Annotated in this window: 182 protein-coding genes (1 of these 182 running past the window's edge); 83 read left to right on the forward strand and 99 right to left on the reverse strand. The window is 37.9% G+C overall.

Features of this window, described 5'->3' with window-relative positions; all coding sequences use genetic code 11:
• The 5 genes from SOM16_RS02910 to SOM16_RS02930 all read left to right on the forward strand — a co-directional run.
• Positions 1 to 766, forward strand: partial view of a hypothetical protein gene (locus tag SOM16_RS02910; RefSeq protein WP_320462485.1) — the 3' portion only. Its footprint begins 110 nt before the window's first position; only the last 766 of its 876 coding nucleotides appear in the window; the start codon falls outside the window, past its left edge; the stop codon is at positions 764 to 766.
• A 1-nt stretch (position 767) separates the two neighbouring features.
• The gene (locus tag SOM16_RS02915) at positions 768 to 1,502 is read left to right on the forward strand and encodes a DUF4129 domain-containing protein (protein ID WP_320462486.1); all 735 of its coding nucleotides are present in this window, start codon (positions 768 to 770) and stop codon (positions 1,500 to 1,502) included.
• Complete coding sequence (locus tag SOM16_RS02920) at positions 1,499 to 2,689, forward strand: DUF4350 domain-containing protein (protein WP_320462487.1); 1,191 nt, start codon at positions 1,499 to 1,501, stop codon at positions 2,687 to 2,689. The genes SOM16_RS02915 and SOM16_RS02920 overlap by 4 nt, the downstream gene beginning before the upstream one ends.
• Complete coding sequence (locus SOM16_RS02925; protein ID WP_320462488.1) at positions 2,670 to 3,647, forward strand: MoxR family ATPase; 978 nt, start codon at positions 2,670 to 2,672, stop codon at positions 3,645 to 3,647. Before SOM16_RS02920 ends, SOM16_RS02925 begins: the two co-directional genes overlap by 20 nt.
• A gap of 90 nt (positions 3,648 to 3,737) precedes the next feature.
• Positions 3,738 to 5,084 (forward strand): DUF58 domain-containing protein, encoded by a 1,347-nt coding sequence (locus SOM16_RS02930; RefSeq protein WP_320462489.1) that lies wholly within the window; start codon positions 3,738 to 3,740, stop codon positions 5,082 to 5,084.
• Positions 5,085 to 5,278: 194 nt separating this feature from the next.
• Here the strand turns inward: SOM16_RS02930 and SOM16_RS02935 are convergent, their stop codons facing one another.
• From SOM16_RS02935 to SOM16_RS02950, 4 genes are all read right to left on the reverse strand, one after another.
• Positions 5,279 to 6,337 carry a nucleoid-associated protein gene (locus SOM16_RS02935; protein WP_320462490.1) on the reverse strand — a complete coding sequence of 353 codons (1,059 nt, stop codon included), beginning with the start codon at positions 6,335 to 6,337 and terminating at the stop codon, positions 5,279 to 5,281.
• A gap of 69 nt (positions 6,338 to 6,406) precedes the next feature.
• Positions 6,407 to 6,889 (reverse strand): MarR family winged helix-turn-helix transcriptional regulator, encoded by a 483-nt coding sequence (locus SOM16_RS02940; protein ID WP_320462491.1) that lies wholly within the window; start codon positions 6,887 to 6,889, stop codon positions 6,407 to 6,409.
• On the reverse strand, positions 6,874 to 7,392 hold the full coding sequence (locus tag SOM16_RS02945; protein ID WP_320462492.1) for a GNAT family N-acetyltransferase: 519 nt from the start codon (positions 7,390 to 7,392) through the stop codon (positions 6,874 to 6,876). The genes SOM16_RS02940 and SOM16_RS02945 overlap by 16 nt, the downstream gene beginning before the upstream one ends.
• Positions 7,393 to 7,470: 78 nt before the next feature.
• Positions 7,471 to 8,043: a TlpA disulfide reductase family protein gene (locus SOM16_RS02950; RefSeq protein ID WP_320462493.1), complete on the reverse strand. Its 573-nt coding sequence runs from the start codon at positions 8,041 to 8,043 to the stop codon at positions 7,471 to 7,473.
• Between the two features lie 150 nt (positions 8,044 to 8,193).
• Here SOM16_RS02950 and SOM16_RS02955 point away from each other — a divergent pair, with 150 nt between their 5' ends.
• Both SOM16_RS02955 and SOM16_RS02960 read left to right on the forward strand, forming a co-directional pair.
• Entirely contained in the window at positions 8,194 to 8,481 is a 288-nt protein-coding gene (locus SOM16_RS02955; RefSeq protein WP_320462494.1) for a hypothetical protein, read from the forward strand.
• 167 nt (positions 8,482 to 8,648) lie between these two features.
• Positions 8,649 to 10,967, forward strand: a complete 2,319-nt coding sequence (locus tag SOM16_RS02960; protein ID WP_320462495.1) for a TonB-dependent receptor — start codon at positions 8,649 to 8,651, stop codon at positions 10,965 to 10,967.
• Between the two features lie 161 nt (positions 10,968 to 11,128).
• Here the strand turns inward: SOM16_RS02960 and namA are convergent, their stop codons facing one another.
• From namA to SOM16_RS02975, 3 genes are all read right to left on the reverse strand, one after another.
• A complete protein-coding gene (namA, locus tag SOM16_RS02965) occupies positions 11,129 to 12,205 on the reverse strand; it encodes an NADPH dehydrogenase NamA (protein ID WP_320462496.1) in 1,077 nt (358 codons plus the stop codon).
• A 95-nt stretch (positions 12,206 to 12,300) separates the two neighbouring features.
• Complete coding sequence (locus tag SOM16_RS02970; RefSeq protein ID WP_320462497.1) at positions 12,301 to 13,290, reverse strand: aldo/keto reductase; 990 nt, start codon at positions 13,288 to 13,290, stop codon at positions 12,301 to 12,303.
• A gap of 2 nt (positions 13,291 to 13,292) precedes the next feature.
• Positions 13,293 to 13,712: a DoxX family protein gene (locus SOM16_RS02975; RefSeq protein ID WP_320462498.1), complete on the reverse strand. Its 420-nt coding sequence runs from the start codon at positions 13,710 to 13,712 to the stop codon at positions 13,293 to 13,295.
• Between the two features lie 215 nt (positions 13,713 to 13,927).
• Between SOM16_RS02975 and SOM16_RS02980 the strand changes: the two genes are divergently transcribed.
• From SOM16_RS02980 to SOM16_RS03000, 5 genes are all read left to right on the forward strand, one after another.
• Positions 13,928 to 14,695, forward strand: a complete 768-nt coding sequence (locus tag SOM16_RS02980) for an ABC transporter ATP-binding protein (protein WP_320462499.1) — start codon at positions 13,928 to 13,930, stop codon at positions 14,693 to 14,695.
• A 5-nt stretch (positions 14,696 to 14,700) separates the two neighbouring features.
• Positions 14,701 to 15,510: a hypothetical protein gene (locus SOM16_RS02985; RefSeq protein ID WP_320462500.1), complete on the forward strand. Its 810-nt coding sequence runs from the start codon at positions 14,701 to 14,703 to the stop codon at positions 15,508 to 15,510.
• 17 nt (positions 15,511 to 15,527) lie between these two features.
• Entirely contained in the window at positions 15,528 to 15,902 is a 375-nt protein-coding gene (locus tag SOM16_RS02990; RefSeq protein ID WP_320462501.1) for a GntR family transcriptional regulator, read from the forward strand.
• Between the two features lie 4 nt (positions 15,903 to 15,906).
• Positions 15,907 to 16,752 carry a hypothetical protein gene (locus SOM16_RS02995; RefSeq protein WP_320462502.1) on the forward strand — a complete coding sequence of 282 codons (846 nt, stop codon included), beginning with the start codon at positions 15,907 to 15,909 and terminating at the stop codon, positions 16,750 to 16,752.
• 242 nt (positions 16,753 to 16,994) lie between these two features.
• Positions 16,995 to 17,981, forward strand: a complete 987-nt coding sequence (locus SOM16_RS03000) for an alpha/beta hydrolase (RefSeq protein ID WP_320462503.1) — start codon at positions 16,995 to 16,997, stop codon at positions 17,979 to 17,981.
• 218 nt (positions 17,982 to 18,199) lie between these two features.
• Here the strand turns inward: SOM16_RS03000 and SOM16_RS03005 are convergent, their stop codons facing one another.
• From SOM16_RS03005 to SOM16_RS03015, 3 genes are all read right to left on the reverse strand, one after another.
• Complete coding sequence (locus SOM16_RS03005) at positions 18,200 to 19,114, reverse strand: DUF6263 family protein (RefSeq protein WP_320462504.1); 915 nt, start codon at positions 19,112 to 19,114, stop codon at positions 18,200 to 18,202.
• 13 nt (positions 19,115 to 19,127) lie between these two features.
• The gene (locus SOM16_RS03010; protein WP_320462505.1) at positions 19,128 to 19,898 is read right to left on the reverse strand and encodes a M90 family metallopeptidase; all 771 of its coding nucleotides are present in this window, start codon (positions 19,896 to 19,898) and stop codon (positions 19,128 to 19,130) included.
• Between the two features lie 61 nt (positions 19,899 to 19,959).
• Positions 19,960 to 20,985, reverse strand: coding sequence for a Gfo/Idh/MocA family oxidoreductase (locus SOM16_RS03015; protein WP_320462506.1), 1,026 nt, complete (start codon positions 20,983 to 20,985; stop codon positions 19,960 to 19,962).
• 104 nt (positions 20,986 to 21,089) lie between these two features.
• Here SOM16_RS03015 and SOM16_RS03020 point away from each other — a divergent pair, with 104 nt between their 5' ends.
• The gene (locus SOM16_RS03020) at positions 21,090 to 21,434 is read left to right on the forward strand and encodes a hypothetical protein (RefSeq protein ID WP_320462507.1); all 345 of its coding nucleotides are present in this window, start codon (positions 21,090 to 21,092) and stop codon (positions 21,432 to 21,434) included.
• A gap of 658 nt (positions 21,435 to 22,092) precedes the next feature.
• On the opposite strand, the gene SOM16_RS03025 is transcribed toward SOM16_RS03020, so the two are convergent.
• Together SOM16_RS03025 and SOM16_RS03030 are read right to left on the reverse strand one after the other, a co-directional pair.
• Positions 22,093 to 23,277 carry a class I SAM-dependent rRNA methyltransferase gene (locus tag SOM16_RS03025; protein ID WP_320462508.1) on the reverse strand — a complete coding sequence of 395 codons (1,185 nt, stop codon included), beginning with the start codon at positions 23,275 to 23,277 and terminating at the stop codon, positions 22,093 to 22,095.
• Between the two features lie 55 nt (positions 23,278 to 23,332).
• Positions 23,333 to 24,367, reverse strand: a complete 1,035-nt coding sequence (locus tag SOM16_RS03030; RefSeq protein ID WP_320462509.1) for a LacI family DNA-binding transcriptional regulator — start codon at positions 24,365 to 24,367, stop codon at positions 23,333 to 23,335.
• Between the two features lie 262 nt (positions 24,368 to 24,629).
• On the opposite strand from SOM16_RS03030, the gene SOM16_RS03035 reads away from it, so the two are divergent.
• The 13 genes from SOM16_RS03035 to SOM16_RS03095 all read left to right on the forward strand — a co-directional run bounded on the left by SOM16_RS03035 (position 24,630) and on the right by SOM16_RS03095 (position 42,060).
• Positions 24,630 to 27,860, forward strand: coding sequence for a TonB-dependent receptor (locus SOM16_RS03035; RefSeq protein ID WP_320462510.1), 3,231 nt, complete (start codon positions 24,630 to 24,632; stop codon positions 27,858 to 27,860).
• Positions 27,861 to 27,878: 18 nt separating this feature from the next.
• Complete coding sequence (locus tag SOM16_RS03040) at positions 27,879 to 29,714, forward strand: RagB/SusD family nutrient uptake outer membrane protein (RefSeq protein ID WP_320462511.1); 1,836 nt, start codon at positions 27,879 to 27,881, stop codon at positions 29,712 to 29,714.
• A gap of 18 nt (positions 29,715 to 29,732) precedes the next feature.
• Positions 29,733 to 31,379: a DUF4957 domain-containing protein gene (locus tag SOM16_RS03045; protein ID WP_320462512.1), complete on the forward strand. Its 1,647-nt coding sequence runs from the start codon at positions 29,733 to 29,735 to the stop codon at positions 31,377 to 31,379.
• Between the two features lie 93 nt (positions 31,380 to 31,472).
• Complete coding sequence (locus tag SOM16_RS03050; RefSeq protein ID WP_320462513.1) at positions 31,473 to 32,474, forward strand: pectinesterase family protein; 1,002 nt, start codon at positions 31,473 to 31,475, stop codon at positions 32,472 to 32,474.
• A gap of 6 nt (positions 32,475 to 32,480) precedes the next feature.
• Positions 32,481 to 33,221 (forward strand): rhamnogalacturonan acetylesterase, encoded by a 741-nt coding sequence (locus tag SOM16_RS03055; protein WP_320462514.1) that lies wholly within the window; start codon positions 32,481 to 32,483, stop codon positions 33,219 to 33,221.
• A gap of 148 nt (positions 33,222 to 33,369) precedes the next feature.
• Positions 33,370 to 33,705: a hypothetical protein gene (locus SOM16_RS03060; RefSeq protein ID WP_320462515.1), complete on the forward strand. Its 336-nt coding sequence runs from the start codon at positions 33,370 to 33,372 to the stop codon at positions 33,703 to 33,705.
• Between the two features lie 232 nt (positions 33,706 to 33,937).
• Positions 33,938 to 34,345, forward strand: a complete 408-nt coding sequence (locus SOM16_RS03065; protein WP_320462516.1) for a helix-turn-helix transcriptional regulator — start codon at positions 33,938 to 33,940, stop codon at positions 34,343 to 34,345.
• Positions 34,346 to 34,630: 285 nt separating this feature from the next.
• A complete protein-coding gene (locus SOM16_RS03070) occupies positions 34,631 to 35,425 on the forward strand; it encodes a thymidylate synthase (RefSeq protein ID WP_320462517.1) in 795 nt (264 codons plus the stop codon).
• Positions 35,422 to 36,804 carry a DNA methyltransferase gene (locus tag SOM16_RS03075; protein WP_320462518.1) on the forward strand — a complete coding sequence of 461 codons (1,383 nt, stop codon included), beginning with the start codon at positions 35,422 to 35,424 and terminating at the stop codon, positions 36,802 to 36,804. Before SOM16_RS03070 ends, SOM16_RS03075 begins: the two co-directional genes overlap by 4 nt.
• Before the next feature lie 8 nt (positions 36,805 to 36,812).
• Positions 36,813 to 37,802 (forward strand): phosphoribosyltransferase-like protein, encoded by a 990-nt coding sequence (locus SOM16_RS03080; RefSeq protein WP_320462519.1) that lies wholly within the window; start codon positions 36,813 to 36,815, stop codon positions 37,800 to 37,802.
• 3 nt (positions 37,803 to 37,805) lie between these two features.
• On the forward strand, positions 37,806 to 39,863 hold the full coding sequence (locus SOM16_RS03085) for a hypothetical protein (RefSeq protein WP_320462520.1): 2,058 nt from the start codon (positions 37,806 to 37,808) through the stop codon (positions 39,861 to 39,863).
• A gap of 6 nt (positions 39,864 to 39,869) precedes the next feature.
• Positions 39,870 to 40,787: a hypothetical protein gene (locus tag SOM16_RS03090; RefSeq protein WP_320462521.1), complete on the forward strand. Its 918-nt coding sequence runs from the start codon at positions 39,870 to 39,872 to the stop codon at positions 40,785 to 40,787.
• A 526-nt stretch (positions 40,788 to 41,313) separates the two neighbouring features.
• Positions 41,314 to 42,060, forward strand: a complete 747-nt coding sequence (locus SOM16_RS03095; RefSeq protein WP_320462522.1) for a hypothetical protein — start codon at positions 41,314 to 41,316, stop codon at positions 42,058 to 42,060.
• Positions 42,061 to 42,213: 153 nt separating this feature from the next.
• Here the strand turns inward: SOM16_RS03095 and SOM16_RS03100 are convergent, their stop codons facing one another.
• From SOM16_RS03100 to SOM16_RS03160, 13 genes are all read right to left on the reverse strand, one after another.
• Positions 42,214 to 42,513, reverse strand: coding sequence for a hypothetical protein (locus SOM16_RS03100; RefSeq protein WP_320462523.1), 300 nt, complete (start codon positions 42,511 to 42,513; stop codon positions 42,214 to 42,216).
• Between the two features lie 252 nt (positions 42,514 to 42,765).
• Complete coding sequence (locus SOM16_RS03105) at positions 42,766 to 42,933, reverse strand: hypothetical protein (protein WP_320462524.1); 168 nt, start codon at positions 42,931 to 42,933, stop codon at positions 42,766 to 42,768.
• Between the two features lie 359 nt (positions 42,934 to 43,292).
• Entirely contained in the window at positions 43,293 to 44,918 is a 1,626-nt protein-coding gene (locus tag SOM16_RS03110) for an NADP-dependent glyceraldehyde-3-phosphate dehydrogenase (protein ID WP_320462525.1), read from the reverse strand.
• A 100-nt stretch (positions 44,919 to 45,018) separates the two neighbouring features.
• On the reverse strand, positions 45,019 to 46,458 hold the full coding sequence (locus SOM16_RS03115) for an MFS transporter (RefSeq protein WP_320462526.1): 1,440 nt from the start codon (positions 46,456 to 46,458) through the stop codon (positions 45,019 to 45,021).
• A gap of 19 nt (positions 46,459 to 46,477) precedes the next feature.
• Complete coding sequence (locus SOM16_RS03120; protein WP_320462527.1) at positions 46,478 to 47,140, reverse strand: bifunctional 4-hydroxy-2-oxoglutarate aldolase/2-dehydro-3-deoxy-phosphogluconate aldolase; 663 nt, start codon at positions 47,138 to 47,140, stop codon at positions 46,478 to 46,480.
• Positions 47,133 to 48,188, reverse strand: a complete 1,056-nt coding sequence (locus SOM16_RS03125) for a sugar kinase (protein WP_320462528.1) — start codon at positions 48,186 to 48,188, stop codon at positions 47,133 to 47,135. Before SOM16_RS03125 ends, SOM16_RS03120 begins: the two co-directional genes overlap by 8 nt.
• 137 nt (positions 48,189 to 48,325) lie before the next feature.
• Positions 48,326 to 49,726, reverse strand: a complete 1,401-nt coding sequence (gene uxaC, locus SOM16_RS03130; protein WP_320462529.1) for a glucuronate isomerase — start codon at positions 49,724 to 49,726, stop codon at positions 48,326 to 48,328.
• 175 nt (positions 49,727 to 49,901) lie between these two features.
• Positions 49,902 to 51,548, reverse strand: coding sequence for an altronate dehydratase family protein (locus tag SOM16_RS03135; protein ID WP_320462530.1), 1,647 nt, complete (start codon positions 51,546 to 51,548; stop codon positions 49,902 to 49,904).
• A 2-nt stretch (positions 51,549 to 51,550) separates the two neighbouring features.
• Complete coding sequence (locus SOM16_RS03140) at positions 51,551 to 53,062, reverse strand: tagaturonate reductase (protein ID WP_320462531.1); 1,512 nt, start codon at positions 53,060 to 53,062, stop codon at positions 51,551 to 51,553.
• Between the two features lie 82 nt (positions 53,063 to 53,144).
• Positions 53,145 to 54,158, reverse strand: a complete 1,014-nt coding sequence (pelA, locus tag SOM16_RS03145; RefSeq protein WP_320462532.1) for a pectate lyase — start codon at positions 54,156 to 54,158, stop codon at positions 53,145 to 53,147.
• 687 nt (positions 54,159 to 54,845) lie between these two features.
• On the reverse strand, positions 54,846 to 56,777 hold the full coding sequence (locus SOM16_RS03150) for a glycoside hydrolase family 88 protein (protein WP_320462533.1): 1,932 nt from the start codon (positions 56,775 to 56,777) through the stop codon (positions 54,846 to 54,848).
• 1 nt (position 56,778) lies between these two features.
• Positions 56,779 to 58,452, reverse strand: a complete 1,674-nt coding sequence (locus SOM16_RS03155) for a glycoside hydrolase family 28 protein (RefSeq protein ID WP_320462534.1) — start codon at positions 58,450 to 58,452, stop codon at positions 56,779 to 56,781.
• A 159-nt stretch (positions 58,453 to 58,611) separates the two neighbouring features.
• A complete protein-coding gene (locus tag SOM16_RS03160) occupies positions 58,612 to 59,568 on the reverse strand; it encodes a pectinesterase family protein (protein WP_320462535.1) in 957 nt (318 codons plus the stop codon).
• A 278-nt stretch (positions 59,569 to 59,846) separates the two neighbouring features.
• Between SOM16_RS03160 and SOM16_RS03165 the strand changes: the two genes are divergently transcribed.
• Positions 59,847 to 61,487 (forward strand): glycoside hydrolase 43 family protein, encoded by a 1,641-nt coding sequence (locus SOM16_RS03165; protein ID WP_320462536.1) that lies wholly within the window; start codon positions 59,847 to 59,849, stop codon positions 61,485 to 61,487.
• A 10-nt stretch (positions 61,488 to 61,497) separates the two neighbouring features.
• Complete coding sequence (locus SOM16_RS03170) at positions 61,498 to 62,286, forward strand: rhamnogalacturonan acetylesterase (RefSeq protein ID WP_320462537.1); 789 nt, start codon at positions 61,498 to 61,500, stop codon at positions 62,284 to 62,286.
• Between the two features lie 582 nt (positions 62,287 to 62,868).
• Here the strand turns inward: SOM16_RS03170 and SOM16_RS03175 are convergent.
• Together SOM16_RS03175 and SOM16_RS03180 are read right to left on the reverse strand one after the other, a co-directional pair.
• Entirely contained in the window at positions 62,869 to 63,642 is a 774-nt protein-coding gene (locus tag SOM16_RS03175; RefSeq protein WP_320462538.1) for a GLPGLI family protein, read from the reverse strand.
• A 62-nt stretch (positions 63,643 to 63,704) separates the two neighbouring features.
• Positions 63,705 to 66,515 (reverse strand): TonB-dependent receptor, encoded by a 2,811-nt coding sequence (locus SOM16_RS03180; protein WP_320462539.1) that lies wholly within the window; start codon positions 66,513 to 66,515, stop codon positions 63,705 to 63,707.
• 134 nt (positions 66,516 to 66,649) lie between these two features.
• Here SOM16_RS03180 and SOM16_RS03185 point away from each other — a divergent pair, with 134 nt between their 5' ends.
• The gene (locus SOM16_RS03185) at positions 66,650 to 68,458 is read left to right on the forward strand and encodes a DUF4153 domain-containing protein (RefSeq protein ID WP_320462540.1); all 1,809 of its coding nucleotides are present in this window, start codon (positions 66,650 to 66,652) and stop codon (positions 68,456 to 68,458) included.
• Between the two features lie 177 nt (positions 68,459 to 68,635).
• Here SOM16_RS03185 and SOM16_RS03190 read toward each other — a convergent pair whose 3' ends face one another.
• Entirely contained in the window at positions 68,636 to 70,177 is a 1,542-nt protein-coding gene (locus tag SOM16_RS03190) for an aldehyde dehydrogenase family protein (protein ID WP_320462541.1), read from the reverse strand.
• 123 nt (positions 70,178 to 70,300) lie between these two features.
• On the opposite strand from SOM16_RS03190, the gene SOM16_RS03195 reads away from it, so the two are divergent.
• Positions 70,301 to 72,811: a M1 family metallopeptidase gene (locus tag SOM16_RS03195; protein ID WP_320462542.1), complete on the forward strand. Its 2,511-nt coding sequence runs from the start codon at positions 70,301 to 70,303 to the stop codon at positions 72,809 to 72,811.
• Between the two features lie 79 nt (positions 72,812 to 72,890).
• On the opposite strand, the gene SOM16_RS03200 is transcribed toward SOM16_RS03195, so the two are convergent.
• Genes SOM16_RS03200 through SOM16_RS03210 form a run of 3 tightly spaced genes read right to left on the reverse strand, consistent with a single transcriptional unit; the run spans position 72,891 to position 78,431 of the window.
• Positions 72,891 to 73,787, reverse strand: a complete 897-nt coding sequence (locus SOM16_RS03200) for a DUF1735 domain-containing protein (protein ID WP_320462543.1) — start codon at positions 73,785 to 73,787, stop codon at positions 72,891 to 72,893.
• A gap of 13 nt (positions 73,788 to 73,800) precedes the next feature.
• On the reverse strand, positions 73,801 to 75,303 hold the full coding sequence (locus SOM16_RS03205; RefSeq protein ID WP_320462544.1) for a SusD/RagB family nutrient-binding outer membrane lipoprotein: 1,503 nt from the start codon (positions 75,301 to 75,303) through the stop codon (positions 73,801 to 73,803).
• A gap of 17 nt (positions 75,304 to 75,320) precedes the next feature.
• Complete coding sequence (locus SOM16_RS03210) at positions 75,321 to 78,431, reverse strand: SusC/RagA family TonB-linked outer membrane protein (protein WP_320462545.1); 3,111 nt, start codon at positions 78,429 to 78,431, stop codon at positions 75,321 to 75,323.
• 275 nt (positions 78,432 to 78,706) lie between these two features.
• Here SOM16_RS03210 and SOM16_RS03215 point away from each other — a divergent pair, with 275 nt between their 5' ends.
• From SOM16_RS03215 to SOM16_RS03250, 8 genes are all read left to right on the forward strand, one after another.
• On the forward strand, positions 78,707 to 79,354 hold the full coding sequence (locus SOM16_RS03215; protein ID WP_320462546.1) for a hypothetical protein: 648 nt from the start codon (positions 78,707 to 78,709) through the stop codon (positions 79,352 to 79,354).
• A gap of 335 nt (positions 79,355 to 79,689) precedes the next feature.
• Entirely contained in the window at positions 79,690 to 81,093 is a 1,404-nt protein-coding gene (locus tag SOM16_RS03220) for a tetratricopeptide repeat protein (protein WP_320462547.1), read from the forward strand.
• A 60-nt stretch (positions 81,094 to 81,153) separates the two neighbouring features.
• A complete protein-coding gene (locus SOM16_RS03225; RefSeq protein ID WP_320462548.1) occupies positions 81,154 to 81,921 on the forward strand; it encodes a phosphosulfolactate synthase in 768 nt (255 codons plus the stop codon).
• A gap of 89 nt (positions 81,922 to 82,010) precedes the next feature.
• Positions 82,011 to 82,754, forward strand: coding sequence for a shikimate dehydrogenase (gene aroE, locus SOM16_RS03230; RefSeq protein WP_320462549.1), 744 nt, complete (start codon positions 82,011 to 82,013; stop codon positions 82,752 to 82,754).
• Positions 82,755 to 82,805: 51 nt separating this feature from the next.
• On the forward strand, positions 82,806 to 83,396 hold the full coding sequence (locus tag SOM16_RS03235; RefSeq protein ID WP_320462550.1) for a gliding motility lipoprotein GldD: 591 nt from the start codon (positions 82,806 to 82,808) through the stop codon (positions 83,394 to 83,396).
• Between the two features lie 4 nt (positions 83,397 to 83,400).
• Positions 83,401 to 84,039: an MBL fold metallo-hydrolase gene (locus SOM16_RS03240; RefSeq protein WP_320462551.1), complete on the forward strand. Its 639-nt coding sequence runs from the start codon at positions 83,401 to 83,403 to the stop codon at positions 84,037 to 84,039.
• A gap of 99 nt (positions 84,040 to 84,138) precedes the next feature.
• Entirely contained in the window at positions 84,139 to 85,368 is a 1,230-nt protein-coding gene (locus tag SOM16_RS03245; protein ID WP_320462552.1) for an ABC transporter permease, read from the forward strand.
• A gap of 3 nt (positions 85,369 to 85,371) precedes the next feature.
• Positions 85,372 to 85,755: a hypothetical protein gene (locus SOM16_RS03250; protein ID WP_320462553.1), complete on the forward strand. Its 384-nt coding sequence runs from the start codon at positions 85,372 to 85,374 to the stop codon at positions 85,753 to 85,755.
• A 1,329-nt stretch (positions 85,756 to 87,084) separates the two neighbouring features.
• Here the strand turns inward: SOM16_RS03250 and SOM16_RS03255 are convergent.
• From SOM16_RS03255 to SOM16_RS03265, 3 genes are all read right to left on the reverse strand, one after another.
• Positions 87,085 to 88,764, reverse strand: coding sequence for a sodium/sugar symporter (locus tag SOM16_RS03255; protein ID WP_320462554.1), 1,680 nt, complete (start codon positions 88,762 to 88,764; stop codon positions 87,085 to 87,087).
• 129 nt (positions 88,765 to 88,893) lie between these two features.
• A complete protein-coding gene (gene xylA, locus SOM16_RS03260) occupies positions 88,894 to 90,225 on the reverse strand; it encodes a xylose isomerase (protein ID WP_320462555.1) in 1,332 nt (443 codons plus the stop codon).
• Positions 90,226 to 90,249: 24 nt separating this feature from the next.
• Positions 90,250 to 91,725, reverse strand: a complete 1,476-nt coding sequence (locus SOM16_RS03265) for a xylulokinase (RefSeq protein WP_320462556.1) — start codon at positions 91,723 to 91,725, stop codon at positions 90,250 to 90,252.
• Positions 91,726 to 91,949: 224 nt separating this feature from the next.
• On the opposite strand from SOM16_RS03265, the gene SOM16_RS03270 reads away from it, so the two are divergent.
• The 4 genes from SOM16_RS03270 (at position 91,950) to SOM16_RS03285 (ending at position 94,574) form a co-directional block, all read left to right on the forward strand.
• On the forward strand, positions 91,950 to 92,285 hold the full coding sequence (locus SOM16_RS03270; protein WP_320462557.1) for a tRNA-binding protein: 336 nt from the start codon (positions 91,950 to 91,952) through the stop codon (positions 92,283 to 92,285).
• A gap of 207 nt (positions 92,286 to 92,492) precedes the next feature.
• A complete protein-coding gene (locus SOM16_RS03275) occupies positions 92,493 to 92,960 on the forward strand; it encodes a nucleoside deaminase (protein WP_320462558.1) in 468 nt (155 codons plus the stop codon).
• Positions 92,961 to 93,406: 446 nt separating this feature from the next.
• Positions 93,407 to 94,015, forward strand: coding sequence for a superoxide dismutase (locus SOM16_RS03280; protein ID WP_320462559.1), 609 nt, complete (start codon positions 93,407 to 93,409; stop codon positions 94,013 to 94,015).
• Positions 94,016 to 94,112: 97 nt separating this feature from the next.
• The gene (locus SOM16_RS03285; protein WP_320462560.1) at positions 94,113 to 94,574 is read left to right on the forward strand and encodes a hypothetical protein; all 462 of its coding nucleotides are present in this window, start codon (positions 94,113 to 94,115) and stop codon (positions 94,572 to 94,574) included.
• A 72-nt stretch (positions 94,575 to 94,646) separates the two neighbouring features.
• On the opposite strand, the gene SOM16_RS03290 is transcribed toward SOM16_RS03285, so the two are convergent.
• Both SOM16_RS03290 and fcl read right to left on the reverse strand, forming a co-directional pair.
• Complete coding sequence (locus SOM16_RS03290; protein ID WP_320462561.1) at positions 94,647 to 95,579, reverse strand: hydrogen peroxide-inducible genes activator; 933 nt, start codon at positions 95,577 to 95,579, stop codon at positions 94,647 to 94,649.
• A 172-nt stretch (positions 95,580 to 95,751) separates the two neighbouring features.
• Positions 95,752 to 96,678, reverse strand: coding sequence for a GDP-L-fucose synthase (gene fcl / locus SOM16_RS03295; protein ID WP_320462562.1), 927 nt, complete (start codon positions 96,676 to 96,678; stop codon positions 95,752 to 95,754).
• Between the two features lie 113 nt (positions 96,679 to 96,791).
• Here fcl and trmB point away from each other — a divergent pair, with 113 nt between their 5' ends.
• Complete coding sequence (gene trmB / locus SOM16_RS03300; protein ID WP_320462563.1) at positions 96,792 to 97,442, forward strand: tRNA (guanosine(46)-N7)-methyltransferase TrmB; 651 nt, start codon at positions 96,792 to 96,794, stop codon at positions 97,440 to 97,442.
• Entirely contained in the window at positions 97,442 to 97,774 is a 333-nt protein-coding gene (locus SOM16_RS03305) for an MGMT family protein (RefSeq protein WP_320462564.1), read from the forward strand. The genes trmB and SOM16_RS03305 overlap by 1 nt, the downstream gene beginning before the upstream one ends.
• Here SOM16_RS03305 and SOM16_RS03310 read toward each other — a convergent pair.
• Positions 97,764 to 98,123, reverse strand: a complete 360-nt coding sequence (locus SOM16_RS03310) for a hypothetical protein (protein ID WP_320462565.1) — start codon at positions 98,121 to 98,123, stop codon at positions 97,764 to 97,766. The two genes, SOM16_RS03305 and SOM16_RS03310, sit on opposite strands and share 11 nt — an antisense overlap.
• Before the next feature lie 57 nt (positions 98,124 to 98,180).
• Here SOM16_RS03310 and SOM16_RS03315 point away from each other — a divergent pair, with 57 nt between their 5' ends.
• From SOM16_RS03315 to SOM16_RS03325, 3 genes are all read left to right on the forward strand, one after another.
• Entirely contained in the window at positions 98,181 to 98,522 is a 342-nt protein-coding gene (locus SOM16_RS03315; protein ID WP_320462566.1) for a carboxymuconolactone decarboxylase family protein, read from the forward strand.
• A gap of 86 nt (positions 98,523 to 98,608) precedes the next feature.
• A complete protein-coding gene (locus SOM16_RS03320; RefSeq protein WP_320462567.1) occupies positions 98,609 to 98,971 on the forward strand; it encodes a four helix bundle protein in 363 nt (120 codons plus the stop codon).
• Between the two features lies 1 nt (position 98,972).
• On the forward strand, positions 98,973 to 99,560 hold the full coding sequence (locus tag SOM16_RS03325) for a DNA-3-methyladenine glycosylase I (RefSeq protein WP_320462568.1): 588 nt from the start codon (positions 98,973 to 98,975) through the stop codon (positions 99,558 to 99,560).
• A 51-nt stretch (positions 99,561 to 99,611) separates the two neighbouring features.
• Here the strand turns inward: SOM16_RS03325 and SOM16_RS03330 are convergent, their stop codons facing one another.
• Complete coding sequence (locus SOM16_RS03330) at positions 99,612 to 100,388, reverse strand: hypothetical protein (protein ID WP_320462569.1); 777 nt, start codon at positions 100,386 to 100,388, stop codon at positions 99,612 to 99,614.
• Positions 100,321 to 100,680, reverse strand: coding sequence for a BRO family protein (locus tag SOM16_RS03335; protein WP_320462570.1), 360 nt, complete (start codon positions 100,678 to 100,680; stop codon positions 100,321 to 100,323). Before SOM16_RS03335 ends, SOM16_RS03330 begins: the two co-directional genes overlap by 68 nt.
• Positions 100,681 to 100,813: 133 nt before the next feature.
• Between SOM16_RS03335 and polA the strand changes: the two genes are divergently transcribed.
• Positions 100,814 to 103,624, forward strand: a complete 2,811-nt coding sequence (gene polA / locus SOM16_RS03340) for a DNA polymerase I (protein ID WP_320462571.1) — start codon at positions 100,814 to 100,816, stop codon at positions 103,622 to 103,624.
• A 142-nt stretch (positions 103,625 to 103,766) separates the two neighbouring features.
• Complete coding sequence (locus tag SOM16_RS03345) at positions 103,767 to 104,108, forward strand: hypothetical protein (protein WP_320462572.1); 342 nt, start codon at positions 103,767 to 103,769, stop codon at positions 104,106 to 104,108.
• Positions 104,109 to 104,161: 53 nt separating this feature from the next.
• Here the strand turns inward: SOM16_RS03345 and SOM16_RS03350 are convergent, their stop codons facing one another.
• From SOM16_RS03350 to SOM16_RS03370, 5 genes are all read right to left on the reverse strand, one after another.
• Positions 104,162 to 104,839 (reverse strand): metal-dependent hydrolase, encoded by a 678-nt coding sequence (locus SOM16_RS03350; RefSeq protein ID WP_320462573.1) that lies wholly within the window; start codon positions 104,837 to 104,839, stop codon positions 104,162 to 104,164.
• Between the two features lie 50 nt (positions 104,840 to 104,889).
• A complete protein-coding gene (locus tag SOM16_RS03355; protein ID WP_320462574.1) occupies positions 104,890 to 105,195 on the reverse strand; it encodes a YbaB/EbfC family nucleoid-associated protein in 306 nt (101 codons plus the stop codon).
• 105 nt (positions 105,196 to 105,300) lie between these two features.
• On the reverse strand, positions 105,301 to 106,284 hold the full coding sequence (locus tag SOM16_RS03360) for a hypothetical protein (protein ID WP_320462575.1): 984 nt from the start codon (positions 106,282 to 106,284) through the stop codon (positions 105,301 to 105,303).
• A gap of 2 nt (positions 106,285 to 106,286) precedes the next feature.
• A complete protein-coding gene (locus SOM16_RS03365) occupies positions 106,287 to 107,516 on the reverse strand; it encodes a serine hydrolase domain-containing protein (protein WP_320462576.1) in 1,230 nt (409 codons plus the stop codon).
• A gap of 67 nt (positions 107,517 to 107,583) precedes the next feature.
• A complete protein-coding gene (locus SOM16_RS03370; protein ID WP_320462577.1) occupies positions 107,584 to 108,135 on the reverse strand; it encodes a cupin domain-containing protein in 552 nt (183 codons plus the stop codon).
• A gap of 851 nt (positions 108,136 to 108,986) precedes the next feature.
• Between SOM16_RS03370 and SOM16_RS03375 the strand changes: the two genes are divergently transcribed.
• Complete coding sequence (locus SOM16_RS03375) at positions 108,987 to 109,364, forward strand: GxxExxY protein (protein ID WP_320462578.1); 378 nt, start codon at positions 108,987 to 108,989, stop codon at positions 109,362 to 109,364.
• A gap of 136 nt (positions 109,365 to 109,500) precedes the next feature.
• On the opposite strand, the gene SOM16_RS03380 is transcribed toward SOM16_RS03375, so the two are convergent.
• From SOM16_RS03380 to pdhA, 3 genes are all read right to left on the reverse strand, one after another.
• Positions 109,501 to 111,282 (reverse strand): DUF885 domain-containing protein, encoded by a 1,782-nt coding sequence (locus tag SOM16_RS03380; protein WP_320462579.1) that lies wholly within the window; start codon positions 111,280 to 111,282, stop codon positions 109,501 to 109,503.
• A gap of 154 nt (positions 111,283 to 111,436) precedes the next feature.
• On the reverse strand, positions 111,437 to 113,113 hold the full coding sequence (locus SOM16_RS03385; protein ID WP_320462580.1) for a pyruvate dehydrogenase complex dihydrolipoamide acetyltransferase: 1,677 nt from the start codon (positions 113,111 to 113,113) through the stop codon (positions 111,437 to 111,439).
• A gap of 32 nt (positions 113,114 to 113,145) precedes the next feature.
• On the reverse strand, positions 113,146 to 114,141 hold the full coding sequence (gene pdhA / locus SOM16_RS03390; RefSeq protein WP_320462581.1) for a pyruvate dehydrogenase (acetyl-transferring) E1 component subunit alpha: 996 nt from the start codon (positions 114,139 to 114,141) through the stop codon (positions 113,146 to 113,148).
• Positions 114,142 to 114,980: 839 nt separating this feature from the next.
• On the opposite strand from pdhA, the gene SOM16_RS03395 reads away from it, so the two are divergent.
• From SOM16_RS03395 to SOM16_RS03405, 3 genes are all read left to right on the forward strand, one after another.
• Entirely contained in the window at positions 114,981 to 115,538 is a 558-nt protein-coding gene (locus tag SOM16_RS03395) for a C40 family peptidase (protein WP_320462582.1), read from the forward strand.
• Between the two features lie 102 nt (positions 115,539 to 115,640).
• Positions 115,641 to 116,738 carry a CapA family protein gene (locus SOM16_RS03400; RefSeq protein ID WP_414692244.1) on the forward strand — a complete coding sequence of 366 codons (1,098 nt, stop codon included), beginning with the start codon at positions 115,641 to 115,643 and terminating at the stop codon, positions 116,736 to 116,738.
• A gap of 56 nt (positions 116,739 to 116,794) precedes the next feature.
• On the forward strand, positions 116,795 to 116,977 hold the full coding sequence (locus SOM16_RS03405; RefSeq protein WP_320462584.1) for a hypothetical protein: 183 nt from the start codon (positions 116,795 to 116,797) through the stop codon (positions 116,975 to 116,977).
• A 100-nt stretch (positions 116,978 to 117,077) separates the two neighbouring features.
• Here SOM16_RS03405 and SOM16_RS03410 read toward each other — a convergent pair whose 3' ends face one another.
• The gene (locus tag SOM16_RS03410; RefSeq protein ID WP_320462585.1) at positions 117,078 to 117,263 is read right to left on the reverse strand and encodes a hypothetical protein; all 186 of its coding nucleotides are present in this window, start codon (positions 117,261 to 117,263) and stop codon (positions 117,078 to 117,080) included.
• A gap of 105 nt (positions 117,264 to 117,368) precedes the next feature.
• A complete protein-coding gene (locus SOM16_RS03415; protein WP_320462586.1) occupies positions 117,369 to 119,411 on the reverse strand; it encodes a M13 family metallopeptidase in 2,043 nt (680 codons plus the stop codon).
• A gap of 89 nt (positions 119,412 to 119,500) precedes the next feature.
• Here SOM16_RS03415 and SOM16_RS03420 point away from each other — a divergent pair, with 89 nt between their 5' ends.
• Entirely contained in the window at positions 119,501 to 120,433 is a 933-nt protein-coding gene (locus SOM16_RS03420; RefSeq protein ID WP_320462587.1) for an SPFH domain-containing protein, read from the forward strand.
• 117 nt (positions 120,434 to 120,550) lie between these two features.
• Here the strand turns inward: SOM16_RS03420 and SOM16_RS03425 are convergent, their stop codons facing one another.
• The 4 genes from SOM16_RS03425 to SOM16_RS03440 form a co-directional block, all read right to left on the reverse strand.
• Entirely contained in the window at positions 120,551 to 122,716 is a 2,166-nt protein-coding gene (locus SOM16_RS03425; protein WP_320462588.1) for a carboxy terminal-processing peptidase, read from the reverse strand.
• A 285-nt stretch (positions 122,717 to 123,001) separates the two neighbouring features.
• The gene (locus tag SOM16_RS03430; protein WP_320462589.1) at positions 123,002 to 123,691 is read right to left on the reverse strand and encodes a hypothetical protein; all 690 of its coding nucleotides are present in this window, start codon (positions 123,689 to 123,691) and stop codon (positions 123,002 to 123,004) included.
• Between the two features lie 29 nt (positions 123,692 to 123,720).
• Positions 123,721 to 124,563, reverse strand: coding sequence for an isoaspartyl peptidase/L-asparaginase (locus SOM16_RS03435; RefSeq protein ID WP_320462590.1), 843 nt, complete (start codon positions 124,561 to 124,563; stop codon positions 123,721 to 123,723).
• Between the two features lie 174 nt (positions 124,564 to 124,737).
• Positions 124,738 to 125,613, reverse strand: a complete 876-nt coding sequence (locus SOM16_RS03440; protein WP_320462591.1) for a cyanophycinase — start codon at positions 125,611 to 125,613, stop codon at positions 124,738 to 124,740.
• A 296-nt stretch (positions 125,614 to 125,909) separates the two neighbouring features.
• Here SOM16_RS03440 and cphA point away from each other — a divergent pair, with 296 nt between their 5' ends.
• Positions 125,910 to 128,525 carry a cyanophycin synthetase gene (cphA, locus tag SOM16_RS03445; RefSeq protein ID WP_320462592.1) on the forward strand — a complete coding sequence of 872 codons (2,616 nt, stop codon included), beginning with the start codon at positions 125,910 to 125,912 and terminating at the stop codon, positions 128,523 to 128,525.
• Positions 128,526 to 128,577: 52 nt separating this feature from the next.
• On the opposite strand, the gene SOM16_RS03450 is transcribed toward cphA, so the two are convergent.
• The gene (locus SOM16_RS03450) at positions 128,578 to 129,033 is read right to left on the reverse strand and encodes a PA2169 family four-helix-bundle protein (RefSeq protein WP_320462593.1); all 456 of its coding nucleotides are present in this window, start codon (positions 129,031 to 129,033) and stop codon (positions 128,578 to 128,580) included.
• 196 nt (positions 129,034 to 129,229) lie between these two features.
• Between SOM16_RS03450 and SOM16_RS03455 the strand changes: the two genes are divergently transcribed.
• A complete protein-coding gene (locus SOM16_RS03455; RefSeq protein WP_320462594.1) occupies positions 129,230 to 129,907 on the forward strand; it encodes a hypothetical protein in 678 nt (225 codons plus the stop codon).
• A gap of 41 nt (positions 129,908 to 129,948) precedes the next feature.
• Here the strand turns inward: SOM16_RS03455 and SOM16_RS03460 are convergent, their stop codons facing one another.
• The 7 genes from SOM16_RS03460 to fumC form a co-directional block, all read right to left on the reverse strand.
• Positions 129,949 to 130,710, reverse strand: a complete 762-nt coding sequence (locus SOM16_RS03460; protein WP_320462595.1) for a ThuA domain-containing protein — start codon at positions 130,708 to 130,710, stop codon at positions 129,949 to 129,951.
• Positions 130,711 to 130,754: 44 nt separating this feature from the next.
• The gene (locus SOM16_RS03465) at positions 130,755 to 131,189 is read right to left on the reverse strand and encodes a low molecular weight protein-tyrosine-phosphatase (RefSeq protein ID WP_320462596.1); all 435 of its coding nucleotides are present in this window, start codon (positions 131,187 to 131,189) and stop codon (positions 130,755 to 130,757) included.
• Positions 131,190 to 131,191: 2 nt separating this feature from the next.
• The gene (locus SOM16_RS03470; protein WP_320462597.1) at positions 131,192 to 131,611 is read right to left on the reverse strand and encodes a hypothetical protein; all 420 of its coding nucleotides are present in this window, start codon (positions 131,609 to 131,611) and stop codon (positions 131,192 to 131,194) included.
• 103 nt (positions 131,612 to 131,714) lie between these two features.
• A complete protein-coding gene (locus SOM16_RS03475; RefSeq protein WP_320462598.1) occupies positions 131,715 to 132,521 on the reverse strand; it encodes a S1/P1 nuclease in 807 nt (268 codons plus the stop codon).
• Between the two features lies 1 nt (position 132,522).
• On the reverse strand, positions 132,523 to 133,038 hold the full coding sequence (locus SOM16_RS03480; RefSeq protein ID WP_320462599.1) for a fumarate hydratase: 516 nt from the start codon (positions 133,036 to 133,038) through the stop codon (positions 132,523 to 132,525).
• A 48-nt stretch (positions 133,039 to 133,086) separates the two neighbouring features.
• A complete protein-coding gene (locus SOM16_RS03485; protein ID WP_320462600.1) occupies positions 133,087 to 133,422 on the reverse strand; it encodes a hypothetical protein in 336 nt (111 codons plus the stop codon).
• Between the two features lie 163 nt (positions 133,423 to 133,585).
• Positions 133,586 to 134,983: a class II fumarate hydratase gene (gene fumC / locus SOM16_RS03490; protein WP_320462601.1), complete on the reverse strand. Its 1,398-nt coding sequence runs from the start codon at positions 134,981 to 134,983 to the stop codon at positions 133,586 to 133,588.
• A gap of 621 nt (positions 134,984 to 135,604) precedes the next feature.
• On the opposite strand from fumC, the gene hisS reads away from it, so the two are divergent.
• Positions 135,605 to 136,996 (forward strand): histidine--tRNA ligase, encoded by a 1,392-nt coding sequence (hisS, locus tag SOM16_RS03495; protein WP_320462602.1) that lies wholly within the window; start codon positions 135,605 to 135,607, stop codon positions 136,994 to 136,996.
• A gap of 116 nt (positions 136,997 to 137,112) precedes the next feature.
• Here hisS and SOM16_RS03500 read toward each other — a convergent pair whose 3' ends face one another.
• Positions 137,113 to 137,844 (reverse strand): class I SAM-dependent methyltransferase, encoded by a 732-nt coding sequence (locus SOM16_RS03500; protein ID WP_320462603.1) that lies wholly within the window; start codon positions 137,842 to 137,844, stop codon positions 137,113 to 137,115.
• Between the two features lie 163 nt (positions 137,845 to 138,007).
• Between SOM16_RS03500 and SOM16_RS03505 the strand changes: the two genes are divergently transcribed.
• Positions 138,008 to 139,315 (forward strand): MFS transporter, encoded by a 1,308-nt coding sequence (locus tag SOM16_RS03505; protein WP_320462604.1) that lies wholly within the window; start codon positions 138,008 to 138,010, stop codon positions 139,313 to 139,315.
• A 65-nt stretch (positions 139,316 to 139,380) separates the two neighbouring features.
• Here the strand turns inward: SOM16_RS03505 and SOM16_RS03510 are convergent, their stop codons facing one another.
• A complete protein-coding gene (locus tag SOM16_RS03510) occupies positions 139,381 to 139,761 on the reverse strand; it encodes a VOC family protein (RefSeq protein WP_320462605.1) in 381 nt (126 codons plus the stop codon).
• Between the two features lie 136 nt (positions 139,762 to 139,897).
• Here SOM16_RS03510 and SOM16_RS03515 point away from each other — a divergent pair, with 136 nt between their 5' ends.
• The 4 genes from SOM16_RS03515 to SOM16_RS03530 all read left to right on the forward strand — a co-directional run bounded on the left by SOM16_RS03515 (position 139,898) and on the right by SOM16_RS03530 (position 144,259).
• Positions 139,898 to 141,178 (forward strand): replication-associated recombination protein A, encoded by a 1,281-nt coding sequence (locus SOM16_RS03515; RefSeq protein ID WP_320462606.1) that lies wholly within the window; start codon positions 139,898 to 139,900, stop codon positions 141,176 to 141,178.
• Positions 141,179 to 141,238: 60 nt separating this feature from the next.
• Positions 141,239 to 142,711 carry a DUF5687 family protein gene (locus SOM16_RS03520; RefSeq protein WP_320462607.1) on the forward strand — a complete coding sequence of 491 codons (1,473 nt, stop codon included), beginning with the start codon at positions 141,239 to 141,241 and terminating at the stop codon, positions 142,709 to 142,711.
• Positions 142,712 to 142,713: 2 nt separating this feature from the next.
• Positions 142,714 to 143,406 carry an ABC transporter ATP-binding protein gene (locus tag SOM16_RS03525; RefSeq protein ID WP_320462608.1) on the forward strand — a complete coding sequence of 231 codons (693 nt, stop codon included), beginning with the start codon at positions 142,714 to 142,716 and terminating at the stop codon, positions 143,404 to 143,406.
• A gap of 175 nt (positions 143,407 to 143,581) precedes the next feature.
• On the forward strand, positions 143,582 to 144,259 hold the full coding sequence (locus SOM16_RS03530) for an OmpA family protein (RefSeq protein ID WP_320462609.1): 678 nt from the start codon (positions 143,582 to 143,584) through the stop codon (positions 144,257 to 144,259).
• Positions 144,260 to 144,359: 100 nt separating this feature from the next.
• Here the strand turns inward: SOM16_RS03530 and SOM16_RS03535 are convergent, their stop codons facing one another.
• Positions 144,360 to 144,608, reverse strand: a complete 249-nt coding sequence (locus SOM16_RS03535) for a DUF6814 family protein (protein WP_320462610.1) — start codon at positions 144,606 to 144,608, stop codon at positions 144,360 to 144,362.
• Between the two features lie 3 nt (positions 144,609 to 144,611).
• Entirely contained in the window at positions 144,612 to 146,132 is a 1,521-nt protein-coding gene (locus SOM16_RS03540) for an MFS transporter (RefSeq protein ID WP_320462611.1), read from the reverse strand.
• A gap of 126 nt (positions 146,133 to 146,258) precedes the next feature.
• Here SOM16_RS03540 and SOM16_RS03545 point away from each other — a divergent pair, with 126 nt between their 5' ends.
• Complete coding sequence (locus SOM16_RS03545) at positions 146,259 to 147,149, forward strand: bestrophin family protein (RefSeq protein ID WP_320462612.1); 891 nt, start codon at positions 146,259 to 146,261, stop codon at positions 147,147 to 147,149.
• Positions 147,150 to 147,287: 138 nt separating this feature from the next.
• Here the strand turns inward: SOM16_RS03545 and SOM16_RS03550 are convergent, their stop codons facing one another.
• From SOM16_RS03550 to SOM16_RS03570, 5 genes are all read right to left on the reverse strand, one after another.
• Complete coding sequence (locus SOM16_RS03550) at positions 147,288 to 148,064, reverse strand: TerC family protein (RefSeq protein WP_320462613.1); 777 nt, start codon at positions 148,062 to 148,064, stop codon at positions 147,288 to 147,290.
• 68 nt (positions 148,065 to 148,132) lie between these two features.
• Positions 148,133 to 148,693 carry a TlpA disulfide reductase family protein gene (locus SOM16_RS03555; RefSeq protein WP_320462614.1) on the reverse strand — a complete coding sequence of 187 codons (561 nt, stop codon included), beginning with the start codon at positions 148,691 to 148,693 and terminating at the stop codon, positions 148,133 to 148,135.
• A gap of 64 nt (positions 148,694 to 148,757) precedes the next feature.
• Complete coding sequence (locus SOM16_RS03560) at positions 148,758 to 150,041, reverse strand: hypothetical protein (RefSeq protein WP_320462615.1); 1,284 nt, start codon at positions 150,039 to 150,041, stop codon at positions 148,758 to 148,760.
• 211 nt (positions 150,042 to 150,252) lie between these two features.
• Positions 150,253 to 150,780 (reverse strand): hypothetical protein, encoded by a 528-nt coding sequence (locus SOM16_RS03565; RefSeq protein WP_320462616.1) that lies wholly within the window; start codon positions 150,778 to 150,780, stop codon positions 150,253 to 150,255.
• Positions 150,773 to 151,330 (reverse strand): sigma-70 family RNA polymerase sigma factor, encoded by a 558-nt coding sequence (locus SOM16_RS03570; protein WP_320462617.1) that lies wholly within the window; start codon positions 151,328 to 151,330, stop codon positions 150,773 to 150,775. The genes SOM16_RS03565 and SOM16_RS03570 overlap by 8 nt, the downstream gene beginning before the upstream one ends.
• A 203-nt stretch (positions 151,331 to 151,533) precedes the next feature.
• Between SOM16_RS03570 and SOM16_RS03575 the strand changes: the two genes are divergently transcribed.
• From SOM16_RS03575 to aspS, 4 genes are all read left to right on the forward strand, one after another.
• The gene (locus tag SOM16_RS03575) at positions 151,534 to 151,935 is read left to right on the forward strand and encodes a nuclear transport factor 2 family protein (RefSeq protein WP_320462618.1); all 402 of its coding nucleotides are present in this window, start codon (positions 151,534 to 151,536) and stop codon (positions 151,933 to 151,935) included.
• An 81-nt stretch (positions 151,936 to 152,016) separates the two neighbouring features.
• Complete coding sequence (locus SOM16_RS03580; RefSeq protein WP_320462619.1) at positions 152,017 to 152,241, forward strand: DUF2798 domain-containing protein; 225 nt, start codon at positions 152,017 to 152,019, stop codon at positions 152,239 to 152,241.
• Positions 152,242 to 152,260: 19 nt separating this feature from the next.
• Positions 152,261 to 152,830, forward strand: a complete 570-nt coding sequence (locus SOM16_RS03585) for a Crp/Fnr family transcriptional regulator (RefSeq protein WP_320462620.1) — start codon at positions 152,261 to 152,263, stop codon at positions 152,828 to 152,830.
• 178 nt (positions 152,831 to 153,008) lie between these two features.
• Entirely contained in the window at positions 153,009 to 154,754 is a 1,746-nt protein-coding gene (gene aspS / locus SOM16_RS03590) for an aspartate--tRNA ligase (protein ID WP_320462621.1), read from the forward strand.
• Positions 154,755 to 155,022: 268 nt separating this feature from the next.
• On the opposite strand, the gene SOM16_RS03595 is transcribed toward aspS, so the two are convergent.
• The 23 genes from SOM16_RS03595 to SOM16_RS03705 form a co-directional block, all read right to left on the reverse strand.
• On the reverse strand, positions 155,023 to 155,460 hold the full coding sequence (locus SOM16_RS03595; RefSeq protein ID WP_320462622.1) for a hypothetical protein: 438 nt from the start codon (positions 155,458 to 155,460) through the stop codon (positions 155,023 to 155,025).
• Positions 155,447 to 155,827 carry a phage holin family protein gene (locus SOM16_RS03600; RefSeq protein ID WP_320462623.1) on the reverse strand — a complete coding sequence of 127 codons (381 nt, stop codon included), beginning with the start codon at positions 155,825 to 155,827 and terminating at the stop codon, positions 155,447 to 155,449. The genes SOM16_RS03595 and SOM16_RS03600 overlap by 14 nt, the downstream gene beginning before the upstream one ends.
• A gap of 55 nt (positions 155,828 to 155,882) precedes the next feature.
• Positions 155,883 to 156,149, reverse strand: a complete 267-nt coding sequence (locus tag SOM16_RS03605) for a YtxH domain-containing protein (RefSeq protein WP_088299745.1) — start codon at positions 156,147 to 156,149, stop codon at positions 155,883 to 155,885.
• 70 nt (positions 156,150 to 156,219) lie between these two features.
• Positions 156,220 to 157,269, reverse strand: coding sequence for an AI-2E family transporter (locus SOM16_RS03610; protein ID WP_320462624.1), 1,050 nt, complete (start codon positions 157,267 to 157,269; stop codon positions 156,220 to 156,222).
• Positions 157,270 to 157,332: 63 nt separating this feature from the next.
• Positions 157,333 to 158,745 carry a sigma-54 dependent transcriptional regulator gene (locus tag SOM16_RS03615; RefSeq protein ID WP_320462625.1) on the reverse strand — a complete coding sequence of 471 codons (1,413 nt, stop codon included), beginning with the start codon at positions 158,743 to 158,745 and terminating at the stop codon, positions 157,333 to 157,335.
• Between the two features lie 167 nt (positions 158,746 to 158,912).
• A complete protein-coding gene (locus tag SOM16_RS03620) occupies positions 158,913 to 159,692 on the reverse strand; it encodes an enoyl-CoA hydratase/isomerase family protein (protein WP_320462626.1) in 780 nt (259 codons plus the stop codon).
• Between the two features lie 3 nt (positions 159,693 to 159,695).
• Positions 159,696 to 160,115, reverse strand: a complete 420-nt coding sequence (locus tag SOM16_RS03625; RefSeq protein ID WP_320462627.1) for a cobalamin B12-binding domain-containing protein — start codon at positions 160,113 to 160,115, stop codon at positions 159,696 to 159,698.
• Positions 160,116 to 160,311: 196 nt separating this feature from the next.
• A complete protein-coding gene (locus SOM16_RS03630; protein ID WP_320462628.1) occupies positions 160,312 to 161,595 on the reverse strand; it encodes a nucleotide sugar dehydrogenase in 1,284 nt (427 codons plus the stop codon).
• A 379-nt stretch (positions 161,596 to 161,974) separates the two neighbouring features.
• The gene (gene rfbA, locus SOM16_RS03635; RefSeq protein ID WP_320462629.1) at positions 161,975 to 162,835 is read right to left on the reverse strand and encodes a glucose-1-phosphate thymidylyltransferase RfbA; all 861 of its coding nucleotides are present in this window, start codon (positions 162,833 to 162,835) and stop codon (positions 161,975 to 161,977) included.
• Between the two features lie 32 nt (positions 162,836 to 162,867).
• Positions 162,868 to 163,734: a dTDP-4-dehydrorhamnose reductase gene (gene rfbD / locus SOM16_RS03640; protein WP_320462630.1), complete on the reverse strand. Its 867-nt coding sequence runs from the start codon at positions 163,732 to 163,734 to the stop codon at positions 162,868 to 162,870.
• A complete protein-coding gene (rfbC, locus tag SOM16_RS03645) occupies positions 163,727 to 164,275 on the reverse strand; it encodes a dTDP-4-dehydrorhamnose 3,5-epimerase (RefSeq protein WP_320462631.1) in 549 nt (182 codons plus the stop codon). Before rfbC ends, rfbD begins: the two co-directional genes overlap by 8 nt.
• Positions 164,276 to 165,328 carry a dTDP-glucose 4,6-dehydratase gene (gene rfbB, locus SOM16_RS03650; protein WP_320462632.1) on the reverse strand — a complete coding sequence of 351 codons (1,053 nt, stop codon included), beginning with the start codon at positions 165,326 to 165,328 and terminating at the stop codon, positions 164,276 to 164,278.
• 318 nt (positions 165,329 to 165,646) lie between these two features.
• Positions 165,647 to 166,210 (reverse strand): DUF3109 family protein, encoded by a 564-nt coding sequence (locus SOM16_RS03655; protein ID WP_320462672.1) that lies wholly within the window; start codon positions 166,208 to 166,210, stop codon positions 165,647 to 165,649.
• A 2-nt stretch (positions 166,211 to 166,212) separates the two neighbouring features.
• A complete protein-coding gene (locus tag SOM16_RS03660; RefSeq protein WP_320462633.1) occupies positions 166,213 to 166,986 on the reverse strand; it encodes a DUF3108 domain-containing protein in 774 nt (257 codons plus the stop codon).
• Between the two features lie 87 nt (positions 166,987 to 167,073).
• On the reverse strand, positions 167,074 to 167,589 hold the full coding sequence (locus SOM16_RS03665) for a DUF2480 family protein (RefSeq protein ID WP_320462634.1): 516 nt from the start codon (positions 167,587 to 167,589) through the stop codon (positions 167,074 to 167,076).
• 66 nt (positions 167,590 to 167,655) lie between these two features.
• Positions 167,656 to 169,740 carry a peptidylprolyl isomerase gene (locus tag SOM16_RS03670; RefSeq protein WP_320462635.1) on the reverse strand — a complete coding sequence of 695 codons (2,085 nt, stop codon included), beginning with the start codon at positions 169,738 to 169,740 and terminating at the stop codon, positions 167,656 to 167,658.
• Between the two features lie 295 nt (positions 169,741 to 170,035).
• On the reverse strand, positions 170,036 to 170,608 hold the full coding sequence (locus tag SOM16_RS03675) for a hypothetical protein (RefSeq protein WP_320462636.1): 573 nt from the start codon (positions 170,606 to 170,608) through the stop codon (positions 170,036 to 170,038).
• Complete coding sequence (locus tag SOM16_RS03680) at positions 170,608 to 171,900, reverse strand: hypothetical protein (protein WP_320462637.1); 1,293 nt, start codon at positions 171,898 to 171,900, stop codon at positions 170,608 to 170,610. Before SOM16_RS03680 ends, SOM16_RS03675 begins: the two co-directional genes overlap by 1 nt.
• A 1-nt stretch (position 171,901) precedes the next feature.
• Entirely contained in the window at positions 171,902 to 172,636 is a 735-nt protein-coding gene (locus SOM16_RS03685; RefSeq protein WP_320462638.1) for a type III pantothenate kinase, read from the reverse strand.
• A gap of 148 nt (positions 172,637 to 172,784) precedes the next feature.
• Entirely contained in the window at positions 172,785 to 173,765 is a 981-nt protein-coding gene (locus SOM16_RS03690; RefSeq protein WP_320462639.1) for a DUF6427 family protein, read from the reverse strand.
• Positions 173,766 to 173,891: 126 nt separating this feature from the next.
• Positions 173,892 to 174,881 (reverse strand): glycosyltransferase family protein, encoded by a 990-nt coding sequence (locus SOM16_RS03695; protein ID WP_320462640.1) that lies wholly within the window; start codon positions 174,879 to 174,881, stop codon positions 173,892 to 173,894.
• Positions 174,882 to 174,902: 21 nt separating this feature from the next.
• Positions 174,903 to 175,757, reverse strand: a complete 855-nt coding sequence (locus SOM16_RS03700; protein WP_320462641.1) for a UDP-2,3-diacylglucosamine diphosphatase — start codon at positions 175,755 to 175,757, stop codon at positions 174,903 to 174,905.
• A gap of 540 nt (positions 175,758 to 176,297) precedes the next feature.
• A complete protein-coding gene (locus SOM16_RS03705; protein ID WP_320462642.1) occupies positions 176,298 to 178,790 on the reverse strand; it encodes a YfhO family protein in 2,493 nt (830 codons plus the stop codon).
• Positions 178,791 to 178,920: 130 nt separating this feature from the next.
• Between SOM16_RS03705 and SOM16_RS03710 the strand changes: the two genes are divergently transcribed.
• The 5 genes from SOM16_RS03710 to SOM16_RS03730 all read left to right on the forward strand — a co-directional run bounded on the left by SOM16_RS03710 (position 178,921) and on the right by SOM16_RS03730 (position 182,952).
• Positions 178,921 to 180,015, forward strand: a complete 1,095-nt coding sequence (locus SOM16_RS03710) for an alginate lyase family protein (protein WP_320462643.1) — start codon at positions 178,921 to 178,923, stop codon at positions 180,013 to 180,015.
• An 82-nt stretch (positions 180,016 to 180,097) separates the two neighbouring features.
• Complete coding sequence (locus SOM16_RS03715) at positions 180,098 to 180,604, forward strand: GbsR/MarR family transcriptional regulator (protein ID WP_320462644.1); 507 nt, start codon at positions 180,098 to 180,100, stop codon at positions 180,602 to 180,604.
• Between the two features lie 129 nt (positions 180,605 to 180,733).
• Positions 180,734 to 181,549, forward strand: a complete 816-nt coding sequence (locus tag SOM16_RS03720) for a DUF393 domain-containing protein (protein WP_320462645.1) — start codon at positions 180,734 to 180,736, stop codon at positions 181,547 to 181,549.
• Between the two features lie 5 nt (positions 181,550 to 181,554).
• Positions 181,555 to 182,481, forward strand: a complete 927-nt coding sequence (locus tag SOM16_RS03725) for a TIGR01777 family oxidoreductase (protein WP_320462646.1) — start codon at positions 181,555 to 181,557, stop codon at positions 182,479 to 182,481.
• 3 nt (positions 182,482 to 182,484) lie between these two features.
• Positions 182,485 to 182,952, forward strand: a complete 468-nt coding sequence (locus SOM16_RS03730; protein ID WP_320462647.1) for an SRPBCC family protein — start codon at positions 182,485 to 182,487, stop codon at positions 182,950 to 182,952.
• 21 nt (positions 182,953 to 182,973) lie between these two features.
• Here SOM16_RS03730 and SOM16_RS03735 read toward each other — a convergent pair whose 3' ends face one another.
• From SOM16_RS03735 to uvrB, 3 genes are all read right to left on the reverse strand, one after another.
• Positions 182,974 to 183,228 carry a DUF4834 family protein gene (locus SOM16_RS03735; RefSeq protein ID WP_320462648.1) on the reverse strand — a complete coding sequence of 85 codons (255 nt, stop codon included), beginning with the start codon at positions 183,226 to 183,228 and terminating at the stop codon, positions 182,974 to 182,976.
• Between the two features lie 113 nt (positions 183,229 to 183,341).
• Positions 183,342 to 183,539, reverse strand: a complete 198-nt coding sequence (locus SOM16_RS03740; protein WP_320462649.1) for a YwbE family protein — start codon at positions 183,537 to 183,539, stop codon at positions 183,342 to 183,344.
• Positions 183,540 to 183,607: 68 nt separating this feature from the next.
• On the reverse strand, positions 183,608 to 185,650 hold the full coding sequence (uvrB, locus tag SOM16_RS03745) for an excinuclease ABC subunit UvrB (protein ID WP_320462650.1): 2,043 nt from the start codon (positions 185,648 to 185,650) through the stop codon (positions 183,608 to 183,610).
• A gap of 409 nt (positions 185,651 to 186,059) precedes the next feature.
• On the opposite strand from uvrB, the gene SOM16_RS03750 reads away from it, so the two are divergent.
• Positions 186,060 to 187,223, forward strand: a complete 1,164-nt coding sequence (locus SOM16_RS03750; RefSeq protein ID WP_320462651.1) for an ATP-binding protein — start codon at positions 186,060 to 186,062, stop codon at positions 187,221 to 187,223.
• 76 nt (positions 187,224 to 187,299) lie between these two features.
• Here the strand turns inward: SOM16_RS03750 and SOM16_RS03755 are convergent, their stop codons facing one another.
• Positions 187,300 to 189,675, reverse strand: a complete 2,376-nt coding sequence (locus SOM16_RS03755) for a M1 family metallopeptidase (protein WP_320462652.1) — start codon at positions 189,673 to 189,675, stop codon at positions 187,300 to 187,302.
• A gap of 5 nt (positions 189,676 to 189,680) precedes the next feature.
• Positions 189,681 to 190,268 carry a HupE/UreJ family protein gene (locus tag SOM16_RS03760; RefSeq protein WP_320462653.1) on the reverse strand — a complete coding sequence of 196 codons (588 nt, stop codon included), beginning with the start codon at positions 190,266 to 190,268 and terminating at the stop codon, positions 189,681 to 189,683.
• Positions 190,269 to 190,486: 218 nt separating this feature from the next.
• Here SOM16_RS03760 and SOM16_RS03765 point away from each other — a divergent pair, with 218 nt between their 5' ends.
• The 10 genes from SOM16_RS03765 to SOM16_RS03810 all read left to right on the forward strand — a co-directional run bounded on the left by SOM16_RS03765 (position 190,487) and on the right by SOM16_RS03810 (position 198,294).
• On the forward strand, positions 190,487 to 190,993 hold the full coding sequence (locus SOM16_RS03765) for a DUF6702 family protein (RefSeq protein WP_320462654.1): 507 nt from the start codon (positions 190,487 to 190,489) through the stop codon (positions 190,991 to 190,993).
• Between the two features lie 133 nt (positions 190,994 to 191,126).
• On the forward strand, positions 191,127 to 192,395 hold the full coding sequence (locus SOM16_RS03770; RefSeq protein ID WP_320462655.1) for a DUF7033 domain-containing protein: 1,269 nt from the start codon (positions 191,127 to 191,129) through the stop codon (positions 192,393 to 192,395).
• Positions 192,396 to 192,469: 74 nt separating this feature from the next.
• Complete coding sequence (upp, locus tag SOM16_RS03775) at positions 192,470 to 193,114, forward strand: uracil phosphoribosyltransferase (RefSeq protein ID WP_320462656.1); 645 nt, start codon at positions 192,470 to 192,472, stop codon at positions 193,112 to 193,114.
• Positions 193,115 to 193,127: 13 nt separating this feature from the next.
• The gene (locus tag SOM16_RS03780; RefSeq protein WP_320462657.1) at positions 193,128 to 193,445 is read left to right on the forward strand and encodes a protein tyrosine phosphatase; all 318 of its coding nucleotides are present in this window, start codon (positions 193,128 to 193,130) and stop codon (positions 193,443 to 193,445) included.
• Between the two features lie 33 nt (positions 193,446 to 193,478).
• Entirely contained in the window at positions 193,479 to 194,177 is a 699-nt protein-coding gene (locus SOM16_RS03785; RefSeq protein WP_320462658.1) for a YjjG family noncanonical pyrimidine nucleotidase, read from the forward strand.
• Between the two features lie 22 nt (positions 194,178 to 194,199).
• Positions 194,200 to 194,718 (forward strand): DinB family protein, encoded by a 519-nt coding sequence (locus SOM16_RS03790; protein ID WP_320462659.1) that lies wholly within the window; start codon positions 194,200 to 194,202, stop codon positions 194,716 to 194,718.
• Between the two features lie 41 nt (positions 194,719 to 194,759).
• Positions 194,760 to 195,455, forward strand: a complete 696-nt coding sequence (locus tag SOM16_RS03795; protein ID WP_320462660.1) for a hypothetical protein — start codon at positions 194,760 to 194,762, stop codon at positions 195,453 to 195,455.
• 30 nt (positions 195,456 to 195,485) lie between these two features.
• A complete protein-coding gene (locus SOM16_RS03800) occupies positions 195,486 to 196,805 on the forward strand; it encodes a flippase (RefSeq protein ID WP_320462661.1) in 1,320 nt (439 codons plus the stop codon).
• Positions 196,802 to 197,449: an FkbM family methyltransferase gene (locus SOM16_RS03805; RefSeq protein ID WP_320462662.1), complete on the forward strand. Its 648-nt coding sequence runs from the start codon at positions 196,802 to 196,804 to the stop codon at positions 197,447 to 197,449. Before SOM16_RS03800 ends, SOM16_RS03805 begins: the two co-directional genes overlap by 4 nt.
• Positions 197,450 to 197,529: 80 nt before the next feature.
• Positions 197,530 to 198,294 (forward strand): class I SAM-dependent methyltransferase, encoded by a 765-nt coding sequence (locus tag SOM16_RS03810; RefSeq protein WP_320462663.1) that lies wholly within the window; start codon positions 197,530 to 197,532, stop codon positions 198,292 to 198,294.
• 139 nt (positions 198,295 to 198,433) lie between these two features.
• Here the strand turns inward: SOM16_RS03810 and SOM16_RS03815 are convergent, their stop codons facing one another.
• Complete coding sequence (locus SOM16_RS03815) at positions 198,434 to 198,871, reverse strand: BLUF domain-containing protein (protein ID WP_320462664.1); 438 nt, start codon at positions 198,869 to 198,871, stop codon at positions 198,434 to 198,436.
• Between the last annotated feature and the right edge of the window lie 641 nt (positions 198,872 to 199,512).

A 199,512-nucleotide genomic window follows, 5' to 3' on the forward strand; every position in this document is an offset into this window, starting at 1 on the left:
TTTTTGCGGACTATTTGTGTTGGCTAGCATGGCTACACTTTTGTTGCAGCAATTTAAAATGGTGAATGTGATTAATACCGTAGGTGGAATGCGACATACGAGTGGTATAGGTCTTTATGGGGTTGAGTATTTCCTATCCCTTATCTTTTCGTTTGCCAGCTATTCCAGCATGACGGTTGCGGTACTCTCTTACATTGCAATTTATGTTCAAAAAGGAAATCAAACCCCAACACTGGATGAAGTTTGGGGATTCTTTAAATATTACTTTTTTAGGGTTTTCGGAAGTTCTTTTTTATTGATGCTATTGTTAATTATCGGCTTTATGTTTTGCCTGGTGCCAGGATTTTACCTCTTTCCGTTTATTGCGATGATGTTCCCCATAATGGTGATCGAAAATTCGAGTTTATCCTATTCCTTCAGCAGGAGTTTCAGCCTTATTAAAGAAAATTTTTGGGTTACCTTCGGTACATTAATCATAGTGTGGATTATTGTTTATGCCTGTACTACTTTAATTGTACTGCCTACCTCACTATTTAATATGCTCTCGATGTTCTCGAGCAAGAACCCGCAAATGTCTTTGACATTAAGCCTGATTACTACGGTGCTGCAGTCGCTTTGCCAGGTATTTACCATTGTACCAATTATCACGATATCTTTAATGTACTTTAACCTGGTAGAAGAAAAGGAAAGTGTAGGTTTAATGGAACGCATCTCCAATTTTGGAAACACAGAGAAACCAATCGATACCCGCCCCGAAGAATATTAAAATGTCGAAATTTCTGTTTAAATACTTTTTATTTTTTTCACTCTGTCTTGCACCAATAATCGGTAATGCACAAGAGCAGGCTGTAAAACCTGTGCCTGAAAAAAGAACAATAAAAACAGATAGCAGTAAGATTAGCCCGGCAAAATTCGACAAACGTGCCATTAGTGATTACAAAGAACAAAAGGAGTTTCAATATGATGAGCTGGAAGTCAGACAATTATCCTTATGGGAGAGATTCTGGATGTGGTTTTGGAAAATGATCAATAGATTATTTGTCGGTGCAGCATCAAATACGATTTCCAAATATTTTTTTATTGGTTTAGGGATCGCATTACTCGTATTCCTTATTGTAAAAATGATTGGTGCAAAAAATATCTTTAGCAAAAAACCACTTGAGACCATTTTGCCTTACGATGTTTTAAACGAAAATATCCATGAAATAGATTACGATAAAGAATTGCAACGTTTGGTAGGTGAAGGCAAATTTCGCCTTGCAGTAAGGTTACTTTATTTACGCGCATTGAAGAAACTGAGCGATGCACAGATTATCCAATGGCAACCTGATAAAACCAATTACAACTACCTGACGGAAATTAGTAAACCAGAATTAAAAAATGGTTTTAGCGACCTCACACTCCAGTTTGATTATATCTGGTATGGAGATTTCCCGATAGATGCAGATAAGTTTGAGCCCATCAAACAATCATTTAACCAGTTTAACAATCAGATTAAATGAGAGGCTTCAAAATTTATTTCGCACTGGGTCTAATCATCATCCTGGCTTACCTGGTGGCACAATACAACAAGCCTACGCCAACAAATTGGGCACCTACCTATCTTTCTACAGATAAAATTCCTTACGGAACCTTCATTTTCTCTAATAGGATTAAAGATATTGCCCCAAAAGCAATGGTTATCCAGACAAAAAGACCTATTTACAATACGCTCAAAAACAAATCGTATAACCAATCTGCTTATTTAATCGTGGCACAGAAAGTAGACCTGGCCAAACATGATTTTGAACAACTTAAAAGATATATTCAGGCCGGCAACAATGTATTTATAGCCAGCTACGATTTTGGCAAACTGGAGAAAATGCTGAAATTTAATACAGCCAGCTCAATGTCGGGCAATGGAAGTGCTTTGAATTTTACTAATCCAAACCTAAAAACAGATGCCAGCTATGGCTTTAAACGCGGCATCGGGAGTCAGTATTTCACTGCGCTTGACCTGAAAAGAGTTACGGTTTTAGGAATTAATTCTTCCAATCAACCTAATTTTATTAGGTATAATTTAGGCAAAGGATCACTTTATCTCCTGGCCGAACCCGGCTTTTACACCAACTTTGTTTTGCTCGATAAATATGGTGCAGAATATGCAGGCAAAACTTTAAGTTACCTTCAAAATAGCAAAACCATTATTCTCGATGAATACTTTTCGGCTCAAAAAAATGAGACAACAGATGTTTTGAGGGTTTTCTTTGCACATCCAGAATTGAAATGGGCTTATTACCTCACCATTTTCAGCTTGATTATTTTTGTGCTTTACGAAATCAAACGAAAACAACGCATTATCCCTACTGTTGATCCAATGACAAATTCTTCCGTCGAGTTTGTAAATGTAGTTGGCAGTGTGTATTACCATGAACGGAATAATCAGGATATTGCCATGAAGAAAATCAATTACTTTCTGGAGCATTTGCGATCGAGGTATTACGTGAAAACGAATGAAATAGACCCTAATTTTTCGCAATTATTAATGGAGAAAACGGGCATTAATGAGCCATCTGCAAAAACCCTAACCAGGTATATTATGCAGATACCTACCATGGCAAGCGTAAGCGACCATGAACTCATTATTTTAAACGATAGTATAGAACAGTTTTATAAAATTACGCAACGCCATGGAGCAGGAACAATTTAACCAACGCACCGATTTAAGCGCCCTGAATGCGGCGGTAGAACAGATAAGAAGTGTGCTTGGCAAGATCATTATCGGACAAAAACAGGTTATCGATTTTTTGATTGTAGGCTTATTGGCCGATGGACATATCCTGATTGAAGGTGTGCCGGGGGTAGCCAAAACCCTAAGTGCCAAACTACTGGCCAAATCTATTGCTGCACAGTTTTCCCGTGTGCAGTTCACGCCAGATTTAATGCCTTCTGATGTATTAGGAACCCCTATTTTTAATACTAAAAGTGGGGATTTTGAATTCAGAAAAGGTCCAATTTTTGGAAATATTATCCTGGTTGATGAAATAAACCGTGCACCAGCAAAAACGCAATCGGCATTATTTGAGGTGATGGAAGAACGCCAGGTAACAATTGATGGCGAAACCTACCAGATGGACGAACCTTTCATGGTGTTGGCCACGCAAAACCCAATTGAGCAAGAAGGAACTTATCGTTTGCCGGAAGCACAATTAGACCGATTCTTATTCAAAATTGAGGTAAAATATCCATCACTTGAAGAAGAAACAGCCATACTGATGGCACAGCATACGCTGGTAAACAAAAGTCTGGCGGCAGATGTAAAGCCAGTGTTATCTGTTCAGCAAATTCAGGAAGCCAGAGCCATTATCCGTAATTTATTTGTAGAACCTAAGCTTTTGGAGTTTATTGCCAAAATTGTAAATGAAACCCGCAATAATCCATCACTGTATTTAGGAGCATCACCGAGAGCATCTTTAGCCATTGTACACAGTGCAAAAGCACTAGCAGCCATTCAAAACCGCGATTTTGTAACTCCTGATGATATCATTGCGGTTGCTGTTCCTGTATTGGCCCACCGGATTTTGCTATCGCCAGAAAAGGAAATGGAAGGTTTAACCACAAGTGATATCGTGCATCAAATTATTAAGAAAATTGAGGTACCGAGATAGTTCAGTTTGCAGTTTTCAGTTAACAGTTTGCAGTTGACAATAATCAGTTGGCAGTTCTAAGTTTATAATAAAAAAACACTTAACCACATTTTGAAAAAAATCTTTCAGCAATATTATACCAATCTCTTTTTAACTGACCGCTTATTTGCGGCCCTGGGATTTTGTATTTTACTTTTTCTGCTAAAGTTTTTTTTTAGGTGGCTGGGTGAAATACCGGAGATTGTCTTCGGGATGGTATTCATTTTATGGATTATTGATTTATTTATTCTATACCGTAATCTTCAAGGCATTGAGGCGAAAAGACTAACCTCGAAACGCTTAAGCAATGGCGATGAAAATCCGATTGAAATTGAGGTAAAGAACAAATATGGCTTTACGGTTAAGGTACGCGTAATTGATGAAATCCCTTTTCAATTTCAGTTGCGTGATAAAGATTTCAGATTAAGTTTACAGCCCGGTGCCATCAAATCCATCCATTATAATTTACGGCCAACCAAACGTGGCGAATATGATTTTGGTTTTATCAGGGTTTTTATCAGCTCACCCTTAGGCTTTGTAACCCGCCGTTATAATTTTGATGGCGCAAAAGTGCTTCCTGTTTATCCATCATTTATTAATCTTGGTAAATATGAATTGATGGCAGTATCCCGTTACCTTACAGAATTTGGCATAAAAAAAATTAGAAAAATTGGTCAAAGTACAGAATTCGATCAAATTAAAAATTATGTAGGTGGTGATGATATCCGCACCATTAACTGGAAGGCCACGGCCAGAAAAAGTGCTTTAATGGTGAACACCTATACTGACGAGCGCTCGCAAAATATTTATTGCATTATTGATAAATCCCGGGTGATGCGTATGCCATTCGAAGGCTTAAGTTTATTAGACTACGCCATCAACGCCACTGTTGCCCTTTCCAAAGTGGCAATGCTTAAAGAGGATAAGGCGGGTTTAATCACCCTTTCTGAAATTATTGGCGCTGTTGTTCCGGCAGATCGCAAAGCCGGGCAGTTAGGCACCATTATGAACGTGTTATATAAAGAGAAAACCAGGTACCTGGAAAGTAATCTCGAACTTTTATATAGCTCGGTGAGGGCCGTAATTAAGCAACGGGGCCTGCTGGTATTTTTTACCAATTTCGAAAGCTTATCTGCTCTCCAGAGGCAGCTTCCCTACTTAAAAAGAATTTCTAAGTACCATTTACTGCTGGTGGTATTTTTCGAAAACACCGAACTTAAAGCACTCAGCACCGAACCAGCTAAGGATATTGAAGGCATTTACCACAAAACCATTGCTGAAAAGTTTATTTACGAGAAAAAGCTGATGGTTAAAGAGCTGAGTAAACATGGCATTCTTTCAGTACTTACGCCCCCACAAAAACTAACGGTTAATGTGATTAATCAGTATCTGGCTTTGAAAGCACAGCAAAGGATTTAGTCCTAAGTCCAAAGTCTTTAGTCGGTAGTCTATTCTTGAATAAAGCATGGAGGGTTAGGAGGTTAGAGGGTTACGGGGTTAGCTTAGAGAATAGAAAATGGTGTCCCTGAAGAAGTCCTCAGTCCAAAGTCTTTAGTCGGTAGTCTATGCTAGAACTGGACTAAAGACTCCTGACTAAGGACTAATGACTCCTATCACTCTTCTTCTCTAAAGTACACTTTGTAAAAGTTCATTGATTTATCATCGTCGTAACCTTTTTCGATCATGTCTTTATTTCCGTGGATATAGATGTGAAAGTTTTTATCAAGCTTTAAAACACTTTTATAGGCCCTGGCTTGTTTTTTCACTGCAGATTCGGCAATCTCAAAGTTGTCGGCAATGGGCGATTCAAATTCGTCTTCGTAATTCTTTTTATAGTTTTTGAATGATTCTATTCCTTCGGCATTTCCAATTACTTCATTCCCGAACTCTTCAATATCGAAAGTTTCTTTCTCTTTGAAATACTTCATGGAACGGTTTAACAAATCAATTTTATCGGCTTTGCTGATTTCATAATCATCATCAAGCTTTTGCGTAACGAAGTTCTTGTAAACGCCCAGAACATTATTGGTTTGGTTATAACTATCGTTGCGAATTTTCAACTTTAAAAATTCATCCTTCCAATAAACGGCAGATTCGTTGCTACTTTTCGACTGATCCAAAACCACCACTTTATAGCCCAGTTCTTTCTCCGTATTAAAAATTAAACAGCCTTTGTCCAGTTTGTTAATGCTGATGGCATCTTGTTCGTAGCTCATATTAAAGCCATCATCTTTCGGAAAAACCTTTAAATAGGTATCTTTAGTTTCTGATTTAAAAATGCCCAATACATCCAGTTGTTCCCCTTCAATCTGTACCTTTTCGAAATAGGCTACATACAACTCCCCAGATTTAATTTTCGGATGATTGGCTACATCGTATAAATATTTGGCCAGCTGCTGCGAGTCTTCATGAAAAAGCTCGGTATTTTCGAAAATTTCATGTGCAAAATGGTAAACCTCGTTTAAGTTTAAGTTATCATTCGGATGGAAAAAATGATATACCTCATTCACTTTTTCGAAAGGTTTAAGAAAATATTGCATCAGTAAATTACCTAAAACCTCGTCGTCTAGCTTAAGCGGCGCATCAGATAATTTATAATATTCTTCAACCAGTTTATTTCCGGTATGGTGGATGGAAAGCTGTTTTAAGTTAGCCTCGAAAAATGAAATCATGGCGGCAAAAATAACAAAATGATTGGTTAACCTTCCCGAAAGTCAACCATTCTCCCATTCAAAAAACAATTATTTTCCAATATAACCTTCTGCCCTATGCAAGAAGCTTTTTTCTTTTAAAGTCGCCTCTACCTCATTAATGGCTTTCATTAAATTATTTTCAGTATTTGTAATCTCTGCCGTGGCTTTAACAATTACTTCCCAAACGGGCTCCATAGTAGAAAGAAGTTCTTTTCCTTTATCGGTAAGTTCAACCAAACGTTTGCGGGTATCTGTTTTATCTTTTGTTGATCGGATTAACTTTTCCTTCTCTAATTCTTTTAATAGACTAATGGTGGAAGGATGTGCGTAGCCAATCTCTTCGGAAAGTGAAACTACACTCATTATCGATTTCTTATGTAAAGTATACAGCACTGGAAACCATTTCGGTTGGAAGTCGATACCAAATGCTTTATAAATCATCAAACCATCCTTTCGAATCTGATCGCTGAGCCTTTGCAAACGGGTAGAAATTGCCAATAATCCAGAAGCGTCAATTACATTTTGTTCCATGATGAATACGCTAAATTTATGTGATAAAACACGTTATCTACCGCCATCCGGGGGAAATAAGCAGGTAAGTCTGCCATAGCAATTTGCTGAAATCCATTGCGCTCGTAGAAGCGACATGCAGCCTGCAAGATATCTTTAGTACCAAGATACACCTTGTTTAAAGTGTTTTTCTGGCTATAAGCTAAAAGGGTTTCAAATAAGATCTGCGCCAGCCCCAGTTCCTTACCTCGAAATTCTTTCTTCACAAACATCTTTCTAATGGTGGCCGACTGGTTTTCCGGCGAAGCGATTAAGGCAATGGTGCCTACCAATTCGCCGTTTAACATCGCACCCCAAAAGGCTCCTCCAGAACCATCATAATATTTTTCAATATCCAATAAATCAGGTTGCGCAGCTAAATCAATCTCAACATTAAATTCTATCTGCTGAATGGGTAAGATAAGATCAATGATTTTTGGGCAGGATTGATTACCTAACCTTTCAATTTTAAAGTCGTTCTGCATAGTCAAAATATAACGCAGGCAATATACGTTGTCAACTACATAAATTAAAATATATTTTTATCTGCAAATTGTAGTGAACTATCTGGCCGTTTTTAATTTCAGAAGAAAATCCACAATCTTTTGATCAGCGTAGTTTGCTACTCCTTCGTGCTTAAAAGATAACCGACCTTGCTGATCAAAGATGATGGTGGTAGGTAATGCACCAGCAAATATTTGTTCAGGAATATCGCTTTCAACCTTATAAACGGGCATCTGATAGTTGTGATTGGCCATAAATTTGCTCGATTTTGAAAGTTCTCCATCGGCATCTGCGAAGATAAACACCACTTTATCATCGTCTTTAAATTGCAGATATAGTTTATTTAGAGATGGCATTTCTGCTCTGCATGGCGGACACCAGGTTGCCCAGAAATTTAAGAAAATTACTTTTCCCTTTAAATCGCCCAAATCTACCGTATTGCCTTTTACATCTTTAAACTTAAGGCCATCCAGATTTGGAGCAGCTGATATTGCTTCTTCAACATCTGGCTTAAAAAACCCTATCGTCATCAAGCCTTTGATTAAAGTTGCTTTTGCATCCGGAACGAGGATGATTACCAATAGCAAGGTTACAATACCAATGTTAATACTATTTTTTTTAAGCCATTTCATATTTCAAACCAATAATTCTTTATTTTTTTGTGCCTAAAGACTGATATAAGCAATGTTACTTTCCAAAGATGAAGTTTATAACTAATAATTACTACTTTTGAACCATTGAAAAAGCATCGGCAAAATATAAAGAAATATTTTTCAGCATTTATGCTGTTCGCTTTTGCTATTGCTTTAACACCCTGGAGTGTTTTACATCATCACCAGAAAATTCCAATCCCTAAAAAAGAAGTCAATTGCCATCATGTTACACATGTGGAAGCCCATGGCGATACTTGTTTAATTTGTAATGCCAGTTTTGAGAAAAACTACGTACAAACCCATAACGTGTATCGGATTTTTCTTTCCGTAACTATTTCCAGTCAGAAAGAATCTACCTTAAAAAGTTCATACGCTAAACTGCTCAGCACCAGTCTTCGCGGCCCTCCTTTAGCTTAAACACCTATCATTTAGAGGTATATCACCTCCTATTATTTAATATAACTGCAAATTGCTTTTTATAAGCTTTGCCTGGTTATTTATTATCCTTTACAATTTACTATCGTGATGAAGTTTTATGATTAAATAAATCATATATGCTCAATCATGTTTCAACATTAAAACAAATGAAAAAATTACAGCTAATCGGCTTAGTGATTATCTATACATTATTAAGCAGCACTGCTTTTGCAACTGCTTTTAAAGACATTACAGGTAAAGTTATTGATGCCAGTAATAATCAGGCACTGCCAGGTGCAACCATTTATATTCCAGATTTAAAGGTTACAGCAGTAACAAATAATGATGGTGAATTTACCATCAACAATCTTCCATCAAAAGGAAGTTATCTAATGGAGGTGCACTATATCGGCTATAAAACAGCCACTCAAATTATAAATTTTGCTACGCCACCAAACATCACTTTTGCTTTGCAGCCTACTGCCATCGAAACAAGAGAAGTGGTGATTACGGGTAGCATGATCAGTAGTACCAGTAAACGAAACAGTACTTCATCTGCAGTGGTTTCAAAAGATCAGTTACTTGCACCGTCTACCAATTTGATTGATGCATTGACCAGAATTCCGGGTGTATCTCAAATTACCACCGGACCATCGATTTCGAAACCCGTAATCAGGGGTTTGGGCTATAATCGTATTGTAACTTTAGATGATGGTATCAAACAGCAGGGGCAGCAATGGGGTGATGAACATGGAATTGAAATTGATCAGTTCAAATCAGACCGCGTTGAAGTATTAAGAGGCGCGGCTTCCTTAATTTATGGATCGGATGCACTAGGTGGTGTAATCAATTTATTGGAACCAAGCACGGCACCAAACGGCCAGGTTAAAGGTGAATTAATTAGCAATTATTCTACCAACAATGGTTTAACGGCAAACTCATTAATGCTTACCGGAAATGAAAATGGCTTTGTATGGAGAGCGCGTGGAACTTATAAAAATGCTTATTCTTTTAAAACACCTACCGGATATTTTCCAAATTCGGGATTTAACGAAACGGATTTAAGTGGTATGGTTGGCTTAAACAAAAGCTGGGGCTATTCTCATTTAAACGTTTCCAGTTTCCGCAATAACATTGGTTTTTACGATCCAAGTTTAGATGCCAACGGAAACTTTGTGAAAGAAGATGGTGACCCGTTTTTACATTCAGATTTTAAAAGCAGAAGTTTAGAATATCCTCGTCAAGACATTAGGCATTTTAAAATTGCTTTAAACAATAACTTTATTTTAGCTAACGGAAATCTGAAAGCTGATTTCGGTTACCAGCAAAATCAACGTCGTGAATTGGAAGATGGACCAAGCCCTTCTTTATTCTTTGACCTCAAGACTTATAATGCTGATTTAAAGTATTACATCAATGAAACGGATGGGTGGCAGCCTGTTTTCGGTATCAGCGCTGATGCCGGGCGTAGTCAGAATAAAGCAGACGATGAATTTTTGATTCCAAATTACAACACTTATGGTATCGGTGCCTTTGCTTATGCCAAAAAGAATTGGGAAAGCAATACCTTTAGCATTGGTGCCCGTTACGATTACCGCAAAAACAACGGCAAACAATTGTTTGTAGATGATGAAGAACGCTTTGCTCCTTTCCAAAACAAGTTTTCTAACGTAAGTGGGGCCTTAGGTTTTACCCACCAGTTTAATGATGAATTAAACTTTAAGGCAAATGCAGGTTCAGCTTTCCGTGCGCCAAACCCGGCAGAACTGGCTTCCAATGGCGTACATGAAGGTACTTTCCGTTACGAAATTGGAAATTCGAACTTGAGTCCGGAGCGCAGTTATCAGGTAGACGCTGCTTTAGAGTATGAGGGTAAAATCATTAGTGCAAGTGCAAGTGTTTACAATAATTATATCCACAATTTTATTTACGCATCAACCAATGGTGAAACCACCATTGCAGAAGGCACGCAGTATCCTGTTTATCGTTATGGCCAGGTAAATGCTAATTTATACGGTGCAGAAGCAAGCTTAACCATTCATCCGGTTTCTTTCATTCATTTTGAAAATACCTTCGGTTATGTTCATGCACACAATAGCACTTTAGATAGACCTTTGGCTTTTATCCCTGCAGGTACATTGAGAAACGAACTTCGCTTCGAGCCGAAATTTAAAGGCACTAACGATGCTTATCTTTCCGTTGGTATCAACTCGGCATTTAAACAAAATCGTGTGGATGAAACCTTTGAAACGCCAACCAGCGGATATACTTTATTAAATGCAGGCATTGGCGCAACCTTTAATTTAGGTAAACAACCTGTTAAACTTTCTGTATCAGGGAATAACCTGCTAAACCAGAAATATTATGATGCATTGAGCAGGTATAAACCCGGCCGTCTAAGTTCTGAAGATCCAAGCTTAGGTATTTACAATACCGGAAGGAATATCACTTTTGGATTATACGTACCGTTTATGGTGGCGAAATAGGGAGAACGTTGATCGTTTTTCGTTGACCTAGCTTAAAGATTTCTCGGCTACGCACGAAATGACGATCAATTAAAAATAAATTCTATCTAAGAGTTATCAACTTTAATAGTCACTTTGCTATTAAAGTTGATAACTCTATTATTAAAATAACAATTAAGAACCTACTTTTTAGCTTCCCTTTTCGCTCTTACATATTGATTAGGCCATTCAATGTCGTCGCCTAAAATTTGAGCGGCATGAGTTGGGAAATAAGCATCGCGAAGGGACTCTCTGGCGATAAAAATTAAATCCGCCTTACCTTCCTGCAAAATTTCTTCTGCCTGGTTTGCATCAACAATTACGCCTACAGCACCCGTGTAAATGCCGATTTCATTTCTGATTTTATCTGCAAAGGGCACCTGGTAATTTGGTCCGGCAGGAATAAAAGCATCAGGCACATTTCCTCCTGATGAAGTATCAATCAAATCTACACCACGATCTTTTAATACCGCAGACAACTGAATGGAATCGTTTTCGTTCCAGCCGTTTTCTGTCCAGTCTGTTGCAGAGATACGTACAAATAGCGGCAAATTTTCTGGCCATACCGATTGTACAGCTTCCACCACATCGATTACCAAACGGATGCGGTTTTCGAAACTTCCACCATATACATCTGTACGTTTATTACTCAACGGACTAAAAAATTCGTGTAATAGGTAACCATGTGCAGCATGAATTTCCACCACTTTATAACCTGCATCCAAAGCCCTTTTAGCGGCAGCACGAAAGGCAAAAACAATTTCCTGAATTTCAGGAATGCTTAGTTCATGTGGTTCAACTTGTCCCTGCTTAAAAGGAATGGGTGAAGGGGCAACTGGTTTCCAGCTATTTTCGCCTGAAGCTATTTGTTCACCACCGTCCCATGGCAATTCGCAACTGGCTTTTCTGCCGGCATGCGCTAACTGAATGCCGGCAATTGAACCATTTTCATGAATAAAGGAAACGATCTGCTTTAATTTTTCTACATGTTCATCTTTCCAGATTCCTAAATCTCCGTAGGTAATCCGACCTTCAGGCGTTACGGCCGAGGCTTCCTGGATAATTAAACCTGCACCACCAACAGCCCTGCTGCCCAGGTGAACCAAATGCCAGTCATTTGCAAAACCATCTACAGCCGAATACTGACACATCGGTGAGATGACAATTCTATTTTTTAGGGTAACATCCTTTAACGTTAAAGGAGAGAATAATTTTGACATAATTTATTTAAGATTTACCGCAAAGAACCCAAAGTTTTATCATAAAATAGTGAAGAAACCTTGCATTTTTCTTTTGGTTAATTGTTGTTATGATATTAAAAGCCCGCACTTTCCAATTCAGTATTAATGAATTGAATTTCATCATTGCTTAATTTGATGTTGATTGCTTCTGCATTTTGTACAGATTGTTTTGCATTTCTTGCTCCAACCAATGCAATAGTAATTCCGGGACGTTCTACTGTCCAACGTAAAACCAATTGAGAAAGTGAAGCATTTTTCTCATCGGCAAGAGGTTTAATCTTCGCCAGAAAAGCGTTTGTTTTTTCAATGCTTTCCGGGGTAAAGAACTTTACGCCCTTACGGTGATCGCCTTCTTCGAATTTGTAATCTGGTGTAATTTTTCCAGTGAGCAAACCACGCTCCATCGGACTATATGCCAAAACCGATTTATTATTTTCGATACAATAAGGCACGGTTTCCTCTTCCACACCACGATTTACCATACTAAATGGAATCTGGTTAGAAACAATTTCTAAAGTTTGATCTGCCTCCTTTAATTGCGCTGCGCTATAATTGCACACTCCGGCATAACGAACTTTTCCTTGTTCAATTAGTCTACTTACCGCTTCGAACGTTTCACTAATTGGCGTAGTTACATCCGGCCAATGGATTTGATACAAGTCGATATAATCTGTACCTAAGCGTTTCAAAGATTGTTCGCATTCGTAAATTACGCTTTCTTTGCCTGCGTATTTATAGATATCAATATCTTTCCCTTCGTTGTTTTTACTTTTGAAGCCGAAATCACCTTTATCTAAATCCCAACGCATTCCGAACTTGGTTACGATTTGAAGTTTATCTCTCGAAATTCCCTTAATGGCATCGCCAACAATTTCTTCGCTATCGCCCTGTCCGTAAATTGGTGCGGTATCAATAGACGTAACCCCTAAATCATACGAGGCTCTAATTGCACCGATGGCATCATTCCTATCTGTACTTCCCCACATCCAGCCACCTGCAGCCCATGCGCCAAAAGTAATTACTGAAAGTTCTAAATCTGAATTTCCTATTTTCCTGTATTCCATTTCTATTTTTTTATAAAGTGATCAACCGCATAACTGTTATGCGGAAGGTAAGCCAACAACACCGATAAAAATGCGACATGAATGAGTTGTGATGGCAATGCTTCCCAGTTTTCGATCATGGTGGTGCCAAAGATCAGGGCCAATGATACTGCTCCAGCCAACAGTAAACCTTGCCTGGTAAATAAACCAATCAAGATCAGGAGACCAGACACAAATTCTAATACTGGAAGCGCATAGCTAAAGGGTATCACCAAAATTTCTGGCAACATGGATTTTGAAAATTGTTCCACCATCCAATTGCTAAACCCCTGAAGCTTGGGCAACCTTACTAAACCATGTCCAAAAAAGCTTAATCCGATTGCCAATCTGCTTAATAAAAAAGCCCATTTACTATCCATTGTTATCGTATTGTTTATAAACATACAATCTCCAAGTTGATGATGTTTTAACTTCTCTTTAATTACCGCTACATTTTACAAAGATGTTATAAAAGGAATCTACCGAAGAAAAATAAAATAATTTGGAAGTTTCAAAAATCAATCATACATTAGTGTATTACTTAACTAATACAGTAGACATGATAAAAGTTAACAATCTTAATTTTGGCTATAGCAAGCACCAGACTTTATTTAAAAATATGAGCTTTCAACTAAGTGCTGGCCATATTTACGGTTTGCTTGGAAAAAATGGCGCAGGCAAATCCAGTTTACTGAAAAATCTGGCTGGTTTGGTTTATGCAAAAAGTGGCACGCTTGAGGTGTTCGGTTTCGACCCTGCCAAGAGGCAGCCAGCTATGCTGGAACAAATTTGTTTTATTCCAGAAGAATTTTATTTACCTGCTGTAAAAATTGATGCTTACCTCAAAGCCAACGCTCCATTTTACAAAAACTTCAATCATGATTATTTTACAGATCTGATTAAGGAATTTGACATTCCGGTAAACCAAAAACTCATTAACATGAGCTACGGACAAAAGAAAAAAGTAATTATTGCATTTGGTTTGGCTACGCAAGCTAAACTCATCATTATGGATGAGCCTACTAATGGCCTAGATATTCCATCGAAAACACAGTTTAGAAAGATTATGGCTTCTGCCCTAACTGATGACCGTTGCATTATTATTTCTACTCACCAGGTTAGGGATTTAGATAATTTGATTGACACCGTAATCATCCTGGATGAAAATAATATCGCCCTGCAAGCTTCTATAGAAGAAATCACAGAAAAGCTATCTTTTAATAAAGTTAAAGAAATGGATGCCAGTATCATTTATGCCGAGCCATCGCTCTCGGGCTTCCATGCCGTAATGCCAAACTATCATCAGGAAGATAGTAAGCTTGACATGGAACTACTGTTTAATGCGGTTTTAAAAGAGAAAACAAAATTCAAACCTTATTTTAATTAAACACTATGGGTAATATATTTAACTTAAACCGATTTGGATTTTTGGTAAAAAGGCAATGGCTCGACTTTGGAAAAGTTTACCTGCTCACTTTGATTATTCTGGTAGCAGTTATCTTTTCATTTTACTGCTATTTCATTCCATCGCCAATCGAAAATGATAATTTCGATCATGATGGTAATCTTGATATGCGTTTCAGGTATGGCCTATTTCTATTACTGGGCTTTCTTTTCATCAGCATTACCTCAAGTAGTTATTTCAACATATTAGGTCAAAAACCAAGAGCCATACAAGAATTAATGTTGCCTGCCTCAACCTTTGAGAAATTTGCTGGTGCGCTTTTCTATACCGCAATATTAAGTGTAATCAGTTATCTGCTCATTTTTTACTGCATCGACCTGGGCTTTGTTAAATATTTGAATGGACATTTAAACGAGTTCAAAATGGAATCTGTTAAACAACCGCGTATAAAAGAAGTAGAGAGCATTTTTAAACAGGTAGCCACCGATAGAAATTATCTGATGTATGTAAGCAGTTTCTTTCCTTTTCCTTTTTTGGTTATGGGTATATTTCTTTTGGGTTCAGTCTATTTCAATCGTTTCCATTATATCAAAACGGCCATTTCCGTTGTTATTTTCGGTTATGTTACATTCTACATCATATTCAAAGCAAGTACCTTATTCATTGGAGATAAAGTATTGAATAATGTTATCATTCAAAAGGAAGTAATCCTGTTGTGGATATTCCTGGTTTCTGCTGCCATCACACTTACCTTATGGTTGATTACCTACATTCGCCTTAAAGAAAAAGAAGTTTAACATTAACAGGTATAGATATGGAATTTAGAGAGAATAAGGCAATATACCTCCAAATAGCAGATTATGTGTGCGAACATATTTTGCTTGAAAAATGGAAAGCCGATGAGAAAGTACCCTCTGTTAGGGAAATGGCAGTTGAACTGGAGGTTAATCCCAATACAATTATGCGTACCTACGAGCTACTGCAGAATCAAAACATCATTAATAACAAAAGAGGAATAGGTTTTTTTGTAACCGAACGTGCGATTGAGCAGGTAAAAATTTTTAGAAAAGCACATTTTATGGATCATGAATTACCTGTTCTATTTAGAAATATTTATTTTTTGAACATCAGTTTTGATGAGTTAAAAAGCAAATATGAAACTTTTGTAAACGAAAACTTTAACGCTTAGAAATATGAAAACAAGTAATAAATTGTTAATAGCGCTTGCAGCATTGCTAATTATTGTGCCAATTATAGTGTTCGCTATCAATGTAAATTTGAATTATATTGATAAAAAAGTTTTTTGGAAGCAATTAAAAGATAATCAAAGTTTAAGCTCGATTTTAGATGGCTATGAAAATAAAAATCTACCAAAGTTTACGACCATAAACTTTAGTGACGGAAACAATGCTTACATCAATTTAGAATTTATAAAAAGTGAAAAAACGGGCATTAAAATACCTGTAGGATTATTAGAACAATATGATTTAAGCGTGGATAATAATCAAACACTACAAATTAAGTTGACGCATCCAGAAAAAAAACTCAAGTATTCGGTAACCATTTATATCTATACCAGCGATGTAAAGATGCTGAATATTGGAAAGGCTTCTGGATTAAGCTTAAATATTTCAACCAATACTATTAACATCAATGCAAAAAATGTCAATCATCTAAACTTTACCAAGGAAACCAAGATTAACAACTTGAATTTAAATATGCAAAAGGTGCAAGACTTACTTTTTTCGGATAACAACACCATTCAAAACATTAATATGAAGTTAAATGAATCTAACTTTAGCACATCAAAATCTTTCTTCAAGTCTTTGAATATTGTTACCATTGGTAATTCAAATATCGATATTGCAGGCGACAATCAAGATAAAGATAAATACCAAATTGATTTTCTATCAATTAAAACAACTGGAAAAACATCTCTTAATTTAGAAGATATAAAAGTTGCTAAGTCCACTGGGGATTTATCCGATTCAACAAAGGTTAGCATGCCAGCTTTCATGTTAAAAACAATGTTTAAATAAAACTATAATCTGGATAGTTAAAGCCTCTTTGTAAAAGATAAGACTTAACCTTAATTTTTTATAAGTCTCCTAAATCAAAACTGTTAAAAAACGGTTCATATAATTTAAGAATACCCATTTATTGTTATGTTCATTTTCATCCATAAAAAATGAGCACGCTTTTAGGCTTTTGATTAATCAAAAGCCTAAACAATTGTTATATTAGCCATCATCCAGCTTAGTATTAGTCCAAAATTTAAAATATGAAGAGATTTTTTCTTTTAATTGCCATTTCATTCCTGATTATAAATCAATCAAAAGCACAAAAAACAGATACCCTATCCATTACGCTCGAAGGTGTAAAATATCCATCCGCCGTTAAGTTTTTCCCTATTCATACCGAAGGTCAGGATATTAAAATGGCCTATATGGATGTGGCGCCAACCAGTGCCTCGAATGGTAAAACAGCCATCCTTTTCCATGGCAAGAACTTTGGCGGCTATTATTGGGGAAACGTAATTAAAGCGTTAACCGCCATCGGCTATAGGGTAATTGTTCCGGATCAGATCGGATTTGGAAAATCATCAAAACCTTTTATTCATTACAGTTTCCACCAAATGGCTACCTGGAATAAAAGATTATTAGATACCCTAGGCGTACAAAAAACGGTTGTTTTAGGCCATAGCATGGGCGGCATGTTAGCTACACGTTTTGCTTTGATGTTCCCGGAGAAAACGGAAAAATTGTTGCTTGAAAACCCAATTGGCTTGGAAGATTATAAAACTTTTGTGCCTTACGTAAATACAGCTCAACAGTATCAAACAGAACTTAAAACTACCGCAGAAAGTGTAAAAAAGTATTATCAGGGTTCTTATTTCACTTACTGGAAACCTGAATATGAGTATTTGGTAAACATTGCGGGCGGGGTTACTTTCAGCGCAGATTACCCGCGTTGGGCACAAGTGGCTGCAATGACTTTTACCATGATTTATGAACAACCAGTTGTTTATGAGTTTCAAAACCTCAAAGTTCCCACCATTTTATTTATTGGTAAAGAAGATAAAACCATAGTGGGTAAAGGTTTATTAACACCAGATCAACAGGCAATTCATGGCCAATACAGGCTTTTGGGGAAACAAACAGCAGCTAAGATACCAGGTGCGAAGATTATTGAGTTTGAAGCGTGCGGGCATATTCCGCATCTCGAAATACCGACAGAATTTTTAGTGGCGTTGACGGGAAGTTTGTAATGTTCTTTCCCAAACCCCGGTTCTTGTAGATAAGATCCTGAATCAAGTTCAGGAGGACGATCATTGGTGGGTTCAGGAAGACGATTCCATCTAGCAGATCATCTTTGCGAGGAGGTATAACGAAGCAATCTCTTTTAAAGACTATTCGAATGAGATTGCTTTAGCAGATGAATAATCTGCTTCTTCGCAAAGACGTTTTATTGTGAGACTTTCAAAAATTACTTTAATCCTGAAGCAATCGATTCTTTACCTACAATTTTGTTAATCCCCTGCAATTCAAAATCAATATTCTGCCCGCCAGTTTGCATTTTACCAGAGAATTCCATTCGCAGGTGACTTTTCAGAATGAGTCCGGTTTTAAGATCCAGCTCTGCATCGCCGATATTGGTTCCCGTTAAATCAGTATCAATTTTATTGCCCATGCTTTGAAAACTTCCTTTAGAAACCAAAGTACCGTTAATGTTTAAATAGGCAATGTTATCTTTCACCTCTTTAAGCGTATATTTTGTAATGGTTTCTACGGGCATATTAAGCTGCATCTTGGTGTCAACCGTCCAGCTTTCGCCAATTTTTACTGCTTGTGCCGGATAGATTTTTAGCGAAGATTCTAAAGTTTGCTTCAGGCCTTCTGCATTAAACTGCTGATTTAAGCTCGCTTTTATATTTGCAGCCTTTGTAGAATCAGCTTTCATTTTACTCACCATATTTGTCACCATTTGTTCAATCCCTGTTAAGGACTTAATACTGCCATTTGGCAACATCACCATATGAAACGTGGCACCTTTTAATCCGCGAAAAGAATTCTCTTTGGTAGTATCTGCATCTTCTGAATCCATATCCAGTTGGTTACCCATCCCTTTGGATTTCATAAAAATCCGCTTATAAGTAACCTCAATATCTTTTTCCAAACCTTCGCCATTGCGAATATCGAAACTATATTCCGTACCAATATTCTGGCTGAGGCTAAGTTTTTGTCCAGCCATTTGCTGATTAATTACCTGATCAGAAATTAACGTAAAATCGTACTTTTTTCCAATTGGAAAGTTTTGCTTTAACACATAGCTTTTTTGTGCATCTACCTTAAGGCTTAAAAGCGCAAGCGTTATAAACGGAAGTATTTTAAATATATTCATTTAATAAATATGGTTATGCAAGTTGTTGAGCAAAGATTCTGCTCAATGCATGGTATAAATCTGGGTGTTTATCTTTCAAAAGTTCTGGCTTTTCGAAAAAATACTCTGAAACCACGGCAAAAAATTCGGCTTCATTGGTGATGGCATATGGATTAATGTCTGATTTATTATCTTCTATTTTCGCCATTTCTGCATGCATCATTTTTATCCAGGGCAAAGTATACTCATGGCCCATTAAATTTTCCGGCACACCATCCGTTGCACCGTCAGACTTATCCAGAAGATGTACAAACTCATGAATGGCTGTATTTTCCTTACCAGCACTTTTCGAAAAACCATGTCGAAGGGCAGACCTAGACAAAATCATCTGACCGTTCATGTAACCACTACCAACCATCCCGGCAATGTTGCGCTCACCGCCTTCAAACTGAAAATCTTTATTAAACGTATCCGGATAGAGTAACACGCTGCTCAAATTTTTATATTGCCAGTCGGTAAAACCGAAAATGGGAATTACAGCGCTCGAGGCAATTAGCAATTCGTCCAGTGTGGTCATCTCTAAACCTACACCTTCAATTTTTACGGCGCTAAAAAACGCTGCGATTTTTTCCTCAAACCTAAGCTTATCAGTCGAATCGAGGTTATGATAATAACCTACATAATCATCCAGAATTTTCCGATCTGTATCCGTTAACGGTTCGATGGCTGGTTTTTTCTTGCGTAGAATAAAGTATAATACGATCACAAAAATGGGAATCAAATAGGCAAAAGGTAATGAATTCATATGCGTGTTTTGGCAGTAAAGCCTTTGGTTAGATTATAAAATACTTTCGCCTGTTGCTGTACTAGCTTTCCAGAATTTCCAATTGTGATAGCACCTGTTCCCGTGTAACAGGATACGGTTCTTCATGAGCAATTGCCTGAAAAACAGCTTCAAAAAGCGGCAGGTAACTTCCAACTTCCGACGGGATAATTTCTTCCGTTTTGTTACCTTGTTCATCGATTATAGTTAATAAGCCTTGTTTTCCATCCGGCTCAATTCCATAATCAGCATCCGTTAGTTTTTGTCCGGCCAGGAGTTGCTCTTCCTGTACATCAGCCCGTTCTTTAATAAAACTACCATTTACACCATGCAGCACAAAGGCAGCCTGCGGGTTTACCACCAACATACTGGAAGTAACAAATACATTCACACTATCCGGATAGTGAAGTTGGATGGTAAAAAAATCATCAACTACGGTTCCTTTTCGGTTCTTACCCAGCACCTTATGAAAGGTTTCCGGTTTACCAAAAACGCTGATTACCTGATCAAGCAAATGCGGACCCAGATCGTACAACAATCCGCTGGCCTCAATGGCTTGCTCTTTAAAAGCTTTAGGTCCGATTACATTTCTATAGCGATCGTAACGCAAATGCATTTCGTTTAATTTGCCCAGTTTACCGCTTGCCAACACTTTCTTAACCGACGTGAAATCACTATCCCAACGGCGGTTCTGATAAAACAAAATTTGCTTGCCTACTTCATCTGCCAGCCTAAAAAGTTCTTTTGCTTGTGCGGATGTTGCAGTGAATGGCTTTTCTACTAAAATATGCTTGCCTTTTTGAAGGGCTAACTTCGAATGCTCATAATGAAGGTTGTTCGGCGTATTTACCACCACCAATTCTATTTCTTCATCGTTTAGCAACTCATCTATACTATTGTAACTTAAAACATCAGGATAATCGTTAACCGCATTTTTTTTACTTCGCTCTGCGATCGCCTTTAAGGCAAAGCCAGCGTGCGCATTTAAAAAAGGTGCATGAAATACCTTTCCAGACATGCCATAAGCCAATAAACCTGCTGTTATTATTTTATTTGAATTTGTACTCATAGATTGTGATTGTACGTAAAAGTACGATTCTGATTTAAAGTTTTGCGCTAAACTGACAACCTTTTCAGCTAGCGTATAAACCTTTTTACACTATCTTTGCAAACATGAAACCGTCGGAGATTAATGCCAAATGGAAAGTATTGCAGGAGAAAATTGCGAAGGAGTTTGATTCTGATTTCCCGGATTTAAAAGTGATCCTCTTCCTTATTGGGGTACAGGAATTGGGTAAAGGGCCTAAGAAATATAGCAAGAGGCAAAAGGAAGAATTGATGCATATTGCCACCTGCCGCTTATTGAGCGAAATGGGTTTTTACGAATTGGAGGGGTTGGATCAGGATGGCTGGCCACACTGGAAATTGGTCAAAGCGATTCCACCTTATACCATGCTGGAGCAGGAAATGTTAATGAAATCGCTTGTAGTAAGTTATTTTGAGGATATCTATTCTTGATAATTGTCTCCTGCTGATTGATTTTAATATTTAAACAGTTGCCAAGAATGGTTTCCCACAGATTAAAGGGGTTCCGCAGATTTGGATGGTAAAAAATTAACTTAGGAAAGTTCAAAAGCATATGCGCCGAAGATTTAGCAAGTTTTGATGATAATACGCTAAAACTTGCGACGTATTTCCTCCAACGAAGGTTACCAAAACTTCGCAAGTTGGCCATCATTCCTTAAATAGAATAGTTTCCAAAAATGGTTTCCCGCAGATTACAGGGATTCCGCAGATCTGGATGGTAAAAAATTAACTTACGAAAGTTCAAAAGCCTGTGCGCCGAAGATTTAGCAAGTTTTGATGATAATACGCTAAAACTTGCGCCGTATTTTCCCCAACGAAGGCTACCAAAACTTCGCAAGTTGGCCATCATTCCTTAAATAGATAGTTGCCAAGAATGGTTTCCCGCAGATTACAGGGATTCCGCAGATTTGGATGGTAAAAATAAAACTACCAAATCAAAAGCGTGAATACTAAGGAAATCTAAAAGTTTGAAGATTTCATCCAAATAATCTTTATTCCGGAAGCATCTATAGTTTTAATTGTTCCCGCAGATTACCAAGATTTTGCAGATCTGGATGAGGTCGAAATTTAGCCTCTCGAAACAGTAAGATTAAAGCACCCTCAACAACAAGCCTTTCAAATATTCTCCTTCCGGAAAAGAAATTCTAACCGGGTGATCTTCAGGCTGACAGAATTGCTTTATCACTTGCACTTCTTTGCCAGCATCAAGTGCGGCCCAGGCAATAATCTGCTTAAAGGTTTCAATATCAACCGCTCCCGAACAAGAGAAGGTAGCCATTAAACCGCCTTTTTCTAAAAGTAACATACCTAAACGGTTTAAATCTTTATAGGCTCTTGCTGCACGATCTAAAGCCGAACGTGATGGTGCATATTTTGGCGGATCGAGCACAATAACATCAAACTTTTCACCAGCATCTTTAAACGCGCGCAATTGTTTATTTACGTCAGATTGGATGGCGGTTACTTTGGCCGCATCAAAATGATTCAAATCTACATTCTGCTTCAGGGTTTCAACGGCTAGCGCAGAACTATCTACACTGGTAATGCTTGCTGCGCCATGGGCTAAACTATTTAAACTGAAACCACCACTGTAGCTAAAACAATCGAGCACTTTTTTACCTTTGGTATAACTGGCCAGAATACTCCGGTTATCACGCTGATCACAATAGAAACCAGACTTCTGACCTTCCGCAATATTGATATTATAGGCGATTCCGTTTTCTTTAACTTCTAAAAATTCTGGTGGATTTTCTCCCCAAAGCAAGCCATTTTCAATGGGCAAACCTTCATGCGTTCTGGCCGTAGCATCACTTTTATCAAATATTCCTTTTGGTTGCAATTCAGCTTTGAGGATCTCAACAATAGTCGCTTTTACTTTTTCTATCCCTGAACTTAAAATTTGCAGGGAAAGAAAATCAGCATACTGATCTACAATTAAACCGGGTAGAAAATCGGCTTCACTAAAAACCAAACGGCAGGTATTGGTTTCCTCATTCAGGATAAATTTGCGCGAAGCAATGGCTTGCTTCAAGCGGTTTTCATACCAGTTTTGATCGATGGTTTGGCTTTCCTCCCATTCCAATAACCTAACGGCTACACGCGAATTGCTATTGTAATAACCATAAGCCAGAAATTCGTGATCAAAGGCGAAAACCTTAACTACGTCGCCATCTTCGGGTTTGCCTTTCACTTTTTCTAAAGCTCCGGAAAATACCCATGGATGTCTTTGTAATGCCGCTTTTTCTTTTCCCTTTTTTAATACGATTTCTACCATGGCGCAAAGGTAAGAATTAGTTTGGAGTTAAATGTTTGGAGTTTCGTAATGCAACCTAAAGAAACCTGTTGCCGAGTGGCTTTTGCATCCTCACCAATTCGGTATCTAAAACTTTGGTTTCAAATTCTGTAACTGGCCGCTTGGCTTCGATCATCGAAATTAATAGTTCGGTGGCCACCTGCCCCATTTCGAAAGCCGGCTGTTTTACCGAGGTAAGTGAGGGAGAAAAAAGTTCGACCAGGTTCGAATTGGTAAAGCCTGCGATGGCAATTTTATGTGCTACTCCGGGATTCGTTTTTTTCATCGCCATGATGCAACCTGTGGTAAGGCGATCGCTTGAAATAAAAATCCCGTCAGGATTTAAAGGCAGCAGTTCTTTCACCGCCTCTTCTAATTCAATACTGTGCATGCCTCCATGTTGGCAATACTTCACCAGCTCTGGCTTAAATTCTATATTATATTTAGCTAATGCTGCCTGATAGCCTTTTAAACGCTCCCGGGTAATGGAAAGATTTTCAGAATTTGTTAAATGCGCAATTATTCTTTTTCCAGAAAGGATCAGGTGTTCAGTGGCATCAAAAGCACCTTTAAAGTTGTTAGCAATAACCTTATGTGTTTCAAAATCTTCTGGTACGCGATCAAAAAAGACAATAGGCAAACCCTTCCCATATAAATTCCGAAGGTATTCAATATCCTGTGTTTCAGACGAAAGTGCAATTAACAAGCCATCAATAGAGCGTGAGGCTAAATGCTCCACATTTAATTTTTCTTGCTTGTAAGATTCATGACTTTGAGAGATAATGACATGGTACCCCCGGTCGTACGCAATGGATTCGATCCCGTTAATTACCTGAGAGAAAAAATTATTGGCAATTTCACTTACTATAATTCCGATGGAATAACTCCTGCGTTCCTTTAAACTGCGTGCGATTGGATTGGCCCGGTAATTAACCTTTTCTGCATAGGCTAAAACTAGTTTTTTAGTTTCTTCGCTAATTTCGTAGCGATCTCTCAAGGCTCTGGAAACAGTAGAAGTGGATAATCCTAAGGCCTTGGCAATATCTTTTATGGTAGAAGTTTCAAATCTCATTTTTCGTGATGCGTACAAGTTACAAAAAATATCTCTTTCCAGGGTTTCTGAACAGGGATTAAATAAACGTTAAACACACGTTATCGGGAACGTTTGCACACTTTTTTAGTTAAATCTGGTTTCAATCCATTTTTAGTTTGTAAAATTGCTATACCAACGTAACCAAATATTAACAAACAATAAGATTTCGAAATAGAATTTCCCGCTATCAGCGAATAACCAACTTAAAGCCCAAACCAAGTATTTAATTTAAATCATCATTATGAGCAGAGTTTTACTCTTTTTATCATTTCTCTTTTTTTTCGGTTTTACCTCCACTTATGCACAAAATAGACAGCTTACCGGAACGGTGAAAGACAAAACCGACGGACAGGCTTTAGTTGGCGTGAGTGTTACGGTAAAAGACTCCAAATCTGGCGTGAGTACAGATGCCAATGGAGGCTATAAAATAGCTGTTCCGGGCAAAGGTGCCATTATTACTTTTGCCTATGTAGGTTACAAAACCCGGGTAGTTACGCTTGCAGACCAAACTAAATTAGACATTTCATTAGAAGAAGATGCCAATAATTTACAAGAAGTTACGGTAAATATTGGATATGGATCCGTAAGGAAAGAAGCCTTAACGGGGTCTATTTCTTCCATTTCCGGAAAAGATATCGATCAATTTCCGGTAAGTACAGCCGCGCAGGCGTTGGCAGGTAAACTGGCTGGCGTTTCGGTAACTACTACAGAAGGTAGCCCGGGTGCAGAGGTAGTAATTAAGGTTCGTGGCGGAAGTTCATTAACCGGAGATAACTCTCCGCTATATATTGTGGATGGAATCCAGGTAGAAAACGCCTTATCTATTTTATCTCCAAATGAAATTCAATCGATCGATGTGTTAAAAGATGTGGCCTCAACCTCCATTTATGGAAGCCGTGGCGCAAACGGTGTTGTAATCATCACTACCAAAAGCGGTAAGCCAGGCAAACTTGTTATTTCGTTTGATGCCTTTGCTGGTGCCAGACAGATTGTTAATAAGCTTGATGTAATGAACCCTTACGAGTTTGTGAAATATCAATATGAGCTTTACAATAACAATACCGCGCAAGATGTTAAAGATACTTTCACTAAAAAATATGGAACTTTCGAAGATTTAGATATCTATCAGAACATCCAGAATATCGATTGGCAGGATAAAGTTTTCGGTCGCCAGGCATTTAGCAACACGCAGATTTTGAACCTTTCCGGAGGAACTACCAAAACAACTTATAATGTTTCGGTAAACAATACGAGCGAAGACGGAATTATGCTTAACTCTGGTTTCAAAAGAACCTTCGCCTCTGTGCGATTAGACCATAAATTAACTTCCAAAATCAGACTTGGATTAAATGCACGTTACAGCCGTCAAAGAGTAGATGGTGTGGGTACCACCTCTACGGGTTCTCAGGGAACAAATCGTTTAAGAAACTCGGTGCGCTACCAACCTTATTCTGGCGGAAGTGATAGTGGCGATTTGTTTGATGCAGATTACCTGACCACAGGCTTATCAAATCCAATTACCCTAGCCGGCCAGGAATTGAAATATGATTATAGAAATGATTTAATCAGCAGTGCTTATGCACAATATTCTATCTTAAAAAACCTAACTTTTAAGAGTACTGTGGGTTATAACAGACTAAGCAGACACATTAACACCTTTAATGGCCCTGTAAGTAACGTAGCCAGAAATAATGCAGGTTTACCAGCTATCCAATTGGATACGGTTTCACAAAAATCTTTCATCAATACCAATACCCTTTCTTATAAACCAGATCTTGGTAAAAACCACAGTTTAGATGTTTTAATTGGTCAGGAGATTAACATGGTTGATATTGATTCGAGAACGACAGTGACCAAGTTTTTCCCGGTTGGCATTTCTGCTGAAGATGCTTTCGTTAGTCCGATTCCACCAAATACCATTCAAGACAGGCCAACTTCCTTAGTTTCCGGAACAAGACAGTTCTCTTTATTTAGCAGGCTTTCTTATGGTTTCAAAAACAAATATTTAGCTACCGTAAACTTTAGAACGGATGCATCCTCTTTATTCGCCGAAGGCAAGCAATGGGGTTATTTCCCATCTGCCCAGGTAGCGTGGAGAGTTACAGAAGAGAAATTTGTTAAAGACCTGGAGCTAGATTGGTTAGATAACTTTAAAGTGAGAATGAGTTACGGTGCGGCAGGGAATAACCGAATTGGTCAGGATTTATTCAGAACATTATTTTACATCAGTTCTACCAATGGTGGTTACGCAACAGCAGATAATATCGTGCAGCCAGGATTAATTTCGGGGACAGCAACAGGTAATATTTTATCTAATCCAAACATTACCTGGGAGACTAACCTTTCTACCAATGCGGGGATTGACATTGACCTTTTCAAAAATAAATTATCATTGAGTTTAGACTACTATGATAACAAAACAAAAAACCTACTATTAAATGCGAATGTACCGCAAACTACTGGTTATGCTACTCAACAGCAAAATGTGGGTAAAACACAGAATAAAGGTTTTGAGGTACAGTTAAATTATCAGGCCATAAAAACGCAAGACTTTAACTATACCACCAGTTTCAATATTTCCTTCAACAAGAATAAGATCATCGAGCTCCAAAATGGGGTAAATTCTTACATCACGCAATCTGGCTGGGTAAATAGCTTAGGAGATTTTAAGGTAGAAGTTGGCCAGCCGGTTGGCCAGTTTTATGGCTTTATTTCTGATGGCCGATATGCTATAGATGATTTTACCGCTGTACAAAATGCAACTACAGGCGCTTACACTTACACCTTAAAGCCAAATGTTGCCAATAGCAGAGTGCTTCTGGGCAATCGCGAGCCGCAGCCAGGCGACATGAAGGTTAAAAAACTTTCTTCAGCCACCAGCATGACGATTGGCGATGATGACAGAACAGTTTTAGGAACTTCTCAGCCGAAATTTACCGGCGGTTTCAACAACCAGTTCGCTTATAAAAATTTCGACATGACTGTTTTTGTGAACTTTAGCTACGGAAGTAAAGTGTATAACGCAAATAAAATTGAGTTCACTTCTCAATACAATGTTAAAGACAATAACTTACTTTCCGTAATGAACGATCGCTGGCAGAATTTTGATAATAACGGCGTAAAGGTTACTGATCCAAATGTATTAACAGCTATGAATGCCAATACCACCATGTGGACACCAACCGGCGGAAACTATGCGCTTACATCATACGCCATAGAAAGTGGCTCATTCCTTAGAATAAGCAATGTGACTTTGGGTTACACCTTGCCTCAAAAATTTATTAAAAGAACTGGTTTCATCTCTAAACTTCGTGTTTATGGAACGGTGAATAATTTATACACCATTACAGGTTATACCGGTTACGATCCGGAGGCGAACACACGCCGTTCGAATCCACTTACGCCAGGAATTGATTATGCCGCCTATCCACGCAGCAGATACATCCTCGCCGGAATTAACATGTTGTTTTAACCTATAACATTAAAGAAAATGAACAATAAATTTATAAAATCTGCTTTAATGGTGATGACTATTGCAGCGGTTTGCATTAATACTTCCTGCAAAAAATATTTAGATGTCCAGTCTCCATCAACCTCATCTCCTGATGTTGTTTTTGAAAACCTGGACAATACAAATGCAGCCATTATCGGCGTTTACAACAGGCTTTGTGGAGATAATGGTTATGGCAGCAGAATTTCGACATTGTTTGGCCTTACCGCTGATGATTTCAAAACTTCGGGCAGTTATAGTTCTTCTGACAGGCGCGGGATTAGCATGTATGGTGCGAGTGCTGATAACACAGACTTAACCAATCCGTTTTTACAACTCTACCAGGGGGTAGAACGGGCTAACATTTGCATAAAATACATTCCGGCATCTAAGCTTTACAACGAGGGATCAGAAGCTGATAAAACCAAAATGAAGCGTTATCTGGGTGAAGCTTTGACGCTCAGGGCACAGTTTTTACATGAACTGATCCGCAACTGGGGAGATGTGCCGGCATCCTTTGTGCCTGCTGCTGATGCAGAAACACTTTATGGACCGAACGTAGACCGCAATCAAACTTATGATAAAATCATTGCCGATTTAAAAACAGCTGAAGACCTCATACCCTGGAGAAGTGGCATCACCGAATATGGTAGTTTCCGTTTTACCAAAGGGGCAATCAAAGCATTGAGGGCACGTTTAGCTTTAGCGCGTGGCGGATATTATTTAAAAGGAAATCAAAATGTTCGCAGCAGCGATTATTTAACTTACTATAAAATTGCTTTTGATGAATGTTTAGACATTATGAATAATCGTGCGGAGCACAGTTTAAACCCTAGTTTTGAAAACGTTTTTAAAACCCTGCACGGCGCACGTTTAGATGATGCCCATGAACTGATGTTTGAAGTTGCAGCCTTTGGCAGTAATGCAGCAACAGATAGTAAATTGGGCTATTATAATGGAGTACGTTTCAACTCCGCTTCTACTTATGGAAGCGGTGGTGGTGGAATGAATGCTATTCCAACTTATTTCTACGACTTTGATGTTACTAAAGATTCTCGCCGTGATGTTACCATTGGTGTATTTGAGATCACAGCATCATCTAAAAAAATCATCAATACGCTGTTTAACATGACTGATGGAAAATTCCGTAAATCATGGACTACCGTTAACGGATCTTCTGCTGCGCAAACTTTTGGTATAAACTGGCCAATGATCCGTTTCGCTGATGTTTTACTGATGTATGCAGAAGCTGATAATGAAATTAACGGTGCCCCATCTGCAACAGCAGTGAGTGCCTTACAGGAAGTACAAAAAAGGGCTTACGTTGGTTTTGAAACGCAAATCCCAGCCACTCCTGCAACTAAAACAGATTTCTTCAATGCCATTGTAAAAGAACGTTTATTAGAATTTGGTGGTGAAGCAATTAGAAAATATGACCTGATCAGGTGGAATTTATTAGGTGCCAAAATTGAAGAAACCCGTGCTAAAATACGTGCACTGATTGCCGGAACTGGTGCTTACGCAGGCGTTCCTGATTATGTTTATGCAAAAGAAGGGAATTACCTTGTTGGTAGCAGCGTTAATGAAGTGGCTACATTGGATTTATTCGGCGGTACGCCAAACAATGTGTTCGTTTCACCAGGCTTAGGTGTTGCTTCTGCACCAGCTGGTTATACCACAAAAAACTGGAGAAAGGCTGTTACCGAAGAAAATTCCATTACCAGTACTTCAACAGGTATCGCTTTCTACTTTGAAGCGAATAAAAAGGAGCTTTTTCCTTACCCGAAAACAGCCTTGATTGAAAACACCAAAATGGTACAAAACTTTGGTTATTAACGCTTAGACACAACAGAGATGAAAAAATTTATATTCCAGATTAGCTGGAAACTTACGGTTCTTGTTTTAATTGCGGCAACGCTAAACGCCTGCAAAAAATCGGAAGATCAACCTGATGAACCTGCCAGGTTATTTAAACCCAGTGAAGTTAAAATTACTTCCGGCGAAACGAGGGCAAAATTAACGTGGACAGTGCCCATTATGGCAACTGGTAAGGCGTTAAAGTATAACATCGATTTCTCAACCGATTCTACTTTTGCAACAATTAAATATACCACTACATCAGATACCGCAGGCGTAACGGTTACAGAAGATAATATCCCGGTACGCACAAAGTACTATGCCAGGGTTAAAGCTGCGGCAACTGCAGATCAACCGGAATCTAAATATGTACGAAGCAGTGTATTTCAATTAACAGGAACGCAACTATTTTCAGCAGTAAGAGATAACGATATAAAAGAGACCAATGTAACCTTACGTTTCACACCAACCGTAGGTTTAAGTACGATCGTTTTAACTCCAATAAATGGAAATGCAGTAACTGCCACCCTGAATGCTGCAGACGCTTTAGCCGGGGTGAAATTAATTTCAGGATTAACAGCGGGCACGCCATATTCGGCAGAATTATTTGCCGATACCAAAAGTAAAGGCTTAGTGATATTCACTACACTGGTGCCTACAAACTATACGGTAAGGTTAAATCCTGGCGATGACCTGGCAACGGCAATTACCAACGCTGCTGATGGTGCCACCATCGGATTAAACCCTGGAACCTATACTCTGGCAACTACCTCATTTATTACCCGCAAAACCATTACCATAAAATCTACCTCTGGCAACCCAAGCGATACGAAGGTTAATTACAAAGAAATAGATCTCGAAGGTACGGGCGCCGGAATAACCTTATCGGGAATAGAATTCGACGGAACAGCAGGAACATCACTTTATTTCCTGAATTTTATCGGTTCGCAAGCAGCAAATGGTTCAGCAGCAACCTTTACCAATGTTGTAGTTGATAACTGTATTGCCCATGGTTCTACCACTGCCTTTTTACGTGGAGATCGTGGAACTGCAGCAAGGGATTTCAAAATCACGAACATTACGGTCAACAACTCTATTGTATATGATATGGGCTTAAATGGTTCATCTGCTTATTACACCTTGCATGTAAATAAAATGCAGTTTAATACCATAGTGGTATCAAAATCTACTTTTTATAATGCTGGTCCGGGTTTAGTTTCGGCAAGCACAACTTACACTGGTGATGTTGTGCCAAATGTTGCAGTTACCAATTCTACATTTAACGGCTTCGGCGGAAACGCGAAATATGCATTGCTAGATGCCACTGCAAACCCGATCAGATTTACCATTCAAAATAGCATTATGGCCAATACGCCAAAATCCGGAACGGTGAATGCTGCCGCAATCAGGGCAACTGGTGCAGGCAGTACGCTAGCCATTTCTAACAGCAATTACTTTAATTTATCCAGCGCATTAACAGGTGGTACCCCACTAACCTTTGGTACAGCAACACTTACAAGCAACCAGACCTTAAATTTGGGCTGGACACCTACTACTACCGATTTTACACTCCCAGCCGCATCTCCACTGCGCACAGCTGGCAGTACTGGTGGTGCAATAGGTGATCCAAGATGGACATATTAAAACCTCTCCAATTTTTAAAAGGGCAGATCAATTTCTGCCCTTTTTTATTGAAATTTAAATCATACCGTTTACTTTTATAAAATGAGCCGACTAATGTTTTTCAGGTATTCAACCTTTTTACTGCTGACGTTTTTCTTTCTTAAAGCAAATGCCCAAGACCCTAAGTATCCTGCAGAAATAACCGTTGATCAAAACGGAAGCGGAAATTACAAAACCATTCAGGAAGCGGTAAATTCCGTTCGCGATTTAGGGGAAAAAGAAGTTAAAATCCTGGTGAAGAATGGTACGTACAAAGAAAAGCTAATCATTCCTTCGTGGAAAACTAATCTCACCATTATCGGCGAAAGTAAAGATCGAACCATTATTACCTTTGATGATTATTCGGGCAAGACAAATGGAAGTAAGGATGCATTTGGCAACGAAAAAATAAGCACTTACACTTCCTATACCGTGCTGATACAAGGGAACGATTGCCATCTGGAAAACCTGACGATTATAAATGCATCCGGTAGGGTTGGGCAAGCGGTAGCGCTTCATGTAGAAGGAGATCGCTTTATTGCCAAAAACTGCAAAATTTCGGGCAATCAAGATACGCTTTATGCAGCCACTGAAAATAGCAGGCAATACTATTTTAAATGTTTTATAGAAGGCACCACCGATTTTATCTTCGGAAAGGCAACTGCTGTATTTCAGGAATGCGAAATCAAAAGTTTGAGTGATTCTTATGTAACCGCTGCTGCAACTTCCAAAAACCAACAGTTTGGGTTTGTGTTTTTCAACTGTAAATTGGTTGCAGATGCTGTAGTTGGCAAAGTTTATCTCGGAAGGCCCTGGCGACCATTTGCAAAAACAGTTTTCCTTAATTGCGATTTAGGCAAACACATTATCGATGTTGGGTGGAATCCCTGGAAAGGGGACAAAATGTTTCCAGACAAAGAAAAAACAACATTTTATGCGGAATATAAAAGTACAGCTGAGGGCGCATCGCCAAAAACGAGGATCAACTGGAGCAAACAACTCTCTGATCGAGAAGCAAAGCAATATACTATCCAAAATATTTTTAATGGCAACGACCACTGGAATCCAGGTAAATAATTTATCATGAAAACAAAAATTTCCATCATTTTCACTGCGGCAGCATTAGTTGTTTTATTAGGATTTCAGCTGAGCCAGAAACAAACAACACTATACATCATTGGCGATTCTACAGCTGCTAATAAACAGGAAAAGGCTTATCCCGAAACTGGCTGGGGAATGGCATTGCAATCGTTTTTTAATGAAGATGTTAAGGTAGATAATCGTGCTTTAAACGGAAGAAGTACAAAATCTTTCCGTGCAGAGAAACGCTGGGAACCAATTATGGAAAACCTGAAAGCGGGCGACTATGTTTTGATCGAATTTGGCCATAATGATGAAAAAGTTGATAAACCTACGGTTGGTGTTTCACTGGCTGATTTCAAAACGAACCTGGTGAATTATGTAAATGAAACCCGAAGCAAAAAAGCAATCCCGGTTTTACTCACCCCAATTTCGAGAAGAAGTTTCAAAAATGGGGTTTTAACCGATACGCATGGCGGATATCCTGACGTAACCAGAAAAGTTGCTGATTCGCTCAAAGTACCGCTGATCGACATGCTCGCCAAAACGGAAAAATTATTAAGTAATTTAGGTGATGAAGGCTCAATCAAATTATTTCTTCATGTAGATTCCGGAAATGTAAATTACCCCAAAGGGAAAAAAGATGATACCCATCTAAGTCCTGTTGGCGCAAAAGAAATTGCTGGTTTAGTGGCAGAAGGAATTAAGGAAAATAAGTTAAGTATTGCGCGGAAATTGAAATAGAATTACTGACGGCATCTTTTATTTACAAAACAGGTTCTGAAATAAATCCGATAGCTATCAGATCAGGAAGACCGACCGTTTTAACCCATCGCCTCTACAATAATATATTTACACCTCGCTATTGCCACCCTGCTATCCGGCCTGGGAGATGATGGAAGGAGAAGCAGTTGAAAACCTCCCCACAAACTTTCACTCCTCACCCAACCAAAGCAGCGCACATATGCCGATCCTTCATCAGCTTGTCCCGAACATTCTTCGGGAGGGCTTGTGCTGCCGAAATCAGGTTTTCGAATCGCTTATCCAATATCAGATCCAAGCCTTTCAGTTATGCCTTTTCGTTGTTTTTTTTAAGGTAGGCATGCTTTCGCTGCGCTCAGGTTGGTTACCTTTTTATCAAGAAAAAGGTAAAAGCCCTTCGGCGGCTGACCTGTACCGATTTTTCATCGGTAGCCGAGGCAAGCCAGCGCAGCGGCCAAATGATTAATAAGCCTCCACTAGATAGGTTCTGAAAAAAACCCAATAGATATCGGATCCAGAATGACGATTTACTAACGGCACCCCGCTATTGCTAAAGTTTTAATTTTTTCTGTCATCGCTATAGGTTGTAAATTAAACCTTAAATTAGCGGCATAGAAACCCATACCGAACCGCTTAATATGGTATAAAACAATGTGATTGATGTTTCTTACCCCACAAAAATTTAGATATATTTGACCATGGAATCTGCTAAAAAAACCAACCAAATACACTTAGGTAGAAAAATTAGTCGCATCCGCGAGTTGCGTGGTATGAAACAAGAAAGTCTCGCTACCGAACTCGGCATTAGCCAGCAGGCCATTAGCAAATTAGAGCAGAGCGAAGAAATTGAAGACAGCACTTTAGAGAAAGTAGCAAAGGTTTTGGGGGTTTCAGCCGAAGCGATTAAGAGTTATACCGATGATATGGTTATCAACTATATCAACAACTTCAATGATAGCAGTATCAATCATGGCCCCTTGAATAATTACAACTGTACGTTCAACCCATTGGATGAATTGATTAAAGCACTGAATGCAAATAAAGAACTTTATGAAAGATTGTTAGCGAGTGAGAAAGAGAAAGTTGAGTTGTTGAAGAATAGATAGAAAAATAGCTATAAAAGTAAAAGCCCGATCATTTCTGATCGGGCTTTTGTGCTTTTAGCGAGCTAAGAGAATGAGTTTCTTTCCCACGTAAAGTCTGTCTAATTACACAAAAAAATGGTTCCAATATGATCATCAAATTATTGATGTAAAAGAAAACTATTGCAGCAACACCGTAAATAATAGACTTAGATATGGAAGTTATGAATGTTTTTATTTCTTCGATTTTCCAGAGGGATAGTTATAAATGCGGAAGAAAATCGCTAAATTTGATATTCAGACTAAGCCATGAATCAATACGAAACACTATTAGAACACGTCAAAAAAAATGGGATCAAAAAAACCGACAGAACTGGTACGGGAACACTTAGTGTTTTTGGTTATCAAATGAGATTTGACTTAAATGAAGGTTTTCCATTGATAACAACGAAAAAACTTCATCTGAAATCGATAATACACGAATTACTATGGTTTCTTCAGGGCTCTTCGAACATTTCTTATTTAAAAGAAAATGGAGTATCAATATGGGATGAATGGGCTGATGAAAATGGAAATCTTGGACCAGTTTATGGGTATCAGTGGAGAAATTGGCCGACTCCAGATGGAGGACAAATAGACCAAATTAAAAATGCCATAAATACACTTAAAAAAAATCCTGATTCGAGACGAATAATCGTTTCCGCTTGGAATCCAGCAGACGTTGATAAAATGGCATTACCTCCATGTCACTTAATGTTCCAATTTTATGTTGCAGATAACAAACTCTCATGTCAAATGTATCAAAGAAGTGCAGATATGTTTTTAGGGGTTCCGTTTAATATAGCCTCATACGCCCTCCTAACAATGATGTTTGCCCAAGTTTGCGATCTTGAACTTGGAGAATTTATACATACTCTAGGGGATACACATATATACCTAAATCATCTTGAACAAGTTGATTTACAACTATCAAGAGACCCAAGACCATATCCTAAAATGACACTTAACCCTAGTGTTAAAGATATCTTTGGTTTTACTTATCAGGATTTTAGTTTATATGATTATAATCCATACCCTTCAATTAAGGCTCCAATTGCTGTATGATAGTTGAAGTACAATCGCAAACAACTAATAATATTGAGATTGAGAAGATAATTGAGGGATTTCTGAATGAATTCGATTTAACCCAATCACCAATCGAAGTAAGTTTCAGGGCATTGTTACCAATGTTAAGAAAAACAGATCGTCATTCCCATTTGATACATACATATCCCGCAAAATTATTATTACATATACCATATTTTTTCTTAAACAACAATTGTTTTTCAAAGCCAGGAGATATTGTTTTAGATCCATTTTGTGGGACGGGAACAGTCCTTCTAGAGGCAATCCTTGCAAACAGAAATGCTGTAGGCGCTGATGCGAACCCATTAGCGCAGTTAATAGCTCGTGTAAAAGTTCGAACTTACAGTAAACCCGATTTAACTAGATTTTTAGATGAAATTGTGACAAACATTTCATCTAAAAATCAAAGCAATCTACCGAAGGTTGTAAATTTAAAATTTTGGTTTAACGAATCCACGATAAATAACCTTTTACAAATCCTAGGCAGTATTAATAAAATTGAAGTAGAAGAAATCAGAGATTTTTTTTTGGTCTGCTTTTCAAATTTGGTAAAGAAAGTAAGTTATGCCGACCCAAGAATTTCTGTACCAGTACGATTAAATGCAAATAGATATGAAGAAAATTCAGCAAATTATCAACTAGTCTCTAAAAGACTCAAGGATCTTGAAAGTATAAATCCGCTTGAGAAATTTTTGGCTATATGCAATGAAAATATCAAAAGAGTAACCGAACAATCTGCTTTTCTACAACATAATAATTTTCAGTCTAATGCGAGTATTATATCTCATGATGCCAGAAATCTAACGGAAAATCTTTCATCTAAAAACAAACAACCAAACGAGACCATTGATTTAGTAATAACATCACCGCCATATGCTGGTGCCCAAAAATATATTCGATCATCAAGCTTAAGTCTGGGGTGGCTGGGCCTTGCGTCCTCAGAAGAGCTTCGAAACCTTGACAAAAATAATATAGGTAGAGAAAACTATACTAAAGCAGAGCGCACTCTTGCCCCAACAAACATCATAGAGTGCGATCAGCTAATTGAAAAAATTAAAGAGATAAACCCGCTTAGGGCTCACATTGTATCAAACTATATCAATGAAATGCAACTTGCGCTTGGTGAATCCATCAGAGTATTAAAAAAAACTGGCTATTTAATCATCATCATTGGCAATAATAAAGTCTGTGGATATGAATTCAATACACAGCACTATTTAACAGAATATATAATATCACTTGGTTTAACACTTAAATTAAAACTAATTGATGATATTAAATCTTATGGTCTAATGACCAAAAGAAACAAGACAGCTGATATAATCTCGCGAGAATATATCTTAATATTCCAGAAATAACGTCTCAAATGAACGCTCTTGAAACATTACCAATTTACGATAGATTACTAAAAAAGATTTATGCTTACTACCAAACAATTTGGAGGGACAAGTTTAAAGACGATATTCATCAAGATTGGTTGAATAATTTTCACCATTCCGATACGGATCTATCGGAGAAGGAAAAGCTTAATATGCTCTACCTATTATCCAAATTTATGTATTTTGGAAATGAAGAGCTAAGGCAATTGTTACTATCAGTATTTCGGGATCTCTACAAATACCCTATAATATCTCAAATCCGAAAAGCAAATAACGACACTATAGACCAAAACTTTATAGATATAGAATTTAAAAAAGAACTAGAAAAAACCCGTTTCCTTGGAGTAGGAAATCCATCGGAAAGTGGTGTTCATTTATTATATTATTTTAGGCAGCAATGCGGATTGTCAAAACGGTCATTCATTAATACTAGCGACATTTTCACCACTTTGCCAATTATTGAAAAGGATAATCACGGTAATGATAGAAAATTTCTGAAAAGCGAAATTAACCACAAAGATGTAAAACGATATATTTTTATTGATGACTTTTGCGGCAGTGGCCAACAGGCGACACTGTATTTGAAAAACACAGCTGAAAACATGAAATTTGAGGATCCGGATATTGAAATTTCATATTTAATGTTATTTTCAACGGAGGTAGGATTAAATGAAGTTAGAAAAATTAAAGCTCTGGATGTCGTTGAAGCAATCTTTACAATTGATGATACTTTCAAAGCATTTTCTACACAATCCAGGTATTTTACTTCGACTGTTGACAAAGATATAGATAAAGCATTTTCAAAAACGACTGCAACTAAATATGGATCCCCCCTCTTTCATCCAGCCTTAGGTCATGGGGATTGTCAATTGCTATTTGGATTATTTCATAATACTCCAGATAATACACTGCCAATTTTCTGGAGTGAGACAAAAGATTGGAAGGCCATATTCAAACGATACAACAAAATATACTGATCTATGAAAAATGAACTTGAAAACCCATTCAGTGTTACTAAAGCTACAGAATTTTCAGATGAAGAAATCAACGATTATTGGGTAAATTTCAACACAGAAGATGAAGTGTCTATAGAAGCTATCCTTAACCCTAGAGAGTATTTACCTAAGTATGTAATAGGCAGTAAAGGTTGTGGAAAAACTCATATTTTAAGATATTTCTCTTTTCCACTTCAAACAATTCGTTATGACGGCAATATTAAAGAACTATTGTGGAAAGAAAAATATATAGGGATTTATTCCGTATTTCATGGTATTAATTCTAGCAGATTCGCTGGAAAAGGTATCGATGAAACTCAATGGCTTTCAATATTTGAATACTATTTTGAACTTTATATCTGCGATATTCTTCTAGCTACAATCAAAGAAATTATTAAAGCACTTGATAATTGCAAGGCATTAGAAGAAAGTCTAGTGAGAAGGATTATGGAAATTCTGAGCAGTGCAGAAAAAAAAGATGATTGCTTGAATTTAGATTTCTTGACTGATTATTTCAATATATTAAGAAGAAAAATAGATGCTCAAATATTAAATGCAGCATTTACGAGAAAGCTTGAATATGATGAGGTTAAAGTTTTATTTTCACCTGGCGATTTAATTTTCGGCATCCCTAAAGCTTTATGTGAATTGGACGATATTCTCAAGGAAGTAAGGTTTATATACATTTTCGATGAATACGAGAAGCTATTTGAATGGCAGAAAATCTTCGTTAATACCTTAGTTTGGGATAAGAAAAATCCAGTAACCTTTTGGATAGGTGCAAGAAGACATGGTTTTACTACAAGGGAAACCAAATCTGGTCAAGAAATGAAATCTGGCTCTGAATTTCAAAATGTTAACCTTGATGAAATCATTAGAGAGAATGAAACGCTTTATAAAACATTTGCCGAACACCTATTTACTGACAGATTATTAAAATATTATAAAAGCAAGGGTCTAACTCTAACCTTTGATGATGTTAGGGAGCGTTTTACGACTCGGTTTGAGAAATACGATGAACAAAAAATCATAAATGAAATAAAAGCAAAAAATACAAGAAAGGAATACGATCATATAAAAGAATTCAGGAGAAAGCTGATTTCTGCCATAAAAAATGGTCAAGCATTAGAAGCAAAAAAAACTGATGATGCTGATACAATAATCCAGTCAATAATTGAAAACACTGACGACAATCCTTTGGATCAAAAATATAAGATTTTTTATTTCTATAAATTGTGGAATAAGGCAAAACCTTCAGATACTATAAAAAAATTTTTAAATGAAATAAACACACAGTATTTAAGATATTTAAAACAAAAGGAAAGCGCTTTTGATGAAATTAAAGACAAAAGAAAAAAAGACTTTATAGCGCAACTAGCAAAAGAAAATAATATAAAAAATACCGTTTACGCTGGAATTAAAACTTTTATTGAATTATCACAAGGAAATGCTAGACATTTTATTCTAATTCTCAAAAAAGTTGTCGAGATGGCGAGAATACGAGGCGAAAAACCCCTTGAAGAAGGTGGCATGATTAGTCTAGATTCGCAATTTTTAGCTGTTTATGATACAGCAAAATGGTTTTACGATGATATTGAAGTTATTGGTGAGAAGGGGAAGGAAATGTATAGCTCATTAAAAAATCTGACTGACTATTTCATCCAAGAACGCTTTTGCGATAAGCCTGTTGAAACAACCATATCTTGCTTCTATGTTAAAGCAGATGACCTTTCCACAAAAGCGCTCGCTTCATTAGAATTAATGAAAATGCACTCAGTACTTATAGAAGAGGATGACGGCAGATATGACAGAAATTCGGGGAGAAAAGAGAGATTATTTGTTATAAATAAAATACTTGCACCATTGTGGAATTTACCAACCGTTGTAAGAGGTAGTCTTTCACTCAATACGGAAATGGCCGAAGCAATTTTTAATTATGATTTTAATGATAAATTTCAATCATTATACAAATCAAGAAAGAATCAATTGAATGCTCCTGATTTCTTAAAAAACAAATTAGGAAATCAACCGCCACTATTTTAACGACTCATGGACTATACAATATTTTATAAAACAAGCTACGATAATGGCAAATTAGACTGCAAAGAAAATTATGATTTATTTTTTTCAGCATTTGACGATTGTGAACGTACCAAAGTTATATATGATGCAATTAATTCTACAAAGAAATTTTGGATTGATTTCCCCCATTATAAGCATGAAAATCTAAATATAGATAATCTTTACAAATGTAATTCACTAAAGGAGGATGAATGTTTCATTGACCTTTTTAGCCAGATCGATTTACAATCAACTACCAAAATTTGTATAGATATTACAGGATTTATTCGTCCCCACCTCATCTTTTTTATAATAAGCCTTTACAGAAGCGGCATCAAAAAAATTGATTTTTTATATTCAGAACCACAGCATTATAAAAACGCCGAAGAAACTCAATTTTCAGGATTCATTGACGAAGTAAGAATAATTGAAGGATGTTCATCTGAACAGCATTTTACAAATACCGATAATGATATTCTGATAGTTGCAGCAGGATATGACGATAAACTAATTGCGAAAGTTTGTCAAGATAAAGGTAAGATCAAAAAAAAATACTACATCTTAGGATTTCCATCTCTACAACCAGATATGTATCAAGAAAGTATTTTAAAAATTTATCAAGCTCAAGAGTCAATTGGTTCAAGAATTGATAAATATGCCCCTGCATTTGATCCTTTTGTTACCGCCCAAGCAATCGAAGAAATAATTTGTGAGAATCCCGAGCACAGCAATATTTATTTGAGCCCCCTATCAACAAAACCTCAAACTTTGGGTATTGCTTTATATTATATTTTTAACTTTTCGGTCAAACCAATAAATATATTGTTCCCCTATAGCAATACTTATTTTCCAAAAACAGCAACTGGGATAAAAAAAACTTGGAAATATACTTTTGAACTTCCGTAAACTAGAAAATTTATCAGATATGGTATATTCCGTTAATTTAAATTGAGATGCACCAAAAATTGTAATATTATTTATGTTTCAATTTATTTTTTCAGATAACAAAAGCACAGCAACCTTTCAGCTACTGTGCTTTTAAAATTAAGTCCGATTAACTGGTGTGACAAGGTTTAGAACAATACTTACACCCATTAATCCTTTTATAAGCGTGTTTACGCTTAGCTTCTGCAACTGCTGGTTCACAAGAGCTAAATGACCCTAAATCATCATAATTTTGCTTAGGATAATAATCACAACCAAATGCGTGAACTTCATAATCACCATTGGTTTGCTGATTCAAATTTAATCTGTAACTGGCCATAAGATTTGATTTTAAATTTATTTAGCCAAATCTCTCCAATTCCATTCATCATTTCCTACGGTTTCCCGTAACCCTCAAAAAAAATCTCCCCACTCCTTTTAGTTGTAAAGAAAATAATATTAAATTCAGCCTAATTAATTATTTTATTTACTTTTTAAACATCTTATTATGTCTAAAACCAATGACACCGGCCACGCCAAAAACGTAGCCAATTTCGAAACCCTCCTAACCTATTTAACCGGCTATGGCGCTGTTTACAACCCCAGCAATGTAAATATCCAGTTAAGCAGTTTAACGGAGAAAGCTGCTGCAGCCCGAAGCATTAACGAGCAGGTACACGATCTGGCGGCCAAAAACAGCAACGCTATTGCCATCCGCGATCTGGCTTTTCAGCCTTTAAAAAAGCTGAGTACCCGAATCATAAATGCGATAAAAGCGAGCGATGTAGCGCAACAGGTAATTGATAATGCCATTACCCACAACCGCAAAATCCAGGGCCAAAGGGCATCGGTAAAGTTAACAGACGAGGAAAAACAGAAGCTGGCAGCGAGCGGAACCGTTGTTAACCAGGTATCGGCCTCGCAACAAAGTTTCGATAGCCAGCTCGATACCTTCGATAAACAGATCAAACTGTTAGCTACCATCCCTACCTATACGCCCAACGAAGTAGAGCTACAGCAGGCCACCCTTACCACACTGTATAACGATTTATTGCAGAAAAACCGCGATGTGGTAGCCAAAACATCCGATTTGAGTACCTTTAGGCTTAACCGCAACAAAATCCTGTACGATACGGAAACCGGTATAGTGGCACTCGCTTTAGATGCCAAGAATTACAGCAAATCGTTGTTTGGCGTAAGTACCTCGGAGTACAAACAAATTTCAGGCATCCCGTTTAAAACAATAAAAATTTAACCTGTAATGAAAAAAATCATCCCAACCCTATATACATCCTAAAACAGCAACAGAAATAAAATCGGTTGCTGTTTTTATTTAAAAGGCATTCTGCAAACGGTTAGCTGCAGTTATCATGTTATTAACTGCAAACTAAAAGCTGTTAACTGCCAACTAAAAACAACCTACCTCTTCAATAAAGTTGTTAACTGCGTTGGTAAAACCATCAATTGAAAGCATAAACCTATCAACGGCAAGTATAATGTTGTTAACTGAAAGTTTAGAACTATCAACTGCAAACATAAACCTACCAACGGAAAGTATAATGTTGTTAACCGCAAGTTTAGAACTATCTACTGCAAGTTCAGAAGTATTAACTGCGCTAACAATGCTGGCGTCCGCAAGCATAAATCTACCAACTGCAAATATCATGTTGTTAACTGCAAATGTAAAACGGCGAATTAAAAAGCTCAATTAAGATCGCTTTTATCGATATAACATTTTTTTATAGGAAAGTTCAAAGATCTCTCCGCTACGGTCGAGATGACGACTTGTTGAGGTAGAATGACTTAATGATAAAAATACTACTCACGAGATTGCTTTGTGCCTCGCAACAACAATTTACCGCATAAGAGATAGATCCTGTTCTGAAATAAATCCGATAGCTATCGGATCAGAATGACGATTTACTAATGGCACCCCGCTATCTCCTCCCTGCTATCCGGCCTAGGAGATGATGGAAGGAGAAGCATTTGAAAAACCACCCCACAAACTTTCAAAACCCACCCGAACCAAGGCAGCGCACATTTGCCGATCCTTCATCAGCTTGTCCCGAACATTCTTCGGGAGTACTTGTGCTGCCGAAATCAGGTTTTCGAATCGCTTATCCAACATCAGATCCAAGCCTTTCAGTTATGCCTTTTCGTTGTTTTTTTTAAGGTAGGCATGCTTTCGCTGCGCTCAGGTTGGTTACCTTTTTATCAAGAAAAAGGTAAAAGCCCTTCGGCGGCTGACCTGTACCGATTTTTCATCGGTAGCCGAGGAAAGCAAGCGCGGTAAGGCCAAATAATAGCGATTGGATAAAAGAAAGGTTCTGCATCAAGTTCAGGAAGGCGCGCGATGAATATTAAAAAAGATTGCATCAATCCCTTTTCCTACCAGAGATAGGTACCGCTAGGCGGATAGGGGCGTAAAACGAAAACCGCAAATCCACAGCTTTAAATCTGCGAACCTGCGGCTTTACCAGAGAGGCATTAAAAAATATATTTCGTACTTAAGAAATTAGAATCATTTCCATTCACAATCTCATTCAATAGCTTTTTGTTATCATCAGTAAACTTGGTTGCCACCAGCGAACGAATCGAAAACGAACGCAAAGCATCCACCACAGAAAGTGTACCTTCAGCACTGTCTTTCCGGCCTGTAAAAGGGAAGGCATCTGGTCCGCGCTGACATTGGCAATTGATATTTACCCTGCTCACCTGATTCACCAAAGGATCAATCAATGAAGAAATTACCGCTGCATTGTTACTGAAAATACTCACCTGCTGTCCATGTGGCGAACCGATTAAGTACTCAATAGGTTCTTCCAAATCATCAAACGGAACCACCGGAACTATCGGACCGAACTGTTCTTCGCGATACAATTTCATGTTGCTGTTTACCGGGTACACAATAGCCGGATAAACGAATGTTTCAAAGGTTTGGCCGCCGTTAGGGTTAACCACTTTAGCACCATGAAGTACGGCATCATCAATACAATCTTTCAGGTATTCTGGTTTATTCAATTCTGGCAGCGGCGTAAGGTTCACCCCTTTTTCCCAAGGCATTCCGAATTTCAACTTTTCTACTTCCGCAGATAATCGCTTTAAAAACTCCTGTGCCAGACTACGGTGCACATAAACGATTTTAATCGCCGTACAACGCTGACCGTTGAACGATAATGAGCCCAATACCGTTTCAGAAACGGCTAAATCTAGATCTGCATCTTTGGTAATAATGGCTGCATTTTTAGCATCCAAACCTAAAATTGCCCGCAAACGGTTTACTTTTGGGTGCAGTTTTTTAAGTTCATTTGCTACCTTACTCGAACCAATTAACGTAAGCACGTTAATTTTGCCCGATTTCATTAAGCCGGGTACGATGGTATTTCCACGACCATAAATCGTATTAACAACGCCCTTCGGGAAACTAGAGCGGAAAGCCTCAAGCAAAGGATAATGCAATAAAGTACCGTGCTTAGGTGGTTTGAATAGAAGCGTATTGCCCATAATCAAAGCTGGAATTAGCGTGGTAAAAGTTTCGTTTAACGGATAGTTAAATGGCCCCATACAAAGCACCACTCCAAGTGGAGATCTACGCACTTGTGCCACAATACCCTGCTCAATTTCAAAGCGAGATGATTGCCTGTCGATATCTTTCAACGCATCGATAGTGGCATAGATATACTCCACGGTACGGTCAAATTCTTTTAACGAATCTGCATAGGATTTACCGATTTCCCACATAATGAGTTTGGCAACAATTTCTTTCTGCGCTAACATTTTATGCGTAAAATTTTCTACGCAGGTAATGCGATCGGCTACGCTCATCGTTGGCCATTGGCCGCGGCCGTTATCATAGGCCGCAACGGCAGCATCCAATGCTTCGGTTGATTCCTTCTCGGTACAAACGGGAAAACTACCAATCCGTTTCCGTTTGTAACCTTCGGGAGTTTTGACGCAAACCGGAGAAAAAACCTCATTAAAAGGTCCGTTCCAGGTTTTCATCTCCCCGTTCGAAAGGAATTCTTTCTGGTCGATTTCTTCCGCTAGCCTAAATTCTTCCGGAATCTGGCTTTCTTCAACGAAGATACTTTCGAGGTTTAATGTTGTGCTCAATTTTAGTTCTGGTTATTAGGTTTGTAATTATTAAATCTATAGGATTAGTATAGATTTAAGGCGTTTTAGTGCCGAATCCTGTTAAAGATCCGGCTTTAAATTATTTTAATTCAATCACTTTATATTTTGGAACCAACGTTTTCATTACTGTCCACCCAATTAAGTAGCAAACCGCACAGATCGAGAAGATGATAAAATAACCAGCTTCTTCACCTTTAAAGCCCATGAAAACGATTTGATTTTTACCAGTATAATCAAATAATACACCCGATCCTTTGTTGATAATAAAAGACCCGATTCCTCCGGCCATACCACCAATACCAGTGATGGTGGCGATTGCCTTTTTCGGAAACATATCACCTACGGTAGAAAAAATATTTGCAGACCAGGCCTGGTGCGCGGCTCCGGCTATACCGATTATAATTACCGGAATCCAGTAGGTAATGTGGCCCAGCGGTTGTGCAGCCAGTGCTAAAAGCGGGAAGAATGCGAAAATCAACATCGCCCTCATTCGGCCTTCATACGGGTTCATCCCTTTTTTATCTACAAAATAAGTAGGTAACCATCCACCGATAATCGAAAGTAATGTGATCATGTAAAGTACAAATAACGGAAGTGCACTCTGCGTAGAATCCATCCCGTAAACAGATTTTAAGTAAGCTGGTGTCCAGAATAAAAAGAACCACCAAACCCCATCTGTCATAAATTTACCAAAGGCAAAAGCCCAGGTTTGTTTGTATTTAAAGCAATCAATAAAAGAAACTTTTTCTTTGGTTTCCTCTACGTAATCCGCCAGTTTCCGGTCGGCAATCACATCTTGCTGAATGTAAGCCAATTCTTCGGCGCTTACTCTTTTGTGTAACTCGGGCTTATTATAAACGAAAACCCAAAGGCCCATCCATACAAAACCCAGTGCACCAATAATGATGAAAGCCATTTCCCAGCCATAAGCCTTAGCAATAAATGGAATGGTAATGGGTGCTGCAAGTGCACCTACGGTAGCACCAGCATTGAAAATACTGGTAGCAAAAGCCCTGTCTTTTTTAGGAAAATATTCTGCTGTAGCTTTTATTGCTGCAGGAAAATTACCTGCCTCTCCTACTGCTAAAACAAAACGTGCGAAAATGAATAGCGTTACACTTACCGAAACTACCATTCCGGTATTGTTAATGCCTTCAATAATATCTTTTGCGCCTTCGAAACTTACAAACCAATTTCCGGTGGTAATACCAGCAGTTGCAATGCCACAAAAAGCATGTAAGCAAGCACCAACAGACCATACCCCTATCGCCCATAAAAATCCCTTTTTGGTGTCAAGTTTATCTACCAAACGCCCGGCAAAAAGCATGGAAATTGCATAGAAAATAGAAAATAATGCGGTGATGTTTCCATAATCATTATTATCCCAATGGAATTCTGGCTTAATAAAATCTGTCCAGGTTAGTGATAATACCTGTCGGTCAAGGTAATTTATTGTCGTCGCAAGAAACAGCAGTAAACATATGGTCCATCTGTATTTGCTTGGTTTGGTTTGGCTCATTTCGGGTTGTTGTGGTTAGTTACTTGCTTTGTTGAATCAGGTTTAGGGCCAGTTGTGTATTTTCGAAAAGTTCATCATAGAGGCCTTTACTCATTACATCTTTGCTAATCAATTTGCTGCCCATCCCTACGGCACACACACCAGATTTAAACCATGTTTTAAGGTTATCGGCATCAATTTCTACACCTCCTGTTGGCATAAATAACTGGCCGGCGAAAAGATCTTTGATGGATGAAATAAAATCAGGTCCTAAAATATTAGCCGGAAATATTTTAATTAACATGGCTTTGTGTTCTTGTGCAATGCTAATTTCTGTTGGAGTCATACAGCCAGGAATCCACAACATGCCGATTTTGTTGGCAATTTCTGCAACCGCAGGATTAACAATAGGCGCAACGATAAAATCGGTTCCGGCTTCTATAAATGCATTTGCATCTGCAGGGGTTTTGATTGTTCCAATCCCCAGGTAAAGATCAGGCATTTCTGCATCTCTGATTTCTTTTAGCTTTTTAAAGTTGGGCAAGGCCGATTTACCCCGGTTGGTATATTCAAAAACGCGAACACCAGCTTTATACAGGGTACGTAAGATTTCTACGCTTCCTGCTTCGCTGTCCTGGTAAAAAAGTGGCAGCATGCCTTGTTCTAAAATGGCATCTAAAATCTTGTGCTTGTTACTAATCATGATGTATAATTCTTTTTTCAATATCCGCTACGGTGCTGGTGGTGGCATCGCTCGGAATGTATAACTTATCGTAAGCTGCTGCAGTAGCAAAATTTAGGGTTTCTACTACCGGATGGTGGTTATAAAAACCGTAAATCAAACCAGCCATAAAACAATCACCGCTTCCTACTTTATCTAAAATCTCTTCCGAAACATATTCTGGTGAAACCGTTAATTCATCATTGCTATAGATGGCGGTATAATACCTGATGCCTTTTCCATGATCAAAACGAAAGGTATTGGCTACGGCTTTACATGCCGGAAACAAACTTAATATTTCTTTAGAAGTATCTGTTGCCTGTTGCAGTAACGTTTCCTTTGCATAACCTTCTGTTGGCAACAAATCTTCGTGAAGTGCAGTGCCTAACATTTTCTGGGCCGCCCAAACATTACCCATAATCAGGGTGCAATATTTAGCCAGTTCGGGAAGGATATCAATAGGATCTTTACCGTATTTCCAAAGTTTAGCCCGGTAATTCAAATCCAGAGAAATGGTAATGTTTCTTTCGGTTGCCGCTTTTAATGCCTCCAGGCAAACATCTGCAATAGGCTGATTAATTGCGGGGCAAATGGCACTAAAATGAAACCAGGTAACCCCATTAAAAACTTCATCCCAATTAATCTGCCCAACCTCTAAATCAGCATAAGATGAATTGGCCCTATCGTAAATTACGCCAGCGTTTTTTAAATCTTTCCCCTTCGGAAGATAATATAAACCCAAACGATTGCCGTGGAAAACCATTGGTGAAGTATCGATTTTTCTATCATTCAGGTAACCCACAATATCTGCCGTTACTGAATTTTCAGGCATGGCCGATAAGTAAGCAGATGGCACTTCCCAGAGTGCTAAAGCGGTTGCCACGTTGAGTTCTGCACCGCCAACATAAAAGGGCAGCTTATTTTCCTTTAGCCACTGTCCATCCATATCCGGACAGATGCGCAAAAGGATTTCTCCGAAACTTAAAACTTTTTCTCCCTTTTTTGCCAAGGATGATATTTGGTCACTCATTTTTTGTTTGATCGGGTTCGTTATGATTCGTGTAGACACTTATCATCGATTTAATTAATTTGTGAAGCAGTAAATTTGATTGATTTGTTTGAAGATCAATATTTAGTCAACACAAACCAGCGCACAGGTCTGTTTGATTAAAATGTAAAGTAATTTTTTGCGTTAAAGTACGAAATATCCTGCACTATTTTGCCCACCCATTCCAAATCATTAGGCAACTCACCGTTTTCAATATCTTCACCAAAAAGGTTACAAACGATTCTCCGGAAATACTCATGGCGAGGGAAGGAAAGGAAGCTCCGGGAATCAGTCAACATTCCTACTAGGCGACTCAAAAGGCCCATATTTGATAAGGCATTTAACTGCTTTATCATGCCGTCTTTCTGATCCAAAAACCACCAGGCAGAGCCAAACTGAACTTTTCCGGCTACTGAACCATCATTGAAATTGCCAATCATTGTGGCGATTAATTCATTATCTGCAGGGTTTAGGTTGTAGATAATGGTTTTCGCCAGTTTATCCTGATTATCTAAACGGTTTAAGAACTTGGAAAGCATTCTGGCCTGAGAAAAATCTCCGATAGAATCCCAGCCGGTATCTGGCCCAAGCTGTCGTAACATCCGGGCATTGTTGTTACGCAAAGCACCCAGGTGATATTGCTGCACCCAGCCTTTTTCATGGTCCCATTCGGCGAAATAGATCAGCATAGCTGACTTAAACTTCAGGTTTTCCGCATAAGAAAGATCTTGCTTACTTCTAATTTTATCGAAAATAGCAGTAATCTCCTGATCGGTATAATCTTCCGCATAGATTTGCTCTAAACCGTGATCTGAAACAGAACAACCATTGGCTGCAAAATAATCGTGACGGCTTTTTAATGCATCAAGATAATCCTGGAAATTGCTGATCGATTTTCCTACAACGCTTTCTAACTGATCAATGTATTGATTTAAACCTGCTACATCATCACTATTCATGGCCTTATCCGGACGGAAAGCAGGCAACATCTTTAATGCTACACCTTCTTTAGCCAGCTGCTGGTGAAAGTTTAAACTATCTAACGGATCATCAGTAGTACAAACGGCTTCCACATTCATTTTTGCCAGTAAACCACGAACTGAATATTCAGGAGTTTGAAGTTTAGCTGAACAGTCGTCGTAAATTTTGCGGGCAGTTTTTCCTGATAAGATATCGGTGATCCCGAAATAACGCTGCAATTCTAAATGCGTCCAGTGGTATAACGGATTGCGTAAGGTATAAGGAACAGTTTCTGCCCATTTCTCGAATTTTTCGAAATCTGAAGCATCGCCAGTGATGTATTTTTCATCAACACCGTTGGCGCGCATGGCTCTCCACTTGTAGTGATCACCTGCTAACCAAACCTGGGTAATGTTTTCAAACTGCCTGTTATTGGCAATTTGCTCCGGAATCAGGTGATTGTGGTAATCGATAATGGGCAAAGATTTTGCAAAATCATGGTAAAGCTTTTCTGCCGTTTCGCTCTGCAAAAGAAAATTTTCGTCTAAAAAAGATTTCATTATTTAAATGCATTTTAGATCCGAATCCTAAAATCCGGATCTGTTGATATTAATATTATTCAAAGGTCGGTGAGACACCAACCTTCGTGTTTGTTTCTTAATGGCTGAGGCACCGACCACGGGCTCGTGTTTACTTTGCACCCAAGACTCAAGACTTTTGCCTAAACACTCCTGACTAAAGACTAACCCCTCTTTTCCATGGAATAAAGTCATCTTGATTCAATAAGACTGCTTTAGGAATCACTTCGCCACTGGCTGCTCTAATGCAATAATCTAAAATATCTTCTCCCATCTCTTCGATGGTTTTTTCGCCTTCGATTACTGGTCCGCAGTTAATATCAATGATATCGCCCATACGTTTTGTTAAGGCATTATTTGTAGATACTTTAATGGTCGGGCAAACCGGGTTTCCTGTTGGCGTACCTAAACCGGTAGTAAACAGAATTAAGGTTGCGCCAGCTGCTGCTTTACCAGTGGTTGCTTCCACATCATTACCAGGAGTACAAACCAAATTTAATCCTGGTTTTGTAGCCGGCTCGGTATAATCCAGTACATCTTCTACTGGCGATGTCCCGCCTTTTTTAGCTGCGCCGGTACTTTTTATGGCATCTGTAATTAAACCATCTTTAATGTTTCCTGGAGATGGATTCATGAAAAAACCGGAGCCAACGTTTTCTGCAGCCTGGTTATAAGCCGTCATCAGTTGAATGAATTTACGGGCTGCAGTTTCATCTTTAGTACGATCTATTAGCTGTTGCTCTGCACCACATAGTTCAGGGAATTCGGCTAAAAGCACGGTTCCACCCAAGGCTACCAATAAATCGGAAGTATAACCCACGGCAGGGTTTGCACTAATGCCGCTGAAGCCATCACTACCACCACACTTAACACCTAAAACTAATTTACTTAATGGCGCCGGCTGACGTTCAATTTTATTAATTTCAGTTAAGCCGATAAAAGTTTTTCTGATCGCTTCCTTTACCAGTTGTTCTTCGCTTTGCGATTGCTGCTGCTCGAAGATAAATAACGGTTTATCGAAATTTGGAGAACGGTGTTTCAAGTCATCCACAAAATCCTGAACCTGTAGATTCTGGCAGCCTAAACTTAAAACGGTAACGCCCGCCACATTCGGATGATCAGCATAGGCAGCTAATAATTTGCTTAATACCGCAGCATCCTGACGGGTACCACCGCATCCACCCTGGTGATTTAGAAATTTAATCCCGTCTACATTTTTAAAAATGCGGTTAGCAGCTGGATTTGCCTGCCCAATAGTGCTGGGATCAGCTTCGATTAAATCTTCGCCATTTTTATAAGCTTCCACCAGATGGTGTGCATAAGATTTGTATTTATCCGTTACTGCATAGCCTAATTCATTGTGAAGTGCTTCTCTGATTACATCCAGGTTGCGGTTTTCGCAAAAAACGGTTGGAATAAACAACCAGTAATTTGCCGTCCCCACACGACCGTCATTGCGGATATAACCATTAAATGTTCTATCTGCAAATTTGGAAACATCTGGTGCATGCCACTCGTAGTGGTAAGGTCTGAATTCATATGGATCTGAAGCATGTTTAGTGTTTTCCGTATCCATTAATCCGCCTTTCAGGATAAAATGCTGGGCTTTCCCCACTAAAACGCCATACATGATAATATGATCGCCGACATTCATATCCTGCATAAAAAATTTGTGTTTCGCCTGGATATCATCCTGCAAAACATATTCATGACCATCGTAAATAACCGTTTCGCCCTTTGTTAAATTTTGCAAAGCAACGAGTACGTTATCATTTGGATGGATTTTTAATATTCTAGTAACCATTTCTAAATTGTTCTTTCTGACTGCAAGTTACTCAAAGTTTCTTTTGCACCCTTACTTTGTAATTGCGCTACGTAATTTTTAACTGCTGCATTGAAACCTGGGTAATTATTTAAGTTTTTATCCCAAAGGCGGCGATCGCCCAATGTACTGTCTACTACCGTTTCAGGATTTTGCCAGTAACTGTAAAGTACCTCCGCAAATTCATCCTGAGCAGGGAAAGTTTTACCATTTACGGTCGACACATAATTTTCGCCATCTTTAGTTACATTCATGAAAACGATGTAAGCTGCAACACCTAAAGCGGTAAGCTGAGGAACTTCATTTTTTAGCGCATAATATTTTCTAATGAGCGGCATGTTGCGCATCTGCAATTTCTGCGTGTAATTTAAGGTAATGGCGTGCCATTGATGGTCTAAAAACGGATTGCTGAAACGATCAATTACACTTTTAGCAAAAGTGATGGCTTCTTCTTTGGTAATGTCTTCATTTTCTACTACTGGTGCAATTTCTTCCTGCATCAGTTTCAACACATGGCTTGAAAATTCCGCATCAGCCATGGCTTCTTTCACGGTGTGGAAACCGGCTAAAATGGCCAATCCGCAATTGATGGTATGCGTTCCGTTGAGTAAACGAAGTTTTAGTTCTTTAAATTTGTCAATTGAAGGAACGATGAATACCCCTTTATCGGCGTTAGCAAAAGATAAAACGTCCTTTACTTTTTCGCTTGCCGATTCGATTGCCCAAAGCCTGAAAGGCTCTGCCATAATCATCAATCCATCGCTATAGCCTAATTCAGATTCGATTGCTTGCTGTGCTGCTGCCGGAAGTCTGCCTGGAACAATTCTATCAACCAGAGTTTTACAAAAATGATTTGCTGTTCTTAACCAGTTTTCAAAATCCCATCCTAATTTATTTTGAACTGCGAGATCCAACACGATTTCTTTTAATTTATCTGCGTTGTCGCTGATTAATTCTGTCGGAACGATTACCATTCCGCTATCTTCTGAACCACCGAAGGCCTGATATCTTTCGTATAAAAAAGCTAAAAGTTTGCCTGGGTAAGATTGAGGCGGAGTATCTGTAACCTTATCTTCACTTTTCACAATGCCAACTTCAGTAGTATTTGAAATCACCACTTTCATTTCTGGCTGGTGAGCTGTTTTTAAAATCTCAGCCCACTCAGAAGTGGCAGACAATACCCTGCTGATGGATGAGTTGATGAGGTTTTCTTCTATTTCAATACCATCTTCAATGCCTTTAACACAAAGGGTATACAAATTATCCTGATCAGCAAAATCATCTACACCGGCTTTAGAAGTTGTTTTTACCACGACTATTCTCCCATTAAAAATGCCCTGATGATTGGCTTTGTCAATAAAATAATCTGGCAGGCCCCGCAATAAAACGCCCGTTCCAAATTGGATTACCTTTTCTGGCAACTCCAGCATCTCAGCGGTTGGCTTAAGCACTTTATCTCCGCTGATATTTTTTAAATTTTCTTTGTTTAAAATCATGTTTTTACGATTTCCACCATGCCAAAGTCGATAAAAGTGCCAGGCACTTAACGCATCTGATCATGCTGAGTTAAACTTTATTTTATTTTCCGTTAGCGGCCAGCCACTTCGGATATTCCTTTTCAATTAATTTCTGACCCCAATTGCCATACCAGGCATAGCCACTTCTCCGCTCCGGGCTCAACTCTTCCAACTTAGATTTGATGGAATTATCACGATCTCCGAAAAGCGGACAATTCTTATCTAGGTCATAGAATCTGGCCCAGGCCATACTCGTTTCATCGGGCACTAATGCTGCCGTTTTACCCTTTTCCCTATCAAAGCGATAACCTTTAATTTTGTAGGTATCGAACCATTTAACGGCAGCAGCGATAGATTTTTTAACCGCTGGTGATGGGTTTTTTAAGCCCATTAAAAAACGAACAATGCCAACAGATTCACTTGTGGCTAAAGAGGCGGGTTCAAATGCCCTCGCCTTTGCAGGCAACATCGAATCTTTATCATATTGTGCTGCCCAAATGGTGGGTACTCCATTTTGCTTTACCTGAGTTTTTAGAATGCAGTCCGTTCCTTTTACAATGGCTTTTTCTGCTTTTAGCAGATACTTTTGGTTCACCACATCGAAATCATTTTTTCTATCGGCAATGTCTTGCAGAATGTTCAGCAGGTTAACCATTGCATCATCATTGTAAGTAATTTCAGATCGATAAAGCGATTTATCCGGATAATATTGTGGCCACCCACCGTTATCATACTGTGCTTCCAAAATATAATCGATGCCTTTCTCTGCTGCATTTAAGTAGGCTTTATTCTGCGTTTTCTTATACGCTTTCACTAAATAAACTACTTCTCTGCTGGTGGCTTTATTATCGAAAGTAGCATGCTTATCTTCGGTAGATTTGATTTTAGCCAGCAACCCTGGTGTTAAGGCGGCATCATAATTCACGACACTTTTATCGCCCAATTGCTTTGGCCATCCACCATTGCCAAGCTGATAAACTAACATCTTTTCTGCAGTAGAATCAGTTGGCATTTGCGCATAACAAGCTGCCAATAGCATGCAACAGAAAACGGTTAACAATAATTTAATTCTCATTTTGTTGTTAGTTTATTTAATCGCAGATGGACATAGACCAGTACAAATTATCGTGTTCATATTTACCAGATTTTATTATATTATTGCCACGGAGAAACGGATTTACACGGAATTTTCACCCTCCTTATTCCGTGCCCTCTGCGTTTCCGTGGCTAATTCCTATTTCTTTATTGCCACGGAGAGTGGATTTCCACGAAATTTCTATCCTCCTTACTCCGTGTCTTCTGTGTTTCCGTGGCAAACCTTTATTCCTTGTCTTGCCACAGAGAACCGGATCTACACGGAATTTTTATTCCCTTCTTTTTCCGTGTCTTCTGTGCTTCCGTGGCTAAATCCCATTTTCTTTATTGCCACGGAGAAACGGAATTACACGGAATTTTTATTCCCTTCTTTTTCCGTGTCTTCTGTGTTTCCCTGGCTAAATTCCCTTTTCTTTATTGCCACGGAGAAACGGAATTACACGAAATTTTCACCCTTCTTTTTCCGTGCCTTCTGTGTTTCCGTGGCAACTTTTATTTCTTTTCTCGCCACGGAGAAATGGATTTACACGAAATTTTCACCCTCCTTTTTCCGTGTCTTATATGTTTCCGTGGCTAAATCCCATTTTCTTTATTGCCACAGAGAAACGGATTTACACAGAATTTCACCCTTCTCTTTCCGTGTCTTCTGTGTTTCCGTGGCAAACTTTTACTTCTTCCCCGGAACCTGCTTAATCAACCAGTTCACTAAATCATTCGTTGCTTTAAAATTCTCAAATTCTGCAGGCAATTTTCTTCCATCGATATACTCATTGTAAAACCAAGGATCGCCAACTGCGAACACCGTTCCTTTACCATATTTTGCTGTCGCGATGACCACATCACCACCATCACTAAGTGCAGAAACTGCAGGCGCTTTAGCAACTATAGTGGAAATCTCCTTGATATAAACCTTTTTAGCGGTTTTGAAGATCGGGTTTCCTGCGGGAATCTTAATTGCACCTTGCTCAAAATTTGCACCTTGAACCCGATTACGGCTATCTTCATTAAATTTAATTCCGAAAGATTCTGGCAGAACATTAAATTTAGTAAGCTCACAATTGCCTTTATCATTAAGTAACAACACCAAAACACCGCCAGCCTTAACCCATTCACTCACTTGTTTTGCATGTTCAGCAGTCATAAAATTAGGATTTGCGGTTTCCTTTTCTGTATCAGGGTCTACTATGATATAAATATTGCTTCCTTTAAGGTTTGACGTAGTTGGTGCAGCCTTTAAGGTCGAGGTCTTTACACCTGCGTCGTTAAACACTTTTCCAAACAAGGAGAAGCCATTATTGTCATCTTCTTCCCATAGGTAATGGAATGGAATTTTATCACCCGTTGGGCCGGTCATGTATTCGTTGTTAAAGAAATTATCAACGGTTACGGTTAAGCCTTTTCCTGTTTTAGGCAAAGCAGCGATTTCCATTTCAGCTGAGGCACAGATAAAAGCCCCAACGCCTTTCGGATCATTTGTGATCACCTTTTCGCTGATATAATAATCGAAACTACCATCACGATATTTAGGTTTTCCGCCTAATCCAGAAACCGAAACCGTTCTCGTTAGGTTTACCCTTTCATCACCAGCTTTTTCAATAAATTCTTTCTTTAATCCTGCATACCCTTTATTTGCAGCTGCAGTAAAAGATTGTGGTAACCAGCCTTTGCGAACACCTTTGGCTAAACCATATACGAACATGCTGGAGGCAGAACTTTCCAGGTAATTCCCTTTTCGTGAGGCCAGATCAACAATATCAAACCAAACACCAGATTTTGCATCCTGATATTTCACTGTAGCGGTTGCGGTACGGTTTAAAATAGCGATTAGTTCTTTTCTTTTTGGATGGTTTTCGGGGAAATTGTCTAAAACATCAACCAATGCCATGATGTACCAGCCCATTGCCCGGCCCCAAACGTGGGGAGATAAGCCGGTTTTCTGATCAGCCCATTTTTCTGTTCTGCTTTCATCATAGCCATGGTATAATAAACCTGTTTTTGGATCGCGGGCATTTTTCTCCATCCAGATAAACTGATTGGCAATATCATCAAAGGCTGCATCTTTTTTCATCAGCTTTGCATATTCTGCATAAAAAGGTTCGCCCATGTACAATCCATCCAGCCACATCTGGTTTGGATAGATTTTCTTATGCCAGAAACCACCCTCTTTGGTTCGAGGCTGTTTTTGCAACTGATCATAAAGTTTATTTGCAGCCAACAGGTATTTTTGCTGCCCGGTTACCTTATACAAAAGCAGCAGCGACCGACCATTTTTAATGTTATCTATATTAAAATCTTCGGCTTTATAGGTATTGATATTTCCCTCCTTATCTAAATAGGCATCCAATGAAGATTGGATGTATTTGAAATATCTTCCATCTCCGGTATTGCGCCAAACAGCAGCAGCACCTTCCAGCACAACCCCCATATCATAGGTCCATTTTGGCCCCTTAGCATCTTTCAGCAAAGTTGTGTCCTGAAACAATTTTTCCATCGCCGTTAAGGTTAACTGCTCGGAAACTTTTTTCTGTGCAAAACCTGTAAGACTCATTGTAGATAAGCCAAGACAAGCAATTGCGGTATATAAAATTGATCTCTTCATATTATTTTGAAATCTCTAATGCTTTTTTATTTACTTCGCTGGCGATATTCGTTGCTTTTTTAGCTTTCGAACCATCAGTTCCACTTACTTTAATCCCCTTAGATTTCTCTCCGGCAATACTGAATAAAAGCGTTGCACCACTTTTATACTGAAGCTTATCAATATTGATGTTTGAGCTGTTTTGAATATCTACTACCGGATTAGAATTATCAGTAATCACGTTAACGTTCTTTAGAAAGATGCCTGTTGCCTCAATAATTTCGATTCCTTTTTTAGATTGGATGGTAACATTTTCCAGGTGAATGTCTTTGATATTCATCTCAGGTAAACCCCTAAAAAAGATTGCTTTTTCAGCACCATTAGCCACCACATCTTTAATGTAAAAATTTCTAAACTGAGGCGTTTCTTCAGTAACCGGAACCAATACACTTTTAATGGCTTCGCGTTTTTCGCCAGCCAGAACAATGGGATCTACTGCAGCATAATACATATCAAAAAGAATAGCCTCGCCCGGAATATCGATCATGTTGATATTGTTTACATAGATGTTTTCTACAATCCCACCGCGACCACGGGTGGTTTTAAAACGCAAACCAATATCCGTTCCAATGAAAGAACAATCATACACCCAGATATTTTTAGCACCACCACTCATTTCACTTCCAATAACGAAACCACCATGCGCGTGGTATACTACATTATTTCTAACAATAACGTTTTCAGTTGGTACGCCACGTTTACGACCTGCTTCATCTCTGCCAGATTTGATACAGATTCCATCATCACCAACATCAAAAGTGCTGCCTTCTATTAATACATTTTTGCAAGATTCTACATCCACACCATCACCGTTCTGTGCATACCATGGGTTTTTAACCTGAAGGTTTCTCAAGGTTAAATCTTCGCAAAGCAAAGGGTGAAGGTTCCAGGCGGGTGAGTTTTGAAAAGTAACACCTTCTAAAAGGATTTTCTTACAATTGGTTAAAACCAACAGATTCGGACGAAGAAAATCTTTAATGTCTTCGTAATCTTTTGCGGTTTTTCCCGGCTCAATTACACCTGCATTTTTAGTGTTTGATCCTTTAACTGTCTTTGCAGATGGAAACCACATTTTACCATCTTCGCGAACAATTCCACCAGAAGCCACCAGGGTTTTCCATTGAGATTCTGTTAACTTGTCTTTTTTAACCATGCGCCATGCGCCACCGTTTCCATCGATAATTCCGCTGCCGGTAATGGCAATATTTTCGAGATTGGTTCCAGAAATAGGGCTTTGGTTTCGCCAAGCTGGTCTGCCTTCCCAGTTTCCTTCTACTAATTTATATTGGTTAAAATCATCGGTAAACTGAAGAATCGCATCCCGTTTTAAATGTAAATTAACATTGCTTTTAAGTTCGATTGGACCAGTAAGCCACAAGCCAGATGGAATTAGAACTACTCCACCACCTTTCTGACTCACACTGGAAATGGTTTTATTAATGCTTTCTGTATTCAAAGCCACACCATCGCCTTTTGCGCCAAAGGTAATAATACTTGTTGTGTCGTTTTTGATTTTAACCTGCTGGATAATGGGTAAACTCGCTTTTTGCTGAGCTAAGGTTATGCCTGCAGAAGAGATAAGCATGCATGCGAGGGCTATTTTAGATCGGCATAAACTTCTAAAAATATGTTTCATTATTTGCGCTGTTAAATTATACTTGGTTATTGTAAAAACAAGTGTACGTTGTTTGGCTTTAAAAGCGAAACTAAATCTATGCAAACGTTGCCGGAAAAAAGCATCATAAAACAGGACAAAGAAACACTTAAATCACTGTTAAACAAATAAATAAGGCAGCTATTTACCTACAGGATTCCATCCACGGAAAACGTTTTCCATAATGTAACTTTTATATTCCTCTTTACTCAGTTGATGAGACCATTTTGCCCTGTTTTTTGGATCAGCGCCCTTTCCTGTACTCTGGTATTCAGCATAGTAAGCCGTTTGTTCATTACTTTCTTTCCCCCAGTTGTTCCATCCTTCCGGACGAATTAGATCTGGCAATTCACAGTTTAAGTAGGCAACCTTTGCATAAGGTCGCCAAGGGCGACCGAGATAAAAACTATTGGCAGGAGCATTGCCTGTGATTTTACATTTATTAAAAACATAGCCGAATTTGGTCGTATCAGCAGTAGAGGCGGCCGTGATATAACCTTGTTTTTTACAGAAAATGGTACAGTTTTCAAACCAGGCAGTGGCAGCGCCAAAAATAAAATCTACCGTACCTTCAATGTAACAATCTTTATAGAATTGTCGGTTGTTTCCGCCGTAGGTATATAAAGTATCCTGGAAACCTAAAAACCTGCAATTCAAGAAAGTCGATTTATCGCCACCTGCCCAAACGGCAACAGCCTGCCCCACCGGACCAGAAGAATTTTCAAATGTGAGATTTTCTGCAGAAAATCCTTCCCCATAAATATAGAAGCTGGATGAACCAGATGTACCTTTATCTTCTCCGAAAACATTCTTCTTTTGGGCAAAATCATCGAAGGTTAAAATGGTTTCATTTAAACTTTCTCCAATCAGCCTGACGTTCTTTTTGGAAGCAGCCAGAATTAACTTTTCTTTGTAGACTCCTTTTTTAATAAAGATTATAGTGATTTTATTTCTAAAATCTGGCACAGCATGAATCGCTTCCTGTACAGTTTTGAAGTTGCCGCTTCCTTTTGCATCGACCACAAAATCTGGTTTGGCATCAATTGCATTTGCAGTAAATGAGAACGCAACAAACAGCACTAAAATAATAAATTTCATATTGGGATCTGGTTAGGCATAAATTAAAATCGGCCACGTAAAGTATAAACTTAATCACGTAGCCGAGCTTTAACAAATATATGATGAACAATTTTAAACATTAATAATCATCAGGAAGAAGAAATGCTGACAATAAAGATCGCAAACGATGTCGGGAACGATTGCACAGTATCAACTTGCTCACAAATAAAAAAAGGCTTAATCTTGTTTGTATGCTAATTTTGATTGATGTGATTTAATGTCAAGCGAATAAAACTAACCAGGTATCAATTACGATAATGAAATATTTATACAATTCAATTCTTATTTTAAGTTTGAGTACAAGCGTAATGGCGCAGCAGGCACCCCCTACAAATTACGTTTCTAAAGTATGGGTGGCAGATCAGGGCAACGGCACGTTTAAAAATCCTGTGATTAATGCAGATTACTCAGATCCGGATGCCATTCGCGTGGGCGACGATTTTTATATGATCGCTTCAAGCTTTGATGCCATACCTGGTTTGCCCATTCTGCATTCTAAAGACCTGGTGAACTGGAGCATCATCGGCCATGCCCTGAAACGCCAGCCACCGTTTGAGCACTTCGAAAAAACGCAACATGGAAATGGCGTTTGGGCACCATCTATCCGCTATAGAAATGGTGAGTTTTATATTTATTACCCGGATCCTGACTTTGGCATTTATCTTACTAAAGCAAAAAACATTACGGGTGAATGGTCTGCACCGAAACTGGTCGCAGCTGGCAAAGGCCTGATTGATCCTTGTCCGTTTTGGGATGAGGATGGAAAAGCTTACCTGGCCTATGCCTATGCCGGAAGTCGCGCCGGAATTAAAAGTGTTTTAGCCATAATGCCGCTCACTGCTGATGGTACAAAAGCAATTGAAACCGGAAGAATAGTTTACGACGGGCATGAACTTGATCCAACCATTGAAGGACCGAAAGTTTATAAACGAAATGGATATTATTATCTATTCGCTCCTGCTGGCGGGGTTTCTACCGGCTGGCAACTGATTTTAAGAAGCAAAAATATCTATGGCCCTTATGAGAGAAAGGTAGCGATGGATCAGGGAAAATCTACTGTAAACGGACCACACCAGGGCGCCTGGGTAAATACACAAACAGGTGAAGACTGGTTTCTTCATTTTCAGGATAAAGATGCTTATGGCAGAGTGGTGCATTTGCAACCCATGAAATGGATAAAAGACTGGCCTGTTATTGGCAGCGATAGAGACGGAGATGGCATCGGGGAACCGGTAATGTCTTATAAAAAACCGAATGTTGGTAAAACATACCCTATTGTTACACCAGTAGAAAGCGATGAATTTGGCGCTTCAAACCTGGGTTTGCAATGGCAGTGGCAAGCTAATCCGCAGCCAACATGGTTATTTACAGATGCCGGCAAAGGTGTTTTAAAACTTTATACGGCTAAAAGCCCTGATGATGCAAAAAACCTATGGGATGTACCCAATCTGTTGCTGCAGAAATTTCCGGCGGATGAATTTTCCGTTACTACGAAAGTTAATTTTAAACCAAATCCAAAACTTGAGAATGAGAAAACAGGTATCGTGATCATGGGAAGAAGTTATGCGCAGCTTAGCATCCAAAGTAAAAAAGATGGGTTTTATCTGATGTATGGTGTTTGCCAGGCTGCCGATAAAGGGAAGGCAGAAAACGAAAAAGAAATTGCAAAGCTAAGATCAGGAAGTGTTCAGTTTAGGGTGAGCATTTCTAATGGAGCAAAATGCCAGTTTAGTTACAGTGAAGACGGACTTCATTTTAATAAAGTTGGAGAAGAATTTCAGGCAACAGCAGGACAATGGATTGGCGCAAAAGTAGGCTTATTTGCCCTTAGAGATACGCAAACCAATGATGCTGGCGTAGCGGAGTATGATTGGTTCAGAATTGAAAAGTTAAAATAAAACGCAACATATGAAAAAATATAATCAGCTTTTTGTCTTTGCAGGATTAATGGTTTTAACGATGTCCTTCATTTTCAAACATGAGCCTGTTAAAGTTTACCTTATTGGCGATTCTACCGTTGCAGATTATGCACTGGAAGGAAATTACATGGAGAAGCGGTATCCTTTAATGGGCTGGGGACAGGTGTTTCAGCAGTTTCTATCAAAAGATAGTTTAAAAAACCTGAACCGCTTAATTAGCGGAGATAGCGCTCTGGTAGTAGATAAGGCTAAAGGTGGCAGAAGTACCCGCTCATTTTTTGAGGAAGGCCGATGGAAAGAAATTTTATTAACGTTAAAGAAAGACGACCTCGTGCTAATCCAGTTCGGACATAACGATGCGGCTAAAGATAAACCAGAACGTTATGTGGATATTCCTGGTTATAAAGATTTTCTTCGCATGTATGTGAAGGAAAGCCTGGAAAAGGGTGCAAAACCTATTTTAATTACTCCGGTAACTAGAAATTATCCCTGGAAAGATGGAAAACTTGGTAGCGCACATGGCGAATACCCACAGGCTGTTATTGATGTAGCCAAAGAATTAAAAGTTCCGGTTATTGATTTAACCACATTATCTGCAGCATTTTTTACATCCAAAGGAAATGATTTCGTAACTAAAAATTACTTTATGAATTTAGATTCCGGCAAATATGTGGCTTATCCGAAAGGACAAAAAGATAATACACATTTCCAGCCGGATGGGGCAAAAGAAATTGCACGCTTAGTGTATGAAGGCTTGAAAAAGATGGATAAAAGGTAGTTTTTATCGCGCTTTAACCTAAGCAGGGTAGTCATCCCGGTTTAACCGCAAAGAAACAAAAGGCAATACGCAGAGGGCGCTAAGCTAGAATAATTGTACACCCAACTTTGCTTTCTTTGCGAACACTTTGCCTCTTTGCGGCCAAGGTAGTTACCCCAATTTAACCGCAAAGAAACAAGAGGCAATACGCAGAGGGCGCTAAGCTAGAATAATTGTACACCCAACACTGCTTCCTTTGCGAACACTTTGCCTCTTTGCGGCCAAGGTAGTCATCCCGGTTTAACCGCAAAGAAACAAAAGGCAATACGCAGAGGGCGCTAAGCTAGAATAATTGTACACCCAACTTCGCTTCCTTTGCGAACACTTTGCCTCTTTGCGGTTAACATTTGGTTTATGAAGGCCTGAAGAAGATCAATAAAAGGTAGTGTTTACAGCAGTTTGACCTAAGCCAAGTTAGTTACCCCAGTTCAACCGCAAAGAAACAAAAGGCAATACGCAGAGGGCGCTAAGCTAAAATAATTGTACACCCAACTTCGCTTTCTTTGCGAACACTTTGCCTCTTTGCGGTTAACCTAACCTTCTCTACATATCTGCAGATTTTAAGATATCATTTGCATAGTTTCCCCAATCTTTTAAAGCACTTTTTAAAATATCACTCAATTGCTTTTTAGTTACTGGTTTACCTTTAGATGGCGTTTTTAATTGGGCATCGGCAACCTCAACATCACTAACTTTGGTGGCAAACCAGGTAATATGTTCGCGCGGTAAGGCTACACCTAAAATCATTCCTGGCAAGCCGCTAAAAGTTTCCGGCCCACCAGATACCGGAATCGTTTCTGCATAAAAAGCAACTACATAAATTGAATCCATGATTAAGGCATTGGCTCTCCGGCAGTCATATCCTGCAATGGTTCTGAATTCGTCGGTGATTTTCCAGTTTATTTTACGAATAGAATCTTTAACCAGGTAAGTTTCTTCGTAAATTGATTTTTGATTAATGCTGGTTTCGGTTTTTAAATTGGTTAAAATAATGTTACTCTGCTTCGCAGATCCAAAACTATTCAGCCAGTTGTTGGTGGCATTATCATCAGGTATCGGATTGAAAAAGGTTTGATTATTCTTAAATATCAGCTCGCTTTTTAAAGTTTTAAACTGAGGATTATTTTTTTGATACTGCTCCAGGGCCTGCGTACTCCAAATGTTATCCGGGTATCGTTTTGCCTGATCTTTTAACAAGGCATAGGCATTTACTTTCTTTTCAAACTCAATAGTTCCCTGGTTTACAAAACGTGCATTTTGTGCCATTGCATAATTCATAGTGCAAATAAGCAACAGGATAGCATATCTTAATTTCATTATAATATTTTAAAAGGTCAATATTTAGATTATTATCGGCATGATTAAGTAAAAAAATCAGCCTACTTTTGAGGCGCTCCGCCGCCCATTTTATTGAAATCCCAAACGAGGGATAACATAAAGTAACGGTTGATATTATTATAACTCGTTTGCGTAATCATATTGGAATAGGCAGATCTTCTGAAGCCTCGGTTCTGGTTAAACAGGTCATTACCACGTACCGTGAATTTCAAATCTTCGTTTTTGAAAAAGGCCTTGGTAATGGCTGCATTAATAATGATTTGCTCAAAACTCGTATCAAATGCTGGCGATTTAGGTGTGTAGTTGTATTCGCCATCTGCTCTGATTTTTATTTTCTTCGGTAAGGTGAGCCCAAAGCCTCCATAACCAAAAGCCCCCCAACCTTTATTTGCACGCTCTTTTTGCAATGATGCTACCTGTGAATTATAGCTTGGCCCAAAACTAATGTAGAATTCGCTTTTGTCTTTGTACCTGTTGATATCAATGGTTGGATTAAAGCGAATAGACTCAATTTGATTCAACTCAAAAACATCGCTAAACTGATTTTTTACATAACTATAATTAGTGCTGCCACCTGCACCTAAGCCCAAACCAATACTGGTATCAAAAAGAAACTTTACTTTTCTGTTAATACCCCCGTAAAAATTAAAATTAACTGGCGTTTTATCATTCAAGTTAACAGACCTGGCTATCGTTTTACCTAAAACATCTGTTTCGGTACTGCTAACAATTGCTTTGCTGGCAAAACCAAAATTACCGTTTAAGTAAATGGATTGCTGACTCAAAACTTTATAAGCATTATAATTAATGCCAAAACGGCTATTAAACGACGGAGCCAAATCCGGGTTACCTAAAGGTTGATATAAAGGGTTATCATTTACCCTAACTGGCTGCAACTGCTCTACAGTTGGCTGGGTAGTATTTCCATTATAGCTTAATCTGAATGATTTCTGTGCTGAAAACTTATATAGATAGCTGGCCTGTGGAAGCCAGTTTACAAAACTCCGGCTATAACTTTGATTAGACAATTGTTCTAGCTGATCGAACTTTACGGCACTCACTTTACTACCAAAACTGATCGTTGTTTTTTGCTTTTTATAATTAAAAACGGCCCCACCCTGGTTAATATATTGAGTAGCTTTAAAATCATTACTAAATTCCCGGTCAAGAACATCATAATTTCCGGGTGTAGATTGGTTAAATGATTTCCGATCAGAACGGCTATCATTAATGCCAAAGCCGTAATTAAGTACCAACGCCATTGATTTTGTTATGGGTTCATTATAAGTAAAGTTTGTACTTAAAATAGAACTTCTTGTTACATTTTTCTTTAACTGATCAGTAAGCTCTCCTCTTAAAAATACACTCGCTTCATTAAAATAATTAACATCAGAAAACAAGAAACCATCGGTACTGATCTCGTTAAATCGCTGACTAAGATTTATGGAAAAATTTCGCCCCACCTTTTTAAGTTTTTTAGTGTAGAAGGCAGAAATATTAAAGCTTTGTTCTTTACCATCACTACTGTTTCTTTGCTCATTGCTATTTAAGAGTGAATTATCACCACGTAAGCCTGTACTGAGTAAACTGGATGTATTATCACTGTTCTTAAGCATTCCATCTACCGAAACCTTAAGGTTACTGGTAGTATCTAGCTTGATGGTGTAGGTTGCATCAACTTTCTGTCTGAATACGTTTCTATCTGAGTTTTCGTCGGTATTGGTATTAATAACCCCATCAGGTAAATTATTCTGACTAATGGTATTTTTAATTGTTTTAATGCCTAGCGATCCTAATTTATAATTGGTGTTAATGGTTTCTTTATCATTATTCCACTTATTATCATAGTGCGCTCCACCTGTTAATGCTCTTGGAATTCCTTCCCCATAATAATTACCATTTTCTAAGTCGTCACCGCTTCCATAACTAAACCACATACTTCCATCCTCACCCATTTGCATGTTATCGCCTCCGGCATTTAGTTTATTGTTGTCCTGCCAGCTTAAGCCTGTTGTACCATTATTACTGGCTGTACCGTAAACTGAAAACTTCTGTTTGGCTTTGAAACGGTTAAACAGCGCCTGGCCCTGATAAAAATCATCTGTACCGTAACCACCATCAACTTTTCCAAAATAACCACTCTTCTTGTCTTCCTTGAGTTTAATATTGATCGTTTGAGTTTTTTGTCCATCATCAACACCAGTAAATGCTGCCTGATCGCTGGATTTTTCATAAAGCTGTACTTTATCAACCATATCTGCCCGAAGGTTTTTGGTCACCAATGTAGGATCATCCCCGAAAAACTCCTCTCCATCTACCAATACCTTTGGCACCGTTTTTCCTTGCGCAGTAATTTTTCCATCTTTATCAACCTGTATTCCAGGTAGTTTCTTTAATAAATCTTCTACCTTATCATTAGGCTGAATACTATAGCTTGAAGCATTAAATTCTGTGGTATCACCTTTTATTTTGATGGCGGCCCGTTCTCCTTTAATAATCACATCTGCTAAAAGTTTAGCCATACCAGTGAGGTTAATCTTTCCAAAATCTTTTACCTGTGTCGTAGAATCTAAAGTAAATTTATCCACAAAATCGGCATACTTTGGATAAGAAACCAGCAGAATAAATTTGCCGTTTTTAATGCCGTCTATTTCAAAAGAACCATTTTCGGTAGATCTGGTAAATTTTACCAGTGTGGAATCTTTCGCATTTAATACGGAAATTGTCGCGTTGGAAAGTAAGGAGGTAGAGGCCGTGTCTATGGTTCGGCCCTTGATCTGGTGTATGTTTTGTGCCTTCAAACCAGACATTACAATAACCAGAAAGCACAAAGAGAGGAGCGTTCGTTTCATAAATAGTTGATTAGTTTCGAACCACAAGATAAAACTAATAGCTTAGTTAAAATAGCCTTTAACCTTTTTTAACAATTTGATAATACAAGTGCTTAAATGGTTAAAAGATTTATATTTAAAGAAATTTTTACACGATGAAACTTCCATCTTTACAACATCTCTATCAAGGCTTAATAGCAGTAATTAAACGCTTTCCCGTGCAGGTTGTATTCATTGTGATTGCAACAGTTTGTTGGGCTTTTTATATTAATATTGATCAATACAGCACCAACCCCACTAATTATCAGCTTTCAAGCTTATTGCTCAAAGCAGTTTTTATTAGTAACCTCGGTCTTACCCTTACACTGGCGTTAGATTTATTGGCAGAAAAAAAAGCATTTAAGCCGCAGAAAAAGTGGTTAATCAGAATTGCAGCTGTGTTGTGCTGTATTGTGCTTTTCTTTTTGCTTGATCCGAACGATAATTTTTCTGATCAGCTCCGGATTGGCTTGCTGGCATTTGCATTTCATTTATTTGTAGCCTTTTCTCCGTTTATGGATCAAGGCCATACCAATGGTTTCTGGCAATTTAATAAAGTGCTGTTCTTACGCTTTTTAACGGCGGCACTTTATTCTGCTGTTTTATATGGTGGTTTGGCAATTGCACTTGTTGCTATTGATGGCTTGTTTAATGTCGACATTAGCTGGCGAACCTACATGACGGTTTTTGCAATCATAGCTGGCGGTTTTAGTCCGATTTTCTTTCTAGCCGGTGTACCCGGAAACTTCCAACAATTAGACGAAGACGTATCTTATCCTAAAGGGTTAAAGATTTTCACGCAGTTTGTGCTGATCCCATTAATGACCATTTACCTGGCGATTTTACTTTTTTACGAAATTAAAATCATCGCTATCTGGTCGCTTCCAAAGGGCTTGGTTTCCAGTTTAATTATTGGTTACAGTGTTTTTGGTATTCTTTCGCTTCTACTCATTTATCCCATGAAAGACAAGGAAGGAAACAGTTGGATTAAGTTATTCTCCCGCTTTTTTTACACCATGCTTGTACCACTGATTGTGCTACTTTTATTGGCGGTATGGAAACGCGTTGGTCCGTATGGAATTACGGAGAGCCGTTATATTCTGGTTACCATCGCGCTTTGGCTTACCTGCATTACGGTTTACTTCCTGTTTAGTAAGAAACAGAATATTAAAGTCATTCCTATCAGCCTTGCAATCGTAACGCTTTTTGCGGTTTATGGCCCCCAAAGTGCAATTGGTCTATCTAAATATTCTCAGCTAAGCCGATTAAAGAAAATATTAAACTCAAAGAAAACAGAAGACCTGGAAGAGAAACCCATGATCATCAGGTACCTGGTATCTAGACATGGCCTAAGTGTTTTACAGGATTTTACCAAAAAGGATTTAAAGCGGGTAGCGCAAAATATTAATAATAAGCACGTTGAGTGGTACACTAAGCGTTCAGCTACAGTAGATTCTGCTTTTTCTATTTTTAAAGTAAATGATAAAAATGCGTTCTACAGCAGTTCAGAATACAAGTTCATCAATTCAAATCATGATTTTTTAAATATTAAGGGCTATGATTACCTCATGAATATTAGTAGCTATGATGATACTGAAAAGGTTTTGAATGGTGTAAAAATAAGAGTAAACCGTTTACATGATGATAAAAATATATCGATCAAAGTTGGAGATACGGCACAAATAAATGTAAATCTTTCTAAAATTTTTGATCAATCAGTAGCACTGGCCGATGCTGATAAACTAAAACCAACACAAAATAGTAAGGAGTTTCTTCTTCCTGAAAATGAGTTAACCTTTTCTAAAACAGTGAATCATTATCAATTGACATACATTATCGACAACATTAGCGGATATAAAAGCAATGGTAGCTCAAAATATGGCTGGCTTAATGTAGAAGCACATTTGTTGATTAAGAAATTATAATTAAACAAGCAAGTAAAAACATAGGCTGCTTATCTATAGTCATGTTATAGATAGGATAGAAAGAACCGTACTCCAGTTTTTGATGATCATGTTCTTTTCTTGCCATATTTTTTACCATTAATCATTATGTAAAGTTACCAACTTTCAAAAAGTTGGTAACTTTAGCCAAAACAACTCCTACAAATCAAATTTGATGCCCTGCGCCAATGGCAACGTATTCGAATAATTAATGGTATTGGTTTGCCTGCGCATGTATGCTCTCCAGGCATCAGACCCGCTTTCTCTTCCGCCGCCAGTTTCTTTCTCGCCACCAAATGCACCACCAATTTCTGCACCCGAGGTGCCAATATTTACATTCGCAATACCACAATCAGAACCTTTTACCGATAAAAATAACTCTGCCTCTCGCAGGTTTAAAGTCATTATGGCTGATGACAAGCCTTGTGGCACACCATTTTGTAAAGCAATGGCTTCATCTAATGTTTTATACTTAATCAGGTATAAAATTGGTGCAAAAGTTTCGTGCTGCACAATCTTAAAATCATTTTTTACCTCTGCAATACAAGGTTTCACATAACATCCGCTGCTGTAATGATCGCCCGTTAACACGCCACCTTCCACAACAAAATTTCCGCCTTCTGTTTTACACTTTTGAATAGAATCTAAATAGGCGGCAACCGCATCTTTGTCGATCAGCGGACCAACATGATTATTCTGATCCAATGGATCGCCAATGCGCAATTGATCATAAGCTTTCACCAGTTTTTCTTTAAAAGCATCATAAACACTTTCCTGGATAATCAGCCTTCTGGTTGAAGTGCACCGCTGACCAGCCGTACCAACCGCACCGAAAACTGCACCGATTAAACTCATATCTAAATCTGCGTGTTCAGAAATAATAATGGCATTATTTCCACCCAACTCAAGTAATGTTTTACCCAGGCGGGCGCCCACTGCTGCCGCAACTTCTTTACCCATTCTGGTAGAGCCTGTTGCAGAAATTAATGGCACACGACTATCGTTAGTCATCACCGCTCCTATTTCCCTATCACCTAAAATCAGATTGCAAACACCTTCTGCAACATCATTTTCTTTTAGAACCTTCGCAATAATATGCTGACAAGCCACTGCGGTTAAAGGCGTTTTTTCTGATGGTTTCCAGATGCAAACATTCCCACAAACCAAAGCTAAAGCCGCATTCCAGCTCCAAACCGCAACCGGAAAATTAAATGCAGAAATAATTCCGACAATTCCCAATGGGTGCCATTGCTCATACATGCGGTGATTGGGACGCTCGCTGTGCATGGTTAAACCATATAATTGACGAGACAAACCAACCGCAAAATCGCAGATATCAATCATCTCCTGCACTTCACCAAAACCTTCTTGCAGGCTTTTACCCATTTCGTAAGAAACCAAAGTGCCTAACGAATCTTTATTTGCCCGCAATGCATCGCCAAACTGACGTACAATATCACCACGCTTTGGCGCCGGAACAGTACGCCATTCTGCAAATGCAGCCTGGGCAGTTTCTACAACATGATGATAATTTTCAGCTGTAGCCACCTTCGTTGAAGCAATTAATTTTCCATCGACCGGAGAAAAACTTTCGAGCAACTCAGTGTTTGCATCCCCGCCCCATTTACTTCCTGTGCTAAAAGCAGCATTACTTGCTTTTACACCCAATTGATCCAAAATGGATTGAATATCTGTCTTCATATAGCTAAACGATTTACGCAAAAAAACAAAAAATTAAGAGAAAGCAGGTACATTTGAACGTTTACTTTATCACATTATCTCTGAACCTGTTTTAAACATAACTGACTTATATAATTATAAAAAATGAATAGAAAATTCCTTACCTGTAGCGCCTTATTGCTTTCCATTCTTGTGGTTGGCCATGTCTCGGCTCAGGAAAAATCTGCTGAAAAACCCGAAAACCTGGCTATCTATCGGGTTACACCAACCAAGGTAAATGACTTGGTTCATACCAAACTGGATGTATCTTTCGACTATGCAAAGCGCTACTTAAACGGCAAAGAATGGGTAACCCTTAAGCCTCATTTCTATCCTACAGATTCATTAACGCTGGATGCGCAGGGAATGGATATCAAAACGGTTGCTTTAGTGGGGACAAAAGGAAATACACCTTTGAAATACGTTTACAATGACAACAAGTTATTCATCACCCTAAATAAAAAATACACAAACGCAGAGAAGTATACTATTTACATTGCGTACACGGCGAAGCCGGATGAATTAAAAGTAAAAGGTAGTGCCGCCATTACAGATGCTAAGGGTTTGTATTTTATTAATCCGGATGGAACAGACAAAGATAAGCCTACCCAGATCTGGACACAGGGCGAAACTGAATCGTCATCTGCATGGTTTCCAACCATAGATAAACCTGATCAGAAAACTACACAAGAAATTTCGATGACCGTTAAATCGAAATATACAACCCTCTCTAACGGCAAACTGGTGAGCCAGAAACCAAATGCCGATGGTACCAGAACAGATACCTGGAAAATGGAGTTACCACACTCGCCATATTTATTTATGATGGCTATTGGCGATTTCAAAATCACAAAAGATACGTACAAAGGCAAAGAAGTAAATTATTACCTGGAGCCAAAGTTTGCGCCTTATGCCAAACAAATTTTCGGCAAAACGCCCGAAATGATGAAATTTTATAGCGAGACCCTGGGCTTGGATTACCCATGGAATAAATATGCACAGGTAGTAGCCAGAGATTATGTTTCGGGCGCGATGGAAAATACTACGTCCACTTTACATGGTGAGCAAATTCAAAAAACTGATCGCGAATTGTTAGATGGAAATGAAGAAGGAACCATTGCCCATGAACTTTTCCACCAATGGTTTGGCGATTATGTTACTGCAGAATCATGGTCTAACCTAACGATGAACGAATCCTTTGCCACCTTTGGAGAAGTAATCTGGCACGGGCACGATGCCGGAAAAGATGCTGAAGATAAATCCCGTTACGAAAAATTACAATCCTACATCAGTTCTACGAAAAATGGCGAAAGCCCTGTTCTGGCTCGTTTTCATTATGCAGATAAAGAAGACATGTTTGATAATGTAAGTTATGCCAAAGGATCGGTTATTTTATATGCATTGAAAAACCAAATGGGCGATGCTGCTTTTTACAAATCGCTAAATAAATATTTAACCACCAATGCATTCAAAAATGGGGAAACGCATCAATTGAGATTGGCAATGGAAGAGGTTACCGGTAAAGATTGGAGTCCTTATTTTAACCAATGGTATTATAATGGCGGCCACCCTATTTTAGCCGTAGATTATGACTATAGTGGTGAAAAAGCAACCATTAAAGTGAAACAAACACAGGATTCTGCTGTGCAAACATTTACCTTACCTGTTAAAGTTGATATTTATGCAGGTGGAAAGAAAATCAGCAAAGAAATATTAATTAATAGCCGTGAGCAAACTTTTTCTTTTGAGGTGAGCACCAAACCCGACCTAATCGATTTCGATGTGGATAAGATCATTGTTGGGGAATTGAACGATAATAAAGTTGCAGAGAATTATTATTTTCAATATAAAAATGCACCCACCTATGCCAACAGAATTGAAGCGATACAGTTTATTATGCAAAGCAAGGCGAAAAGCGGTCAACAGATTTTGCTGGCAGGCTTGAAAGATCCTTCCGGAGATTTGCGTGCTTTAAGTATTGATGGATTAAACCTGGAAGATGCACAAATCAGAACTGCCGCGTTACCTGTTTTATTGCAACTGGCAAAAACAGACAAAGATACAGAAGTGAAAGCTGCAGCCATTTCCAAACTGGCAGAAACCGGCGATCAAGGCTATAAAGAGTTAATGGTAGCCAGTACAAAAGACAGGTCTTACCGTGTTATTGCAGCAGGCATTAGCGGGCTGGCAAAACTGGCGCCGCAGGAAAGTTTAACTGCTTTGGCTACTTTGGATCAGGATACTAAGACTCATATTGCACCTTCAATCGCTACGCTTTATATCAGCGACCCAAAAGATGAGCATGAAGATTTTTATGCCAACATCGCTACAAAAGGAAACCGAAATGAAGTTTTCGCTGTGATTGGTCAATATTTTCAATACTTAAGGGCCAACACCAACCCAACGGTAACCGAAAAAGGTCTTCAAAATATTAACCGTGCAATCGAAAGATTGAAACTGCAAGCTTACTTAAACAAGCAACTTTCTACCGCTTACGAAGCAACTGCACAAGGCAAATCAACGCAGGCAAAATCATCAAACGGAGAAGCAAAAGCCAACCTGAACAAGCAAGCTGAATTATTTAAAAAAGCAGCAGCAGATTTAGGAAAAGAATAATTGGCATAATATCTATCCAAACAAAGAGGCCCGACTATTTATAGCGGGCCTCTTCTTGTATTAAGCTAATTTTAATAGATTATCTTGGCGAAACGTAAGTTAACGTATCTGTGGCCGATCTTGCTGCCGGACTTGCTCCCCATTTAAAAGAAAGATAAAAAGTTTTGGTAGCTGGGTCATAACGGTTATCATAAGCAGGATCATTTGCTAAAGTTGCATTTGCAGTGCTTTTCATGGTTACCTTATTCGTGGCAGGATTCACACTAATGGTTAATCCATCAATACCACCAGCTCCACTTCCAGTTTTCCAAACCTGAGAAAAGTTCAATGCCGCAGCTCCATTACTAGATAGATCTTGCGTTAAACCTTTGAAGAAGCCAGCTAGACCATCAGTATCACCTTCTCTAAAAACATATCCTTTCAAACTATATTTTCCATCGTACTTATTTCTGACTGCAACCTTAATGACCACCGAACCAAACTTCTTGCTGATCACTTCTCCTGATGCATCCGTTATTGTTACCGGCAGACCATAAGTAATTGCCGGATCCAATAATGTACTGATGAATTTAACAGGCACCTGAACCCTTCGTTGATTGGCCGGAATGATAATCGATACCGGCATAGTAAAAGCACTGGGTGGTACGATTGTTAAAGCAGGATCTGAAGCATGGGCAGCATTGTAAGCTGCAAGCGCTGCCTGATCTACAGAAAGCGTGACCTTGATATCTGTAGATTTCGTGCTTGATGCTGCGTAATTGATATAGTAAATGTAATCACTTGGTGTATCTTGTTGAATCAGTGAAGTAGTAAGTGAATTTATACCGCCATCACCAACTGGTGAACCCACAGGAATTTCTACAACAGGCGTTGTGGCAGAAAAATCAGGCTGTTCATTTTTGTTTTTTAAACAAGAAGATAAACTTATTACGCAGAGTGCAGCAACAAGCCCGTTAAATATATTTGTATTTTTCATCGTTTTACTTGATTTATTTGACATCCCAGAATATTCTGGAAGTAAACTGGTTAATTGTACCCTCTGCAACTACGTTAGTTGCATTGGTGTTATACTCCCTTTGTGGATATAACATCCTTACCGGAATCTTCCTGGTAGTTACTGTAGAAGCGATAGAAATTGGCATATCTGCAGGTAATTCCAAACGTCGGTAATCAGTCCAGGCTTCGATGGCATTTGTACCATTCATGGCTGCCCATTTCTGTTTAATAATTAACGCTATTTTATCTGAGTTTTGAGTCCAGTTCGCCACATCCTGATCAGTTAGATAAGTTGTTGCATCTGCCTCTGATAACCCCAGGTATACAAAATTCGCTTTTACAGCGGCCTCATAATTACTTTGCGTACTACTGGTTAAATAGCCCCTTTGTGCAGCTTCGGCCTGTAAGAACAAACTTTCAAAATCTGTGATAATGGGCTGGGGCTGATCGTATGATTTCAACACTCCTTTTCCAATACTGGATACGGTTACAATTGTTTGATCAAAGTTTACCTCCTGACCCCAAACTAAACTCACGTAGGTACTTCCTGCGCCATCATTAACGGTATTGTAAAGTTTACCTAATCTCGGATCGTCATTATCCTCTAAGAAATTCAAACCATAAGAGCTGGCTAACATATAACCATGTGATGCAGTTCTTGTACCATCTACGCCGTAACCATAAACGGCCCAGAATGGATTTTGCTTACCTGCAGTATTTAAATAACCAGGGTTATTAAATACGCCTTCTCCTGTTCCGATATAACCAAATCCATTCGCTGTAATCTTGGCAATTTCATCTTTGATGTATTGCGCTCTTCCAGGAATTTCAGACTGTCTTAGCAGAATCCTCAACTTCAATGTATTGGCAAATTTACCCCATTTCTGTACGCTTCCTTTTGTGTAAATATCGGCAGTTGCATCAGCAGGACTAACCGTTGCTGCTTTGAATAAGTTAGTAGCAGTATCAAGTTGCTTTGCTAAATCCTCATAAATATCTTGCGCTTTATCATATTTCGGATTCAAGAAAGCAACAGACTTTGATGCCTGAGTATAAGGCACATTACCATAGAAATCTACCAAATACTGATAATCCCATGCTTTCATGGTTTTGGCTACCGCTACGAAAAAGGTCTGCCCAGTTGCTTTACTTTGCGTTTCTAAATAATTGTAATCATTTAAATTATCATAGAGATTGGCCCAAAGTAAAGTAGATCCGCTCCAGTTAGTGGTAAAGTTATAAGAGCGCTCCTCGTACCAGCCCGAAACGCCTCCGGGTGTCATCCAATAGTTCATCCATAATGCAGCAAAACTGTAAAAAACTGAATTACCTGTTGTGTAAGCGGCTGTATTATTTAGTGCTCCAGTTAACACTAGCGCTGGTTTAACCACTGTAGCATTATTTGGATTATCATTAATATCTAAAAACCCCTTTTTACAAGCACCCAACAATAATATTGCTGATACCGTAAATACATATATTAATTTCTTTTTCATCTCTTGTTCTTTAATTATTAAAAGCCAATTGTTGCCGTAAAACCGTAAATACGTGTTGGCGGCGTTTGGTTTAAGTTGTTTACACCTTGCGCATTTCCTGTTCCAATGTTAATCTCCGGATCGGTATAGATGTTGTCGCTTGGTCTGAACATAAACAGGTTCCTTCCAATCAAAGCAATGCTGGCATTTTTGATAAATTTAGCTTTGCTCTGTAGCCATTGCGTTGGTACCTGGTACGCAAGTGAAAGCTCTCTTATTTTCCAAAAGGCCGCGCTCATTACATAATTCGAAGCAGTGTTTGTACGGATTCCATCCGACCAAAATGAGCCATTTCCCTGTATTGTTGTGGTATTTGTATTTGGCACATACACACCTGGAGAAGTTTCGATCACTGAGTTTGGATAAATAAAACGCTCACGTCCTGCCTGAGCAGATGTGTAACTAATCCCCGCGAAATCAAGCGTGCTGGCAAAACTGTTGTAGAAAACGTTGCCGCTGCGGTATTCCGCAACGCCCGATAAAGTAAAATTCTTAAACGTGAAGCTGGTATTAATACCAAGAACACTGCTAGGATTAGTTTGTCCGAAATCTTTATTTATTGGATTAGACAATGGCAAACCGGTATTGGCATCAACAATCACACGCCCATCAGGAGCAGTTTGATAACTACTTACCTGCAATGACGGAAAACTCTGACCAACTACGATATAGTTATTATCGCCAATACCCAATTGGTTTTGACCTTGATACAGTGATAATACTTTATTGGTATTATAAGAATAATTTACCCCAACATTCCACCTGAATCCATTTGATAAACCGATAACCGGAGCCGCATTTAAGCTAAACTCAATTCCTTTATTTTCCCCTTCACCCGTATTGATAATTGCACTGGTGTAACCCGTTGTACCAGATAAATCTATCCCGTTGATAATTTCCTGATCTTTGGTGTTTTGCAGATATGCAGAAGTTTCTAAAGTAATGCGGTTATTTAGAAAACCGATGTCAAACCCAATCTCTTTAGATATTGTTTGCTCTGGCTTTAAATTCGGATCGTAAACTATATTATCGATGGAGTAACCTGCGGTGCTGCCATATGGAAAGTTCCCTGCCGGATTGATGGTAGAAACCAATCGGTATGGATCAATTTGAACGGCATATACCTTTGAAATACCACCACGTATTTTTAGGTTACTAATTACTTTACTTTCTTTTAATGCAGGAATAGCATCGGTAAGGGTTAACGCAGCATCAATTGCCGGATAGAAGAACGAACGGTTACTTTGCGATAATCTGGAATCCCAGTCATTTCTTCCGGATACGTGAAGGGTTAAGTAATCATTATAAGTAGCGGTGATATCTCCAAACACACCTAGCTGACGAGAGTTGCGCTCTGTTTCAGAACCTACAATTTCGCCCGTACGGTTATTGATGTTAAACAAGTTATCCACTACCAAATTAGAACCCGATTGGATCATATATTTATAGTTCTTCTGGATGACCTGCGCACCGCCAATAACAGTAAATTTAAATTGATTAATCGTTTTAGTTGCTGTAGCAAGAAAATCGCCAGTGTATCTGCTTTCAAATTCATTATAGTCTCCTACTGATGACCGAATGTATTGTGTAGCCGCCGCCGCCTTGCCAGAATCATGTGCAAAATCGGAGTAGGTATAAGCATAATTCTTATTTTTACCCTGCGTGTTTTTACTACTGAATCCGCCCCTGGCCAATAAACTCAACCAATCAACTGGTTTGTAAGTGAAGGATAGATTTCCCAACAAATCATCTCTTCTCTCATTGTTGCGGTACTGCTGTAAACCGAAGTAAGGACTGCTGTAATAATCATTATAGTAATCGTTAGGATTGCCATATTTAGAATTTAGATCACTATACTCCGTCAACGGAACGTTACCGGGTGTATTAATTACATTGTTATAAACCTGGTTTGTACTCTTATCATAGTTTCGCTGCGTGTAATTAAATGAATAATCTGCGAAAAACTTGTCTAACTTTCGGGTTCCATTAATTCGAATAGCTGTTCTGTTTGATTTATCGCCTGGCACATAGCCTTTACTGTTTACCCTTTGCAGGTTAATGTAAGTTGTTCCGCTTTCATTTCCTCCGGAATAGGTCAAATCATTTTGCTCATCAATTCCTGTTTCGAAGAAATTTTCTTTCTCTCCGTCTTTGTAGGTGTAAGGAACCATTTGGTAGGTGCCATCTTCCAGTATTCTTCCTAATGGTCTGATGCTGCCATCAAAACGCTCTCCAAAAGTTTGATTCTCGAAAGGAGTATATAATCCAAATCCAAAATCATCTTGTGTGGTACCGCCACCAAATTCCGTTTGCTCTTTGGGAAAATAGCTTAAACGATTTAGTAACGTGGAATTAGTAAAACTTATGCTCCCTCCTTCAGCAGATCCCCTCTTGGTACTTACAATGATTACACCATTCGAAGCATCTGATCCATAAAGCGCTGCAGCATTTGCACCTTTCAAAATATTTACATTCTCAATATCGTTCGGGTTAATCGAATTCAGCTGACCCAAGGGCACGATGATACCATCTAAAACCAAAAGCGCCTGGTTATTTCCGGTGAAAGACCGGTTACCACGCAATACAACCCTAACCTGATCACCGGCATCAATCTGGTTGTTGGCCTGATTAATCTGTAAGCCGGCAACCTTACCTGATAGACCTGTTGCAAGATTGGTTGGTCTGCTAGAAGTTAATGCTTTACCAGTTACCTGTTGTGTAGCATAACCAATTTCTTTTGGCTTACGTTTGATACCCAAAGCGGTAGAAATCGTAACCTCGTTTAAACTTTTTGAATCTGCTTCTAAAGCTACATTGAGATTTGATTGCGAACCAACGGTAATTTCCTTTGCTACAAACCCTATAAATGAGAATTGTAACACTTCATTTGGCCCAACATTGATTACAAATTTTCCATCAGACCCGGTGGAAACGGCTTTTTTTGTGTCCTTCACACGGACACTTACACCTGGAAGAGGCAGTCCATCAATAGATGCAACCACTTTCCCGGTAACATTTTTACTTTGAGCATCTGCCTGAATAATGCCGCAAAATAAAAACATGAATAAACACAGTACGAGTTTTTTCATAGTTCTTAAAGTTTGTTTTTAGTTAATAATTCCCGAATTACAGTTTTTTATCCCATTAAATCAAAAAAAAATAGACTTATCTTAAAAATATTATAAATTGCCATTATAATACTACTAAAATGTTTTAGCAAATTAGATTTTTTAACTTATCAGTTACCAAAAAACTACTTATTTTAGCTTTTTTTGAGTTTGTTTTGATTTTTAATTAAGATAAATATGCCAAAAGAAAGAAACTAAATGAAACAGCAGGCTTTCATTAAATTTTACTAAAAAATATGAAAAAAATTATTCTCTATCTGATCTTCTCTGCATTAATAACCTCTTCCCTGGCTCAAAATGTCACAGTAGGACTGGGAGGGAAACCACTTTTAAAGTCAGTTGTAAAAAGCAATATCCAAGGGAGTCCGTATTTTAACAGCCATCTTACCACTGGCAAAATAAAAACCGCTGGTCAACAGGAGTTTGAAGTAAAGAATTTAAGATATAATTTGGAAACGCAACAATTGGAATACATTGAAAACGCCAATGTATATATCGTTCAAGATGCTATTCAATCATTTACGCTAATAGATTCGCTCGGAAAGCTAAATGAGTTTCATCTGTTAAAATCAGGAAATACAACTGGCTTTTACAAAATAATTGTAAATGGTAACCCTGCACTTCTGAAACAATACTCAGTTAGCAAAGAGTCGGTTCAGGATTGGTATACAAAAAAAACATTGGAGAAACTCGTGCACCACGATCAATACTTTACCAATAAAGCTGGAGTGATTCAAAAACTTATTCCTTCAGCTAAAAGCCTAAGCAAGATCATGGCAGATAAAGAAACGGAGGTAATCACAATGATTAAAAGTGAACAATTGAATCCAAAGCGTGAAGATGATCTTATTAAAATTTTTAACTTCTATAATTCTTTAAAATAGCTGCGTTGCAAAGCACCTCACGCCATAACTCAGATTAAACAATAGTTATTTGATACTTTTCTACCAAAATACTGGTCTGCTTTTCCTGACTCCTGAATTACCTTTCTCCCATATATTTATCTTATTTTTGTAAAAGAAGGGAAAAGGAACCGCGGTGTTGAAAAAATCTTTTGATTATCCACACATCATAACTACAACAATAGGCTTTATTTTCAGCCATTTACATCGTTTTAAACAATAGATGTTAATAATTATTTCTGGGCTGAATAGTATAAATTGGTAAACTTATGTTGTATTTTTCTGCCAATTGGCACGGTTCTTTAATTTAATTGTATATGGAAGAAGAATTCTTTTTTGAATCCAACGAAGACGCACAACGTTCGGTAGAACGCTACGAAGAGATGATCCGCAATCAGGATCAGTATTTTTTCGATGCGGGCGCCTTTGAGTATATTGTAGATTTTTACATTGAAAAAAATGATCCGGTAAAGGCTTTGCAAGTGGTAGATTACGCCGTTAATCAACACCCCTATGCAACCGTATTTTTAATTAAGCAAGCACATCTTTATATTCTCACAAATGATCATGACAAGGCTTTCCTTGCTTTGCAGAAAGCCGAATTACTGGAACCATCAGAGCCAGATATTTATTTGTTACGTGGTAATATTTTTCAAAATACCGAACGCTTTAGTGAGGCTTTAGAAAATTATGAAAAGGCTTTAGGTTTGGCAGAAAGCACTGATGAGATACTTTTGCAAATGGCTTATGTATATCAAAGCATGAGTGATTACGAAAGTGCCATTACTTATATTAAACTCAGTTTGGAACAAAACATGGAAAATCAGGACGGCCTTTATGAACTGGCTTTCTGTTATGATGTGTTAGATAAACAAGAAGAAAGCATCAACTTTTATCAGCAATACATTGATACTGATCCTTATTCTTATGCCGCCTGGTATAATTTGGGTAATAGTTTTCATAAGCTTAATCTTTTCGAAAAAGCGATTGATGCATATGATTATGCCATTTTAATTAAAGAAGATTTCAGTTCAGCTTATTTTAATAAAGGTAATGCCCTGGTGCAACTAGATAAGTACGATGAAGCCATCGACGTTTACAAACAAACTTTCGAATATGAACAACCCAATGCAGATACATACTGCGCAATTGGTGAATGCTATGAAAAGTTAGAAAAAATGGACGAAGCCCGTTCTTACTATAAGAAATCGGTAAAAATGGATCCGAAAATGGCAGATGCCTGGTTTGGAATTGGCGTAACGTTAAACCATGAGGAACGCTATTTTGAATCCTTACATTTCTATAAAAAAGCAATTGATTTGGAAGCTGAAAATCCAGATTTCTGGTTTGCCATGGCCGATGCTTATTACAAACTTGGCCAGATTGAAGAATCTATTACAGCTTACGAAAAGGTTTTAGAATACAATCCTTTAGATATCGAGGCCTGGCTGGATTTTAGTACCGTGCTGTACGAGCAAGGAAAACTGTTAGAGGCATCAGAAACAATGGCCGAAGCAATTAAAAATAATCCTGAAGCTGCAGAGCTTTACTACCGCATGGTTGCTTACCTGTTTGCATTAGGAAATTATGCAGATGCGCTCGGCTTTTTGGAAACCGCGTTAACAACTGATCCTGATAAGCATTATATCTTGTTTGAGTATTTACCTCAATTGCAGGATAACAGTGCCATTATTAATCTTATTAACCGCTATATTCGCTAACAGCCTTTTGAGAAAAATTTAACAAATAAATCTCAAAATTTTTTTCACTTTTGTACGCATATGAATTACCCATTATTAAACGTTCCTGAACGTCCTGCTAAACCACGCCAGAAAGGCCTTACAATGGTTATGGATAAAGGATTGAGCCTGCGCCAGGTGGAAGATTTTATTGAAGTTGCCGGTCTACATACAGATATCGTAAAGTTAGGCTGGGCTACATCTCATGTTACGCCAAACCTTAAAGAAAAATTAGCTTTATATAAAAGTGCCGGTATTCCTACCTATTTTGGAGGAACACTATTTGAAGCCTTCATCATCCGTAATCAGTTTTCAGATTATCAACGTATTCTAGACCAATATGGCATGGAATACGCCGAAGTATCAGATGGTTCTATCGAGATTGAGCACGATTTGAAATGTGGTTACATCACTGAATTAGCTAAACAGGTTACCGTAATTTCTGAAGTGGGCAGTAAAGATGCCGCTAAAATATTTGCACCGTATAAATGGATCAAATTAATGAAAGCGGAGATTGAAGCTGGTGCATGGAAAGTAATTGCTGAGGCACGTGAAGGTGGAAATGTTGGTATTTACCGCGGTAGTGGCGAGGTTCGTGAAGGTTTAGTAGACGAGATTTTAACTCAGATTCCGGAAGAAACCATTATCTGGGAAGCTCCACAGAAAGAACAACAAGTTTGGTTTATTAAACTAATTGGAACGAATGTAAACCTCGGTAACATTGCTCCAGCGGAAGTAATTCCTTTAGAAACCATCCGTTTAGGATTAAGAGGCGATACTTTCGACTATTTCCTGAATCAGACTAAATAAATTAGAAATTGACCTTGCGAGGCAAAAAGCAATCTGAATCTTTTGATCATCCAGATTGCTTTTTGCTTCGCATTGACGTAAATACACCTATGAAAACTTACGGCTTAATCGGATTTCCGCTATCTCATTCTTTTTCTAAAAAGTATTTTACAGAAAAATTTTCAAATGAAAGCATTGCTGACCATCAATATGAGCTTTACGCTATTGAAAACATTAAATCCCTGCCAGATTTATTAAGCACCAATGAAACCATTTGCGGTTTAAATGTAACCATTCCGCATAAAGTAAGTGTACTTCCCTTTTTAAATGAGATTGATGAGGCTGCAGAAAAAATTGGTGCCGTAAACTGCATATGCGTAAAGCGCTTTCAGGGCGAGACGTATTTAAAAGGTTTTAATACCGATGCATATGGGTTTGAGAAATCTTTGACACCGCTGCTGAAGCCACAACATATCAAAGCCCTGGTTTTTGGTGATGGCGGAGCTGCAAAAGCAGTTAAATACGTATTAGAAAAATTGGGGATCGGATACCAGGTTGTGGTTCGAAAAGTAGCAGAAAATGCCATTTTGTATTCGGAAGTAACACCTGATATTTTAGCCAGTCATAAATTGCTGATCAATACTACCCCATTGGGCATGTCGCCCAATGTAGATACTTATCCTGATATAGATTATTCAAAAATTGGAGACCAGCATTTAGCTTACGATTTAGTTTACAATCCATTGGAAACAGCCTTCCTTGTAAAAGCAGCAGAACGTGGGGCTGTTACTAAAAATGGTTTAGAAATGTTGCATCAGCAGGCCGAAAAAGCCTGGGCAATATGGAATAAATAAGCTAATTCTATGTTTAGTATGAAAAAAGATAATCAAGACTTATAAAGAACAATGAAATTAAAATACATCATCTTTTTTCAAGTTGTTCTATTGCTATCTTTTTCTGCCTGCCGTGATCATGATTATAGCCCAAAACCTAAAGCTTATTATCGCATTGAGTTTCCAAAAAAGGCTTACCAACCCATTTTAGCACCAGTACCTTTCAGTTTTGATTATCCTAAGTATGCAACTTTGGAGAAAGATATAAGTAGAGATGCACAAAAAAACTGGTACAATCTGCATTTTAAACAGTTTAATGGTTACCTGCATTTAACTTACTATGATGTATCTGGCAAAGGGGAATACGAAAACATGGTTGAAGACGCCCGGAAGTTAGCATTTAAACACACTATTAAAGCCAGTGCAATAGATCAGAAAGTCATTTATTATCCTGACAGGAAAGTATACGGCATTTATTATGCGATAGAAGGTAACACAGCCTCATCCGTCCAGTTTTTCCTCACAGATAGCACTAAACATTATTTCAGGGGTGCCTTATATTTTAACGAGCGCCCGCAATATGATTCGATTGCACCCGTAATCAGTTTTATTAAAAAAGATATAGATACCCTAATCTCTACCTTCAGGTGGAAAAACAAATAACATTATGATTACCGTAAAAACCTTAACCTTTAATGCTTACAGTGAAAATACATATGTTTTATTTGATGAAACAAAAGAATGTATAATCATAGATCCGGGAATGTATGAGGGCCATGAGCAAAATGAATTAGTTTCTTTCATTAAGGAAAATGCACTTAAGCCGGTTTTATTGTTGAATACGCACTGTCACCTCGACCATGTTTTTGGAAATAAATTCGTTTTTGATACTTATGGATTAAAACCTCAATTTCACGAAGGAGAACTTGTGGTGCTGAATGCTGTTCCAGGATATGCGCCAGCCATGGGTTTTACACAATACCAGGTTTCTCCACTTCCGGATACTTTTTTAACCGAAGAAGATACCATCAAATTTGGGAATAGTTCACTTTCTATCATTTTTGCGCCAGGTCATTCGCCTGCGCATTTGTGCTTTTATAGCGCAACAGATCATACTTTAATAGGTGGAGATGTGTTGTTTCAGGGAAGTATCGGCAGAACAGATCTTCCTGGCGGAAATCATCAGCAATTAATTCAAAACATTTCACAGCGCCTTTTCGTTCTACCTGAAGAAACAACAGTCTATCCCGGTCATGGTCCGGCAACAACTATTGGTTACGAGAAAAAACACAACCCATTTTTTTAAACAATAACGGATTATAAACAAGCAAAAAATTGCGTGGGGAGTTCGCAAGCTTTGGCCTTTTACCTTTAAACCCCCAACCTTTTAACTATCTTTACCACTGTGAATACGCCCCTATATATTGCCAAACGTTATTTGTTTGCAAAAAAGTCTACCAATGCCATTAACCTGATATCCGGAATATCTATGGTTGGTGTTATGGTTGGCAGTGCGGCGTTAATTATCATTCTTTCCGTATTTAATGGTTTAGAAACGGTGGTACTCGGTCTGTTTGATACGATGACACCAGAACTGGTTATTGTTCCTGCAAAGGGAAAAACATTTGATCCGAATACCAGCTACCTTGCTTCACTTCAAAAAAATAAATCAGTCTTTTCTTACACAGAGGTTTTACAAGAAAATGCTTTACTAAAATACAACCAAAAACAGGCTGTAGGTATGGTAAAGGGAGTAAGTTTAGCTTATTTGAAAAACAGCAAACTGGATAGCTCAATCAGAGAAGGACATTTTACTTTACAGGATAAAAATGGTTTCACCGCTGTGATCGGCTCTGCCTTGCAAAGTCAGCTTGCCGTAAATACACTCGATCCATTCACCGAACTAGAGATTTTTTCCCCTAAAAAAACAATTGCAGTAAATACCTTAAACCCGACTGAAGATTTTGTTAATAAAAGCATCAGAGTGAATGGCGTATTTGAAGTGCAACAGGAGTTTGATAATGGAATTATTGTTCCACTGGCCTTTGCAAGAGAACTGCTTGGAGAAGAAAAAAACGTTTCTACTATCGAAATTAATCTTCAACCAGGCACTGATGTAGATCGCTTCAAAGAAGAAGTCGCCACAAATCTTGGTGAAGGCTTTGAAGTGCGGAACCGGGCGGAGCAAAACCGTTCGCTTTACCATATTCTAAACACGGAGAAGTGGGCTGTTTATATCATCCTCACCTTTATTTTAATCATTGCTATTTTTAATATTATTGGTTCTTTAACTATGCTGGTGATTGATAAAGTGAAAGATATTGCGATCTTAAGTAGCCTTGGGGCAAGTAAAAAACTGATTAAACGAATCTTTCTATTCGAAGGTATGATGATTACGATGTCTGGTTGCATACTGGGACTTATAATTGGGTTGATTTTCTATTTTATTCAGCACAATTACGGCATTATTAAAATGGGCGAAGCGAATCTGTTAATGGAATCTTATCCAATCGGACTAAAATGGAAAGACTACGTTTTAGTCTTCGTAACGGTTGGATTTTTCTCGTTTTTGGCATCAGCTTTGTCATCAAATTTAAGTGTTAAAAAGATAGATCAAATTAATCAAACAATATAAGGGATGAAGTTAGTTAAACAAGCATTTGTATTTTTTGTGATCATCGGATTGGCGGTGACAGCTTGTAATAGAAAGGAAAAAGCTGGAGAAGAAGAAAGTAATGTTAAAATCGTAAAAGGATTATATAGTTTTGGTCCGGAAATGAAATCTTTTACCATGTGCAATGATGGACGGGAATATTGGGTTGCCGATAGTGTGAAAAACCTGGAACTTTCTTACAGCAACCTTAATTTCGAAAAACCATACGAGCCCGTTTATGTTGAGTTAGAAGGTTACTTTGCGAAGTCTGATACTTCAGCGGTTTCAGCAGATTTTGACTCTACATTAGTCGTAACTAAGGTTCTGAAAATCAGCAAGGAAATCCCTGATGGACCCTGTGCACAATAATTGACTCACTTCATTTGTTAGTTCGGAACTTTCCCGGATTTTATATTTATGGATTTCCACCCCATTACCAAAACTCGATTAATCTGGCTTGATATGGCGTTATTGAGCTTGGAGGATTAAAAATCCTCAGGAAGATAAGCCTGAATTATAAATCCAGACTAACTTGCGTTCGTTAGTCCGGAAATTTTTTCCGGACGTTTATATCTATGGATTTTCAATCCATCGACATAACCCTATTAATCTAGCTTGGTTTGGCGGTATTAAGCTCGGAGGATTAAAAATCCTCAGGAAGGTAAGCCTCGATTATAAATCTGGACTAACTTGCGTTCGTTAGTCCGGAAATTTTTTCCGGATCTTAGACCTATGGATTTGCAATCCATCACCACAATTCGATTAATCTAGATTGGCTTGGCGTATTAGGCTTGGAGGATTAAAAATCCTCAGAAAGGTAAGTCTGGATTATAAATCCAGACTAGCTTGCATTTGTTGGTCCGGAAATTTTTTCCGGACGTTTATATCTATGAATTTCTAATCCATCACCACAACTTGATTAATCTAGCTTGGTTTGGCGTATTAAGCTTGGAGGATTATAAATCCTCAGGAAGATAAGCCTAGATTATAAAATCAGACTGACTTTCGTCCGTTAGTCCGGAAATTTTTTCCGAACGTTTATAACTATGGATTTTAAATCCATCACCACAAATCGATTAATCTAGCTTGGTTTGGCGGTATTAAGCTTAGAGGATTAAAAATCCTCAATAAGATAAGCCTGGATTAAAAATCCAGACTAGCTTGCGTTTGTTAGTCCGGAAATTGTTTCCGGATTTTATACCTATGGATTTCCAACCCATTACCACAATTCGATTAATCTAGCTTGGTTTGACGTATTAAACTTGGAGGATTAAAAACCCTCAGGAAGATAAGCCTGGATTATAAATCCAGACTAACTAGCGATTGTTAGTCCGGAAATTTTTTCCGGACTTCTATAACTATGGATTTCCAATCCATTACCACAAATCTATTAATCTAGCTTGGTTTGGCGTATTAAGCTTGGAGGATTAAAAATCCTCAGGAAGATGAGCCTGGATTATAAATCCAGACTAACTTGCGTCTGTTAGTCCGGAAATTTTTTACGGCCGTTCATAACTATGGATTTACAATCCATCACCACAATTCGATTAATCTAGTTTGCCTTTGTAGTATTAAGTTTGGTGGATTAAAAATCCTCAAGAAGATGAGTCTGGATTTAAATCCAGACTAACTAGCGGCTATACAAAAAAAGCTCGAATCATTTGTTTTGATTCGAGCTTTTTTTACAGTTAATGCATACTACCAGTAAATACCGTATAGTGCAACTAATAAACCAACAATAATTAAGGCGCCCACTGCGAAACCAGGCGTGGTCTTAAACATGCTGGCATCAATTTCAAGTCCTTTTGGATTTGCAATGCCTTTTCTATTTTCGGTTAAACTAATCAATACCATTCCTAAAATACAGAATACGAATACAATTCCCATTCTATCCAAGAAAGGAATTTCATAGATACCTGCTGCTGTTTTAACTGAGAAACCTATTCCTGATAAGAAAGAGAGATCCATCATTCCAGGTAAGAATTTTAATAAAAGTGATAAACCAAAACCGCCAATGGTGGCAAATAATGCAGCATTTGAAGTAGATCTTTTCCAGAAGAAGCCTAAGATAAACATGGCAAAGATACCTGGAGATACAAAGCCCGTATATTCCTGAATGTATTGGAAACCACCTTTTTTATCGATTCCTAAATGAGGTGCAATCAAAACGCCTAAAACCATGGCCACTACAACAGCAATTTTTCCAGTGAAAACCAGGTCTTTTTCAGATGCATCTGTTTTTAAAACCTTTTTATAAATATCAAGGGTAAAGATAGTAGCGATACTATTTGCCTTACCAGCCAATGAAGCCACCACCGCAGCCGTTAACGCTGCAAATGATAATCCTTTCAATCCCGCAGGCAACAAATTTAATAATACCGGATAAGCGCGATCTGGATTTACAGAACCATTCTGCATCATTTCAGATTGGAAAGCACCATCTTTATACAACACATAAGCTGCAATACCCGGAAGCACCACAATAATTGGCATTAATAACTTTAAGAAAGCCGCGAAAAGTAAACCACCACGGGCTGTTTTTAAATCAGCTCCTAACGCGCGTTGAGTAATGTACTGATTGCAGCCCCAATAGTTTAAGTTCACAATCCACATACCACCAATTAGCACACTTAAACCTGGTAAATCGATATAATTTTCATTATCAGGTTTTAATATCATTTGGAAATGTTCCGAAGCTTTTGATGTCATTAAACTATAACCTTCCAAAACACCTGATGTACCATAGTGTGTAGAAACCAGGTTTAAAGCCAGATAAGTTGTAGCTAAACCACCCAGAATTAAAAAGAATACCTGGATTACGTCGGTATAACCGATAACCTTCATTCCACCAAGTGTAATTAAAATGGCAAATGCGGCAATGGCATACATACAAAAAGTTAAATCAAAACCTGAAATACTACTCACCGCTAATGCGCCTAAATATAAAATAGAAGTTAAGTTAACTACTACATATAATAACAACCAGAACACGGCCATGATCATCGCTACCGTACCATTATAGCGCTGATGCAGAAATTGCGGCATGGTTGCGATTTTATTCTTCAGGTATACCGGAATAAAAAATACGGCAACAATTACGAGTGTAAGCCCACCCATCCACTCATAAGTAGCAATGGCAAGCCCCATTTTAAAACCAGATCCACTCATTCCAATAAACTGCTCTGCAGAAATGTTTGAAGCAATTAATGATGCGCCAATTGCCCACCAGGTAAGTGATCCTTCAGCTAAAAAGTAATCTTTAGAACCTGTGGATGCAGATTTTTTCTTATTGTAGATGTAAAGGCCGTAGGCTGCTACAATGACGAAGTAGATTGCAAATACGATGTAATCCTTCGTGTCCAGTAAGTTTTGTTTCATTGAATGATAAAAGGTTATTTGGTTTAGAAATCTAAATGTAGTAAAATCATAAACTAATATTAACTTTTTTTTAAACAAAAAACGTTAAAAAGACGTTTATTAATCTATGATCTTACTAAAACATTTGATTTAGATATATCTGTTGATCAGATTTTCGAGATATTCTTGTCTGCCGCTTCTCACTTCAGGCTCTCCGTTTTCAGCAGCATAATTTCTCAAATCTTCCAAACTAAGCTTTCCTTGTTCAAATTCTGCACCTTTACCGCTATCGAAAGAAGCGTAGCGTTCGCTCCTTATTTTTTTGTAATCAGATTTTTGAAGAATCGCATCAGCAGTGATTAATGCACGGGCAAATATATCCATCCCACCAACGTGTGCATAAAACAAATCGTTTTGATCTGTAGAGTTTCTACGAATTTTCGCATCGAAATTTACACCGCCACCCTGAAGGCCTCCGCCTTCTAAAATGATCAACATCGATTCTGTCAATTCATTAATATCGTTTGGAAATTGATCAGTGTCCCAGCCGTTTTGATAATCGCCACGATTGGCATCAATTGAACCCAGTAAACCACTATCAACAGCAACCTGTAGTTCATGTTGGAAAGTGTGGCCAGCTAAAGTAGCATGATTCACTTCCAGGTTTAACTTGAAATCATTTAATAAATCATATTGTTTCAAGAAACCTTTCACTGTGGCCGCATCATAATCATATTGGTGCTTAGAAGGCTCACATGGTTTAGGTTCGATAAAGAAAGTACCCTTAAATCCTTGTTTACGGGCATAATCTTTCGCTGTGTGTAAAAATTGCGCCAAGTGCTCTTGCTCCCGTTTCATGTTCGTGTTTAACAGGCTCATATAGCCTTCTCTTCCACCCCAGAACACATAGTTTTCTCCACCTAATGCAATTGTAGCATCTAATGCAGCTTTAACTTGTGCAGCACCATGCGCCAGCACTTTAAAATCCGGATTAGTAGATGCACCGTTCATGTAACGCGCATGACTAAATAAATTTGCAGTACCCCAAAGTAATTTCACGCCGCTATCTGCCTGTTTTTGCTTAGCATATTCTACCAACGTCTGAAGTCTGTTCTCGTTTTCTGAAACGTTATTTCCATAATCAACCACGTCTACATCATGGAAACAATAGTAAGGCAATTGCATTTTAGTAATAAATTCAAATGCAGCATCCATTTTATCTTTAGCCCTTTCAATGGCATCTTTCTTTTCATCCCATGGGAAAACGTGGGTTGCGCCGCCAAAAGGATCTGCACCGTTTGCGTTAAATGAATGCCAGTAAGCACAAGCAAATTTAAAATGCTCATTCATTGTTTTTCCGGCTACTACTTTATCGGCATCATACCACCTGAACGCTAATGGATTATCGCTTTCCAGGCCTTCAAATTTAACCTGATCTATACCTTTAAAAAATTCTTTTTCTCCTGTTACTACGTTTTTCATTGCACTCTTATTTTGCGGTTCTGTTTATAATAATTTGATTAAAATTTCTTTCCATTCCTGATATATCGGCTCATATTCTTTAGAATTTTGAGGACTTAAGGTTTTTATTACCTGATGTTGGGTAAAGGCATCTTCTGCGTTCTTAAAAATTCCGGCACCAATTCCTGCGCCTAGGGCTGCACCAACACTCCCATCATTTTCATATAATTCTACAGGAATGCCCGTTATATCAACGAATGTTTGTGCAAATACATCGCTCAAAAATAAATTTGCCCTACCAGCACGGATTACTTTTGGCTTCATACCATTTTCCCTTAATATATCCAGCCCATACCTGAAAGAGAAAGCAATCCCTTCCTGCACGGCGCGAAAAATATCTGCCTGCTGATGGAGATTTAAGTCAATGCCGATTAATTGTCCGCCAGTAAATTTGTTATTTAACATTCTTTCTGCACCATTTCCAAAAGGCAACACTTTAAGCCCCTTACTTCCAATAGGTGATGTTGCAGAAAGCTTGTTCAATGCTGGATAAGTAGCATCAGGTGCGAAATTATGTTTAGCCCAACGGTACATGCTCCCTGTGCCGTTGATGCAAAGCAATACACCGGTATGTTTCTTTTCTTTGGTATAGGTTACATGGGCAAAGGTATTTACACGCGATTGCTGATCATACGTCAATTCATCGCTTACACCATAAATTACACCAGAAGTACCGGCAGTAGCAGCAACTTCTCCAGGTTTAAATACATTTAATGACAACGCATTATTTGGCTGATCTCCGGATTTGTAAGAAACCGGAATCCCAGTTGTAAGTCCGAGTAAACCTGCCACTTCCGCATTTACTGTTCCGTGTGAAGAGAATAAGGGCTTAACCTCTGGAATCAACTTTTCGTCGAACCCATAGTACTTCATTAAATCGTTGGAAATTTCATCCTTTTTAAAGTCCCAGAAAATCCCTTCAGACAAAGCTGGGATGCTGGTAGTAATGCTACCAGTTAATTTCATGGCGATATAATCACCCGGAAGCATCACCTTATCAATCTGACTATATATCTCTGGTTCGTTTTCTTTTACCCAGGCCAATTTTGACGCTGTAAAATTTCCTGGAGAATTTAATAAATGTGAAAGCGATTTTTCATGACCAATAGCTTCAAAAGCCCCTTCACCTAATGCTACCGCCCGGCTATCGCACCAGATAATGCTGTCTCTTAAAACATTTTGTGCTTCATCTACAATCACCAGACCGTGCATTTGATAAGCAATACCTATCGCTTTAATTTCCTTCAGATCAAAACCCGCATTCTTATTAAGCTTTAAAATTGCCTGCTGTACATTCTCCCACCATTCTTCCGGCGACTGTTCTGCCCAACCATTTTTAATAGCTTTTATTTCTGTTTCCTGATCTGGATATTGAACGGTAGCGACACACTTTTGCGTAGTTGCATTTACTACTGCAACTTTTATTGAAGATGTACCAATATCTATCCCTAATAAATACATTTGTTTATAATTAATTTTTAATATCTGGTTATGCAAACGGTTGCATAAAGTTAATCGTAAAAATGCTAATCGCAAATTTTTTAGCTTTTATTAATTATTTTTAAAGAAATTGTCAATAATTCTAAAATTTAGCAAGCTAAATGAGAGATGGAAAGATTACCTTCTAAGCACATAAGGCTATGTAATAATAAATTTTTATACTTTTAACTCAAGCAAATTTAATTATGCAACAAATATCCTGGGATGATTTTGAAAAGGTTGAACTCAGAATCGGAACAATTATAGAAGCTTTTGAATTTCCGGAAGCCAGACGCCCCGCTTATAAGTTGAGGGTAGACTTCGGTGAATTAGGCATAAAAACCAGTAGTGCTCAAATAATGAAACATTATACTTTGCCAGAGTTGATTGGCAAACAAATTATTGGAGTGGTGAATTTTCCAAAGAAACAAATTGGAAAATTTATGTCTGAATTTTTAGTTACAGGCTTTGCGGATGAAAATGGCGATATTGTATTATCGGCCGTAGAACGCAAAGTACCTAACGGAAGTAAATTGGTATAAGTTGGCAAAGGCAGATCAAAGTGATTCTGATAGCCTTTCGTTTACCTAAAATATCATATTATCAACTTCAACTTATAATTTGCGAGACCACCAAAAATCAGCGGGAACTGTTTTACATATGATTTAATAATCAAAGCTAGACCAAAAAACCGCATTATGCTATAAAATCAACTTAAGTCAGCATTAAAGATTCCCTATATTTGCGCCATGAGTTTTTACAATTTCGAGGAAACAAACCCCGAGGAAGAAGATATCCATTATATGAAGCTGGCTTTGGAAGAGGCTAAAAAAGCTTTAGCTGAAGATGAAATTCCCATCGGTGCAATTGTGGTGAGTAAAAACCGGATTATCGGTCGTGGCTATAACCTAACCGAACGCTTTAATGATGTAACCGCACATGCCGAAATGCAGGCCTTTACATCAGCATCACAAACCATTGGCGGAAAGTATTTGAAAGATTGCACCTTATATGTAACCATAGAACCTTGCGTAATGTGCGCCGGAGCCAGTTATTGGACACAAGTAAGCAGAATTGTTTACGGGGCGAGGGAAGAAAAGCGAGGTTTTATTTCTAAAGGCTCAAATCTACTTCACCCAAAGACTATTTTAAAAGGTGGCGTAATGGCTGATGAATGTGGCCTGTTAATGAAAAGTTTTTTTGAGAAAAGGAGATGAGGAGTAGCTGGTATTAAGACTGGTTGCTAAAGTAGAAATTGGGAAGTATCACTAGCTGGTATCAGGTATCAAGACTATGCTAAAGTAAAAGCGGGAGATCGATGTCTGACAGTATTTGTTAGTCAGTATTAGGTATCAGGACCGCATGCTAAACAACTAATTATTCTTAATTCAATAAAGTTTTCCTTACAGGAGGAATAAGAACCAGTAAGGGCGCATTACCTTAATGATTCTTAACTTCTTAATGTTTTCAATAAGGAGTTAAGCGGTACCTGATAATTCTGAATCCTTCTATCCAGTCTTTTATTAAATAAGCAAGTCTACTTTGCAACATCAACTTCACATTAAAAACCAAAATACCATTTGATGATAATAACATGAACAAATCTTAACCTACGAATGTTATATTTGCTCAACAAACATTTTTAAATTTAAAACATAAAACTATGGCTTTTGAATTACCAGCGTTGCACTACGCTACAGACGCATTAGAACCGCATATTGATAAAACTACCATGGAAATTCACCATGATAAACATCACCAGGCTTACGTAACCAACTTGAACAAAGCTGTTGAAGGTAAACCTGAAGCGAACCTAAGCATAGAAGAAATTGTTAAAAACATTTCAAAATATCCTGCTGCTGTTAGAAACAATGGTGGTGGCCATTATAATCACTCTTTATTCTGGAACGTGTTAGGTCCAAATAAAGGTGGTGAGCCAACTGGCGATTTAGCAAAAGCGATTAACGAAACTTTCGGCTCTTTCGCTGAATTAAAAACCAAATTACAAGAAGCTGGTGCAACCCGTTTCGGATCTGGTTGGGCTTGGTTATCTGTTGGTGCTGATAAAAAACTTCAGGTTTCTTCTACTCCAAACCAGGATAATCCTTTAATGGATGTTGCTGAAGTAAAAGGTACGCCTATCTTCGGTATTGATGTTTGGGAGCACGCTTATTACCTAAAATATCAAAACAAACGTCCGGATTACTTAGCTGCAATCTGGAATGCGGTGAATTGGGATGCTGTTGCAGAACTTTACAAAAAAGCAATCTAAGCAAATAATAACATTTAACGAGAAAGTCCCGGTCTAAAATCGGGACTTTCTTGTTTTAAGATAATTACCTAACTTTACCACAATTAAAATATTCGAAATGAAGAGGGTTATATTTTTACTTTTAGTTTTTGTCGGGATAAGTGGTTTGGCAAATGCGCAACAAAACAAAATGCCAACGCCAGATGAGATCGCGAAAAAGAACGTGGAGGATTTAGACAAAAGGCTAAAACTAAATGATACTCAAAAAAGTGTAATTTATCGTTTTACCTTTAATCAGGCGAAAGAACAGGCAGATTTGGTTAAAAGACAACAAGCAGGAAATTCTCGCGAAGATGATGTAGATAAATTCTACAAACTACAGAACGAAACTTCCAAAAACATTCGCAACGTACTAAAAGGTGAGCAACAAACCGAATATGATAAAGTAATCGAGGAACGTTTGAGCGGCAAATCTGCTAAAAACAAAAATAAGAAAAAGAAAAAAGGCGAAGAGCAAGAAGTAGAAGGTGATATTAAAGGATTACTTTCCGCACCTCCAATTGAACCGCAAAAACAATAAATTATTTATTATTCATGTACCTCAGTAGTTGAATAGTCTAATTAAATTGAGCTTTCTATTCACCTACCTTATTTAAATTCCTACGATATCTTTTTTCTTCTTTTGTTTCATTGCTTTGGGAATAATCTCTAAAATCTCATCTTTCAATGCATTCAACATTCTTTTCTTAATAAAATTTTTGTGGGTAACCAAACTGATTTCGCGTACCGGCTCAGGCGATTTAAAATGACGGATTTTCCCGGTTTGTTTAGCACTTAATTCTGCAATAGCCAACTCTGGCAATAATGTAGCGCCACCATTTAGGTCGACCATTCTAATGAGCGTTTCTACACTTCCTGTATTATATTCTAAACCTTGCAACCTGTTATTTTTGGTAGATCGACAAATGTTCAAGACCTGATTGCGCATACAATGCCCTTCATTCAGTAACCAGATATTTTCCTCATTAAGATCTTCTGCATCTACGGCTTTCTTTTTATAAAGCTTACTGTTCTTACTAATATAGCTTACAAAATTTTCATAATAAAGAGGTGTTTCCGAAATGTTAAGATCTGTTAACGGCGTTGCCAAAATACCACAATCCAACACGCCTGTTTTAAGGTGATGGATAATGTCCTCCGTAGTATATTCCCATATTAGCAATTTAAGATCAGGATATTTCTCCAGCATGGCAGAAATTACTTCGGGCAATAAATACGGTGCTACAGTAGGAATCACACCTATTTTAAGTTCGCCTAAAACATCCTGCTGCTGACTGCTAATGAGTTCTTTCACCTTTCCACTCTCCTGCAAAATCACCCTGGCCTGCGCAATTACCTGCGCACCAATTTCAGTTGGAAAAACGGGCTGCTTGCTCCGATCAAATATTTTCACACTAAGAAGTTCTTCCAGCTTTTGCACCTGCATACTCAGTGTAGGTTGCGTTACAAAACACTTTTCAGCAGCAGTAACAAAACTTCTATAAGTATCAACTGCAACAATATATTCTAACTGAACTAAAGTCATATAGCGAAAATTGATTTATTTATTCAAATATATCATTTTTAACTATAACTTTAAATGAATGATAAAATGAGTAAGTGATAGAAGGGATATTTAACTGCTTGGCGCACGAAATATAGCTATACTCAATACCTTTAACATTCTCTCATTCAAAATTCAATTATTCTCTAATTTCTTAATACTTGCTTTCAAAATCCTGGTAAGCCACCGCAATTCCTTCGCGAAGCTCAACCTGATGTTTCCATCCTAAATTATGCAATTTGGTTACATCCATTAACTTCCTTGGTGTTCCATCAGGTTTGGTTGTATCAAAAACCAGTTCACCTTCATAATTCAAAACATCTTTTATTAAAAGCGCTAAATCTTTAATCGTTAAATCATGACCTGTACCAATATTGATCAGATGACGTTCATTATAAGACTCCATTAAAAAATAACAAGCATCAGCCAGGTCATCAGCAAATAAAAATTCACGCATTGGCGACCCTGAGCCCCAAACCACAATCTCTTTTATATCGTTAATCTTTGCTTCGTGAATTTTACGAATCAATGCCGGTAATACATGGGAATTCTCCGGATGATAATTATCATTGTAACCATATAAGTTAGTTGGCATTACGGATATAAAATTAGCGCCATATTGATCGCGGTAAGCATCGCACATTTTAATTCCTGCAATTTTTGCTATAGCATAAGGCTCATTGGTTTCTTCTAAAGTTCCGGTTAACAAGTAATCTTCCTTTAAAGGCTGTGGAGCCAATTTAGGATAAATACAGCTTGAACCTAAAAACATCAGTTTCTTAACTTCAGTGAGGTAAGCATTATGAATTACATTATTTTGAATCGCTAAGTTTTCATAAAGAAAATCTGCCCGGTAAGTATTATTCGCTACAATACCACCAACTTTTGCCGCTGCCAGAAAAACATAATCCGGTTTTTCAGCTGCAAAAAAATCAGTCACTGCTTGTTGGTTTCTAAGATCCAGCTCAGCAGATGTTCTGGTGATGATATTACTATATCCTTCTTTAACCAATTTCCGATGAATGGCAGATCCTACCATGCCGCGATGCCCGGCTACATATATTTTTTCGTTCTTTTCCACAGTTCTTATTATAGATTACAAAAATACAATTCCTCAATAAGATTGGCATTAATCTTTCTGTCAAAAGAACTTCGATATTGATTTAATTGTATTTTTGCAGAAAAATTAAACTTTTGGGTAAAGATAAACTTAGACGTTTTGCAGAGATCGAAACCTTTGCAAACGTATATCAATTGGAAGAAGGACAAGTGTTGAAAGGAAATTGGGCTGCCAATCACTTTAAAAACACCAATCCTGTAGTGCTTGAACTTGCTTGTGGAAAAGGTGAATATTCGGTAAATCTGGCGACTTTATTTCCTGATAAAAATTTCATTGGTATTGATTACAAAGGAAACCGCATTTGGCGTGGGGCTAAAACAGCGATTGAAGAAGGCATTAACAATGTCGCGTTTTTAAGGATTCAAATCGAAAATTTACTTGATTATTTCTCGGAAGGTGAAATAGACGAGATCTGGATTACCTTTCCAGATCCTCAGCCACAAGATAGTCGCGAGAAAAAACGTTTAACATTCCCGGCATTTCTAAACAGGTATAAAATCGTTTTGAAACCAGGTGGCTGTGTAAACCTGAAAACAGATAATGATCAATTATATGCATACACCGTTGAAAAAACAGCAGAATCAGGCTTAATTGTTCATAAAAATACAGATCATTTATATACTTCTGAGTTCGTGAATGAAGTACTCTCAATCAAAACTTACTATGAGAAAAAGTATCTCCTTCACGATAAAAACATCAATTATATTCAATTTTCATTCGAATAATGAACACTAACTTTTACGAGCAGGTTTATGAGATTGTGAGACTCATCCCAAAGGGAAGGGTTACTTCTTATGGTGCCATCGCTAAAAGTTTAGGTGCAGCAAAGTCGTCGAGAATGGCAGGTTATGCAATGCGATTTGCTGGCATGGCACACCCGAAGGTTCCGGCACACCGTGTAGTAAACAGTAGTGGGTTATTGACCGGAAAATTTCATTTTGAAACGCCAGAAATGATGGAAGATTTATTAGCTAAAGAAAACGTAAAGGTAAAGGACGATAAAATTGTAAACTTTAAAACTGTATTCTGGAACCCGATGGAGGAAATTACAGAATAACAGGCAGGCTTCTTTTATAGTCTGTTAAGGAGAAAATAATGAACAGCAATATCCCAAAACAGGCATAAAACATTTCATCCACTATATTGCCTTTAAACACAGTGAAAGCCAATATGATTAAAATAATACTGACTACCAATTCAATAAATCCGTGAATTTTAAGGTCGATTATTTTAAAAATTCCCCCACTAAATTTCGTGCAAATGGTTAATATGAAATAACCAATTCCCAGAAGGTAGGCCAAAGTTGAAGCAGATGAGGAAAGGCCAAAAAGATCTGGAGAAATAAGCGATAGCATGACTAAGATATAATCAAGTACAGCATGAAATTTTGGGGAGATAATTTTCATATTCGGTTATTTAACAGATAAACAATCACCAATTAAAAAATGTTTAAATTTTAAAAAATGGGAAAATTAGTAGAAGAATTTAATGGCTATCGTGAAAAGATGAACGATAGAATCATGGAAACAGCAAATACAAATATCAAACGCTTTTTTGCGCTCGATACTACCTCTTATGCCGATGGCGCTTTAGATGTAAAAACTAAGGAAATGCTGGGCTTGGTGGCTTCTATGGTTTTGCGTTGCGATGATTGCATCAAATACCACTTAGGTAAATGCTTCGATGCGGGCGTAAACAGCGAAGAAATGAATGAAATTTTTATGATCGCAAACCTAGTTGGCGGAAGCATCGTCATCCCACATTACAGAAGAGCTGTGGAGTATTGGGATGAGCTCTCGGCTTAGTCCTGAGTCAAAAGTCCCTAGTCCTAAGTCAAAAGTGATGAGCAGACAGATTTACTCTTAATTGCTATATTAGTTAAAATATTAGCATGGGAAAGTTTAGAGAATTAATTGTCTACAAAAAAGGATTTTCCTTGTTAATGGAAATTTACACATTGACCAAAGACTTTCCAAAAACTGAGCAATATAGTCTGGTTGATCAAATAAGAAGGTCATCCAGATCGGTATGCAGCAGTATTGGTGAAGCTTATAAAAAAAGGCGGTATCCAAATCATTTCATCAGTAAGTTAACAGATGCAGATATGGAAAATGGTGAAACGCAGGTTTGGCTAGATATAGCCCTGGCTTGCAAATATATTTCTGATGAAACATTTATTCATTTAGATGCCCAATGTGAAGAAGTAAGTAAATTATTAAACTATATGATTAACAACCCTGCTAAGTTCTCGTAATATGACTCAAGACTCCCGACTCAAGACTTTGGACTCCCTAATTCGTTGCTCTTGGGCTGGCTCAGATCTCTTATATCAGAAATACCACGATGAAGAATGGGGTAAACCCATTTATGATGATAAAATTCTTTTTGAGTTTTTGATTTTAGAAGGTGCACAAGCAGGCCTAAGTTGGATTACCATTCTTCGCAGGAGAGAAAATTATCGTAAAGCCTTTGCAGATTTCAATGTGAAAAAAGTAGCCGCGTTTGGCGAAAAAGACGTAGAAAGATTGATGAATGATGCTGGCATTATACGGAATAAATTAAAGGTAAATGGTGCCATTACCAATGCTAAACTATTTATCGAAATCCAGAAAGAATTCGGAAGTTTCTCTAATTACCTCTGGCGCTTTTTGCCAGGAAAAAAGCCGCTTCAAAATCAAATAGTAACCATGAGCGATGTTCCGGCACAGACAGAAATATCTGATGCCATAAGCAAGGACATGAAAAAACGTGGCTTCAAATTTTTCGGCACCACGATCTGTTACGCATTTATGCAAGCCACAGGCATGGTAAACGACCATCTGCTGGATTGCTGTGCGAGATAAACGAGCCCTTGCCTTAATACCTGAACCTTAACACCCAGAACTATAGCGCTATTAGTTTTTATTATACTCCTGTACCCACTCCACTACCTCTCTGCTATTTAAATCCGTAGCGGTTTCAATCTTCGTTTTCAATAGGGGTTGGTCACCTAATTTCTGCAAAAGCACCGTTTTTACAATGGCCTTTTTATCCTCATCGGTAATTGCTTTCATCGGTACTTCCTGTAACGGACCTGTCCCTGGCTTTTCGATAAAGTAACGTACTGCAGCTGCTCCTGAACGTTGAGGCGCAGCATTACGACCGCCGCCAATGCTAATCCCACCACCTACTCCCATTCCGCCAAAGCCACCTGTTCCGGCACCAATGCCTACAGACGGGCGAAACCTCACCTTTTTTTCTTTTGCCGATGGCATCAATGTTCCGCCCCCAAAAGAATATAAATTCACTGTTCCAAGCTCAATTACTTTTACAAAACGGTATTCAAAATTTTTACCGTTAGCAAAACCTTTACTTAGAAAACTATTCCCATTCCAGAAAAAATTCTTAACATCTTTTGCAGGCAGAACCACTTCCTGCTGATCATTTGCACTAATGAAAACAGAGAAATAATCGGTTCCTTTAATGGTTCCCCGAATCACATCATCGTTATTTTTAACGATAAAATCCTGGGCAGCAAGATTGCTTGTTATTAAAAGGCAGAACAATGCGGCATATAAAAACTTCATATTATTATTGGCTTTTACTAATAATGGAAACTTAATCTTAAAACTTATTTTGAATGGCGAAATAATTTTGTGCAAATGAAATTTCTTCTTTTCTACTGTCTTCATTTTGCGCGGTTAAGTAACAGGCATACCTGGTTAGCAAGATATCATCTATATCTTTAACAGCACCTTTTGGCATTGGTATCGTTTTCTTGACGTCAGGAAAATGATACTCAACTTGTTCTCCAACATTCCTACAAGCATCTTTAGCTTTAATAATTACTTTCTCAAAATTTTCCCATTTGGTATAGCCTAATAATTCTTGTAAATCTCTTGCACTCCAGCACACTACCCCCTCTAATTCAGCGGCAACACCTTCGAATTTATGGAACAAATCTTGTATTTCTTCTGATTTCATTTATGACCTACTTTTTTCAAATTTATAAAAATTATTTCTTGATAACTCCCTTTTCCTATATGATTAACTTTGGTTACTTTTATCAACGGATTAAACCTGCATATCGGTGTAATCATTAAATCGGTGAAATCACATGAATAATAAAAAACTCTTTCTTTTAGACGGAATGGCGCTCATGTATCGGGCGCATTTTGCACTTAGTAAAAATCCCCGTTTTACATCAACAGGAATCAATACATCGGCAGTGATGGGCTTCACCAATACTTTGCTAGATGTTTTAAAAAAAGAAAGACCAACCCACATTGCAGTAGTTTTCGATACCGAAGCGCCTACTGAAAGACATACTTCTTTTGAGGCCTATAAAGCACATCGCCAGGCAATGCCCGAAGATTTAGCCGCCGCAATGCCTTACGTAATCAAGCTCATTACAGGTTTTAACATTCCGGTGATTACTTCGGATGGTTACGAGGCGGATGATATTATCGGTACGCTTGCAAAAAAAGCGGAGCAAAAGGGTTTTCAGGTTTTCTGTATGACTCCAGACAAGGATTTTGCCCAACTGGTATCTGAAAATATTTTCATTTACAAGCCCGCCCGCATGGGTAACGATATGGAAATTCTTGGAGTTAAAGAAGTTTTAGCCAAGTGGGAAATTGAAAATGTATTACAGGTAATTGATATTTTAGGTTTATGGGGAGATGCGGTTGATAACATTCCAGGAATCCCCGGAATTGGCGAGAAAACGGCGAAAGCTTTGATCAAAACTTATGGATCGATGGAAAATATCATCGCCCATTCGCATGAACTTAAAGGCAAGCAACGCGAAAACGTTGAAAATTTTGCTGAACAAGGTCTGATCTCTAAGAAACTCGCGACAATCATTTTAGATGTACCTGTAGAATTAGATGAAGCAGGCTTAGAACTTTGCGATCCAAGTCGTGATTTATTAGAACCTCTTTTTACCGAGCTTGAATTCAGAACGTTAGGACGACGTGTTTTTGGTGATGAATTTTCTGTAACTACCGCCAAATTTGGAGAAGGTACACAAACTGATCTTTTTGGCAATCAAACCGGAGAAACAATTCAATACACCAATACTATTGAAGAAGAACCCGCAGAAAAGTTGCCTCCTAAAACAATAGAAAATACTGAACATGATTATCAACTGGTTGATACCGCAGAAAAACGTGCAGCGTTAATTAAAATATTATTGGCCGAACCAAGAATTTCTTTCGATACAGAAACCACCGGAACAGATGCGAATACTGCTGATTTGGTTGGTCTATCTTTCTCCATCAAACCGGGTACGGGTTACTACATTCCTTTGCCGCCGATAAGAGAAGAAGCACAAATCATTGTTGATGAGTTTCGTGTAGTACTGGAAAACCCTGACATTGAAAAAATTGGTCAAAATACAAAATATGATATTCTGGTTCTAAAATGGTATGGTGTTCAAGTTGCAGGAAAAATCTTCGATACCATGTTGGCCCATTACCTGATTGATCCTGATACCCGCCACGGCATGGATGTTTTATCAGAGAATTACCTCGGTTATTCACCCATTTCAATCACTAAACTTATTGGCCCTAAGGGTAAAAATCAAGGCACCATGCGTGATGTTCCCGTAGAGGATGTAGTGGATTATGCGGCTGAAGATGCAGATGTAACCTTGCAGCTGGCACATATTTTTGAACCCAAACTGACAGAACTCAATGCAGCTAAATTGGCAGAGGAGATTGAAAATCCATTGGTTTATGTTTTAGCTGATATTGAAAAAGAAGGTGTACGTATTGATATGGACACGCTGAGAACTTATTCTGCAGAACTGGAAATTGAAATTAGAAAAGCAGAACAAAGTGTTTATGATAAAGCTGGATTAACTTTCAACTTGGCATCCCCTAAACAACTGGGGGAAGTTTTGTTTGATAAACTTCAGCTTGACCCTAAAGCAAAAAAAACCAAAACTGGCCAGTACCAAACAGGCGAAGATGTATTAACGGCTTTGGCCAGCAAAAGCGATATCGTAAAAGATATCCTGGATTTCAGGCAACTGCAAAAACTAAAATCTACTTACGTAGATGCCTTACCTTTAATGGTGAACCCAAAAACCGGGCGTGTACATACCTCATATAATCAGGCTGTAGCGGCAACAGGCCGTTTAAGCTCCAATAATCCGAACTTACAGAACATTCCTATTCGTACGGAAAGAGGACGTGAGGTACGCAAAGCATTTATCGCCAGAGATGAAAACCATATCTTATTATCTGCAGATTATTCACAGATAGAATTGAGGATTATTGCGGAGATCAGCAAAGAAGAAAATATGCTCGATGCTTTCAATAAAGGCATTGATATCCACACCGCAACGGCCGCAAAAGTATACGGGATAACGATTGAAGAAGTAGATAGTACACAAAGAAGAAATGCGAAGGCTGTAAACTTCGGGATTATTTATGGCCAGTCGGCTTTTGGTTTATCACAAAACCTAGGTATTCCACGTAAGGAGGCTGCCGATATTATTGAACAATACTTTACGCAATATCCGGGCATTAAACGTTATATGACGGACACGATGAACTTTGCCAGGGAGAATGGTTTTGTAGAAACAATTATGGGGAGAAGGCGCTATTTACGAGATATTAATTCTGCGAATCAAACCGTGCGCGGCTTTGCAGAACGAAATGCGATTAATGCACCTATCCAGGGCTCTGCTGCTGACATGATTAAGATTGCCATGATTAACATTCACCGGGAGATGAAAGCGCAAAACCTGCAATCTACCATGACCATGCAGGTGCATGATGAGCTTGTGTTCGATGTAGTTAGATCAGAGAAAGAAGTGATGAAAACCATCATTCAGGATAAAATGGCCAACGCCATCCCCTTAACTGTACCGATAGTGGTAGAAATTGGAGAAGGAGATAATTGGCTAGCTGCACATTAAAACAAAATAATTTCTTAACTTCATTAAAACTTCATTCCGAGTAACGAATTTTATATCAACAAATAACGAGTACAAAAAAAGTATGAAACCTCGGAGGATAACAAAGAAGCTTCATGACCATTAAAAATTAAATCTTTAAGACATGAAAAAATTATTAAGTTTAATCGCAATCGCAGCATTCGGGCTAACAACAGCATTTGCTCAAACACCTGCAACAACTCCAGCTAAAGCTAAAACTGTTGTTAAAAAAGAAGTAAAAACCACAACGGCTCCCGCTAAAGCAGGTGCAAAACAGGAGGCTAAAAAAGTTGAAACGAAAACTACTACCGCAACAGCAACAAAATTAAAAGCTGACGGCACACCGGATAAGCGTTTTACAGAAAATAAAACTAAAGCAGTAACCAAGGTTTCTGGTCCAACTAAAAAAGATGGAACAGCAGATATGCGCTACAAAGCAAATAAAACCACTGTCAAAAAGAATTAGGTTTAGTTTATAATTGAAAAAGGGTTCTGACGAAAGTTAGAACCCTTTTTTGTTTAAAGTGTAATGGTTTCGCCAATTTTAGGAAGTAATAGCGTTTTATCCTCCCTTTTAAATTTAGCAACTGCTTCTTCTTTATCAATACTAATTGGAGGGAAAGTATCATAATGTACACCAATCACCTGATCGCAATTAACAAATTTTGAGGCCATAATGGCATCATCTACCCCCATAGTATAATGACCTCCTATTGGCAAAATAGCATAATCTAAATGATATAAGTCTGCTAATAACTTCATTTCTAAAGTTAAAGCGGTATCACCCGCAAAATAAATTTGCTTGCCTTCCAGTTCCAATACGAAACCAGCCGGGTTACCACCATAACTTCCATCCGGATTAGAACTACTGTGAACTGCCCATACGGTGCGAAGTTTACCAAATGGCATCGTTTGTGTCCCAAAGTTGATATCGATCACCTTCTCAATGCCTTGACTTTTGATCCAACCTGCCACTTCAACCATGGCAACCACTTGCGCATCTGTCTGTTTCGCAAGTTCCACTAAATCAGCTACGTGATCTCCGTGCCCATGACTAACTAAAATATAATCTGCTTCGATTTTTGTCGTATCAATATCTTTCGCTAATGGATTTGATTTGATGAACGGATCAAAAAGAAATTTTTTGCCATCTGCTTCTATCGAAAAGCAAGATTGACCATAATAAGTAAATTTCATGTGATAATAGGGATTTGATTATTATATTGTCCAAACGGCAGACAGTGAAATTACTGTCCAAACATTCCGCCTAAACCACCAAGCATATCTTTAGCTGATGCCTGCATTTCTGTTGAACTAACTTCTTCCGCATTGGCAAGGGCTTTATTAATCGCTGTTAAAAGTAATTCTTCGAGCTCTTCCTTATCAGCATTTTTTAAAAATTCGTCATCAATGGCTACGGCCGTGATTGCTTTATTTGCTGTTGCGGTAATTTTTATTGCTCCGTTTTCAACTTCCCCAAATACAGAAATGGTATCTAAACGTTTTTTAATCTCTTCAGCTTTTTGCTGTGCTGCGAATAATTGATCGAACATAATTTTATTGTTTTATAGTAAACGAAATTGGATTGAATTGGTTTTCAAATAGACGTCAGGTAGCTAAATTAGAAACCAGGTATATTTGCTACCTTCTTTTAGAAACTAAATCCGACCAAGAATAGTATTGGCTTCATCCAGAAAACGATCGATTTTTTTCGTGCCGATGAAACTCTTCATCGCCAGGGTTTTCATCTTATCTTTGCCTGGCAAGTAGATTTCTGCATTTACTTCAGTACCTGAATAAATCAGATTGGTTGTTTTTCTCACAATCTGAAAGCGAACGAGATCATTAAAAGCATATTCAGTCACTTTCCTACCGCCGAAGGTAGAATGAATCACCTTACCCTGGTTTTTATCAAACTTAATGCTCGAAAAGAACGCATATATAAAAACCAGACCTATAATCAGTGGAAAATAAGTAACGAGAATTCGTTTAAAGGCCGCCTCTTCTATCATAAAATCCGGATTAAGCCAAATGGCTACCGTAATGCTAATCATCAAAAAGCCTACAATTAACCCACCAACTTTATTCTGCCGTAATATATAAACTCCGCTCTCTTCTCTAAAAAACTCAAAGTCGTAAATGGCTTGTTTAGCGATAACAGGCGCATTAGCAAAAACTAACTCATCTATTTTAGGCAACACTTCACTTTGATACTGAATCAGGTTGGCATCTGTTGCTTTACTATAACCCGCAGATACAACTAAACCCTTTCCATGCCGATTACTTTTTTTAAATAGTGAATAATTAAACCCACTGCCCAATGTTTCGTAAGGCTCAACAGCTGCGATATCATCAAACGGAATGGATCCAATAGGCAAAAAACCAATTTTCTTATATAATTTTCTTTCAGTTCCATTAAAGATGACTTTTGATTCCGCTACGAAAACTAAGAGTAAAGGAATTAAAAGCAGTATTCCATAATAGGTTGCCGAAGTTGCAATGGAATAGCCACTCATTTGGGTAGCTAAGAAGTAAATAAATATTGCAACCAGAATAAAAAATACTAATGCTACTATCCGTAAATTGCGTTTAGGATAAATAGTAAGGGTATTTGCCTCAATAATCCATTTTGTTTTAGCCATAATTAGTCTTCATCTGAACCAGGTAAACTTCCATTTCCATGATAAGCACCTTTGCGAATAATAGGCATATTTAAATGCTTATATAAATCATCCAAATGCATTAAACTGCCGTTAGTTAAGTTTCCTAAAAATATAACAATAATGTTTTTATCCAAATCACGCACATAGATATGGCGGAAACCATGCCACCATCCCGTGTGGTAAACCACCTTATCCATCTTTTCGCCATCAAACATTCTCCAGCCATAACCATAATTAAAATGACCATTTACTGGTTTATTCCGACCAACATAAGATGAATCACTACTTTTTTTGGTGATTAAACGCCCGTTTTTCAAATATTTATCAAACAACACTAAATCGTGCAGCGTACTGTAAATCCCCTTATCCCCTACTGGTCCATCTAAGAAATTTTGCGCTACAGAATATTTCCAGGTGCGATCATGCCCAACTACGTCGACCGGAATTTTTTCATATTCAGTGGTGCTATAAACGTGCGTATGCTTTAGGCCGGCCGGTTTAAACACATGTTCCATCATGTATTGCGAATAGCGCTGACCCGTTACTTTTTCTATAATGGCACCCAACACCATAAAGTTGGAGTTGTTGTAATGGAAACGGTTATCTGGTTTGGTATAAGGATTAGGTTTTCGCTCTGCGATTACGTTCATTACTTCCTGGTTGGTCACCCCTTTTTTCATAGGCCGTTTCTCTTTTCTCCAGATATCATCAATGAAATAAACATAGTTCATCATTCCACTACGGTGACTGAGTAGCAATTTTACAGTAATCCCATCATAAGGAAAATTAGGAAAAAACTTCTTTACGTTATCATTCAGCGATAATTTACCTGCTTCAACCAATTGCATAATTGCCGTTCCGGTAAATGTTTTAGTAATGGAAGCAAGCTCAAATTCAGAGTTTATTTTCAAGCTATCGCGGTGCAGGTAATCTGCCCAGCCAATTGCTTTTTCATATAAAATTTTACCATCTTTCGCCACTAACATATTTCCATTAAAACCATACTTTTTATGTAGGTTTTGAACGAAATCGGCAATCCACTTATCACCCTTCGCTGGGTTATATGCAATTAAAGCACTATCTGCTTTGTCGTCTTCTTTAACGCGTATTTTTGCATCAGCAGCCTTTTTCTCTTCCGATTTTTTGCTATTACAAGCAGTTAATAAAGTTACGGAGAGGGCTAATGCTGAACATATGTATCTAAAATTCATTTATTTAAAAAAAAGGGATTTAAAACCCGAAAATTAAAGAATTTTAGACGTTTTATTGGAAAGAGTTTTAAACATTTTCGCACTTCTGATTGTACCAGCACTCAAACAAATGCCCTTTGCTTCCATAAACAGGATCATTATCCGGGCTTTTTACTTTAGCGATGTCTTCATCTGCTTCGGGGCGTTCCTCTGCTTTGCCATATTTAATATTATATTCTGCTCCATTTGGGTATGCACCAACAACTGTAAAGTCTTCACTAGCATCTAATTTCATATGCGCCACACCTGCCGGGATAACGACTACATCGCCTTTATCAAGCTCGATGCAAACCCCATGCTCCCCGCCAAACTGTACTTCTGCCTTACCGCAAAAAACGCCCATCACTTCGTGCGTATTGCTATGATAATGTTGGTAATCAAAAATTCCATCTACCCAGGCATTGGTATAACCGTTTTGAGCAAATACTTTTTTGATTGATTCCTCAGTTTCATCAGGGTGAATTAAAAACGCACCTTTGTAAATCATGAGTGGTAGGTTCGGATTATTAGGAAAATTTCCGTTTTCTTCTATTTTATGCGCAACAAGATATGCCTCTTGTATTAGTTTTTCTTTGTCCATGGTTAAAGTATTTTAATCTTAACAAAGGAAGAGTGAAAGGGTTTAGATTTAGTGGAGATAACTGGGCGATCAAGATAATTTCAGCAGAACAAAAAACCTATTCTAACTAGCAGGAATAACCAATAGCAAATCTAAACACCTATTTGTCCCGCAGATTAGAGTGATTCCCACTGAACCAATAATCCAAACCTAATCTGCGAGATCAGCGAAAATCAGCGGGAAATATTAATAGCTAACTAACACCTATTTGTCCCGCAGATTAGAGTGATTCCCACTGAATTAATAATCCAAACCTAATCTCCGAGATGAGCGAAAATCAGCGGGAAATATTAATAGCTAACTAACACCTATTTGTCCCGCAGATTAAAGTGATTCCCACTGAATTAATAATCCAAACCTAATCTGCGAGATCAGCGAAATCAGCGGGAAATATTAATAGCTAACTAATACCTATTTGTCCCGCAGATTAAAGTGATTCCTACTGAACTAATAATCCAAACCTAATCTGCGAGATCAGTGTGAATCAGTAGGAAATAAATAAACAGACCAAAAGCAATTGTCCCGCAGATTACGGTGATTTCCGCTGAACCTAAATCAAAAAACAATCTGCGAAATCAGTGTGAATCAGCGGGAAATAAATAAACAAACCAAAAGCAATTGTCCCACAGATTAATGATTCCGCTGAGTCTAAAACAAAAAACTAAATGCGAGATCCATGTAAATCAGCGGGAGATTATTTGAACTCATTAAAACATCCTGACTTAAAATTATTTGTTTCAACAAACGATAGTATAACCTACAAATTATTTATATCTTAGATCATCATCCCATATCACTTCACAATTTTAAATATGGATGAAAACGATATCTCTTATATTATCCGAGGCGCGATCTTTACCACCTATAATGCCTTCGGACCTGGACTTTTAGAGTCTGCTTATGAAAATGTGCTTTCTTATGTGCTAAGATCGCAAGGACTAGAAGTAAAACAACAATTACAACTGCCTATATATTTTAACGATGTGGAACTCGATGCGGGTTATCGATTAGACTTATTGGTAAATGATTTAGTCATTGTAGAAATAAAATCAGTAGAAGCAATTACTCCTGTTCATCATAAACAAGTGATCACTTACCTTAAATTATCAGGTTTGAAATTAGGTATTCTCGTCAACTTCAATGCTGTTAATATATCACAATCTATCATCAGAAAAGTTAACCATCTTTAAATAAAGATGACTATATCGATAAATTATAAATGTCATGTTGAGCTTCTCGACGAAATCCAAAAAAAAATTCTTATAGACATTTCGGCAAAGTCAACATGACAGATATTAATTAATACTCAAGATATACACTTTTAAATTATCGCTGACTTTCAGCCCAGGCATTCATCTTCGATTCGAATACTGAAAGTGGAAACGAACCATCTTTTAATACAGCAGTATGAAAAGCCGCTAACTTAAATTTCGCACCCAGTTGTTTCTCGTATTTGCTTCGTAATTCTCTGATTTTCATTGCGCCGGTTTTATAACCTAAAGCTTGGGCCGGAATTGCCATATACCTTTCAATTTCAGCGGTAGCACCTTCAGTACTAATCGCTTCATTGTCCGTCATGTATTTAATGGCCTGTTCCCTGCTCATATTTTTGGTGTGAATGGCTACATCGACTACCAAGCGAATCGCCCTGTGCATTTCATCGCCCAAAGCCCCCATATGCTGATAAGGATCCTGATATAAGCCAAGTTCCTTCCCTAAAGACTCACAATAAAGTGCCCAACCCTCCACATAAGCATTATGACCACCAAAACGGCGGAAATTTGGCAGCAACTTATTTTCCTGAGTCAATGAGATTTGATAATGGTGACCCGGAATAGCCTCATGTAAAAATAAAGACTCCATTCCTGAGGTCGTATTAAATGTCTTAGCATCCAGGATTGGCACATAGAATATTCCCGGGCGCTTGCCATCAGCCGAACCCTGATTATATTCTGCACTTGCAGAGGCAGCTCTGAACGCTTCCGTCTGGCGAATCTCAAAAGGTGTTTTTGGTTCCACATCAAACATCTTCTTTAAATTTGGTTTCATCCGTTGATGGATATCTCCAAAAGCAGCCAATACCTGTTGTGGTGTTTGGTAAGGCATAAACTTTTTATCAGTTTTCATATATTCAAAAAAAGCCTTCAGATCACCTTTAAAACCAACCAGATTTTTGATACTATCCATTTGTCCTTTAATCCGGGACACTTCTTTTAATCCTGTTTGATAAATCTCCTCAGGCGTTTTATTGGTAGTGGTTTGTTGTTTAACCAAATACGTGTACCATGCCAAACCACCCGGCATAGCAGAATATCCTGAAGTGGTTCGCGATTTAGGCAGATATTCATTTTGAAGAAAGTCTCCTAATTTCTTATAAGTTGGAACAATCACCATAGTAATTGCATCGCGGTATTCCTGAGTCAATCGCTGCTTATCTGTGCTCGAGAAGCCTGCAGGTAAAGCCGTAATCGGACCATAAAAAAGACTCTTTTCAGGATTCGAAACCACCATGCTTTGCATTTGTGGAATCATTTTAACTACAAGGGCTTTTGGCAATACCACGCCAGCAGCTTCACCTTTTTTAAAGTTGGCAATTGCCGTATCAGCCCAAACTGAAAATGCGGTTACCCGTTTCAGCCAGTCTTCATAATTTTTTACCGTTTTGAAGGGCTGTGCACCTGTACCAGATCCCAATTGTCCCATGGTTAACGGCAAAGCAAACATCTGGTTAAAAGGAAGATATTCTGAATGGTATTTTAACCCTTCCAAATTGATACTCAATTGATCTTTTAAATAATCGTAAGACAGCTTATCATTTTCAGACGTTAATTCCTCCCGGTCGTATTTACCTAGGCTATCCAGATAACGTTGGTTATAGTTTTTCACCAATTTGATAAATGCCTGCGAACCATCATTCGGAAGAAGATCATTATAACGTTCATCTCCGATATAGGTGGCGCTGATTGGATTAAGCTTTAAACCTTCCTGATAATATTGCTCGCACATTGCGGCAAATTGTGGGTTATTCCCAACGCTATCTTGCTTACTTTTTTGTTTACAGGATAGTACCGCAGAAGCACAAAGTGCAAAGAGTATTAGTTTCTTCATTTAATTTTTAGTTAAGGTCTCTTCAAAAATAGTAAAATTATTGTCCAAATATGGAAATGGTGTTGAACGCAAAAAAGCCATCCCTTTATGGGGATGGCTTTAATTATTTTAGACATTAGCACTGAAACTGCTAACTACAAAATTGTTAACTGAATTACGCTAATAACCTGATTGGCTCTTCTAATAAACCTTTTAATGTTTGTAAGAATTGTGCTCCGGTTGCACCATCAACCACACGGTGATCACAACCTAAAGTTAATTTCATTACGTTACCAGGAACAACTGCACCATTTTTAACTACGGGAACTTGTTGAATAGCACCTACGGATAAAATTGCACCATCAGGAGAGTTGATAATTGAAGTAAATTCATCAATACCAAACATACCTAAATTAGATACGGTGAAGGTAGAACCTTCCCAATCTGCCGGTTGTAATTTCTTAGCTTTCGCTTTACCACCGAAGTCTTTTACTTCTGCAGAGATGTGAGATAAAGATTTACCATCGGCAAAACGCACCACAGGAACCAATAAACCATCTTCAACAGCCATGGCTACACCGATGTTAGTATGCTCATTGAAACGGATTTTATCGCCACCCCACGATGAATTAACAGCAGGGTGTTTTTTCAATGCAACAGCAACCGCTTTGATAACGATATCGTTGAAAGAAACTTTAACTGGCGCTACCGCATTGATTGCTGTACGGGCAGTCATAGCGTTATCCATATCAATACTTATAGTTAAGTAGAAATGCGGCGCAGTAAATAAGCTTTCGGCTAAACGTTTTGCAATTACTTTACGCATTTGCGAAACCGGAGCCTCTGTAAATTTCACTTCACCAACGTAAGTAGGAATAACCGGCGCTGCTGGTGCTGCTTTCGGTTGTTCGCTGTTTTCTGCTTTTGGCTTTTCGCTTTCCACTTGTGGCGCCTTAAAGTTTTCAATATCTTTTTTAATGATACGTCCACCTTCTGCACTACCAGAAACCTGCGATAAATCAATACCCTTATCCTTAGCGATTTTCTTTGCTAATGGAGAAGCTTTAACACGGCTATCAGAAGAACCTTCTGCAACAGGAGCTGAAGTTGAGTCAGCAGTTGTTTGTTGTTTTTCTTCTTTTGGAGCTTCAGTTTTTTCTTCGCTTTCAGCTTTAGGTTTTGTACTTGATGCTCCTCCGGCTAAAATTCCGCTAACATCTGTTCCTTCCGGACCAACAATAGCAATAATACCGTTTACTTTTGCGGCAGCACCTTTCTCTACACCTATATGTAACAATGTTCCGGTTGCATAGCCCATCACTTCCATAGTGGCCTTATCGGTTTCCACGTCAGCTAAAACATCATCATCCTTAACTTTATCACCAACTTTTTTATGCCATTCAGCAATCACGCCTTCAGTCATGGTATCACTTAATAAAGGCATACGGATTACTGTAACACCTTTTTCTGCTAATTCTTCTTCGCTTAAACCACCGCCTTGTGCAGGAGCAGCCTCTTCTTTTGGAGCTTCTTCAGTACTTTCAGCTTTCGGCTTTTCGCTTTCAGCTTCTGCACCACCTTTTTCAGCCTCCAACGCAGCTTTGTAATCTTCACCTTCCTTACCGATCACGGCCATAATGGCGTCAACCGGAACTGAAGCGCCTTCCTCTACACCTATGTATAAAAGCGTACCGTCCCAGTAAGATTCCATGTCCATTGTTGCCTTGTCAGTTTCTACTTCTGCCAAAACATCGCCGCTTTTCACTTTATCGCCCACCTTTTTATGCCACTTCGCCAAAACCCCTTCGGTCATGGTGTCGCTCATTTTGGGCATTTTAATTACATCAGCCATTATATCTAATTAATTGAAATCTTTTTAAAATATTAGTCCATTACATAAGGATAATTCTCCGTCATGTATACATCTTTGTATAATTCGGAAACTTCCGGCCATGGAGATTCTTCAGCAAACTTCACCGCCTGATCTACAATTGCTTTAACTTTTGCTTCTACTTCTTCAATCCAGGCCTGATCTGCATACTTTTCTTTCAAGATGGTTTCTCTTGCAAGTTCAACAGGATCTTTTGCTTTATAATCTTCTAATTCTTCTTTAGTACGGTATTTAGCAGGATCTGACATGGAATGACCACGGTAACGGTATGTTCTCATTTCTAAGAAAGTAGGTCCTTCGCCTTTACGTGCACGTTGAATGGCTTCATCCATTGCATTATGAACAGCAACCGGATCCATTCCATCAACTGGTGCACATGGCATATCAAAACCTAAACCAATTTTATAAATATCAGTCATGTTTGTTGTACGTTGTACCGAAGTACCCATGGCATAACCATTGTTTTCGCAAACAAAAATTACAGGCAATTTCCATAACATCGCCATGTTAAAAGTTTCGTTTAATGCACCCTGACGCACCGCGCCATCGCCCATATAACAAATATTAACGTTATCAGTTCCTTTGTATTTTTCTGCAAAAGCAACACCAGCTCCTAATGGAATCTGACCTCCAACAATTGCGTGACCACCATAAAAGTTATGTTCTTTGCTAAACATGTGCATCGAACCACCTTTACCTTTAGAGCAACCTGTAGCTTTACCATACATTTCTGCCATGATGCTATCGGCACTTACACCTAAAGCTAAAGCATGAGCGTGATCGCGATAAGTTGTAATCATCGAATCACCTTTTTGCATTGCAGAGATTGCACCTGCAACCACAGCTTCTTGTCCAATGTATAAATGACAAAAGCCACGTATTTTTTGTTGTCCGTATAGCTGGCCGGTTTTCTCTTCGAACTTACGCATTAGCAACATCGACTCGAACCACTTTAACCAGGTATCTTTATTTATTTCTACTGCACTCATTTTAGGGTATTTGTTTTTTTGCGACAGCAAATCTAATTTTTTTATTGTAATTTTTGGCACTTTCTAATGTAAAAACATCATAATATCAGCTAGGAAATTACATTTAACAGTTGTTTACCAGCTACCTTGTCGCCATAACGGTTATTTCTACCTGAAGCACGATTTTATTAACCCTTCACTTCACGGTTTAACAAATTATTAATTCAAATAAAGCTGAAATTTTATTCTGCAAAATACTCTTTAATCCTAATTTATTAATTTTATTAGAAAGGCAAAGGCAGCAATACTTGGGGTAAATTGCTCCCATCATTTGCATTATCTTTTTTGAAATATTTTAGTTATCAGATGAAAATTTTCAAAATATTATTTATTTAACGGATGATTCTTCGATAAAAAAGGATAATTGCTGCTGTCGGGCTTAGTTAACCAAGGGTTGTGGGATGGAAACTCAGAAATAACCATCCTTCTATGCATTCTTCTTAAAGTATGAAAGTAACTTTCAAAATAACCAGCCTAAAGCATAAACACTTTGCCCGATCACCATTTTCCTCTTATCCCTGCTTCAAGAATAAGGCTAAGAGTGGTTACTTAAATAAAATAGACAGATTCAACGATTAGTAAATTAAAAAACAAGTAGTTAAATAGTAATTTTACTAGTTAGGCTGAGGTAGAATTATGGCCTATCAACAAGGTGAAAATCATTAAAATGTTAATAACTTTTACTTTTTAACCACAAACATTTGGATAACATTTGTAGAATTGATACTTTTGGCAACCGACAATAAGCCCATGTGGTTTACGTTACTGTGTAAGTTCATACCCAAACATAACTGTATAACATGATTAAAAAATTTTTGTTTTCAACTCTAATCGCTATCTGCACGTTCTCAGCCGCATTTGCGCAAACAAAAACAAAAGAATCTGGTAAAGACTTAAACGATCCCGACAACTTAGCATCGCAATATTTTTCGCAGGTTATGGGTGTTGCAGTAGATGCAACTTCGAACTTAAAATTATATAAATTTATCTACGAATGGATTGGAACTCCTTACAGTTATGGAGGATCAAGCAAAAAAGGGATAGATTGTTCCGCTTTTACGAAAGCCATTTACGACAAAGTTTTTAACACCGCCATCAGAAGAAACTCCCGCGATATCTTTAGCATGGTAGATCCATTATCCAAAGAAGATTTAAAAGAGGGTGATTTAGTTTTCTTCAAGATAAAAAGCAGAAGTATTTCTCATGTTGGCATTTATTTAGGCGATAACAAATTCGCACATGCCTCCAGTTCTCGTGGTGTAGTGATCAGCAACCTAAACGAACCTTATTACAGCCGTTATTTTTACAAAGGTGGCCGTGTGTTAGAATCGTTTAAGAAAGAATTTACAGTAGAATAGTTCAATTAACAGTTGGCGATTTTCAGTTAACAGTTAATAAAAATATATAGAATCCTCCTAAAGAAATTTCGGAGGATTTTTTTTATCCGTCAAAAATCTAAAATGAAGTTTTTTAATACCCTAATATTAGCCGTCTTTACTATAATTGTCTTAATCAGCTGCACAAGTAACAATGCACAGGTTAGTTCACCGATAGTAAAACAAGATACGGTGATCAGGAAAATAAAGGATACGATATCGATAACTGCTGTTGGTGATATTATGCTTGGCTCTGCCTTTCCATCCAGCTCTAACCTTCCTCCAGATGACGCCGTGAGTAGCTTTCAGGCAGTAGATAGTTTGCTGAAAGGTGATATTGTTTTTGGAAACCTGGAGGGATGCTTTCTAAATTCGGGGAATTCTACTAAATGCAACGGCATTAACCCGAATAATTGTTACGCATTTAGAATGCCAGAACGTTATGCAGGTATTTACAAAAAGGCTGGCTTTAATGTATTAAGCATTGCCAATAACCACGTTGGCGATTTTGATGCAAAAGGCAGAAAGAACACGGCAAGAATTTTAGATTCTTTACAGATTCACTATGCTGGTCAGTTAAATAAACCTTTTGAGGTATTTGAGAAGGATAGCGTAAAATATGCGTTTTGTGCTTTCGCACCGAATGAAAACACCGTTTCTATTAATAAAATTGAAGCGGCAAAAGCGTTGGTAGCTCGCCTTAAAACCATGGCTGATATTGTAATTGTTTCTTTCCATGGCGGTGGAGAAGGCGCAAGATTTGAACACGTTCCGCGAAGAAATGAAATCTTTTATAAAGAAAACAGAGGAAACGTTTATGCATTTGCACATGCGGTAATTGATGCTGGCGCTGACGTGGTTTTAGGTCATGGCCCACACGTTACCCGCGCAGTAGAGGTTTATAAAAACAAGTTTATTGCCTATAGCTTAGGGAATTTTTGCACCTATGGCATGTTTAGCCTTAAAGGAAACAATGGTATTGCGCCACTGCTTCAGTTAAAAATCAATGCTAAAGGCGACTTCCTTTACGCGGCTGTAACCTCAATACAACAAGACAAGATTAATCAACTTACCTTAGATGAAAATCATCGTGCTTTTAAACGCATCAAAGATTTAACAGATATAGATTTTGCAGGTCATCAGCTCAAGTTCGAAAATAACAGGATTACTTTAAAAAATTAATTTCCCGTTACATCACTCTTAATTTATTTCTGAATCTTTGCACCTTTATAAGCAATATGAGAAAAGATTTAATTCTTCATTACATCATTGGAACTGCTGCCGGCATTTTAGTATTAGCGGCCGCTTATTACATTAACCAAAATCCTAAAAACTTATGGTCGGCAGGCGTTATTATATTAGCCGGATGCCTCGTTGCATTTAGCCAGTTTCAAATTATCAAAAATAAGAAGAAACAATAAAAACCTGCTAGATTAGCAGGTTAAGTAAGCTATAGAATCTCAATATTTATAAGATGATTGCAGGCTAAATCGGCACCTGCCAGTTGAAAATTAGAAAAGCCTAACTCTCATCCTTTGTGTTTTTAACCAATCCGATTCCAGATACAAAAAATATCAATCCGATAATTCCATATACAAATAATCCCCTTGTAGCCGTACTGTGGTTTACAAATCCGTATCCGGCGTAGATAAGCCCAATAATTCCAAGAATAGTTAAGATTGTTCCAAAAGTGCGTTTTATATTCATGATTTTAGATTAATAGAGTAAATACAAAAAATCATAACTTTTGTTTTAAAGGGCACAAAAAAACCACGATCGTTTAAACAATCGTGGCCATTTTATGCTTAATCACTACCAAACACCTAACCTATTTTCTGGTGCCAAATACATTTTAGCTGTAGTTGGGATATTAAAGGCTTTATAAAAGGCTTCCATATTATATACCGAACCATTTACGCGGAACATTTCCGGGCTATGCGGATCTGTCTTAATACGAACCAACATCGATTCATCCCTGGTCTTCATTCGCCAAACCTGTGCAAACCCCAGGAAGAAGCGCTGATCTGGTGTAAAACCATCAATTTTTTGATTCCCTTTTCCTTGTTCTGTCAGCTTGAAGGCATCATAAGCGATATTTAAACCCCCTATATCAGCTAAGTTTTCACCTAAAGTCAATTCTCCATTTACATGCTGATTATCTAACAAGGTAAATTTGTTATATAAGGCCACCACTTTGTCTGCTTTAGTTTTAAATTTAGCAGCATCTTCTTTCGTCCACCACTCTTTTAAATTACCCGCGGCATCATATTGTCTTCCCTGATCATCAAAGCCATGGGTTATCTCATGCCCGATTACCGCGCCAATTGCACCATAATTAATCGCATCATCGGCGTTGAAAGCAAAGAATGGAAATTGTAAGATTCCAGCTGGAAATACAATTTCATTATAAGCTGGATTATAATAAGCATTCACAGTTGGTGGAGTCATAAACCACTCTGTTTTGTCTACATCTTTGCCTAGCTTAGCCATCATTTCCTTATAAGCATGTTGCTTAGCCGATTTAAGATTAGCAAAGTAAGTATTCTTCGAAACCTTCACGTCATCATACTTTTTCCACTCGTCTGGATAACCAATTTTCTTAATAAAAGCATTAAGTTTTTCTAAAGCTTTCTTCTTGGTTTCTGCAGACATCCAGTCTACTTTTTTTATGCGTTCTTCATAAACTTTCTGAAGGTTATTTACCAACTCAAGCATCCGCTTTTTAGCTTCTGGTTTAAAATATTGTTCCGCATACAGTTGACCAAGCAAATCACCCAGGTAACGATCGGTATTATTCACCATTGATTTCCATCTTTCTGTTTGCGCAGGCTGACCACTTAAAGTTTTGCCAAAAAACTCAAACTTTGCAGTCCTGAAAGCTTCCGTTAAAGCATTAGCAGAACGATCTAACATATCAAGTTTTAGCTTTTGCTTCCAGATTTCTATTGGCTGACTTTTAATCAATGCAGATAAAGCCTGATAATATTTAGGTTGTCTTACAATAAGCGTATCAGTTGACGCACCAAGATTCTTCAACACCAACTTTAAATCGATATTTGGAATCTGTTTCTGAAAATCACCAACGGTTACCTTATTATAATTTTTCTGAGGATCGCGAAGCTCAACAGGTGTTGAATGAGACTTCGCAAGCATGGTTTCCAATTTCAAAATATTATCTGCGTATTTTGAACTGTGGGCCGAATCACCTGCAAGGTTGAATATCTTTGTGATATAGGTTAAATAGGCGGCTCTTATCTTCTTAGCCTTATCATCCTGATCCAAATAGTAGCTGCGCTCTGGTAAATTCAAACCAGTTTGCGTAAAGATCAGCGCGTTTTTTGAGCTGATTTTATCATCTGGTTCGATTCCGAAACCTAACAAACCCCCTTGTCCATCTTTAAAACCTGCTGATATAAATGCGATTAAATCTTTATCATTCTTGATGGCATCGATCTCCGCTAAAAGCGGTTTAACAGGCTCAATGCCAAGTTTTTCAATCGTTAAAGAATCCATTCCGCTGGCATAGAAATCGCCCACTTTCTGCTCATTACCGCCTTTGGTGCCACTACCTTTTGCAGCATTTTCAAGAATAGCCCTTAAATTCTTTAAATTGTCATTATATAAGGTATAAAATGAGCCCCATCCGGTTTCCGTTTTAGGAATCTGCGTGTCTTTCATCCATTTGCCGTTGGCATAAAGGAAAAAATTATCACCTGGCTTAACTGTTGAGTCCATTCCACCAACATCAAAAAAGACGGTTCTTTGGCCTGTTTCCCTCACTTCATTATTCTTACCATTCTTGCAGGCCACTAAGAGTAATAATGCGGCCGCAGGTATTAAAAAAGTTTTTTTCATGTATGTATATTTCAGTTGCGAAGAATAAAGCTACAAAAACGATCATGCAGTTTATATGATTTTTTTTAACTTCATAAAAAAATCTAATTATGCAATACACTATTTACATTCTCGTTTTCCTGGCGATTATTATTTTGTTAAGCTCATTTGTTACTGTAAAACAAGGAACCATAGCAGTAGTAACGGTTTTTGGGAAATACCGCAGGCAACTCCGGCCAGGTTTAAACTTTAAAATTCCTTTGATAGAGCAGATTTATTCCAGGATTTCGATCCAAAACCGCTCTGTTGAATTATCATTTCAAGCCGTTACTCAAGATCAGGCTAATGTTTATTTTAAAGCAATGCTTTTATATTCCGTTGTCAATCAGGATGAGGAAACCATTAAAAATGTAGCCTTTAAATTTGTTGATGCAACAAACTTGATGCAGGCATTAATTCGAACTATTGAAGGATCCATCCGTGCCTACGTAGCTACTCAAAAGCAAGCGAACGTTTTGGCTCAACGCAACGAAATCGTATTACATGTAAAGGAGCAAATTGACCAGGTTTTAGATGGCTGGGGCTACCACTTACAAGATCTTCAATTAAACGATATTACATTCGATGAAGAAATTATGCGTTCAATGAGTCGCGTAGTGGCTTCTAACAACTTAAAAGCTGCAGCAGAAAATGAAGGTCAGGCGCTATTAATTACCAAAACTAAAGGTGCCGAAGCAGATGGTAATGCGATTAAGATTGCTGCAACGGCCGAACGTGAAGCAGCACAACTCCGCGGCCAGGGTATTGCATTGTTCAGGGAAGAAGTAGCAAAGGGGATGACCAATGCTGCGCATGAAATGCAACAGGCTAACTTAGATACTTCTGTAATTCTATTTACCATGTGGACAGAAGCCATTAAACAGTTTGCTGAATATGGTGAAGGCAATATCATTTTCTTAGATGGCAGTACGGAAGGCATGAATAAAACAATGAAAGAAATGATGGCCATGCAATTGAGTCAAAATAATACGAAAACCACATAAAGTTTTTGTCTATTTGATTTATACGGTCTAATATCGTCAGCAATAAATCAGAAATTAAATAACATAAAAAAACCGATCAAGAAGTATTGATCGGTTTTTTTATGTTATTAAACTAAGTTAGAACTTCTGCACTGTTGAACCTAAGTTCATTACATAGTTTCCTGACTGCTGCATGAAATCACCCATTACTTTTAGCGATTCATCCTCAATAAAGTCAAAAGAATCCTGCTTGGTTACTTTCTCTCCCTTTTTAATAGCAGGCAAACCTCTTAATGCCCTAAGCTCGTTCTGTCTGGCAAGTGATTTCGCTTCCTGCGCATCACGTTCAGCTTTAAGTTTTGCTTCATTCAATGGAACAGAAACTTCTGCATCGCGTTTCTTCAATTCGGCTATATCTTGTTTTAAATATTTAAAATCTAAAGAGTTTGCAATTCGTTGTTCGCTGTTCTTAGTTAATCCAGCTTTAATTGCTGATAAATTGGCTACTGCTGTGAAGTTGGAACGAGGTATAACGTCCCAAGGTAATGCAGATGGCTCAGTGTCTTCACCAATTTTATCCATTGGATACAGTGATGGGAAAACTACATCCGGCATTACACCTTTATGTTGTGTGCTGCTTCCCGCTACCCTGTAAAATTTAGCCATCGTCAGGTTAATCTGGCCCAGGTTAATATCTGCTGCTGCAGTGGATGTTGGCGAAGTACCAAGTGTTTTATCTCTGGTTACCAAACCGGCTATCTTTTGCAACATGCCTGGATTTACCAACTTATTTAAATCAATTGATGATTGAACTGTTCCTTTGCCATAAGTCTGACTTCCCATGATGATACCACGACCGTAATCCTGGATGGCACCAGCAAAGATTTCAGATGCAGAAGCGCTTAAGCGATCAACCATTACCCCAAATGGACCATCCCAAGCAACACCTGGTGTCTCATCTTCATCCACTTCTATTTTACCACGTAAATCTTTTACCTGTACAACCGGACCTCTATCTATAAACAAACCTGTTAACGAAATCGCTTCTACCAGAGAGCCTCCTCCATTGCCACGTAAATCCATTACGATGGCATCAACTTTATCTATATTTTTTAATGAGTCTACTAATTTTCTTACGTCACGGGTGGTGCTTTTATAATTCTTATCACCGGCATTTGCTGCTTTAAAATCAGCGTAGAATGCAGGTAATGAAATTACACCAACCTTGTAACTTTTACCATTAGAATTGATCGTTTTTACTTTTTTCTTAGCAGACTGATCTTCCAGGATAACTTTCTCCCGCATCATTTCAATGATCACTGGTTTAGAAGACATTTCTTTGCCTACTGGAATTACTTTCAAACGTACCTTAGTTCCTTTCGGACCTTTTATTTTGCTCACTGTAAGGTCTAATCTCCAGCCTACAATATCAACAAAGTCTTCATTTCCCTGAGCTACTGCGATAATTCTATCGCCTGCAGTTAACTGTTTACCTTTAAAAGCTGGTCCACCTGGAATAATCTCCATAATCTTAACCACCTCATTCTCTAACTGCAAACGTGCGCCAATCCCTTCGAATGACCTAGACATTTCTTCGTTAAATTCAGTTGCTCTGGACGGTACAAAGTAGTTAGTATGCGGGTCTATAGACTCAGTAAATGCATCCATTAAAATCTGAAAAACATCTTGATTATTAGTTTTAGCGGTTTGAGATTTTAGGTTTTGATAACGCTTGGTTAGTGTTTCTACATTTTTATTTTCTGCAGAACCAGCTAAATTAAGGTTCACCAATTCGTATTTAATACGTTTTTTCCAGGTATCGTTTAAAACAGTTGCAGAAGCTGCCCAAGGCAATTTCTCCCTATCGTAAACGTAAGTATCGTTCTGATTGAAATCGTATTTATTTTTGATCTGCGCTAAAGAGTAGGTAAAGTATTCGTTCAACCTTTTGGCATAAACATTATAAATATAGAACGGACCGCTTAAATCACCGTTTTTAAAGTCGTCATCAAGTGTAGTTCTGTATTTCTCGAACTCCTTAATATCAGAAGCTAAAAAATAATTCTTGCCCTGATCTAAAGCTTTGATGTATTTATCTAGAATCAGAGATGAAATAGAATCATTTACCTGAACTTTTTTGTAGTTATAACTTTCGATCAGGTTAACCACTTCTTTGATTACGAGTTGCTGCTGCTGATCAGGCATAACATTGGTAACACCATCAACGATGGGCTGAGGTTTTGGTGCGGCGTGACAAGCAATCACAGCGGCAGTAAAAATTATAAAAAATACTCTCTTCAACATCTCTTTAAATGATTTAAAATCCATTTTCAATTCTATATAGCCAATATGATACCATTTTAACGAAAAAACAAAAAAGAGACAGCATTATTACCGTCTCTTGTTAAAACTTATCAAATCTAATAAAAGCTTCTTATTTAACAATTACTAAAATGCTAACGTTTGATATAAATATTTGTTTTAAGAGATTAAGCGCTAAGACTTTCAGCTGGAGATGTTATCAATATGTTTAAATAAGCCAGAATGCAGACCGAAGCGTATAATTTAAAGCAGAAAAATTTACAGCTGTTATTTAGACCCTGTTTTAGGAGTGGTTTTATTGGAAATAACATCTCTGGCATCGCGAATCTGACCTTTGTATTGAGTAATCTTAACTGAGTTGGCAAACCACTCCGCTGTTTTAAGATCTCTTAATGCTAGGGTAAAATCTTTCTTTTTAATTTTAACCTGTACAATTCCCAAAATTGATTCGAGGTAGGAGTTATTGCTTTTAAGTTGTTTCGCCAACATGCCTTGTTGGGTATAGAACCACATTGATTGTGTAGATTTATTATTAGCCAGATAAACCTTACCCAATAAACCATATGCATTCATTAAACCATTCCTACTGCCTAATTTAGAATAATTTTTAAGTGCAACATTCAATAGAATTTGCTCAGCATCTGTAAAGCGGCCAAGCATATAATGCATATTGCTCATTTTCATTATGGCCTGGCCATATAGATTGTAGTTTTTTACAGCATTATATTCAAAAGCAGCTTTGCCAAATAGTGTTAATGCTTCATTAAAATCGCCCTTCTTCTCCAGATTTTCAGCTTCTTCGAAAAAAGAATTACCATCTACGAGATCAAACTTTGAAACCGAAATTGTAATGGCATTTCCCGCACTTGGTTCCTGATTATCAGCTCTATCAATATTTTGAGCTTGTAGTTGAAGTGAGGCAAGCAGGCTCATAAAAGCCAATACATTTTTGATCATGCAACAAAAATAATACTTTATCTTCAACTTTAGTTAAATACCTGTAAATTAACATCGAATGATGCCCAAACCATATATGGATGAGTATCACAATGGTAAATTTCGCCCAGATTTGAGATACCAATTACCCCGGCAAAGCCATCGAAAGCTTTTAGTTCGGCAAAAGATTTATCACAGGCATCCTTTAATGAAAATCCATCTGTAACACGGGTTACGATTTTGGAAGCCAGAGAACCGCTTACGATATCTTCGCCCACTCCTGTACAGGATATGCCTGCAAATTGATTTGCATAATTTCCGGCAGTGGTCGCCGAATCGCTCACTCTACATGGAATCTCAAAACCTTTGCCTCCGGTTGAGGTTCCTGCTGCTATATTTCCATCTGCATCTAAAGCTACACAACCAACTGTGCCTAAATTATTTTGCTGATTTAATTTGGCTTCATATTCACTTTGCCTTTGAGCGGTAATAGGATTAAAAAATTCAAATTTATTTTTTCGTGCAAAGTTTTGCGCGCCTTCGCCACTAAGTACCCGATCGTCATATGGCAATAAATGTTGTGCAATCTCAATTGGATTTTTAACATCCTCCACATTGATAACACCACTAAACCTTTCCGTTTTCCCATCCATTAGTGAGGCGCTTAACCTTATTTTTCCATCACTTTGAATTTGTGAGCCTATCCCTGCATTAAATAGTTCGTTATCTTCCAGCAAAGCCACAGTATAAACAACCGTTTCTACTGCAGTATGTGTTTCCAGGTAAGCGTAACCAAGCTTTACAATTTCTGCTAATGCATCTTGTTTAGCCTTTTTAGTTTCCTGGTTAGTAGACGACTCGCTGAAAAAGCCACCGTGGATAATTATTTTCATCTTATTTAGTATCAAGATTTGAGTATCAGTATCAAGATTTTTAATAGCAGGTGTGAAGATTTCAGTATTAAGTATGAAGGTGCAAGTATAACAGCTAGCCTATAACAGTTAATTATAAGCTAAAGACTGCTAACTGCAAATTGTTAACTAAAAACTGTAAGCCGCAAACTGCCTCTACGCTATTGGAACCACTTTTGGATGGTGAATTACGAGACTATGATCCGTCAGATCATAAACATCCCCATCGCACATTACATGTACGACCATATTTTTAATAGATACCGGTTGTCCCATTTCAACATCAGTAAGGTTTGTGTCTGCCATTTGACGACCATCTACCAGGATTACCATACCAGAGCCAATAGCTTCCATAATATGTCCGTCTGATATAAATAAACCCGTGTCTTCACCTAAACCGATCCCTAAAATACCGGGATTACTGGCCGCAGCGTAAAGCAACCTGCCAATCCGTCCACGTTGAACAAAGTGTGTATCTACAATAACATCATCTATAAATCCCAATCCACCGGTAATCTTTACTTCGCCTTTAAGCAAAGCATCCTTACTGCTTCCCTGGTATATCATATTTTTAGAACTTGCCGCTGCTCCTGCCGATGTACCTGCAATAACCACTGGCTCTGTCTTATATTTTTCAATCAGAATCTGATGAATTTTTGTTCCTCCGAAAATTGATGAAAGCCTAAGCTGATCGCCACCCGTAAAAATGATTACTTCGGCCGCTTTAATGCGTTCGTAGTTCTCTTCTGAGTTAGCTTCTTCGCGATTAGTAACATTTAATACGCCAACATTATGAACATCCAGTTGCGCATAAGCTTTAATATATTCTTCGCCAACTTTCTCTGGCATCAGTGAAGCTGTTGTAATGATTTCGAAGCGTGATTCAATATCTTTTACAGATTCTGTTGTAATCCGTTTTAAAATTCCTCTTTCGAAAAAATTCATGTTTTCAGGCAATCCAAATTGCGTTTCTGCGAAGCTGCCTGTATTTATTGCGCCTCCAATAATGATGAGTTTGCCCTTCGGAACCATTTTGTGTGTATTAGTATTCTATCAAAAAACCCAAATATATCAGCTTAAGATAAAAAACACGACTTTTTTTGTCAATAATTACGCATTTATTTACAAAAGTTGAAATGATTGTAAACAATTTCCATAAAGTTGGGGCTGTAAACAAAACAAATAGTACCAGAAATTCATTTAGCTATTTGAAGTGCCAGTTTTCAAAATAAATTTATAATTTACAGTCATCAATTTTAGTGCAGTAAAGTTGAAAAAAGGCCTTCTTAAAACCTGAGCTTTTTTATAAAAAAACGACAAACCATTACATGAAGATATATAACATACAAGTATTAAGAGGCCCGAATATATGGTCGATAAACCGCAAGAAACTCATCCAAATGAGATTGGATTTAGAGGAACTGGAGCAAAAGCCAACCAATGTTATTGAAGGCTTTAGTGAGCGAATAGAAAAATTACTTCCAAGTATGTTTACTCATCGCTGCTCTAAAGGCGTTGAAGGTGGCTTTTTCTCTCGCGTAAAAGAAGGTACCTGGATGGGGCACGTTATAGAGCATATTGCCTTAGAAATTCAAACCATTGCCGGAATGGAAACGGGTTTCGGTAGAACCCGCCAAACCAAAACCGAGGGTATTTATAATGTAGTGTTCAGTTACCTGGAAGAAAAAGTTGGCGTTTACGCTGCAGAAGCTGCGGTAAAAATTGCCCAGGCACTCATCGATGGTGAAGAATATGACCTGGAACATGACATTCGCCGAATGAAAGAAATTCGCGAACTGGAAGCGCTTGGTCCAAGTACCGGATCAATTGTTCAGGAAGCAATGAGCAGAAACATTCCATGGATCAGGTTAAATAAAAGTTCACTCGTACAACTAGGTTACGGTAAAAATCAGGTTCGCTTCAGGGCAACAATGACTGAAAAAACCAGTAGCATCGCAGTTGACATTGCTAGTAATAAAGAAGAAACTAAGCGCTTATTAACAGAAGCGGCTATTCCGGTAGCATCAGGCGTAACCATTTCAAATGTAGAAGATCTCGAAGCATCGGTAAATAAAGTTGGCTTTCCGTTAGTGTTTAAACCACTTGATGGCAATCACGGTAAAGGCGCAACGATCAATGTAAAAACCATGGAAGTGGCGAGGGAAGCCTTCGAATATGCGAAAACCTATTCCCGCAAGGTGATTATCGAAAAGTTCATCACTGGCTTTGATTTCCGTGTTTTGGTTATCGACCATAAAGTAGTTGCCGCCGCACAACGCGATCCGGCACATGTACTTGGAAATGGTATTCACACCATCCAGGAACTAATTGATAAAGAAAATGAAGATCCGCGTCGTGGTTACGGGCATGAAAATGTCTTAACTGAAATCGCCGTAGATCGGGATACGCTGGATTTATTGGCTAAAAAGGAATATACCTTGGAAACAATTCCTGAAAAGGGCGAGATTGTTTACCTAAAATCTACTGCTAATTTAAGCACAGGCGGAACCTCTATCGATGTAACAGATATTGTGCATCCACAAAATATTTTTATCTGCGAACGGATTTCAAGAGTAATTGGCCTTGATATCTGCGGAATTGATATCATGGCACAAAACCTTACTCAACCACTAACTGAAAATGGCGGTGTAGTATTGGAAGTTAATGCCGCGCCGGGTTTTAGAATGCACCTTGCACCAAGTGAAGGTTTGCCAAGAAATGTTGCGGCTTCTGTAGTTGATATGCTTTATCCGCAAAACAGGCTATCGTCTATCCCGATTATAGCGGTAACAGGCACCAATGGTAAAACAACCACAACACGGTTAATTGCCCATATCATCCGGAGTAACGGTAAACGTGTGGGCTATACCACCAGTGATGGCGTATATGTTCATAATACCATGTTAATGAAAGGTGATACCACCGGACCGGTAAGTGCTGAATTTATTTTAAAAGACCCAACGGTAGAATTCGCCGTTCTGGAAACTGCCCGTGGTGGAATTTTAAGAGCTGGCCTAGGCTTTAATGCCTGCGATATTGGAGTAATCACCAACATCCAGGAGGATCACTTGGGTATTTCAGATATTCATAATCTGGATGATTTAACCCGTGTTAAGGCGGTAGTAGTTGGCGCTGTTCGCCGTAAAGGATGGGCCGTTCTAAATGCGGATAATGGTTATTGCGTAAAAATTGCCAGAGATGCACGCTGCAATGTAGCTTATTTCAGCATGGATGAAAATAATCCAGTGATTAAAGACCATTGCAGAAAAGGTGGGATTGCTGCTATTTATGAGAATGGTTACATCACCATTAAAACGGGTGACTGGAAATTAAGGGTAGATAAAGCTACGCACATTCCATTAACTTTTGGTGGCGCAGTAAACTTTATGATTCAAAATGTATTGGCTGCAACTTTAGCCACTTATTTATGGGGTTATAAACCAGAAGATATTCGTTTAGCTTTAGAAACTTTTATTCCATCGGCAGCACACACGCCAGGAAGGATGAATGTATTCAGATTTAAAGATTTTAAAGTATTGGTAGATTTTGCGCACAACCCTGATGGTTTTAATGGCGTAAAAGCGTATCTGCAAAGTGTAGAAGCGACTGAGCATGTAGGTATTATCTCTGGAACAGGTGATAGACGTGATGAAGACATTATTGAAACCGCACGCATATCCGCTCAAATGTTCGATAAAATTTATATCTGCCAGGAGAAATACTTAAGAGGAAGAAAACAAGATGAATTGATAGATTTATTGCTTCAGGGTATAAGAGAAGTTGATCCGAATAAAGAAGTGATCATCAACAATAAGAGCACTGAATGTTTACAAATTGCCATTGAGACTGCTAAAAAAGGATCTTACCTAACCATATTAAGCAATACAATTGATAATACTATTCAACGGGTTACCGAACACCTGGATCGGGAACTGGAAGCATAAAAACAAAAAAACTCCTGATAAAACATCAGGAGTTTTCTTTAGCTATGCAATACTATGCCTGAGCATCACGCAATCTTTTAACTTCATCGTGTGATGTTCTTAAAGAAGCTTTTTGATCAGAGACTAAAGTTCTGATATTTGCCGGAAGATCTTCTACTTCTAAAGCCATTTTGTAAGCATTTTGCGCTGCATCTTCTCCAAACTCGCAGTTATTTAAAACTGTCTTTCTATCGTGGCCAGTAAACAATGCTTTCACATCCATCCATGCCCTGTAAATTTTACCAGAGTTTGTAGTACCGGTATCGATATCATCGCCAAGTGCTGCAATCTCAGTTCCTAAAGCCATTTTATATTTCTGACTTTCTGAGATCATATCCAGGAATAAAGCTTTTAGATCTGCATCTTCCTCTTTTAATTCAGTGCGTGCTTTTTCATAGCCCGCAATACGATCGTTATTTATTTGAACTAAATCGTTCAATACTTCTGTTGTTACTGTTGTAGTGCTCATGTTTAATAAGTTTTGATGTACTAAAGGAACATGATCTACATTGAATAGTTTATAATTTTTGCAATTTACTTATTCTTAAAAGCGCTACACGAAAGATACGGTCTCAATTATTTTACCTAAAAATTTCAACGGAAATTTAAAAATCAATTTTTATAACTGCAGATTGCAGAATTAAATTCATCATAGCTGAAAATTTATGAACGCGTTTACTCAGACTCCACCAGATGGAGGAACGACCTATACGGAAACCAATCTTCAGCACCTATTTCCAGAGCCGTTAAATACGATTACAAGCTGTTTCTTTCTGGCAATTGCCGTGTATTGGACATTTAAAGTTTGGGGCAATTTTAAACAGCACACTTTTTTAAGCTTAGCCCTGATTCTACTTTACATTGGAGGAATTGGCGGAACAACCTATCATGGATTGCGCAGATGGCCTGTTTTTATTATGATGGATTGGATGCCAATTATGCTACTTTGCCTGTCAGCAGGCGTATATTTTTTGGCTAAACTAACCAAATGGTATTATGCGACACTAATTATCGGCATTTATGCGATTTTCCAATTCTATGCGCGAAGACTTTTTTTAAACGAAGATTTTCAGATTTTCATCAACATTAATTATGCGATTATGGCAGCTATTGTACTTTTTCCTGTATTTGGTTACCTGATTAAAACAGAATGGAGAAATGGAAAATGGGTAGGTTTTGCCCTAATGGCTTTCATCTTTGCACTCACTTTTCGTATTGCAGATAAATGGGAAATTTTGGCCGTTGGTACTCACTTTCTTTGGCATAGTTTCGGTGCCGTTGCAAGTTTTTGCATGTTAAATTATATCTATCTCGTTAACGCGAAAAGGAATTCACCAGCATAAAGCTACTATAGATCCAGAATACAGCTTATAAATAAAATGAATTACAAAAGTTTACTTTTTGCTTTACGATAATCTAATTTCTGATTCTTGCCGATAGCGTATTTTAGTCCGCCGGTTAAATGGTTTAGAAATTTTTCATCTGCCCAACATTCCTTAGGATGCCCCATTGATGTATAGAAGGCACGCCCACCATCGAAATCATAATACCAACTAAATGGATGAAAGTTACCGTTAGTACCACCCTGATAAGAACTTTCATCAATAGTGATGAGTACTTTCAGATCCGGATTGATATTTTTGAAATTGTAAAGTTCATCCGTGTGCATCCAAACAGAATCTGTTAGAAACTTAGTGGAAGGATGCTTTCTATCTTTTATTACAAACTTCGCCTCTTGCACTTTAGGGTGACTCACAAAGTAAGCACCCACTAACTTTCCATACCAGGGCCAATCATATTCAGTATCTGTTGCTGCATGAATGCCTACGAAGCCTCCTCCAGCCTGAATATAACGCTCAAATGCCGATTGCTGTGCATCATTCAATACATCACCTGTGGTGCTCAGAAAGATAACAGCAGCATACTTTTTTAGGTTACGCTCCGTAAACATCGCTGCATTTTCCGTAGTATCTACGGTATAATGATTTAAATGACCTAGCTCGATAATTGCCTTTTTCCCTTCCTCGATGGATGCATGGCGATAGCCTTTCGTTTTAGAGAAGACCAGGATGCTGGGATCACTTTTAGCAAATGCAGAATGTTGCAGGATGATTAGGGCAATCACCATCATAAGTATTTTTTTCATCGGAAGAATTTGGTTAGCAGTTTAAAAGATGTTGAGCGTTAAATTTAAGAAAGTTCTTTGATAATTTCTTTACACCGGTCTTCAACTTGTTTACAAACCGGAGCAAAAAGCGCATTATCCCAATAAGGATCTACCAGTTCATCGTTATCTAAAAAAAGTTTGATTTTTTGAAGGGCCTCTTTTGTCTTTGCCAGGTTTTTAACATCGCTTAAATTCTGACGATCCATCACGAGGATCAAATCGTATTTAGCAAACATTTCAGCAGAGAATTGTTGCGCCCTTTGCCTGCTGATGTCGTAGCCAGCATTCTTAGCCGCAGCAATACTCCTTTGGTCCGGAGATTGACCAATGTGCCAGTTTCCCGTACCTGCTGAAGCAACTTCCCATTCCAAATCTTCCTTCTCTATCAGATGACGCATAATGCCTTCAGCCAATGGCGAACGACAAATATTCCCCAAACAAACCATTAGTATTCTCAAAACTATTTAGCTTTATATTTATAGACAAAAGTATAAGTTTTGCCGTCTTGTTCAGTTATGGTGGTTTGCGTTAATTTCTTTCCATCAAATAATAGCGGTGCGCCAGGTGCTCCTGATAGAATGATCTGATTTCCATCCCTTTTCCAGGTTTTTACCCTTCCATCAGCCATGATGTCGCAAAGTGCTCCATTAGACCCAGCCATGTACGTACTATCTGCCGCAAACGAAAGTGATAGATTGGCTACACAACTTTCTGGCCCTGATAGTTCGATATAATTTTCACTCGTCTTATTACCCATTTTCAGCGCTGGAGTAACGGTTACCGACTCGATAACCCACTTTTTTGAAATCAGTGTTTTATTGCTATCCTTTGTGCAGGCAACTGCTGTGCAAATTAAAAGCACGAATAAGATCTTTTTCATATCATTAAATTTAGATGTCTTTAAGGTAAACGAAATTAACCATGAATTCGCTACAAAAAGAAAAATCCCCCAGTTTTGAAGGATTTTTCTTGATCTAATTAAATTACTTGTAAATGTCGTTGAGCATTTTTGCCAACCTTACACCACCTTTTAATAACTGTTCGTTCAATGTTTCCGACCAATCGAAATTATAGCGATAACTAAGTTTGGAGTCTGGCTTGGTGCCATCATAGATTTTACTACATACCGTATAAGCATCGTATACGCAGTCTTTTAAATTGGTATTTTGCCAGTTATAAAGCTGAACAGCCGATGGATGATTAATTGCTTTTGCAAATTCAGTATAACTCAACTGTTGATATTCGATTAACTGCTCATCCCAAACACGGTGCAAGTTCGATTTTTCATTAAACCACATCACTGAAACCCGGTTACCACCTAAATCTTCTTTATGGGCAACATGCATCGGCTGGCATAAATCGCCTGCCATGTGCACCAGCATTCTTAAAGCAAGTTTCTTTTCTGACGCCGTGCTACTCGCCTTTTTCAAAACGGCTGTTAGATCAATTATTTTATTGTACAGGTTTGGTGCTTTTTCCGTCTCTAAAATATTGTAAACACCTTGCTTGTCTAATCCTCCCGGAAGATTAACAAAGTGCCAGTTGTACATATAATTATAGGTAGAATCAGATTTGATGAAATCTCCCCAATTGGCAGACATGGCCAAAGTTTCTGAACCTAAAATAGATTGAATTGCCTTACGGGTTTTTGCTTTAAGGTAGCTATCGGCAATTTCACCCACCACTCTATGGCCAATCATACCCCATGCATTTACCTGAAGAGGCAAGTAGGCCAGCAAACCAATAGCTACAGCTGTAGTTAATTTCTTTTTAATGGATTTAAATATCATTTTATAATGCTTTTTGTATGCAGGTGATTTTTTCTTTAAGGGCTAATTTAATTTCCCGCTGATCATTTAAGCCTTCCAGGATCAGGGTATCTGCTGAGTGTTTTTTGATCAGGAAGTTTTTATCATACCGGCCGATATGATAGCAACCCGAAATTTTTTGTTTATAGTTGGCATGGGTATAGGTTGCCCCAACAAATAAGGTATCACCCCGAACGGCATAAACGCCTTTTGCATACTCTTTCCAAATGCCATTATTGAAACAAGAATCTTCATAAAAATTTACCTTGCTATGGGTAACCAGGTCTATGTAAATAGAATCACATGAAATTTTAAACCGGTGCTGGGTATAATTACTTAACTTATGGCTAAAAGCGACTGAGTCTTCATTCCATACGCCCTGCATAAATTCTTCGCCCTTCCCCTGTATATTTGGCAACCTGGAGCAGGAAGAATACAGGATAACAGAGATAAAAAATATCACATAAAGAAACTTTAATTCATTGCTATTTTTTGGCATTGTTCTTAAGAAAATTGTAAATGTGATTTTGAAGGAGTTTAGTGTATTCTAAAACTTTCCATGGGGTAGCTTATTGGCATTTATCATATTATTGATTAACAGGAATAGACCAACTGCAAACGAAACACCACCCAAAAAAGCAATCATCCCCAGTGCGCTATAATAAAAATTCACTTCACCGGCAGGCATCGCCCTACTTTGCATTATAAATGGCATGAAAACATACATAACGCTAATTAATAAAGTAATTCCTGAGCCAAGGCAAAGAAAAATAGAATCAATCCTCGCTATCTTATTGATATAAATGCAACAAGCAATAAAAACTAAAAGCGGCGTAATTACCGGTATCAGCGAAAACAGAAACTGTAAAATAGAACTATCCATATCCTTATATTTAATATCTGTTACCAGCCGATTCCTTTCGGGCAAAACAACTGCGCGTATTCTTTAATGAGATGATTTCTAAATGAAGTAAAAGCAGCTTTCAAGATTAACCAATAACCTGCCTTTACTTCAACTACAATAGAATTATTTACTAAAGCAAAGTCTATTTTAAACTTCCAACCATATCTTCCGGACGAACCCATTCATCGAATTGTTCATTGGTTAATAAGCCTAATTCTACAGCTGCTGCTTTCAAAGTTTTATTTTCTTTGTGCGCTTTCTTTGCAATTTTGGCGGCATTCTCATAACCTACATGCGGGTTTAAGGCCGTTACCAACATCAATGAATTTTGTAAATGCTTTTCAATCTCTGGCAAGTTGGCTGTAATTCCTGTTGCACATTTATCAGTGAATGATACGCAGGCATCACCAATTAAACGTGCAGATTGCAATACGTTTGCTGCAATTAGAGGTTTAAAAACATTTAATTCAAAATGACCAGACATGCCTCCTATAGAAACGGCTACATCATTACCAATTACCTGAGCACATACCATTGTTAATGCTTCTGGTTGTGTTGGATTTACTTTCCCTGGCATAATAGATGAACCTGGCTCATTATCAGGAATAACGATCTCGCCAATTCCACAACGTGGACCAGAACTCAACATCCGAACATCATTTGCAACTTTCATCAAAGCTACAGCTGTACGCTTTAAAGCACCAGAAAGTTCAACCATTGCATCATGAGCAGCTAAAGCCTCAAATTTGTTCGGGGCAGTAACGAAAGGTAAACCTGTTAAATCCGCAATTTTTTCCGCTACTAAAACATCGTAACCTTTTGGTGTATTTAAACCTGTACCTACCGCCGTACCACCTAAAGCTAATTCTGCAACCATTACCAAAGCATTTTTAATTGCCCTGATGCTGTTATCGATTTGCTGAACATAACCAGAAAATTCTTGTCCCAATGTTAATGGCGTAGCATCCATAAAGTGAGTACGACCAGTTTTAACGATTGAACCAAATTCCTCCACTTTCTGAGCCAAAGCGTTACGCAACTTTTCTAAGCCTGGAATAGTATTTTCTACGGTCAATTTATAAGCTGCAATATGCATTGCAGTAGGATAAGTATCGTTAGAAGATTGTGATTTATTCACATCATCATTTGGATGAAGCACTTTTTTATCATCAGCCAATGCACCACCGTTAATTACATGTGCACGGTTTGCAATCACTTCATTGCCGTTCATATTGCTCTGTGTACCAGAACCAGTTTGCCAGATTACCAAAGGGAATTGATCATCAAGATAACCAGCAATAATTTCATCACAAGCTTTTGCAATTAATTCAGCCTTTTCCGCGCTAAGTACGCCAAGTTCTGTGTTAGCCAAAGCAGCAGCCTTTTTCAAATAGCCAAAAGCATGAATAATTTCTTTGGGCATCGAACCTTCTGGTCCGATTTTAAAATTATTGCGTGAGCGTTCGGTTTGTGCACCCCAGTATTTATCGGCAGGCACTTGTACCTCGCCCATGGTATCGTGTTCTATTCTGAAACTCATTATATTTTGATTTTTGTTGTCGCAAATTTAAGTTTTTTGCCTATAAAGCAAGGTATTATATTCGATATTTCCTGCGGGATGATTTTACAGATTTTTCCTTCGGGATGATTAACCGCAAAATCCCCGAAGTTGGTCGGGATTTTCTATCCCGATCTGCATACCTCCAGATTTCTAATCTGCTATTTAATAAAATAATGCTAAAAAGCCCTCGTAATTATAGTAGAGAGTGGTTGTGTGAGATTTATAAATTTATCTCACACGGATTGAAAATGCGTAATTAGATCAGTCGGGATTATGAAATCCCGATTAACCATCTCGAATCTTCTAATTGCCGACTTCAAATCCTTTCTCCTATCTCTTATTCAACCTAAACTTTCACTCGATCAACATTCCTGCTGTATATATAGATTAATATGCAGGTAATGGTTCGGTTAATATTTACGAGCTCGTTAACTAAAGCCATTAGTACTTAGAAAATTTTGTTGGTTGCAATCAAAATAAAAGATATTTCGATCTTAATTTCTTGCCATTTGGGTTTAGCCAACGAGATAATCAGTACAAACCTCACAGGTTTTGGAAACCTGCGAGGTTTAAACATTACATTTTTGTACTTTTGCGGCTATGTCAGTTATTAAACCCTCGTTAGCAAAAGGTACCCGTGATTTTTCGCCAGTTGAAATGGTGAAACGCAATTTTATTTATGATACCATTAAAACGGTTTTTAAGAAATATGGTTACGCAGAAATTCAAACCCCAAGCTTCGAAAATCTTTCTACCTTAACTGGTAAATATGGCGATGAAGGCGATAAACTGATTTTTAAAATCTTGAATAGTGGAGAATACCTAAAAGATCCTAAAAAGAAGTCTTTTGATTTTTCTGAAGAAGAAAACAGCAATAAACTTATCCCGCTAATCTCCGAAAAAGCTCTTCGTTACGATCTAACTGTTCCTTTTGCGCGTTACGTAGTGATGCATCAACATGAGATTACTTTACCTTTTAAACGTTTTCAGGTTCAGCCGGTTTGGCGTGCAGACAGACCTCAAAAAGGAAGATATCGCGAGTTTTACCAATGTGACGTGGATGTGGTGGGTTCGGAAAGCTTACTCAACGAAGCTGAATTTATCTTAATTTACAATGAGGCTTTAGGTAAATTAGGCCTAAAAGATTTCAGCATAAAAATTAATAATAGAAAAATTCTATCAGGTATCGCAGAGATTATAGGCAAACCTGATTTAATTGTAGACATGACGGTTGCCATCGATAAGCTCGATAAGATTGGCTTAGATGGTGTAAGTAAAGAGTTATTAGAACGTGGCTTTACTGAAGCTGATTTAGAGAAACTGCGCCCCGTAATTTTATTAGAGGGAAGTAATGAAGAAAAACTGGCAAGCCTTAAAGAAGTTCTGGCTACTTCAGCAACCGGATTAAAAGGTGTAGCTGAGATAGAAACAGTTTTCGAATATGTAGAAAACTTGATTTCTTATGCTTTACCACTAACTGCTAAACTAGAATTAGACATTACTTTAGCACGTGGTTTAAATTACTATACTGGCTGTATTTTCGAAGTAAAAACCAATGAAGCAGCCATGGGCAGCATTGGTGGCGGTGGCCGCTACGACGATTTAACAGGTATGTTTGGCTTAAAAGATTTAACCGGAGTTGGCGTTTCTTTCGGCGCTGATCGTATTTACGATGTGCTGGAAGAATTAAATCTTTTCCCGGCAGCTGCAGAAATCGGAACAAAAGTTTTAATTAGCAACTTTGATGCAGCAGCAGAAAAATATGCTCTACCCATCTTACAACAATTAAGAAATGCGGGCATTTCGGCTGAATTATATCCATCTTCGGCAAAGCTTAAAAAGCAAATGACCTATGCAGATGCTAAGAAAATTCCATATGTAATTCTTATAGGTAGCGATGAAATTGCCAGCGGCGAATTGACATTAAAAGACATGCACAGTGGCGAGCAGAAAAAGCTTACTGTTTTAGGTATTCTGGATTTGCTGAAGTAAGATTAACCGCAAAGAGCGCTAAGTTCTTTCGTAAAGAAACGCTAAGCAAAGCGCAAATAGCAGGCGCCCAACTTTGCGTTTCCTTGCGCTTTTCTTTATTAACCTTGCGCTTAAACCTATCTCCCAACCCGTAATAAAATCGGAAACCGGACTTCTTTTTCCGCATCATCACCCCAGGCATCTTTCAGTTCTGTCATAAGGTATTCTAATGGGTTTCGCTCATTAGCCTTTTTATAATGCTGTAAAGAAGACCATGTATTTAGATAACCAATCATCTGACTAAAACTCCATGTTGTTTTAATTTGAAAATGAGGGGCGGTCACCTCCTCGAAAGGAAAAGGGATGGTTTTATAGCCTTCTTCTATATATCGCCGTTCACTATCCCAGTATTTCCCCAGAATATCTTCGTATAGTTTGTGAATAACCTGATCTACTTTTTTATCAATCAGCATCAAGCCGTAACCAAATACTGCAATTACCCCATCAGGTTTCAAAGTACGTTTTACTTCTGCATAAAAAGCTTCAAAGTTGAACCAGTGAATGGCTTGTGCTACTGTAACTAAATCAAAGCTATCATCAGGAACATCAGCCCGATCAGAAGATTCAACCTTATATAAAATATTTGGTAACTGGAGTGCCTGACTCAATTGTTTCTCACTAATATCCGTAGCATAAACCTTTTGAAAATGCTGAGCCAAAATCCTGGCAACCTGACCATTTCCAGTTGCACAATCCCATGCAGCATCTTTTTCATTTACCAGTGAAAATAAAAAATCATATAATTCCTGCGGGTAAGTGGGACGGTAAACGGCATATTCGGCCGACTGGGAAGAAAAGTTATCTTTCATATCTTAAGGATTGGATTTTAAATAAGTGAATGTGAACAAATGAATATATTATCAATAGCATCTTGCAAATCTGTTATTCTCAAACTATATTACAACCAATACTAAAATAAACAAAAGAGTTAGACTTGTGTTTAATCTCGAATTAAAAACTTCATATCCACCCATGAAAAAAACTTACGAAGAACTTCAGTCTGCAGAAAGTGCAGACATGAAATACAGGCTAAAGTCGATCTTTGGTGGTTCTGTTGGAAACCTGGTGGAATGGTACGATTGGTATACTTATTCCGCATTCGCACTATATTTTTCTGATGCCTTTTTCCCGAATAGCAATCCGACTGCGCAACTGCTAAACACTGCCGGAATTTTTGCTGTTGGCTTTTTAATGCGGCCAATTGGCGGTTGGCTCTTCGGCAGTATCGCCGATAAAATGGGCCGTAAGAAGTCGATGACTTTGTCCGTTCTGATCATGGCGATTGGTTCCTTAATAATCGGACTTACACCAGGCTACAAGCAGATCGGGATTGCAGCACCACTCTTATTGGTTTTCGCCAGGTTAATTCAAGGCTTAAGTACAGGAGGAGAGTATGGAACTTCTGCCACTTACCTCAGTGAAATGGCCACCAAGAAACGCCGGGGCTTTTTTTCCAGCTTTCAATATGTTACGCTAATTGGCGGTCAACTATTAGCATTAGGCATTCAGCTAATTTTACAAAACTGGTTGCTCACCGCTGAAGAATTACACAAATGGGGCTGGAGAATCCCTTTTTTTATCGGTGCCGTGCTTTCTTTTATTGCACTTTATCTTAGAAGACATATCGATGAAACAGCTGCTTTCAAAACCAAAGATGCTGAAGAAAAGAAAAGCGGTATCGCTGTTTTGATGAAATATCCAAAGGAAGTTTTTACAGTTGTAGGGCTAACGCTCGGTGGAACAATTGCATTTTATACATTCAGCACCTATATGCAAAAATTCCTGGTTAACACCGTGCATTTAAGTAAAGAAACGTCTACCACCCTTTCATTTATTTCGTTGCTCATTTTTGCTATTTTACAGCCATTATTCGGATTATTATCAGATCGCATCGGAAGAAAACCGCTATTAATTGGTTTTGGTGTGTTAGGAACAATTTTCACTGTACCCATATTAACAGGCCTTGCCAGCGAAACCAATACCACCATAATTTTCTTATTGATGATTGCCGCCCTGATCATTGTGAGCGGTTACACCAGTATTAATGCAGTTGTAAAGGCAGAGCTTTTCCCGGCTGAAATCAGAGCACTAGGCGTTGGATTACCCTATGCATTAACCGTAGCTATTTTTGGCGGAACGGCAGAGTACCTGGCCCTCTGGTTTAAAAACATTGGCCACGAAAGCTACTTTTATTGGTACGTTACGGGCTGTATTTTAATTTCCCTGATTCTATATACCACGATGAAAGATACCAAACACCATTCTAAAATAGAAGAGTAACGCAGAATTAACAAGCAATGGATTCATAGATTTGGTTTGCATACCTGCTTTCGAAGCTCCGGGATTTAAATATAATTACTTATTTCAATCAAATTCAAATCCGGATCACGAAGGTAAACCGATAAAATTTTCCCGCTTGCGCCAGTTCGTTCTACAGGTCCACTTTCAACTTCAATACAGCATTTCTTCAGCTCGTTGATGACTTCTTCGATCGATTGATCTGTTATAAAACATAAATCTGCTGAACCCGGCGTTGGCTTAAAAGCCTTTGGTTCAATCTCGTTTCCGTATTGGTGAAGGTTAATTTTCTGGTTTCCAAACTTTAAGGCTTTGCGCTCATTACCCAACTCAATCACTTCCATACCTAAAGCATTTGTATAAAACTTACATATACTTTCCATATTCACCACTGTAAGCACCACATGATCTAGACCGTTCACTTTCATATTCAGTTTTTAAATAAGAACTAAGCTTCTAGTAAATTGTTTTAAATGAACATCCCAGACTTGGCACCTGGTTCCTAAACCAAAGTGTTGGCAATAATCTAATTACAAAATAATCAATTTTTATATATTTACCATTATGCAAAATCAAGCACCATTAGCCGAAAGAATGCGTCCGCAAAACCTTGATGAATATGTAGGGCAGAAACATTTAGTAGGTACGGGTGCCGTTTTACGCAAAGCGATAGAAAGCAGTCAATTGCCATCCATGATTTTTTGGGGGCCGCCCGGAGTAGGAAAAACCACCCTGGCCTATATTATTTCACAAGCCCTTGATCGCCCGTTTTTTAACTTAAGCGCTATTAACAGTGGTGTAAAAGACATTCGGGAAGTAATAGATAAGGCAGCCGCGCTGAAAGATAGTTTTTTAGGATTGCCTATCTTATTTATTGATGAGATCCATCGTTTCAGTAAATCTCAACAAGATAGCCTATTAGGAGCTGTAGAACGTGGATTAGTTACTTTAATTGGCGCAACAACAGAAAACCCATCCTTCGAAGTCATCTCCGCTTTACTTTCCCGTTGCCAGGTTTATATTTTAAAATCTTTAACAGAAGAAGAACTGGCCGGCCTTTTACAAACGGCAATTAAAAGAGATGTTATCCTCTCCAAAAAGGAGATTAAGATACAGGAACATGAAGCACTGATCCGCCTCTCTGGTGGTGATGCCAGAAAATTGTTAAACGTACTTGAAATTGCCATTAATGGAATTGGCGGTGATAAAATCACTCTTACCAACGAAAGCGTTTTAGCACATGCACAGCAAAACCTGGCGCTATACGATAAGGCTGGTGAGCAACATTACGACATCATTTCCGCTTTTATAAAATCAATCCGCGGTAGCGACCCAAATGCTGCTGTTTATTGGTTAGCCAGGATGATTGAGGGAGGAGAAGATCCCTTATTTATTGCCAGAAGGTTGTTGATTTTATCTTCAGAAGATATTGGAAACGCAAATCCAAATGCACTGCTTTTGGCCAACAATTGTTTCACCGCAGTGAATGTAATCGGTTATCCTGAAGCCAGAATTATATTGTCGCAATGCGTAACCTATCTGGCCAGTTCTCCTAAGAGCAATGCTGCTTACGAAGCCATTAACCATGCCCAGGCTTTGGTGAAACAAACCGGAAATTTACCTGTTCCATTGCATATTCGCAATGCGCCAACCAAACTGATGAAAAATATTGGCTACGGAAAAGACTATAAATATTCTCACGGCTACGAGGGAAATTTCGAAGCACAGGAGTACTTTCCTGATGAATTAAGCGGCACCAAACTATATGATCCTGGAAAAAATGCTGCCGAAGAGAAATTACGCGAAAAACTCAAACAAAACTGGAAAGATAAATATAACTATTAGTGTAACATTTTAAAACGAAGCGTTACTAATACATAACCTTAACTAATACCTAAATTTGATATGCTCAGTACTTTCTTAAGCCATCAAAAGAAATCTTTTTGGCGTTCGCGAAACCGTGGTGGCAGTATTGCTGCCCAGATTGTTTTAGGCTTTTTTATGCTTTATTTTTTAATCGTAGCTGCTGCTTTAGGTTTCGGGATGGCAGTGCTTCTGCCAAAGATCTTCCCTAAACAAGATGCAATGACCAGTTTTAACGGTATTATCCTTTATTACTTCGCACTCGATTTATTAATGCGTTTGCAGCTTCAGGAACTACCCACATTAAGTATTATCCCTTACCTGCATCTCAAAATACCAAAACGTAAAATAGTCGATTTCCTAAATATCAAAGCTCTTTTTTCTGCTTTTAACCTCTGGCCATTTCTGCTTTTTCTTCCTTTTTGCTTTATAACCATTACAAAAGCACATGGTACGTTAGTGGTTTTAGCTTATATTGTGAGTATTTTTTCTTTAATGCTCCTTAATAATTACCTTATATTATTCATTAAAAGGAAATCGATCTCTAATATCTTATTTACGCTTGCCGGTTTGGTTTTGATTTCCGGTTTTGCTGCATTAGAGTATTTCAAAATTATATCCATTACGGCAGGATCTGATATAGTGTTCAGGACAATTACCAGGCAACCTCTATTGGCGCTGATTTTCCCTGCCTTAGCATTTTTGGTATACAAAATAAATGCTTCGTTTTTGCGTAAAAACCTATATGTGGAAGAACTGAGTGCTAAACAAGAGAAAAAAGTGAGTACCGACTATCCTTTCTTTAACCGCTTTGGTAAAGTGGGCGAACTTGCAGCGCTCGAACTCAAACTCATTATCAGACATAAGCGCCCACGTAATACGGTTTTAATGGGAACCATTATTCTGGCTTATGGCTTCCTTTTTTATAAACCACAAGTATTGCAAACGAATTCATTCGGAATGATGCTATTTGCAGCAGTATTTATGACGGGCATGTCAATTATCAGTTATGGCCAGTTTATGTTTGCCTGGCAGAGCGCACACTTTGATGGGCTGTTGAGCAAAAAAATAGATCTCAAAGATTTTATCAAAGCTAAATTTCTCCTCTTCACCATTGCATCTACCGTTCTTACCATTGCAGCTAGTTTTTACTGCTTTATTGATGCAAAATTAGTTTTACTCCACCTGGTAGCCTATTTGTATAATATCGGTTTTACTACCGTGATGGTTTTATTTTTAGCCACTTACAACTATAAAAGAATCGATGTATCACGGAGTGCTAGTTTTAACTGGCAAGGAATGGGTGCAACACAATGGATCTCTATTTTTCCGTTTATTTTACTTCCGATCTTGATCTATTGGGCGTTTAACCTATTCCATCTTCCTTATGTTGGCTTGGCAGCTGTAGGCCTATTCGGTCTGGTGATGCTGCTGATGCGTGGATTCTGGGTAAATTTTATCGTAAAAAGATTCGAACAACAACGTTATAAAATAGCCGAAGGCTTTAGAGAATAATTATGATTTTAGAAGTTAAAAATTTAAGGAAAGTTTATGGCGACAAAACTGTTGTAAACATTGATAATATTCAAATTGAACAAGGTGAAACCGTTGGATTGGTTGGAAATAATGGTGCCGGAAAAACGACCTTTTTCCGGATGCTGCTGGATTTAATCAGACCAACAGGCGGTGAAATTTTATCTAAAAATGAAAATGTTGCGCAGGGCGATCATTGGAAAAGTTATACCGCATCTTTTTTAGATGAAGGTTTTTTAATTGATTACCTTACCCCTGAAGAATACTTCACATTTATTGGAAGTTTAAGTAACCTGAGCATTGCAGATGTGAGCGCCTATTTAACTCAGTACGGAGAATTTTTCAACAATGAAATCCTGAACAGCGGAAAATATATTCGCGATTTTAGTAAAGGCAACCAGGTGAAAGTAGGCATCGCTGCGGCATTAATGCAAAAACCAGAGATCTTAATTCTGGATGAACCCTTTGCCAACCTGGATCCAACAACACAAATTCGCTTGAAAAATTTATTAAAAGCGCAAGCGGGCAGCATGACCACTTTCATTTCGAGCCATGATTTAAATCACGTTACCGATGTATGCAACAGAATTATACTGGTTGAAAAAGGACAAGTAATTAAAGATTTTAAAACAGATGAAAACACCTTAAAAGAACTGGAAAGCTACTTCTCTGCCTAATTTTTGTACTAAGAATGATACAATATGAAAGTGCCACCTATTCATTCTCCTTTTATTTAGAATAAGAAAATATTCTTTTTTACACGAATCGATAGAAATGAGCATAAATTTTATACAATTCATTTTTTGGCATCGTGTTTGAATATGAACGAATAGAATTTAAATATAAATAATCATGAGTATCTCAAAAGTAAGAATAGCAACATTAAGTATAGGATTAGCAGTCGGTTCAATCGCATTTCAAAGCTGTGATAGTTTAACTAAAACACAAAAAGGTGCAGGTATTGGTGCCGCAGCAGGTGGTGTAGTTGGCGCATTAATTGGTAAAAAAGCAGGTAATACTGCAGTTGGTGCATTAATCGGTGGTGCTATTGGTGGTACAGCTGGAGCTTTCATCGGTCGTAGAATGGACAGACAGGCTGCTGAAATTCAAAAAGCTATTCCGAATGCAGAGGTTATTCGTGAAGGAGAAGGAATCATTGTTAAATTTGATAGTGGTATCTTATTCGATTTCGATAAAACAGCATTGAAAGACGCAGCAAAAACAAATGTTCAAAGTTTAGCTTCATCATTAAATCAATATCCTGATACTGATATTAAAATTATCGGTCATACTGATAGTAAAGGTACAGAAACTTATAACCAGGGTTTATCTGAAAGAAGAGCAGCAGCAGTTAAAGCTTACGCCGTTTCTCAAGGTGTTCCATCATCAAGATTGGTAACTATTGGTAAAGGTTTCTCTGAGCCAATTGCTGATAACGAAACTGATGCAGGTCGTGCGGCAAACCGTCGTGTTGAAATTGTAATCGTTGCTAACGATGCATTGAAAGACACTGCTAAAAAACAAGGATAATACAAGCAATTACCCTCTACCTATGAGGTCATCATATATCCACCCCGATACCAAAAAGTATCGGGGTTTTTTATTTGATGGCATCCTCGATACCAGGCGATTACTCCGAAGAATGATCAGCTAACTGCTCATACTCGCCCTTCCAGGCGTAGTAGCCAAATATCATTAAGCCAATACTGATTGGGAAAAATATAAACAAAATGATTGCCCATTGCAGAATGGTGTTTGTTCTTTCTATCTCGCTATGCGCCAAACTTACCTTATCTATTGCCTGTGTAATTAAAAAAGCCATTGCCAAAGGACCAAGCAGCATCCAAACTATTCCTAAAAATTTCTTTAACGTATTCATAATTTAATCGTTAATGTTTTCGCCTTTTTTGTTGGATAAATAAATGGTACCGATGATCAGACTTAAGGTTGCAATTCCGATGGGATACCACAATCCGGAAAGCGGTGTTGCGCCTGCAAAGCTGGCAATAAGGGTAGCAATGAAGGGTACAAGGCCGCCAAATACGCCGTTACCAATATGATAAGGTAACGACATGGAAGTGTACCTGATCTTGGTTGGAAAAAGTTCAACCAGGAAGGCAGCAATAGGTCCGTAAACCATGGTAACCAATAAAATCTGGAAGAAAATTAAGCCCACAAACTTCCAGAATAATGGAGTTGGTAAAACTTTATCCTTTATAATTTCTTTCCCGGATAAAATACCGGACGTTTTTGAAACCGTATCTACCTGAAATTTATTAAATGACGCACCACTTTTCAAAATCACATTTGTGGTAGATATGGACAGGCTATCTGAAGTATCTGCAATGGCCTGCTTTCTTACAATAGACTTAGCATAAACGGCTCCTGCCAAATCCATCTTTGTGGTATCCGTATCATCCAGAAAAGCCTGGTAAATTGGTCTGTAAAATATAATTCCCAAAAGCATTCCGGCTAACATGATCCACTTGCGACCAACCCGATCACTCCACGCACCGAAAATAACGAAGAAAGGTGTTGCAAAAGCAATACCCCAAAGCAGGATATATCGGGAATCATTAAAATCAAGTTTACAGGTATTTTCAAGAAAGGATTGGGCATAAAATTGTCCGGTGTACCAGATCACGCCTTGACCCATCGTAGCTCCAAATAACGCCAGCAATACCATTTTGAAATTGGCTTTATTATTAAAACTTTCTTTCAATGGATTTTTAGAGACATTTCCTTCCGCTTTCAGTTTAGAAAACATTGGAGATTCATGCATTTTCATGCGGATGTAAATTGAGACCACTACCAAAAGAATGGAAAGTAGAAATGGAATCCGCCATCCCCAATCAGCAAAGGTATCTGCACCCAAAACATTTTTAGTAATTACAATAACCCCTAACGAAAGAAATAATCCCAGTGTTGCTGTGGTTTGGATCCAACTGGTGAAAAATCCCCGCCTGTTTTTTGGTGCATGTTCAGCAACATAAGTTGCAGCCCCACCATATTCCCCGCCAAGTGCTAATCCTTGTACTAACCTTAATATTAAAACTAAAATTGGAGCGGCATAACCAATGCTTTTATAGGAAGGGATTAAACCAATTAAAAAAGTAGAACCGCCCATTAATACCAGCGTAAGTAAGAATGTATATTTCCGCCCAATTAAATCGCCCAAACGCCCAAAAACCAAAGCACCAAAGGGACGAACAATAAAGCCCGCAGCAAAAATAGCCAGTGTATTAATTAAAGCAGAGGCGCCGGCATCTTCCGGAAAAAGTTGATGACCTATGATTACGGCCAAGCTGCCAAAAATGTAAAAATCGTACCATTCAATTAGCGTGCCTAATGAAGAGGCTCCAATAACTTTGAAAATGTTATTCTTGGGTAACGTTTCGCTCATAAATTCGGAATATTTGGTTTCCTAATATAAACATTTGAGTGCTAAAAAAAATTAAATACTGATTTAAATTCCTACTACCAAACATTTTGGATTCTGTTTTGTACTTTCATGCGGAAAACCAAACATATGCTTTTAATACAGAACATTAGATTAAGTAGAATTTTAAGAAATACCTGGCATGTTGATCTGATTATGATCGCATCATGCACCGTAGCCTACTTTGTCCGCGAATATTTAATTGCACATCATTTCGAAATTCCATCGATTATCCCAACCGTTTTGGGTACCGCAATTGCCTTTTTTATTGGCTTTAATAATAACCAGGCTTATGACAGATGGTGGGAAGCCAGGAAAATCTGGGGAGCACTCGTTAACGATTCCCGTTCGTTTGCAAGGGCATTAATTAACTATGTAGATGAAGATGAGGTAAGCACCAAACGCATTATTTTCAGGCACATTGCGTTCCTTTATGCTTTAAAGGCAAGCCTTCGTGGAACTGTAGATGAAATTTACATTAAATATCTGCCACCAGAAGATCTTGTGGAAATTAAAAAACATACCAATAAGCATAACGCCATACTAAATATCCAATCCCGAGAGCTGCAAAAACTTTCAAAGGAGAATAAAGTGGATGGCTTCCGTTTCCTGGAAATTAATGAAATGCTGGTTCGCTTTTCAGATTCTATGGGGATGAGTGAAAGAATTAGAAACACCATCTTTCCCACTACCTACACCTATTTAACAAAAGTGTTTATCTGGCTTTTTGTAGTAACGTTCACCTTGGTAATTAGTCAATCTGCCGGGCCTGCATCTATTTTTCTAGGTTGGTTAATCGGTTTCGTTTTTGTTTCCACTCAAATAAATGGAATGAGTCTGGTAGATCCATTCGAAAATAATTCTGCCGGTATCCCCTTAAATCAGATTACCAGAACAATCGAGATCAACTTGCTGCAAATGTTGGAAGAAACTGATATTCCTGAACCCGTAAAACCGATTAATGAAGAATATGTGCTTTAATTTTCTCAGAACCAGCGTTTAACTTTAATTAATGATGGACCTGATTTTATGGAAACAATTTTTTAAGCTTAAGTAAAAGGTAAAAAACATGCATACCTCGAAAACCAGGATAAGCATGTTAATATTCTATTTCAAGGGCTATTTCTTGGGCATATTCCTCAACTCAATTGGTTTTTTAGTATTCTTTTTCATTTTTAAGTTTAGCATTTCTACTAGCACGGAGAATGCCATAGCGAAATAAACATAGCCTTTAGGGATGTGTTGATCTAATCCTTCGGCCAACAAAGAAACACCAATGAGCAATAGGAAAGAAAGTGCCAACATTTTAACCGTGGGGTGATTGTTTACAAACTCGCTAATTTTACCCGCTGAAAACATCATGATGATCACGGCAATAACCACAGCTGCAATCATGATTTCAATATGCTCTGCCATTCCTACTGCTGTAATTACAGAGTCTAATGAAAAAACGATATCCAATATTAAAATCTGAACAATAGTTGCCCAGAACGAATGTGCCTTTGCCTTACCTTCTTCATCTTCTTCCCCTTCTAATTTATTATGAATTTCGTGTGTACTTTTATAAATCAGAAACAAACCGCCAATAATCAAAATCAAATCACGACCAGAGATAGCCAGTTTTTCATACCACTCTCCAGCATTCATACCAATCCAGCTTCCGATATTAAATAATGGCGAAGTAAGCGTCATAATCCAGCTAAGTGAAAGCAGCAACATTACCCGGGTAATCATGGCAAGCCCCAAACCTAATTGCCTGGCTTTTTTCTGTTGATCCTGAGGTAATTTACCCGACAAAATAGAAATAAAAACAATGTTATCTATCCCCAAAACTATTTCCAGCAGGGTTAGGGTTAGGAGTGAAATCCAGGCTTCCGGAGTACTTAAGAAATCCATATTATAATTTTATCTGATACGACGAAGATAAATAATCGACGCTGCTTATGGAACATATTTTGGCTGATTTAGTTTCCAACCGCTGGAAGATTTTGCAGTTCGGCAATCAGCTTAGATTCAAAAATTAAAGATTTCGCTTTAAATTCCTGATTATTTAGAGAGAAATTGGCCATCGCAAAAAGTATCTTCCCATCTTTTCCAACCAGAATATTTGATGGGAAACCGTGGTTGATATTTAATTCAGCGATCTCTTCCTTTGTAAGCGAAATAATCTGGTAATGATAGGGTTTTTGCTTTTGAAAACGTTTTGCTTTTCCCGGAAGATCGTGTGTAATCCCGATAAAACGAACCCCTTTTTTTGTGTACTTGTCAACAAGTTTATTTAACTCCGGCATTTCTTCAATACATGGCGGACAATTCTCAAACCAAAAGTTAATTACCACTACCTGATCCTTCAACTGCTTACGAATAAATTTCTTCCCCTCTATAGTTGTTCCCTGAAAATCCGGCAACGCTTTGCCGATCAAATCTTCGAAAAAAGTTTCCTGAGTTGCCCATTTTACAGGTACATCCTGTGCACGAACATTAAAACCTAATCCGATCAGCAAGAGGAGGTAAAACATTTTCATAACGATAAATATAAAAAAAGTCTGGCCACAAAATGACCAGACTTAACGCTTATTGCTTAAAATTTTATTTAAAGGTAACGGAACCGTAGGATGTTTTGATATTCACATTACCCGAACCTCCGCTTCCAATTTTACCGGAATATCTTTTTTCCTCATCATCTCTACTGGTTAATGAGGATGATACATTTGTACCAAATTTAAATCCTGCATAAGATGTAGATACATTAAAATTACCATTGTAACGTTCAGCAAAGCCTATTCCTACACCTACATACTCACCAGCAAAAGTAAAGTTCTTACAGGCCGGCGTAATTTCACTGATGCTTAGTCTATTGTAATCCATAGAGATATTCGCATCACCATTTACCGTACCTAGTGTAACATTAGAATATTCAGCATCGACCGCAATTTTACCGGATGAGGCTACATTTAAATCTCCATAGGCTTGTTTTACCACGGCATTTCCTTTTACGGTGTTGATATTTACTTTCGCATACTCTGCATTTAACAGTAAATTACCACCTATGGTACCTACCGTTAGGCCTTTGCCATATTGTATTTTAAGATCAGCTGACCTGCGAATAGTATTTATATTTACCCCTACATATTCTGCATCCAATTCTAAAGTTCCCGCACTGCCAATATTTACCGGGCCATTATAACTGTGGTTTACTACGCCCGCATTTAATTCCTGAATATCACATTTACCATATTGAACATTTACATAGTTATTACTATTGTTCAAATTTCCTGCAACTAAATTGCCGTATTGAACCTTTAAAGATGTTGGCCCATTAAAATTACCTACCTCTACGTTACCATATTGCTGAGAAACAGTAAGCGAATTTGTTGCAGGCATGTACACGACATAGTTAATTTTTACCTCTCTTCGCCAGGTAATTACCCCATTTTTAACCCCATGTCCATAGCGGCCACTTCTTTCAGACATATTTGTTTTTACCGTAATCATGTCGCCATTTTTATTCGCATCAATGGTTACCGCATCCATCATTTTTTGTGCTTCATTATCCGAATTGCTATAAGCTTTGATATCAATATCAATCTTCACTTCTTTCTTATCCCAGGTTTTGATGGTAACGGCACCATATTTATTGTTAAGGTTTACTTTATCATTCACATCAACACTGAAGCTTTTGCTTAAAGTTTTAGATTTCTCGGCATTACTTTCTTGTGTTAACGGAACTTCAGTGCTCAAATTTATATTGCCAGAAACTTTCGTATTCACGGCATAAGATTCGGTAGGCATATCCATCACTACGCTTTGCTGCGCGTAACTTTTTACGGCAATAAATACCATAACGGCCAAAAATAGTTTTGTTGTTTTCATTTTCTTGTTGGTTAAATATTTAATAGCAGCACCTGCCGACCGGCCTGCCTTAAATATAGTGAGCGTATGTGTTTAGTTAGTGGGTATAGATTAGTAAGTATTACAAGTATCACGTAGTAAGTAGCGAGTATTAAGTAGTAAGTATCAGGTAGGGAGTATCAAGTAGCGAGTATTAAATAGCGAGTGTTAAGTATTAAGTAGTCGTGACTGTTTAAATTTGATTTACTTTTTTATAATCGTCTACCTGGTTGATAATCAATAACTGTTGCTTTAATAACTGTAGCTGAATTTCGCGGTTTTTTACCATAGCCTTCACTACAAAGGTTTGATTTGGCGAGGATGGTAATTCACCTTTTAAACGTTCATATTCTTCATCCAGCTTCTTTAAATCAGCAGTAAACTTTTTATACAATTCCGGGTTTGCAGAAGCGAAAATCGCTAGGCTATCCCTTTTCTCTACAATAAGACCAGCAAACTGCACTTCCTTTTTTGCATAAACAGCATTCACATCAGCAATTTCTATTTCGCCTTTTTGCATTCTTCCTGCGTATAGCCAGCCTAAACCGAAAACCACTAAGATGGTTGCCGCAATGCTCATCCATAGGTATAGCTTTACCGGCTTTTTTTCTTTTTTCTGCTCTAATCCTTGTTCTATTTTTGCCCAAAGTGCTGCCGATGGTTCCATTACATCGAACGATTTCCGGTTCTCTTTAACAAAAGTTTCTAATCTATTATTCATCTCTCATCCCTTTCAAATCTAATATACTTTTCAATTTCTTTTTCGCCCTCATATACTGCGTGCGGCTTGTGTTTTCACTGATTTTTAAAATATGGGAGATTTCTTCATGATCATATCCCTCCAGTAAATACAAACTCAATACCACTCGGTAACCATCTGGCAGTTGTGTCATCGCTTTTCTTACTTCTTCTGCTTTGAGCTGGTTATCATAATCATCAAAACTTACATCATCCGGTACTTCCGAAATTTCATCTGTACTCACAAATTCCATTTTTCGTTTTCGCAGATAATTGATCGATTTATTAATCACAATCTGTTTCAACCATAAGCCGAAGGTTGTTTCTTGCCTAAAATCAACGATCCTGGTAAACGCATCTAAAAACGATTCCTGTAAAACATCTTCCGCTTCTTCTTCGTAATTCAAGATCCGCAACGCCACGTTATACATAGCCTTTGCGTACAATTTGTATAGTTCAAACTGTGCCGTGCGGCTGCCCTGCATGCATTCTTTAACCAATTCCAGGTTTTTATCGATATATACCGTTTCCAAATTTTCGAAGATTCTGATTATAAGACAGGAGCGTTTTCAAAACGTTGCATCAATGTATAAAAAAGTTTAAATAAACTTACAGCATTCCCAACTATTTAGTTACATCATCTTAAATCTTTTACCTGGCTCATTTGTTATTTTTGAAATAATGATTGCTTTGATTATTTTTTTTAAAGCCTGAGGCAAACTTTTAACTTCACACCATGGAAATCGATTTAATAACAGCAGAGATAGATACAATACATCAAAAAGTTAATTTAGCTTTTGAGAGAAAAGACATGGCGATCTACATGAGTCAATTTGATGATGGTATTCGATACACCAATGCTGATGCAACAGTTTACGATAGAAAAGACCTCGTATACCAAACTGAAAAATACTTCAAAAAAACCAAAGAGATTTCTACCACTTATTACCGCATCAAATCGTCATTGGAAAACCAAATTTTCACAGAAAAGATTGCACGCAAATCTGTTGTATTTGAAAAAGGATTGATGTTTGCTAAAAAGAAGACAGTACAAACAGAAGAAATTTTCAACTGGAAAAAGATAGATGGAAATTGGAAAGTAACTGGTATTGAGGTGGTATTAGAGGAAAAGTATTAGCGAATAAAATCCAATATTTATTGACTTACATCAAAGTTTAGCTTTTTTTATCCTTGCACCTTTGTTTCAAACAAAAACAAAATGAAAAAAGTATATTTTAAATACCTGAACACATTACTGGTTGTTATCCCTATGACTTTAATTATGGCTTTTGTGGGCCTGATGCGTAATTATGGTTTTGGTGAAGATTGGTTTATGAAATTCCTTAAAGCCTGGAGTATTATGGTACCAGTTTCCTATCTCTCTGCTTTTATTATTATTCCTAACGCCCGTAAACTTGCAGAAAAAATTGCATCAAAGGGCTAAATATACTACTTTGCAGGCTATGTATAAACAGTTTTCAAGTTATGTCAAAGATCGGATTAAGATTAGCGATGACGATTTGAAAACTGTTTTTTCTTTTTTCAGACTACTTAAGGTGAAGAAAAATGAATTTCTGGTGAGTCCCGGAAAAATCAATAGCAAAATCTATTTTGTAACCAGTGGCTGCTTAAGAATCTTTTTTCTCACCGAGAATGGTACAGAAGCAACCAGACTTTTTGTGTTCGAAAATCAATTTGCAACAGCACTGGTGAGTTTTGTAACCGCATCCGAGTCACTTGAATTTGTTCAGGCCGTAGAAGAAACCACAGTACTAAGCATCAACAAAACAGATTTTTACCATCTTCTGGAAATTATCCCGCAATGGGAAAAACTTTATCGCCATTATCTTGAATATGCTTACGTAACCAATACCAACAGGCTCATGTCTTTTATTACTTCAGGTGCCTTGGAACGCTATCAACAATTATTAGATCAAAATCCGATTGTTGTGAAGCGATTATCCAATAAAATGGTTGCTTCATATCTAAACATCTCGCCAGAAACACTGAGCAGATTAAAATCTAAAGGTTAAGGCCTTGCTTAATAATGATTGAATTTTGAATGAGCATATGGATATTCTTCACAGATCTTTACCTATTGAAGAAACTGCCTGAGCTAAAACTATTTTTGCTGCAAAAAAACCTCAAATCTTCTATTCCAAAGTTTAAAACAAAATCGGTATTTTTGCCGCTCAATTTAGATTACAAAATATGTTAAGAACAGTAACTTGTGGTGCACTAACCCTTAATAACTTAGGTGAAAGTGTAACCCTGTGTGGTTGGGTGCAAAAATCAAGAGATTTAGGTGGAATGACTTTTATAGACATTCGTGATCGTTATGGTATTACACAACTGGTTTTTAACATGGACGATAACCACGAACTATGCGAATCAGCACGTTCATTGGGTCGCGAATTTGTAATTAAAGCCACAGGTACAGTCGTAGAGCGAAGCAATAAAAATCCAAAAATGCCAACCGGCGATGTGGAAATTAAAATTTCAGCTTTGGAAATCTTAAATGCAGCGAAATTGCCACCTTTCATGATTGAAGATGAAACAGATGGTGGCGATGAGTTACGCATGAAGTATCGCTATCTGGATTTACGCCGTAACCCTGTTCGCAACAACCTCGTTTTACGTCATAAAATAGCTCAATCCGTTCGCCGTTATTTAGATGCGCTTGATTTTATTGAAGTGGAAACTCCGGTTTTAATTAAATCTACGCCAGAAGGTGCAAGAGATTTCGTTGTACCGAGCCGAATGAACGAGGGAGAGTTTTATGCCTTACCACAGTCGCCACAAACATTTAAGCAATTGCTGATGGTATCTGGCTTTGACCGTTATTTCCAAATTGTAAAATGTTTTAGAGACGAGGATTTAAGGGCAGATCGCCAGCCTGAATTTACGCAGATTGATTGTGAGATGTCTTTCATAGAGCAAGAAGATATTTTAAATACTTTTGAAGGCCTGATTCGCACTTTATTTAAGGAAGTGCGTAATTATGACTTGCCTGAAGTACCTCGGATGCAATATGCTGATGCCATGCGTTTATATGGTTCTGATAAACCAGATACCCGCTTCGATATGAAATTTGTGGAACTGAATGATCTTGCAAAAGGAAAAGGATTTCCCGTTTTCGATAACGCTGAACTGGTTGTTGGGATTAATGCAAAAGGTGCTGCCAGCTATACCCGTAAGCAACTAGATGAATTAACAGATTTTATTAAGCGCCCGCAGATTGGTGCAACCGGACTAATTTATGCACGCCATAATGAAGACGGAACGATTAAATCTTCAGTAGATAAATTCTTCAACGAAGCAGACTTGCAACAATGGAGTGAGGCTTTTGAAACTGAAAAAGGCGATTTACTTTTAATTTTAGCTGGCTCTACAGAAAAGGTTCGTAAACAACTGAATGAACTTCGTTTAGAAATGGGTAACCGTTTAGGCCTCCGCGATAAAAATACCTTCTCTGCACTTTGGGTATTGGATTTCCCACTTTTAGAATGGGATGAGGAAACCGAACGTTACCATGCCATGCATCACCCGTTCACCTCACCTAAACCGGAAGATATTGCGTTACTGGATACTGATCCTAAAAATGTTCGTGCCAATGCTTATGATATGGTAATTAATGGTACCGAAGTTGGCGGTGGATCTATCCGTATTCACGACCGTACACTTCAGGCACTTATGTTTAAGCATTTAGGTTTCAGCGCAGAAGAGGCACAAAAACAATTTGGTTTCTTAATGGATGCTTTTGAATTTGGCGCACCTCCACATGGTGGTATCGCTTTTGGTTTCGATCGTTTAACTTCAATTTTTGCAGGCCTGGATTCGATTCGCGATGTAATTGCCTTCCCTAAAAATAATTCTGGCAGAGATGTGATGATTGATAGTCCAAGTACTATTGATGATAAACAACTAAAAGAATTGAAAATTAAAACAGATTTGTAATAATAAGTTCATTCGTTCAATGGTCATTGGTTCAATGGTCCAGGAGCATAAATAGCATGGCTTATTAGTTAAGTGCAGAAAATAGGATTATTATCGGCTGGTGTCTCACCAACCCAGTAAGTCAAAAGACTTAGGGCTAGTTGACTATACGCCAACCTGTAAGATCAGGTTAAATAAAAAGCCTCAGAATTTTAAATCCTGAGGCTTTTTATTTATATAGTTTTTGCTTTTTGCCAACTAATGAACAGATGACTAATGAACCACTATACTAATACGTTTCACTATCCGGCGGAATGCCATAGTCGATAAATTTCTTTGCTTTTTTGTCTTTTCGGGTACCAAACCAACCTTTCACAGAATTATAAATGGCAGATAAATGCTCAGCATCTAAAGATTTCCCAACCTTTCCGGAGACAAGGCCAACGGCTGCTTTTGTTAAGAAACCTGCCCCTCTAAAAAGTGTTTTGTTCATCACCATGGGTAACAATAATGACATTGCAGTACCGCTGATATTTAATTTATCATCCGCTTTAAATAAGTTACTTGGAGTAGCATATTTTTTAATTAATGCACTGAAAGTAAATCGCTTTGCGAAAGTTTTACCATCGGCAATTAACAAATTCTGCTTAAGCGTATACTCTACTTTAAGCTCTAATTTTTTTGCCTGCAAATCGTCCAGATTGCTGATGTTTTTATAACTTCTCATCTTCTTCCTCCTTATCTGCAAGTTTGTTGAAATACTTATTAATTGCGATATTGATTATTGCCTTTTCAATATATTTATCTTTAGTTAAATACACCACCACGGCTAACAAAATGTAAATTAATGAAACGCAACCAAAGCCTCTGGTATAACTCCCTAAAACATCAGATAAGAAGAGGGCTAACGTTACACTACCAAATAAAAACGCCAGGATGAAGCATACAATTACTACCGTATTAGTAACTAAATCGGCAAATATTTTAGATACCTTTTCTACGAGGTAAAGTCGGGTGTATTCCACTCTAGCCTCTAAATAGCCTTTGGCATCCTCGAAAATATCCTCGATACCTTTCTCTTTATTTTCTTGCATAGTTAAGATGAAATTTAACCGGGCGCTGTTAAACGCCCGGCTATTATTTTATTGCTTATGCGTGCTCTACGTCGTCACTATACTCTTCTTCAACACTTCTCAATTTGGTTTTAATTGAGGTTACAACTTTGTCTTTAAGGCTAGATAAACTGTTAATTTCATCAGCAGCTTTATCTTTGATAGAATCGCCTAAATCTTTTAAAGACTGGCTTAATTTGTCGCGGGTTTCGTCACCCTTGTCAGGTGCAAATAAGATACCTAAAGCGGCACCGGCAGCTAATCCTGCTAAAAGAGCAACTACAACTTTCGAGTTATCATTCATAATTATGTATTTTAAGGGTTTAACGTTTCTAATATAAGAAATACCGTCTTATTTATTGTTAAGCTATGGATTATAACTCATTATGCTCAATATTTGTTTTAATTCTTTCTAATCTTTCTGATGCCAATGTACTGGATTCATAAATCTTGATCAGCAGAATAAAATAAGATAGTAAAAGTGGTCCAAAAACAAGTCCAAGTATTCCAAATAATGGAATACCAATAATTACGCCAATCACGGTTATAATCGGATGAATATTCCCTACTTTTTTCGCAATAACAAACCTGAGTACGTTATCAATATTAATAACGACGATAAAGCCGAATGCAAGCATGGCCCATCCTTCAAAGTTATGGCCATTCACAATTTGCAAAATTGCTGCAGGTACAAACACTACTGGTGGCCCTAAAATAGGAATAAAAGAGATAAATGCAGTGATTACTCCCCAAAACATGGGATCCTGATAGCCCAATACATAAAATGACAGACTTACCAGAGAACCTTGCACCAAACAAATTAAGCCTTGGCCAATTACATTTGCAAATGTGGTATTCTTCATTTCATTCCCAAAACGAAGGGCATTCTGTTCACGGAAAGGTGCATATTTTACCAATGAAGCCTCGAATTGCTTTCGCTCAATTAACATAAAGTAGAGTAAAAAGTACACCACCAATAGACTAAGTACAATATTTACAGCGCTTGAAATTAATGATGGAAAAAGTTGGGTTGCCCAATTGCCTATTCGATTTAAACCCTCCTGAATTAAATGCTCGTTAACCTCGAAAGGCAGAAGGTGTTGAAGTTTTACCAATAAATTTTTAAAGAAGATTTCATTATGCCTCAGTTCTGAAATCTTACTGATCACCATACTACTCAGGGCATAAAACGGAAGTACGATGAGCACCACACTAATAGCGATGATGAGGATGGCAACAAAACGTTTGTTCCAGTTTTTAACTTCAGCCAGGTGAATGTAAATCGGGCGAAAAATGGTATACAACACTAATGTACTCAGTATTGCCGAAAAAATATCTTGTAAGGAATATGCGATGAGCACGCCAAGTGCGATAATAATAACCAGATTAATGTTTTGGCGTTGTTTATAAGAAAATACAGACATAAGTTAATGCTCGGTACATCATGAATAGCAATCAATTTGTTTTAACGATGATCATATTACAGTTTATCCGTCTAACTTAATAGTTTTCATCTTGTTGTAAAGTGTTTTCCGGTCTATTTTTAAAATTTGTGCAGCTTTGGTTTTATTGAAATTAACCTTCATTAGAACACTTAAAATCGCATCATATTCTGCTTCCTGCGCAGCATTCTTTAAATCAACATATTTATTTTCAACTTCTGGCTTGGCCTGAGAAAGGGATTTATCTGTTGCATAATCTTTAACATAATTCAGCAATTCTAAAGGTAAAACATCTACCTGTATCTCGCTGCCATCTGTTAATAATGCGAGTCTTCTTACTACGTTTCTTAACTCGCGTACGTTACCTGGCCACCCATAATTAAGAAAACATTTTTTAACCCCTTCAGAAAAGCCCTTTATCTTTTTATTCAGTTCGGTATTGGCAACCGTAAGAAATTGATTGGCAAAAATTAGCACGTCGTTGCCGCGTTCTTTAAGCGAAGGTATATGAATAGAAAACTCATTAAAGCGATGAAATAGATCTTCTCTAAAAGTACCTTTATCAATATTTATAGCCAAATCCTCGTTTGTTGCAACAATGATTCTAACATCGAGCTCAATCTCTTTTGTACTGCCAATACGTTTTACTTTTCGCTCCTGAACTGCTCTTAATAAAGTCGCCTGTATTTCATATGATAAATTACCGATCTCATCTAAAAAAAGTGTACCTCCATTTGCTTGCTCAAAATGACCTATTTTAGTAAATAATGCACCGGTAAAAGCACCTTTTTCATGCCCAAAAAATTCACTTCCAGCAAGTTCTTTGGTTAATGAGCCACAGTCCATTGCCACAAAAGGCTGATCTCTTCTCAAACTATTTAAATGAATCGCTTTTGCTACGCATTCTTTACCTGTACCACTTTTGCCAGTTAGAATGATGCTATATGATGTTGGTGCTATTAACCGGATCTGCTTGAAGAGTTTTGCAGAAGCATCACTTTCTCCATCTATGTATTTGCCATAATCCACGTAATCTGGCTCAGGCACTGTATCAGTCCGGCTCTCTGTACGTGTTTTTGTTTCTTTTAAAGTTTTTTGTGCTGCTAATGCTTTCTTAATGGTATTTAAAATTTCATCCGGGTATAGTGGTTTAGTAATGTAATCATATGCGCCGAGTTTAATTAACTCTACAGCAAGTTTGATATCAGAATATCCCGTGATGATAATTACACTAGTGGAAGGATAATCTTCTTTTACTTTAATTAAAATTTCCCGACCATCTGTATCATGAAGACGGTAGTCGCAAAGAATTAAATCAAATGTTTCTTCCGCCAGAATTTTCATTGCAGAGGCACCGGATACAGCATTGGCCACTTCAAAACCATCTCTAGTAAGAAATTTTGAAAGGAGCAAACCTATGTTCACTTCATCATCTACTATTAAAATCTTCTTTTTCATGAGCACTATACTGTTATTGGCTAAAAGACCGCCATATTAATGGACAGAAACTCTTTTAAGAAAGCGGTTACCTTTGACAATCAAGGGATACACAATCCTTTAACACATTTGTAAATTGGAAATATTCCTCAAATTAATATAAAAACGTAACTAATCGGCTGCTTTTTTTAATTTCCTTTAAAAGAGGCTTTGCGTTTATCAACAAAAGCAGATACCCCCTCTTTAAAATCATTTGTTTCGAAACACTTTCCAAATTCGGCTATCTCAACCTGGAATCCATTATCTTCATTAATAGATGCGTTAACGGATTTTATTGCAGCTGCAACAGCTAGGGGTGCGCGTTGTTTAATTAGGTTTAATATCTCTTCTGCTTTTGCAATTAAATCTGCCTGTGCTACAGTATGGTTCAGGAGGCCAAATTTTAGAGCTTCACTGGCTGTGATCATCCCTGCTGTTGTAATTAACTCAATTGCTTTTCCTTTTCCCACCAGTTGTGTTAATCTTTGCGTTCCGCCATAACCTGGAATTAGGCCCAGCGTTACTTCTGGTAATCCTAATTTAGCGGTGTCTGCTGCAACCCGCATGTGGCAGGCCATTGCCAATTCTAAACCTCCGCCTAATGCAAAACCATTAATAGCAGCAACGAACGGCTTGGTTGATTTTTCAATCGCATCAAAAACATTAATTTGTCCTGTTCTGGCTAACTCTTCGCCCTGTTCTCCCGTATAATCAGAAAATTCTTTAATGTCTGCTCCGGCTACAAAAGCTTTTTCTCCTGCCCCGGTGAGAATTACCCCTCTTACCTCTGCCGTTTTATTCGCAAAAACAACTACATCGGCAAGTTCGGCAAGTGTTGCCTTATTTAAAGCATTTAATGCCTTTTCACGATTTATGGTAACGTAAAGTATGTTTTCTCTAATTTCTGAAATTAAATTCTGATATGCCATAGTTTAAAAATTTCTATTCGTTGTAACCCAATTTTGAATATATTCTACTATGCTAGCCATGGTGGTTCCTGGTGGGAATAACGCTCCTACACCCATTTCTGCCAGTTTCTGACGGTCACTTTCGGGGATAATCCCTCCTCCTGTTAACAATACATCATCCAATTGCTTTTCTTTCATAAAATGGATAATTTTTGGAAAAACCGTCATATGTGCACCAGAAAGAATTGATATGCCAATAGCATCTACATCTTCCTGTAAAGCCGTATTAACTACCATTTCCGGAGTTTGGCGTAAGCCAGTATAAATCACTTCCATACCAGCATCACGTAGTGAAGTGGCGATCACTTTAGCTCCTCTATCATGACCATCCAAGCCAACTTTAGCGACTAAGACACGTATGGGCCTGTTTAATCCTGTGCTCATTATTCATATTAAGTTAATGTAAATGTATCGATTTTGATGAGATAAGGAAATAGGCAATGAAGAAATGAAAAAGAGAATTAAGAAAAGACGTAATAAGGAGCTTTTTGTTTTTTCAATTTCCTAGTCTTTTACAATAAACTCTCTGCTTTCGCTCCTTGGTCTTTGTTCCTTGCTCTTTGCTCCTTATTCCTCCTCCTCAAAGCCTCGCATCAACGTCATCCCGGTTAATAAAAGACTTGGTATCAAAAATAATCACGCCCTGCTGCTTTAATAAGCTGAAATTTATATTTTGAAATTCTTGATGAGCCACGGCAAGTATGATGGCATCATACAATGTAAAATCACCTTCCGGAATCAATTTAACACCGTATTCATGATGAACATTTTCCCCATTGGCCCAGGGATCATGAATATCAGCTTGAATGCTGAATGACTGCAGCTCTTTATAAATATCGATAACTTTCGTATTTCTGGTATCCGGACAATTTTCTTTAAAGGTGAAACCGAGGATTAGCACTTTAGCATGTTGAATCTGCTTATTCCTTGCAACAAGCATTTTGATTACTTTATTCGCCACAAACATGCCCATATTATCATTTACCCGCCTGCCGGAAAGAATTACTTCAGGTTTATATCCCAAAGCTTCAGATTTATGAGCCAAGTAATAAGGATCAACACCTATACAGTGGCCGCCAACCAGACCCGGTTTATAGTTTAGAAAATTCCATTTTGTAGCTGCTGCTGCCAACACATCCGAAGTATCAATTTCCATCCTGTCGAAAATGAGCGCCAGTTCGTTTACAAAAGAAATATTAACATCCCGTTGTGCATTTTCTATGGCCTTAGAAGCTTCTGCAACTTTTATACTGGGTGCCAAGTGGGTACCAGCCGTGATAATTGAGGAATAAAGCTCATTAACTACTACTGCGATTCCTGGCGTAGAACCAGAAGTAACTTTTTTGATCTTCGTTAGTGTATTAACCTTGTCTCCCGGATTAATTCGCTCAGGAGAATACCCGCAAAAGAAATCCCGATTGTATTTTAAGCCAGAAACCCGTTCGAGTTCGGGTACACAATCTTCTTCTGTACAACCAGGATAAACGGTTGATTCATAAATCACCAGGTCATCTTTTTTTAAGAGAGAACCGATCATCTGACTGGCCTTTAATAAGGGTTGAAGATCAGGCCTTTTTAAATGATCAATAGGCGTAGGAACGGTAACAATATAGATGTTGCAGGTAGAAAGATCGGCCAGATTGGAAGTGAGCGTAAGGCCTTTTCCTATCCCAATGGGATGAAGTACCTGGGCAAGGTCATCAAGATTGGCCTCATGGGTAAGGTCAACCAGTTCATTTAAACTTTTAACCCTGCTACCGTTAATATCGAAGCCAATCACCCTGAAGTGTTTAGCAAATTCTATAGCCAGTGGCAGGCCAACGTAGCCAAGGCCAATAATTGCAATGATTTTTTTCGTATCCATTAATCTTCTGATCAGGCCAAAGATAGGGCTTAAATTCTGATTTCGGAATTTAAGCGGCAATACAGATTTGCCCCACGCGGCGGCTTAATATAAGTTCAACACGACCACTATCGGTTAGTTCTTCACCATCCGAAACGCCTCATTTTGAGAAAAAAAGACATCAATAAAATAATCAGTTTGATCGGTGAGGCACGCGACCGATAAAAGCCATCATCCTCCTGAACTCGATTGAGGATCTTTGCAATAACTATCTTGCTAACTCTTTTACGCTTGCTATCATCCTGAGCCTGTCGAAAGACTTATAAATTGTGCTTATAGGTGTTTCAACAAGCTCAACATGACAAATTTTATCTTAAATAATTGGTAAAATACCAATCACCTACTTAATCTGTTTCAACAGGTAAGAACCATATCCACTTTTCACCAATGGTGTAGCAATAGCTTTAAGCTGCTCAGCATCAATGAATCCCATGCGATAGGCAATTTCTTCAATACATCCAATCTTTAAACCCTGACGCTCCTCAATAATCTGTACAAATTGGCCAGCCTGCATCAGTGAAGTAAAGGTTCCGGTATCCAGCCAGGCTGTACCACGACTCAAAACACCTACTTTCAATTTACCACGTTCCAGGTATACCCGGTTAATGTCGGTAATTTCATATTCGCCACGTGGAGAGGGTTTAATATTTTTAGCAATCTCTACCACTTCATTATCGTAGAAATACAAGCCCGGAACCGCATAATCAGATTTTGGGGAAACAGGTTTCTCTTCAATAGAGATGGCTTTCTTGTTGGCATCAAATTCCACTACGCCATAACGTTCCGGATCAGAAACCTGGTAAGCAAATACCACACCACCATCAGGATCAGAACTGGCTTGAAGTAATTTCGCCATGCCATCGCCATGAAAAATGTTATCACCAAGAACCAATGCTACTTTATCTTTACCGATAAATTCTTCACCAATCACAAAGGCTTGTGCCAATCCATTTGGCTCTGCCTGTACAGCATAACTGAGTTTACAGCCAATGGCAGATCCGTCACCCAATAATTTTTCAAAATTAGGCAGGTCATGTGGGGTAGAAATAATAAGAATTTCTTTGATTCCGGCTAACATTAAAGTAGAAAGCGGATAGTAAATCATCGGCTTATCATAAACCGGCATCATTTGTTTGCTACAGGCAAGCGTTAAGGGGTGCAAGCGTGTACCGCTTCCTCCGGCAAGAATTATACCTTTCATATTAATATTAAGATTTGCTATGAGCGAAATGTCTAATGATTGTTTTCTTTTAATTTATCAATACAGGCCACTAAACTGTCCCTCCAGTAGGGGATGGTAAGTTTAAAGGTCTCTTTAATTTTGCTTTTGTCCATTACAGAAAACGCCGGTCGGGTAGCTTTAGTAGGATAAGCAGAACCAGGGATAGGGTTAACCTTTACTTGGGTTTCACTAATCTCAAAAATACCTTTGGCAAAATCAAACCAGGAGGTGACACCTTCATTGCTGTAATGGTAAACGCCATAAGCAACAGAATCAGAATCAATGATGTCAAAAATGGTATTCGCCAAATCAATAGCGTAAGTAGGGGTACCTACCTGATCGGCAATGATGTTTAATTCATCTCGATCGGCACCTAACTTTAACATCGTTTTCACAAAATTATTGGCATATTCTGAATATAACCAGCTCGTACGAAGAATAAAATGTTCCTTTAATAATGCAATAACAGCTTTCTCTCCATCAAGTTTAGTTTGACCATAAACATTAATCGGATTCGCTATATCATCTTCAACAAGAAGTTTCACCTCATTCCCTTCAAATACGAAATCAGTAGAAACGTGTATTAATGTAGCGCCATTTGCATCACAGGCGATTGCCAGATTTGCTGCACCGGTTTCATTAACAGCTTTGGCCAATTCTACTTCGTCTTCTGCTTTATCAACAGCGGTATAGGCTGCACAGTTAATCACAAAAGCAGGCTGTTCTTTAGCTAAAAGCGACTGAAGGCCTTCCTGATTTAAAATGTTAGCATCAGTTTCTGATGGAAATACGATATCAGTGATATCCCGTCTGGCAGCTACTGTTTTTAAACACTGTCCCAGCTGTCCGCCAGCACCAATTACGAGTATTTTACCCATGATGTAATTCTGCAAAAGTTTTTAATAAAAGATCTTTATCTGATACAGACTGCTGATCTTCCGGAATCATCCAGTCGATATTTAAATCCGTATCGTTAAATATTACACCGGTTTCAGAGGCCTTATTAAAGAAATTATCACATTTATAAAGAAATTCAGCAGTCTCACTCAATACAGAGAAGCCATGCACAAAACCCCTTGGAATATACAATTGCAATTTGTTCTCAGCACTCAAACGCACAGCAACATGCTGGCCATAAGTAGGAGAACCCGGACGGGCATCTACAGCTACATCCAACACTTCTCCTTTAGTTACACGCACCAGCTTTGCTTGTGCAAATGCACCAGTTTGGGCATGTAAACCACGAATAACGCCATAGGAAGAATAAGACTGGTTATCCTGAACGAACTCGCCCGATAATCCTGTTTTCTCTTCAAAGGTTTGTTTATTGAAGCTTTCAAAGAAGTATCCCCTTGGATCATCAAATACCCTTGGCTTAATAATAATACAGTCTGCTAAACCCGTTTGTTCAATTTCCATTTATTTTTCGCTATACTGTTTGTCGTAATAAGACTGATAGTTCCCGGAAGTAACATTGTTTAACCATTCTTCATTTTGAAGATACCAGTCAACGGTTTTGGCTAAGCCTTCTTCAAATTGTAGACTTGGCACCCAATCCAACTGATTTTGCAGCTTTGAAGAATCAATAGCATAACGTAAATCATGTCCGGCACGATCGGTAACATAGGTAATCAGTTTGGCTGATTCCCCTTTTTCACGACCTAACTTCTCGTCCATAATTTCGCAAAGCAGATTGATCAGGTCAATATTTTTCCATTCGTTATGGCCACCAATATTATAAGTATCACCCGTTTTAGAATGGTGGAAAATAACGTCGATAGCTCTTGCGTGGTCTTCCACCCATAACCAGTCACGTACATTTTCGCCCTTACCGTAAACCGGAACAGGTTTATTATTTTTAATATTATTAATCGCTAAAGGAATTAATTTTTCCGGAAAATGATGTGAACCATAGTTATTGGAACAATTAGAAATTACACAATCCATTCCATAAGTATCATGATAAGCACGAACAAAATGATCTGAGCTTGCTTTTGAGGCAGAATATGGACTATGCGGATCATAAGCAGTAGTTTCCGTAAACATACCTTCTTCACCTAATGCACCATATACTTCATCAGTACTTACATGATAAAAACGTTTTTGATCATATGCGCCTTTCCAGCTTTCACGCGCTGCATTTAACAGGTTAACGGTTCCGATAACATTCGTCATCACAAAAGCAGTAGGATCAGTAATGGAACGATCTACGTGACTTTCTGCTGCCAGGTGAATCACGGCATCAAAGTTTTCTTTTTGGAACAATTCACTCATGGCAACAGCATCAGTGATATCCTCCTTTACAAAACGATAATTAGCTTCGTTTTCAATGTCGGTTAAATTAGCCAGGTTACCTGCATAGGTAAGCTTATCTAGATTTACGATTTCGTAACTTGGATAGTTTTTAACAAATCGACGTACTACATGAGAGCCTATAAAGCCTGCCCCACCGGTGATTAGAATTTTTTTCACAGTTATTAAATGTTTACAATCGGCTAAAATAACATAGTTATTACATATAAACAACTTAAGTAGATAATCTATAGAATTCAGGGGTTAAAAAATTTTTAAAAGTTCGCCCCGCTAAAACTCAGTCCTTTAGGTAATATGGAGAAAACTACCAAAAATTTGAAGTACCATTCCGAGCGGATGATACTCACTGCCTAGCCATGTTCCATTGCAGTCCTATCCCATGATAGTTGCATATAAGCGCATATCTTATGCATGCATAACAAACCTGTTCGCTTCTTCATCCCCTGAAATTTAAACAGTTTCTAATTAATGCTGGTTTTACATTGCTGCAACAGAACTTTCTAATTCTTTGTACCATTCTTCTCCGTACTTACGAATTAGTGGTCCCTTCAAAAAACTATAAACAGGAACTTTCAGCTCTCTTCCAAAGGTACAGGCGTCATGGCAAATATGCCAGCGGTCGTAATTTAAGACATCAAACTCCGGGTATTTGGTAATACGAATGGGATATAAGTGACAGGAGATGGGTTTCTGCCATTCCACAATACCTTGTTCATAGGCTTTTTCTATGGCACATTTAGTAATGCCATTCTCAAAAAGCACATACGCACATTCTTTATTTTTATCCACACAAGGAGTGGTTAAATCGCCATCTTCATCAATCACATAAGCACCTTGTTCTTCTATGGCTTTAATTCCTTTTTCATTCAAAAGATGTTTGATTTTCGGATAAATCTCTTCGAGAATAGCCGTCTCGTCATGGTCTAGCGGCGCACCAGAATCGCCCTCTACGCAACAAATCCCTTTACATTTGCTTAGATTACAAACGAAATTCTCCTTTAAAACATCTTCGTGCACAAGCACCTGTTCAACTTCTATCATCATTATTCTTTTGCCAACGCGTATTTTAAGCCTGCGGCTGATTTTAATTCCATAGTTACCGCCCCTACCAATATCTCTACCTGTGCCTTTACAGGTACGCGGTTCCCATCATCCGTTACCCAAAGATACAGGCGACTGTCTTTCTTAAAAATTCTCCCGGGCTTAATAGAGGGACTAAATTTAAGGCACCGGATATTGCCCAGTTTACTTTTGATGGTCTCTTTTCCCACATATTCTATTTCTAAAGCAGAAATTTCATCCTGCAAAAAATAGTTAAGTTTAAAAGTATCTCCTACCTTCATTTTACTCACATCCAAACTCCTGGCGAAATAATAGGCAGAAACCAAATCGAAAGTCTGTGTAGTAGGTGTGTTAAAGGTACCTCTGTTAGAAACTACCTTTTTACCATCCTGATTAAACCTCGCCTTATCTTGTCTTTTATAGCTGGATTCCCTGATGTTTTCCTGATAGAAATAAGGTAACAAGTCCGTTTTATCAATATAAGAATCATAACGATCTCTGATCTTGTAAAAAACATCAAAAGTACCAGAAGTTTGTGCATCAACTGAAATCCGGTAAGTAGGCTTATTATCAAACCTAAGATCAGAATTGGTTACTTTTATCGTAGCTTCTGCTGCCGTAATAAAGCCATATCTAAGTCGGTATTGCAATACCTCACCTTCCTGAAAAACAGGCTCTTTTTTTAATGGTAACTGCTGTGAAAAACCCGCCAATGTTAGAAAAACTGCCGAGATGGTGATTAATAATTGTTTCATTTGCTTATTTGTGTCAATGGTGGAGATTCGAAATCATAACCCTCAATTACAGAATCTTTAGGAAAGATATACAAAAAGCAAACCAATTTAATCTTTTCTTTTGAATACAGGAACTGTTGAGCATGGCTCACCGAACATAATGCTCTTTACTACAGGCGTAAGTAAATTGGTAATTTCCACGTAGGCAGATACTGGGATATCAATATCACCACAGCCTTTTACCACTACACGCTCATTGGCATAATCAGCAGGATTTATTTTTGATAAAGCTTTTGTAAACATTACCGCTTCGAGCGTATCTAAGCCACCAAAAACCACTTCATTAGCATATGGTTTAATTCTATTGGCCAGGAGCATATAAGCCCATGTAGGTACAATCGCATCTGCAGAACATATAATACCTACATTCTGATCTTGGTATTGCGCCCAATCATGGTCTTTGATAAAGGCCCTGAAATCTTTTTCCCTTAACATGAGGCCATGGAAAAGATTGTCCTTAATATCATAAAGAACTCTTTCACCTTTGTGATAAAAGTCTTCCAGATTTAAAGTAATTAATCCGCTACTGGCAACTTTATTAATAATATTTTCCTGAATCTCCATGGCATTGAAATAAAAAAACCGTTCTGATTAAACATCAGAACGGTTGCAAAATTACGCAATTTCTAATTAATAGAATTTCACACGATTGTCTTTTATCTTTGCATTATCTTGTAATGCCTGGAAAGCAGATTGTAAAGAACGCTGGCCTAAGCTTAATAGCATTCCTTCTTTTTGTTTGAACATGTTCGCAATTGGTGCAGGATTCGTAAATCCATCAACCGTGAATACATAAACACCACGATCGCCATCAATCGGAGCAGAAACTTTACCTGGCTGAGAACCAAATACACTACCCACTAATTTATTTTCCTGTGCAATACCCGGAATAATCGGATTTGCAAAAACTATATTTTGAACTGGGTTTACAGTGCGACCAAGTTTGGAAGCTATCTGTGCTAAACCTGTTTTGCCTGCACTGTTGAACTTTTCTTTCAACATTTTAGCTTTCACAGCATTACGAACCATTGGTTCGATTTCTTTTTTAACCTGCGCTAAGGTTAAAGTACCTTTTGGCTTAATATCAGTTAAGTGCGCAACAACATAAGCATTCGTCATGGTATAGATTTCCGGTAAAACATCACCTTGATCTGCCGAATAAGCATCCTGAATTAACTTACGTGGGTTATCTAAACCTGGAGCAAAACCTTGAGTTGGCGTAATCTTATCAGCTACCGCAACTTTAAGTCCTTTTTCTTTTGCATAAGCTGCGAAGTCTTTTCCTTTAACATCGTTTAAGAAACTGCTTGCCGCTTTATAGGCCGTAGCTTGTGTTTTACTACTTGCAGCTAAAGCTTTCTCAATGTATGCCAACTTAGCAACTTTAGAAGAACCAATTTGCTTTTCAATTTTAATTACGTGTACACCGAACTGAGATTTTACAACTTTAATATCACCAGCTTTACCTTCAAACACTGCGTTTTCGAATTCAGGAACCATTGCTCCACGAGCGAAAGTACCCAATTCTCCACCTTTGTCTTTAGATCCATCTACGCTGTAGGTTTGAGCCAACTGCGCAAAATTACCACCATTAGCGATTAGCGTTTTTAATGAATCTGCTAATTTTACTGCTTTATCTTCACCGCCAATTTTAGCCGGATCAATTAAAATATGGCTGGCTTTAACTGAATCTGGAGAGAAACGGGTATCTACTACTTTTACTAATTTATAAGAGTTATTAGATAAAACCGGACCATAATAACTTCCGGCAGGTAATGCAAAAACTGCTGAATCTACTGCCGGGTCTAATTTACCTTTGGTTAAGTAAGTAAAAGGAACTTTAACTTCCGAATTAATAGCGGCAAATAAAGAGTCATTTTTAGCTACTTTGAAGTCAGCTGCAATTTTCTCAACCTGCGCTTTTACTGCAGCAGAATCTGCCGTAGTTGGACTAATGCTAAAGGTTACATAATCAAAAGAACGGTTTTCCTGAGGATTGTTGAAGCGTGCTTTGTTCTGATCATAATAGTCAGAATAGTCGCCATCAGTTAATTTCACAGATGCATCCGGAACACTGGTATAATCTAAACTTACATATTTAAAGTTCGCCAGTTTATTGCGGTTAGTATATTCATCTGTAGCCTCAAGTGACGTTACGTAAACAGAATTGCGAATTAAATTAGAATATTTAGTCTGCAATGCCTGGTTAGTAATTTCCTGTTGCAACATAGTAGACTGTTGAAGTGCCTGAGGTTCTTTAGATTTTAAAAAGTTCATCAATGTTGCACGGTCTAATTGCCCAGTTTGAGGATTCGCAAAATATTGTTTAATTAATGGGCTTGGATTTTGACCTTGCAAAAGATCTAACAACTCATCTTCAGAAACAGTAAGTCCTAAACGATCATATTCTTTTGTTAACAATACTTTTCCAAGTTCAGCATTCCAGGCTTGATCTACTGCCATTGCAGTCATCTGTGGATTTAAGCTTCCTCCGTATTGTTGTTTAAATTGATTTAAGCTTTGATCTACTTTTGGCTGGAAATCATCAATACTGATGTCATTGCCGTCTACAGAACCAACTACCTTTTGGTTTGCTGACCAGAAAGGTTTACCCACGTTAATTGCATCACCTACTAAAAATGCAACAATTGCAAAACCTATAGCGAAGACCAGGATATAGCCTGCACGGTTACGCAAAAATGTCATTAATCCCATATTGTACTTTATAAATTTATTTAGTTTTTTTTAAGAGGGCGCAAGATACAAATTTGCCTTAAAAAAGAAAACACAAAATTTTATTTATCAAGTGTTTAATTTTTAAGCAAATAGAATAAGGAAAATAGGGGATTGGAGAAGGGAGAAATAGGGAAAGGGAAATACAAAATCGGGGAATATAAGGAAGTGGAATAAAGCGTTCTGGAAAATTCAAACCCAACATATTTCTTCATTCAAAACTCACCCACTCAAAACTTGGCCATTATCTCATTTAAAATTCACTAATTCTATCATTTTATGGCGCAATACCTTCCTGCATATTTACCTGGCCGCTTCCGGTTTCCATTTCATAAGTACTGAAATCCTGAGGGGCCTTGAAGTTAATTCCATCGCCTATGCTGCCATCCACACCTTTCACAAACACCCTTTGGGTAGAATAGAAGATCTTTTTGGCTTCATCCCAGATTAGTTCTTCTGAAGAAAAGGTATCGCCCTTATCATTTTTAACCACCACATTCTTTCTGAATATCGTTTGCTTAATCTCTTCTTTTCTAATGGCATAATCGCATACCAGGTTTCCACTGATGGTACCATTGGGATTAAAGAAGTCTATGTTAACTCCTTTAATCATTTCTTCGTACCCTGTACCGCTAGATGGAATAACTTTATCCATAATCGGCGCTTTACCTTTCGCCTTTACCCTTGCCGAATCACTATAAATAATTTCTACGCCCAAGGTACGGTCGCGGGTAAAAGTTACCTTTTTCGAAGATACTGCATTTGCATTCTTGAGGTCGTCTTCTCCACAGGCTACCAGAAAAAGAGGTAACCCAAGTATCAAACCATACAAAAATGTTTGTAATTTCATTAATCTACCCTATATTTACGGAACCAGGTATCGTTGAGTGTAAAGCCAAGGTGGAAATTAATGTATTGTTCTTTAACCAGATTATTGGTTAATGTACCTCTCTGACCAAACTCGGTAGTAAAATTGATTTTATAGAAAGCCGAACCAGCATTAGCTGTAGGAAGTGGGAAGCCAAAGCCTAAAGACGCGCCCATTTGCTTAATATCCTGATTTCCTATTTTGATATAGGTCTTATCATAACTTACTCCTAAACGATAATCTATACGCTTCATATAACTGTTATATGAGGTATAATCTGGCGTCCATTGTCCACCCAATGATGCGCCCCAACTATCCTGTAAGCCAGAATTTACATTATTAATGCTTGTTGCAGCCCATTTGCTCATTCTAAAATCTGCACCAATTAACCATTTATCATTTTGTTGAATGGATATTCCGAAGTTATGCGTTAATGGTAGTTTCAAATCAGACTTTCCTGAATTAATCACATTTAAAGTATCTATAGCAAGGTTTTCTGTTCCATCTAAAGCCCTGGTGTATTGCATTGCAAAAGCACTTTGCTCTGAATTGATCTTAGCAGCAGAGCTTCCTGAGTATCCCAGCGTTAAAAGTGTTTTAGCGCCAAGATTAAAATCATACTGGATTCCGTATGAATAATTTAAGCCACCTACACTATTTTTGTTTTGAAGCTTTGCATTAATTGCACCTAATGCAGTGTATTCGGTTGCCCTTGAAGTTTGTAGATTTCCGAAAATATATTCCACATTACCTCCAAGTCTTAAATGATCGCCAAAACGATGACCGTAACCGAAGTATGCTTTTGATAAACCGCCTTCACCTTCGTAAAGCTGATCAACAGACAAAGTATCTATCTTAACGCTGTTTCTATAAGAATATCCCAAATCTGAATAGGGCAGAATACCAAAACTGATAGCCGATTTTCTACTCACCGGAATTGCAAAAGCCAAATGACTAAAGGTGGAGTTAAAACTAGACTCTTTTAAACTATTGCGCGATAAGCTGGTTAAACTGGCACTCATCCCAATATCAATAGTGGTTAAAGTGATACCAGAATATGATGCAGGGTTTTGCATATTAATGTAATTGAACCCGGTTACTTTATTCACCGCGGTAGAAATTCCACCCATTGCCCTTAACTGAGGAAGCAATGAACCCTTTATATTTCCAAGGCCGAATCTTGAATATGGTGATGAAGTAGTAACCTGTGCCTGAGCACCTAAACCACAAACGAGAACGATTATGGCTGCAATATAATTTATTCTTTTGTACATTTTAATCTGCAATAGCTTCATTTAATCCTTTTAATACTAAGTATGGATCTTTTATAATTTGAGGGGCAAAGATGCTGTTTTGTAATTGCTTATACAAAAAATTAGCATCGCCACCCGTTATAATCACCTTTAAAGCACTTTCTTTTATATTGTTTAAGGCTATATAACCTTCAATTTCATTGATTATCCCCCGCAATACCCCATTCTTTATCGCCGAAAGCGTATCAAAACCTTCTGGTATTTCTTCGTTTGTGTCCCAATCAACCAGGGGCAGTCTTCCTGTATATTCATGCATAGATTTAAAACGCATTTTTATCCCCGGACTGATACTTCCCCCAAAATACTCATTTTTGCTTGTCAACAAGTCATAAGTGATACAAGTTCCTGCGTCTACAACCAGGCAAGCTGATCCACTAAATAAACCGTTTGCTCCCAAAATTGCAGCCCATCTGTCCAGTCCTAATGTATTTGGAGTCTGGTATCGATTTTGAACACCATTTGTTAATAAAGTTGTAAATCGAGTATAATCGGTACGTTTTTTTAAAAATTCTACTAATGGTGTAATTTCATGATTTACACTACTGATAATCGATTTTTTTGGCGAAAACTTATCGATCAAATGTGCCAGATCAATAATACCTATCTTCAGCAAGCGAAGATGGTGAATCATTTCCCGATCAGCAAAAACAGCAATTTTCGCTGATGAATTTCCAATATCAATAGTTAATCTATGCATTTAAGACGCTAATTATGCGAGTATTTTTTCATAGAAAATCATGCCCTTATCCAACAGATTAAAACCTGAAACAGCTTTAATACGAAACTTCATGCCACAAAGCTATTAATCTTTGCCAAGTTTTGCTCTAGTTTTTTGTTAAAAAAGGTTAAACAAAAAGAAAATATTGTACCGAAAGAACAAATAAAACAAACAATGTTTCATAGAACCACCGCACTTTCGCGTTACTGAAATAATAAGCCAATAATACTGCGCCAGGAGGTACACACAGTAAAAAATGCCAGGTACGAAAGTTTGGTTTTAAATAAAAACTAGCTCCTGCAACGATAAACATAAAAAATAATAGCTGAAATCCTTTCCGGGTACTGATAAAGCTTCTAAAAAAGTTCTCACGGAGTTGCAATGAGGCCAGTATAATAATTACTGTTACTGGGATTAGAACCAAATAATCATTGTAATTTATTTTAAATACGGAAGGAAACTTACTCCCCAGTGGTCGCCAGATCTGGTAGAAGGAAACGATATTGTCATTCCAGTAATAGAATACAGCTAAAAAGAAGAAGATCGTAACAAAGCCCACTATTCCCGCTATCCACTCCCGCCAATTAAACGACCTGAAGAGCAAAAGTGCCAGAAAGATCATCAATAACATAGACATAAATGGAAAGTAAATAAGCGTTCCCACTCCAATAATCATCCCGATATCGAAAACAGTAGTGATGGAATTGGTACTTTTATTTAGTTTTAGAAATTTATCAATTATCCAAATAAGTAGAAAATTGGTAATTAGTGCGGGGTTTAAAACCATGAATGGCATAAACAAACTGGTTCCGGTAACATACATTAAGCCGGGCAAAAAGTTGGGCTTCGCCAGTAGGTTATGATTATTAATTACGCGGTTAAAGATTAATGCCTGAATAAAAACGATTGCACCTGCAAAAAAAATATTGGTGGCTGGAGAAAGTGCATCATCCAAATCCACGTTAATCAGCAACCTAGCAAAGGGCTCTAGAAAATCGAAATTTAACTGACTCGGCAACTCATAAAATATGGCAATACGCATAAAAAATGTGTAAGCCAGCAATAAAATGAGGTTAATAGGATTTAGCTTTCTAAACTGATTAATCATGCCTTTTCAAAGAGCAGGCAAAGTAAAGAAAATAATTTAAGAGTAGCGATAGTATATTGGTGAGTTATTAGTTGGTGTAAAAGCGAAATGGCTGGTGAGCCACCAGCCATTGGTTAAAAACGTGGATTATAATCTGGCATACTTTTTCACCATATCATCAATGATTTTTGCTGTTTCGTCTGGAAAATCAAATTCATGGTTTTGAGGGTTTGCTACCCAATCCTTGATGATTGGCAGCCAGTTGCTGGTGCTTCCCCAGATAACAGGTAAACCAAACTGCTTTAAAGCATAGGCATTACACTGCTGTTCGAACTGAAAGCGCATGGGCGCTACGAGTAACTTTTTCTTTAGATAAAGTGCTTCAGATGGCCCCTCAAATCCGCCACCAGTAAATAACCCTTCACAGGTAGCCAGACTTTTATTAAATTGCTCGTTATTTACAGGTTCAACAGATACATTTCCTTCCTGATAAGACGCTGTAATATGTTTGGAGAATACCTGCCATTTAACCTCCGGAATCTGCGTAAAAAGTTTAACTAATCTTTTGTCATCTACTGCCGGTAAGTAAACTGTATAATGTCCCAAATTTTCAGTCTTCATCGCCCTGATTTCGGATCTGATTACGGGTGTATGGATAAAACTATCGTAACGATCAAAATGAAAACCAATGTGGTACTTTGTTGGCGCATAGCGGCTTAAAATCAGTTTACCCCAGTCTAAAGTTTTTGGCCGGGGAACTTTTTTAGATTTAAATGCTGCCTGGTGACTCAATGAAATACATTCTATGCCCTGAAGCTTGCAGGCCCAGGCACTCACTGGCTCAAAATCATTCACAATCAGGTTATAATCTTTTAATGGAAGTTGCTTCATATCTTTCCTAAACCGGAAAAGATTCATGCTCAACCAGGTTTTAAAATGGTCTACTCCGCCTTTTTTGCCAAAAACAAAGCTGAAACCATGCAGCTGATATTTTACTGGCTGACTAAGTTTGACATCCGCTTGAGTGCCACTTACTAAAATATCCAGTTCACCATATTTTTGAAGTAAGGGAATAATTTCCCTTGCCCTGCTGATGTGCCCGTTTCCAGTTCCCTGTATTGCGTAAAGTATCTTCATTTAGTGCCGAATATCTCAAAATTATTGAGCAATTTCATATTTTATGCTCTGTAAAAGTATATTTATATCCAGTTTACTTTTCAAATCCTCACCATCAGAGAGGATTCCTTCATCTGTTTGATCCTTCATAAAGTCTTTATGATCATATTTGAAGACGGTCCAGTTTTGATTTTGATATTCTAATGCAGTTAAACTTTCAACCCAATCGCCACTGTTCAGGTAAGTTACTTTCCCATTTTCCATGGAAATCTCCCGTTGCTCTGCCTGGTGAATGTGACCACAAACCACGTACTCATATCCTTTTTCGATTGCCAGTTCTGCTGCGGTCTGTTCAAAACTATTAATAAATTTCACCGCATCTTTGAAGCGGGCTTTTATCTTTTTAGAAAAACTCATTTTCTCCCGCCCGAATGCGGTAAGTATCCAATTAACAAAGCTATTAATGAGAATAAGGATATCATAACCCACAGCACCCATTTTTGCCAGCCATTTAGAATGCTGCATGGTAACATCGAAAATATCACCGTGAAAAAACCAGGCCTTTTTGCCATCCAACTCCATAATTAATTTATTCTGGAGATGAAATGTACCCATTTCCATGCCGTCGAACTTACGAAGCATTTCATCATGGTTTCCGGTAAGATAATGAACCTGCACACCTTCAGAAACAAATTTCATCAGCTTACGAATCACCTTCATGTGCGATTCAGGCCAATAGCTTTTGCTAAACTGCCAAATGTCTATGATATCACCATTTAAAATTAATGTTTTAGGCTTAATGCTTTTTAAATATTTTAAAAGCTCCTTGGCATGGCAACCATAGGTACCTAAATGCACGTCGGAGATCACGACTACATCAATGTTTCTTTTATCCATAAATAAAATTTAGGAGGAACGGAGTTAATACCGCTTCAGAAAAGCAGTTTAGATTTAAAAAGAATTTGCTACCAATCTTCTTCCTCATCGAGTTTCACCTCAAATGGGCTGAAAAAATAAAGTACAATAATTAGCAGGCATATGGCAAAAAGTGATTCTAACATATCATCTGATTTAACATTATAAAGATAAGATGCTGTTTATCAAACAAATGTTACGTCAGTGTTAAATTATTCTTCGAAATGATAATTTATGTTAAAATGATTCGTAGCGCATAGTTGACTGCAGAGAGACCGATAACATTGGTTTTATAATTCCCCAATTGCGCTTATAAAGAGCTTTGGAAAAGTGTTTTCCTCGCATAGTTTAAATCATTATCGATTTATTGAGGTATCTACTCCGGACTGGCGACTACTAACTACACACTCCAAACTAAATTCCGTTGCTTCTGTATTTCTGTGGCAAAAATATTGATCCATAAAATAAAAAACCCCGCAAGATCAAAATCCTACGGGGGTGAAAATCTATTTAAAGAAAGTATTAAACTTTAACACCTTTTTTCTTTTTGTTTTCTGTGTAAATTCCGAAGCCTAAGGCTAACACTAAAATGATCGAGCCTGCAAGAGAAATATTTTCACCTGCATAATAGGATGTTGGGTGGAAAATAAATTCCAGTTTATGATTACCTGCTTCCAGCTTCGCTGCACGTAACACGTAATCTGCTCTGAAATACGGCTTTTCTACGCCATCGATGTACATTTTCCAGCCTTTGTTGTAATAAATCTCAGAGAAAACAGCCACCACTTCTTTAGCCGTAGAGTACTCATAAGTCAAATGATCCGGTTTATAATCCGTTAGTTTGATGAAACCTTCCTGTCCGGTGCCTAAAATTTTGCTATCTACCAATGCCTTATAGCTTTCATCTACAATAGCTTCTTTCTTCGCATCAAAACTGCTGATGGCTTTCATCTCTTCATCAGAATTTTTAACAAACTGAATGCTTTCTACAAACCAGGCATTACCTGCAGCAGTAGGATTACGCTGCATTTTATAAGATCCGTTTTGAGGATCCTGCGTGATAATATATTTTGTATTCAACATATCCAACACATCCTGATTGATGCTTTTGGTTAATTGATTGTCAACCAGCTCCTGAAAACGTTTTAACCTTGCGGAGTGGAAACCACCCACGGTTTTGTGGAAATATGATGTTTCTGCACTCTTGAACGGATCACCTAATGACAAGTCGAAAACCCTAAAGTTTGGATCTTTATCCGCAGAAATAAAATTATCTACATCCCTAGCCTGATAATGGTTTGCCAAATCTGATTTGCTTACAAAATTCTGGCTGCTTAGGTAGCGACGGTCAACTTGCCACAAATCAACTAAAATAAATAACGCCAATAAGCCAAAAACCAATTGCGTATTCATTTTCTTGGTAATGAAAGCCCAGGTTAAACCAAAACCAATTACGATGAATAGCAAGGTACGCAAAGCATCAGCACGTGCCAATGATACACGATCTTCCACAACGCCATTAATAATTTGCATTGCTGCGCCTCTATTATTTTGCAAGGCTTGTGTTAACGCATCCAAAACCTGAGGTTGGTTTGCTTGCGTAAAGCTAAAGAATGCCGTTGGCATAACTGCAACGATGAGGGATAAGCCCCCCGTAATTCCAGCCGACCATGTTAATCTCTTTACTAAATATTTTTGATCGTATTTGCCTTCCTGTGCTTCTTTAATAGCCAAAATTGCTAATAAAGGAACTAACAAACCTACAACAGCAAGGATGGATTCTACCGCCCTGAATTTGTTATACATGGGCAGGTAATCGAAAAAGAGATCAGAAATCAACGGAAAGTTTTGTCCGAATGAAAGAAATAAGAGTAAAATGCTACTGCCTAAAATCCACCATTTCCAACGGTGTTGAACAATGAATAAGCCAAATACGAAAAGTAAACAAATAATTGCTCCAAAATAGTATGGACCTGAAGTACCAGGTTTATTTCCCCAATATTGATTTGTATTTAAATTTTGAGCAACATAGCCAATTACTTGTCTAGGGTCAATACCTTGAAGATTCTTTTCTACAGCTTTATAGGTATTGCTTTCAGGTTTGATCATTTCATCAATACTGCTGGCGCCACCATAAATATTAGGAATCAGGAATGAAAAACTTTCTCCAACACCCTGGCTCCACTGATATGCATATTCCCTATCTAAACCATTTGCAGGCTCTGCTTTGTCTGTAGTTAAGTTTGATTTTCCTCGAATGGTTTCTTTTCCATACTCATAGGTTGTCCATAAAGTACCTGCATTTACTAAAACAGCTAATACAATTCCGCCAACAGTAAATGCGATTGATTTACCAAAACCAGCCAATTGCTTTGTTTTAAACGCATGATAGAATTCAATACAGGCTAAAATGAACAATGCGATAAAAAGATAGTAGGTCATTTGGATATGGTTCGAACGAATTTCTAAAGCCATAAACAGCGCCAGTAAGCTTCCTCCAACCAAATACCGTCCCCTTAAAGTTAAAATAATAGCAGCTAAAATTGGTGCAAAAAAACCAATTGCCAACGCCTTGTTACTATGCCCCGCAGCGATGATGATAAAATTGTAGGAGGTAAACGCAAAAGCTATTGCTCCAGCTGCAGCAAGCCATGGATTAATTTTAAGGACGCAGAAAAGGAGATAAGCACCTAATAAATACAGGATTACTGTGCCAACCGGATCAGGAAATACACCTTTTATTAAATCAATACCATATGTTGTAATGTTTGATGGATACTGAACCCAGATTTGATAGGCTGGCATCCCGCCGAACATCTGGTTTGTCCATAGCGGACCTTTACCAGTTGCTTCTTTGACATCCATAATTTCTTTTTGCATGGCTTTCGCTTGCAAAACATCGCCCTGCTGTGGTGCTTTACCCTGTAAAACAGGACTGAAGTAGGCAAAAGTAATGACTACAAAAATTGCAATAATGGCTAAATGGATGCCATTTTTATTAAACCAGTTATTCATTAAGGTTTGTTTAAGTTTAAACGAATGTCAAAAATAAAAAATTGAGCGGGATAAAAAAGGAATAAATTAGATGTGAGTCGAATTAAAATTTAGTTTTGAAAAATAGAAACCCCAATTTAACCTGTTTATTATGAGAAAGTTTGTATTCACTTGTATACTATTTATGGCATACTCAGGATTAAAAGCACAGATTGTTAGTTTAAATGAGGGAGAAATTAAGACCTTGAAGGCGAGTATTGTGAATGATCCTCCTGCAAAAAAGGCTTATTTAGTTTTTCAGAAATCTACCGTTGCTTACCTTAATGATCTTCCAAATCCTATTGATACCATTCGCACAGAGGGCTTGCTGAAAGGAGATCCCCGAAAGGAAAGGACGTATCAATCACTGGCAGACATGAATAAGATGTTTTCACTTGCCATGGCCTATCGGATAACAGATGATCAGAAATACCTTAAAAAAAGCGCAGAGTTTTTAAGCGCCTGGGCAAAGATGAATCATTCTAAAGGTGATCCGATAGATGACACGAATCTTGATAAAGCAGTTGAAGCTTATGACCTGATAAAAGCAGCTCTTCCTGTTGGGGAGAAAAAACTTATTGAAAAATGGTTAACCGAAACCGCCTGGGCTGAAATTAACAGCAAACGAATGAAACCGGGTAAAGGCACTGCTATTAATAACTGGAATGCCCATCGGTTGAAAGAGGTTGGTGAAATAGGTTATGTATTAAATAATCGGGAGTTCGTTACCTGGGCTATTGAAAATCTTAAAAGTCACATCGCTATTAATTTATACCCGGATGGTTCCAGTTTGGATTTTAAGCAAAGAGATGCCATGCATTATCATCTCTATGATCTAGAACCTTTAATTAAGTTGGCCATTATGATCGATAGAGGGGAAGGGAAAAACTTTTATACCTATGAATCTCCAAAAGGTTCTTCCATTAAGAAGTCTGTAGACTGGCTTATGCCATATGTTAGAGGAGAGAAACAACATGAGGAGTATGTAAACACCACAGTAAAATTTGACCGCGACCGGGCCAAAAATAATGAATCGGGTTTTGCAGCAGGAACCATGTTCGAACCTAAACTTGCCGTTCCTTTGCTAAAACTCGCTGTGTATTTTGATTCTTCATTAACGGAAACGCTGCAAAAACTCCAGGGGAGCATTGTTAGCATAGAAGCCATTGCAAATGATATAAAGAAGACTAACAGGTCCATAAAATAGCTCACTGAAAATAAAGAATAAAAATAATGTAAATAAACTTTCAATAATTTTTGAAAGTTTAATAAAATAATTATATTTGTTTATGGAATTAGCAGCAGCAAAGTTAAAGTTTATAGAAGCCTGGGGCAAATTAGGTTCTGAATGGGGAATTAATAGAACCATGGCACAGGTGCATGCTTTATTACTGATTTCGCCTGAAGCATTAACTACAGAAGAAATTATGGAGAATTTAAGTATCTCCAGAGGAAATGCGAATATGACCCTGAGGGATTTAATTGGTTGGGGTTTAATAGAAAAGCAACACAAAGCAGGTGAACGTAAGGAATATTTCTTTGCAGATAAAGATGTATGGAACATTGCCCGGCAAGTGGCCAAAGAACGTAAAAAAAGAGAACTGGAACCTGTGCTGAAAGTGTTGAATGAATTATCGGCAGTTACCGGAAACGAGAAAGACCCGGAATTAATTACTTTCAAAAAATCTATTGAAGACATTAACAAACTTGCGGGCAATGTAGATAAAACGCTCGAAACAATGTTAAAAGCAGAGGAAAGCTGGTTCTGGGGATCTGTATTAAAAGTGTTTAAGTAATGTGGTGGTAAGATTTTAGGATCAAGGCAGATACCAACTTACACCATAAACAATAAGCCTTATGTTTTATACGGCTTAATTTTTTAATCTAAAGTTTCATTTATTACTGAAAGATTAAATATTATAAAAATGAAAAAGCTTCAAAACCATGTGATTTTATTTGATGAAGAATGTCCGATGTGTAGGGTCTATACTAAAGCATTTGTTCAAACCGGTATGTTAGCAGAAAATGGACGGGAGTCTTATCAACAAACGCCTGCTGAGATTTGTCATTTGATAGACCGGCAACGTGCAGCAAACGAAATTGCATTGGTAAATACCGAAAGTGGCGAAGTGACCTATGGTATAGCAAGTCTTTTTAAAGCGATTGGAAATTCAATGCCAGTCTTCAGGCCGCTATTTGTCTTTAAGCCATTTCTTTATGTAATGGCTAAACTTTACGCCTTTATATCTTACAACCGGAAAGTAATTATCCCGGCGGCGACAAAGGTAAACAGCATTCAACCAACTTTTAAAGCCATTTACCGAATAGCGTACCTTTTACTTACCTGGTTAGGCACATCTTATATTCTCACCGTTTATGCACATTTGCTAACAGAATATGTACCATTAGGCAGTGCATACAGGGAATATTTTATTTGTGGTGGTCAAATGATCTTTCAAGGCATAATAATCTATTTCTACAAAAGGGAAAAATTCTGGGATTATCTGGGAAACATGATGACAATCTCATTTGCCGGATCAATTATACTGATATTGGGATTGATTGTAGATCAAATCGTTCATCTTCATCCAGTTGTATATATTCTTTACTTCCTAATGGTTGCAGGATTGATGTTTCTGGAACACATACGCAGAACAAAGTTGTTACAACTGGGTTGGTTGATGACCATCACCTGGGTTATTTATCGCCTGTTCGTTTTAGGATTAATCTTTAGCATTTAAAAATCATGATCTATCAAAAAATCATTTTAGCTGGCGGAAATGGATATCTGGGCAGCTTATTGGCAAAGCATTTTAGTAATGAGGCGGAACAAGTGATCATTTTAGCCAGAAAACCGAAAGCACAAATCGGAAATATCAAAACTATTGTTTGGGATGGAAAAACAGTAGGTACCTGGGTTAGCGAAATGGAAAATGCAGATTTGCTCATTAACCTTTGTGGTAAGAATGTAAACTGCCGTTATACGCCGAAAAACCAGGAAGAGATTGTTAATTCAAGAGTTGTACCCACTCGTTTACTTGGAAAAGTAATCAAAGATTTAAACGCACCACCAAAACTTTGGATCAACATGAGCTCTGCTACCATCTATCGCCATGCCGAAGATCATGCTCAGGATGAATACACTGGCGAAATAGGATATGGCTTTTCAATAGATGTATGCAAAGCATGGGAGCGTAGCTTTTTCGAAAATGAATTACCTCAAACCAGAATGGTTGCGTTAAGAATGGGCATTGCATTAGGCAGAACTGATGGTGCTTTTCCAAGGCTATTGAATTTAGTAAAGTTAGGCTTGGGTGGAAGACAGGGCGATGGAAAACAATATGTAAACTGGGTACATGAGCAGGATGCTGTTCTCACCATTGAATGGCTGCTTAATCACAAAGAATTAAACGGCATCATAAATTGTACCGCACCTCATGCGGTTACCAATGAAGTACTCATGCAAACCATCAGAAAGGCTTACGGAATCCCACTTGGTATCCCTACTCCGGCATGGTTACTTGCCATTGGTGCAAAAATTATTGGTACCGAAACGGAACTGATCTTAAAAAGCAGATGGGTTAAACCTGCAGTGCTGCTGGATAATGGATTTGAATTTCAATACAGCAAAATTGAGGAAGCTGTGCATGATATTTTAAGCTTAAGAATCTAAGAGATGGCAATAATAATACTCCAAACATTAATTAATGCACCAATAGGCAGGTGCTTTGATTTGGCCAGGAGTATTGATCTGCACTTACAATCGATGAAATCCTCTTGTGAAGAAGCCATTGCAGGCAGGCAATCCGGGCTAATCAATTTGAACGAAACCGTAACCTGGAAGGCTAGTCATTTCAACATGAATTTTACAATGAAGATAAAAATTACGGCGATGGAATCTCCGCAGTTCTTTATAGATGAAATGGTAAGTGGGCCCTTTAAGAAACTTCATCATCAGCACAAATTTCGCTCTTTTGGTACTCAAACAGAGATGACTGATATCTTTGAGTTTATTGCACCTACAGGTATATTGGGTAGATTCGTAACCTGGCTGATACTAGAAAAGTATATGAGAAAACTATTAATTGAACGAAACAAAACGATCAGGGCAGCAGCCGAAAAAGGCCAAACGAAAAAACCCTGAGACATTGCTCAGGGCTTCTTATTATTTTTTTACTTCTTCGTAGTCTACAAAATCACCAAGCTTATCAGTTTTACCCGTTTGTTTTGGTGGCATGTAATCTATGGATATTGAACCTTCTGGTTCAGATCGCCTTTGCTGCTGTTGTGACTGGCCGCTTGCCTGCTGTTGCATTTTGCTTGCCAGGTTACTAAATAGCATAGGCAGTATTAGTCTAATCAGCATTCTAATAAGCCAAAGCACTAATATTGCTATGAAAATGAATTTTACTATTGCCATTCTTTATTACTGTTAATACAAATATAGACGTATCAGGATTTATTTTGTTACTTTTTACGCCTTTGATTGCAATTTGATTACAAATAATTAACGTAAGTAAACAAGATATAGTTTTAATCTTGTACAATTTCGGCTACCCGGCCAACCTGACCATCATCCAATCTCACCTTTATTCCACGCGAATGAAAAGCAGAAGAAGTCAGTAGATCCTTTACTACTCCGTAAGTAATATTACCAGATCGCTGATCTTTTTTTAAAATTATACCTACTTCTAACCCTGGATATATATCTTTTCTATTTTGCCCGTTCATTGTAATTAATTTGTGTCTGGCAAATTTCCATATTTTAATACAGATGAGAAATTTATCCAGATATTATTTTACTTTCCGAATTTCTCTGCGAACATCTTCTCCAACGCAAACATTTCATCTCTAAGCTTGGCAGCTTGTAAGAAATCCATATCTTTTGCTGCTTTTTGCATATCTTTTTTAGTCGTATCGATTGCTTTCTGCAACTCCCCTTTACCCATGTATTGCACAATCGGATCGGCAGCGATACTGATCTCTGCATTTTCCACATATGCCCTGGCTTTATTATCGCTTGCTTTTTGTGAGAAGTCTAAAACAGAAGTTTGTTCCAGAATCGCTTCACGGGATTTTCCTACTGTTTTTGGTGTAATTCCATGTTCCAGGTTATAGGCAATTTGAATATCTCTCCGTCTATTGGTTTCTGATATGGTTTTCTCCATACTATCAGTTATCCCATCAGCATACATAATCACTCTACCCCGATCATTACGTGCTGCTCGGCCAATGGTTTGAATTAGTGATTTTTCTGAACGCAGGAAACCTTCCTTATCGGCATCCAGAATTGCCACTAAAGTAACTTCCGGTAAATCAAGTCCTTCACGCAATAAGTTAATTCCTACCAATACATCAAACTCTCCTAAACGGAGACCACGAAGAATTTCAACACGTTCTAGCGTTTTAATTTCGGAGTGAATGTATCTGGTTTTAATGTTCAGCCGATCCAGGTATTTGGTCAGTTCTTCGGCCATTCTTTTGGTTAACGTAGTAACCAGAATACGTCCGCCATCTTTAATGGTGATGTCAATTTCATCTAAAAGATCATCTACCTGATTAATGGCAGGCCTGATTTCAATAACCGGATCCAGTAAACCTGTTGGACGAATTACCTGCTCTACCACTACACCTTCTGATTTTTCCAGTTCATATTCTGCAGGTGTTGCACTTACGTAAATGGTTTGCGGCGCTAAGGCTTCGAACTCGTTGAAGTTAAGCGGCCTGTTATCCAGCGCAGCAGGTAAACGGAAACCGTATTCTACTAAAGATAATTTTCTTGATCTATCACCACCATACATGGCCCTGATTTGTGGTACCGTAACATGGCTTTCATCAATTACCATTAGATAATCTTCCGGAAAATAATCTAAAAGGCAGAAAGGGCGCATCCCTGGCGTTCTGCCATCAAAGAAACGGGAATAATTTTCAATCCCGGAGCAATAGCCCAACTCCTTCATCATTTCGATATCAAAATTAGTACGTTCTTCTAAACGCTTGGCTTCTAACAAATGTCTATCTGCAATGAGCTGATTTTTTCTAATCTCCAGTTCTTCCTGTATGCCCCAAATGGATTGAGTAAAACGATCCTTTGGTGTTACGAAAAGATTTGCCGGATAAACGGCCATATTCTCGAGTTTCTCAATCGTTTTACCAGAAACTGGATCTATGGCAGAAAGTTCTTCGATATCGTCTCCAAAGAAAGATATGCGATAAGCATGATCAAGATAAGCCGGGAAAATATCTACGGTATCGCCCTTCACCCTAAAGGTTCCGCGCTTAAATTCTGTTGTAGTTCTTGAATATAAAATTTCTACCAAACTATGTAAAAAGGCATTTCTAGAAATTCTTAAACCTACCGCAAAGCGAAATACCATTTTCGAAAAATCTTCTGGATTTCCCATACCATAAATGCAGGAGATAGAAGAAACCACAATAATATCTCTTCTTCCACTCATTAAGGAGGAAGTGGTACGCAAACGAAGCTTTTCAATTTCTTCGTTAATGCTTAAATCTTTTTCTATGTACGTATTACTTGATGCAATGAATGCCTCAGGCTGATAATAATCATAATAAGAAACAAAATAGTTTACCGAATTTTCTGGAAAAAAGTTTTTAAACTCCCCGTAAAGCTGCGCGGCAAGTGTTTTATTATGACTTAAAATGAGCGTGGGCTTCTGCGTCTGCTCAATTACATTGGCAACAGTAAAGGTTTTTCCAGATCCTGTAACCCCCAACAATGTTTGGTAATGTTCATTGGCATTTACACCGTCAACCAACTGTTTTATGGCACTGGGTTGATCTCCGGTAGGTTTATATTCTGATGTGATCTTAAATTTCATGAATATCAAATATACGATTTTCGACTGTAAAGACTAAACAGCAGAAAGTCAGGAAAGTTGTTTAATAAGGTATAATATAAAGTCTTAAACGGCTTCTTCAGCATGTTATCCTATAAATTTCACAATCAATACAGATTCATTCATATGTTATATTAATAAGCAAAGCCTATTTCCAAGTAATAGACAGGCGCTGACATGTATTTATAATGTTCAAACTAAATCTACTATCAATTTTTTTAGACACAACACTTCATGCATTTTCAAAATTCACATTATGTAAATTCAAAGTAGAATCTATGCAAATTCAAAATAGAAGTTATGTAAATTCAAAATGAAAGTTATGTAAATTCAAAATAGAAGCTATGTAAATTCAAAATAAGAAGTATATTTGTTTTTAAATCAATTTGATATGTTTGTTAAGAGACAGATAACGCATATAATTAAAAAGCAACAATCTAAATTTCCCATCTTGGCTTTAACTGGCCCAAGACAGTCGGGAAAGACCACATTATTAAAGGAGTTGTTTAAGGATTACCGATACATTTCCCTTGAGAATCCAGATATACGTGCTTTTGCCACAGATGACCCTAATGGTTTTCTAAAAGAATATAGTGAGAATGTAATTCTGGATGAAGTACAACGTGTGCCTTCATTATTTTCATACATCCAAACAAAAGTGGATGAAAGTAAAAAGATGGGACAATATATTCTCTCCGGCTCTCAAAACTTTCATTTATTAAATAGCATTACACAAACCCTGGCAGGAAGAGTGGCATTGTTTAAACTACTTCCTTTAGATTTTGAGGAATTAAAAGCAGCCGAATTATTAGAAGATGACTACGCTCAAGCACTTTTTAAAGGCTTTTACCCCGCTATATTTGATCGGGATATAGATCCAAAAGTATTTTACACTAACTACATTCAAACTTATGTAGAAAAGGATGTAACAGAACTTTTAAATGTAAAAGATTTAAAAGCCTTCAGAACATTTTTAGGCTTATGTGCAGGCCGGGCAGGACAATTGCTAAATATTAGTGCTTTGGCTAATGACTGCAACATATCACAACCAACTGCAAAAGCCTGGCTCTCGATACTGGAAAGCAGTTACCTGATTTTTCTTTTGCAGCCGTATCATCAGAATTTCAATAAGCGTTTAGTAAAAAGTCCTAAATTATATTTTTACGACACTGGCCTATTGTCTTATTTATTGGGAATCAGATCAGCTGATGAGATGATATTAAACAGGCTTAAAGGAAGCTTATTTGAGAATTTAATATTGGCAGAATTACAGAAAAAAAACTATCATCAATACACACATCTTGACTATTATTTTTGGCAAGACAGTAATGGAAATGAAATTGATATATTATTGAAAAACTATAACGGTTTTGACGTTTTTGAAATAAAAGCAACAGAAACTATTTCAACTGAACTTTTTAAGCAAATGGATAGGTTTGCAGAACTGGCTGCACCAGAAGAAGTAAAGAAAACACTGATATACGGCGGAAGACAAAACCAGAACAGAAGTAAATATCAGGTGCAATCCTGGAAGGATATTTCTTTAAAGCAATAACCAATTCACAAAAAATCCTCGCTGAAATAATTCAACGAGGATTTTTATAAGGTAATAACTAATCATTCGGTAATGATTACTTACCCGCAGCAACTTTCATTGGGTTTGAACCAACCGACTGGCCGCGAACCGTGCCTCCGGTTTTTGCTTTGAAAGTTCTGAATTTGCTTTCTTTTGCTTTCCCACCCCAGCTATTGTTGGTGGTGTCTATATCGGCAGTTTCACGAAGCGGATCTACCAGAATTGATTCCACTTCTTTATCTTTCACATAGAATTTTGATGTTTTCAACTCGTTATGTCTCCAAATCTGTGCCGGAATGCGATCAATTTCCTTCGTACCATCTTTGTAAGTAAACTCAACAATAACAGGCATTACCAAACCGCCTTTATTGCTAAAACTTAACTCATATAAAAATTTGTTTTTATACTTATCCTGGTCAGCTTCTGGCACAAGTTCGAAAGGCATTGCCATTTCTACTTTATTGGTAAGCGTAGTATCTACATTTACCAAACCTCTATCGTATTTATAATAGAAATCTTGTGCTGCAGCATTCTTATCAACATAGAAGTTACCTTTCTTTTCTTCTTTATTTCTAATTTTCGAGATGTCTTCAAAGGCATTTACGGCAGGCTTATCAATTTTAAGCATTCTGGATCTCGCCGCAGGAACTTCTTTAGGGAAATCTGCTTTAGCGAATTTTACGCTATCCAAAGAAATATCACAAGGGTCTGTTCCATAAAACCAGCCTCTCCAAAACCAATCTAAATCTTCGCCACTTGCATCTTCCATCGTACGGAATAAATCTGCTGGTTCCGGATGTTTAAATGCCCACCTTCTCGAATACTCTTTAAAGGCGTAATCAAATAACTCCCTTCCCATGATGGTTTCACGAAGGATATTCAAACCTGTTGCTGGTTTAGAATAAGCATTCGGGCCGAAACGGGCGATATTTTCAGAATTGGTCATAATAGGTTCCAATTCATCTTTTGGCAATTTCATGTAATCTACAATGGTATAGGCCGGGCCTTTTTTACTAGGGAATTTATTATCCCAAAGTTCTTCCGTTAAATATTCAACAAAAGAATTTAAGCCTTCATCCATCCAGGTCCACTGGCGCTCATCACTGTTTACAATCATCGGGAAGAAATTGTGCCCCACCTCATGGATAATCACACCTAACATGCCGTTTTTAGTGCCTTCGCTATAAGTACCGTCCGCATCTGTACGGCCGTAATTAAAACAAATCATTGGATATTCCATTCCATTCGCTGCCTCAATACTCTGCGCTACAGGATATGGATAAGGGATAGTAAAATCAGAATACGTTTTAATGGTATGCGCAACAGCTCTTGTAGAAAACTTATTGTACAAATTATAAGCTTCTTTGCCGTAAAAACTCATACACATTACGGTATTATTATTGGCCTGAATCTTTTGCGGCATGGCATCCCAGATAAACTTACGTGATGAGGTCCAGGCAAAATCACGTACATTATTGGCATTAAATACCCATGTTTTCTTCGCAGTAGATTTTTTAGTTTCGGCAGTTTTAGCTTCTGCTAATGTTTGAATTTCTACAGGAGCCGTAGCTGTTTTAGCCGTATTGTATCTGCTTAACTGTGCAGGCGTTAACACCGCACTATAATTAATACATTCGCCAGTAGAACCAACTAAATGATCAGCAGGAACCGTCATTTGTACTTTAAAATCGCCAAAAGTTAAAGCAAATTCCCCTCTGCCGGTAAATTGATGATTTTGCCAACCCTGAAAATCGCTATACACACATAAACGTGGGTACCACTGTGTCATGGTGAACAAATAGTTTCCATCAGCAGGGAAAAACTCATATCCTCCACGGCCACCAACACTCATTCTATCGGTTATCTTATAGCTCCAATCTATATTAAAAATAAATTTCTGACCAGTTTTCAAAGCCACCGGTAAATCTATCCGCATCATGGTTTTATTTACGGTATATCTTAAATTCTTACCAAGTGCATCTGTAAGTTTGCTAATATTGATTCCATTCCCGTTATCTTCTTTTGAACTTAACTGATCCAGGCTTTGCGTGGTGCCAACAGCTGGCATTTTTGTGGCATCCTGATAGTTGGCACTTTTACTTGTGCTGTGCTCATTTTCATCAAGCTGTAACCAGATATAAGTTAATGGATCTGGCGAGTTATTGGTATAAGTAACTGTTTCAGAACCTTTCAACGTCAGGTTTTTCTCATCTAGTTCACACTTAATATTATAATCAGCACGCTGTTGCCAATATTTTACCCCCGGCGCGCCACTTGCAGTACGCTGCTCATTTGGAGTTGGCAAAATAGTACCCAATTGTTCGAATTTATTTCCATGGTTGCTCCCAGGATTATTCTGAATGTTTTGAGCCATAGCCAAACTACCACAAAATAGTAACAGGCCGGGTAATGTAAATAGTTTATTTATCATTGTTTTTAATTGAAAGGGATTCGCTCTAAAGCCATTTTTAAAGCCAGGCTAAATACGGCTGCTGATATAAATAGAACCCAGCTAATTCGTTTTATCTTTGTATAATTAAAAGTAAGAAAAGTAACGATCAAAATGATCAGGACCATAAAAATTTGTCCTGCTTCTAAACCCACATTAAAACCAAATAACCCCCAACCCATGTTTTGATCTTTTGCCAGCATCATTCTAATCGAATTAGCGAAACCCATTCCATGAATTAAGCCAAAACCTAAGGCAAGAAAATAATTTATTCTGACCGATTCCATGTCGAATTGTTTCCTAAACAGGTTGCTCACCGCAGTAATTACAATGGTACACGGAATTAGAAACTCTACCCAGGCGCTGTCAAAACGGATTACATCTAAAACACTAAGTAATAATGTGGCAGAATGGCCAATAGTAAAAGCGGTTACGAGGATTAAAACTTGTTTAACATTCGTATAACTGTAGATTGCAATCAATGCTAAAATAAAAAGCTGATGATCTAATGCATCAAGACTGATGATGTGTTCCCAACCTAACTTAAAATAAAAAATAAAATCCTGTAAAGGCATGAAAAATTAAGTTATTGGCCGAAGCTTTATTGTTAGCGGCATAAAATTAATTTTTTTAGCTGAAAAATATAGTCATATTCAAAAAAGACTAGTATAATCACCAACTTTGTTACCATTTAAACGTAAAATCAAGACAACTTCTTACCAACATTAATGAGCAGATCGAAAAACGCACATTAATATCGTAACTTTGGTTAAAGTAATTTTTAAAATCAATTATGTATAAACTAAAGTTTTTTCTCCCGTTACTTTGTTTTTTTTACTTAAGTGTATCAGCAAAGGTCAGACATCCGCTTCATGTGAGTACCACAGAATTGAGTTACAACGCGAAAGAAAAATCACTGGAAATAAGCTGCAGGATTTTTACTGATGATTTTGAATCCATTCTGGCTAAATTATACAAACAAAAAACAGATCTTTCCAAACCATCCATGAAAGCGGCAATGGATGACGTTGTAAAAAAGTACCTGGTCAGTCACCTGCAACTTAAGGTAAATGGTAAGCCAGTTAATTTACAATATATTGGTTTTGAGATTGATCATGAAGCCACGAATATCTTCCTGGAGGTAAATAAAGTTAGCGCATTTAAAACAGCCGAAGTTACCAATACTATTTTATACGATCTGTTTGACGACCAAATGAGTATTGTTCATGTAACCAATGGAAAAACCCGTCAAAGCACCAAAATTCTCTTTCCTGATAAGACCTTCACCACAAACTTTTGAAAGGATATTTTGTATTAATATTAAATCGGTGTTAAATACCGTTACTATTTAATATCTCGCTAACCTGAAGTTCATCCCTGTGAGAATACTATTAATAATCTTAGTTATACATCGCCAAATTGTTTAAATAAGTATGAATTTAATCGTTTTCTCCACAGTTTTAACCCCTAGAATAAAATACATCTTCAATTTTATTTTTAGAGATATCCTCAAGGCTGAGGTTACATTTACTGGAAATAGTCAGTTTTTCTTAGAAAGTAAATACGCTAAAATAAGCTATGGTGATGCGCCAATAGCAGGCGAACTGTTTTTTAAAAGTTCGGCATTACTCTTTTCTAATAAGCTGGAAGATCCGAAAATTAAAACAATTCCATTTGGAGATTACCAGGTTCCTTTTCCTGTGCAAAACTCGCTGTTGCCTTTTGATGTTTTTGCGGCTTCCTTCTTTATTCTAAGCAGATATGAAGAATATCTTCATCAACAAAAAACACCAGATGATTTTAAGGCTAGTAAAAGTTATCAGTATAAATGGAAAATTCTAGATCGCCCAATTATAGATGAGTGGGCACTAATTCTAAGAAATATCATTCGGACTAAATATCCGGAATTTAAATTTTACGAGAAACACTTTATACAACAACCTACCATAAATTTTGATGTTCCTGTGCAAATCCCAGACGGTTTCATCAATAAAAGCAAGTTCTTGTTTAATGCCCTGGCAAGCAAGGAAAATAATTTTATAAGTGCTGGCTTTGATCGCCTTACCGGCCTCGATATTAATATAGCGCAGGTATTACCTGTTGCCGCTAACCATTTTATCTTGAAGAAAATTAGCCCGGTTTATTTTCTGGGTTTTCCGGAGATTCCTGATGATTATATTGGCATTACAGGAATCTCAAAAAGTTTGAATACAGCAACTGTTGGTTTATTACAACCTTGCGCTAGTGAGCAACAAAAAGTAAGCAATGTAAAAGCCGGACTTTCAAAGCTTAAAAAAATATTTCCTGATCTGGTTAACTTAAGTAGCCAGCAATTGGAGGTATTAAAATTTCCGCTCTGCTACCTTAACTTGCTCAACAGCGGAGTAACATCAGATTATTCTATGGGCTATGCAGAAACACCGGGTTTTAGAGCGGGTACCTGTACGCCATTTAGCTGGTACGATTTACAATTGGAAAAAGTAACACCTTTAAATGTAAAATCATATTGTTTTACAGGTGCCGCACTTGAACAATTGGCTACCCAAGATACAAATAAACTAATGGAACATTTTATCGATTCGGTAAAAGTGGTGAATGGAATGTTTGTAAGTAGCTGGAAATTGCGAAGCCTGTCGACGCATTTGAAATACAAGAAGCTAAATAATGCATTTAAACACATGCTGGAATACGCAGGAAGCTAATTCCACGAATCTTCCATCAGTAAATAGTAGATTTAACTGCCCAATAGAAGTAGCATAAACAAATAAACAACCTCATGATTTTTGACCTAAGCAAAACTAAATCAATAGCCAATACTTTCATTGCCGAACTTCGGGATGAAAATATCCAGAAAGATTCCATGCGTTTTCGCAAAAACCTGGAACGTGTTGGCGAATTTTTCGCCTATGAAATCAGTAAATCACTCACCTATATTCCAAAAGATGTAACTACTCCTCTTGGCGTTTCGAGCTGTGATATACTGGCACAACAACCCGTATTGGCTACCATTTTAAGGGCCGGACTCCCGCTGCAGCAGGGTTTGCTTAATATTTTTGATCAGGCGGAGTGTTGTTTTATTTCTGCTTTCAGGAAAGTGAAGAAAAGCGGAGATTTTGTAATTCAAATGGATTATGTATCAACGCCAGATCTTGATGGACGGGTTCTAATTATGGCTGACCCAATGTTGGCTACCGGACAAAGCATGGTTATGTGTTGCAAAGAATTAATCAGCCGTTACAACATTTCCGAATTACATATTGTTGCTGCTATTGCCAGTGTGGAAGGCGTAACCCATGTACGTGCTAATCTGCCAAAAGCAAAACTTTGGCTTGGCGCAATTGATGAGGAAATGACCAGTAAATCTTATATCGTTCCAGGCCTTGGTGATGCTGGTGATCTCGCTTATGGAGAAAAAGTGTAAATCAATCTGTTAAATGAACATTCTTTTTGTTTGTAGCCGCAACAAATGGCGAAGTGCTACTGCCGAAACCATTTTTAAAAATCATCCAATACATCAGGTGAGATCTGCAGGCACTGAACCTTCAGCAAGAATTAAACTTTCTGCGAAACACCTCAATTGGGCTGATTTAATTTTTGTGATGGAAAAGAAACACAAGCAACGAATTATTGAGAAGTTTAGTGGTGAAATTGTTCACGCAGAGATAATTGTGCTTCATATTCCGGATGAGTACCAATATATGAATGAAGATTTGATTGAAGAATTAACTGCAAAAGTTTCAAATTATCTATAAAGCAACCAATAACCGCTACCTTTGCCAGCAACTATGCATCACCATAAAAAACACATCTTTTTCGATCTGGATCATACCATTTGGGATTTTGATCGCAATGCGGAAGAAACATTAAACGAGCTATACGAAACTTACAACCTGCGCGGCTTAGGGCTTCATTCCTGTGATGATTTCATCATTGCTTACACCGAAAACAACCACCAACTTTGGACAGATTATCACCTTGGAAAAATCACAAAAGATTTCCTCAGGGCCGAGCGGTTCAGTAAAACCTTCATCCAACTAGGTATCAGTCCTGATGCAGTTCCTGATCAGTTTGAAGATGATTATGTAACGATATCACCTACGAAAACGAAATTATTTGAAGATGCCGAACAAGTATTAACTTATCTGAAAGAAAAGTATACATTGCATATCATTTCTAATGGCTTCAAAGAAACTACACTCACCAAAATGAAGCTTTCGAACCTGAATCCTTATTTCAAAAATGTAATTATTTCAGAAGATGTTGGCGTAAATAAACCTAACCCACGAATCTTCGAACATGCATTGGAAAAAGCAAATGCAACAAAAGAGGAAAGTATTATGATTGGCGACAGTTTGGAGGCTGACATTTATGGAGCCTTGAATTTTGGAATGGAAGCGATCTTTTTTAATACGATGAAAAAAGAGAAACCTGCTGATGTTAATGGCCAAATTACACATCTAAAAGAGCTATTGCATTTATTTTAACTCCAGTTGCCTATATTTAGAAATGAATACAGCAAAAGTTAAGGTTTCTATCCATCAAATCGTAGCTTCCTATAGGTCGAAATTATCTGCTTATGCCGAGCTTGATTTTCAACGTACACCGCCTATAGGTGGTTGGAGTTATAGTGAGGTTTATTCTCATATTTTTGATGCAAGTCTGCTTTCTTTAATTGCTTTAAATAATTCTATTACCGGAAAAGGGGAGAAGAAACCGACGCACTTTATTGTTAGGTTGATCTTATTACTTGGTTCATTGCCACCTGCACAAAATTATAAAGTGCCCCAGCGAATTGCAGACCGTGTAAAAAAGATCAGTAAAACGGAAGCTTTAGATTTTATTCTTGAATTTGAAACTGCACTCGAAACCTCCTATCCGGCAATACCAAGGGCAGATTTGCAATTAAAAACTAAACATCCTCGTTTAGGCTATTTAAATGCTAATCAATGGTTAAGGTTTATAGAAATTCACCTCAAGCATCATTTAAAACAATTGGAAAGAATAGAAAAGAGTTTCAAAACATAGGATATTTTAGCATATTTGAGTAACCCCATAAATTGACACTCATGAAAAATTATTTATACCTATCAGCAATTGTTCTGTTTTGTGCCTGCAATAGTGGAAATACAGAAAATACTCAGGCCATCGTGCAAACACCTGGTGGTATAAATGGGCTACAAAAAAATATTACTTCACCAGCTATCGGAAGCACGAAAAGTGCTTTATTATACAATCCTGCTCATGGCAAACCGGGACATACCTGCGCGCTTGCAGTTGGCGCTCCGCTAAATCAAACCATTGCTGCACAACCTCAAACAATCAACACCAATACGCCTGTGCAACCTACAGCAGTCGCCGTTTCTCCGTCGGTAAATACATCAGGTAAAAAATTGAACCCCAAGCATGGCGAAGCAGGTCACCGATGCGATCTTGCAGTTGGTGCGCCATTAGATTCCAAACCAACAGGATCTGCCACAACCACCAGTAGCCAGGCAACAGTGATTCAACAGGCGCCTGTAAAAGTTGCTAAAGGAATGAACCCGCCACATGGCCAGCCAAATCATCGTTGCGACATTGCAGTTGGTGCACCACTAAATAGTAAAGCAATTGTAGCAACTCCGGTAGCAACGGTTAAAACACCTGAGGTTACCTCTACATCAACCAAAATTGTAGAAACTACACCGAGTGGCACTAAATTAAATCCAAAACATGGCGACCCTGGCCACAGGTGTGATATTGCCGTTGGCGCACCACTCACCTAGTTAACGCATTTTTTTTACATCTTTGCGCTAATGAAATTACCAGGCATAAAAGGTTTTGATGAAGAGGCGTTTAACAAGTATCTAAAAAATGCGGGCTGGCTGATGTTTGGTAAGGTGGTGAGTTTGATCGTAAACCTGGCCATTACCCGATATCTGGGACCAATTTTATTCGGAGATTTAAGTTTTGGATTATCATTAGTTGCTATTCTAGCCGCAGTTGGAGGATTAGGATTAGACACATTCATTATCCGTGAAGTAATTCAAGATCCCTCGAAACGAGATGAAATTTTGGGCACTTCAGTGGTTTTAAGAATGGTTGCAAATGGCTTACTGATTCCAATTGCCATCGGAATTTATCTCATCAGCCATAGCTTATCTTCAAACCCCGGAGATTCACTTACCTTATTAATCGCCCTATTAGCATTTGCATCTTTTTTTAAATCATTTAATGTAATCGACTCTTATTTTCAGTCTAAGGTACAATCTAAGTATGTTGTACAGGTGCAAAATGTGAGTCTTATCGTTACATCGATTTTTAAAGTGGTAATTATCACTTTTAGCTTGCCCTTAATTTACATTGTATTTGCCTACATATTAGATGCGGTTGTTCTGGCTGCGGGCTTGATAATTGCCTACCAAAACCGAGGTTTAAAAATCTTAAACTGGACCTTTAATAAAGAACGGGCAAAGTTGTTGCTGATTAAATCTTCTCCTTTAATTCTTTCGGCCGTGATGGTTACCATCTATATGAAAATAGATGTAGTGATGTTAAAAAGCGTAGGGAGTAAGGCCGTTGGAATTTACAGCAGCGCCCAAAATTTGAGCGAGGCATGGTATTTTATTCCCAGCGCCATAGTAACCTCTGTTTTCCCGGCACTGCTAAATGCCAGAAAAACCGATTTAAACAGGTATGAAAAACGTCTCGGAAACTTATATGATTTGCTGGTTTATATTAATATTCCAATAGCCATATTTATTAGCTTTTTCGGTTCTGATTTGATACACTTAGCCTATAGTGGCAAGTACGATGGCGCCGGACCAATGCTCTCAATCCATATTTGGTCGGGGATTTTTGTTTTCTTAGGAATGGCCAGTTCTCAGTATTTGATCGCAGAAGGATATACCAAAATTTCATTTTATCGTACGGCTGCTGGCGCGATTACCAATATCTTGCTAAACTTCTGGCTTATTCCAAAATATGCAGGCGTTGGCGCTTCGATTGCTACACTCATTGCTTGTTTTGTTTCCACTTTTTATGTTTTATTAATTCCAAAAACCCGTCAGCAGGGGATAATGATGTTAAAATCATTATTTTTGATCACCGCATTTCAAAAAATACTTAAACGTTGAGCACTTTAAAAGCACTAGCATCACTAATTGCAAAGCCTAATCGGCTGAAAGCATTATTATCATACGGACATAAAGGTTATTTAAACAGCATTGGCTGGTTTACAGCTTTTGATCAAAAACAGGCTGTTGATGGCGAAGGCAAAGCTTTGCCTTGGGTAACCTACTCGTTTATTGATTTCATTAAGGAAAGAATAACGAAAAGCCAACATATCTTTGAATATGGTTCAGGGAGTTCAACTATTTTCTATGCCGAACGTGCAGGGAAAGTGACTTCGGTAGAGCATGACAAAGGCTGGTTCGATAAGGTGAAAGGTACGAGCCCGGCAAATGCAGAGATGATTTTCTGTGAACTGCATAAAGACGGTGAATATGCCAGAAAGGCAACCCTATTAAATCAGCAATTTGATATTATTATTGTTGATGGACGTGACCGTGTGAACTGTTGCAAGTATAGCTTAGCTGCTTTATCTCCAGAGGGTGTGGTTATCCTAGATGATAGTGAGCGTGAAGCTTATGAGCCTGCAAGGATGCTCCTGAAAGAAAATGGCTTCAAGGAAATTAGCTTCAGTGGTATTTCTCCAGGTTTATTCTACGAAAAGGCAACGTCTGTATTTTACAAGGCGAACAATTGCCTTAATATCTAACCTAAGATTTCCTTGCCTTAAACAATTAAGTTTTAACACATTCGTTTTAACCTAAACCTTCTGACCTATACCTGCACTACATGATGATTGATGAAAATTTAAAAGCAGCTTACGATAATTTTTACAATAACAATGATGTGGCCTGGCGCATGTTAGGTGCAAAATATAAAGCGAAAAACATTGTAGAGGTTTGTAAAAATATTAAACCTGAAAAGGTGCTGGAAGTTGGGGCAGGCGACGGAAGTATTCTTCATTTTTTAAACGAATGGAATTTTTCACCAGAACTTTATGCTTTAGAAATTGCTCAAAGTGGTGTCGATCGCATCAAACAAAGAAAACTCCCGAAATTAAAAGAGGCCCGCACTTTTGATGGCTACAAAATTCCGTATGCAGATGATTCTTTTGATCTGATTATCCTGGCCCATGTACTGGAACATGTGGAGCATGAGCGTTTATTAATCAGAGAATTAAAGCGTGTAGCAAAATACATTGTTTTTGAAGTACCAAAAGATTATCGCTTTGGCGTAGACAAGAGGATGAAACACTTTCTTGATTATGGCCACATTAATATGTACACGCCAACATCCTTACGGTTTTTACTACAAAGTGAGGGATTGGAAATTTTAGCAGACAAAATCTCGATGACTGCACCAGAAACAGTAAAGTTTAACGATTTTATAAATAGAAAAATCCCTAAAAGCTTTGTTAAGAGTTTCAAAATCGAACTGGAATATCGTATTAAGAAAACTATGGGAAATCTTCTTGGCTTAAAGAAAAAAGAACAGTTTGCTAATGCCTATACGGTGCTCACAAAAAAATCAGAACAGAACCTGCATATATTTTAGCGAAAGAGAACGTCTCACTTTGATCTTCCTTTTGAAAAACCTGGTGCGCTGTAGCTATAACTCCAAAGTTCTTCCAGTTTGATTGGCTTCCTGCTTCTTACACCTATAATCCCCGCACAACAACAACAAACCATCCTTATTAAAGGTAATTATAGAATGTCTTCATAAACTCCATCAGCATATTATTTTGAATATTGCCATGCGCCGCAAGCACCTGAGGATCTAACTTAAAAAAACTTTTTAAAATAGGGTTATCATCAAGTATCATCCTTTCAAAACCCATTTCCCATGAATCAAAATTTCGGTCTTCAATCTCACCCTGTTTAATGAGGGTAACATTACAATGACGGGTATCTTTTTTAATATTTTTAAAAAGGCTGATTATTTCCTGTTCAGGCCCCTCCAATACCTGAATAAACCTGCATTGATGAGCATTAGATATTTGACCCTCAATATAGGCCAGGCAGCCTGTAATATTATGATCCTTATTCCATTCTCTAGAGTATTTTAAAATCTCAATAAGTTTTGCAGGTTGCATTACCGTGGTGGCAACACTGGTATATATTAAGCTATACATATGCCGTGTGTAATTCATTATATGGTTATCAACAAAAAGTTAAGCTGGCTTACCAAAGGCTAACGAAAGCAATTTAAAATAATAAATCACTTTAAAATGAGTGGCAACAAAAGTTGCAGTTAATACAATTATAAATATGGTTACTCATACTGATATGCATACTATCGACCTACTTATCTATACGCTACTTAGCAGCCTAACTTTATTAATTAACCTTTAAAGAATCAGATTTGTTTAGTTCGGTTGCAATACAATAACTTTTCTAAAAGTAGTATTAAAAAAGGAAATCCTGCGATAGGCAGTTTTTTTTGCTACTTACGATACTATTCAGATTCCCGGATAGTCATAAATTGATGTGATAATTCATGCATCGGTGTTGAATCTTGTAGTACCAAAAGAATGGTTATCACTTTCAAAGCACTAAACTTTGGAGAGAAATTACCATTCTGTATCCCAGCGTTTATAATCTTTCATTTGTTAATCCCCGTTCGTCGAGAAATTACAGGCGTTGGTCTGAATGTAACTGATGCTGGTATAATACAAGCAATTTCGCTGCAACGTTTTCCGGTTACTGGCGTCTCATCAGTATAAAAACAATAAGAAATTCTAAAACATACAGTCATGAAAACGATAGCAAAAAC

The sequence above is a fragment of the Pedobacter sp. CFBP9032 genome, from assembly GCF_034045265.1.
GTDB lineage: Bacteria > Bacteroidota > Bacteroidia > Sphingobacteriales > Sphingobacteriaceae > Pedobacter.

What these genes read in the sequence shown, in the direction of transcription:
- SOM16_RS03785 (WP_320462658.1), top strand. Translation starts at nt 193,479, where the DNA reads ATGCATCACCATAAAAAACACATCTTTTTCGATCTGGATCATACCATT.
- SOM16_RS03365 (WP_320462576.1), bottom strand. Translation starts at nt 107,516, where the DNA reads ATGAATTTTAGATACATATGTTCAGCATTAGCCCTCTCCGTAACTTTA.
- SOM16_RS02950 (WP_320462493.1), bottom strand. Translation starts at nt 8,043, where the DNA reads ATGAAATGGCTTAAAAAAAATAGTATTAACATTGGTATTGTAACCTTG.
- SOM16_RS03440 (WP_320462591.1), bottom strand. Translation starts at nt 125,613, where the DNA reads ATGGTTCCGAAGGGCAAACTCATCATTATTGGAGGCGCAATAAATACA.
- SOM16_RS03085 (WP_320462520.1), top strand. Translation starts at nt 37,806, where the DNA reads ATGAAAAATGAACTTGAAAACCCATTCAGTGTTACTAAAGCTACAGAA.
- SOM16_RS02920 (WP_320462487.1), top strand. Translation starts at nt 1,499, where the DNA reads ATGAGAGGCTTCAAAATTTATTTCGCACTGGGTCTAATCATCATCCTG.
- SOM16_RS03120 (WP_320462527.1), bottom strand. Translation starts at nt 47,140, where the DNA reads ATGATTAGTAACAAGCACAAGATTTTAGATGCCATTTTAGAACAAGGC.
- SOM16_RS03450 (WP_320462593.1), bottom strand. Translation starts at nt 129,033, where the DNA reads ATGAGCACTACAACAGTAACAACAGAAGTATTGAACGATTTAGTTCAA.
- SOM16_RS03090 (WP_320462521.1), top strand. Translation starts at nt 39,870, where the DNA reads ATGGACTATACAATATTTTATAAAACAAGCTACGATAATGGCAAATTA.
- SOM16_RS03765 (WP_320462654.1), top strand. Translation starts at nt 190,487, where the DNA reads ATGTATAAACTAAAGTTTTTTCTCCCGTTACTTTGTTTTTTTTACTTA.
- SOM16_RS03680 (WP_320462637.1), bottom strand. Translation starts at nt 171,900, where the DNA reads ATGTACAAAAGAATAAATTATATTGCAGCCATAATCGTTCTCGTTTGT.
- SOM16_RS03550 (WP_320462613.1), bottom strand. Translation starts at nt 148,064, where the DNA reads ATGGATTTCTTAAGTACTCCGGAAGCCTGGATTTCACTCCTAACCCTA.
- SOM16_RS03280 (WP_320462559.1), top strand. Translation starts at nt 93,407, where the DNA reads ATGGCTTTTGAATTACCAGCGTTGCACTACGCTACAGACGCATTAGAA.
- SOM16_RS03035 (WP_320462510.1), top strand. Translation starts at nt 24,630, where the DNA reads ATGAGCAGAGTTTTACTCTTTTTATCATTTCTCTTTTTTTTCGGTTTT.
- SOM16_RS03630 (WP_320462628.1), bottom strand. Translation starts at nt 161,595, where the DNA reads ATGGATACGAAAAAAATCATTGCAATTATTGGCCTTGGCTACGTTGGC.
- SOM16_RS03335 (WP_320462570.1), bottom strand. Translation starts at nt 100,680, where the DNA reads ATGAAATCAGAAGAAATACAAGATTTGTTCCATAAATTCGAAGGTGTT.
- SOM16_RS03685 (WP_320462638.1), bottom strand. Translation starts at nt 172,636, where the DNA reads ATGCATAGATTAACTATTGATATTGGAAATTCATCAGCGAAAATTGCT.
- SOM16_RS02995 (WP_320462502.1), top strand. Translation starts at nt 15,907, where the DNA reads ATGAAAACAAGTAATAAATTGTTAATAGCGCTTGCAGCATTGCTAATT.
- SOM16_RS03270 (WP_320462557.1), top strand. Translation starts at nt 91,950, where the DNA reads ATGCAACAAATATCCTGGGATGATTTTGAAAAGGTTGAACTCAGAATC.
- SOM16_RS03170 (WP_320462537.1), top strand. Translation starts at nt 61,498, where the DNA reads ATGAAAAAATATAATCAGCTTTTTGTCTTTGCAGGATTAATGGTTTTA.
- SOM16_RS03000 (WP_320462503.1), top strand. Translation starts at nt 16,995, where the DNA reads ATGAAGAGATTTTTTCTTTTAATTGCCATTTCATTCCTGATTATAAAT.
- SOM16_RS03310 (WP_320462565.1), bottom strand. Translation starts at nt 98,123, where the DNA reads ATGAAAATTATCTCCCCAAAATTTCATGCTGTACTTGATTATATCTTA.
- SOM16_RS03290 (WP_320462561.1), bottom strand. Translation starts at nt 95,579, where the DNA reads ATGACTTTAGTTCAGTTAGAATATATTGTTGCAGTTGATACTTATAGA.
- pelA (WP_320462532.1), bottom strand. Translation starts at nt 54,158, where the DNA reads ATGAGAATTAAATTATTGTTAACCGTTTTCTGTTGCATGCTATTGGCA.
- SOM16_RS03535 (WP_320462610.1), bottom strand. Translation starts at nt 144,608, where the DNA reads ATGAATACGTTAAAGAAATTTTTAGGAATAGTTTGGATGCTGCTTGGT.
- SOM16_RS03015 (WP_320462506.1), bottom strand. Translation starts at nt 20,985, where the DNA reads ATGAGTACAAATTCAAATAAAATAATAACAGCAGGTTTATTGGCTTAT.
- cphA (WP_320462592.1), top strand. Translation starts at nt 125,910, where the DNA reads ATGAAGATATATAACATACAAGTATTAAGAGGCCCGAATATATGGTCG.
- SOM16_RS03235 (WP_320462550.1), top strand. Translation starts at nt 82,806, where the DNA reads ATGAAATTAAAATACATCATCTTTTTTCAAGTTGTTCTATTGCTATCT.
- SOM16_RS03020 (WP_320462507.1), top strand. Translation starts at nt 21,090, where the DNA reads ATGAAACCGTCGGAGATTAATGCCAAATGGAAAGTATTGCAGGAGAAA.
- SOM16_RS03425 (WP_320462588.1), bottom strand. Translation starts at nt 122,716, where the DNA reads ATGTTGAAGAGAGTATTTTTTATAATTTTTACTGCCGCTGTGATTGCT.
- SOM16_RS03755 (WP_320462652.1), bottom strand. Translation starts at nt 189,675, where the DNA reads ATGATAAATAAACTATTTACATTACCCGGCCTGTTACTATTTTGTGGT.
- SOM16_RS03190 (WP_320462541.1), bottom strand. Translation starts at nt 70,177, where the DNA reads ATGAAGACAGATATTCAATCCATTTTGGATCAATTGGGTGTAAAAGCA.
- SOM16_RS03585 (WP_320462620.1), top strand. Translation starts at nt 152,261, where the DNA reads ATGTATAAACAGTTTTCAAGTTATGTCAAAGATCGGATTAAGATTAGC.
- SOM16_RS03370 (WP_320462577.1), bottom strand. Translation starts at nt 108,135, where the DNA reads ATGGACAAAGAAAAACTAATACAAGAGGCATATCTTGTTGCGCATAAA.
- SOM16_RS03155 (WP_320462534.1), bottom strand. Translation starts at nt 58,452, where the DNA reads ATGAAACATATTTTTAGAAGTTTATGCCGATCTAAAATAGCCCTCGCA.
- polA (WP_320462571.1), top strand. Translation starts at nt 100,814, where the DNA reads ATGAATAATAAAAAACTCTTTCTTTTAGACGGAATGGCGCTCATGTAT.
- SOM16_RS03505 (WP_320462604.1), top strand. Translation starts at nt 138,008, where the DNA reads ATGAAAAAAACTTACGAAGAACTTCAGTCTGCAGAAAGTGCAGACATG.
- SOM16_RS03625 (WP_320462627.1), bottom strand. Translation starts at nt 160,115, where the DNA reads ATGAGCACAGGATTAAACAGGCCCATACGTGTCTTAGTCGCTAAAGTT.
- SOM16_RS03460 (WP_320462595.1), bottom strand. Translation starts at nt 130,710, where the DNA reads ATGAAAAAAATACTTATGATGGTGATTGCCCTAATCATCCTGCAACAT.
- SOM16_RS03325 (WP_320462568.1), top strand. Translation starts at nt 98,973, where the DNA reads ATGACTCAAGACTCCCGACTCAAGACTTTGGACTCCCTAATTCGTTGC.
- SOM16_RS03790 (WP_320462659.1), top strand. Translation starts at nt 194,200, where the DNA reads ATGAATACAGCAAAAGTTAAGGTTTCTATCCATCAAATCGTAGCTTCC.
- SOM16_RS03360 (WP_320462575.1), bottom strand. Translation starts at nt 106,284, where the DNA reads ATGGCTAAAACAAAATGGATTATTGAGGCAAATACCCTTACTATTTAT.
- SOM16_RS03250 (WP_320462553.1), top strand. Translation starts at nt 85,372, where the DNA reads ATGAAGTTAGTTAAACAAGCATTTGTATTTTTTGTGATCATCGGATTG.
- SOM16_RS03455 (WP_320462594.1), top strand. Translation starts at nt 129,230, where the DNA reads ATGAACGCGTTTACTCAGACTCCACCAGATGGAGGAACGACCTATACG.
- SOM16_RS03305 (WP_320462564.1), top strand. Translation starts at nt 97,442, where the DNA reads ATGAACACTAACTTTTACGAGCAGGTTTATGAGATTGTGAGACTCATC.
- SOM16_RS02945 (WP_320462492.1), bottom strand. Translation starts at nt 7,392, where the DNA reads ATGCAGAACGACTTTAAAATTGAAAGGTTAGGTAATCAATCCTGCCCA.
- SOM16_RS03675 (WP_320462636.1), bottom strand. Translation starts at nt 170,608, where the DNA reads ATGAAATTACAAACATTTTTGTATGGTTTGATACTTGGGTTACCTCTT.
- SOM16_RS03485 (WP_320462600.1), bottom strand. Translation starts at nt 133,422, where the DNA reads ATGGATAGTTCTATTTTACAGTTTCTGTTTTCGCTGATACCGGTAATT.
- SOM16_RS03050 (WP_320462513.1), top strand. Translation starts at nt 31,473, where the DNA reads ATGTTTTTCAGGTATTCAACCTTTTTACTGCTGACGTTTTTCTTTCTT.
- SOM16_RS03705 (WP_320462642.1), bottom strand. Translation starts at nt 178,790, where the DNA reads ATGAATAACTGGTTTAATAAAAATGGCATCCATTTAGCCATTATTGCA.
- SOM16_RS03525 (WP_320462608.1), top strand. Translation starts at nt 142,714, where the DNA reads ATGATTTTAGAAGTTAAAAATTTAAGGAAAGTTTATGGCGACAAAACT.
- SOM16_RS03320 (WP_320462567.1), top strand. Translation starts at nt 98,609, where the DNA reads ATGGGAAAGTTTAGAGAATTAATTGTCTACAAAAAAGGATTTTCCTTG.
- SOM16_RS03430 (WP_320462589.1), bottom strand. Translation starts at nt 123,691, where the DNA reads ATGATCAAAAATGTATTGGCTTTTATGAGCCTGCTTGCCTCACTTCAA.
- SOM16_RS03540 (WP_320462611.1), bottom strand. Translation starts at nt 146,132, where the DNA reads ATGAGCGAAACGTTACCCAAGAATAACATTTTCAAAGTTATTGGAGCC.
- aroE (WP_320462549.1), top strand. Translation starts at nt 82,011, where the DNA reads ATGAAAACTTACGGCTTAATCGGATTTCCGCTATCTCATTCTTTTTCT.
- SOM16_RS03810 (WP_320462663.1), top strand. Translation starts at nt 197,530, where the DNA reads ATGATGATTGATGAAAATTTAAAAGCAGCTTACGATAATTTTTACAAT.
- SOM16_RS03695 (WP_320462640.1), bottom strand. Translation starts at nt 174,881, where the DNA reads ATGAAGATACTTTACGCAATACAGGGAACTGGAAACGGGCACATCAGC.
- SOM16_RS03135 (WP_320462530.1), bottom strand. Translation starts at nt 51,548, where the DNA reads ATGGTTACTAGAATATTAAAAATCCATCCAAATGATAACGTACTCGTT.
- SOM16_RS03480 (WP_320462599.1), bottom strand. Translation starts at nt 133,038, where the DNA reads ATGCCAAAAAATAGCAATGAATTAAAGTTTCTTTATGTGATATTTTTT.
- SOM16_RS02985 (WP_320462500.1), top strand. Translation starts at nt 14,701, where the DNA reads ATGGGTAATATATTTAACTTAAACCGATTTGGATTTTTGGTAAAAAGG.
- SOM16_RS03545 (WP_320462612.1), top strand. Translation starts at nt 146,259, where the DNA reads ATGCTTTTAATACAGAACATTAGATTAAGTAGAATTTTAAGAAATACC.
- SOM16_RS02970 (WP_320462497.1), bottom strand. Translation starts at nt 13,290, where the DNA reads ATGGAATACAGGAAAATAGGAAATTCAGATTTAGAACTTTCAGTAATT.
- SOM16_RS03115 (WP_320462526.1), bottom strand. Translation starts at nt 46,458, where the DNA reads ATGAGCCAAACCAAACCAAGCAAATACAGATGGACCATATGTTTACTG.
- SOM16_RS03350 (WP_320462573.1), bottom strand. Translation starts at nt 104,839, where the DNA reads ATGAAATTTACTTATTATGGTCAATCTTGCTTTTCGATAGAAGCAGAT.
- SOM16_RS03150 (WP_320462533.1), bottom strand. Translation starts at nt 56,777, where the DNA reads ATGAAGAGATCAATTTTATATACCGCAATTGCTTGTCTTGGCTTATCT.
- SOM16_RS02940 (WP_320462491.1), bottom strand. Translation starts at nt 6,889, where the DNA reads ATGGAACAAAATGTAATTGACGCTTCTGGATTATTGGCAATTTCTACC.
- SOM16_RS03615 (WP_320462625.1), bottom strand. Translation starts at nt 158,745, where the DNA reads ATGAAAAAGAAGATTTTAATAGTAGATGATGAAGTGAACATAGGTTTG.
- SOM16_RS03385 (WP_320462580.1), bottom strand. Translation starts at nt 113,113, where the DNA reads ATGGCTGATGTAATTAAAATGCCCAAAATGAGCGACACCATGACCGAA.
- SOM16_RS03580 (WP_320462619.1), top strand. Translation starts at nt 152,017, where the DNA reads ATGAAAAAAGTATATTTTAAATACCTGAACACATTACTGGTTGTTATC.
- SOM16_RS03670 (WP_320462635.1), bottom strand. Translation starts at nt 169,740, where the DNA reads ATGGGATTAATGACATTTTTGCGTAACCGTGCAGGCTATATCCTGGTC.
- SOM16_RS03800 (WP_320462661.1), top strand. Translation starts at nt 195,486, where the DNA reads ATGAAATTACCAGGCATAAAAGGTTTTGATGAAGAGGCGTTTAACAAG.
- SOM16_RS03220 (WP_320462547.1), top strand. Translation starts at nt 79,690, where the DNA reads ATGGAAGAAGAATTCTTTTTTGAATCCAACGAAGACGCACAACGTTCG.
- SOM16_RS02980 (WP_320462499.1), top strand. Translation starts at nt 13,928, where the DNA reads ATGAGCTTTCAACTAAGTGCTGGCCATATTTACGGTTTGCTTGGAAAA.
- namA (WP_320462496.1), bottom strand. Translation starts at nt 12,205, where the DNA reads ATGTCAAAATTATTCTCTCCTTTAACGTTAAAGGATGTTACCCTAAAA.
- SOM16_RS03420 (WP_320462587.1), top strand. Translation starts at nt 119,501, where the DNA reads ATGCAATACACTATTTACATTCTCGTTTTCCTGGCGATTATTATTTTG.
- SOM16_RS03355 (WP_320462574.1), bottom strand. Translation starts at nt 105,195, where the DNA reads ATGTTCGATCAATTATTCGCAGCACAGCAAAAAGCTGAAGAGATTAAA.
- SOM16_RS02925 (WP_320462488.1), top strand. Translation starts at nt 2,670, where the DNA reads ATGGAGCAGGAACAATTTAACCAACGCACCGATTTAAGCGCCCTGAAT.
- SOM16_RS03180 (WP_320462539.1), bottom strand. Translation starts at nt 66,515, where the DNA reads ATGAAACGAACGCTCCTCTCTTTGTGCTTTCTGGTTATTGTAATGTCT.
- rfbC (WP_320462631.1), bottom strand. Translation starts at nt 164,275, where the DNA reads ATGGAAATTGAACAAACGGGTTTAGCAGACTGTATTATTATTAAGCCA.
- SOM16_RS03095 (WP_320462522.1), top strand. Translation starts at nt 41,314, where the DNA reads ATGTCTAAAACCAATGACACCGGCCACGCCAAAAACGTAGCCAATTTC.
- SOM16_RS03160 (WP_320462535.1), bottom strand. Translation starts at nt 59,568, where the DNA reads ATGAAATTTATTATTTTAGTGCTGTTTGTTGCGTTCTCATTTACTGCA.
- SOM16_RS03620 (WP_320462626.1), bottom strand. Translation starts at nt 159,692, where the DNA reads ATGGCATATCAGAATTTAATTTCAGAAATTAGAGAAAACATACTTTAC.
- SOM16_RS03600 (WP_320462623.1), bottom strand. Translation starts at nt 155,827, where the DNA reads ATGCAAGAAAATAAAGAGAAAGGTATCGAGGATATTTTCGAGGATGCC.
- xylA (WP_320462555.1), bottom strand. Translation starts at nt 90,225, where the DNA reads ATGAAAAACGTAGTAACAGGAGAAAAAGAATTTTTTAAAGGTATAGAT.
- SOM16_RS02990 (WP_320462501.1), top strand. Translation starts at nt 15,528, where the DNA reads ATGGAATTTAGAGAGAATAAGGCAATATACCTCCAAATAGCAGATTAT.
- SOM16_RS03500 (WP_320462603.1), bottom strand. Translation starts at nt 137,844, where the DNA reads ATGAAAGATAACTTTTCTTCCCAGTCGGCCGAATATGCCGTTTACCGT.
- SOM16_RS03565 (WP_320462616.1), bottom strand. Translation starts at nt 150,780, where the DNA reads ATGAATAATAGATTAGAAACTTTTGTTAAAGAGAACCGGAAATCGTTC.
- SOM16_RS02975 (WP_320462498.1), bottom strand. Translation starts at nt 13,712, where the DNA reads ATGTTTATAAACAATACGATAACAATGGATAGTAAATGGGCTTTTTTA.
- SOM16_RS02960 (WP_320462495.1), top strand. Translation starts at nt 8,649, where the DNA reads ATGAAAAAATTACAGCTAATCGGCTTAGTGATTATCTATACATTATTA.
- uvrB (WP_320462650.1), bottom strand. Translation starts at nt 185,650, where the DNA reads ATGAAATTTAAGATCACATCAGAATATAAACCTACCGGAGATCAACCC.
- SOM16_RS03715 (WP_320462644.1), top strand. Translation starts at nt 180,098, where the DNA reads ATGGAATTAGCAGCAGCAAAGTTAAAGTTTATAGAAGCCTGGGGCAAA.
- SOM16_RS03255 (WP_320462554.1), bottom strand. Translation starts at nt 88,764, where the DNA reads ATGAAACAAAACTTACTGGACACGAAGGATTACATCGTATTTGCAATC.
- uxaC (WP_320462529.1), bottom strand. Translation starts at nt 49,726, where the DNA reads ATGAAATCTTTTTTAGACGAAAATTTTCTTTTGCAGAGCGAAACGGCA.
- SOM16_RS03045 (WP_320462512.1), top strand. Translation starts at nt 29,733, where the DNA reads ATGAAAAAATTTATATTCCAGATTAGCTGGAAACTTACGGTTCTTGTT.
- SOM16_RS03435 (WP_320462590.1), bottom strand. Translation starts at nt 124,563, where the DNA reads ATGAAAATAATTATCCACGGTGGCTTTTTCAGCGAGTCGTCTACTAAC.
- SOM16_RS03510 (WP_320462605.1), bottom strand. Translation starts at nt 139,761, where the DNA reads ATGAAAGTGAACGGTCTAGATCATGTGGTGCTTACAGTGGTGAATATG.
- rfbA (WP_320462629.1), bottom strand. Translation starts at nt 162,835, where the DNA reads ATGAAAGGTATAATTCTTGCCGGAGGAAGCGGTACACGCTTGCACCCC.
- SOM16_RS03795 (WP_320462660.1), top strand. Translation starts at nt 194,760, where the DNA reads ATGAAAAATTATTTATACCTATCAGCAATTGTTCTGTTTTGTGCCTGC.
- pdhA (WP_320462581.1), bottom strand. Translation starts at nt 114,141, where the DNA reads ATGAGTGCAGTAGAAATAAATAAAGATACCTGGTTAAAGTGGTTCGAG.
- SOM16_RS02915 (WP_320462486.1), top strand. Translation starts at nt 768, where the DNA reads ATGTCGAAATTTCTGTTTAAATACTTTTTATTTTTTTCACTCTGTCTT.
- SOM16_RS03215 (WP_320462546.1), top strand. Translation starts at nt 78,707, where the DNA reads ATGAAAAAAATTATTCTCTATCTGATCTTCTCTGCATTAATAACCTCT.
- SOM16_RS03740 (WP_320462649.1), bottom strand. Translation starts at nt 183,539, where the DNA reads ATGAACGGGCAAAATAGAAAAGATATATATCCAGGGTTAGAAGTAGGT.
- SOM16_RS03040 (WP_320462511.1), top strand. Translation starts at nt 27,879, where the DNA reads ATGAACAATAAATTTATAAAATCTGCTTTAATGGTGATGACTATTGCA.
- SOM16_RS03725 (WP_320462646.1), top strand. Translation starts at nt 181,555, where the DNA reads ATGATCTATCAAAAAATCATTTTAGCTGGCGGAAATGGATATCTGGGC.
- SOM16_RS03030 (WP_320462509.1), bottom strand. Translation starts at nt 24,367, where the DNA reads ATGAGATTTGAAACTTCTACCATAAAAGATATTGCCAAGGCCTTAGGA.
- SOM16_RS03275 (WP_320462558.1), top strand. Translation starts at nt 92,493, where the DNA reads ATGAGTTTTTACAATTTCGAGGAAACAAACCCCGAGGAAGAAGATATC.
- SOM16_RS03555 (WP_320462614.1), bottom strand. Translation starts at nt 148,693, where the DNA reads ATGAAAATGTTTTACCTCCTCTTGCTGATCGGATTAGGTTTTAATGTT.
- SOM16_RS03400 (WP_414692244.1), top strand. Translation starts at nt 115,641, where the DNA reads ATGAAGTTTTTTAATACCCTAATATTAGCCGTCTTTACTATAATTGTC.
- SOM16_RS03690 (WP_320462639.1), bottom strand. Translation starts at nt 173,765, where the DNA reads ATGATTAATCAGTTTAGAAAGCTAAATCCTATTAACCTCATTTTATTG.
- fumC (WP_320462601.1), bottom strand. Translation starts at nt 134,983, where the DNA reads ATGAGTTTCAGAATAGAACACGATACCATGGGCGAGGTACAAGTGCCT.
- SOM16_RS03105 (WP_320462524.1), bottom strand. Translation starts at nt 42,933, where the DNA reads ATGTTGGATAAGCGATTCGAAAACCTGATTTCGGCAGCACAAGTACTC.
- SOM16_RS03815 (WP_320462664.1), bottom strand. Translation starts at nt 198,871, where the DNA reads ATGTATAGCTTAATATATACCAGTGTTGCCACCACGGTAATGCAACCT.
- SOM16_RS03415 (WP_320462586.1), bottom strand. Translation starts at nt 119,411, where the DNA reads ATGAAAAAAACTTTTTTAATACCTGCGGCCGCATTATTACTCTTAGTG.
- SOM16_RS03315 (WP_320462566.1), top strand. Translation starts at nt 98,181, where the DNA reads ATGGGAAAATTAGTAGAAGAATTTAATGGCTATCGTGAAAAGATGAAC.
- SOM16_RS03195 (WP_320462542.1), top strand. Translation starts at nt 70,301, where the DNA reads ATGAATAGAAAATTCCTTACCTGTAGCGCCTTATTGCTTTCCATTCTT.
- SOM16_RS03185 (WP_320462540.1), top strand. Translation starts at nt 66,650, where the DNA reads ATGAAACTTCCATCTTTACAACATCTCTATCAAGGCTTAATAGCAGTA.
- SOM16_RS03610 (WP_320462624.1), bottom strand. Translation starts at nt 157,269, where the DNA reads ATGTCTGTATTTTCTTATAAACAACGCCAAAACATTAATCTGGTTATT.
- SOM16_RS03665 (WP_320462634.1), bottom strand. Translation starts at nt 167,589, where the DNA reads ATGGAGATTCAGGAAAATATTATTAATAAAGTTGCCAGTAGCGGATTA.
- SOM16_RS03240 (WP_320462551.1), top strand. Translation starts at nt 83,401, where the DNA reads ATGATTACCGTAAAAACCTTAACCTTTAATGCTTACAGTGAAAATACA.
- SOM16_RS02935 (WP_320462490.1), bottom strand. Translation starts at nt 6,337, where the DNA reads ATGATTTCATTTTTCGAGGCTAACTTAAAACAGCTTTCCATCCACCAT.
- SOM16_RS03575 (WP_320462618.1), top strand. Translation starts at nt 151,534, where the DNA reads ATGGAAATCGATTTAATAACAGCAGAGATAGATACAATACATCAAAAA.
- SOM16_RS03025 (WP_320462508.1), bottom strand. Translation starts at nt 23,277, where the DNA reads ATGGTAGAAATCGTATTAAAAAAGGGAAAAGAAAAAGCGGCATTACAA.
- SOM16_RS03070 (WP_320462517.1), top strand. Translation starts at nt 34,631, where the DNA reads ATGAATCAATACGAAACACTATTAGAACACGTCAAAAAAAATGGGATC.
- upp (WP_320462656.1), top strand. Translation starts at nt 192,470, where the DNA reads ATGATTTTTGACCTAAGCAAAACTAAATCAATAGCCAATACTTTCATT.
- SOM16_RS03735 (WP_320462648.1), bottom strand. Translation starts at nt 183,228, where the DNA reads ATGGCAATAGTAAAATTCATTTTCATAGCAATATTAGTGCTTTGGCTT.
- SOM16_RS03780 (WP_320462657.1), top strand. Translation starts at nt 193,128, where the DNA reads ATGAACATTCTTTTTGTTTGTAGCCGCAACAAATGGCGAAGTGCTACT.
- SOM16_RS03005 (WP_320462504.1), bottom strand. Translation starts at nt 19,114, where the DNA reads ATGAATATATTTAAAATACTTCCGTTTATAACGCTTGCGCTTTTAAGC.
- SOM16_RS03165 (WP_320462536.1), top strand. Translation starts at nt 59,847, where the DNA reads ATGAAATATTTATACAATTCAATTCTTATTTTAAGTTTGAGTACAAGC.
- SOM16_RS03750 (WP_320462651.1), top strand. Translation starts at nt 186,060, where the DNA reads ATGTTTGTTAAGAGACAGATAACGCATATAATTAAAAAGCAACAATCT.
- SOM16_RS03730 (WP_320462647.1), top strand. Translation starts at nt 182,485, where the DNA reads ATGGCAATAATAATACTCCAAACATTAATTAATGCACCAATAGGCAGG.
- SOM16_RS03285 (WP_320462560.1), top strand. Translation starts at nt 94,113, where the DNA reads ATGAAGAGGGTTATATTTTTACTTTTAGTTTTTGTCGGGATAAGTGGT.
- SOM16_RS03345 (WP_320462572.1), top strand. Translation starts at nt 103,767, where the DNA reads ATGAAAAAATTATTAAGTTTAATCGCAATCGCAGCATTCGGGCTAACA.
- SOM16_RS03410 (WP_320462585.1), bottom strand. Translation starts at nt 117,263, where the DNA reads ATGAATATAAAACGCACTTTTGGAACAATCTTAACTATTCTTGGAATT.
- SOM16_RS03655 (WP_320462672.1), bottom strand. Translation starts at nt 166,210, where the DNA reads ATGATAGAAGTTGAACAGGTGCTTGTGCACGAAGATGTTTTAAAGGAG.
- SOM16_RS03010 (WP_320462505.1), bottom strand. Translation starts at nt 19,898, where the DNA reads ATGAATTCATTACCTTTTGCCTATTTGATTCCCATTTTTGTGATCGTA.
- SOM16_RS03395 (WP_320462582.1), top strand. Translation starts at nt 114,981, where the DNA reads ATGATTAAAAAATTTTTGTTTTCAACTCTAATCGCTATCTGCACGTTC.
- SOM16_RS03175 (WP_320462538.1), bottom strand. Translation starts at nt 63,642, where the DNA reads ATGAAATTAAGATATGCTATCCTGTTGCTTATTTGCACTATGAATTAT.
- SOM16_RS03205 (WP_320462544.1), bottom strand. Translation starts at nt 75,303, where the DNA reads ATGAAAAAGAAATTAATATATGTATTTACGGTATCAGCAATATTATTG.
- SOM16_RS03595 (WP_320462622.1), bottom strand. Translation starts at nt 155,460, where the DNA reads ATGAGAAGTTATAAAAACATCAGCAATCTGGACGATTTGCAGGCAAAA.
- SOM16_RS03225 (WP_320462548.1), top strand. Translation starts at nt 81,154, where the DNA reads ATGAATTACCCATTATTAAACGTTCCTGAACGTCCTGCTAAACCACGC.
- SOM16_RS03530 (WP_320462609.1), top strand. Translation starts at nt 143,582, where the DNA reads ATGAGTATCTCAAAAGTAAGAATAGCAACATTAAGTATAGGATTAGCA.
- SOM16_RS03380 (WP_320462579.1), bottom strand. Translation starts at nt 111,282, where the DNA reads ATGAAGAAACTAATACTCTTTGCACTTTGTGCTTCTGCGGTACTATCC.
- SOM16_RS03660 (WP_320462633.1), bottom strand. Translation starts at nt 166,986, where the DNA reads ATGAAACAATTATTAATCACCATCTCGGCAGTTTTTCTAACATTGGCG.
- SOM16_RS03200 (WP_320462543.1), bottom strand. Translation starts at nt 73,787, where the DNA reads ATGAAAAATACAAATATATTTAACGGGCTTGTTGCTGCACTCTGCGTA.
- SOM16_RS03210 (WP_320462545.1), bottom strand. Translation starts at nt 78,431, where the DNA reads ATGAAAAAACTCGTACTGTGTTTATTCATGTTTTTATTTTGCGGCATT.
- SOM16_RS03055 (WP_320462514.1), top strand. Translation starts at nt 32,481, where the DNA reads ATGAAAACAAAAATTTCCATCATTTTCACTGCGGCAGCATTAGTTGTT.
- SOM16_RS03080 (WP_320462519.1), top strand. Translation starts at nt 36,813, where the DNA reads ATGAACGCTCTTGAAACATTACCAATTTACGATAGATTACTAAAAAAG.
- SOM16_RS03470 (WP_320462597.1), bottom strand. Translation starts at nt 131,611, where the DNA reads ATGAAAAAGATCTTATTCGTGCTTTTAATTTGCACAGCAGTTGCCTGC.
- SOM16_RS03560 (WP_320462615.1), bottom strand. Translation starts at nt 150,041, where the DNA reads ATGAAAACAACAAAACTATTTTTGGCCGTTATGGTATTTATTGCCGTA.
- SOM16_RS03125 (WP_320462528.1), bottom strand. Translation starts at nt 48,188, where the DNA reads ATGAGTGACCAAATATCATCCTTGGCAAAAAAGGGAGAAAAAGTTTTA.
- SOM16_RS03515 (WP_320462606.1), top strand. Translation starts at nt 139,898, where the DNA reads ATGCAAAATCAAGCACCATTAGCCGAAAGAATGCGTCCGCAAAACCTT.
- SOM16_RS03375 (WP_320462578.1), top strand. Translation starts at nt 108,987, where the DNA reads ATGGATGAAAACGATATCTCTTATATTATCCGAGGCGCGATCTTTACC.
- SOM16_RS03760 (WP_320462653.1), bottom strand. Translation starts at nt 190,268, where the DNA reads ATGCCTTTACAGGATTTTATTTTTTATTTTAAGTTAGGTTGGGAACAC.
- SOM16_RS03605 (WP_088299745.1), bottom strand. Translation starts at nt 156,149, where the DNA reads ATGAATGATAACTCGAAAGTTGTAGTTGCTCTTTTAGCAGGATTAGCT.
- SOM16_RS03140 (WP_320462531.1), bottom strand. Translation starts at nt 53,062, where the DNA reads ATGATTTTAAACAAAGAAAATTTAAAAAATATCAGCGGAGATAAAGTG.
- SOM16_RS03265 (WP_320462556.1), bottom strand. Translation starts at nt 91,725, where the DNA reads ATGTATTTATTAGGGATAGATATTGGTACATCTTCAATAAAAGTTGCA.
- SOM16_RS02955 (WP_320462494.1), top strand. Translation starts at nt 8,194, where the DNA reads ATGCTGTTCGCTTTTGCTATTGCTTTAACACCCTGGAGTGTTTTACAT.
- rfbD (WP_320462630.1), bottom strand. Translation starts at nt 163,734, where the DNA reads ATGGGTAAAATACTCGTAATTGGTGCTGGCGGACAGCTGGGACAGTGT.
- hisS (WP_320462602.1), top strand. Translation starts at nt 135,605, where the DNA reads ATGTCAGTTATTAAACCCTCGTTAGCAAAAGGTACCCGTGATTTTTCG.
- SOM16_RS03065 (WP_320462516.1), top strand. Translation starts at nt 33,938, where the DNA reads ATGGAATCTGCTAAAAAAACCAACCAAATACACTTAGGTAGAAAAATT.
- aspS (WP_320462621.1), top strand. Translation starts at nt 153,009, where the DNA reads ATGTTAAGAACAGTAACTTGTGGTGCACTAACCCTTAATAACTTAGGT.
- SOM16_RS03720 (WP_320462645.1), top strand. Translation starts at nt 180,734, where the DNA reads ATGAAAAAGCTTCAAAACCATGTGATTTTATTTGATGAAGAATGTCCG.
- SOM16_RS03330 (WP_320462569.1), bottom strand. Translation starts at nt 100,388, where the DNA reads ATGAAGACAGTAGAAAAGAAGAAATTTCATTTGCACAAAATTATTTCG.
- SOM16_RS03710 (WP_320462643.1), top strand. Translation starts at nt 178,921, where the DNA reads ATGAGAAAGTTTGTATTCACTTGTATACTATTTATGGCATACTCAGGA.
- SOM16_RS03075 (WP_320462518.1), top strand. Translation starts at nt 35,422, where the DNA reads ATGATAGTTGAAGTACAATCGCAAACAACTAATAATATTGAGATTGAG.
- SOM16_RS03060 (WP_320462515.1), top strand. Translation starts at nt 33,370, where the DNA reads ATGATGGAAGGAGAAGCAGTTGAAAACCTCCCCACAAACTTTCACTCC.
- SOM16_RS03520 (WP_320462607.1), top strand. Translation starts at nt 141,239, where the DNA reads ATGCTCAGTACTTTCTTAAGCCATCAAAAGAAATCTTTTTGGCGTTCG.
- SOM16_RS03770 (WP_320462655.1), top strand. Translation starts at nt 191,127, where the DNA reads ATGAATTTAATCGTTTTCTCCACAGTTTTAACCCCTAGAATAAAATAC.
- SOM16_RS03405 (WP_320462584.1), top strand. Translation starts at nt 116,795, where the DNA reads ATGAGAAAAGATTTAATTCTTCATTACATCATTGGAACTGCTGCCGGC.
- SOM16_RS03700 (WP_320462641.1), bottom strand. Translation starts at nt 175,757, where the DNA reads ATGGATAAAAGAAACATTGATGTAGTCGTGATCTCCGACGTGCATTTA.
- SOM16_RS03475 (WP_320462598.1), bottom strand. Translation starts at nt 132,521, where the DNA reads ATGATATTTAAATCCATTAAAAAGAAATTAACTACAGCTGTAGCTATT.